The sequence below is a fragment of the Pseudonocardia charpentierae genome, from assembly GCF_031845345.1.
GTDB lineage: Bacteria > Actinomycetota > Actinomycetes > Mycobacteriales > Pseudonocardiaceae > Pseudonocardia > Pseudonocardia charpentierae.
The window spans coordinates 456,683-618,980 of sequence record NZ_JAVREJ010000001.1 but is presented as its reverse complement, the minus strand read 5'-3'; the positions used below and the strand labels follow the sequence as shown (position 1 = coordinate 618,980).

General features: G+C 72.9%; 149 protein-coding genes, 6 tRNA genes, 1 pseudogene and 1 riboswitch (1 of these 157 only partly in view). Of the genes and pseudogenes, 59 read left to right on the top strand and 97 right to left on the bottom strand.

Features of this window, described 5'->3' with window-relative positions; all coding sequences use genetic code 11:
• Positions 1–717 precede the first annotated feature (717 nt).
• The gene (locus RM445_RS02935) at positions 718–1,359 is read left to right on the top strand and encodes a polysaccharide deacetylase family protein (RefSeq protein ID WP_311554370.1); all 642 of its coding nucleotides are present in this window, start codon (positions 718–720) and stop codon (positions 1,357–1,359) included.
• A gap of 280 nt (positions 1,360–1,639) precedes the next feature.
• Here RM445_RS02935 and RM445_RS02930 read toward each other — a convergent pair.
• From RM445_RS02930 to RM445_RS02920, 3 genes are all read right to left on the bottom strand, one after another.
• Positions 1,640–1,712: transfer RNA gene (locus RM445_RS02930), tRNA-Arg, on the bottom strand.
• A 61-nt stretch (positions 1,713–1,773) separates the two neighbouring features.
• Positions 1,774–1,863, bottom strand: a tRNA-Ser gene (locus tag RM445_RS02925).
• Between the two features lie 71 nt (positions 1,864–1,934).
• Positions 1,935–2,636 carry a dienelactone hydrolase family protein gene (locus tag RM445_RS02920; protein ID WP_311554369.1) on the bottom strand — a complete coding sequence of 234 codons (702 nt, stop codon included), beginning with the start codon at positions 2,634–2,636 and terminating at the stop codon, positions 1,935–1,937.
• A gap of 99 nt (positions 2,637–2,735) precedes the next feature.
• Here RM445_RS02920 and hisC point away from each other — a divergent pair, with 99 nt between their 5' ends.
• Positions 2,736–3,788 carry a histidinol-phosphate transaminase gene (gene hisC, locus RM445_RS02915; protein WP_311554368.1) on the top strand — a complete coding sequence of 351 codons (1,053 nt, stop codon included), beginning with the start codon at positions 2,736–2,738 and terminating at the stop codon, positions 3,786–3,788.
• A 13-nt stretch (positions 3,789–3,801) separates the two neighbouring features.
• On the opposite strand, the gene RM445_RS02910 is transcribed toward hisC, so the two are convergent.
• On the bottom strand, positions 3,802–4,464 hold the full coding sequence (locus RM445_RS02910) for a response regulator transcription factor (RefSeq protein ID WP_311554367.1): 663 nt from the start codon (positions 4,462–4,464) through the stop codon (positions 3,802–3,804).
• Positions 4,465–4,774: 310 nt separating this feature from the next.
• Here RM445_RS02910 and RM445_RS02905 point away from each other — a divergent pair, with 310 nt between their 5' ends.
• The 3 genes from RM445_RS02905 (at position 4,775) to RM445_RS02895 (ending at position 6,722) form a co-directional block, all read left to right on the top strand.
• Positions 4,775–5,257 (top strand): hypothetical protein, encoded by a 483-nt coding sequence (locus tag RM445_RS02905; protein ID WP_311554366.1) that lies wholly within the window; start codon positions 4,775–4,777, stop codon positions 5,255–5,257.
• Entirely contained in the window at positions 5,254–5,436 is a 183-nt protein-coding gene (locus RM445_RS02900; protein WP_311554365.1) for a hypothetical protein, read from the top strand. The genes RM445_RS02905 and RM445_RS02900 overlap by 4 nt, the downstream gene beginning before the upstream one ends.
• Before the next feature lie 95 nt (positions 5,437–5,531).
• A complete protein-coding gene (locus RM445_RS02895; protein WP_311554364.1) occupies positions 5,532–6,722 on the top strand; it encodes a benzoate/H(+) symporter BenE family transporter in 1,191 nt (396 codons plus the stop codon).
• 70 nt (positions 6,723–6,792) lie between these two features.
• Here RM445_RS02895 and RM445_RS02890 read toward each other — a convergent pair whose 3' ends face one another.
• From RM445_RS02890 to RM445_RS02875, 4 genes are read right to left on the bottom strand one after another with little or no spacing between them, the layout of a single operon-like run.
• Positions 6,793–8,829 carry a M3 family metallopeptidase gene (locus tag RM445_RS02890; protein WP_311554363.1) on the bottom strand — a complete coding sequence of 679 codons (2,037 nt, stop codon included), beginning with the start codon at positions 8,827–8,829 and terminating at the stop codon, positions 6,793–6,795.
• A complete protein-coding gene (locus tag RM445_RS02885; protein WP_311554362.1) occupies positions 8,826–9,452 on the bottom strand; it encodes a DedA family protein in 627 nt (208 codons plus the stop codon). The genes RM445_RS02890 and RM445_RS02885 overlap by 4 nt, the downstream gene beginning before the upstream one ends.
• The gene (locus RM445_RS02880; RefSeq protein WP_311554361.1) at positions 9,449–11,071 is read right to left on the bottom strand and encodes an AMP-binding protein; all 1,623 of its coding nucleotides are present in this window, start codon (positions 11,069–11,071) and stop codon (positions 9,449–9,451) included. The genes RM445_RS02885 and RM445_RS02880 overlap by 4 nt, the downstream gene beginning before the upstream one ends.
• Positions 11,072–11,076: 5 nt before the next feature.
• On the bottom strand, positions 11,077–12,576 hold the full coding sequence (locus tag RM445_RS02875; RefSeq protein WP_311554360.1) for a GMC family oxidoreductase: 1,500 nt from the start codon (positions 12,574–12,576) through the stop codon (positions 11,077–11,079).
• 52 nt (positions 12,577–12,628) lie between these two features.
• On the opposite strand from RM445_RS02875, the gene RM445_RS02870 reads away from it, so the two are divergent.
• Positions 12,629–13,864 (top strand): M18 family aminopeptidase, encoded by a 1,236-nt coding sequence (locus RM445_RS02870; RefSeq protein ID WP_311554359.1) that lies wholly within the window; start codon positions 12,629–12,631, stop codon positions 13,862–13,864.
• 79 nt (positions 13,865–13,943) lie between these two features.
• Positions 13,944–14,783, top strand: coding sequence for an oxygenase MpaB family protein (locus RM445_RS02865; RefSeq protein ID WP_311554358.1), 840 nt, complete (start codon positions 13,944–13,946; stop codon positions 14,781–14,783).
• Between the two features lie 24 nt (positions 14,784–14,807).
• Here the strand turns inward: RM445_RS02865 and RM445_RS02860 are convergent, their stop codons facing one another.
• A complete protein-coding gene (locus RM445_RS02860; RefSeq protein WP_311554356.1) occupies positions 14,808–15,950 on the bottom strand; it encodes an MFS transporter in 1,143 nt (380 codons plus the stop codon).
• Positions 15,951–16,122: 172 nt separating this feature from the next.
• Here RM445_RS02860 and RM445_RS02855 point away from each other — a divergent pair, with 172 nt between their 5' ends.
• A complete protein-coding gene (locus tag RM445_RS02855; protein WP_311554355.1) occupies positions 16,123–16,890 on the top strand; it encodes a VOC family protein in 768 nt (255 codons plus the stop codon).
• 31 nt (positions 16,891–16,921) lie between these two features.
• Here RM445_RS02855 and RM445_RS02850 read toward each other — a convergent pair whose 3' ends face one another.
• From RM445_RS02850 to RM445_RS02840, 3 genes are all read right to left on the bottom strand, one after another.
• Positions 16,922–17,206, bottom strand: a complete 285-nt coding sequence (locus tag RM445_RS02850) for a hypothetical protein (protein WP_311554354.1) — start codon at positions 17,204–17,206, stop codon at positions 16,922–16,924.
• A 183-nt stretch (positions 17,207–17,389) separates the two neighbouring features.
• Positions 17,390–17,788 carry a VOC family protein gene (locus RM445_RS02845; RefSeq protein WP_311554353.1) on the bottom strand — a complete coding sequence of 133 codons (399 nt, stop codon included), beginning with the start codon at positions 17,786–17,788 and terminating at the stop codon, positions 17,390–17,392.
• Positions 17,785–18,582 carry an arsenate reductase/protein-tyrosine-phosphatase family protein gene (locus RM445_RS02840; protein WP_311554352.1) on the bottom strand — a complete coding sequence of 266 codons (798 nt, stop codon included), beginning with the start codon at positions 18,580–18,582 and terminating at the stop codon, positions 17,785–17,787. The genes RM445_RS02845 and RM445_RS02840 overlap by 4 nt, the downstream gene beginning before the upstream one ends.
• Positions 18,583–18,679: 97 nt before the next feature.
• Here RM445_RS02840 and RM445_RS02835 point away from each other — a divergent pair, with 97 nt between their 5' ends.
• Positions 18,680–19,927, top strand: a complete 1,248-nt coding sequence (locus tag RM445_RS02835; protein ID WP_311554351.1) for an APC family permease — start codon at positions 18,680–18,682, stop codon at positions 19,925–19,927.
• A gap of 4 nt (positions 19,928–19,931) precedes the next feature.
• Here RM445_RS02835 and RM445_RS02830 read toward each other — a convergent pair.
• A tRNA-Ser gene (locus RM445_RS02830) sits at positions 19,932–20,016 on the bottom strand.
• Positions 20,017–20,140: 124 nt separating this feature from the next.
• Between RM445_RS02830 and ypfJ the strand changes: the two genes are divergently transcribed.
• Positions 20,141–21,094, top strand: coding sequence for a KPN_02809 family neutral zinc metallopeptidase (gene ypfJ / locus RM445_RS02825; protein WP_311554350.1), 954 nt, complete (start codon positions 20,141–20,143; stop codon positions 21,092–21,094).
• Here the strand turns inward: ypfJ and RM445_RS02820 are convergent.
• Positions 21,081–21,728 carry a GNAT family N-acetyltransferase gene (locus RM445_RS02820; protein WP_311554349.1) on the bottom strand — a complete coding sequence of 216 codons (648 nt, stop codon included), beginning with the start codon at positions 21,726–21,728 and terminating at the stop codon, positions 21,081–21,083. The two genes, ypfJ and RM445_RS02820, sit on opposite strands and share 14 nt — an antisense overlap.
• 54 nt (positions 21,729–21,782) lie before the next feature.
• Between RM445_RS02820 and RM445_RS02815 the strand changes: the two genes are divergently transcribed.
• From RM445_RS02815 to glfT1, 5 genes are all read left to right on the top strand, one after another.
• On the top strand, positions 21,783–22,772 hold the full coding sequence (locus RM445_RS02815; protein WP_311554348.1) for an NAD(P)H-quinone oxidoreductase: 990 nt from the start codon (positions 21,783–21,785) through the stop codon (positions 22,770–22,772).
• A 29-nt stretch (positions 22,773–22,801) separates the two neighbouring features.
• The gene (locus RM445_RS02810) at positions 22,802–23,377 is read left to right on the top strand and encodes a bacterial proteasome activator family protein (RefSeq protein ID WP_311554347.1); all 576 of its coding nucleotides are present in this window, start codon (positions 22,802–22,804) and stop codon (positions 23,375–23,377) included.
• A 133-nt stretch (positions 23,378–23,510) separates the two neighbouring features.
• Complete coding sequence (wzm, locus tag RM445_RS02805) at positions 23,511–24,323, top strand: galactan export ABC transporter permease subunit Wzm/RfbD (protein WP_311554400.1); 813 nt, start codon at positions 23,511–23,513, stop codon at positions 24,321–24,323.
• 1 nt (position 24,324) lies between these two features.
• Positions 24,325–25,104 (top strand): galactan export ABC transporter ATP-binding subunit Wzt/RfbE, encoded by a 780-nt coding sequence (gene wzt, locus RM445_RS02800; RefSeq protein WP_311554346.1) that lies wholly within the window; start codon positions 24,325–24,327, stop codon positions 25,102–25,104.
• 3 nt (positions 25,105–25,107) lie between these two features.
• On the top strand, positions 25,108–26,025 hold the full coding sequence (gene glfT1 / locus RM445_RS02795) for a galactofuranosyltransferase GlfT1 (RefSeq protein ID WP_311554345.1): 918 nt from the start codon (positions 25,108–25,110) through the stop codon (positions 26,023–26,025).
• Here the strand turns inward: glfT1 and RM445_RS02790 are convergent, their stop codons facing one another.
• The 4 genes from RM445_RS02790 to RM445_RS02775 form a co-directional block, all read right to left on the bottom strand.
• Positions 26,026–26,820: a MerR family transcriptional regulator gene (locus RM445_RS02790; RefSeq protein WP_311554344.1), complete on the bottom strand. Its 795-nt coding sequence runs from the start codon at positions 26,818–26,820 to the stop codon at positions 26,026–26,028.
• 56 nt (positions 26,821–26,876) lie between these two features.
• Positions 26,877–27,287 carry a GtrA family protein gene (locus RM445_RS02785; RefSeq protein WP_311554343.1) on the bottom strand — a complete coding sequence of 137 codons (411 nt, stop codon included), beginning with the start codon at positions 27,285–27,287 and terminating at the stop codon, positions 26,877–26,879.
• A 287-nt stretch (positions 27,288–27,574) separates the two neighbouring features.
• Positions 27,575–28,168, bottom strand: a complete 594-nt coding sequence (locus RM445_RS02780; RefSeq protein WP_311554342.1) for a DUF1707 domain-containing protein — start codon at positions 28,166–28,168, stop codon at positions 27,575–27,577.
• 20 nt (positions 28,169–28,188) lie between these two features.
• Positions 28,189–29,982, bottom strand: a complete 1,794-nt coding sequence (locus RM445_RS02775) for a hypothetical protein (protein WP_311554341.1) — start codon at positions 29,980–29,982, stop codon at positions 28,189–28,191.
• A gap of 158 nt (positions 29,983–30,140) precedes the next feature.
• Here RM445_RS02775 and RM445_RS02770 point away from each other — a divergent pair, with 158 nt between their 5' ends.
• Positions 30,141–31,517, top strand: a complete 1,377-nt coding sequence (locus RM445_RS02770) for an FAD-binding oxidoreductase (RefSeq protein ID WP_311554340.1) — start codon at positions 30,141–30,143, stop codon at positions 31,515–31,517.
• Positions 31,514–32,269, top strand: coding sequence for a decaprenylphospho-beta-D-erythro-pentofuranosid-2-ulose 2-reductase (locus RM445_RS02765; RefSeq protein WP_311554339.1), 756 nt, complete (start codon positions 31,514–31,516; stop codon positions 32,267–32,269). The genes RM445_RS02770 and RM445_RS02765 overlap by 4 nt, the downstream gene beginning before the upstream one ends.
• A 24-nt stretch (positions 32,270–32,293) precedes the next feature.
• Here RM445_RS02765 and RM445_RS02760 read toward each other — a convergent pair whose 3' ends face one another.
• The 6 genes from RM445_RS02760 to RM445_RS02735 form a co-directional block, all read right to left on the bottom strand.
• Positions 32,294–32,557, bottom strand: coding sequence for a VOC family protein (locus RM445_RS02760; protein ID WP_311554338.1), 264 nt, complete (start codon positions 32,555–32,557; stop codon positions 32,294–32,296).
• 95 nt (positions 32,558–32,652) lie between these two features.
• Positions 32,653–34,035, bottom strand: coding sequence for an acyltransferase family protein (locus tag RM445_RS02755; RefSeq protein ID WP_311554337.1), 1,383 nt, complete (start codon positions 34,033–34,035; stop codon positions 32,653–32,655).
• A gap of 161 nt (positions 34,036–34,196) precedes the next feature.
• Positions 34,197–34,841, bottom strand: a complete 645-nt coding sequence (locus tag RM445_RS02750) for a nitroreductase family protein (protein ID WP_311554336.1) — start codon at positions 34,839–34,841, stop codon at positions 34,197–34,199.
• 7 nt (positions 34,842–34,848) lie between these two features.
• On the bottom strand, positions 34,849–35,541 hold the full coding sequence (locus tag RM445_RS02745; RefSeq protein WP_311554335.1) for a class I SAM-dependent methyltransferase: 693 nt from the start codon (positions 35,539–35,541) through the stop codon (positions 34,849–34,851).
• Positions 35,538–36,671 (bottom strand): glycosyltransferase family 4 protein, encoded by a 1,134-nt coding sequence (locus tag RM445_RS02740; RefSeq protein WP_311554334.1) that lies wholly within the window; start codon positions 36,669–36,671, stop codon positions 35,538–35,540. Before RM445_RS02740 ends, RM445_RS02745 begins: the two co-directional genes overlap by 4 nt.
• Positions 36,664–37,890 (bottom strand): lipopolysaccharide biosynthesis protein, encoded by a 1,227-nt coding sequence (locus RM445_RS02735; RefSeq protein ID WP_311554333.1) that lies wholly within the window; start codon positions 37,888–37,890, stop codon positions 36,664–36,666. Before RM445_RS02735 ends, RM445_RS02740 begins: the two co-directional genes overlap by 8 nt.
• A gap of 219 nt (positions 37,891–38,109) precedes the next feature.
• On the opposite strand from RM445_RS02735, the gene RM445_RS02730 reads away from it, so the two are divergent.
• The 3 genes from RM445_RS02730 to RM445_RS02720 all read left to right on the top strand — a co-directional run bounded on the left by RM445_RS02730 (position 38,110) and on the right by RM445_RS02720 (position 46,368).
• Positions 38,110–41,310: an arabinosyltransferase domain-containing protein gene (locus RM445_RS02730; RefSeq protein WP_311554332.1), complete on the top strand. Its 3,201-nt coding sequence runs from the start codon at positions 38,110–38,112 to the stop codon at positions 41,308–41,310.
• Between the two features lie 22 nt (positions 41,311–41,332).
• Positions 41,333–44,332, top strand: coding sequence for an arabinosyltransferase domain-containing protein (locus RM445_RS02725; RefSeq protein ID WP_311554331.1), 3,000 nt, complete (start codon positions 41,333–41,335; stop codon positions 44,330–44,332).
• A 116-nt stretch (positions 44,333–44,448) separates the two neighbouring features.
• A complete protein-coding gene (locus RM445_RS02720; RefSeq protein ID WP_311554330.1) occupies positions 44,449–46,368 on the top strand; it encodes a glycosyltransferase in 1,920 nt (639 codons plus the stop codon).
• An 88-nt stretch (positions 46,369–46,456) separates the two neighbouring features.
• On the opposite strand, the gene RM445_RS02715 is transcribed toward RM445_RS02720, so the two are convergent.
• Genes RM445_RS02715 through RM445_RS02695 form a run of 5 tightly spaced genes read right to left on the bottom strand, consistent with a single transcriptional unit; the run spans position 46,457 to position 52,032 of the window.
• Positions 46,457–48,394: a glycosyltransferase gene (locus RM445_RS02715; protein WP_311554329.1), complete on the bottom strand. Its 1,938-nt coding sequence runs from the start codon at positions 48,392–48,394 to the stop codon at positions 46,457–46,459.
• A 2-nt stretch (positions 48,395–48,396) separates the two neighbouring features.
• Complete coding sequence (glf, locus tag RM445_RS02710) at positions 48,397–49,590, bottom strand: UDP-galactopyranose mutase (RefSeq protein WP_397469206.1); 1,194 nt, start codon at positions 49,588–49,590, stop codon at positions 48,397–48,399.
• A gap of 22 nt (positions 49,591–49,612) precedes the next feature.
• Positions 49,613–50,548, bottom strand: a complete 936-nt coding sequence (locus RM445_RS02705) for a decaprenyl-phosphate phosphoribosyltransferase (RefSeq protein WP_311554327.1) — start codon at positions 50,546–50,548, stop codon at positions 49,613–49,615.
• The gene (locus tag RM445_RS02700) at positions 50,545–51,177 is read right to left on the bottom strand and encodes a phosphatase PAP2 family protein (RefSeq protein ID WP_311554326.1); all 633 of its coding nucleotides are present in this window, start codon (positions 51,175–51,177) and stop codon (positions 50,545–50,547) included. Before RM445_RS02700 ends, RM445_RS02705 begins: the two co-directional genes overlap by 4 nt.
• A gap of 42 nt (positions 51,178–51,219) precedes the next feature.
• Positions 51,220–52,032 carry an HAD family hydrolase gene (locus RM445_RS02695; protein ID WP_311554325.1) on the bottom strand — a complete coding sequence of 271 codons (813 nt, stop codon included), beginning with the start codon at positions 52,030–52,032 and terminating at the stop codon, positions 51,220–51,222.
• Positions 52,033–52,301: 269 nt separating this feature from the next.
• On the opposite strand from RM445_RS02695, the gene RM445_RS02690 reads away from it, so the two are divergent.
• Complete coding sequence (locus tag RM445_RS02690; protein ID WP_311554324.1) at positions 52,302–55,103, top strand: winged helix-turn-helix domain-containing protein; 2,802 nt, start codon at positions 52,302–52,304, stop codon at positions 55,101–55,103.
• A gap of 204 nt (positions 55,104–55,307) precedes the next feature.
• Here RM445_RS02690 and RM445_RS02685 read toward each other — a convergent pair whose 3' ends face one another.
• The 17 genes from RM445_RS02685 to RM445_RS02605 all read right to left on the bottom strand — a co-directional run bounded on the left by RM445_RS02685 (position 55,308) and on the right by RM445_RS02605 (position 75,120).
• Positions 55,308–55,880: a phage tail protein gene (locus tag RM445_RS02685; protein WP_311554322.1), complete on the bottom strand. Its 573-nt coding sequence runs from the start codon at positions 55,878–55,880 to the stop codon at positions 55,308–55,310.
• The gene (locus tag RM445_RS02680) at positions 55,877–57,856 is read right to left on the bottom strand and encodes a putative baseplate assembly protein (RefSeq protein WP_311554321.1); all 1,980 of its coding nucleotides are present in this window, start codon (positions 57,854–57,856) and stop codon (positions 55,877–55,879) included. Before RM445_RS02680 ends, RM445_RS02685 begins: the two co-directional genes overlap by 4 nt.
• Before the next feature lies 1 nt (position 57,857).
• Positions 57,858–58,289 carry a GPW/gp25 family protein gene (locus RM445_RS02675; RefSeq protein WP_311554399.1) on the bottom strand — a complete coding sequence of 144 codons (432 nt, stop codon included), beginning with the start codon at positions 58,287–58,289 and terminating at the stop codon, positions 57,858–57,860.
• 7 nt (positions 58,290–58,296) lie between these two features.
• Positions 58,297–58,578, bottom strand: coding sequence for a PAAR domain-containing protein (locus tag RM445_RS02670; RefSeq protein WP_311554320.1), 282 nt, complete (start codon positions 58,576–58,578; stop codon positions 58,297–58,299).
• 11 nt (positions 58,579–58,589) lie between these two features.
• Complete coding sequence (locus tag RM445_RS02665) at positions 58,590–60,344, bottom strand: VgrG-related protein (RefSeq protein WP_311554319.1); 1,755 nt, start codon at positions 60,342–60,344, stop codon at positions 58,590–58,592.
• A 1-nt stretch (position 60,345) separates the two neighbouring features.
• On the bottom strand, positions 60,346–61,119 hold the full coding sequence (locus RM445_RS02660) for a CIS tube protein (RefSeq protein ID WP_311554318.1): 774 nt from the start codon (positions 61,117–61,119) through the stop codon (positions 60,346–60,348).
• Positions 61,120–61,129: 10 nt separating this feature from the next.
• A complete protein-coding gene (locus RM445_RS02655; protein ID WP_311554317.1) occupies positions 61,130–61,555 on the bottom strand; it encodes a phage tail protein in 426 nt (141 codons plus the stop codon).
• A gap of 9 nt (positions 61,556–61,564) precedes the next feature.
• Positions 61,565–64,234, bottom strand: a complete 2,670-nt coding sequence (locus tag RM445_RS02650; RefSeq protein ID WP_311554316.1) for a hypothetical protein — start codon at positions 64,232–64,234, stop codon at positions 61,565–61,567.
• A gap of 5 nt (positions 64,235–64,239) precedes the next feature.
• Positions 64,240–64,398, bottom strand: a complete 159-nt coding sequence (locus RM445_RS02645; protein WP_311554315.1) for a DUF6760 family protein — start codon at positions 64,396–64,398, stop codon at positions 64,240–64,242.
• Positions 64,395–64,847, bottom strand: a complete 453-nt coding sequence (locus RM445_RS02640) for a hypothetical protein (protein ID WP_311554314.1) — start codon at positions 64,845–64,847, stop codon at positions 64,395–64,397. Before RM445_RS02640 ends, RM445_RS02645 begins: the two co-directional genes overlap by 4 nt.
• Entirely contained in the window at positions 64,847–65,290 is a 444-nt protein-coding gene (locus RM445_RS02635; protein ID WP_311554313.1) for a phage tail protein, read from the bottom strand. The genes RM445_RS02640 and RM445_RS02635 overlap by 1 nt, the downstream gene beginning before the upstream one ends.
• A 43-nt stretch (positions 65,291–65,333) precedes the next feature.
• Positions 65,334–66,884, bottom strand: coding sequence for a phage tail sheath family protein (locus RM445_RS02630; protein ID WP_311554312.1), 1,551 nt, complete (start codon positions 66,882–66,884; stop codon positions 65,334–65,336).
• A gap of 203 nt (positions 66,885–67,087) precedes the next feature.
• Positions 67,088–67,873: an eCIS core domain-containing protein gene (locus RM445_RS02625; protein WP_311554311.1), complete on the bottom strand. Its 786-nt coding sequence runs from the start codon at positions 67,871–67,873 to the stop codon at positions 67,088–67,090.
• A 118-nt stretch (positions 67,874–67,991) separates the two neighbouring features.
• Positions 67,992–69,830: an Hsp70 family protein gene (locus RM445_RS02620; protein WP_311554310.1), complete on the bottom strand. Its 1,839-nt coding sequence runs from the start codon at positions 69,828–69,830 to the stop codon at positions 67,992–67,994.
• 100 nt (positions 69,831–69,930) lie between these two features.
• A complete protein-coding gene (locus RM445_RS02615; protein WP_311554309.1) occupies positions 69,931–72,402 on the bottom strand; it encodes an Hsp70 family protein in 2,472 nt (823 codons plus the stop codon).
• 76 nt (positions 72,403–72,478) lie between these two features.
• The gene (locus RM445_RS02610; RefSeq protein WP_311554308.1) at positions 72,479–74,509 is read right to left on the bottom strand and encodes an ATP-binding protein; all 2,031 of its coding nucleotides are present in this window, start codon (positions 74,507–74,509) and stop codon (positions 72,479–72,481) included.
• Positions 74,506–75,120, bottom strand: coding sequence for a DUF4255 domain-containing protein (locus RM445_RS02605; protein WP_311554306.1), 615 nt, complete (start codon positions 75,118–75,120; stop codon positions 74,506–74,508). Before RM445_RS02605 ends, RM445_RS02610 begins: the two co-directional genes overlap by 4 nt.
• A 263-nt stretch (positions 75,121–75,383) precedes the next feature.
• Between RM445_RS02605 and RM445_RS02600 the strand changes: the two genes are divergently transcribed.
• A complete protein-coding gene (locus tag RM445_RS02600) occupies positions 75,384–77,183 on the top strand; it encodes a hypothetical protein (RefSeq protein WP_311554305.1) in 1,800 nt (599 codons plus the stop codon).
• Between the two features lie 10 nt (positions 77,184–77,193).
• Here RM445_RS02600 and RM445_RS02595 read toward each other — a convergent pair whose 3' ends face one another.
• Complete coding sequence (locus tag RM445_RS02595) at positions 77,194–78,345, bottom strand: hypothetical protein (RefSeq protein ID WP_311554304.1); 1,152 nt, start codon at positions 78,343–78,345, stop codon at positions 77,194–77,196.
• Positions 78,346–78,486: 141 nt separating this feature from the next.
• Between RM445_RS02595 and RM445_RS02590 the strand changes: the two genes are divergently transcribed.
• Entirely contained in the window at positions 78,487–80,736 is a 2,250-nt protein-coding gene (locus RM445_RS02590; protein WP_311554303.1) for a dynamin family protein, read from the top strand.
• On the top strand, positions 80,733–82,220 hold the full coding sequence (locus RM445_RS02585) for a dynamin family protein (RefSeq protein WP_311554302.1): 1,488 nt from the start codon (positions 80,733–80,735) through the stop codon (positions 82,218–82,220). Before RM445_RS02590 ends, RM445_RS02585 begins: the two co-directional genes overlap by 4 nt.
• 11 nt (positions 82,221–82,231) lie before the next feature.
• Here RM445_RS02585 and RM445_RS02580 read toward each other — a convergent pair whose 3' ends face one another.
• From RM445_RS02580 to RM445_RS02560, 5 genes are all read right to left on the bottom strand, one after another.
• Entirely contained in the window at positions 82,232–83,281 is a 1,050-nt protein-coding gene (locus RM445_RS02580) for a hypothetical protein (protein WP_311554301.1), read from the bottom strand.
• Positions 83,282–83,290: 9 nt separating this feature from the next.
• Complete coding sequence (locus RM445_RS02575) at positions 83,291–84,448, bottom strand: M23 family metallopeptidase (RefSeq protein WP_311554300.1); 1,158 nt, start codon at positions 84,446–84,448, stop codon at positions 83,291–83,293.
• Between the two features lie 15 nt (positions 84,449–84,463).
• Positions 84,464–85,153 (bottom strand): helix-turn-helix transcriptional regulator, encoded by a 690-nt coding sequence (locus RM445_RS02570; protein WP_311554299.1) that lies wholly within the window; start codon positions 85,151–85,153, stop codon positions 84,464–84,466.
• Positions 85,154–85,262: 109 nt separating this feature from the next.
• Complete coding sequence (locus RM445_RS02565; RefSeq protein WP_311554298.1) at positions 85,263–87,380, bottom strand: DUF6541 family protein; 2,118 nt, start codon at positions 87,378–87,380, stop codon at positions 85,263–85,265.
• Between the two features lie 2 nt (positions 87,381–87,382).
• A complete protein-coding gene (locus RM445_RS02560) occupies positions 87,383–88,567 on the bottom strand; it encodes a glycosyltransferase family 2 protein (RefSeq protein ID WP_311554296.1) in 1,185 nt (394 codons plus the stop codon).
• A 194-nt stretch (positions 88,568–88,761) separates the two neighbouring features.
• Here RM445_RS02560 and RM445_RS02555 point away from each other — a divergent pair, with 194 nt between their 5' ends.
• A complete protein-coding gene (locus RM445_RS02555; RefSeq protein ID WP_311554295.1) occupies positions 88,762–90,039 on the top strand; it encodes a lipopolysaccharide biosynthesis protein in 1,278 nt (425 codons plus the stop codon).
• A gap of 18 nt (positions 90,040–90,057) precedes the next feature.
• Here the strand turns inward: RM445_RS02555 and RM445_RS02550 are convergent, their stop codons facing one another.
• The 3 genes from RM445_RS02550 to RM445_RS02540 are packed head-to-tail and all read right to left on the bottom strand — an operon-like array spanning position 90,058 to position 92,444.
• Positions 90,058–90,507: a DUF350 domain-containing protein gene (locus tag RM445_RS02550; RefSeq protein ID WP_311554293.1), complete on the bottom strand. Its 450-nt coding sequence runs from the start codon at positions 90,505–90,507 to the stop codon at positions 90,058–90,060.
• A gap of 56 nt (positions 90,508–90,563) precedes the next feature.
• The gene (locus RM445_RS02545; protein ID WP_311554292.1) at positions 90,564–91,730 is read right to left on the bottom strand and encodes a glutathionylspermidine synthase family protein; all 1,167 of its coding nucleotides are present in this window, start codon (positions 91,728–91,730) and stop codon (positions 90,564–90,566) included.
• Positions 91,731–91,751: 21 nt separating this feature from the next.
• Complete coding sequence (locus RM445_RS02540) at positions 91,752–92,444, bottom strand: hypothetical protein (protein ID WP_311554291.1); 693 nt, start codon at positions 92,442–92,444, stop codon at positions 91,752–91,754.
• A 310-nt stretch (positions 92,445–92,754) separates the two neighbouring features.
• Here RM445_RS02540 and RM445_RS02535 point away from each other — a divergent pair, with 310 nt between their 5' ends.
• Both RM445_RS02535 and RM445_RS02530 read left to right on the top strand, forming a co-directional pair.
• Positions 92,755–94,086, top strand: coding sequence for a septum formation family protein (locus tag RM445_RS02535; protein WP_311554289.1), 1,332 nt, complete (start codon positions 92,755–92,757; stop codon positions 94,084–94,086).
• Positions 94,087–94,101: 15 nt separating this feature from the next.
• Positions 94,102–94,461, top strand: coding sequence for a metallopeptidase family protein (locus RM445_RS02530; RefSeq protein ID WP_311554287.1), 360 nt, complete (start codon positions 94,102–94,104; stop codon positions 94,459–94,461).
• A 25-nt stretch (positions 94,462–94,486) separates the two neighbouring features.
• Here RM445_RS02530 and RM445_RS02525 read toward each other — a convergent pair whose 3' ends face one another.
• The 3 genes from RM445_RS02525 to RM445_RS02515 are packed head-to-tail and all read right to left on the bottom strand — an operon-like array spanning position 94,487 to position 97,035.
• The gene (locus tag RM445_RS02525) at positions 94,487–95,179 is read right to left on the bottom strand and encodes a histidine phosphatase family protein (protein ID WP_311554286.1); all 693 of its coding nucleotides are present in this window, start codon (positions 95,177–95,179) and stop codon (positions 94,487–94,489) included.
• The gene (pheA, locus tag RM445_RS02520) at positions 95,176–96,123 is read right to left on the bottom strand and encodes a prephenate dehydratase (protein WP_311554285.1); all 948 of its coding nucleotides are present in this window, start codon (positions 96,121–96,123) and stop codon (positions 95,176–95,178) included. The genes RM445_RS02525 and pheA overlap by 4 nt, the downstream gene beginning before the upstream one ends.
• A 24-nt stretch (positions 96,124–96,147) precedes the next feature.
• Entirely contained in the window at positions 96,148–97,035 is an 888-nt protein-coding gene (locus tag RM445_RS02515; RefSeq protein ID WP_311554283.1) for a hypothetical protein, read from the bottom strand.
• A gap of 117 nt (positions 97,036–97,152) precedes the next feature.
• Between RM445_RS02515 and RM445_RS02510 the strand changes: the two genes are divergently transcribed.
• Positions 97,153–97,944, top strand: coding sequence for a DUF2470 domain-containing protein (locus RM445_RS02510; RefSeq protein WP_311554282.1), 792 nt, complete (start codon positions 97,153–97,155; stop codon positions 97,942–97,944).
• Positions 97,945–97,948: 4 nt separating this feature from the next.
• Here the strand turns inward: RM445_RS02510 and RM445_RS02505 are convergent, their stop codons facing one another.
• Positions 97,949–98,272 (bottom strand): DUF3817 domain-containing protein, encoded by a 324-nt coding sequence (locus RM445_RS02505; protein ID WP_311554281.1) that lies wholly within the window; start codon positions 98,270–98,272, stop codon positions 97,949–97,951.
• Positions 98,273–98,740, bottom strand: a complete 468-nt coding sequence (locus RM445_RS02500) for a hypothetical protein (RefSeq protein WP_311554280.1) — start codon at positions 98,738–98,740, stop codon at positions 98,273–98,275.
• Between the two features lie 49 nt (positions 98,741–98,789).
• On the opposite strand from RM445_RS02500, the gene RM445_RS02495 reads away from it, so the two are divergent.
• On the top strand, positions 98,790–99,587 hold the full coding sequence (locus RM445_RS02495) for a CPBP family intramembrane glutamic endopeptidase (RefSeq protein WP_311554279.1): 798 nt from the start codon (positions 98,790–98,792) through the stop codon (positions 99,585–99,587).
• Here RM445_RS02495 and RM445_RS02490 read toward each other — a convergent pair.
• Both RM445_RS02490 and RM445_RS02485 read right to left on the bottom strand, forming a co-directional pair.
• On the bottom strand, positions 99,584–100,225 hold the full coding sequence (locus RM445_RS02490; protein WP_311554278.1) for a cysteine hydrolase family protein: 642 nt from the start codon (positions 100,223–100,225) through the stop codon (positions 99,584–99,586). The genes RM445_RS02495 and RM445_RS02490 overlap by 4 nt on opposite strands.
• 36 nt (positions 100,226–100,261) lie before the next feature.
• Positions 100,262–101,197 (bottom strand): DUF5926 family protein, encoded by a 936-nt coding sequence (locus RM445_RS02485; RefSeq protein WP_311554277.1) that lies wholly within the window; start codon positions 101,195–101,197, stop codon positions 100,262–100,264.
• 130 nt (positions 101,198–101,327) lie between these two features.
• On the opposite strand from RM445_RS02485, the gene RM445_RS02480 reads away from it, so the two are divergent.
• Positions 101,328–102,554 carry a cytochrome P450 gene (locus tag RM445_RS02480; protein WP_397469211.1) on the top strand — a complete coding sequence of 409 codons (1,227 nt, stop codon included), beginning with the start codon at positions 101,328–101,330 and terminating at the stop codon, positions 102,552–102,554.
• Here the strand turns inward: RM445_RS02480 and RM445_RS02475 are convergent.
• The 15 genes from RM445_RS02475 to RM445_RS02405 all read right to left on the bottom strand — a co-directional run bounded on the left by RM445_RS02475 (position 102,517) and on the right by RM445_RS02405 (position 120,839).
• Positions 102,517–103,506, bottom strand: coding sequence for a DUF4328 domain-containing protein (locus tag RM445_RS02475; RefSeq protein ID WP_311554275.1), 990 nt, complete (start codon positions 103,504–103,506; stop codon positions 102,517–102,519). The genes RM445_RS02480 and RM445_RS02475 overlap by 38 nt on opposite strands.
• A 13-nt stretch (positions 103,507–103,519) precedes the next feature.
• Complete coding sequence (locus RM445_RS02470) at positions 103,520–103,843, bottom strand: rhodanese-like domain-containing protein (protein WP_311554274.1); 324 nt, start codon at positions 103,841–103,843, stop codon at positions 103,520–103,522.
• 136 nt (positions 103,844–103,979) lie between these two features.
• Entirely contained in the window at positions 103,980–105,614 is a 1,635-nt protein-coding gene (locus RM445_RS02465; RefSeq protein WP_311554273.1) for a solute symporter family protein, read from the bottom strand.
• On the bottom strand, positions 105,611–105,943 hold the full coding sequence (locus tag RM445_RS02460) for a DUF485 domain-containing protein (protein ID WP_311554398.1): 333 nt from the start codon (positions 105,941–105,943) through the stop codon (positions 105,611–105,613). Before RM445_RS02460 ends, RM445_RS02465 begins: the two co-directional genes overlap by 4 nt.
• Positions 105,944–106,071: 128 nt before the next feature.
• On the bottom strand, positions 106,072–107,790 hold the full coding sequence (locus RM445_RS02455; protein WP_311554272.1) for a sodium/solute symporter: 1,719 nt from the start codon (positions 107,788–107,790) through the stop codon (positions 106,072–106,074).
• Between the two features lie 6 nt (positions 107,791–107,796).
• Positions 107,797–109,389, bottom strand: coding sequence for a hypothetical protein (locus tag RM445_RS02450; RefSeq protein ID WP_311554271.1), 1,593 nt, complete (start codon positions 109,387–109,389; stop codon positions 107,797–107,799).
• Between the two features lie 54 nt (positions 109,390–109,443).
• Positions 109,444–110,328, bottom strand: a complete 885-nt coding sequence (locus tag RM445_RS02445) for a LytR/AlgR family response regulator transcription factor (protein WP_311554270.1) — start codon at positions 110,326–110,328, stop codon at positions 109,444–109,446.
• 141 nt (positions 110,329–110,469) lie between these two features.
• Positions 110,470–111,360, bottom strand: coding sequence for a S49 family peptidase (locus RM445_RS02440; protein ID WP_311554269.1), 891 nt, complete (start codon positions 111,358–111,360; stop codon positions 110,470–110,472).
• Positions 111,361–111,402: 42 nt separating this feature from the next.
• Positions 111,403–112,608 (bottom strand): sensor histidine kinase, encoded by a 1,206-nt coding sequence (locus RM445_RS02435; protein WP_311554268.1) that lies wholly within the window; start codon positions 112,606–112,608, stop codon positions 111,403–111,405.
• Between the two features lie 5 nt (positions 112,609–112,613).
• Positions 112,614–113,504 carry a DNA-formamidopyrimidine glycosylase family protein gene (locus RM445_RS02430; protein WP_311554267.1) on the bottom strand — a complete coding sequence of 297 codons (891 nt, stop codon included), beginning with the start codon at positions 113,502–113,504 and terminating at the stop codon, positions 112,614–112,616.
• Positions 113,504–113,944 (bottom strand): hypothetical protein, encoded by a 441-nt coding sequence (locus tag RM445_RS02425; RefSeq protein WP_311554266.1) that lies wholly within the window; start codon positions 113,942–113,944, stop codon positions 113,504–113,506. Before RM445_RS02425 ends, RM445_RS02430 begins: the two co-directional genes overlap by 1 nt.
• 121 nt (positions 113,945–114,065) lie before the next feature.
• Positions 114,066–114,587 (bottom strand): cupin domain-containing protein, encoded by a 522-nt coding sequence (locus tag RM445_RS02420; protein ID WP_311554265.1) that lies wholly within the window; start codon positions 114,585–114,587, stop codon positions 114,066–114,068.
• Between the two features lie 71 nt (positions 114,588–114,658).
• Positions 114,659–117,058: a glycoside hydrolase family 65 protein gene (locus RM445_RS02415; RefSeq protein WP_311554264.1), complete on the bottom strand. Its 2,400-nt coding sequence runs from the start codon at positions 117,056–117,058 to the stop codon at positions 114,659–114,661.
• Between the two features lie 64 nt (positions 117,059–117,122).
• Complete coding sequence (locus tag RM445_RS02410; RefSeq protein ID WP_311554263.1) at positions 117,123–118,922, bottom strand: peroxidase family protein; 1,800 nt, start codon at positions 118,920–118,922, stop codon at positions 117,123–117,125.
• A 213-nt stretch (positions 118,923–119,135) separates the two neighbouring features.
• A complete protein-coding gene (locus RM445_RS02405; protein WP_311554397.1) occupies positions 119,136–120,839 on the bottom strand; it encodes a TM0106 family RecB-like putative nuclease in 1,704 nt (567 codons plus the stop codon).
• Between the two features lie 278 nt (positions 120,840–121,117).
• Here RM445_RS02405 and RM445_RS02400 point away from each other — a divergent pair, with 278 nt between their 5' ends.
• The 5 genes from RM445_RS02400 (at position 121,118) to RM445_RS02380 (ending at position 124,909) form a co-directional block, all read left to right on the top strand.
• Positions 121,118–121,759, top strand: a complete 642-nt coding sequence (locus RM445_RS02400; protein ID WP_311554262.1) for a DUF6474 family protein — start codon at positions 121,118–121,120, stop codon at positions 121,757–121,759.
• 146 nt (positions 121,760–121,905) lie between these two features.
• Positions 121,906–122,433, top strand: a complete 528-nt coding sequence (locus RM445_RS02395; protein ID WP_311554261.1) for a hypothetical protein — start codon at positions 121,906–121,908, stop codon at positions 122,431–122,433.
• 69 nt (positions 122,434–122,502) lie between these two features.
• Entirely contained in the window at positions 122,503–123,291 is a 789-nt protein-coding gene (locus RM445_RS02390; protein WP_311554260.1) for a YcnI family copper-binding membrane protein, read from the top strand.
• The gene (locus RM445_RS02385; protein WP_311554259.1) at positions 123,288–123,878 is read left to right on the top strand and encodes a copper resistance CopC family protein; all 591 of its coding nucleotides are present in this window, start codon (positions 123,288–123,290) and stop codon (positions 123,876–123,878) included. The genes RM445_RS02390 and RM445_RS02385 overlap by 4 nt, the downstream gene beginning before the upstream one ends.
• A 62-nt stretch (positions 123,879–123,940) precedes the next feature.
• Positions 123,941–124,909, top strand: coding sequence for a copper resistance D family protein (locus RM445_RS02380; protein WP_311554258.1), 969 nt, complete (start codon positions 123,941–123,943; stop codon positions 124,907–124,909).
• A 3-nt stretch (positions 124,910–124,912) separates the two neighbouring features.
• Here the strand turns inward: RM445_RS02380 and RM445_RS02375 are convergent, their stop codons facing one another.
• The 4 genes and pseudogenes from RM445_RS02375 to RM445_RS02360 form a co-directional block, all read right to left on the bottom strand.
• Complete coding sequence (locus RM445_RS02375) at positions 124,913–126,322, bottom strand: dihydrolipoyl dehydrogenase family protein (RefSeq protein WP_311554257.1); 1,410 nt, start codon at positions 126,320–126,322, stop codon at positions 124,913–124,915.
• Between the two features lie 94 nt (positions 126,323–126,416).
• Positions 126,417–127,064: pseudogene (locus RM445_RS02370) on the bottom strand (SDR family oxidoreductase); the annotation flags it as partial.
• A 170-nt stretch (positions 127,065–127,234) separates the two neighbouring features.
• Positions 127,235–127,972 carry a class I SAM-dependent methyltransferase gene (locus tag RM445_RS02365; protein WP_311554256.1) on the bottom strand — a complete coding sequence of 246 codons (738 nt, stop codon included), beginning with the start codon at positions 127,970–127,972 and terminating at the stop codon, positions 127,235–127,237.
• Between the two features lie 37 nt (positions 127,973–128,009).
• Positions 128,010–129,128, bottom strand: a complete 1,119-nt coding sequence (locus tag RM445_RS02360; RefSeq protein ID WP_311554255.1) for a 5-methyltetrahydropteroyltriglutamate--homocysteine S-methyltransferase — start codon at positions 129,126–129,128, stop codon at positions 128,010–128,012.
• 241 nt (positions 129,129–129,369) lie between these two features.
• On the opposite strand from RM445_RS02360, the gene RM445_RS02355 reads away from it, so the two are divergent.
• Both RM445_RS02355 and RM445_RS02350 read left to right on the top strand, forming a co-directional pair.
• Positions 129,370–129,609 carry a DUF2630 family protein gene (locus RM445_RS02355; protein ID WP_311554254.1) on the top strand — a complete coding sequence of 80 codons (240 nt, stop codon included), beginning with the start codon at positions 129,370–129,372 and terminating at the stop codon, positions 129,607–129,609.
• A 1-nt stretch (position 129,610) separates the two neighbouring features.
• A complete protein-coding gene (locus RM445_RS02350; protein ID WP_311554253.1) occupies positions 129,611–130,267 on the top strand; it encodes a nucleoside/nucleotide kinase family protein in 657 nt (218 codons plus the stop codon).
• On the opposite strand, the gene RM445_RS02345 is transcribed toward RM445_RS02350, so the two are convergent.
• Positions 130,249–130,331 (bottom strand) — tRNA-Leu (locus RM445_RS02345). The two genes, RM445_RS02350 and RM445_RS02345, sit on opposite strands and share 19 nt — an antisense overlap.
• Positions 130,332–130,465: 134 nt before the next feature.
• On the opposite strand from RM445_RS02345, the gene RM445_RS02340 reads away from it, so the two are divergent.
• The 10 genes from RM445_RS02340 (at position 130,466) to RM445_RS02295 (ending at position 141,481) form a co-directional block, all read left to right on the top strand.
• On the top strand, positions 130,466–131,740 hold the full coding sequence (locus RM445_RS02340) for a DUF3662 and FHA domain-containing protein (protein ID WP_311554252.1): 1,275 nt from the start codon (positions 130,466–130,468) through the stop codon (positions 131,738–131,740).
• A 46-nt stretch (positions 131,741–131,786) separates the two neighbouring features.
• Positions 131,787–132,242, top strand: a complete 456-nt coding sequence (locus tag RM445_RS02335) for an FHA domain-containing protein FhaB/FipA (protein ID WP_311554251.1) — start codon at positions 131,787–131,789, stop codon at positions 132,240–132,242.
• The gene (locus RM445_RS02330) at positions 132,239–133,642 is read left to right on the top strand and encodes a PP2C family protein-serine/threonine phosphatase (protein ID WP_311554250.1); all 1,404 of its coding nucleotides are present in this window, start codon (positions 132,239–132,241) and stop codon (positions 133,640–133,642) included. Before RM445_RS02335 ends, RM445_RS02330 begins: the two co-directional genes overlap by 4 nt.
• Before the next feature lies 1 nt (position 133,643).
• The gene (locus RM445_RS02325) at positions 133,644–135,101 is read left to right on the top strand and encodes an FtsW/RodA/SpoVE family cell cycle protein (protein WP_311554249.1); all 1,458 of its coding nucleotides are present in this window, start codon (positions 133,644–133,646) and stop codon (positions 135,099–135,101) included.
• Positions 135,098–136,567, top strand: a complete 1,470-nt coding sequence (locus RM445_RS02320; RefSeq protein ID WP_311554248.1) for a peptidoglycan D,D-transpeptidase FtsI family protein — start codon at positions 135,098–135,100, stop codon at positions 136,565–136,567. Before RM445_RS02325 ends, RM445_RS02320 begins: the two co-directional genes overlap by 4 nt.
• A 2-nt stretch (positions 136,568–136,569) precedes the next feature.
• On the top strand, positions 136,570–137,985 hold the full coding sequence (locus RM445_RS02315; protein ID WP_311554396.1) for a serine/threonine-protein kinase: 1,416 nt from the start codon (positions 136,570–136,572) through the stop codon (positions 137,983–137,985).
• Positions 137,982–139,943: a Stk1 family PASTA domain-containing Ser/Thr kinase gene (gene pknB / locus RM445_RS02310; RefSeq protein WP_311554247.1), complete on the top strand. Its 1,962-nt coding sequence runs from the start codon at positions 137,982–137,984 to the stop codon at positions 139,941–139,943. The genes RM445_RS02315 and pknB overlap by 4 nt, the downstream gene beginning before the upstream one ends.
• A gap of 37 nt (positions 139,944–139,980) precedes the next feature.
• A complete protein-coding gene (locus RM445_RS02305) occupies positions 139,981–140,616 on the top strand; it encodes an aminodeoxychorismate/anthranilate synthase component II (RefSeq protein WP_311554246.1) in 636 nt (211 codons plus the stop codon).
• Positions 140,617–140,698: 82 nt separating this feature from the next.
• Positions 140,699–140,959, top strand: a complete 261-nt coding sequence (crgA, locus tag RM445_RS02300; protein ID WP_311554245.1) for a cell division protein CrgA — start codon at positions 140,699–140,701, stop codon at positions 140,957–140,959.
• 90 nt (positions 140,960–141,049) lie between these two features.
• On the top strand, positions 141,050–141,481 hold the full coding sequence (locus RM445_RS02295; protein ID WP_311554244.1) for a PH domain-containing protein: 432 nt from the start codon (positions 141,050–141,052) through the stop codon (positions 141,479–141,481).
• A 14-nt stretch (positions 141,482–141,495) separates the two neighbouring features.
• Here the strand turns inward: RM445_RS02295 and RM445_RS02290 are convergent, their stop codons facing one another.
• From RM445_RS02290 to RM445_RS02280, 3 genes are all read right to left on the bottom strand, one after another.
• Positions 141,496–142,167, bottom strand: a complete 672-nt coding sequence (locus tag RM445_RS02290) for a rhomboid family intramembrane serine protease (protein WP_311554243.1) — start codon at positions 142,165–142,167, stop codon at positions 141,496–141,498.
• A 250-nt stretch (positions 142,168–142,417) separates the two neighbouring features.
• On the bottom strand, positions 142,418–142,957 hold the full coding sequence (locus tag RM445_RS02285) for a peptidylprolyl isomerase (protein ID WP_397469204.1): 540 nt from the start codon (positions 142,955–142,957) through the stop codon (positions 142,418–142,420).
• Between the two features lie 68 nt (positions 142,958–143,025).
• Complete coding sequence (locus tag RM445_RS02280) at positions 143,026–143,247, bottom strand: hypothetical protein (RefSeq protein ID WP_311554241.1); 222 nt, start codon at positions 143,245–143,247, stop codon at positions 143,026–143,028.
• 182 nt (positions 143,248–143,429) lie between these two features.
• On the opposite strand from RM445_RS02280, the gene RM445_RS02275 reads away from it, so the two are divergent.
• Positions 143,430–143,681, top strand: a complete 252-nt coding sequence (locus RM445_RS02275; protein ID WP_311554240.1) for a hypothetical protein — start codon at positions 143,430–143,432, stop codon at positions 143,679–143,681.
• A 37-nt stretch (positions 143,682–143,718) separates the two neighbouring features.
• On the opposite strand, the gene RM445_RS02270 is transcribed toward RM445_RS02275, so the two are convergent.
• On the bottom strand, positions 143,719–143,844 hold the full coding sequence (locus RM445_RS02270) for a hypothetical protein (RefSeq protein ID WP_311554239.1): 126 nt from the start codon (positions 143,842–143,844) through the stop codon (positions 143,719–143,721).
• A gap of 150 nt (positions 143,845–143,994) precedes the next feature.
• Between RM445_RS02270 and RM445_RS02265 the strand changes: the two genes are divergently transcribed.
• Complete coding sequence (locus RM445_RS02265) at positions 143,995–145,509, top strand: polysaccharide lyase 6 family protein (RefSeq protein ID WP_311554238.1); 1,515 nt, start codon at positions 143,995–143,997, stop codon at positions 145,507–145,509.
• Positions 145,510–145,530: 21 nt separating this feature from the next.
• On the opposite strand, the gene RM445_RS02260 is transcribed toward RM445_RS02265, so the two are convergent.
• Entirely contained in the window at positions 145,531–146,373 is an 843-nt protein-coding gene (locus tag RM445_RS02260) for a YhjD/YihY/BrkB family envelope integrity protein (RefSeq protein ID WP_311554237.1), read from the bottom strand.
• Between the two features lie 18 nt (positions 146,374–146,391).
• Positions 146,392–147,048, bottom strand: coding sequence for a phosphate signaling complex protein PhoU (phoU, locus tag RM445_RS02255; RefSeq protein ID WP_311554236.1), 657 nt, complete (start codon positions 147,046–147,048; stop codon positions 146,392–146,394).
• A gap of 132 nt (positions 147,049–147,180) precedes the next feature.
• Between phoU and RM445_RS02250 the strand changes: the two genes are divergently transcribed.
• Positions 147,181–148,011, top strand: a complete 831-nt coding sequence (locus RM445_RS02250) for an EamA family transporter (RefSeq protein ID WP_311554235.1) — start codon at positions 147,181–147,183, stop codon at positions 148,009–148,011.
• A gap of 13 nt (positions 148,012–148,024) precedes the next feature.
• Here RM445_RS02250 and RM445_RS02245 read toward each other — a convergent pair whose 3' ends face one another.
• A complete protein-coding gene (locus RM445_RS02245) occupies positions 148,025–148,621 on the bottom strand; it encodes a CGNR zinc finger domain-containing protein (protein ID WP_311554234.1) in 597 nt (198 codons plus the stop codon).
• A 93-nt stretch (positions 148,622–148,714) separates the two neighbouring features.
• Here RM445_RS02245 and RM445_RS02240 point away from each other — a divergent pair, with 93 nt between their 5' ends.
• Both RM445_RS02240 and RM445_RS02235 read left to right on the top strand, forming a co-directional pair.
• A complete protein-coding gene (locus RM445_RS02240; protein ID WP_311554233.1) occupies positions 148,715–149,146 on the top strand; it encodes a quinone oxidoreductase family protein in 432 nt (143 codons plus the stop codon).
• Between the two features lie 3 nt (positions 149,147–149,149).
• Complete coding sequence (locus tag RM445_RS02235; RefSeq protein ID WP_311554231.1) at positions 149,150–149,725, top strand: zinc-binding dehydrogenase; 576 nt, start codon at positions 149,150–149,152, stop codon at positions 149,723–149,725.
• Here the strand turns inward: RM445_RS02235 and RM445_RS02230 are convergent.
• Positions 149,694–150,716, bottom strand: coding sequence for an FAD-dependent oxidoreductase (locus RM445_RS02230; RefSeq protein ID WP_311554230.1), 1,023 nt, complete (start codon positions 150,714–150,716; stop codon positions 149,694–149,696). The two genes, RM445_RS02235 and RM445_RS02230, sit on opposite strands and share 32 nt — an antisense overlap.
• A 50-nt stretch (positions 150,717–150,766) precedes the next feature.
• Positions 150,767–150,963: riboswitch (cobalamin riboswitch) on the top strand.
• 30 nt (positions 150,964–150,993) lie between these two features.
• Here RM445_RS02230 and RM445_RS02225 point away from each other — a divergent pair.
• A complete protein-coding gene (locus RM445_RS02225) occupies positions 150,994–152,055 on the top strand; it encodes a homocysteine S-methyltransferase family protein (protein WP_311554229.1) in 1,062 nt (353 codons plus the stop codon).
• Positions 152,056–152,131: 76 nt separating this feature from the next.
• Here RM445_RS02225 and RM445_RS02220 read toward each other — a convergent pair whose 3' ends face one another.
• Positions 152,132–152,605: a MarR family winged helix-turn-helix transcriptional regulator gene (locus RM445_RS02220; protein WP_311554228.1), complete on the bottom strand. Its 474-nt coding sequence runs from the start codon at positions 152,603–152,605 to the stop codon at positions 152,132–152,134.
• 136 nt (positions 152,606–152,741) lie between these two features.
• Here RM445_RS02220 and RM445_RS02215 point away from each other — a divergent pair, with 136 nt between their 5' ends.
• Genes RM445_RS02215 through RM445_RS02205 form a run of 3 tightly spaced genes read left to right on the top strand, consistent with a single transcriptional unit; the run spans position 152,742 to position 154,032 of the window.
• Complete coding sequence (locus RM445_RS02215) at positions 152,742–153,308, top strand: hypothetical protein (protein WP_311554226.1); 567 nt, start codon at positions 152,742–152,744, stop codon at positions 153,306–153,308.
• Between the two features lie 2 nt (positions 153,309–153,310).
• Complete coding sequence (locus tag RM445_RS02210; RefSeq protein ID WP_311554225.1) at positions 153,311–153,613, top strand: DUF3817 domain-containing protein; 303 nt, start codon at positions 153,311–153,313, stop codon at positions 153,611–153,613.
• Positions 153,610–154,032: a hypothetical protein gene (locus tag RM445_RS02205; RefSeq protein WP_311554224.1), complete on the top strand. Its 423-nt coding sequence runs from the start codon at positions 153,610–153,612 to the stop codon at positions 154,030–154,032. Before RM445_RS02210 ends, RM445_RS02205 begins: the two co-directional genes overlap by 4 nt.
• Before the next feature lie 39 nt (positions 154,033–154,071).
• On the opposite strand, the gene RM445_RS02200 is transcribed toward RM445_RS02205, so the two are convergent.
• A complete protein-coding gene (locus RM445_RS02200) occupies positions 154,072–154,929 on the bottom strand; it encodes a helix-turn-helix domain-containing GNAT family N-acetyltransferase (RefSeq protein WP_311554223.1) in 858 nt (285 codons plus the stop codon).
• 95 nt (positions 154,930–155,024) lie between these two features.
• Here RM445_RS02200 and RM445_RS02195 point away from each other — a divergent pair, with 95 nt between their 5' ends.
• From RM445_RS02195 to RM445_RS02185, 3 genes are read left to right on the top strand one after another with little or no spacing between them, the layout of a single operon-like run.
• Complete coding sequence (locus tag RM445_RS02195) at positions 155,025–156,371, top strand: FAD-dependent oxidoreductase (RefSeq protein WP_311554222.1); 1,347 nt, start codon at positions 155,025–155,027, stop codon at positions 156,369–156,371.
• A gap of 15 nt (positions 156,372–156,386) precedes the next feature.
• A complete protein-coding gene (locus RM445_RS02190; protein ID WP_311554221.1) occupies positions 156,387–157,619 on the top strand; it encodes an MFS transporter in 1,233 nt (410 codons plus the stop codon).
• A 32-nt stretch (positions 157,620–157,651) separates the two neighbouring features.
• Positions 157,652–158,068 (top strand): arsenate-mycothiol transferase ArsC, encoded by a 417-nt coding sequence (locus tag RM445_RS02185; protein WP_311554220.1) that lies wholly within the window; start codon positions 157,652–157,654, stop codon positions 158,066–158,068.
• A gap of 29 nt (positions 158,069–158,097) precedes the next feature.
• On the opposite strand, the gene RM445_RS02180 is transcribed toward RM445_RS02185, so the two are convergent.
• From RM445_RS02180 to gyrA, 5 genes are all read right to left on the bottom strand, one after another.
• Positions 158,098–158,173: transfer RNA gene (locus RM445_RS02180), tRNA-Ala, on the bottom strand.
• A gap of 48 nt (positions 158,174–158,221) precedes the next feature.
• Positions 158,222–158,335, bottom strand: coding sequence for a DLW-39 family protein (locus tag RM445_RS02175; protein WP_311554219.1), 114 nt, complete (start codon positions 158,333–158,335; stop codon positions 158,222–158,224).
• 34 nt (positions 158,336–158,369) lie between these two features.
• Positions 158,370–158,443, bottom strand: a tRNA-Ile gene (locus tag RM445_RS02170).
• A gap of 50 nt (positions 158,444–158,493) precedes the next feature.
• A complete protein-coding gene (locus tag RM445_RS32260) occupies positions 158,494–159,480 on the bottom strand; it encodes a DUF3566 domain-containing protein (protein ID WP_397469203.1) in 987 nt (328 codons plus the stop codon).
• 46 nt (positions 159,481–159,526) lie between these two features.
• Positions 159,527–162,298, bottom strand: partial view of an intein-containing DNA gyrase subunit A gene (gene gyrA / locus RM445_RS02160; protein WP_311554394.1) — the 3' portion only. It continues 918 nt past the right edge of the window; 2,772 of the gene's 3,690 nt are visible here — the last part of the coding sequence; its start codon lies beyond the right edge, outside the window; the stop codon is at positions 159,527–159,529.

The window sequence follows — 162,298 nt, the reverse complement described above, 5'->3', positions numbered from 1 at the left end:
CGTCCACCGCGCGCAGCCGCATCGCCTCGAGGGTCTGGTGGTCCAGCTTGCGGCCGTCGTTGTCGCGCACACGGCATTGTTGCAGAAACAGAAGATCAAGTCAGCTTACTTACGTTCTCCTTGGTAAGAGTCAGGACATAAGGATCGCAAAGTATGGCTCCGCATCCGTAGAGACGTCGGAATACGAGCCCCCATTCCATCGCGGGCCTCGGCGCAGTGCCGGTCGCCGGCCCTCACCCGAAGACGAGCAGCGAGCCATCGTAGGCCGCGAGGAGAACTGGCCGCCCCGACGATGGGGAGGTTGAACTTGTTTGAACGGATATTGCTGGTTCCAGTTCTGGCTGTCCTAGAGCTTGCTGTAAGCGGGCGGCCAGAGCCATCGGGAACTGCCCGAGCGCACTGCCGTCATAATTGCAAGCAGCGCGGCGCTCTTCTCCTCGCTACCGTGAACGACAACCCGAACAGCTCGCGGAACCGTGCGGTTTCGCGGCGGCGATGCTTATCCTGAGGGTGTAGCTGGCCGCTTCAGGTTTGTTACTATCGGAACCGATGTGACGTCGTCAGTTCCTCGTCGCGACTGCTGTCGCCGCGGTTGCGGGTTGTTCATCCCGAAGCTCGACACCAGCCGGATCGCCACCTTCCGGCTCGCCCATAGGTGCGACGACAGCGAGCGCGGCGATGCCCGCCGCAACCACGGCCGTCCCCCGGACTCCTCCAGTGAACCGGCCTGGAACTGCGCAGGAGATCCTGCAACGCAGCACCGTCCCCGTGCTGTGCTACCACCAGATCCGCGAGCAGACCGCGGCCGACAACGCCGACGCGCGCTCCCTGATCTGCCCGCCGACCGTGCTGGAAGGCCACCTACGGGCCCTCACCGAGGCCGGGATGCACCCGGTCACCAGTACCCAGCTGGTGGATCACCTCGAGTTGGGGGCCCCGCTGCCCGATAAGCCAGTCATGGTCTCCTTCGACGACGCCTCCGGCGGGCAGTACACCCACGCGCTACCAATCCTGGAGCGCCTCGCTATGCCAGCGACGTTCTTCGTGATGACGGTCGTCCTGGACCGGCCGCACTGGCTCTCCCACGACGACATCCGGGCGCTGGACGCCGCCGGAATGACCATCGCCTCCCACACCTGGGACCACCACCCGGTCATCAAGTACGCGGACAAGGACTGGGCCACCCAGCTGGACAAGCCCCGCGCGCAGCTTGAGCAGATCGTCGGCCACGCCGTCGACCTGTTCGCCTACCCCTACGGCCTGTGGAACGCCGCCTCGCTGCCGGCTCGCCCGCCTCCGATCACCGTGCCGGTACGTCCGCGAAGCGGTCGAGGTGGCCGACGGGTCCCGGGCAGGTAACCGACCCGCAGTGGCCCCTGCTCACCATCCGCCGCGTCCTGATTCCGTCCAGCTGGGACAACCAGACCCTGCTCACCCGACTGACCACGTCGTGAGCCCACGGCCGACGAATCAGATGCTGTACCAGCGCTGTGCTCACCCTCGTGGACTTGAGCCTCGCGGGCTTTCTCCAAGTCGGACCTACCCCAGTGATCACCGGGAGCGTCCGGAACCCAGCACACGAAGCAGGGCGTCTCATACCGGATCTGGTAGCATTTCTCCTGGTCAGGGCCCCTGCTCGTGCGCCCGGAGGGACTCGAACCCCCAGCCTTCTGATCCGTAGTCAGATGCTCTATCCGTTGAGCTACGGGCGCATGCTCTGAAGTTGTATCCCGACCCTACCCGAGACGACCGGGGTCGCCCGCGTGGGGTCAGCGGAGGCTCCGGGATTTGAACCCGGGATGGGGGGTTACCCCAAACCGCATTAGCAGTGCGGCGCCATAGACCAGACTAGGCGAAGCCTCCCAAGGCCTCTCGGCCACCAGCGCGCCCAAGAGTACAGGTTGCACCCCGTGGCCCCTCACCCACCCGCCGTGTCAGCGCAAGTGGGCGTCGAACCAGTTCAACGTGCGCTGCCAGGCATCGGCCGCGGCGTCGGGGTCGGCGTCGAAGCGGTGTCCGCTCTGCCGGTAGACCACGACGTTCGTCACCGACTCGACCTTGATGCTGGCATCGCGCAGCTCGGCGGCATCCGCGTCGCCGTCGCCGTCGTCCTCACGGCCGTAGAGGCCGAGCCACGGGCAGGTCAGGTCGGCCATCGCGTCGGCCATCGACGGCAGCCGGTCGCGGACCGTCGACACGCTGGCCTCGTCCGCCACCGACACCGCGGCACCCATGGTCCGCTCGGTGGCCACCAGCAGCGCGACGGTCGCCCCGATGTCGAAGCCCAGTACGCCCATGCGGTCCGCGGTCACCTCGTGCTCGGCCAGCCATCCGAACGCGGTGTCCGTGTCGGCCATGACCTCGCCGCCGTCGAGCCGACCGACCTGCGCGCGGATCCGGTCGCCGTCGTCCTCGCCGATCTCGTCGGCGTCGTCGCGGTGGTAGAGGTGCGGGGCGACGGTCAGCCAGCCCTCGGCGGCGAGCCCGCTGACCATGTCGCGCACGGCGTCGGTCATCCCACGGGCCTCGTGCAGAACGACGATTCCTCCGCGGACCGGGCCGATCGGTTCCGCGACCGTCAAGCGCAGGGCGCTGCCGTCCACGAGAGGGACGGTCTCGGTCCGGATGTCGGTCATCGCACTCCTTGCGCGTCGTACGAGCGCTTCGCGCTCACCGGCTCAAGAGTGGCACGACGCCGCAGGTCGCGGCGTAGTGGGCGGGATACCGTGTCGGGTATGGCGCCGATTCGTCCCGACCTCGAAAGCCTGCCCGCCTACGTGCCCGGCCGGGCCGTTCCGGGGTCGATCAAATTGGCCAGCAACGAGGTGTCACAGCCCCCGCCGCCGCGGGTCCTGGCCGCGATCGCCGAGGCCGCGGCGGCGAGCAACCGCTACCCCGACCTGTCCGTCAACGGCCTCACCGTCCGGCTCGCGGACGAGTTCGGACTCGATTCCGCCCGTATCGCCGTCGGGTGCGGCTCGGTGAGCCTGTGTCAGCAGTTGGTGGCCATCACCTGTCGGGAGCCCGACGACGAGGTCGTCTACGCGTGGCGGTCGTTCGAGTCGTACCCGATCGTGACGCAGATCCAGGGAGCGACCAAGCGGACCGTGCCGCTGGATGCGCAGTTCCGCCATGATCTCGACGCGATGACCGCCGCCGTCACCCCGCAGACCCGGCTTGTGTTCGTCTGCACCCCGAACAACCCCACCGGGACGGCGGTGCGGCGCGACGAGTTCGAGCGCTTCCTGGCGGCGGTCGGTCCGGACGTGCTCGTCGCGCTCGACGAGGCCTACCGCGAGTTCGTGACCGATCCCGACGCCGTCGACGGCGCCACCCTGCTGGACGCGCACCCCAACCTCGTCGTGCTGCGCACCTTCTCGAAGGCGTACCGGCTCGCGGGCCTCCGTGTGGGGTATTCGCTGAGCACGCCGGAGGTGGCGCAGGCGCTGCGCAAGGTCGGATCACCGTTCGCCGTGAGCTCGGTGGCCCAGGCCGCGGCGATCGCCGCCCTCGACTGCCGCGCCGAACTGCTGGCCGCGTGCGCCGAGGTGGAAGGCGAGCGGGATCGGGTGCGCGCCGCGCTGCTCCACGCGGGTTACACCGTTCCGCCGTCGCAGGCCAACTTCGTCTACATCGCGCTCGGCGAGAAGACGGCTGCGTTCGCGGCCCACTGCCTCGACCAGAAGGTGGTCGTCCGGCCGTGGCACGGCGAGGGCGTGCGGGTCACGGTCTCGACGCCGGAGGAGAACGACGCCCTGCTGGCCGCGGCGCTGTCGTTCCCGAAGTAGGGCGGCAGCGCCGCTACGCCTCGAGCGCGTACCCCCCGCCGCGCACCGTGCGGATCCGCTCCGGTCCGATCTTGCGCCGCAGGTAGGAGATGTACACCTGCACGAGGTTCGCCGACACGGGCTCGGACCACGCCTGCCGGGCCAGCCGGTCCGCAGGCACGACGGAGCCACCTTCGGCGACCAGCGCGAGCAGCACGGAGAACTCCGTCGGCGACAGCGCGACCCGCCGCCCGTCGACGTGCACCTCGCCGAACTCGGTGTCGACGGTCACCTCGCCGTGGCGCAGCATCGTGGTACCGCCGACCGGGCCGAGGCGCAGCCGGAGCCGGATGCGGGCGGCCAGTTCGTCGACGGCGAACGGGCGCAGCAGGTAGTCGTCGCGGTCGCCGCGCAGCTGGCCGAGCAGGCCGGCACGGCGCTCACGAGGAGTCACCGCGATGACCGGCACGTTCGGTGCCTCCGACTGCACGGCAGCGAGAACGGCGGCCTGGTCGGGGCCGGGTAGTTCGACGTCGAGGACGAGCAACGAGGGGTCGCGGGCGCGGATGGCGTCCAGCACAGCGATCCCGTCGCTGACAGGGTTGACCGGCACACCCTCGGACCGCAGCGTCCGCAGAACTGAGGCGGAGGCTGCTGTCGGGGGGAGCGCCAGCAGGACAGGTTCGTTTGGGGGCATGGGTGTTCCCGCCACCGAAAGCACCAGCGGCGAAAGGGGCACACCCCCCGGGGGAGCAGCGGGGAGCATCCGCTCCACTCTGCCGCTACCGGCCCCCGGTCACAATCGGCTAACGGAGGGACATCACTCCATCGAGCCGACCGTTCGTCGCAACCTGAGAACGACGTTCGTCCAAATGGTGCAGTGACCCTCGTCATACAGCACTTTTCGGGTCGATCCGGCGCGCTTCGGCGACCTGTCGGCGCGCCCGAGCAACCCCGCCTCTCAGGTTCGTCGATCACGCCCCGTGACCTTTCTACAGTTCCGCACCATGCAACGAACCTCCGAGGACATGGAGGATCGGCTGGATGTCGGCACGTTGCTCGAGCGGATCTCTGCAGAACAGGGTCATCCGATCGAGAACACCGGGCGCCACCGCCTGCTGCCCGACCTCGACAACCGCCGCTCCCGCCGACGCCGGTTCGCGCCGGTCGTCGCCGGTGTGGCGACCGTCGTCGTGGCGACCACCGTCGCCCTGACCCTGCGCCCCGGCGACGCCCCCGACGGTCCGGAACTCGACGCCGCCCTGGTCGGTGCAGCCTCGGTCGCCCCGACGCCGACGGGCTATCCCGCGCCCGACGCGACCCCAGCCGACCAGGAGACGGCGCCGACGTCCACCTCCCGTGTCACCGCGACGGCGGCCTCGAAGGCCACGATCAAGCCCGCTGCGGTTCGCAGGTCGACCGAGGGCACCGCGACGAAGCAGCGGGCTGAAAGATCATCGACCGCGACGACTTCACGGGCTCCGCGGTGAACGTCACCTCCCGCGGTGCCACCCAGTACCCCGATGGCCAGAAGTGGTTCGAGAGCACCGATCCGGACACGCTCCCCCGTGGACCGGTGCATCCCGTCATCCGGCTCGACCCGTTTCCGCAGGGCGACTCCCCCGAGCCCTCGGTGCTGCAGGTCGGCCGGATGCGGATCTACGAATAGAGCGAGCCACTTCTCCACCCGCCCCGCCCGGAGCTCCCCACCGGGCGGGGCGGTGTCGTGTCGGTGCCCTGATCGGGTCGACCTACCGTGACCGTGTGAGACGAGACGTGCTGCGGCCGGTGCTGGCGGGTGTGGTGACGGCGCTGGTCGGGTTCGGCGGCGCGTTCCCGGTGGTGCTCGCCGGGCTGCGGGCGGTCGGCGCGGACGAGCGACAGGCGGCGTCCGGGCTGCTGGCGGTGTGCCTGGCGTCGGGAATCGTCGCGGTGGTACTCGGGCTGCGCACCCGGATGCCGGTGAGCATCGCCTGGTCGACGCCCGGTGCGGCGCTGCTCATCGCGGCCGGACCGCAGCCCGGCGGCTTCGCGGCGGCGGTCGGGGCGTTCCTGCTGTGTGGCGCGCTGATCGTGCTCTCGGGCCTGGTCCGGCCGCTGGGCCGGCTCATCGGGGCGATCCCGGCGCCGATCGCCGGGGCCATGCTCGCCGGCGTGCTGCTGCCGCTCTGCCTCGAACCGGTGAAGGCCGTCGCCGAGGTACCGCTGCTGGCCGTTCCGGTCGTGGTCGTGTGGGCGGTCGTCGGCCGGTTCGCCCGGCCGTGGGCGGTGCCGGCCGCACTGGCCGTTGCGGCCGTGGGCATCGTCGTGACCGGACCCGGACTGGGTGGAGCGAACCTGGCGCCCGTGCTGGAGTGGACCGCGCCGCGGTTCGACCCGGCGACGCTGGTGGGTGTCGGGCTGCCGCTGTTCCTCGTGACGATGGCGTCGCAGAACGTGCCGGGCATGGCCGTGCTCGCGACCTACGGCTACCGGCCCCGGTTGGCTCCGATCCTGGGTGCGACCGGGCTGGGCACCCTCGCCGCGGCCCCCTTCGGTGGGCACGCCGTGAATCTGGCCGCGATCAGCGCCGCGCTCGCCGCCGGCCCCGACGCGGATCCCGACCCCGGGCGGCGCTGGATCGCCTCGGTGACCGCCGGCGTCGGGCTCGCCGCACTCGGCCTCGGGGCCGGGCTCGCGACGGCGCTGATCCTCCTGTCCCCACCGGTCCTGGTGTCGGCGGTCGCAGGCCTGGCGCTCCTCGGTGCGCTGGCGGCCGCCCTGGCGTCGGCGGTGGCCGACCCGACGGCGCGGGAGGCCGCCGCGGTGACGTTCGTGGTCACGGCGGCGGGCATCGCGTTCCTGGGGATCGGAGCGGCGTTCTGGGGGCTGCTCGCGGGCGGGGCGATGGCGCTGCTGCACCGGCGCCGGGCACCTCGCGAGGAGCCCGCTCCGGCGGCCGCCGAGCCGCGGTGAGTCCGGTCTTCCTGGACGAACGGGCCGCTCGTCGGAACCTATGGGACGAGCGGGCCGCTCGTCCGCGCTTTCACGCGTCGGGGACCGCCGCCGACGCGCTCTCCAGGCCCCGCCGCACCAGCAGCGGGCCGATCTCCGGATCGCGCCCGCGGAAGGCGCGGTACGCCTCCAGCGGGTCGACGGCGCCGCCGCGGGACAGCAGCGCCCGCGCGAAGGCGTCGCCGTTCTGTCGCTGCAGGCCGCCGTGCTCCGCGAACCACTCAGCCGTGTCGGCGTCGAGCACCTCGCTCCAGATGTAGGAGTAGTAGGCGGCGGAGTACGCCCCGGCGAACACGTGATTGAAGTAGGCGCTGCGGTAGCGCGGGGGCAGGGTCGGCGGGATGCCGGCTGCGGCGAGCGCCGCCGCCTCGAACGCCTCGACGTCGTCCACCTCCTCGCCCGGCGCGAGGCGGTGCCACGCCAAGTCGAGCAGCGCTGCCGCGAGGTACTCGGTGGTGGCGAAGCCCTCGCCGAACATCGGTGCCTGGTCGATCAACCGGGCCCGCAGGTCGTCGGGCAGGGGTTCGCCGGTGACGTGGTGGCGGGCGAAGCGGTCGACGATCGCCGGGTCGCGCAGCCAGATCTCGTTGACCTGCGAGGGGAACTCGACGAAGTCGCGCGGCACGCCGGTGCCGGCGAACGTCGGGTACTGCACGTCGGACAGCAGGCCGTGCAGGGCGTGGCCGAACTCGTGGAAGAGCGTGACGACCTCGCCGACGCTCAGCAGGGTCGGCCCGGCGGCGGGCTTGGCCAGGTTGAGGGTGTTGAGCACCACCGGCTGCGTACCGAGCAGCCGCGACTGCACCACGAAGCTGTTCATCCACGCCCCGCCGCGCTTGGTCTCACGGGCGTAGTGGTCGGCGACGAACAGACCGACCGACTCACCGTCATGTTTCACGTGAAACACGCGCACGTCCGGGTGGTAGACGGGCAGGTCGTGGCGCTCCGTGAACTGCAGTCCGTAGAGCTCGCCGGCGGCGGCGAACACACCGTGGTGCAGCACCCGCTCCAGCTCGAGGTACGGGCGTAGCGGCGCGGTGTCGGCGGCCCGCCGGTGGCGGACCACTCCGGAGTAGAACGCGCGGTCCCACGGCTCGATCGGGTGGCCGGCGACGGCGGTCAGCTCAGCGGTCTCGGCTTCGGTGTTGCGGACCGCGGGACCGACGAGCGCGGTGAGCATCTTCTCGACGGCCTCGACCGTCTCCGCGGTGCCCACCTCGATCACCCACGAGGCGTGGTGGGGGTGTCCGAGCAGGCCCGCCCGTTCGGCCCGCAGCGCGGTGATCCGGCGGACGAGGTCGCGCGTGTCGTTTCCGTCGCCTCGCCCCCCTCGCGAGACCGACGCGCGGAACAGCTGCTCCCGCAACACCCGGTCGGTCAGCGACGACAGCGCGGGTTGGTGGGTGGGCAGCACGAGCGGGAGCACGTAGCGGCCGGGGAGGCCACGGACCTCCGCGGCCCGGGCGGCGGCCGCGATCGCGTCCGGGGCCAGCCCGTCGAGCCGTGCGGGGTCGTCGACGACGAGCGTGGAGTCGTTGGTGTCGGCCAGCAACCGGGCGCCGAACGCGGGGGACAGGGCCGACAGCTCGGCGTTCAGCGCCCGCAGCCGCTCCTGCGCCGCGGGGGCGAGACGCGCTCCGGCCCGGACCGCGTCGCGGTGCCGACGTTCCAGCAAGCGCAGCGACTCGGAGTCCAGGTCCAGCTCGTGGCGGACGGCGTGCAGCGCGTCCAGCCGGGCGAACAGGGCCCGGTCCAGGGTGATCGCGTCGGCGTGTGCGGCGAGCAGCGGCGCCACCAGGGCCTCGGTCTCGCGGATACCCGGCGTGGACAGCGACCCGACGAGCACGAAGAACACGGCCGAGACCCGCCGCAGCGTCGAGCCCGACCGTTCCAGGGCGACGACCGTGTCGTCGAAGGTGGGCGGTTCGGGCAGCGCGGTGATGGCGGCGACCTCTGCGCGCTGCTCGGCCATCGCGACCTCGAAGGCCTCCGCGAAGTGCTCCTCGCGGACGGCGTCGAAGTCGGGGAAGCCGAACTCCAGTGGGCTGCTGACGAGGAGAGGATTCACCCCTCGTCCTCCACCAGGCGGGCCGTGCGCCGCTTCACCACGGCGCCGATCGTGAGCCCGGCGATCACGGCGACGACCAGCCCGATCCACGAGAACCGCTGCAGCCAGCGTTCGGCGACGATCCCGAGGAAGTACACCGCGAACGTCGTGCCCGCGGCCCAGCAGATCCCGCCGAGGACGTTCGCGATCAGGAAGCGCGGGTAGTGCATGCGCAGCGCGCCGGCGAGTGGCCCGGCGAAGATCCGCAGCAGGGCGATGAAGCGCCCGAAGAACACCGCGAGCATGCCCCACCGCGCGAAGAGCCGTTCGGCGGCTGCCACGTGTGACGGCCCGAAGTGCCGAGGCATCTTCCGGCCGGCCCAGACGAACAGACCCATGCCGTAGCGGCGGCCGATGGCGTAGCCGATCGAGTCGCCGATCACCGCCCCACCGACCGCGGCCAGGGCGATCCACCCCGGCGAGACCTCGAGCTCGTGCCGTGACGACAAGAGTGCCGCGCTGACCAGCACGATCTCACCGGGCAGCGGCACCCCGAGGCTCTCGATGCCCACCACGAGGCCGACGGTGAGGTAGACGACCAGCGGCGGGATCGTGATGAGGAACGCGTCGACGGCCGGGTTCACCAGTTGGCCCGCCGCTCGCGCAGCGCGGCCCGCCGGACGGTGCCGCCGGGAGTGCGCGGCAACGCGTCGACGACGTGGACGACGTGGACGACGCTCGGCACGGCGTGCGCCGGCAGCTTGGTGCGCACCATCTGTTTCAGGTCCTCCGCCAGCCCAAAGGCCGGATCCGCACCCGGCCGCAGCACCACGTAGGCCTCCGGAACGATGCCGCGGCGGGCGGTCGGCACGCCGACCACGACGGCCTCGGTGACGTCTTCGTGCAGCATCAGCACACTCTCCACCTCGAACGGGGCGATCCGGTGCCCGGCCGTGACGATCACGTCGCCGGCGCGGGCCGAGAAACGATGGCACCCGGCGGCGTCCACCCCGGCGGTGTCGCCGGTCAGGTACCACCGGCCGTCGGCGGTGAACGACGTCGACGTGCGTTCATGATCGCCGACGTAGCCGGTGAACCACATCAGCGGGCTGGCGGCCCGGTCGACGGCGAGCCTGCCGACGACGCCCGGAGCCGCGGGCGCGTCGTGGTCGTCGGCCAGCACGGCGACGCTCCAGCCGGGGAGCGGTCGGCCCGTCGTCCCCGGCCCGCAGCCGGCGTCGTCGACGATCACCGTGCCGAGCTCGGCCTGCCCGTACCGGTCGTGCAGCGGATGGCCGAGCACCTCCTCCGCCCAGGTCACGAGGTCCGGCGGTAGCGGCTCGCCCGTCGACGACGCGTAGCGCAGCGCGAGCCCGGGCGGTGGCGAGCCGACGGCGGCCATGGCCCGGAAGTACGCGGGGCCGGCGTGCAGGTGCGTGACCCGGTAGCGGTCGAGCAGCCGCCAGGCCGGGACGGGCGCGATCGACCCGCGGGTGAACAGGCCGCGCCGCCCGGTGGCGAGCGGGCCCAGCACCGCGGAGTAGAGGCCGGTCGCCCAGCCGGGGTCGCCGGTGTCCCAGTGCACGTCAAGGGGCCGCTCGTCGTCGACGGGGCCGCCGGCCGCGAGGCGGGCGGTGGCGAAGGCGGCGAGTGCGCGGACCGGGACCGGCACCGCCTTCGGCGGCCCAGTGGTGCCAGCGGTGAACACGTGCACGAGAGGTCCGTCGCCGCCGACCGCGACGGGCAGGAGCAGCGAGTCGTCGAGGTAGAGCGCCATCAGAGCCTCGAACGACAGCTCGCGGCGCCCTGGCTCGCCGCGGACCACGACGACCCGCCATCGCGGGTCCGCAGGCACCCCCTCGCCCGCGGCGAGCTTCGTCCGGCGGTCGGCGTCGACGACCACCAGCGCGACGTCCGCCGCCCGCAGCCGGACGGCGATCGCCGGGCGCCCCAGAGCCGTCGAGAGCGGCACGACGACCGCGCCCCGGCGCCAGATCCCCAGCAACGTCACGACCAGTTCGATCGAGCGGCCCATCAGCACGGCGACCCGGTCGCCGGGCCCGACGCCGAGATCGGCCAGCGCCGCGGCGAACCGGGCCGACTCGCGGCCGAGCTCGCCGTAGGTCAGCTCGCGGGCCGACAGGTCCGGCTCCACCACGGTGAACGCGAGGTCGTCCGCGGGGTGGTCGTCGCACAGCAGGCGGGCGACACAGGCGTCGACGGCGCCGAACTTCTGCAGCAGCGCGGCGGGCCCGTCCGTCATGTGGCTCATCCTGCCGCCCCCGGGGGCCGAGCACCCAGGAACTCGGCCGCTGCCTCACCCACCGCGACCGCCGTCGCGGCCGTACCGCGGCGCGGTGCGACCGGGAGCACGGAAAGGTCGACGACGCGCAACTGCTCGAGCCCGTGCACGCGCAGCTCGGGATCGACGACGGCGTGCGGGCCCATGGCGGCGGTGCCGCACAGGTGCTGGGCGGTGGTGAGGTGGGTCGCTATCCAGCCGTCGAGGGCCCGGTCCGAGCCGAGAACCTCCCCTCCGGGCTCGACCCGCGTGCCGACCCCGGCGCGGAGCAGGTCGGCGGCCACCCGGACGGCGTGCCGCAGACGACGGCGGTCGTGCTCCGTGCGCAAATAGCCGTAGGCGATGTGGGGCGGCCCGTCGGGTGCGGGCAGCGTGAGGGTTCCGCGGCTGTCGGGGTGCATCAGCTGGCACATGAGGTGCAGGGGACCGTCGGGGACGAACGGGCGCGCGAAGAGCAGCACCTCGCAGTCGCCCGCCGGGTCCGCACCCGCATCGAGGTCGAGCGCGGCCTGCGCGGCCCGGGCGTGCGGGTGCGGGGACGGATCGGCCGTGGTGAAGGGCAGCAAGACGGCGGGGTGGTCGGTGAAGCCGCGGCCGACTCCGGCCAGGTGGTGCCGGACCTCGACGCCTGCGGCACGCAGGTCGTCGGCCGGTCCGATCCCGGACCGCAGGAGCAGGTGTGGGGTGCCGACGGATCCGGCCGCGAGCACGACCTCACCCGCGTGGACCGTGGTGCCGTCAGTGAGCCGGACGCCGACGGCCCGGGTGCCGTCGAGCACGATGCGCTCCGCCGGGCTGTCGCCGCGGACGGTCAGCGTGTCGTTCCGCAGCACCGGAGCGTCGCCCGATCCGAGCGGCAGCCCGGCCACGTCCCTCAGATAGGCCATCGCCGGGTTGACCCGCACCCCGTCGACGGCGTTGCCCGGCACCAGCCCCGCTCCCGGTGCGCCGCCGGCGTTCTTGTCGGTCTCGGCGGGAAAACCGCAGCTCGCAGCGGCCGCGAGGAACCGATCCGCAGCCGGATGGCGCAGCGCGCCGGCGGGCCGACCAACCGGGACCGGGCCGTCGACGCCGTGCCCGGGCCTCCCGCCGAGGTCGGCGTCCGACTCCGACCGGACGTAGCGCGCGAGCATCTCCACCCAGGTCCAGCCGGGCTGGTCCCAGCCGTCGGCCGGGGTCGCCCGCATCCAGACCGCGCCGTTGACCGCGCCCGAACCGCCGAGCACGCGGCCGCGGGGGACGGCGGCAGTGCTACCGGTGCGGAGCTCCACCGGATGATCCCAGTTGGCGGGGTGGCCGGGCCCGGTGGCCGCGAGGGAGGCGACGTCCAGGATCTCCGGCGCCCACTCGACCGGACCGGCCTCGAGCAGGAGCACCCGGCAGGCGCGGACCGCGGCCAGCCGACCGGCCAGGGCGCAGCCCGCCGATCCGCCCCCGACGACCACGACGTCGTACTCCGCACCCACGTCTTCAGCATGGCAGTGACCACCGACAGCTCGATCCGGGAAGGATGGCACCGTGGCTCCCCTTGCCGATCTGACCACCTTCCTGACCGCAAGCCCGACGCCGTACCACGCGGTGGCCGAGGCCGTGGGCCGACTGCGGGCTGCCGGGTTCACCGAGCAGGTGGAGACCGAGGCCTGGTCCCGCGAGCCGGGCGGCCGCTGGCTCGTGCGCGACGGCACGCTGCTGGCCTGGTGGCAGCGCGCGGACCCCGCGCCCCTGCGGGTCTTCGCCGCGCACACGGACTCCCCCACACTCAAGGTCAAACCGCATCCGGATGCGGGCGCGGCCGGCTGGCGGCAGGTGGCGGTCGAGGTCTACGGCGGAGCGCTGTGGAACTCGTGGCTGGACCGCGACCTCGGGCTCGCGGGGCGGCTCTCCCGCTACGACGGGTCGTCGGCGCTGGTCGACGTGCACCGCCCGCTGCTCCGCGTGCCGCAGTTGGCCATCCACCTGGACCGGGCGGTCAACCAGGGCCTGACCCTCGATCCGCAGCAGCACCTGTTGCCGGTCTGGGGCCTGGGCGAGCCGGGCGGGTTCCTGGAGTTCGTCGCCGCCGAGGCCGGGGTCGCGATCGACGACGTCGCCGGGCACGACCTCGTCGTGTACGACCTCGCTCCGCCCGCGACGCTGGGCGAGGCCGAGGAGCTGTTCGCCGCGGGGCGGTTGGACAACCTGGTCTCGGTGCACGCCGGCCTGTCCGCGCTGCTCGAGGCGCAGGAGAGCGCGACGGTCCCCGTGCTCGTGGCGTTCGACCACGAGGAGGTGGGCAGCGCCTCGGCGACGGGGGCGGCCGGACCGCTGCTGGAGACCGTGCTGACCCGCCTGGCCGGCGGGTTCGACGCACGGGCCGAGGTGTTCGCGGCGTCGCGGGCGCTGTCCTGCGACGTGACCCACGCGGCGCACCCCAACTACCTGGGCCATCACGACCCGGTGCACCGCGCGCTGCCCAACGGAGGTCCCGCGCTGAAGGTCAACGCGAACCAGCGCTACGCCACGGACGCACCGGGAGCGGCCGCGTGGGCGCGGGCGTGCCGGGACGCGGACGTGCCGAACCAGGTGTTCGTCTCCCGCAACACCGTGCCGTGCGGAAGCACGGTGGGGCCGATCATCGCGACGCGGCTGGGCATCCGGACGGTGGACGTCGGGATCCCGGTGCTGTCGATGCACTCGGCGCGGGAGCTGTGCGGGGTCGACGACCCGGCGTACCTCGTCGATGCCGCCACGGCGTTCCTCGTCGATCCCGGCTGATCACGCACCGAACGTGCCGGCCGTCACGGCAGTTCCGGTTCGGCGCGCGGGGGCCGGGTGAAACGCGGATGCTGGACGGGTGAGGTCCGTAACGGCGGTAGCCGACGACATCGACACCGGGCTCTTCGGCCCGCACTCCGTGACGTGGCGGGTCCACCTCGAGCCGGTGCTCTACGTGGGCGGGCTCCGGGCGTTGATCCTCCAGGCCCTGCACCCGTGGGTGATGCTCGGGACCTACCAGAACTCCGCGTTGTTCGACCCGGCCAAGGCCTTCGCCCGCTTCGTGCGCACCGCCGAGTTCGTGGGCATCCGCACCTTCGGCACCACAAGCGAGGTGGAGGCCGCCGCCGGGCGGGTGCGGCGCATCCACGCCAAGCTGCGCGGCCACGACCCGGCCACGGGGCGGGCATTCCGACTCGACGACCCGCAGGGCCTGCTGTGGGTGCACTGCGGGGAGATCGACTCCTACGTCGACGTGGCCGTCCGCGCCGGGATCCTGAACGACGCCGACGCCGACCGCTACATCGCGGAGAGCGCACGTGCGGCCGAGGTGGTGGGGGCGGCGGACGCGCCGCGGTCGCGGGCCGAGATGAAGGCCTACTTCGACGAGATCCGTCCCCGCCTGCGGCTGACCGACGAGGCGATCACGGGCACCACGAACCTCATGACCGCTCGGATGCCGGCACCCGTGGCCGTGAAGCTGACGCAGCCGCCCATCGCGGCGCTGGGGTTCGCGAGCATGCCTCGTTGGGCCCGGCGCATGTACGGATCGCCGGGCCTGCCGACCACCGACCTCAGCACCACACTGGCGCTCAAGGCGCTGCGGGCGACGCTCACCCGGATCCCCGGGCCGCCGGAACCGCCACACATGCAGCGCGCCCGGCGGCTGATGGTGGAGGCGGGCACGCTGCCCTCGTAGCCCCTGCGCGAGTCCGCCGGTTCGTCAGCGCGGGTTCCCCGGTTCGTCAGCGCGAGTCCGCCAGCGCAGCAGCACCGGCAGCAGAGCCGCCGTCAGCGCGACCAGCACCGTCACCGCAGCTGTACCGCCCAGAGCCCACGCCGCGTAGACCGCGAACGACGGCAGCTCCCCCACGACGTTGGCCACCGACGTCACCGTCGCGCGGGCCGGGCCCGTGATCCGCTCCTGCAGCCGGGCGTCCGCGACCACGAGGACGGCCCGGTACAGGCCGTAGTAGAGGGCGACGGCCGCGAGCGCCACCGGATGCGGAACGGCCGCCGCGATCCCGAGCAGCGCGGCTCCGACGGCGAGCACGACGCCGAGCGCTCCGGCGCCGAGCCGATTCGCCGGGCCACCCAGCGCGGCGCCCACGGCCCCGACGAGCGGTATGACCAGCAACGCTGTGGGCACCGCCGCGGTGGACACCTGGAGATCGCGGGCGAGGAGCGGGAAGTACTCCTCGAACGCGTCCAGGCCGTAGAGCAGGCCGAACGCGACCACGGCGCCGAGCAGCGGCGGTCGTGCGACGACCTCCACCACACCGGCGCGCAAGGTCGCCAGGTAGGAGGCGTCCGCATCGTTCCCGGGATCTGCAGGGTCGATGGACGAAGAGGTCACCGTCGGCGCGCCTGACGGCTCCGGCAGGCGGGCGGCCAGCACGGCGGTGCCGACGCACGTCGCGACGCTCACCCAGCCGGCTGCCGGATATCCGCCGACGACGAACAGCACCGTGGCGATGCCGGCCGTCGGCACCTGCACGATCAGCCCGGCCGCGCCCACCCACCCCTGGACCCGCGCGTAGTGCTCCGCGGCGTCGACCGACGCCAGCCCGTCGTGCAGCAACGCCTCCTGTGCACCCGAGGCGAGAGCACTGCCGAGCCCCCATGCCACGAAGCCCACGGCGAAGCCGAGGAACCCGGGGAACACGACCCAGGAGGCGTAGCCGACCGCCTGCACGAGAGCACCGACGGCCAGCGAAGGACGGCGGCCGAAGCGGTCCGCGAGCGCGCCGGAGGGCACCTCGGCCACGATCCCGACCGCGGACCACAGCGCGAAGAGCACCGAGATCTCCGCATCGGACAGGCCCGTGTCCGCGAACAAGAGAGCGTAGAGCGGATAGATCGGCACCAGGTCGGCCAGCAGGGCCCATCCGACGATGCGCCGGGCGAGCGGGCGGGCCGGGAGCGGGAGAGCACGTCAACCGAACGGCATGCACCGAACGTAGCGCGCGGCACCAACGATTTCGGTCGGCGCTCCCGCCGCGCCGGTTCTGTCGGTGCGCGGGTCTACCGTCCGCGGCATGAGCCACATCACACGGAATCAGCCCCTCGGCACCCCCACGTGGATCGACCTCGGGATCCCGGATCTGGACCGCGCCATGGAGTTCTACGGCACGCTCTTCGGCTGGACGTTCGAGGTCGGTCCGGAGGAGTACGGCCGCTACACCCAATGCCTGCTCGACGGCAGGCGCGCCGCCGCGCTGGCCCCGAATCCGGACCCGTCGGCCACCGGGTTCTGGTGGAGCGTCTACCTGGCCACCGACGACCTCGACGCCACCGTCGCGCGGTCGCTCGAGGCGGGCGGAACGGTCGTCGGTGGCCCATTCGACATTCCGGAGCAGGGCCGGGGCGCGCTGCTCCGCGACACCGTCGGCGCGCAGTTCGGCCTCTGGCAGGGCAGCGCGCACGTCGGGTGCGAGGTGGTGAACGAACCGGGTGCGTTGATCCGCAACGACCTGGTCACCCCGACGCCCGAGCCTGCGCGGGAGTTCTACGCCGCGGTGTTCGACTTCACCCTCGAAGACAACAAGGACATGCCCGGGGTCGACTTCACGTTCCTGCGCCGCCCGGACGGCCACGAGGTCGGCGGCATCTTCGGCAACCCGGCCGCGCACGGTTCCACGTGGAACACCGTGTTCGAGGTGGCCGACACGGACGAGGCGGTGCGCCGCGCGCGCGACGCCGGCGGGAAGTCGGACGAGGCGTCCGACATGCTCTACGGCCGCATCGCCTCGATGTCCGACCCGTTCGGCACGGAGTTCTCCGTGATCACCAGAGCGACCGGCTGACGGACCGCACTACCACTGCCGGCAGCCGGCTCTACGACGCCGCTCGCGCGTCGTGACCACCGCTGTGGCCGAAGTGATTCGGCGGAGGTGAGGCGGGAGCCAGGTTGCCCCGGACGCGAGCCGTCGGCCAGGCCACCACGGCACCCGTGGGCGACGCGGCCGCACGCGCGCTCTCCTGGGCGGCCCGGTCGCGCCGGTCCCACCAGCGCGTGATCAGCGCGAGCGTGGCGATGAGCAGCAGGACCGTCGGAGCGAAGATCGTGATCGGCCAGTAGTCCAGCACCAGCGCCAGCGTGGGGTGGCTGTACTTGAGCATCGGATCCTCCGGTGCACCGTCGCGACATGTTCAGGGGCGAAGGCGTCGCCGCGCTCCCCCACGCGTACTCGCCCCGTGGATCACCCTTGTTACCTTCTGTCACACGATCGGTGCGCACCGTTGCAACGCCGCTCCGGCGGGTGTATTCACCGCGGCCGGGGTGGCACAGCCATGCGAGACGCCCTACACGGACGGGGCGGGCCGATGGGCAGGTTGGAACAACTCGATCAGATTGCCGTCCGGGTCGGCGAGCAGAATCTGCCGCCCACCCGGGCCGGTGATCAGGTCGCTGCGCAAGGGCAGGTCGGCAGCGCGGAGCCGGGCGATCTCGGCGTCGAGGTCGTCGACGACGAGGTGGATGCGGTTACGGCCGGCGGTGGCGGCATCGTGGGGGGTGGCGCGGGCACCGGAACTGGCGGGGCCGGACAGCAACAGCCGCAACGGCCCACGGACCACGTCGGCGAAGGCGGGCGCGGCACTGGTGTTCAGCGTGAAGCCGAGGTGAATGGTGTAGAAGTCGATGGCGGCCTGCACGTCGCTGACGAGGTAGCGGACGCTGGCGTACTGGTCGGGCGTGCTCACGGCTGAACCCCCTGATGGTCGCTGGCGGTGAGGACCGGCAGCAGGTGCCGGACACGGATGTCGATGTCTGCCGCCGTGCGCTGGAACGCGGGGTAGCTGAGGTGGTCGTCGTCTTCCACGGTGGCCGGGTCGGGAATGCTCCAGTGGGCCCGCTGCGGGTGGCGGGGGAACTCCGGGCACACCTCGCGGGCCCGGTCGCACAAGGTGATCACGTGGCTGAACCTGCGCCCGGCGAGGGCGTCCACGTGCTGGGGTCGCTGGTCGGAGACGTCGATGCCGAACGTCTCACGAAGTACTCGGACGGCGTTGGGGTGCAGGTCGCGCTTGGGCCGGTTGCCGGCGCTGGTGACCGTCACGTGGGCGGCGGTGTGATGGCGCAGCAGCGCCTCGGCGATCGGTGAACGCGCGCTGTTTCCTGTGCATACGAACAGCACGGCGGTACGTCGCGACCACCGCCCGTCGGCCGGAGAAACCGGTGGTGGAACGTCCCTGCGCAATGCCGGGTGCAGCGTGGCGCCGCCGTCGGTCAGCGCAGCCGCGCAGCGGTCCAGGTCGAGGTGGTAGTAGCTGTCCCGGCCGTCGAAGCTGCTGCGTGTCGAGGTGACGAGCTCGCCACTGCGGAGCAGCCGCAGGTGGTACGAGACCAGGTTCTGTGGTTGATCGACCCGCGCCACCAACTCGCGGACCCGGTAGTCGCTCTCGGCGAGCGCGGCCAGGAGCTGCCAGCGCAGCGGGTGCGCCGCCAGCCGGAGAAACGCCGGCGGTGAGGCGGTGACTCGACCTGCGGGCAGCACGCGTCGACGGTACATCAAGCACCTTTGATGCATCAGGTGTATTTGATTGACTATCACCCAGCCGACGCAGGTGAACGGCGTGATCGAAGGAGCTGATGTGAGTGATCAACCAGGTCTGACGCGTCGGCTCGGGACGGTCGACGCGGTGGTGATCGGCCTGGGCTCGATGATCGGCGCCGGGGTGTTCTCGGTGTTCGCCCCGGCTGCCGCGGCCGCCGGCTCGGGCTTTCTGATCGGGTTGGGCATCGCCGCGGTCGTGGCGTACTGCAACGCCACAGCATCGGCGCAGCTCGCGATGCAGTACCCGACCTCGGGCGGTACGTACGTGTACGGGCGGGAGCGACTCGGCGACTGGTGGGGCTTCCTGGCCGGATGGGGGTTCGTGATCGGCAAGACGGCGAGCTGCGCGGCGATGGCGTTGACCTTCGCGGCCTACACCGTCCCGCCGGCCTGGCAGCGTCCGGTGGCGGTCGGGGCGGTGCTCACGCTGGCCGCCGTGAACTACCGCGGGGTGACCCGCACCGCCCGGCTCTCCCGGGTCATCGTCGCTGTCGTGCTGCTCACGCTGGCTGTCGTGGTGGCCGCCGGGCTGCTCGGAGGGCAGGCCGATCCCGACAACCTGGCGAATGGCGGCGACTCCGCGCTGGACCTCTACGGGGTGTTGCAGTCAGCGGGCCTGCTGTTCTTCGCATTCGCCGGCTACGCCCGCATCGCCACGATGGGAGAGGAGGTCCGCGATCCGCAGCACACGATCCCGCGGGCGATCGTGGTTGCCCTCGCCATCGCGGTCGCCGTGTATGCGGTGGTCGCGGTGGCGACGTTGCTGACCCTCGGGACGGACGGGCTCGCGATGTCGCGGGCACCACTGGCTGACGCAGTCACCGGAGGTGGCTGGGCGTGGGCGATGCCTGTCGTGGTGGTGGGCGGAGCTGCCGCCTCGCTCGGGGCGCTGCTGGCGCTGATCGCCGGGGTCGGGCGGACGACGCTGGCCATGGCCCGGCAGGCCGATCTGCCCCGCTGCCTGGCCGCGGTTCATCCACGTCACCGTGTGCCGCACCGCGCTGAGATCACCGTCGCCGTGATCGTGTCTCTGCTCGTGCTCACCATCGATCTGCGCGGCGCGATCGGGTTCTCGTCGTTCGGGGTACTGTTCTACTACCTGATCGCGAACCTGTCGGCCTTCACCCAGCCTCCCGAGCAGCGCCGGTTCCCGCGCTGGTTGCAGATCCTGGGGGCCGCGGGCTGCGTACTGCTCGCGGCCACCCTGCCCTGGCAGGCGGTCGTCGCCGGGCTCGGCATGTTCGCGGCCGGTGTGGTCTACCGGGCCATCCGCCTACGCCTCTGATCAGCGGAAGCGGAGGGATTCGAACCCCCGGACCCTTGCGGGACTCTCGCTTTCAAGGCGAGTGCATTCGGCCGCTCTGCCACGCTTCCGCGGGGCAGCCTAGCCGGGGCGCGGAAATCTCCGCTGACGCCCGACAACTGGTACCACTGCGCCGCGGGTACCGGTGTGGTGGGATTCGGGCGCGCAGTCACGTGACGGCCGTGGGAGGCACTGGTGCGGTTCAACGAGAACGCCAACCTCGACACGTCGTCGATCGACGACCTGCGGGGCTCCGGCGGTGGGGGCGGCGGTCTGGGCGGCCGGGTCGCCGTCGGCGGCGGTGGCCTCGGCATCGTCGGCCTGATCATCTTCTTCCTGCTCCAGATGCTCGGTGGCGGGGGCGGAGGAGGCGGTGGCGGGATCCCGCTCCCCAGCGGCGGCGGCGGGCTCGGCGGCGTCCAGCAGGGGCAGAGCGCGGACAACACGCAGATCGCTCAGGCCTGCCAGACCGGCGCGGCGGCGAACCAGCAGCTCGACTGCGAGGTCGTCGCCGTCGACAACTCCCTCGACGGCTACTGGTCCGACGCGTTCGCCCGCTCGGGACAGTCGTTCCAGAAGCCGCGGCTCAACTTCTTCAGCGGCGGGGTGAGCACCGGCTGCGGCAGCGCGAGCTCGGACGTCGGGCCTTTCTACTGCCCGCCGGACGCCGAGATCTACATCGACCTCGACTTCTTCAAGGAGCTCGAGACCCGGTTCGGCGCCCAGGGCGGCTCGTTCTCCCGGGCGTACGTGATCGCCCACGAGTACGGCCACCACATCCAGAACCTGCTCGGCACCAACCAGCGGGTGCAGGCCGGCGACAGCGGTCCGACGTCCGGGTCGGTGCGGCTCGAACTGCAGGCCGACTGCTACGCCGGGGTGTGGGCACACAACGCGACGACGATCCCGACGTCCGACGGCCAGCCGCTGATCACCGGTGTCGACCAGCAGGACGTCAGCGCCGCTCTGGACACCGCCTCGCGGATCGGCGACGACTTCATCCAGTCGAACCTGGGCGGCGGCCGCGTCAACGAGTCGCAGTTCACCCACGGCAGCTCCGCGCAGCGCGAGAAGTGGTGGACCACCGGCTACAAGAGCGGCGACCCCGCGCAGTGCGACACGTTCGCCCGCGGCGTCAACCTCGGCTGACACCGAGCATCGGCAGGCACGCCTCGAGGCCCTCGACCTCGAGTGCCCAGTCGGGGCGGCGGAAGAGGTCGCGCTCGAGCAGCAGTCGCACGTCCTCGGCGAGCTTCCCGCGGCGGGCGATGATCTCTGTGCCGTCGGGGCGGTAGCCGAGCTTCTCCGACACGCGCAACGACGCCGGGTTGTCGACGAACGCGGCCGAGCGGGCGTGCGTGGCGCCCAGGTGGTCAAACGCGAACATCAACACGGCCGCACGCATCTCGGTGCCGATCCCGCGGCCCTGGTGGCGCAGACCGAGCCACGAACCGGTGTGGACCCCGCGGGTCACCGCGAAGTCCGTGGCACCGAGCGCCTGCGTGCCGACGACTCGCCCGTCCAGCCGGACGAGGAACTGCAGGCTCCACGACTCCGGACGCAACGCGGCGCGCTTCTGCCAGTGCCAGCGCAGCGTGTTGAGCGCCCGGTTCTCCGGGTCGTCGTCGGTCCAGGCGGTGACGAACGGCATCACCTCAGGTGCGTGGACACCGCGCCGGGCCTCGTCGGCCAGCTCGAACAGGCCCCCGTCGTCGTCCGGCCGCAGTTCCAACCGCGGGGTGCACAGTACGAGCCGGCGCGGGGGCCACGGGTCCCAAGGCATCTCGCCACCGTGCCCGATCGCGCCTTCTGCGACGAGCGAATAGCGTCCGCGGACATGTACGCGATCACGGTGCGGGAGCCGGGCGGCCCGGAGGTCATGGAGTGGTCCGAGGTGCCGGACCCGGTCGCGGGCCCCGGCGAGGTGCTGATCGACGTCGTGGCCAGTGCGGTGAACCGGGCCGACCTGCTGCAGCGCCAGGGTCACTACCCGCCGCCCCCGGGTGCTTCAGAGATCATCGGACTGGAGTGCGCCGGGCGGATCGCGGCGCTCGGAGAGGGCGTCACGGGCTGGTCGATGGGCGACGAGGTGTGCGCGTTGCTCGCCGGCGGCGGGTACGCGGAGAAGGTCGCGGTGCCGGCCGTCCAGGTTCTGCCCGTGCCCGACGGGGTGGACCTGGTGACGGGCGGGGGGCTGCCGGAGGTCGCGTGCACCGTCTGGTCGAACGTCGTGGCCGCGGGCCGGCTCACGGCCGGTGAGACGTTCCTCATCCAGGGCGGCAGCAGCGGGATCGGCACGCACGCGATCCAGATCGCGAAGGCGTTGGGCGCCCGGGTGGTGGCCACCGCGTCGCCGCAGCGGGCCGAGCGGTGCCGTGAGCTGGGCGCCGACATCGTGATCGACTACCACGACGACGTCCCCGCAGAGCTCAAGAAGGCCACCGACGGGCACGGCGCCGACGTCATCCTCGACAACATGGGCGCGAAAGGCCTCGCCGCGAACGTCGCCTCGCTGGCCGCCGACGGTCGCCTGCTGGTCATCGGCATGCAGGGCGGCACGAAGGCGGAGCTGGACCTCAACACCCTGCTGCGCAAGCGCGCCGGCATCACCGCGATGAGCCTGCGGGGACGGCCGGTGGCGGGTCCGCACGGCAAGGGAGCGGTCGTCGCGGGGGTCCGGGCACAGGTGTGGCCGATGATCGCCGACGGGCGGGTGCGGCCGGTGGTGCACGCGACGGTCCCGATGGAGCGGGCCGGTGACGCGCACCGGCAACTGGAGGCCGGTGGTGTGGTCGGCAAGCTCCTCCTGTCGACGCCCACGAGGTGAACCGGCGGGCCGGGGGCCAGAATGGGCGTATGACCCAGCCAGGCAACGGCAACGGCGGCTCCGACGACGGGGACGGCGAGCAGCACGTGATGGTGGTCGGCCCGGACGGGCGTCCACTCGGGATGGCCCGCGTGCCCCAGCAGTCCGAAGACGGCGACGAGCAGGGCCAGCAGGGCGTCGGCGCCATGGTCGAGCAGCCCGCGAAGGTCATGCGGATCGGCACGATGATCAAGCAGCTGCTTGAGGAGGTCCGCTCCGCCCCGCTGGACGACGCCTCGCGCGTGCGGCTCCGCAGCATTCTGTCCAGCTCCGTGCGCGAGCTGGAAGAGGGCCTGGCGCCCGAGCTGCGCGACGAGCTGAACCGGCTGAGCACGCCGTTCGCCGACGACACCACCCCCAGCGACGCGGAGCTCCGCATCGCGCAAGCCCAGCTGGTGGGCTGGCTGGAGGGCCTGTTCCAGGGCATCCAGACGGCGCTGTTCGCCCAGCAGATGGCGGCGCGGGCCCAGCTGGAGCAGATGCGGCGCGGGCTTCCCGCGGGCGCCGGTGCACCCGGGCCGGTCGTGCCGGAGGGTCTCGGCCGCGGGACCGGCCAGTACCTGTAGTGCGGTGCGGCCGCCGCGCTCCTGGGTGCGGCTCCGGACCGTCGGACGCCGTCGGTACCCTCGGCCCGTGGCTCAACCCGTGACCACCGGTGAGCACCGGGCCGACGACGGCGGTCAGCCGACGGCGCCGGTACTGCCGGACGTCCCGGGCTCCCGCAGTTGGCAGCGCGCCTTCGGCGACCTCGGGCAGGGCTGGCGGCAGCGCACCCTGTGGGGCTACCTGGGCTGGCAGGACATCAAGCAGCGCTACCGGCGCTCCGTCCTCGGGCCCCTGTGGATCAGCATCAGCATGGGGGTCATCGCCACGGCGATGGGCATCCTCTACGGCGCGCTGTTCGGCGAGCCGGTCCACACGTTCCTGCCGTACGTGGCCACCGGGCTGCTGATCTGGAACTTCATCAACGGCTGCATCCTCGAGGGCGCCGAGGTCTTCATCGCGAACGAGGGCCTCATCCGGTTCCTGCCGGCCCCGATCAGCCTGCACGTGTACCGGCTGCTCTGGCGCCAGACGCTGTTCTTCCTGCACAACCTGGTGATCTGGCTCCTTCTGGTGATCATCTTCCCGCAGCCGCTGAGCGCGACGGCACTGCTGGCGATTCCTGCGTTCCTTCTACTGATGCTCAACGGCGGGTGGATCGCGATGCTGTCGGGGATCGTCGCCACCCGTTTCCGCGACATCCCGCCGATCATCGCGAGCCTCACGCAGCTGCTGTTCTTCATGACCCCGATCGTCTGGTCCTACGAGCGGCTCAAGTCGAACCCGCTCGCGGCCTACGTCGAGCTGAACCCCGTGATGCACTTCGTCGAGATCGTGCGTCAACCGCTGCTGGGCCAGCCGATCGTGTGGCGGCACTGGGCGGTCGTCGGGGTGATCACCGTGGTCGGTTGCACCGTGGCGCTGCTGTGCCTGCGCAACTACCGCTCCCGCGTGGCGTACTGGGTGTGAGATGACGACCGCCGCTCCCGAACCCCGCATCGACATCGTCGGCGCCGCCGTCGACTTCCCGATCTTCGACGCCAAGACCCGCTCGTTGAAGAAGGCCGTGCTCGGCCGGGCCGGCGGGCGGATCGGCACGGAGTCGAAAGTGCCGATCATCGAGGCGCTGCGCGACATCACGGTGTCGCTGCGTCGCGGCGGGCGCGTGGCGCTCGTGGGCCACAACGGCGCGGGCAAGTCGACGCTGCTCCGGCTCATGTCCGGCATCTACGAGCCCACCCGCGGCCGTGCGTCGGTGATCGGCAAGGTCGCCCCGGTGTTCGACCTCGCCGTGGGCATGGACCCGGAGATCTCCGGGCTCGACAACATCCTCATCCGCGGGCTGTTCCTGGGCATGACGCGCAAGCAGATGGAGGCGCGCGTCGACGACATCGCGGCCTTCACCGAACTGGGCGACTACCTGTCGATGCCGCTGCGCACCTACTCCACCGGCATGCGCGTGCGCCTCGCCCTCGGCGTCGTCACCAGCATCGACCCCGAGATCCTGCTGCTCGACGAGGGCATCGGCGCGGTCGACGCGGAGTTCCTGGCCAAGGCGCGCACGCGGCTGTTCGAGCTGGTCGAGCGGTCGGGCATCCTGGTGTTCGCGTCGCACTCCGACGAGTTCCTCGCCGACCTCTGCGACACCGCGATCTGGCTCGAGCACGGCACGATCCGCGAGCACGGCCCGCTGCGCGAGGTACTGCACCACTACAAGGGGCGCGACGTGCTGGCCGAGATGGGCCGCTGAGGAGTGGACACGGTCGGCCCGCTTCCGCACGGCTCGGTCGTGGCGGTGGTCGTCACCCGGCACCGGTCCGCGCAACTGGTCGAGTCGCTGGCCGCAATGGCGAAGCAGACGCATCCGATCGCCCACCTCATCGTCGTCGACAACGGGCCGGACGAGCCGGCACGCGAGGTCGTGGAGACGTGCGGCATACCGGCCACCTGGGTGCCGTCGTGGCGCAACCTGGGCGGAGCGGGCGGCTTCGCGCTGGGCATGCTGCACGCGCTCGCGCTCGGGGCCGACTGGGTGTGGCTGGGCGACGACGACGGGCGCGCAGCGGACGAGACGGTCCTCGCCACGCTGCTCGACGTCGCCCAGCGCCGGATGCTCGCCGCGGTGTCGCCCGTGGTCGTCGACGCCGACGACCCGGACCGGCTCGCCTTCACCGTCCGCCGCGGGCTCACCTGGCACACCTCGCGCGCCACACTCGCGGCCGAGGCCGACGGCGACCTGCTCAGCGGCATCGCCGCGTTCTTCAACGGGGCGCTGTTCCGCGCCGGGGCGCTGGAGATGATCGGCGTGCCGGACCTGCGGCTGTTCGTCCGCGGCGACGAGGTGGAGATGCACCGGCGCATGGTGCGGTCCAAGCTGCCGTTCGGCACCAGCCTGGCGGCCGCGTACCTGCACCCCCGGGGCATGGACGACCTCAAGCCGATGCTCGGCGGGCGGCTGCACGCCCAGCATCCCGACGACGCGACGAAGCGCTACTACACCTACCGCAACCGCGGCTACCTCGTGAGCAGGCCGGGGATGCGGCGCGTCGGGTTGCTGGAGCTCCCCCGGTTCGCCTGGTTCTTCCTCGTCACCCGGCACGACCCCCGGGGGTTCGCCGAGTGGGTGCGGCTGTTGCGGCAGGGCCGGGCGGAGCGGTTCGACCGGTTCTGATCACCGCTCGTGCCGGTCCGCGTTGGCGTGGATCGCGTCGTGCACGTACTGCGCCAGCCCGGGCTCACGGTCGTCGTAGGTCTTCGTGAACCGCGGGTCGGCGAGGTACATGTCCGCGAGACCACGGTGCATCGGGTACCCGAGCTCGTAGAACCAGCGGTCGATGTGCGACCGGTGCGCCTCGGCGGCGTCCGTCGCCTCCGTCGAGTCCGGGGCCGTGCCCGCGCGCTTGAGCGCGGCGAAGCGCGCCGTGACCTCGTCGCCCTCCGCGGCGATCCGGCGCCAGTCGTCCTTGCCGTAGCGGCCCGTCCGGTCGCGCGACTGCCGCCACGCGTCGGTGTCGCCCCAGCGCTCCTCCGCCTCGCGGGCGAGTTCCTCGCTGAAACCGTCGCCGAACAGCTCCTTCTGCTCCTGCGGGGTCAGTGCCATGCCGGTGATCCTCTTCTCCAGTGCTCGGTCGATGGCCGCGACGAGATCACGCATCTCGTCCAGCCGGGACACGACCGCGGCGCGCTGCCTGCGCAGGTGCGCCTCGACGTCGGCGTGCTCGGCGAGCAACGGCGCGATCTCCTCGAGCGGGAACCCCAGCCGTCGGTAGACGACGACGTGCCGAAGCCGCTCCAGGTCGTCGTCGGTGTAGACGCGGTAGCCCGCCGCCGTCCGGTGCGGGCGGACCAGCCCGATGTCGTCGTAGTGGTGCAGGGTCCGCACCGTCACGCCGAACCGGTCGGCCACCTGCCCGACGGTGAGCGCCCCGTTCGGCTTAGGGAGGATGAACGGGGCCTTCTCGGTCATGGACCCAGGTTGGGGCCTCACGTGGCGTGAGAGTCAAGCCCCCAGCCATCGACGCGTCAGCGGCTGCGGAACACGACCGTCCGCAGCATCACGAAGTTGATCGCCGTCGCGGTGGCCTGCGCGATCACCCAGGCCACGGTGAAACGGGCCGGTATCGCGGGCAACAGGGCCAGTGCCAGTGCGTTCACCCCGACGTTGATCGCGAACGTGGTCGCGTAGAGCGCGACGAAGCCGGCGAAGCGTCCTTTGCCGCCCGCCGCGGCGGTGAAGGTGAAGCGCCGGTTGAGCAGGTAGGCGGTGGTGGTGCCGAGGATGAAGCTGATCGCCTTCGCCGCGTGCACCCACAGGCCGAGGTGGAGCAGGAGCTGGTAGACGCCGAGGTCGACCAGCGCGGAGACCGCCCCGACGGCGACGAAGCGCGCGAGCTGGCCGAACAGGCCGGCGGGCTCGGTGCGGGTCGCGGTCACCGGAGCAGGGTACCGAGCCGTGCCGTCCGCGCCGTGCACGGCCGAGACGGGAGTGCAGCATGGTGGCTTTACTGCGGTCCGAGTGCAGCATGGCCACCATGCTGCAATCACCCGTCGCCGCCCTGCTGGACCGATTGCGGGCCCGCGAGCGGCCGTCCGGCCGAACAACACCGTAAGGCTGGTCGAACCGGTCACAAAGGACCCGTCGACGGCCGACTATGGAATCGACGGCGGGGCCATGCCCCCTCCTGGCCTCGCCGTCTTCTCAATGAAGCGGCCGTCGGCGCTCAGAAACGGTGCCCGACCATCCGGTAGCGGTACCGCACCGTGACCGACCCCATCGCGCTGCGGCCGTGCACGCGGAAGTGCGGGCGACCCGGCACGGGAGTCGAGGCCACTTTGCTGCGCACGGTGCCCATCCCGGACACCAGGCCGTCGACGTCCGCCGTCGCGCCGTCCGGCAGGAGCAGCCGCGCCGAGCCCGCGCCCAGCTCGAGCGACACGTCGACCACCGGCGGGACGGCGGTGTCGCAGAAGTCGAGGATCACCGACCCCATCACGCTCTGCACCCGGATGCGGGAGGGCACCGTCCACGGCCCCGAACGGCGAAGCGTGCCCATCCCCGGCCGCAGCATCAGCGGTCGATCAGTCGGGGCGGGGACGGCCGGGGCGACGTGCTGCACCGGGACGACGGCGTCGCCCGGCAGGTCTTCCAACGGCGGCAGCAGGTCGGCGGCGTAGCGGGCCGCGTAGACCACGGTCAGCCGCTCCTCCAGCTCGTTGAGGGTGATGCGGCCCTCGGCCAGCGCCTGCTGCAGGCGGGCGGCGGCGCGTTCACGGTCGGCGTCGGAGATGCGGAGGCCGCGTGGGGACTGCGTCACCCGTCCCAGGGTAGGGGCGGTCAGCCGGCGACGAGCCGGAAGAGCCACACGTCGTCGACCTGCTCTCCCGGCAGGCCGGTGACCCGGCGGGTCCAGTCGAGCACCCCGGCGACGTCCGCCCCTTCCGGCACGACGGCCACGGCCGTCACGCCCAGCGCGCGCAGTTCGTCGCGCGCCGCGATCGCCGCGTCAAACGTCGGCATCGCGGAGCCGCCCGCCACGTCGAGCGCCCCCTGCTGGTAGGCCGTCACCGGCGACTCGAGCAGCAGGTCGTGATCGACGTCGGAGCCGATGAAGTACCCGCCGGTGGTCCGGTAGGCGAACCCGCTCGCGACCTGCCAGAGCATCGGCCGCGCCCCGCCCACCCAGACGCCGGTGGTGCGCGGGTAGGTCTCCACGATGTCCGCGCCGGAGAGCCCGGGCGCGCCGACGGCGAAGAAGGCTGGAACGACCGCGGGGGTGGCGACCTGCTCGTCCGCCGGCAACCAGGTCAGCATCGCCAGGCCCGTCGCGACCAGGGCGAGCGTCCGACCGGTACCGGGAGGCCGCTCCGCGAGCCCGTCGAGCCACAGTGCGACGACGACCGCGACGCACAGCGCGACCACCACCTGGAACCGCATGGTCTCGATCTCGCCGACCAGCGGGACGCCCTCGATCGGGTGCCAGGGCAGCGCGACGCCCGTGTCGTCGCCCAGCACCACGAGGCTCACGCCGAGCGAGAGCACCCACGCCACCACGCCGACGGCCGCGACGACCCGGGTGAGTGGGCGGCGGGCCGTCAGCACCGCCGCCACGACCACCGCAAGCAACGCGACCCCGACGTATCCGCCCTGCTCCCCCGAGTGCGTGTGCAGCTGCCCGGCGAGCTCGCCCGTCCCCGGCCGGAACGCCGTGAGGTCGGTGGGCACCAGCACGTTGGCGGCGTCGGAGTTCGTGGTCTCCGGCTCACGGATCTCGGAGCGGGGCCGGCCCGGGCCGGCGAGCAGCAGGTACAGCGGGTAGGCGCACAGCACGGCGTAGGTGCCCAGGCACGCCGCCGCGGCCCGCAGCACGTCGGGGGCGCGGCGCAGCGCCTCGCCGGGCCGGCGCAGCACCAGCATCACCGCCAGCACGACGAGCACGACGGCGGTGAGCGCGACGGTCTGCGTGTAGATCCCGGTCTGGACCACGAAGGCGAGCCCGACGAGCGCGCCGGTCCGCCACGGTCTCGAGCGCGGTGCGGCGAGCAGGGTGTGCAGCAGCCACAGCATGGCCGGCGGCAGCACGGCCCAGACCAGGTTGAGGTGCCCCACCGAGCTGTGCGCGACGACGAACGGGGAGAAGCCGTAGAGCAGCCCGGCGGCGGCGCGTGGCCACCAGCGCTCGACCCACGCCCCCAGCGCCAGGACGAGCGCGATCCCGGACACGACCGGTCCGAGGATCATCGCGACGTTGTAGGCGGCGACCGGGCCTGCCGTGAGCGTGACCGGCGCGAACAGGGCGGCCAGCACGGGGACGGGGGTGTTCCACATCCCGTTCACGCCCGGCGGGGCGTGCAGGTACGTGGTGTAGAGCGGGTCCGCGCCGTGCGCGAGCGACCACGGAAGCCAGCGGATCCACCAGACGAACTGGTAGGAGTCGCTGGAGGTCCACCCCGCCGTGGCGGTGGTGAGCTGCGGGAGCAGCCGGTGGTGCAGGGCGAGGGCGCCGGCGAGGTAGGCCGCGACGGTGAGCGCGAGCGGTACCCACGGCACGCGACGGCCGGGCGAGGCACCGGCGCCCGCCGATCTGCCCGTCGCAGCGGCGGCCCACGCCGCGCGCGCCGATGTGGCCACCCGATCCCCAGCCGCCGAACCTCGTTGCCGACGTGCTCCGCCGGTTGAGCGGATCGTATCGACGGGCACCGACAGTCGGCGCTGCGTCGTCGGAACGGGTGCGGTCGAACCACGACCGCGACAAGGGCGGGAGTGGCGGGCGCGTAACCTCACTCGCGATGTCCAGCACCCCGACCTCTTCCGCGAGCCTGCACGGCTGGGGGCGCACCGCCCCGACCCTCGCGCACGTCACGGTCCCCCGTTCGCAGGCGGACGTCGCGGCGGCGGTCAGGGCCGCCGGGCCCCGCGGTGTCATCGCCCGCGGCCTGGGCCGCTCCTACGGCGACCCCGCGCAGAACGCCGGTGGCCTCGTCCTGGACATGACCGGCCTCGCCCGTCCGCCCGCGATCGACGCCGACACGGGCGTGGCCGTCGTCGACGGCGGCGTCAGCCTCGACACGCTCATGCGCGCCGCCCTGCCGCTCGGCTGGTGGGTTCCGGTGCTGCCGGGCACGCGGCAGGTCACGATCGGCGGCGCGATCGGCGCGGACGTGCACGGCAAGAACCACCACACCAAGGGCAGCTTCGGCAACCACGTGCTGTCGATGGACCTGGTCACGGCGGACGGCGGTGTCCGCACGCTGACGCCGGACGGCCCCGAGGCCGAGCTGTTCTGGGCCACCGTCGGCGGCATGGGCCTGACCGGTGTGATCGTCGCGGCCACCGTGCAGCTGCACCGCACGGAGTCGGCCTACTTCGTGGTCGACACCGACCGCACCCGCGACCTCGACGAGCTGCTGGCCCTGCTGACGGACGGCTCCGACGACACGTACGGCTACTCGGCCGCCTGGTTCGACACCACGACGACCGACGCGAAGCTGGGCCGGGCGGTGCTCACCCGCGGATCGCTCGCGACGCGCGACCAGCTGCCGGTCAAGCTCCGGAACGACCCGCTGAAGTTCGAGGCCCCGCAGCTGCTCACCTTTCCCGACGTCTTCCCGAACGGGCTGGCCAACCCCGCCACGCTGCGCGCGTTCAGCCACCTCTGGTACCACAAGGCGCCGCGCCGCCAGCGCGGCGCGATCCAGAACATCACGGCCTTCTACCAGGTGCTCGACCTGTTCGGCGACTGGAACCGGGTGTACGGGTCACGAGGCTTCCTGCAGTACCAGTTCCTCCTGCCGTTCGGGGAGGAGCCCGCGCTGCGCCGGATCGCCGAGCGGATCGCGGCGTCGCGACACTCGTCCGGACTGAACGTGCTCAAGCGCTTCGGCGCGGGCAACCAGGCACCGCTGTCGTTCCCCCAGCCGGGCTGGACGGTGACGGTCGACTTCCCCGTCGCGGCCGGCTTGCACCGCTTCTGCGACGAGCTCGACGAGCTGGTGCTCGGGGCCGGGGGCCGGCTCTACCTGGCGAAGGAGTCGCGGACCACCGGTGCGACCTTCAAGCGGGGCTACCCCCGTTTCGAGGAGTGGCGCAAGGTCCGCGACGAGGCCGACCCCGATGGCGTCTTCGTCTCCGACATGGCACGACGACTGGAGCTGACCGGACGATGATCGATGCCGTGGGCAACCCGCAGAGCATCCTGCTGCTCGGCGGCACCAGCGAGATCGGGCTCGCCATCGTGGAGGCGTTCGCGACGGACCGCCCGATGCGCGTGATCCTCGCCGCTCGGCCGTCGGAGCGCCTCGATGCCGCCAAGGTGCGGGTGGAGAAGCTCGGCTGCGCGGTGGAGACGATCGACTTCGACGCGCGCGCCGTCGACACGCACGCCGACGTGGTCCGCAAGGCGTTCGCGGCAGGCGACGTCGACGTCGCGGTGGTCGCGTTCGGCCTGCTGGGCGACGGGGAGAAGGCTTGGACGGACGTCGACGCGGCGGTAGAGCTGGCGACGGTGAACTACACCGCGGCGGTCTCGGTCGGCGTGGCGCTGGCCGAGCGGCTGCGCGAGCAGAGCCACGGCGCGATCGTCGCGCTGTCGTCGGTCGCCGGCGAGCGTCCGCGGCGCTCGAACTTCGTCTACGGCTCCACGAAGGCGGGCCTCGACGCCTTCTACACGGGCCTGACCGAGGCGCTGCGCCCCCACGACGTGGGCGTCACGGTCGTCCGGCCCGGCTTCGTGCACACGCGGATGACCGAGGGAATGAAGCCTGCCCCGTTGTCGACGACCCCGGAAGCGGTGGCGGCAGCGGCGGTGGACGCCGTGCGCAACCGCCGCGAGCAGGTGTGGGTCCCGGCGCCGCTGCGCGGGGTGATGAGCGTGCTGCGCCACCTGCCGCGCCCGGTGTTCCGCCGCCTGCCGGTCTGACCGGTCCTGTCAAGGCAGAGTTTGTCAGGGCAGCGACTGGCCCATGCCCAGCATGTTGCCCTCGCTGTCGCGGAACCACGCGCCGCGTTCCCGCGTGCCCTTGCTCGGGTAGTTGCCGGCGATGTCGGCGATCCCGTCGACGGTGCGCATCCCGGGCAGGTCGTACTCCTCGAACACCACCCCACGTCGCCGTAGGTCGGCGACCTCGGTCTCGATGTCGTCGACCGAGAACGCGAGTTGCGTGAACGCGCCCTCGGCCGCGCCGGCGGAGGCGAACAGGCAGAACACCCCGGCTGAACTCAGCGGGCTTGATCAGCGTTCGGGGGACATGACGCTCATATACGAGCCTCATGTCCCCCTTCCGCCGATCATGGACCGACGGGTCAGAGCACGCGCTGCACGTACTCCGTGACCGTCACCGTGCGGCTGCCCGCGCCGAGGCGCCGGTGCAGTGCCCCACCGCCGCGGCGGGGCTGCGGGGCGACGGTTGCCGACCCCCACGCGGCTCGCACGGGGCCCACCGGGGCCGGAATGAAGACGATCGGCCGGGCGGCGGGGGCGGGCTCGGGCTTGCGGAGGCGGAGCCGGGTGAGCCGGAGGCGGGCCGGCTCCTCGACGAGGCCGTGCACCAGCGCAGCGGCCGGCAGCGTCAGGAGCAGCACGGCCAGCCCGACGGCGTGACCCGTCGGCGTGGGCCGCCCGAGCAGGTGCGGGAAGTGCTCCTGGGCCAGCCAGAACACCTCGAACATCGGGATGTGCACCAGGTAGAGGCTGTAGGAGACGCGCCCCCCGTAGACCGCCCACGGCCGGGCCAGCCACATCGCCGGGCCGCGGTCGGCCAGGGCCAGCGCCCCGACCAGCACCGGGAAGGCGACGAGCACGGCGCCGCCGCGGCCGGGGCCGAGCAGCTCCCCGGCCACCAGGCCCGCGGCGATCACCAGCGGCAGTGCCGCGGCCGTCGCCGACGCCCAGCGGCGCACGCGGTCCGACGCGCGGCCCTCGGCCTGCAGGCGGCTGACGACCAGGTGAGCCAGCACGCCCGCGCCGAACCCGCAGAGCACCCGCACGGCCCAGCTCCACGGGTGGTAGGGGCTGCCGGTGAGCAGGTAGGCCCAGGCGATCGGGGTCATCAGCGCGAGCGATCCGGCCGCGAGCAGGGCGACGGGCAGGTCGCGCAGCCGATGGAAGACCAGCGCGGCGACCGGGAACAGCAGGTAGGCAAGCCACTCGGCGCTGATCGACCACGTCGAGCCCACCCACGACACCCCGTCGAACAACGGCGCGTCCCACAGCTGGACCAGGATCAACTGCTGCAGGTACTCCGACAGGCTGACGACCGGCTGCACCGCCTGGAACGCGATCCGGTCGTCCGAGCCCCAGACCAGGCGCGCCACCACCCAGATACCGAACAGGTGGAACACCAGCGCGTACGCGGGCCAGATCCGGGACGCGCGAGCCCAGACGAAGCGGGCGGTCGCCCCGATGCGCAGGGCCGGCCCGAGCCGGTCGAGGTAGGTGTGGGCGATGACGAAGCCGCTGAGGACGAAGAACAGGTCGACGCCCAGCGCACCCGCCGTGACCAGCGGCCCGAGCACGCCGACGGCCGCGTTGACGCCGTCGAGCGGACTGAAATGGAAGTGGAACAACACGACCCAGACCGCCGCGACGATCCGCAGCCCGGTCAGTGTCCGGAACTCAGCCGGGCGGGGAGCAACCCCATCGCCCGAGCGGGTGGTGAGCCGGGAGGCCGGCGTCGTGGTGGTCACGATCGGCGCAACGACCGACCGGCACTACGCGCGACGAGTGACGTCCGAACTGTACCCGGACGCCGGAAACGCACACGGAGCGTGGACGCGGCGCTGCGGCGAACGAGTGATGTACGTCGCAGCAACGCCGCCGGCCCGTCAGAATCCGCGATGACGAACAGCTACCAGCGGTCCAGGTGGAGCACGGTCTCCAACGGTTCGCGCGACGCGGGCCGGAACGTCTCGCCCGTGTAGTAGGCCGTCGGGAGGAGCACGCCCTGACGCACGTGCGGCGGGATGCCGAGCAGCTCAGCGACCTCGCGCTCGTAGCGCAGGTGCAGCGTCGTCCACGCCGTGCCGAGGCCGCGGGCACGCGCGGCGAGCTGGTAGCTCCACGCCGCGGGCAGCAGCGAGCCCCAGAGTCCGGCCTGGTTCTCCGCGGGGAGGTCCGCGCCCGCCTCGATGCACGCCAGCACCAGGACGGGGACCTCGCCCATGTGGTCGGCGAGGTACTGCGCGCTGCTGCCGACGCGTTCCTGGGTCGCGCGCCGGTCGGCGTCGTCGTACGCCGCGGCCGCCCGGCGCGCGCCGTCGCGATACGCCTCGAAGGAGCGCCGGTAGTAGTCGCCCACACCGGACCGCAGCTCGGGGTCGGTGACGACCATCCAGTGCCAGCCCTGGCTGTTGCCCCCGGTGGGTGCCTGCAGGGCGACCTCCAGGCTCTCCTTCACCGGCTCGAGCGGCACGGGCCGGGTCAGGTCGAGGCGCTTGCGGACCGAGCGCGTGGTGGTGAGCAGTTCGTCGGGCGGGAGCGAGAGCGTCGTCACCGTTCAGTCATATACCTGTTCGCTCAACCACGAACACCGACGACTCGCCCGACCCCGGCGCGAGGATCAGCCGCCCGACGAGGTACTGCGCCAGCGACGGAGCCGCCCGGACGACGTCTCTCGGGCTGTACCGACGGCCGTAGGGCACGTTCCACAGCCCGTCGCTGGCCTCGTGCAGCACGCGGAACCCCTGGTCGGCCAGCAGGTCCCGCCAGTAGGCGTGCGGCCGGAGATTGACGTGCGTCGGGTCGGCGAACCCGACCCACCGCGCACCCGAGATCGCGTGGCCGCGGCCCGCCGGATCGGGGGTGGCCACCAGCGCGCGGCCGCCGGGCACCAGCACCCGCCGCCAGGTGGCGAGCGTCGCCGACACGGCGTCGTCGTCGAGGTGCTCGAGCACGTGCACGGCCACCAGGGCGCCGAAGCCGGCGTCGGGCAGGGCGTCGGGATCGTCGTAGACGCGCGCCCCGGGTGCGGTGGCGCGGGCGGCCGCCACCGACCATGCCGAGACCTCCAGACCCGCCGCGCTGCCGTGCGCCGCGAGCCGCCGGAGCAGGTGCCCGGTGCCGCAGCCGAAGTCGAGGTACGGCCCGGGCCCGCAGTAGCGGCGCACGAGGCGGGCGTACCAACGCAGCGCGGGCCGGTCGCCCGCCTGGCCGTTCTGCCGGTAGTAGTCGGCCCCGTACCGGTCCGTGCTCACCGTTCGCGCGGCGAGACGGCCTTGTCGAGCAGCACCTCGTACGCATCGAGCACGTTGGCCACCGAGAAGGCGCGCTGCGCCCTGGCGATGCCGCGCGTGCGGTCCGGCGGGTTCGTGTACAGGTCCTGCAGGGCGCGGGTGATGGCCGGCTCGTCGCCCGGCGGCACCAGCGTGCCGAAGCCCGTCTGCACGACCGGCTGGCGCACGCCGGGGATGTCGCTGGACAGCACCGGTACGCCCGCGAGCATCGCGACGGCCTGCACGATCCCGAACGCCTCGAACGCGTTCACCGAGGGCAGCGTGAACACGTCGAGCGACGCGTAGAAGTCGCCGATCCGCTCTTCCGGCACGAAGCCCAGCAGCCGGATGCGTGGGTCGTCGCCCATGGCGGCGCGCACCTGGGAGACGACACTGCCGCCTGCGACGTGCGCGTAGTCGCCGCCAAGGAGCAGGCGGGCGTCCGGATCGGGCACCGCACGGAAGGCGCGGACGAGGTGCTCGAGCCCCTTCTCACGGACGATCCGGCCGAGGAAGCCGATGTGCGGGCCGTCGGTCTCGCGGTAGTTGGGCCGCCCGGGCGGTGGCGCGGGGCACGGCGGGGCGACGACGTGCATCGACGGCTGGATCGACGACCACATGCGGCTGTGCTGCGCGTAGTCCTCGCTGGTCACGGCCACCGCGACGGAGCGGCGCATGGCGAGGCGGTTCGAGGCGTCGACGACGATCCGCTGCACGTCGTTGACCAGGCCGGGCGGCAGCGTCACGTCGCAGTGGTAGGTGCTCACCAGCGGCGTGCGCAGGCCCGCGGCGATCGCGCCCGCCTCGAGCATCGGCAGCTGCAGCGAGGCGACGCGGGCGCGACCCAGCGTCCGGCGGCCCAGCGCGACGAGCTGCGGGCTGACGACGCCGCGGCCCACCCGGGCGAGTACGGGGGCGCGCAGCACCCGCACGCCGTTGATCTCCTCCTCCAGCGGGAGGCCCGAGTCGAAGTGGCTGGTGACGACCGTGACCGTGCGGCCGCGGGCGGCCAGCCCCTCGGCGATGTCGCGGGCCATGTTGGTCAGGCCCGAGACGTACGGGGAGTAGTAGGTCAGGGCGATCGCCAGATCGTCCGTTGCGGCTTCAGGCACGCTGGAGTTCTCGCTCTCGTCGTCCGGTGGTCAGGACCAGCAGTGTCCCGACCAGCCAACCGGTCGCCGATCCGGCGAGGAACGCCAGCTCGGCCCCGAGGAACAGGTCCGGGACGGTGAACAGGATGACGGCTGCCACCGCGACGCCCGACAGCCAGCTCCACGCCACGAGCCGGTGCCGCACCGCGGCCACGAGCACCTGGGTGACGAGGACGAGCCCGATGTGGGCCGCCACGCCGACGGCGAGCAGGGCGATGTCGCGGCCGCCGAGCACGTACGACTGCCCGAAGATCAGGCCGACGAGCGGTGGGCCGGCGAAGTACCCCAGCGGGAGCGCCACCAGGCCGAGGCCGACGATCCCGGCGGCGAGGCGCAGCATGATCCGGCGCAGCGCCACCCGGTCGCCCGAGTGCAGGAGGCCGGTGAGGATCGGCAGCAGTGCGGTCTGCAGGGGCACCACCAGGAACAGCGGCACCCGGGCGAGGGTGAACGCCGCGATGAACTGCCCGGCCCGGGTGATCTCCGCCTCGTTCGTCGCGAGCGCGGGGATCAGCACCGGTGGCCCGTTGAGCAGCAGCTGCGCGCACAGTGAGCCGAGCAGCAGCGGGGTGACGGCCCGGCGCACCTCGGCGACGGTGACCGTGTGCGTGCCCATCGCGGGCACCGTGCCCAGGCGCACACGGCGGGTGGCGAGCAGGAGGAGCTGCGGGGCGTGCGCCAGCCCGACGGCCACGACGAGCGTCCATGCGAAGGTCGAGCTGCCGGGGTCGTCGATCGTCAGGGCGACGGCACCTGCGAACGTCACCCGGAACAGCGTGTCGAGCACCATGACCAGCGCGTAGCGGTCCATCCGGTCCATGCCCACCAGTGCGCCGCGGACGACGAACTGCCCGGCGCTGATCACGCAGAGCACCGCGAACGCGACGACGCTCACCATGTGGCCGCCGAAGGCGCGGGCCAGCCAGGGTGCGGCGGCGGCGACCAGCACGACCTGCACGGCGGCCAGCGAGACGGCCGTCAGCAGGGCGGCCCGCAGCAGGCCGCGCGGCCGGTCCGGCACCTGCATCAACCGGGCGGTCTCCTGCTCGATGGGCAGGAATACGCCGAACCCGGCGACGAGCGCGAGCGACCAGAAGGCGCCGAAGTAGGCGTACTCGGCCGCGGAGATGGTGCGGGCGATGATGGCCAGGTAGCCGTTCACGAGCAGTCCGGACCCCACGATGGCCAGGCCGACCAGGCCGAGCGACCGCGTCCGCGACCTGGTGGTGCTTGCCAGGACTCCGACCTCCTCGGGCGGCCGGACGTCGGCCTCCCCCGACGACCCAGTATGCCGTCGCGGGCTCCGTTCGCCCGACGGAGTGCACCGGACACTGCGGGGTGACGCGCCGAACCAGGACCGGGCCACCGTTGCATCGGTGGTTCCGGGAATGATGCCCGCGTGACCTCAGCTCCGGAGACCGAGCGGCCCGAGTCGTCCGGGCCCGGAGAGTCTTCCGGGGCGTCTTCCGGGCCCCCGGAGGCACCGGTCACCGACACCCCTCCCAGCCGGCCGCGCACCCTGCTCGCGGCGCTGACGGGGCTTGTGGCGGTGCTGTGTGCGCTGGCGCTGCCGTTCGCGCCGCTGTCGGTGAACGAGCCGACGGTGACCTGGCCCAAGGACCCGGCCCGGCCGGAGTCCACCCTGCTCAACCTCACCGCGTACCGGCCGCTGGCGCTCGACGCCACCATCACCTGCGCGGTCGCCCGGCAGGCGCAGGCGGCCGACCCGTCGGGCGTCGTGCTGGCCACCGTCGAACCGGAATGGCCCCTCGCCGGGGACGAGGGCATGGTGATCACGGCCCGGGACAACCGTCTGCAGGTGCGGGCGATGGGCCGGGTGCTCGTCGACGATCCGCTCGCCGGTGCGTGCACGTACACGATCAACGGCACGAGCTCGGGGCGGCCGAAGTACCAGGGCGCCACCCCGGACCCGCTCGACCCCGCGGTGCCGGACCTCACGGCGCTGGCCGGCCCGGACGACGCCGTGCTCACCGTCTCCCGCGACGGCACCGAGCTGACCCGGGCCACCGCACCCCTGCTGCCGAGCGTCGACATGCTCACGACGTCCGCCACGGCCGTCGCCCCGGGCGCGTTGCGGGTGACACTCGCCGTCGACGACGAGTTCACCAGCAGCCCCGCGCCCCTGAAGCGGCTGCTCATCGGGCTGCTGGTGGTGATGCTGCTGGCCACGGCGGCGTTGCTGGTGCGCGCGGACCGCGGGGTCGCCCGGCAATCGCCACCGTCGTGGTTCGGCCGGCCGCGGGTCGTCGACGTCGTCGTGCCCGTCGTGATCGCGTTCTGGACGCTCGTAGCGCCGGCCACGGACGACGACGGCTACTACGCCGCGATGGCCCGCAACTCCCGGATCTCCGGTGCGGTCGGCAACTACTACCAGCTCTACGACCAGAACTTCACGCCGTTCACCTGGTTCTACTACGTCCTGGGCTGGTGGCAGAGCGTCGTGGGCGACGCCCCGGTGCTGCAGCGGCTGCTCGCCGTCGCGTTCGGGCTGCTCACCTGGCTGCTGCTGCGGCGGTTCGCGGCCGACGCGATGGACGAGATCGCGCCGGAGCGGCCCTGGGTGCGGTCGGCCTGCCACGCGATCCTGGCGGCGGCGTTCCTGGCCTGGTGGTTGCCGCAGGACATGGGGGTGCGGCCCGAGGGCGTCGTCTGTGTGTGCGCCGCCGCGGCGATGCACGGGGTGCTGGTGGCCTGGCGCCGTGAGCGGCTGGCCGTCGCGTGGCTCGCGTTCGCCCTGGCCGGGCTCGGCTTCGCCGCCCATCCCACCGGGTTCACCCTGCTCGCCCCGCTGCTCGCCGGGCTCCCGCTGCTCTGGCGCCTGGTCGCGGTGCCCGGCCACCGGGCGGCGACGGCGCTGCGGGTGGTCGCGGTGGCCTCGGGCGGCATGGCCGCGCCGCTGCTGGCGTTCGTCGACGGCGGCCTGCGCGACTTCCTGCGCGGCCAACGGATCTTCCTCGCGATCCAGGCCCAGGAGAGCTGGGCCACGGAGATCCAGCGCTACGACTTCCTGCTGACCCAGATCCCGATGGGCAACTACGCCAAGCGCATGGCCGTGCTGCTGTGCCTGGTGAGCCTGGTGTGGTTCGCGGTGCTCGCCGCGGCGGCCCGGATGCGACGGGTGCCGCTGCCGGTGGCGCTGTGGTTCTCGGCGTCCACGACGGCGCTGGCGTTCGCCGCGCTGTGGTTCACCCCGTCGAAGTGGACGCACCACTTCGGGGCGCTCGCGGGCGTCGGCTCCGCGTTCCTCGCGCTGTTCCTGGCGCTCGCGGTGCCGACGGTGCGCAGCGTGCTGGACATGAAGCGACTGCCGTGGGGGCTGGTCGCCGCCGCGGCCGGGTCGTACGTGCTGGCGATCGCGCTGAGCTGGCACGGCCCCAACCAGTGGCCGTACGCCTGGCTGGACGGCGTGCGTCGGCCCGAGTTCCCGCCGGCCATCAAGCGCGTGCTGCTCGACTCCCCGCTGCTGTGGCTGCTCGTCCTGGCCGTCGTCGTGGTCGCCCTGACGGTTCCGACCCGGATGGTCGGTACCCGCGACCCGCGGCTGAACGTGCTGCGTGCCGTCCCGATCCTCGCGGTGATCGCCCTGGTCGGCACCTCGGTCTACACGGTGTTCACCTTCGGGCTGGCCGCGGTGCAGGGCGTGCCGCGTTCCTCGCTGTGGGCCCAGAGCCTGGCCGACCCCACCGCGAGCCGGTGCGCCGCCGCGGCCGGGACCGAGGTGCTCGATCCGTTCACCGCCGTGCCGCTCACGGAGGCGCCGGGGCTGCCCGCGCCGCCGTCGGCGACCGGCTTCGTGAACAACGGCGGCTTCTACGCCGGCAACCGGCCCCAGGGCGTCGCCGGAGACCGGGTGTGGGGCAGCCTGGTGGCCCGCGACGGCGCGTCGGCCGACAGCACGCAGGGCCGCCTCACCACCTCCTGGTACGGGTTGCCGGACCCCGCCGCGGGCACGGTCACGGTGATCGCCGCGGGCAGCCTGTCCGACGGCGTCGGGCTGACGGCGGAGTACGGCCGTCGCTCGGGCGACGCGGTCGAAGCGGCAGGCACCGAGGTGCTCACCGACGCCGCGCACGACCCGTCGTGGCGGACCCTGACCCTCGAGCCGCCCGCCGGCGCCGATCTGGTGCGGCTGGTGGGGGTCGACGAGTCGAGCACGGTCAACGGGTGGCTGGCGTTGTCCGCCCCCGTCGTGGCCCGTCCCGAGACGCTCGCCGACTTCCTCCCGCGCCCCGCGCCCGTCGCGCTCGGCTGGCCGCTGGCGTTCGCCTGGCCCTGCCAGCGTCAGCCCGGGATCGTCAACGGGATCACCGAGCCCGCGGCGTTCGGTGTGTTGTGGGGCGCGAACGGCGCGCTGTCGGGCTTCTCGGACGGTGCGTGGCAGGCCTCGCGGGGCGGCGCGTTCGCGCAGATCCCGCGCTCGCAGTCGGTGCTGGAACTGGCCATCGTGGAGCCGGCCGACCCGGACGTGCAGGTGGCCGTGTTCGGCAGCGACCTCGGCCGCGACCGCTACACGCTCACCGAGGACAAGCGCACCGTGAGCGGTGCGTCGACGGCGACGGGGCCACGCACCGGCGGCTGAACCGCCGCCCTATGGTCGGTCGGTGCTCTCGCCCCCGCGGTCGGCGCTGCGCCACGCCGATGCCGGTACGCGGAGCGACAGCCGACGCGCGCGACTCGTGCTCGCCGTCGGCCTGCTGACGGCACTGGCCGCGCTCGCGTTCCCGTTCGCCCCGGTGCGCCAGCCCGAGATCACCTACTCCTGGACGCCCGCGGACGGCGCCGCCGTCGCCCTGCCGCTCATGCCGTACCAGCCGGTGCAGCTCACGGCGACCATCAGCTGCACCGCGGCCCGGTCCGCCGGACTTCTCCTGTCGACGGTCCCGCCGCGGCCGGACCCGACGGCGCTGCCGCTCGACGGCCTCGTGCTGGTCGGCACGCCCGCGGGGGTGCAGGTCACGAGTGCGGGCCTGGACCTGGGCACCGTGGCGCTGCCGCCGGGCGACTGCACGCTCTCGCTCGGCTCGAACGCGGCCGCCACGGTCGTCGCCCTCGACGGCACCCCCGTGCTGAACCACCTCGGCGACGTCCGTCCCGACGTCGCGGGGGTCTTCACCGAAGCCCCGACCGCCGACGCCCGACTCGCGCTGTCCCTGACCGCCGACACCCGGTTCAGCACCACCCCGTCGCCGTTGAAGATCGCCCTCGCTGTGCTCTGTCTGCTGGGCCTGGCGACGTTGTTCGCACTGCTCCGGGCGGCGGACCGGACGCTGCCCCCGGTGCGGCTGCTGCCCCGCGGCTGGTGGCGCCCGCGGCCGGTCGACGCCGTGGTGACGACCCTGCTGGCGGTGTGGTGGGTCGTCGGATCGGGGACGGTGGACGACGGCTACATCGCCGGAATCGTCCGCAGCCGCGGCGACAACGGTTTCGTCGGCAACGTCTACCGCTGGCTCAACGCGCCCGAGGCGCCGTTCAGCTGGTTCTCCGAGCCGTACCACTGGTGGTCGCTGATCTCGGCCGCGACGCCGTGGATGCGGTTGCCGTCGGCGCTGCTCGGGCTGCTGTGCTGGTTCCTGGTGTCGCGGCTGCTGCTGCCACGGCTGGGGCGGGCCGGGCGCCTGCGCGGCACGCCGTGGATCGCGGCGCTGGCGTTCGGCACCTGGTTCGTGCCCCTCGACCTGGGCCTGCGGCCCGAGCCGTGGGTCGCGGTCGGGACGGTGCTGGCGCTCCTGGGCGTCGAGCGGGCGGTGGCCACCTGGCGCGTGCTGCCGCTCGCGGTCGCGCTGACCGTGGCCGGAGCCACGACGGCCCTCACGCCGGGCGGGTTGATGGCCGTAGCGCCGGTGCTCGCCGCGGCGGTGCCGCTGCTTCGCGGGTTGCGGGCACGCACGGACCTGCACATGCCGGGCGCGTGGCGTGCCGCGCCTCTCGTCGCCGCCCTGCTCGCCGCCGCGGCGTCCGCGCTGCTGCTGATGGCCGCCGACCAGGGAGCGGCCGCGCTCGCCGAGGCCGTGCGGGTGCGGGGGCGGATCGGCGGCGGTCGGCCCTGGTACGAGGAGTTCGAGCGGTACGCGCTGCTGCTGGCCCCGGACGACGTGCAGGGGGCGATCGGGCGGCGCGCCGCCGTGCTGGTCACGCTGCTGGCCGTCGCCGGTGTGACGTGGGTGCTCGCCGGTCGGCAGCATTCCGGCGTCGCCGCAGGACCGGCCCGTCGACTGCTCGTGACGCTCGGGCTCTCGGCCGTCGCGCTGATGGTCAGCCCGACGAAGTGGACGCAGCACTTCGGCGCCCTGACCGGGTTGGGCACGGCGGTGCTGACGCTGGGCCTGGTCGTCTTCGGCCGCCGCGCCCTCACGGCGCTGCGCGACCCCGTCACCGCGCGGCAGCGGCGGACCGCCGGGCTCGCCGGGGCGGCGGTCGTGTGCGGGTTGGTGCTCGCCGGGCAGAACATGTGGCCGTTCGTGTCGGGCTGGTACACGCCGACGTTCAGCACGGTCCCGCCGCTCGTCGGCACCGTGCCGATCGCGACGATCGTGCTCGCGGTCGGTGGCGTCGTCGTCGCGCTGCTGCTGGCGCGGTCCGTGTGGCGGCAGAGCACGTACCGAGATGCAGAACTCCTGTACCGGGACGCAAGACTCGCGCCGGCCGTGCCCGTCGCCGTCGTGCTCGTCGCGGTGCTGGCGCTGCAGGTGCTGAGCCTCGCCCGGATCGCGGTCCGGCAGCACGGCTACACCCCCGCCGCGGACGCGCTGGCCACTGCGCAGGGCGACCCGTGCGGGCTGCAGTCCGTGCTGCAGGTCGAGATCGACCCCGCTGCCGGGGTCCTCGCGGTCGACGCGCAACCCGCCGCCGCGCAGCCGACCCGGCCGACCACCGTCGACGCGGGCGGCACGACGCTGCCCGGTGTCGCGGTGGCCGGCGCGGGCCAGAGCCCGTGGTTCGCCCTCGACGACCGGCAACGCGCCGGTGCGCTGCCGGTGGTCGTGACCGTCAGCGGCGTGCCGCGGGCGGGCGACCTGCTCGACGCGGAGTTCGCGCGGGGCACCGAGGTGCTCGCCACGCTCCCGTTGACCGGTCCGGGACTCGCCCCCGACGGTGCGCCCACGGACCGGCGCCTGATCGTCCCGGCCGGGGCCGACGCCGTCCGGCTGACCGTGGCCGCGGCCGTCGACGGGACGGCCGCCGCCTCGCTCCCCCGGGCCCCCGTCCTCACCCCGATGATCCAGGTGCTGCCGCGTGGCACCCGCGCGATCCTCGACTGGCCCGTCGCATTCGTCTTCCCGTGCCTGACCCCCGAGCCGCTCCCGCCCGGCACCGCGGGCCTCCCGCAGTGGCGCGTCGCGCCTCCCGCGGACGACCCCTCGGCGGCGATCACCTACACGCCCGGGCTCGGCGGGCCGTTCGCCGGGTCGCGGCTGCTGGTGACGCAGCGCCGCATGCCCACCTACCTGCGCGACGACCCGACCCGCGACGGCGTGCAGCTCTACCGCTGGGAGCCGGTCGAGCCGCTGCGCACGCTCACCCCGACCGTCCGCGTGCGCGACGCCGGGGACCTGCCCGATCCCGGTCACCTCCGCGTGCCCCAGTTGATCGAGAGCAGTTGATCGAGAACAGTTGATCGGGACCGGCCGGGCGGGGTCGTCCGAGCGACCGGTATGTCCCAGAATGGGGTTCCGGGACCCCGACCGGTGGACCCTCGACCGGAGGACGGCCGCACCGTATGGCAGCACGCCCGCACCGCACCGAGACCGTCGAGCCCGCCGGCGTTGCACCGGCCGTCCCCGACGAGCCCTCGGCGCCGACGCGGCTGGTCGTCCAACGAGGGTTGTTCTTCGGCCCGTCGGCGCTGGTCCCCGAAGACCTCTACGCGGTCGTCAGCCGCGGCGGGGCGCGCCGCGAGCGGCACCGTGTGGTCCTCGACCCGCACAGCGCCGTCGGGACGAACACCTACTGGGGACGCTTCCACGCCACGTACTGGCAGCGGTGGACGGCGGTCGGCGAGGTCGAGGTGACCGCACGCGTCAGCGGCACCGGCCGGGTGCGGCTGATGGCGTCGGACGCGAACAAGGTGTGGCGGATCGTCGCCGCCGAGGACGTCGCCGACGCCGACGGGCTGACGGTGCGGCTGGTCACGCTGATCGACCGGTTCGTCGACGGCGGGGGCCTCTGGCTGGAGCTGACCACCGAGTCGGCCCCGATGACCGTCGAGGACGTCCGGTGGAGCGTGGTCGCGCCGCGCCCGCAACGACCGACGTCGGTGGTGATCTGCACCTACAACCGCGTCGACGACTGCCTGAACACCCTCGCCGCGATGGCGGACGACCCCGGTGCGGGCGAGGCCGTCGAGTCGGTCGTCGTGGTGGACCAGGGCAGCGACCCGCTCGAGTCGCGCCCGCGGTTCGCCGCGGTCGGCGAGCGGCTCGGCCCGCGGCTGCGGTACGTGCGCCAGCCCAACCTCGGCGGCGCGGGCGGTTTCACCCGCGGCATGTTCGACGCCACGGCGGGCGATCCGGCCGACGACCACGACGTCCTGCTCATGGACGACGACGTGCTGCTCGAACCCGAGATCCTGATCCGGCTCACGGCGTTCGCGACGTGCACGACACATCCGACGTTCGTCGGCGGCCAGATGCTCAACCTGCTGCACCCGGCGCACCTGCACATCAGCGCCGAGTACGCCGAGCCCGAGAGCCTGCGGGTGGGGCGCGCGGTGCCGGGGGCGCTCAAGGAGGCGTACCTGCTCGGGCACGACGACCGCGATCTACCGACGGTCCAGGACCAGCGCATCGACACCGAGTACAACGGCTGGTGGGCCTGCCTGATCCCCGCCGCGGTGGTCCGCGCGATCGGCTACCCGCTGCCGCTGTTCTTCCAGTGGGACGACATCGAGTACGGCTACCGCGCCCGCGCCCACGGCTTCCCCACGGTGGCGTTGCCCGGAGCCGGCGTGTGGCACGCCGACTTCGGGTGGAAGGACTGGGACGAGTGGCACCGGTACTTCAACATGCGCAACGGGCTGATCACCGCGGCGCTGCACACGCCGTTCTCGGTGCGGCGGATCGGCCGGAGGCTGGGCACGCTGCTCGGGCAGTACCTCGTGGCGATGCAGTACGGGCTGGCCGCGACTCTGATCCAGGCCGTCGACGACTTCCTCGACGGGCCGTCGGTGCTGCGTGATGGATCGGCCGCCGCGGCGGCGGAGATCCGGCGGATCCGGGCCGAGTACCCCGAGACGAGGATGCGCCCGATCACGTCCGTCGAGGGCGACTTCCGCGAGATGCAGGTCGTCCGGGCGCCCAACGAGCCGGGGCACGAGGTGCTGACCTGGCTCAAGCGGGTCGCGTACCACCTGACGGACCGCGCGGTGCACCCCACGGGCATGGTCGTCGCCGGCGACGCGCACTGGTGGCACGTGTCGACGTTCCGGCGCGCGCTGGTGACGGACATGTCGGAGCTCGGCATGCGGGTGCGCACCCGCGACCGGACGCGGGCGGTGGCGCTGGCCAAGCGGGGTGCCCGGTCGCTGGCCCGGCTGGCGACCGACGGCCCGAAGGTCGCGGCGCAGTACCGGGCGGAGATGGGCACGCTGACGAGCCGGGAGAACTGGGCGCGGCTGTACGGGCTGGACGCCGACGGCTGAGTAGGCCGGGGGTTCGGGGAGTGCAGCATGGTGGCTTTGCTGCACTCCGACCGCAGCAAAGCCACCATGCTGAGCCAAGCCGGCGCGCTCAGCTCTCGAAGATCTGCTTCCAGCCCTCGCGACTCGTCAGGTGCGGGGCCGCCTCGCGGTAGCGGCGGCGCAGCGTCGGCCACTCGCGGGCCGCCGTGCCCAGCAGCTGCGCCGCGGTCTTCAGCTGGGCCCGGAACAGCGCGGGGTCGCGGCGGCGGAAGGTGACGCCACGACCGTCCGGGGTGGAGACCGTCGCCGAGTCCACCTGGGACAGCACGAACCACTGGGCCTGCCGCGACGACACGTTCCGCTGCGGCACGTCGTGGTGCGCGGGGTCGGGCGTCTTCAGGTTCCGCACCACACTGCGGGCCAGCGTCCTGAGGATCGCCACCTTGCTGGTGGGCGGCACCGGGAAGGCCTGGGCCGCGAGCGCGTCCAGGCTGCTCGGCGGCACGTCGGTCGCCGAGTCGAGCGGGCGCCCGTCGTCGTACTCCGCCCTCGTCGCCCGGACCTTGCCCAGCACCACCGGCAGGCTCGGGAACAGCGCCTCCGGGCCGGCCAGGAAGTCGCGCAGCGCCATGTGCTGCAGCGCCACGGCCGAGTACTCCATGAGCATCAGGTGCCGGACGGTGCGCTTGAGGATGTCGGTGAGCAGCGCCTTCGGGTCGTCCGGCCCGTGCATCGCCGCCGCGACCAGCCGGTTCCGGTAGTGGAAGTAGGCCTGCCAGTCGCTGGTGTCGTCCTTCTCCAGGAACGACATGTGCCAGATCGCGATGCCCGGCACCGTCGCCGTCCGGTAGCCCCGGCCCCGCGCGCGCAGCCCGTACTCGGCGTCGTCCCACTTGATGAACAGCGGCAGCGGCAGCCCGAGGTCTTCGGCGACGACCCGGGGGATCAGGCACATCCACCAGGCGTTGTAGTCGACGTCCACCCGCCGGTGCAGCCACGGCGTGGTGCGCAGCGTGCGCTCGGCCAGGTCGTGGTGCGGCTCGGTCTGCGGGGCGTTGCGCCAGAGGAACTTGTGCCGGTCGACGACCTCGCCCATGGTCGAGAGCTGCGAGCGGGCCTGCAGCGACAGCATCTGCCCGCCGACGAGCATCGGCTCACGCGCGTACCGCGAGAACGCGACGGCACGGAGCACCGAGTCGGGCTCCAGCAGGATGTCGTCGTCCATGAAAAGGATCTGCTGGGTCTCGGGCGTCGCCAGCGCCTCGTACATCACCCGGGCGTAGCCGCCCGAGCCGCCGAGGTTGGGCTGGTCGATGATCCGCAGCCGGCCGCCGAGCGCGGCCTCGGCCGCGGCGAACCCGGGCTCGTCGCGCACCTTGCGGGTGCCCTGGTCCGGCAGGATCACCTGGTGAACGGCCGCGAGCACCAGCGGGTCCTCGCCGATCGCGGTGAGGGTCGCGACGCAGTCGGCGGGCCGGTTGAACGTCGGCATGCCGATCGTCACGGCGGCCTTGCCGGGGGCCTCGACGGGCGCGTGCCAGCCGCCCTCGTGCAGGACCAGCGCGTCGTCGTCCGTGGTGAGGTCGAACCAGAACCAGCCGCCGTCCTCGAACGGGCGCAGGTCGAGCGCGACGTCGACCTCGTGCACACCGCGGCTGCCGAGCACCACGCCGCGCTCGTGGATCCGCGCGCCGTCGGCCTTCGTGCGGTAGACGTCGACGCGCCCGCTGCCCTCCAGCCGGAGCTTCAGCCGGATCTCGGTGAGCGCCGTCCAGTGCCGCCAGTAGCCGGCGGCGAAGGCGTTGAAGTACGCCCCGAACGACACCTCGCTCTGCTCCGGCAGGCTCGCCGAGGTCCGCGACGTGACCCGCAGCCGCCTCCCGGTGACGGCCGACCCCTCGAGGTGCACCGACGTCGGCATGATGGCGCCCGGCACCGCGGGGACCGACGCCAGCGCGATGCCCGTGCGCTCGTCCATGTAGAGCGCACGGACGCTCATCGGGTCGCCGGAGCGGGGCAGGATCACCCGCTGGAGAAGGCTCGACATCGTCAGTCCTCCACCGTCTCCGAGCCCGACAGGGCCTTGCCCGCGGTGAAGTACGGCGCGATGCGGTTGTCGAACATCGTCAACGCCGAGCCGATCGCCATGTGCATGTCGAGGTACTTGTACGTGCCTAACCGGCCGCCGAACAGCACGTTCGCGTTCGCCGTCTCCTTGCGGGCCAGCTCGCGGTAGCGCTTGAGCGTTGCCCGGTCCTCGGCCGTGTTGATGGGGTAGTACGGCTCGTCGCCGGACTCGGCGAAGCGGGAGTACTCGCGGACGACCACCGTCTTGTCCTTCGGGTAGTAGTCGCGCTCGGGGTGCATGTGGCGGAACTCGTGGATGCGGGTGAAGGGCACGTCCGCGTCGTTGTAGTTCACCACCGAGGTGCCCTGGAAGTCGCCCGTCGGCACGACCTCCATGTCGAAGTCGAGGGTCCGCCACCCCAGCTCGCCCTCGGCGTAGTCGAAGTACCGGTCGAGCGGGCCGGTGAAGACCGTCGGCGTGCCGGCCGGGATCTCCGCGCGGACGTCGAAGTAGTCGACGTCCAGGCGCACCTCGATGTTCGGGTGGTCCGCCATCTTCTCGAGCCACGCGGTGTAGCCGTCGACGGGCAGGCCCTCGTAGGTGTCGCTGAAGTAGCGGTTGTCGAAGGTGTAGCGGACGGGCAGCCGCGTGATGATCGCCGCGTCGAGCTCGCGCGGGTCCGTCTGCCACTGCTTGGCCGTGTAGCCCTTGACGAACGCCTCGTAGAGCGGGCGGCCGATCAGCGAGATCGCCTTCTCCTCGAGGTTGCGTGCCGCCGCTGTGTCGACCTCGGCGGCCTGCTCGGCGATCAGGGCGCGGGCCTCGTCCGGGGTGTGGCTGCGCCCGAAGAACTGGTTGATCAGCGCCAGGTTCATCGGGAACGCGTAGACCTGCTCGCCGACCCGGGCGAACACCCGGTGCTGGTAGCCCGTGAACTCGGTGAACCGGTTCACGTACTCCCACACACGCGTGTTGCTGGTGTGGAACAGGTGGGCGCCGTAGCGGTGGATCTCGATCCCGGTCTCGGGTTCGGGCTCGGAGTAGGCGTTGCCGCCGATGTGCGACCGGCGCTCCAGCACGAGCACGCGCTTGTCGAGCTCGTTCGCCGCGCGCTCGGCGATGGTCAGCCCGAAGAAACCGGAGCCGACGACGACCAGGTCGTATCCCTCGTACACGACCACCGAGGGTAGCGGGTGCTCAGATACCGACGACCCCCGCGTAGACGGCCAGCGTCAGCGTGCCCACCCAGAGCAATGCCAGCACCTGCAGAACGCGGTCGCCCAGCGCGATCTCCTCGGGCTCGCCGCCGTTGCCCGAGTCGACGTCGACGGCGTAGCGCAGCACCGCGATCACGAACGGCACGATCGAGATCACCGACCAGGTGTGGTTGTGCTGCTCCTCGCCGATGTCGAACGCCCACAGGCAGTACGCAGTGATCAACACCGTCGCCGAGAGCGCCCACACGAACCGCAGATAGCTCGCCGTGTAGTTCTCCAGCGCCCTGCGGATCTTCGCGCCCGTCCGCTCAGCCAGCATCATCTCGGCGTACCGCTTGCCCGCGACCATGAACAGCGACCCGAAGCCCGCCACCAGCAGGAACCACTGCGACAGCAGGATCCCGGTGGCCGCGCCACCCGCGATCGCGCGCAGCAGGAACCCCGACGCGACGATGCAGATGTCGAGCACGGCCTGGTGCTTGAGCCAGAAGCAGTACGCCAGCTGCACCACGACGTAGACCGCCAGCACCACCACCAGCGGCACCGATGCGAGCAGGCTCACCGCCACCGACGCGACGAGCAGCACCACGGCCACCCCGATCGCCAGCCGCGGCGCGACCACCCCGGCCGCGATCGGCCGGAACCGCTTGGTCGGGTGCGCGCGGTCCGCGTCGACGTCCTTCGCGTCGTTGACCAGGTAGATCCCCGACGCCGCCAGCGAGAACGCCACGAACGCGACCAGCAGGTCCGGGATGATCCCCGGCGTCAGCAGGTCGCCGCCGACGAACGGAGCGGCGAAGACCAGGACGTTCTTCACCCACTGCCGCGGGCGCATGGTCTTCAGGACGCCACGGGCGACCCCCCACGGCCTGCGGCCGGGCGTGACCGGCGCGGCGGGGACCTCGATGTCGGTCATCGTGCGGACCTTCCGGACAGGCGGCGGGTGGCGGCGGCGACCCCCGCACCGAGCAGGGCGCCCGCGGCCACGTCCGTGGGGTAGTGCACGCCGAGGACCAGCCGGGACAGTGCCATCGGGGGGACGACCGCGAGGGTGAGCCTGCGGCCGAGAAGACCGCCGAAGAGCACCGCGGCGGCGGTGGTCGAGGTGGCGTGCGCGGACGGGAAGCTGAGCCGGCTCGGGGTGCCGACCAGCACCTGCACCCGGGGGTCGTCCGGGCGGGGCCTGCGCACCACGCGCTTCACGGCGATCGACGCCCCGTGGGCCGCGGCGACGCCGGCCGTGGCGGTGAACCAGTCGCGGCGACGAGATCGGTCGACGAGCGCACCGAGCAGGCCGAGCGCGAGCCACCCGCCGGCGTGCTCACCGAAGTGCGACATGCCCCGGGCCGTCGCCACGACGGGCCTCCTACCGAGCCGCCGCTGCACCGCGGACAGCGCTCGCACCTCGGCCGGGGCGACCGGCAGCTCGACGGTCTCGACCGCGTCGACGGGTGCGGGGACGGTGGTGACGGCCACGGGTGGGATCTCCAGGAGCAGGTGGGGCGGGTGGGCGGGCTGCCGGCCGACCATGCTACGCGGCGTCACCGGCCACCCGTCCGGGCGTCAGGCCCGCTGGGGCACACCGCACTAGAACCAGCGCTCGAGCACCACGGCGAAGCCGTCGTCCGCGTTCGACGCCGTCACCTCGTCCGCGGCGTCGAGCAGGGCGGGGTGGGCGTTGCCCATGGCGACTCCGTGGCCTGCCCAGAGCAGCATCGCCAGGTCGTTGGGCATGTCGCCGAAGGCGACGACGTCCGCGGCATCCACCCCGAGCTCACGCGCGACCTCGGCCAGCCCCGTCGCTTTCGTCACACCGGGCGGCGACATCTCCACGAGACCGCGCGGGTGGGAGAACGTGAGGTCGGCGAGGTGCCCGATGACGGGGGTGAGTGCGGCCACCATCGCGTCGCTGGACAGGTCCGGCGCCCGGGCCAGCATCTTGATCGCCGGCTCGGTGAGCAGTGCGGCACGCTCGACGGACGCGTGGTCCGGGTTCGGCCAGGCGTGCACGTAGTCCGGCTCGGCGACGAACAGCTCCACCGAGGAGTCGTCGGCCCGCTCCCCCACCCGCTCGACCGCCAACCCGCTGCCGGGCAGCACCTCCGCCGTGGCCTCGGCGAGCTCGACGAGGGTGTCGGCGGCGAGGGTGCGCGACCACAGCACGCGATCGTCGACGGCGTCGTAGAGCACGGCGCCGTTCGCGCAGACCGCGAGGCGGGCGGCGGGGAGCTGCGCCACGATCGGCGGAATCCAGCGCGGCGGCCGGCCGGTGACCAGCACGAACTCGACGCCGGCCGCGATCAGCCGGTCGATGACCGCGGTGGCCCGAGGGGTGACCCGGTCGTCGGGATCGAGCAACGTGCCGTCGACGTCGGTGGCGACGAGCCGGGGTGCCTGCACACGACCAGCCTAGGCGTCGTGAGCGGCCCGACGAGGCGGACGGGAGCGGCGGCGTAGCCCATGACCGACCACATCGGACCGACGTCGACGCCGTGACCTCGACCGGCGTACGCACATGTGCGTAATACGCGGGTGACCTCGTGGCGTCGCGGCATGCTCTCGCGCTACGCTCCGACGCCGTTCTGTGTCGCTTCGCGCGGCCCGTGCGGAACACTGGAGCAGGCGCGGCGCCAGGCCGTGCCCCCCGACTTCGAGGTGCGGGGTGCAGGGTGGGTGACGGCCGGCTGGACCTCTCGGCGAAGTTCGCGCCACCGGCGCCCGCCGGGCTCGCCCGCAGCCGCCTGCTCGACCTCGCCGCGCACCGCGTCGTGCTGGTGCTCGCTCCCGCCGGCCATGGCAAGACCACGCTGCTCGGCCAGATCGCGTCGCGGTTCGCCGGCACGGTGGTCTGGTACCGGATCGACGCGGCGGACCGCGACCCCCAGCAGCTGGCCGGGCGGATCGGGCGCGCCCTCGGCCGGGTCGGCCTGGCCGGTGCGGAGTGCCGGTCGTTCGAGGACGTGGCGGCCGCGCTCGACGCCGCCGGGCGCGACATGCTGCTCGTGTTCGACGACTTCCACGCCGTCGCGGGCTCGGTGGCGGAGCAGGGGCTGGTGCGGATGATCGCGCTCGCGCCCCCGACGCTGCGCGTGGTGCTCGGCGCGCGCCGGGTCGTCGGGCTGGACGTGCCGGCGTTGCGGGTCTACGGCGCGGTGCACGTCGTCGACGCCGACGACCTGCGGTTCCGCTCGTGGGAGGTCGAGCGGCTGTTCCGCGAGGTCTACCACCAGCCGCTGCCGCCGGAGGACGCCGCGACGCTGTCGCAGCGCACCGCCGGGTGGGCGGCCGGGCTCGCGATGTTCCACCTGCTGACCGAGGGCCGCCCACCGGCGCAGCGGCGGCGCGCGCTGGCCGACCTGTCCCGCGGGTCGCGGCTGGTGCGCTCCTACCTCGTGCGCGAGGTGCTCGGCGACCTGCCCGCCGAGCTGCGCGAGTTCCTGCGCCGCACGAGCGCGCTCGGGGTGCTGACCGGCACGTTGTGCGACGGGCTGCTCGACGCCGTCGGCAGCCAGGCCGTGCTCGAGGAGTTGGAGCAGCGCCGGCTGTTCACGACCACACCGGACGACGGCCACCAGTTCCGCTATCACCAGGTGCTGCTCGACCACCTCGAGCTGGAGCTGACCGAACACCTCGGGCCGTCCGCCACGCGCGACTGGTACGGCCGGGCCGCGGAGCTGCTGCTCGACGCGGGCGAGGTGCCGGCGGCGTTCCGCGCCTACGTGCGCGCCGAGGACTGGGCGGCGGTCGAGCAACTGCTGCAGCGCCGCGGTGCGGAGGTCGTCGCCGGACCGCTGGGGTCGTTGGAGGGCATGCTGCCGCACGGCCTCGTGGCCACCGACCCGTGGCTGCTCCTCGCCCGGGCGCGGCGGCTCGCGGCACAGGGTGCGCTCACCGAGGCCGTGGCGGCGTTCCGGCTCGCCCATGCCGCCGCCGAGGACAGCCAGCTCGCCACCCGTTGCCTGGAGGAGGCACGCACCGCGGCGCTGTGGCTGCCCGACGCGGACCCGGTGGCACGCACCTGGGCGGCGACGATCCGAGCGGCGACCCAGCGCAGCCCGCGCGCGCTCCTGTCGACGGCGCTCGACCTGCCCGGTGCCGAAGGGCGGCTGGCCGCCGGGATCGTGGCGCTGCTCGCCGGCGACCTGGGCGCGGCCGTGGTGCTGCTCCGCGAGGCCGCCGACCATCCCGATGCCGACGTCGGCGTGGTCGCCCCCGCAGCCTGCGTGATCCGGGTCGTGCGCCTGCTGTCCGGAGGCGCCGTCGGCGTCGACGACCCGGGCGCCGACCTCGAGGCGCTCATGCTGGACGCCGAGGTGGGGGGCTGGCCGTGGCTCTCCCGCATCGGGCGCGCGCTGCTGGCGATCGACGCTCCCGGGTCGGGCCCGGCCGTCGAACCGTGCGACCCGTGGGGCACCGCCGTCGTGTCGTTCGTCGGTGGGCTGGGCGGCCGCGCCGCGGGGCCGTTGCGCGACGCCGCGACCCGGTTCACCGAGCTGGGCGCACCGGTGCCTGCGCAGTGGGCGGCGTGCCTGGCTGCGGCGCTGTCGCCCGCGACCCCGGTCGGCTACGGCACCGCCGTCGCGCGGGCCCGGGCGATGGGGCTGCGGGATGTCCCGGGAGTGGTGGAGGCCTGGGCGGCGGGGACGGTGACGCACGCCGTCCCGCGACCCCGGGTCGCCGCCGTGCCGCCGGACCGGGTCGCCCCGGTCACGCTGCACCTGCTCGGCCGCACCGAGATCGCGATCGACGGCGAGGTGGTGGACCTGTCGACGGTGCGGCCGCGCGCCCGGTCGACCCTGCGGCTGCTCGCCCTGCGGGCAGGGAACGCCGTGCACCGCGACGTGCTCGTGGCGAGCCTGTGGCCGGACGTCGACGAGGAGTCGGCGCTGCGCAGCCTGCAGGTGGCGGTCTCCAGCCTGCGCAACGTGCTCGGCGGGCGGACCCGCGGCCGGCCCACCCTGCTGGCGCGCAACGGGGAGAGCTACTGCCTGCAGTTGCCGCCCGGCAGCCGCAGCGACGTCCGCGACTTCGACACGCGCCTGACCGACGCCCGCGCGCGGCGGCACGACGGCGACCACGTCGGTGAGCGGGTGGCGCTGGCGGCGGCGGTCGGGCACTACGGCGGCGACCTGCTGCCCGAGGAGGGCACGGCCGAGTGGGTGGTCGCCGAGCGCGACCGGCTGCGGTTCGCTGCCGCGGGTGCCTGGGGCGCGCTGGGCAAGCGGCTCGGCGACGACGGCGAGTTCCCCGAGGCCGTCGACGCCGTCCGGGCCGGCCTGCGGCTCGACGCCTACTCCGACGACGCCTGGCGCCTCCTGATCGACCTGCACACGCGCGCGGGCAACCCCGCGGCGGCGCAGGCCGCGGCCCTGGAGCACGCGCAGATGCTGGCCGAACTCGGCGTGGAACCCCTGGAACCCGCGGACCGCGAGTACCGCGAGTCCCGCGAGTCCCGCACCGTCCCCAGCTGAGCTGCTCCCCCACCCCGCGAGTCGGCACGTTCGTCAGCGCGAGTCCGCGACTTCGTCAGCCCCAGTCCGCGAGTTCGTCAGCGCGAGTCGGCACGTCGGTCAGGCGAATGGCGGGTTGCGGCGCCGTCGCAACCACACATTCGGGCTGTCGAACGTGCCGACTCGCGCGTACACCGGCGGGCCGGCAGCTCGGGGTGGGTCAGATCAGACGAGCTCGACGCGGGCCGGGAGGTGGGCGGGGACGAAGAGGTCCAGCATGCGCTGGAGCAGGTCGGCGTCGACGGGGCCGTCGGCGTCGTCCGGCTCGTCGCCGGCGTCGCGGCGGTCGAGGACGCCGTTCGTCCGCACCCGCACCACCAGGCCGGGCTGGTCCGAGCCGGGCAGCGGCGTGCCGGGGTTGACCGACCAGCCCGTCCCGCCCGACTCCTGCAGCTCGACGGGCCGGTTGCAGGCGAGTTCTACGAGCTCGCGCACGGCGTCCGGGGTGCCCCGCCACGCGTGCAGGGCCGCCGCCCGCGCGACGAGCCGGCGCCGCCGCGCCACCGGAAGCTTCCGCGCGGCGAGCAGCCCCGTCCAGCTCGCGAGCCAGTCGAGCATGTCCGGCGGCGCGGTGCGTGGGTCCAGATAGGCCGGGAAGCAGTCGAGTACGCCGATCACCGGCGCCAGCACCTCGTCGAGGCTCGCACACAGGTTCTGCGCGAACACGTCGTCGAGGTAGAGCGCGGGCAGGGTCGCGCCGAGCGGGTGCGGGGTGGGCCGGACGGCGGGCACGGTCATCCCTGGACCCGCACCTGATGCTGGTAGGAGTACACGAGCGCGCCGGGTGCGACGTCGACCCGCGCCACCGGGGCGCCGCGGTTGCCCGACGCCGGGTCGGCCGGGAACAGCAGCAGGTCGTCGACCTCGGCCAGGCCCGGGACGCGCGCGAGCACCGCCGAGACGTCGAACGCCCGCACGGCGCGCCCGAACGGCCAGCCCTTGCCGTCCGGCCCGCCGTCCTGCGGGGACAGGTACGCGTACAGCGCCCGCAGCGCCGCGTCCTGGACGGCGTCCGCCCGGACGTCCGGGCCTGCCGTCACCCGCGCCACGACCGTCACGCCCTGGTACACCGGCGGTTCGACGACCAGGCGGGTGCCGACGAGACGTCGCCGGTCCAGGTGGTCGCTGATCCGCCGCAGCAGCTCCCGCGGCGGGGTGCGCAGGTCGTCGAACGCGATCCGGCCCAGGTCGTCGGTCACGACCCGGGGCACGACGAGCAGCCGCACCGCGCCGGGCAGCCCCGCCGTCCCCGCCGGCGCCGCCCCGGTCGTCGTGGCCGGCAGGCAGGCCACCCGGGCGGCGTCCGGGGCCACGTCGCGGGCCAGCACCTCGAAGTCGTCGGCCGTCACCGCCCGGCCACTGGCCCGCAGCTCCAGCGGCCCACGCAGCTTGGCGTTGTCCATCGTCTCGCCGTCCACCCCGCCCGACGCCGGGTGCCGGTTCTCGACCTGGGTGACGTACGGGACGCTCGACTTGAGCACCCGGACCACCCCGCGCGCCACGTTGCCGCGGCGCCCCCCACCGACCCGGTACGCCGTCATCACCAGCCGCGATCCGAGCGGCGGCACGGCGCCGTACTGCCGCAGCTCCCCGTCGGCGTGGCGCACCTCGGGGCCGAACTGGACCTCGCCTGCGACCGGGTCGAGCCGGTAGTGCCGGTCGTCGGGGCCCGAGTGGGCGAAGTCACGCACCGCCACCCACGACGTCGGCGACGGGGCCCCGGGATCGGTGACCTGCAGGACGCTCGTCTCGGTCCACGGCACCACGGGGTGGCGCTGCAGCGTGAACCGCTGGCCGGGCGCGCCGTCCGAGGTGCCCAGCGACTCGTCGCGAACGGTCTCCGCATGGGCGATCCCGGCCGTGCCGCCGATCGTCATCGCCTGGACGCCCGAGATCCGCGGGCTGCGCGTGTACGCGGGGGTCACGCCGTCCGGCGGCAGCACGCGGCACCGCAGCCAGCCCGCGCGCTGCCGGGCGTTCACCGACTGCTCGTGGGTCCCCGGCACGTGCAGGACGACGTCGCCGGCCTTGTTCAGCCCGCCTGTCTCGTCGCGGTCGACCTCGCAGGCGCTCCAGCCGGAGCCGTTCCACGCCTCCCACGCCAGCGGCGGGTTGCGCGGGTCGATGCCGATGCCGCCGACGGGGCAGTTGATCCGCAGCAGCACCGCACACGACGGGACGGCCGCGGACAGCCCGATCAGCATCGTCTCTCCGGGCACCGGCACCGTCGAGAACGCCGGGGCGTCGGCGCCCTCGGCCAGGAGCCGGGTGTGGTCGGTGATCGCCCCGTCGCTGGTGACCGCGGCGAAGTTGCTGAACGAGCACGGCACGATCGGCAGGTCCGCGACCGTGCTGAACACCACGGGCTCGTCGACCTCGGTGCGCGGCGTGGCCACCTCGGTCTCGGCACGGACGAGCACGGTGGCGGGCTGCGCGGCGGCGAGCCAGAACGTCGCGGTGCCGCGCGCGGCGGTCGACGGGTAGAGCTGCAGGCCGATCAGCTCGAGGAACTTGACGTAGTGGCGGTCCGGGACCCGGTTCAGCCGGTAGATCAGCTGGTCCACCATCTGCGCGAACGCCTCGATCAGCGTGACGCCCGGGTCGCTGACGTTGTGGTCGGTCCAGTCGGGCGAGCGCTGCTGCACCAGGCGCTTGGCGTCGTCGACGAGCGACTGGAAGTCGCGGTCGTCGAGGTGAGGGGCGGGCAGGACCACGTCAGCTCCCGTCCGGCAGCGCGTCGACCTGGAACTGCACAGGATCGTGCTGCGGGATGACATAGAAGGGGAAGACCAGGTTGCGCGGGTCGTTGGTGCCGCGGATGCGGTAGGTGATGTCGATGTAGAGCACGCCCGAGTCGGCGGCGTCGAAGGACACCGAGACGTCGTCGACGTCGATCCGCGGCTCCCACCGGTCGAGCGCCACCCGCACGTCGTAGGACAGCTGCCCGGCCGTCGTGGCGTTGGCCGGGGAGAACACGTGCTCGGAGATCCGGCACCCGAACTCCGGGCGCATCGGCCGCTCGCCCGGGCTCGTGCCGAGGATCAGCCGGATCGCCTCCTGGATCTCCCGCTCACGGGCGACGAGCGCCACACCGCCGATCGCGTCGGTCCGCATCGGGAAGGCGATCCCCGCGCCGACGAACTCCATCCCCATGTCAGCCTCCGATCAGCACGGTCGGGGCACCTACGATGATCGGTGCGCTGCACGCGGCCATGTCGCCCACCCGCGCCGCGGGCAGGCCGCCGATCAGCACGGACGTCGAGCCCGGCGGGACGATCGCCGACGGCGGGTGCACCGCGGGCGGCGGGAACGAGCAGATGTGCGGCGTGCCGACGGTGGCCGCCGGCATGCCGCCGATGAGCACGGTCGGGACGCCGGGGGGCCCGATGACGCCCGGGTGCCCGGTCGGGTCACCCACACGCGCTGCCGGTGGCATCGTCTTCTCCCTCAGTTCAGTCGGATCATGGCGCCGCTCACGGCCACCTGGCCGCTCGCGTTCACCTTCACCGAGGGCCCGCCGTCCAGCGTGAGCCCGGTGGTGGCCGTGATCGAGACGTCGCCGCCCGTGAGCTTCAGGCTGCTGGTGCCCGCGTCGACCGTGACGCCGTTCTTCGCCTCGATCGTCACGCTGCCGTCGCTGTGCAGGGTGACGCTGCTGCCCGTGGCGTCGAGGGTGAACGTGTGCTTGCCGTCGGCGGTCGCGAGCGCGATGCCCTCCTTGCGGCCGTCCTGGTCGAGCAGGTCGATCCGGTGGCCCAAGCGCGACACCAGCGATCGCCGGTTGATGGCGCCGGAACCGCCGTCGACGTCGTCGATCGGGCCGGGCTTGGGGGTGTCGACGCCGTTAAACAGCCCGCCCACGACGTAGGGCCTGCGGACGTCGCCCTGCTCGAAGGCCACCAGCACCTCGTCGCCGACCTCGGGCAGCACGAAGAAGCCCCGGTCCTTGCCCGCGCCGGTGTGCACGGTGCGCGCCCAGTCGCTGACGTAGTCGTCGGACAGCCAGGGGAACGTCAGCTTCACCCGGCCCTGGTGTTGGGGGTCGCGTGCGTCGCTGACCTGCGCGATCGACACACCGGTCATCGCCCGCCGGGAGCCCGAGCCGGACGCGAGCCCGAACAGCGACCGCTCCTGGCGGCCCGTGACCGCGAAGTGCGTGGCGTAGCCGGTGGACTGGTCGTAGGTGTGCCGCGACGAGGTCACCACGTACTTGCCGTCGAACGGCGCTCCGAGGTTGTCGATCGCGATCGCGGTCCCGGCGCGGATCTTCGGGTTGCCCCGGGCGGTGCCCTCGAACTCGGCCGACGCGCCCGCGATCTGCTCCGAGAGGGCCTTCGCCGCGGCGTCGACCTCCGACTGGCCGCGGTAGGGCACATCCGTGGCGACGTACACCGGGTCGCCGAAGGTCTTGGCCAGATCCGGCGGGGCGACGCCCGGGCCGGAGAGCTGGGCCGAGCGGGTCTTCGCCGGTGCGGTGCCGATCAGCGCCTGCTTGCGGGCGACGTCCCAGCCCCGGACCTGCACCTCCTTGACCTGCTCCGCGGAGGTGACGACCGAACGGAAGCGCACCAGGTCGCTGCCCTGGCGCAGCAGCAGCGGATCCGACGGCTCGCCGCCGGGCGCGGGTGCGTCCTGCGCGGGCTTGGGTGCGCGGAACTCGAACTTCCCGTCCTTCACCGCCACCTCGTGCCCGATCTCGCGGGCCAGCCCGTCGATGAACTCCCAGTCCGACACGCCGCCCTGGCTGACGTGGTCGAAGACCGTCGACGTCGAGTCGACCGTGCCGAGCGTGAGCCCGGCCCGCTGCGCGACCTTCTTGGCGACGTCGGATGCGGTGACCTGCGTGTAGGTCTCGGTCCGGCGGCCGCGGAAGAGCCGGTGCGCGGGGTCGTACCCGCGGACGACGGTGAAGGTGCCGGTCGCGTCGAACTCCGCCTCCAGCGCCGTGACCTCGGCGGTGATCAATGGCTCCGGCGTCGTCGACGCCTTGCTGGTGGCCGCGACCACGAGCTTCGCGCCGATCTTGATGTTGGCCTTGGCGAGCACGGTGCGCTCGGCATCGCGGAAGCGGAGGATCACCAGGTCCGGCAGGTTCAGGCTGTCGTCGACGTCCGCGGAGACCAGCAGGGGCTCCAGGTCGGCGGGCAGCGGCGTGCCGTCGACGGTGATCGTGAAGGCGTTGCTGATCTGGGCCTGCGCCACGTCACACCCCGGCCGGGAGGTGGTCTGCCAAGAGATCGTCAATAGTGGGCAGCAGCACGGTCGCGCCGGCGCGCAGCCGCAGCGGGTCGTCGATGCCGTTGAACAGGGCGAGCGGGCGCCACATCGTCGGGTCGCCGTACTCCCGGTACGCGATGGAGGCGAGCGAGTCGCCCGCGACGACGGTGCGCACCGAGGTCAGCGCGAGGCCGCCGGAGGTCGGGTTCTGCTTGAGCGGGTCGCCCGGCATCTCCTCCAGCGAGAGGTTGCAGGTGGCCCGGATCGGCGTGCCCTCGGACGTGAAGAGCGTGTACTTCGCCTGCACCGACGTGACGAACGCGGCGAAGCTCTTGACCTTGCCCCACTGCAGCACGACGAGCGGTGGGGAGGCCTTCTTCTTGCCCAGGCTGTCGTCGGTCGGCACGCAGCAGGCGAACAGCTGCTCGACGCGCGCGACGACGCTGGCGTCCATCGTGTCAGTCGCGTCGAAGAAGAGTTCCATGGTCAGCTTGCAGGGATCGGCGCCGGTGAACTCCGGCGGCCCCGCCGACTTCGAGCCGCGCGCATTCTTGCGCTCCCACTTGGCCGACTTCGAGATCGACAGTTCCTTCGGGTTGAACTGGAACGGGATCCGGTCGACCGGCGCGCCCGGCTTGCTGCCGCCTCCGACGGGCGTCGCCTCGTAGAGCTCCAGTGCCGCGCGGGTGAGGTTCGGGGGCGCGGAGCCGCCTCCGCCGGCCGCGGCCGGTCCGTGCAGGGCGATCGCTTTCGGTGCCATCAGCAGACCCCTACGCCGGCAGGAAGCCGTGGTGGGCGATCTCGATGGTCTCGGTGGCGACCTTCGGCGACTCCACGTTGAGGCTGGGCCCGGTCCACCGCACGGGGACGACGCCCGACAGGTTCCAGGTCGCCACCGGCTCGTTCCGGGCGTTCCTCGCGATGATCGTGGCGGTGCGGCGCTTGACCCCCGTGGTCATGCTTGCGAACCACTCGGTGATCTTCTTCGTGTCGGGACCGAGCGGGCGGCTGAGCTTGATGTTCGTGTACTTCAGGCGGGTCGGCAGCTGCCACACCTGGCTGTTGAACCCGCCCTCCTCGCGCTGCTCGAGCACGACCTCGACGCCGAGGCCCTCGCAGCTGATGAAGGTGCCGAGCTCCTTGTCACCGATGGTCACGGAGAAACAGACGCTCACCGCGGGGTCGTCGTCAGCCATGGTTTCTCCCTATCGGCGCAGGTCGGTGACGAAGCCGGCACGCTCGCGGTCGAGCCGCAGCTCGGCCTTGAGACGGGCGGCGAGCGGGTCGAACAGACGGCGGACGAGCTCGTCGGTGGAGGCGGCGGCGAGCGCGCCCGCCGCGCCGGTGGCCTGCCCGACCGCGCCCTTGGCGGCGTCGACGGCCTGGCCGACCGCGCCGGAGGCGGTGTCGGCGGCCTGGCCGAGGGCTCCCGTCGCGGTGTCGGCGGCCTGGCCGACGGCACCGGAGACGGCGTCGGATGCGGAGGAGACGGCGGACCCGGCGCGGTCGCGGATCTCGTCGACGGCGCCGGGCATGCTCGGCAGGTCGGGGATGCCCGGCATCGAGGGCAGTCCCGGAAGCGACGGCAGGCCCGAGGGGATGCCGGGCAACGACGGCAGACCGGACGGCAGGTTCGGCATCGACGGCAGGCCCGACGGCATGCCGGGCACGTTCGGCAGTGCGGGCAGGCCCGACGGCAGGTTCGGCAGACTCGGGAGGCCCGACGGCATGCCCGGCATGTTCGGCATGCCCGACGGCAGGTTCGGCAGGGACGGCATCGACGGCATCGACGGCATCGACGGCATCGACGGCATCGACGGCATCGACGGCATCGACGGCATCGACGGGAGCGACGGGAGCGACGGGAGCGACGGCACGCTTGGCATCTTCGGCATCGACGGCAGCCCGAACCGTTGCAACGATGCGGCCGGGCCGTCGGACGGCGGGTGGAACACCACCGACCCGTCGGCAGCGCGTTGCGCGAGGCCCGCCTGCACCGCCACGCTGCCGGCGTCGCCGCCTGCGCCGGACCCGACGGCGCGCTGCACGACAGCGCCCGCGGTGATCCCCGCCGTGCTTGCCGCGGGAGTCGCGGCCGGAGCGCCGACGGACCGCTGGACCGCCGCAGGGTGGCCCTGCTGCAGTCCCGTGCCGGTCCGGCCGGCGTGCGGCGAGGATCCGGACGGACCCCTGGGGCCCGGACCGGCGTCGCCGGCCTCCGCCGGGTCTCCCCAGCGGACCGGCACCACCTCGTCCGCGGCCGACCGCTGCACGGCCGGAGTCGCCGCAGTGGGCATGGCGGTCGCGATCGGGCGGTCGCCGAGCAGCGGCGTGCCGTGGTCCGGTGCCGCCGGCCACGAGAACGCGGACTCGGGATCTGCAGGAGTTTCGGCGGCGAATCCGCTGCTCGACTCGGGACCGACCTCGGGCGGGTCTGCGGGCAGAGCTGACCGCGCCGGCTCGACGGTCGGCAGGTCCGCCGCCGGCGCGACCTGGACCGCATCGCTGCTCGCCGACTCGGGGCCGGCCGCCGGGATCTCGGCCGGTCGTGCCTCCGGTGCGGGACCGCCGACCGGCAGCATCTGGACGACGGGACCGGCACTCGACACGTCGGGTGGGTCCGGAACCCGCTCCGGTGGCCGGGTGAGCGGGGCGCCCAGACCGAGACGACGGGGTGGAACGGACAAGGGCTGCACGACAGGCCCAGATTCGACGGCGAGCCGGCTGACCGTCGGCGGCACGTCGGCCACCGACGTGACCTCGCCAGGAACCTCCCGCACGGGGTCGTCGGCCAGGAGCGGCGCGCGCTCAGGGGCCTCCGGCGGGCTCGCGGGGTCGAACGTCGAGGACTCGACCGCGCCCGAACTGTCGGCAACCGCGCTCGCGGTCGTCGAGGTGCTCACGGCAGGAACGGCGGGAGCGGCAGGAACGGCCGCCGGAGCCGGCGCGAACGCCCGCTGCACGACCCCGCCCCCCGTGTCGACTTCCGGCCTGGCTGCCACGATCGGCAGGTCGGGCCGCGCCGTAGGAGGCGCAGGGGCGGTGACGAACGAGTGGACCGCCGGCCGGTCCGGCACGACCGGGAGCTGCGGCAACGTCCGTTCGGTGGTTCCGGCCGACCGCTGGAGCACGGCCGGCGAGCCGGCGAGTGTGCTCTGCAGCGGCGTCGAACCCAGGGTCGGGCTCGGCTGATCGGCGACACCGGTCGCCGCGCCGGGATCAACGGCGGAGCGCTGGACCGCGGGCTCGCTCGGCTCGACGGACGCAGCCGGGGAGGAGGTCGCCGGTGCCGCGACCGGCGGCGCTCCCTCGGCCACCGACCCGACGGCGTTCACGGGCATGGTCACCGCAGCAGGAGCCGACGCCGCCGGCACGTCCGATCGCTGCACGACGGTCGGCGGTGCCTCGGAGGGCAGCACACCGGCCGACGACCGGGCGGCCTCCGACACGGCCCGCTGCAGCGCCGCTCCGCGAGGCGGATCGAACCGGACCTCGCGCTGCACCGCTGCGGACGTTCCGGATCCCGGCAGCGCGGTCAGCGGAACCCCGGCCGCGGGAAGCTGCGTGAGGCCCGGTCGTCCCGACACCGCGTCGACGATCCCGACGGCCGATCCCGAGGGCGCCGACGGGCCCCGCCCGTGCTCCAGCTCGGTGAGCATCCGCGGGGTCTGCCAGGTGGAGAGGCTGCCGGCGAAGTCGCCGAGCCGGGCGACGGACTGCACACCGTCGGCGAGCGTCCGCTGGACCGGCGGCAGCGCGCGCCATCCGGGATCCGGGGTGGCCACGGGTCCGCGGTCGGCGGGTGCCGTCGGCGTGGAGACCTGCGGCGCCTCCGGTCGGGGCCAGGGCTCACGCAGCCAGGACCACAAACCCATCCCCGTCACCTCCCCCGCTGTGCCCGGGCGTTCATCCTGTTGATCTGGTCCACGAAGCGGCGCCGGTCCGCGTGCTCGAGGTCGAGCAGCGGGTCCAGCGCCCAGTGGAAGTGGTAGGCGATGTACGCGACCTCGTCGTGCAGCTGGTCGGGCGCGTACGTCACGATTCCCCCAGGCGGCCCCCGGCGACGTCCACGGCGAACGAGTGCTGGCACGACGGGCAGGTGACCCCGGCGCGGGTGTGACCTTCCTGGTTCACCCGCCGGTAGAGGTCCTGCAGGAACGCCACGTCCGTGGCGAACATGTTCTCGATGATCCCGGCGTGGATGTCGTCGATCGTGCCGAGCCGCGTGACCACGCGGGCCAGCAGGACGACCGACAGGTACGCGGGGTTCTCCCGCACCCGGTCGTCGCGCAGCGGCACGAGCTCGTCGCGGCCGGTCGCCAGCCGCATGACCCCCGACCGGTGCACGTTCCCGGACCCGTCGACGTACCCGCGGGGCAGCTCGAACGGGAACTCGGTGCGTAGGGGATCCGGTCGCGGCGCGACCGGTACGGCGTCGGCCTCAGGACGCTCGTCGAGGCCGACCCCGGCGCCGTGGCCACGGCGCATCACTCCACCTCGAGGCGCTCGTAGGTCACCACGAGCTTCTCGGTGAGGACGCTGGTGTCGCCCGCCTTCAGCGAGCCGATCTCCAGGCTCTTCGGCCACGCGTTCGTCAGCTTGTAGCGCTTGAGCGCGTTGCCCTCGTAGTCGAAGACGATGATGGCCCCGCCCTTGCGGGCGTCGGGCATCTTGCCGAACTGCGAGTCCTTCACCCACTTCTCGAAGCTCTGGTCACCGGTGAGGCCGCGGGTGAGCGTGCACTCGCCCGCCTTCGGCCGCCCGGGCAGCTTCTTGATGTCGTACTTGCCGTCGGGGCCGTTCTGCTTGAGCTCGACGACGTCCTGCTCCATCTTCAGCCCGGACACCTCGGTGATGGACTTGATGGTGATGCCGTCGAACTCGAGGCCGAAGGAGTGGCCGACGGCGCTGTTGAGATCGGGAAGAGCCATGACGGATTACCTCCGGGGGTCAGTGGGGGTCACGAAGCAACGATCACTCAGCGACCAGGCTGGTTCCGCCGGAGAACTGGCTCAGGCGGAAGACGACGAACTCGGCAGGCTTCACGGGCGCGACGCCGATCATGCAGACGACCTCGCCGGCGTCGATGCCCTGGCTCGGGTTCGTCTCCCGGTCGCACTTGACGAAGAACGCCTCGTCCGGCGTCAGCCCGAACAGCGCGCCCGCCCGCCACTGGTTGACGAGGAAGTCGTTGACCGTCCGCCGGATCCGTGCCCACAGCGCGTCGTCGTTCGGCTCGAAGACCACCCACTGGGTGCCGTTGAGAATCGACTCCTCGAGGAAGTTGAAGAGCCGCCGCACGTTGAGGTAACGCCACGCCGGGTCGCTGGACAGGGTCCGGGCGCCGTAGACCCGGATCCCGCCGCCGGGGAACGCCCGGATGCAGTTGATGCCGGTGGGGTTGAGCAGGCCGTGCTCGTTCTTCGTGATCTGGGTCTCGAGCTCGACGGCGCCGCGGATCACCTCGTTGGCCGGCGCCTTGTGCACGCCGCGGGTGTCGTCGTTGCGGCCCCAGATGCCGGCGACGTGCCCGCTCGGCGGCACGTACTGCGTCGCGCGGGTAGCGGGGTCGAAGACCTTGATCCACGGCCAGTAGAGCGTGGCGTACTTGGAGTCGTAGCGCGCCTTGTCGACCCGCCACTCCTTGATCTGCTGGGCGTTCAGGCCGGGCGGCGGGTCGAGGATCGCGACGCGGTCGCCCATCAGCTCGCAGTGGGCGATCATCCCGAGCTGGACGGCCTGGACCGTCTCGAGGTCGATCGCACCCTGCTGGTAGGCGCTCATGAGGTCGGGGACGGCCACCATCGTGACCTCGTCGACGGCCTCGAGCCCGCCGAAGCCGGTGCGCTCGGCGACGTTGCCGACGTAGTCATCGGCGGTCAGCGACGGCGACGGCGCCGCGGCCGGCGGGGCGGGCGGCACGAGAGCTACCGTGCCCGTCTCCGGCTTCTCGATCGCGCCGGAGCCGACGTCCTCGATCTTGATGGTCTTCGACTCGGCGTTGACGACCGTCGCGACGTTCTGCTTGCCGCGGTTGGTCGTGACCCGGTCGAACTCCTCGACGACCTGGCCGCCGCGCTTGACGACCAGCTTGAACATGTCGTCGGTCGGGGCGTCGCCGCCGGCGGGGGCGACCTCGACCTCGAGCTCGCCGGGGCGCAGGGCGCCGTCGACGGCCACGGCGCGCAGCCGGTTGCCCAGGGCCGCCTGCGGGGCGGCCTCGATCGCGGCCCGGCCGTTCGACGACGCGCTGCTGTTGCCGTCGTCCCCGATCCGGACGACGTAGCAGTTGCCGCCGCCGTTCATGAAGTAGCCGAACACGGCGTGGGCCAGGTAGGTGCCGGGCGCGAACTCGCCGAACGTGGCGGAGAACTGCGTCCAGTTGCTGATCAGGGTCGGGGTGTTGAAGGGGCCTTGCGGGGCGAGCCCGACGAAGGCGGCGACGGCCGTCCCGACCCCCTCGATGGGCCTCGACCCGCTGTCGACCTCTTCGACGTACACACCCGGCGACAGGTACTGCGGCATCGTGGTCCTCCTCGGCGGCGCATGTCGGACTGCAGCGTCGCGCCGAGTGGGCCCGGATTGAACGACCGCACGGACGCCTTCGGGGGCACGGTCGGCTGCCTGATCGGGCAGCGGGCGTCAGCTCGGCGGGCAGTTGCCCACAGGTTGAAGCCGCCACACCCTGCTCAGCAGGGGTGACGGCTCTACGGGCTGTGTGACGGCGGCTAGACCGCCACCTCCTCGTCGTCCTCTTCGCCCTCACGCTGGACGGCGGCGTCGGTGAAGCTGCCCTGCACCGGCTCCTCGTCCTCTTCGCCCTCGCGCTGAGCGACCGGGGCCGCCCCGTCGACGCTGCGCTGGACGTCGTGCTCGGCACCGTCGTCGGAGCAGCGCTGCACCGCGGTACCGGAGGCCGACGGGCTCAGCGCCGGGGCGGGCGCGGACAACACGCGCTCGGCGTTCGCGGAAGCCTCGCGCTCGAAACGGTCGCCCGGGTCGCTGACCTTGATGCCGCCGCCCGCCGCCGTGCCGTCGACGGGGCCGCTGCGCTGCTGGACGACGTGGGTCAGCTCGTGCGCGAGCGTGAGCTTGCCGTCGGCGGACCCCGGGTCGAAGCGGTCGCGCTGGAAGACGATGTTGGAGCCGACCGTGTAGGCGTTCGCGTTGACCGCGACGGCCGAGTCGTGGGCGCGGCTGTCGTCGTGCACCCGGACGTCGCCGAAGTCGTGCCCGAGGCGCGCCTCCATGTCGCCGCGCACGTCCGTGTCGAGCGGGCGCCCGCCGGACGACACGACGTCGTGGACGGGCGAGCGCTCCTCGTCCGCGAGTGCAGCGGTGACTCCCGCGTTGCCCGCGACGCGCTGCAGGTGCGCCAGACCGTTCACGCCGACCGCGTCCCAGCGGCCTTCGGCGGCCGCCCGTGCGGCCAGTGGGGGCGCCGCCTCGGTCAGCCGTGCGCCTTTCGGCCGCAACGAGACCGCGGCGTCGACGTCGTGCTCGTGGCTGTGCATGGGTCCTCCTGCCACTCCCGTCCGGACAGCCTGGCACCGACGTGTCCGGCCCGCCAGGGCTCGCGGCCGCACGGGAGGGCAGCGATGAGATCCCGATCGGGCAGTACTACCCGCCGCACTACCCGCCGCGGTGCGAGTCGGTTGGCGTGGTCGTCTCGGTCTTCGTCTCGTGGGTGGTGGTCGTCTCGGTCTCGTGGGTGGTCGTCCTGGTCCTGGTCGTGGTCTCCGTCTTCGGCGGCGGCGGCGGCGGAACCACGGGCGCCGGAGCCTTCTGCACAGCACGCGTGGGGCGGCGCGGGGTCGTCGGAACGGTCCGCGCCTTCTTCGGCGCCGGCTTCGCCTCCTCCGTCGGCGGGGGCGGCGCCTCGGTCGTCGTCACCGGAGTGAGCGTCGGCAGCACCACCGGCACCGGGGCCAACTGCGGCGGTGCGGGCAGCGGCGCGGGGATCGACGACTGGACGCCTGTCAGCGACGTCTCCTGGCTGACGTCGCGGTTACCGAGCAGGATCCCGGCGCCGGCGGCCAGGGCGAGCACCACCGCCGCTCCGGTGCCGATGAGCACGCGGCCCCGCGTCCCCCGCACCGCGGCCGGGAGCCGGCTCGTGTGGCCGGCTCCGCCCGACGGCGAGCTCATCGGGCCGACCGTGGCCGGCGGGCGCCAGTCGGGTGCGGGGGGCGGGGTGAACTCGGCCATCGTCGGCATGTCGGCGGCCGCCGTGTACGGGGTCTCACCGGCTGCGCCGACGCCCACGGGTGCGGTCGCCGAGGCTCCGGTCTGGACCGGAGCGGTCTGCCAGTTCCCGGTCGCCGTTGCGGCCGTGGCGCCCATCGGGGTCGCCGCAGCAGCGGCCGCGGCTCTTGTCGGGGCCGACGCCGGCGCCGCGGCCGGAGGCTGGGCGGCGGGTGTGCCGCGGATGGCCGCACCGAGCGCGACGTCGTGCTTGGGGTGGTTGTCCATGGCCAGCGGCCGCCCGAAGGCCGCCGACAGCATCTCGCTCACCAAGGGGATCCGCGACGACCCGCCGACCAGCACGATCGCCGACAGGTCGCCGGGTTCGACTCCGGCGGGGTCGAGCACCCGCCGCGTCGCCGCCACGGTCTCGGCGATCGCCGGCCGCAGCATGTCGTCGAACTCGGCGCGGCTCAACCGCACCGACGTGCTGATCCCCGGCAGGGCCACGGGTACGACCGTGTCGGTGCTGAACGACAGCACCTCCTTGGCCTCGACACAATCGCGCCGCAGCCGGGCGAGCCCGACCGTCGTCGCCGGATCCGTGTCGTCGAGGTTCTGGACCTCCGGCCCGAGCGTGGTCAGGACGTGGCGGAACACCGCCTCGTCGAAGTCGATCCCGCCCAGCTGCTCGACGCCCTCAGGTGGCCCCGCCAGCCGGAACCCGGCGCCGTCGCGCAGGAGGACGGCGGCGTCGAACGTGCCGCCGCCGAGGTCGTAGACCGCGACCTTCTCGCCCTCGGCCACCCGGTTGCGCGACGCGTACGTGATCGCCGCGGCCTCGGGTTCGGTGCACGTCTCGACGTTGCGCAGGCCGGCGAGCTCGACCGCCTGGCCCAGGAGGTCGCGCTTGAACGGGCCCCAGTTCGCTGGGTGCGTCACGCACACGTGCTCGGGCGGGCCGCCCTGCCGCTCGGTGGCGACACCAACCACCCAGGCCAGCAACCGGGCCGTCAACGCCTGCGCGGAGAAGGGCGCCCCGCCGACCACGAGCGGAACCGAGTCGCCGATCCGCCGCTTGAACTCCCGCACCACCCGCGACGGCTCCGCCGCGCCCTGCTGCTCGGCGGCCTCACCGACGACGATCTCGCCGTCGGGGCGCACGAACACCACCGACGGCACCTGCATGGCCCGGATGCCCAATCCGAGCATCTCCACCCGGCCGTCGACGTTGACCGCCGCAGCCGTATAGGTGGTGCCCAGATCGACACCCAGCCGGTAACCCACGCTCCACCCCCCGAGCCGATCTCCGATGGTAAGGCGGTGGTCAGCGGTCCCGATACGTCGAAATCAGTTCGGTGCGGTTTCGGTACGGGCGGGTGTGGCGTTACCGCGGGCTCCATGCGGCGGCGGTGCCGACCTCGCCGGGCGTCGAGATCCGCCGCGGGTCGCTCCCGTCCGCGTTCATGATCCAGACCTCGTCGCGGCGCTTGAAGGTGATCTGTGCACCGTCCGGGGAGAACGACGGGTCCATGTCGCCGTCGCGCGTGGTGAGCTGCGTGACGGGGTTGCCGACCTGGAGCCCGACCGTCCAGATCCCCTGGCCGGGCCGGGTGAACGCGACGGTGTTCTCGGTCGGGGACACGGCGGGGTCGTTGTCGTGGTCGTCGCCGGGGGTGACCGGTCCGGGCGGGCTGGACCCGTCGAACGTCGCCCAGTAGATCTCGCCGCCGTCCTGGCCCACCTCGGGCGCGTGCCAGTACACGACGGACAACCCGTCCGGGGTCATCGCAGGATCGCCCACCGCGCCACTGTCGATCACGCGCAGCACGGTGCCGTCCAGCGAGACGAGGTTCAGGGTGGTCACGCCGCTGGCGGGGTCGAGGCACGGCAGCACGAGCTGCTGCTCGGGGCCGCTGAAGGCGGGACGGGTCAGGTCGGCGCACCCCGGCGGCGGGGTGGTGAACAGCGGGCGGTCGTCGCTGCCGTCGGCACCCATGACGCGCACCTCGCGGGTGGTGTCCGAGGTGCGGTGCAGGTAGGCGATGGTCCGCCGGTCCGGGGAGATGACGGGGAAGTTGTCCTCCTCGGGGCTGTCGGTCAACGTCGGGCCGAGCGTGCCGTCGGTGGCGATCGTGAGGATGTCCCAGTTGCCGTCGACCTGCCGCGGCCAGACGATCAGATCGTCGGAGAGCGGTTCGGCCGACTGCGGCAGCACCACGGCGGGCGCCGTCGACGTCGTGGGCGGCTGCGGGTCCGCGGTCGTGACCGGCGTGGGTGTGGGGGTCGGCGTGGGCTCGCCGCCGCGCGACACGAGTAACACCCCGCCACCGACGGCCAGGACCGCCACCACGCCGACGCCGGCGAGCAGCAAGCCCCTGCGGCGACCACCGCCATCCGACGTACCGCCGCCCGGCCGGCGCGGTGGCGCGCCGGGATCGGTCGGGGCGGGGCCGACGGTCGTGGGCGGGCGCCAGTCGGGCGCCGGTCCGCGCGGCGGGCCGGCGTTCCCGGGACCGAAGAACGCGTTGCCGGGGCCGACCGACGGCGGAACGGGCCCACCCGGGAGGGGCGCGGCCCCTCCGGGGCCGGCGGTTCCCGGGGCGGCGGGACCGAACGGGGCGGTGGCCCAGGCCGGAGCGGTGGCCGCCGGATGGGTCGCGGCGGCTCCCGTCGCCCGACGGGCGGCGGCGACCGGTTGCGTCTGCTGCTCGGGGGGCCGCGGCTCGGTCGGCCTCTCTCGGGTACCGGTGGCCGTCGGCACCGGAGTGGGGGACGCCGCCCGGCCACCCGCGGCCACCGTCCCGCGGATCGCCGCGCCGATCGCGACGTCGTGCTTCGGGTGGTTGTCCAACGCCAGGGGCCGGCGGAAGGCCGCCGACAACATCTCACTGACCAGCGGGATCCGCGACGACCCGCCCACGAGCACCATCGCCGACACGTCCGCCGCGCCGACCCCGGCCGAGCCGAGCACCCGCTGCATGGCCGCCACGGTCTCGTCGATCGCTGGCCGCAGCATGTCCTCGAACTCGCCGCGGGTCAGCCGCACCGACCGGTTGACCCCGGGCAGCGCGACCGCGACCACCGTGTCGACGCTGAACGACAGCACCTCCTTCGCCTCGACGCAGTCGCGCCGCAGGCGCGCCAGCGCGGTCGCCGTCGCCGGATCGGTGTCGTCCAGCCCCGCGACGTCGTCGCCCAGCGCCGTCAGGACGTGGCGGAACACGGCCTCGTCGAAGTCGATCCCGCCGAGGTGCTCGACGCCCTCCGGCGGCCCGAGCAACCGGAATCCCGCACCCTCGCGGACGAGCACCGCCGCGTCGAAGGTGCCTCCGCCCAGGTCGTACACCGCGATGCGGTCGCCCTCGTCCACGCGGTCCCGCGACGCGTAGGCGACGGCCGCGGCCTCCGGTTCGGTGCAGGTGCTCGTCGCCGTGCCCCGCAGTCCGGCCATCTCGATCGCCTGCCCGAGCAGGTCACGCTTGAACGGGCCCCAGTTCGCCGGGTGGGTGACGCACACGTGCTCGGGCGGACCGCCCTGGCGCTCGGTGACGACACCGACCACCCAGGCCAGCAACCGCGCCGACAGCGCCTGCGCCGAGAACGGCGATCCCCCGACGACCAGGGGCACCGAGTCGCCGACGCGCCGCTTGAACTCCCGTACCACCCGCGACGGCTCGGCGGTCCCCTGCTGCTCGGCCGCCTCGCCGACGACGATCTCGCCGTCGTCGTGGACGAAGACCACCGACGGCACCTGCATCGCGCGGATGCCCAGCCCGAGCATCTCCACCCGGCCGTCGACGTTGACCGCCGCAGCGGTGTAGGTCGTACCGAGATCCACGCCCAGCCGGTAACCCACGCCCGCTCCTCGTCAGAGAGTCTTTCGGCCCGGCGATCGTAGGACCGCGGCCGCCGGGGCGATCGGCCCAGATCATTCAGCGCAGCATGGCCAGGTAGCGGCCGAACTCGCGCTCCAGCACCAGCCGCCCGAGTTTGCGGTACTCCTGCTCGACGGCGGCGATCAGCTCCCCCATCCCGACCGGGCGGTCGGCCTCCGCGGCGAGGTAGGCGGCGGTGGTCGCGGCGGACCGGATGTTGCCGCCGGTCAGCTCGAACGCCGCCGCGCAGAACGCCAGGTCCAGGTCGTCCCCGAGCGGCAGCGGCGGGGCGAGGCAGTTCCGCCACAGCTGCAGCCGCAGCTCCTCGGTGGGGGTGGGGAAGTCGACGATGCAGTCGAGCCGGCGGGTGAACGCCTCGTCGATGTTGGCGCGCAGGTTGGTCGAGAGGATCGCCAGGCCGTCGAAGGTCTCCATGCGCTGGAGCAGGTAGGCGCTCTCGATGTTGGCGTACCGGTCGTGGGCGTCGCGCACCTCGCTGCGCTTGCCGAACACGGCGTCTGCCTCGTCGAACAGCAGCACGCCGTTGACGCCCGCGGCCTCGGTGAAGATCTTCTCGAGGTTCTTCTCGGTCTCGCCGACGTACTTGTCGACGACCGTGGCCAGATCGACCCGGTAGAGGTCCAGCCCGAGCTCGCCCGCGATCACCTCGGCGGACATCGTCTTGCCGGTACCGGAGTCGCCGGCGAACAGGGCGGCGACGCCGTGGCCGCGACCGCCGCCCGGACGCATCCGCCACTCGGTGAGGACCTTCTCGCGGTGCCGCGCGCGGGCGGCGAGCTCGCGCAGCTGCGCGGCGACGGCGTCGGCGAGCACGAGGTCGCTCCAGCCGACGCCGGGCTCGACCCGGCGGGAGAGGCGTTCGAGTCCGGCGGCGTTCTGCGCCCGCGCACCCGCCTGCAGGAGGCCGCGGTCGACGGGCCGGCCGTCGAAGGTGGCGGCGAGCTGCGCCCAGCGGACGGCGCGGCCGATCTGCCCGGGACCGAGATGCAGGTGCACGGGGACGGACACGGAGCCGTCGAGCGCGGACGTCCAGAACCGCTCCCGGTCCGCGGGGACGAACCGCGGCGACTCGGCCTGCAGCGGGACCTCCGTGCTCCACGTCGGGTCCCAGCTGACGTCGCCGGCCAGCAGCACCGGCACCGGGAGCGACGCCAGCCGGCGCAGGGCGTCGGCCGCCGACGCGGTCAGGGCCTCGACCGGTTCGGCGACGATCCCGCACCCGCGCAGCAGAGCCTCGCGCCCCGCCACCCGGACCAGCTCCTCCGGCGACGGGCGCGTGGCGAGCCGGTGCAGGTCGAGGGCCAGGACGCCGTAGCCCGCGGCCTGCAGTGCCGCGGCGGCGGCCCCGGTGCCGGTGCGCCGGGCGTGGTCGCGCAGGTAGACCAGCCGGATCCCAGCAAGGATTACCCGGCCCAGGTCGTCGGCGAGTGGGCCCGGCGTCGGGACGACGTCGGCGAGGACGTCGGTCAGGGCGGCGTCCGGGTCGTCCGTGCCGAGCAGGTGCGCGGCCACCCGGTCCGGCACCCGCAGCCCGCGCGAGAGGAAGGGCCGCTCCGGTTCCTCGACCGCGACGAGCAGGTGCGTGAGCAGCGGCGACCCCGCGGTCAGCCGTCCGCGTGCGGTGGCCGCGGTCGGGCGGGCGGCCCCGATCTCCAGGGCCAGCCCGATGGTGGCCCGGCGGCGGGTGACGTCGTCGTTGAGGTAGCCGTAGAGCCGCTCGAACCGCGCGTCGAGGTCCGGCACGAGAGCGGCGAGCAGGATCTCGACGTCGAGGTCGGAGAGCCCGCACGCCCGCTGCAGCGCCCGGAGCCGGGACGGGGACCCGGCGGCCTCGGCCTCGTCGCAGGCCCGCTCCACGTCGCGCAGCGCGTCGTCGTCGCGCGGTGGCCCGGTGACGCGGGCGGCGAGCAGCCGGTCGACGTCGTCGTCGGTGAGGTAGAGCCCGCGGAACGGGTCGTCCGGCGTCGGGTCGTCACGGCGGCGGTGCTCGACCATCGCCCGCACCCGGGCCTCGACCAGGGCGACGCGCGCGAACAGGTGCCCGAGCCCGACGCCGGGACCGCTCACGACCCGTCGCCGGGGTCGGTCCTGCCGACCGGCCGGCCGTCGCGATCGCCGATCGTGACCTTCGGGGGCAGCACGACCGGGGGCCCGGTCTCGCGCCGCTGACCCGTGTCGGTCGGGGCGGTGACCACGACGTCCAGCGACGGCTTGAGCTCGCCGCCGAGAGCGGACCACACGTCGGCGAAGGCGCGGTCCTCCGGCGGCGGCAGGCCGACCGAGAGCGGCACGGGCAGGCCGAGGTCGGACAGCGGCGACGCGAGCAGCTCGGTCGGGATCGAGTCGTGCCGCAGGAAGCAGGCGAGCAGCGCCGACAGCAGCCGGTGCTCGTCCTCGGGGCGCTGGGTCCACGCGGTGACCAGGTACGACAGCTTGAAGTGCCGCGGCGGCAGGTGACGGCCGACGATGCGGCCGTTGCCGTCGTACTCGTTCTCCACGCCCTTCGCGCGCCGGCGCATGTCCTCGCGGATGTCGTAGAGGTAGACGTCGACGGTGGGCGCGTTGCGCCGCCCGGCCCACTCCTTGGTGGGGGCGTCGAAGACGACCTCGACGTCGCGGTCCGCGAACGCCTCGGCCCGGATCAGCGCCCGCAGCGCCTGGTCGATCTCCTGGATCACCTGCCGCGCTCCCAGTCCTCGCCCCTGATCCGGCGCGGGGCGGACGCGTCAGGGCCCGGATCGGTCACAGCATCGCACCGGTCCGGGCGCCCGGTCACGTGGCGGCGGGCGGCCGGAAGGGCAGCGGGGACCGCCCGATCGGGCAGTTCTGCAGGCGCCGGGAGTTGCAGGAGAGCCACTTTCCTGCAACCCCGTTGCATGAACGTGGCTTGCCTGCAACCCGGCGCCTGGGCCCGACGGCGGGTCCGCAATAGGGTGCGGCCATGGAGGAGCCCGTCCTGACCATGGACGTGACACGGCTGCGTGCCGAGCCCGGTGGCCAGGCGCAGCTCTCGGTGAAGGTGAAGAACCCCGGTCACCTCGTCGAGTCGTTCCACATGGACGTCGTCGGGCTCGACCCGTCGTGGTGGCAGGTGCACCCGCCGGAGCTGAACATCTACCCGGGCAAGGAGGAGTCGGCGGTCGTCCTGCTCAAGCCGCCGGCGAACGCCCAGGCACCCGACGAGGCGCTGCCCTTCGGCGTCCGCGCGGTCTCGACGCTGGACGCGCAGCGGACCGTCGTCGAGGAGGGCGACCTCGAGATCGGCCGGGTGCTCGACCTGCAGGCGTCGATCACCCCCGTCACCTCCCGGGGGCGGTGGACCGGCCGGCACACGATCACCTACCAGAACTGGGGCAACTCCCCCACCCACCTGCGGCTCTCCGTCAGCGACAAGGACGAGTCGCTCGGCTTCCGGCTCGAGCCCGAGCAGGTCTCGGTGCCCGTGGGCAGCTCCGCGACGGCCCGGCTGCGTGTCCGCCCGCGCAACCCCTTCCTGCGCGGTGCGGCCGTGCACCGGACGTTCCAGGTCGTCGGCGAGTCGATGGGCGCGGCGCCGCCGCCCGGCACCCCGCGCTCGGCGACCGCCCGCGCGGGCGTGCCCGATCCCGGCCGTCCCGTGCTCGACGGCGGGATCCAGCACCTGCCGATCCTGTCGAAGGGCGTGGTCGTGCTCGCCGGGCTGCTGGTGGCCGCGATCGCGGGGCTCGTGTTCGCGGGGATGAAGACGAGCGCCGTCATCGGTGCCCGGACACCGGACGTGGCTCCCCAGCCGCCGACCCAACTGGTCGCCGAGGGCGTCTCGGCGGAGCTCATCCAGCTGCGCTGGGCGCCCAGCGACCGCGCCGAGCTCTACCGCGTTCAACGGGTCGACGAGGCGACCAACGCCGTTCTGGGCAGCGACGACGTGAAGGACGGCGCGACGGCGTTCGGGGCGAAGGTCGACCAGCCGCTGACGCGCGCGTGCTACCAGGTGATCGCCGTGCGCGGGCCGCTCGCGTCGGGCCCGAGCGAGAAGCAGTGTTCGACGTCGGGCGACGGCCGGTTGCCACCCCCGACGAACGTGCAGGCCACCGAGGCTCCGGGCGGGTTCAACGTCGCGTGGACCGACAGCGACCAGAACGAGCACACGGTGCTCGTCGACGGCGCGCCGGTCGGAGCACCGAGCCCGGCGGGGGTCAAGAACGTGACCGTGCCCGTGCCCGCGGGGCGGCACTGCATCACCGTGGTCGGGAAGCGCGGGGCGACGCTGTCGTCGCCGCCGAGCGACCCTCCGGTCTGCGTGCTGCCGACGGCCCCGCCCACCTCCGCGGCGCCGACGGCCCTGGCTGGAGCCGGAGCGGGTGGTGCGGGCGGCGCCGCGACGGGAGTGCCGGGCGCGGGCGGGGCGGCCGGTGGAGCGGCGGGCGGTGGAGCCGCCGGGGGCGGTGCCGCGGGTGGGGGCGGGGCGACCGGCAGCCCGACGGCGCCGGCGGCGGCCGCCGCGCTGGGCCCGTTCGTGGCCGTGGTCGGGCCGCCCTACCAGGAGCAGGCCCTGGCCGACACCGTGTTGAAGCAGATCCAGACCACGGTCCCGACGGCCCAGCTCGTGCCCGTGGCGCAGCTCCCGCAGCTGCGGTTCGTCAGCGGGCTCGCGATCGTCGTGCCGGGCTTCACCACTCTGCAGCAGGCCCAGCAGTTCTGCGCGACGCCCCGCCCGGGCTTCCCGCCCGGCTGCCAGGCGGTCCCGACCGCGCCGGCGTAGTGCGCGCGGGTCAGCGCTGCCAGAAGGTGATCTCCCCGATGTCGAGGCGGTCGGAGCCCTGGCCGTCGGGCGGGTAGCCGGCCACGACCACCACCGTCACCTGGCTCACCGTGCCCTGCTCGACGGCGAACCGCTGCAGCCCGGGGTCCTTGGCGAGCTGCACGACCTGGCACTTGCCGTTGTTCCAGCGCAGCTCCAGCGTCTGCGGCCGCCACCGCGCGGCGAGCTGCGGGTCGCCGGCGGGCAGCCCCGCCTCGATACCGATCTCGCGGACATTCGTGGGCTGCGGGAGGGTGAGGAGCAGCGAGCTGGCGGTGGCCGACGTCGCGCCGGCGCACGCCGTTCTCGGGTCGCCCGACGAGCCCGACGTCCAGCGGGTGGCGAACCCACGACCGCGCACGTCGTCGACGCCCCACGCGGCGGGGTAGCCGGGGAGCGCGTCGGCGGGCAGCGCCTGGGCCGTCACCCGCTCCACACGACCGCTGCCCGTGACGTGCCCGACGAGGTCGGTGACCCGGCGGATCGGGTGCCATCCCGCGAGCGTCAGCACGCCGGTGACCAGTGCGAGCACGAGCACGACCGAGAGGATGCGGAAGGCGACCGTGCCGCGTGTGAGATCGCCGCTGTAGGCGCCGCTCGTGCCGCCCCACCACCGACGCCGCAGGCGCTTGCCGAGCCGGTCCGGCGGGGCGGGCGCCACCAGCGTCGGCGTGACCAGCCAGGTACCGCAGCGGCGGCAGAACCGGCGGTGGGGGTCGCTCGCGGTGCCGCAGTTTGAGCACGTCCGCTGCAGCGGTGCCGTGCTCATCGGGGGCATCGCGACCGGGGCGAAGGTGGCGCCGGGATGCGGTGGCCCCAGATGCGGTGGCCCCAGATGCGGTGGCCCCAGGTGCGGTGGCGGAGCCGCCGTCGGACCCGGCGGCGGGGCCGCGGGGCGGTAGGGCGGCGTGAACGTGGCCGGGCCCGGGGCGCTCGGCGGCGGAGGTGCCTGCTGCGGTCGCGCCTGCTGCTGCGGGGCGACCGGTGCGACGGGAGCGGGTGCCGCGGCGACCGGGCCGGCTTCCGGGACGCCGCTCCAGTCGAGGAACCCGTCGCAGTTCTCGCAGAACTGTCGCCCCGCAGGATTGCTCGTACCGCAGTTCTCGCACACGACCGCGGCCATCGAGCCCCCTCGGCCTGTTTCGGCGCCGGCGACCTGCCGACCCTGCGCCGCAGGTTACCGGCCTCACCCGTCAGGAAAAGGTCGGCACCGCCGCCACGAGCGCAGATCCGTAAGAATGGCAACCATGAGGGTGGTTCCCGAATGACCGCATGCACGAGCTGCGGCCAGGACAACGCGCCTGGCGCACAGTTCTGCGCGGAGTGCGGGGAGTACCTCGGTTGGTCCAGCGACGCGCCCGCCGCCGCCGCGCCGTCCCCCTCCGCCTGGTTCACCGACGCCGCACCTGCCGAGGCTCCGGCGGCGCCCGCGCCTGCACCCGCCCCGGCGCCCGCACCGCCCCCACCGCCCACACCGCCCACACCGCCCGCCGAACGGAACGAACCGCAGCCGCAGCGCCCGGTCGCGCCGCCCCCGGCCGTCGCGCGCCCCACGCCACCTCCTCCCCGACCCGTCGCACCACCCGTGCAGCGCCCCGCGCGACCGCAGCCGTCGTCGCCGGCCCCTGCACCCACGCCGACCCGCCGCCCGGCACCCGGCCGACCCGAGCCCGCGAAGCCCCCGGCCGACCTCGCCCGCGTCGTCCGCGCCCTCGACGAGGGGAAGCAGCTCGCCGAGCAGCACGACCGCCCGGACCTCGGCAGCCACCTGGACCAGGCACGCAAGCGGCTCGACCAGCAGGTGCTCGGCGTCGCGATCGTCGGGGAGTTCAAGCGCGGCAAGAGCACGCTGGTCAACGCGATGCTGCAGACCGACGTCTGCCCGACGGACGCCGACATCGTCACCGCCGTCCCCACGATCGTCCGCTACGGCGCGGAGCCGTCGGCCGTGGCACAGCTGGAGCCGGCCGCCGGGGCCGACGGCTCCCCGGACAGCCAGATCGTCGAGGAGCCCGTCGACGTCGACCGGCTCGCCGAGCTCGTCTCCGAGGCCGCCGACGCGAGCTGGCGGCGGCGCCTGCGTTCGGTCGAGGTCCGCCTCCCGCACCGCCTGCTGAAGACCGGCCTGAGCCTCGTCGACACCCCCGGCGTCGGCGGGCTGGAGTCCGCGCACGGGATCGTCACGCTCGGCGCGCTGCGCACGACCACCGGCGTGATCTTCGTGACCGACGCCTCGCAGGAGCTCACGAAGCCGGAGGTCGACTTCCTCCGCCAGGCGATGGAGCGCTGCCCGGCCGCGGTGTGCGTGGTGACCAAGACCGACCTGTATCCCTCGTGGCGGCGGATCGTCGAGCTGGACCGCCAGCACCTCAAGACCGCGGGGATCGACCTGCCCGTGATCCCGGTGTCGTCGTTCCTTCGGCTGCGGGCATGGCGCTCACCGAAGCTGAACGAGGAGTCGGGCTTCGCAGCGCTGTTCGACTGGCTGCGCACCTCGGTCCTGGAGAACGCCACGGAACTGGCGGCCGCGGCCGCCCACCGCGACCTCGGGTTCGTCCAGGAGCAGCTGCGCCTGGAGGTGGCGGCCGAGCAGCAGGTGCTGGCGAAGCCGGAGGCGTCCGCCGAGGTCGTCGGGGCGCTGCGGCGCCGGTCCGAGCGCACGCGCAAGCTCGTCGAGCGGGGCAACGGCTGGCAGCAGTTCCTCTTCGACGGCATCGACCAGCTGATCGCCGACGTCAAGCACGACCTCGCCGGGCGGATGCGGACGGTCGTGCGCGACGTCGAGGCCGTCATCGACCAGGGCGACCCCAAGGAGACCTGGCCGGACATCGAGGTGTGGCTGCAGCGCCAGGTCGTGCGCGCGGCGAACGAGAACCACGAACTGCTCAACGAGCGGGCCGCGCAGCTGGCCACCGACGTGGCCGAGGCGTTCGCGCTGGAGTCGGAGGAACCGCTGGAGCTGGGGCTGACCGCGCCCGTCGACGTGCTGCGCGGGCTGTCGTTCGACCCGGCCCAGCTCGCCGCGCCGGACAGCCAGAAGATGGTCCGGATGCTGTTCGCCGGCCGCGCCGCACTCATCCCCGTGACGCTGGCGGGGTCGGCGGCGAGCTTCTTCGCCGGGAGCCTGCTGCTGCTGGCCGCCGCACCCGTGGTCGCGATCGGGGTGGGGTTCATCGGTCGCAAGCTCATCCGCGACGAGCGCCAGCGCCAGCTGACCTACCGGCGCCAGCAGGCGAAGATGTCGTGCAGGCGCTATCTGGACGAGGCCAACTTCGTGATCGAGAAGGACTGCCTGGACTCCCTCCGCCGCACCCGCCGCGAGCTGCGCGACGAGTTCCAGGCCCGGGCGGGCGTCATGCACGCCTCGTCGCAGCGCGCCCTCACCTCGGCCGAGCGGGCCGCCTCCCTCACCCCGCAGGAGCGCGAGCAGCGCGCCGCGGAGCTGGCCGACAAACGGGCCGAGATCGAGCGGCTCGGTCGCTCGACGCGGACGGCCTCCCGGGGGGCCGCATGAGCCCGCACGACGACCCGCTGACCGCCGCCGTACGCGAGCTGGTCGGTGTGGCCCGCGACCGGGCGCTCGACCCGGTGTCGCGCGACCAACTCGCCGAGGCCGTCGACCGGTTGTCCGGCCCGCTCCGGCTGGCGATCGCCGGCCGGGTGAAGGCCGGCAAGTCGACGCTCCTGAACGCGCTGGTCGGCGAGGAGCTGGCTCCGACGGACGCGGGCGAGTGCACGAAGCTCGTCACCTGGTACATCGGCGGCCACGCCGTGCGGGTGATCGCGGTGCACAAGGACGGGCGGCGCGAGCAGCGCCCGTTCAGCCGCGAGGGCGGCGCGCTGGACGTGGATCTGGGCGCGCCGGTCGACACGTTCGACCACCTCGAGGTGAGCTGGCCGTCGTCCCGCCTGCAGGACCTCACGCTGGTCGACACCCCGGGGATCGCGTCGCTGTCCACGGAGGTGTCGGAGCGGACGTCCACGCTGCTCTCCGCCGAGGACGACCGGCCCCCGGTGGTCGACGCCGTGCTGTACCTGTTCCGGCACAGCCACGCGAGCGACGTCCGGTTCCTCGAGGCGTTCCACGACGACGAGCTGGGCCGCGGCACCCCGCTCAACGCGGTCGGGGTGCTGTCGCGGCCCGACGAGATCGGGTCGTGCCGGCTCGACGCACTGACGGTCGCCGCCCGCGTGGCCGACCGCTACGAGCGCGACCCGCGCATCCACCGCCTCTCCCCCCTGGTGCTGCCGGTCGCGGGCCTGCTCGGCCAGGCGGGGACGACGCTGCGCGAGGAGGAGTACCGGGCGCTCGCCATGATCGCCGCGCTGCCCGAGGACGTGTGCAACGAGCTGCTGCTCACCGCGGACCGGCTGCTGGCCGACGACGCGGACGTCATGCTGACCCCCCTCGAGCGGGCGCACCTCGCGGACCGGCTGGGGCTGTTCGGCGTGCGGCTGTCGGTGATGCTGATCCGCAACCGCACGGTGCGGTCGGCGACGGAGCTGGCGCAACGGCTCGCCGCCGACAGCGGGCTGGAGGAGCTGCGCGGGGTGCTCGCGCGACAGTTCCTGGAGCGCAGCCGGCTGCTGCGGGCGCGGTCGGCGCTGGCCACGGTCCGGGCGGTGCTGCGGCGCGGCGGCTGCGCCGACGCCGACCGGATCGACGCGCGCGTCGAGGAGGTGATGTCGACGGCGCACGAGTTCGTGGAGGTCCGGCTGCTCACCGACCTGAGGACGGGCGCGGTCACCGTTGCCGAGCGGCTGGAGGAGGAGATGGACCGGCTGCTGGGCGGATCAGGGCACAGCGTCGCGCGTCGGCTGGGACTGCCCGAGGAGTCGTCGGTCCCCCAGCTGCTCGACGCCTCGTACGCGGCGCTGGACCGGTGGCGACGCGTGGAGTCGTCGCCGATGACGAGCCGCGACGCGCGCATCGCGGCCCGCGGCGTGGTGCGGACCTGCGAGGGGATCGTGGCGACGCTGGTCCCGGCCCGCGTCTGAGTGCGGGTGGGTCAGAGCAGGTGGGGGTCCAGGACGCCCCCGGCTCCCGGTCCCCCGGGACCGGCGGGGCCGCCCAGGTCGTGTTCGGCCGCGAACCCGTCGGCCAGGCCGTCGTTGTCGCTGTCGAGCAGGCGCGGGTTGAGGCCGCGAGCGATCTCGTTGCCGTCGGCGAGGCCGTCGCGGTCGGAGTCGGCGAGCGTCGGGTCCGTGCCGATCTTCTGCTCGTAGCCGTCGCTGAGGCCGTCGCCGTCCGTGTCGAGATCCGCCGTACCGCCGAAACCGGCCGCCCGTGCCGCGGCCGGGACGGGCGCACGCCCGCCGTCCGAACCGGCGGCGACCTCGGCAGCGTCGGTCAGCCCGTCGCGGTCCGTGTCGGCGGACAGCGCGTCCGTGTGACTGATCGACGTCTCGTAGGCGTCGGTCAGCCCGTCGCCATCGGAGTCGCCCTTGGTCGCGTCCGTGCCGAAGAGCTTCTCGAAGTCGTCGGTGAGCCCGTCGCCGTCCTGGTCCGTGATGCCGGAGGGCTGAGGTACGGGGGCCATCGCGAACGGATCGGCGCTGCTCGCACCGACACTGTTGGTGCCGGCGCCGTTCATGCCGGCGGCGAAGGCGGCGGAGCCTGCTCCGTACGGCCCGGCGCCATACGGCCCGGCGCCATACGGCGCGGCCCCGGCGCCGAAGGTCGACGGCAGCGCGGCGCCCGCCTGCAGCGGCTCGTTCAGGAACTTGAGATACGCCCCGTTGGTGTAGGTGCTCCAGGGGCGGAGGTTGCTGCCGCCGTCGGAGATCTTCATCGCCGCCCGCACCTGCTCGGCGGGGTTGTTGAGCAGGCGCTGGATGTCGCGGTCGCTTCCCGTACCGGTCTCCGACTTGAGCGTGCGGATCTGGAACAGCCCCACCGAGGGCCCCCAGGTGCCGTTCTGCAGCGCGACGTCGCCGATCGCGCCCGGGTTCCGCGACGACTCGGCCTGCGCGATGGCGGTCATCAACCGGGCCTTGTCCGGGCTGAACCCGCCCTGCAGCAGCAGCGTGTAGATCTGTGACGAGCTGAGGGTGGCCATCGAGCGCCCCTAGTGGTCGTGGACGTCGAGCGGGTCCAGGCCGGTGCCGGGCGCCCCGGTGCCCAGCGGGTCCGCGCCCAGCGGACCGGCGGCCCCCGCCGCGAAACCGCCCTCGGCACCGAACCCGCCGGGGGCCAGCGCCGCGCCGCCGGGAACACCGGCCTGGGCCGCGGGCTCCAGGGTGCCGGACGCCGACTCGAAACCGTCGGTCAGGCCGTCGTTGTCGCTGTCCATCGACAGCGGGTTGCTGCCCTTGGCCGCCTCGAACCCGTCGCTCAAGCCGTCGCGGTCGGTGTCGGCGGCCAGTGCGTTCGTGCCCGCCTTCTGCTCTTGGAGGTCGCTGACCCCGTCGGAGTCGCTGTCGAGCGTGGCGAGGCCGCCGAACTTGGCGGCGCGGACCGCGTCCGACACCTGAGCCCGGCCGGCGTCCGTCCCGCTCGCCAGCTCGTGCGCGTCGGTCAGGCCGTCGCGGTCGGTGTCGATCGACACGGCATCGGTGTGGCTCACCGACGTCTCGTAGGCGTCGGTCAGCCCGTCGCCGTCGGTGTCCGACTTCGTCGTGTCCGTGCCGAAGAGCCGCTCGAACTGGTCGATCAGCCCGTCCTGGTCGGCATCGGTCACCGACGGCGGGCCGCCGGGGTCGATGGCGAAGGGGTCGGTCGCACCCGCCGTGAATGCCGTGCCGGCGGCGCCACCGACCTCCGGCAAGGGGTTGAGGAAGGTGTACGGGTTGACCCACTGGCCGTTCTCGCGGACCTGGAAGTGCAGGTGGTTCGGGGTGCCCACGGCGTTGCCGCTGTGCCCGACTCCGCCGATCACCTGGCCTGCCGCGACGTGCTGACCCACCTTCAGGTGGTCGATGCTGCCGGGGGTCATGTGGGCGTAGTAGTAGAAGCGGCCGTCGTCGCCCTGAATGCGGACGACCAGGCCGCCGAGCGAGTTCTGGAAGCCCTGCACGATCGTCCCGCCGGCGACGGCGTGGATCGGCGTGCCCTCCGGGGCCATGATGTCGATGCCCTCGTGCCGCCGTCCGCCCGAGCGGGCGGCACCCCAGGTGTCGACCAGCTTCGCTCCGGTGACCGGCCGCACCAGCGCGTTCGACGCGACCCCCGGAAACGCCGTGGCGCTGCCCGCGGGCGCGGTCACGGTGCTTCCGGGGTAGGACATGTGGCAAGAATACGACTAGATGAATCCCTCGCGGACGGCGAAAGCCACCGCGTGCGCCCGGTTGCGCAACTGCAGCCGGGTGGTGACGTCGTGCAGCACGCTTTTGATCGTCCGTTCGCTGAACGCCAGCTCCCGCGCGATCTCGCCGGTGTCGAGGCCGTCGGCCACCAGCCGGAGCACCTCGACCTCGCGGTCGCTCAGACCCGAGAACCGCAGCCCGCGGGGCGCGAGCACCTGCCGCTGCAACCGCCCGACCTGCCCGAGCAGGCCGGCGAGCAGGTCCGCGGGCATCTCCGCGCCGCCGTCGCGGGCCTTGAGGATCACCGACACGAGCCGCTCCGGCGTGACCTCCGACCGGCGGACCAGCGCCGACACGCCCGCCTCCGCGGCGGTGACGACGGCCGCGTCGTCGAGCGAGCCGGCGATCAGCACGGTGCGGGGGACGCTGCCGCGGCGGACGGCGCGCATCACCCGCAGCACCTCCTCGTCGACGCGCTCGGCGACGACGACGGCGACCTCGGCCTGGTCGAGCTCCGCGGCGTCGACGACCTGGACCTCGGGGCGCGGCCGCAGCTGGCTGGCCACACCGGCCTGGGAGATCGGGTCGTCCGCGTAGATGAAGACCTTCGCCCGCTGCGTCCCTGCTCGATCCGCCAGGATCCGTTCCGACCCGATCCGATCCGACACAGCCCGATCGACCGTCATGGCCTACCCGTCTTTCCGCACGCGGAGCCCCTCCGGCCGCCGTCGGCGGCGAGTGTGCCGACAGTGCTTTGCGCCGGCTTCACGCTTCCTCAACGTGCGCTCAACACGCCTACCCGCCGTCGGGCTGCGGTCCGACGGCCGCCAGATCCAGCGCGTACACCGTCACCGATCCCGAGCGGAACGCCTCCCTCAGTCCGGGCAGGCCGTCGAGGTCGCGCAGGCCGGGCGCCAGCCGGAAACCGTCCGGGCCGGCCCAGTCCTCGGGCGAGCCCGCCGAACCGATCGCCGGAGTGTCGGTGTCGACGTACACCCACCGCACGTCGAGGTCGGCGAGTTGGCGGCGGACGGCGGGGTCCGTCGGGTAGGTGTCGAAGGTCTGCAGCAGCCGGTACGTGTACGGGACCCCGGTCAGGCCCAATGTGTAGATGTTGACGATCGGGATGCCGCGCTCGACGTAGAGGTAGGTCGACCCGTCGTTCGGCGAGTTGAAGACGCGCTCGCCCGGCCGGATGTGGGCGGCGAGCCAGGCGATCGCGGCGTCGTCGTCGGGTCCGATCCGCACGAACTCGGGCGTGCGGTAGCGGGTGGCGACCGAGACCTCGGCGATCCGGGCGTACCCGACGGCCGGTGCCGCGGCGTAGCCGACGAACGCCACGCTGACGAGCGCGAGCGCGGCCCACGACGCCCGCAGCGGCAGGCGACGGCGGGCGAGCACGGCGACCCGGTCGGCCACGAGCACCACCCCGAGCCCGGCCAGCACCGGTGCGAGCAGGTAGACGTGCGACCAGGTGCGGAGCATCGCGTGGTAGAAGAACCGCGTGACCAGGGCGTCGACGCCGGTGCCCGGGCTGAGCCACGCGCCGATCACGACCGCGCTCCACACCGCGAACGCCGCCACCGGCCCGATCCCGCGCCGCAGCGCGACGACGGCGCCGATCCCGACGAGCACCAGCAGCAGCACCCAGGTCTGCGAGCGCGTCTGCTCCGGGTCGATCCAGCCGGAGTAGGGGAAGCCGAGCGTCTCGCCGAGTGCGCGGTAGAAGGGCACCGGCCCGGTGTCCGGCGGCCAGTTCGCGGTGCGGGCCGACTGACCGAGACCGGGCCCGACGGCGGGGACGAGCAGCACCGCGGTCACGCCCGCGGCGACGGCAAGCCCCCGCACGGCGCGGCGAAGCTCGGCCCGGCCCCGCGGTGCGACGGCCATCCCGGCCCACCAGGCGACGGTCGTGACGGCGATGGACACGGCCGCGCTGGGGTGGCACCACACGGCCCCGGCGATGCTCGCCCCGACCCCCGCTCCCGCCCGGATCGGCAGGGCGCGCGGGATTGCAGCATGGTGGCTTTGCTGCACTCGGACCGCAGCAAAGCCACCATGCTGCGGTCCGCCGGAGGCCGGGCACCCCAACGCGAGCACCCCCGCCACCGCCGCCGGGACCAGCGACAGCGACACGGCGTTGGCCAGGATCCCGCCGTCGTGCATCAGCACCAGCGCCGGCCGGTACAGCCCCGCCATCACCAGCGACGCGACCCCGGCGACGAGCATCGCGCTGCCCCGGCCCAGCCCCAGCTGCCGGGCGGCGACCGCCCCTAGAGCCGCGGCGCCCGTGCACCCGGCGGCGGCGAGCAGGACGACCGTCTGTGCGTTGAGCGCGGGCACCACCGCGCCGCCCGTCAGCCCGGCGGTCGCCGCGGCGAGCAGGTGCACGCCGGACGGGTAGAACCAGGTCGGGGTGCCGGTCAGCAGGTCCACCGGGGCCAGCTGCCAGGGCGCTCCGCGGCCGGTGCGGGTCACGTATGCGGTCTGCAGGACGTGCATGATCATGTCGTGTTCCTGCGGCCGCGTGGCGAGCGGACCGATGCCCGCGACCCAGGCCCAGGAGGCGAACGCGACCCCGACGGCGACCATGACGGAGCCGACGACGAGCGGCACCTGCAAGCGCAGACGCAGAACTCGCCGTGCACGAACGCGCAACTCGCGGGGCCGGGCGAGCCGCACCGCGACGGCGGCGGCACCGACGGCGGCCGTCACGGCCAGCAGCGCGACTGGCCCGAAGGGCAGGCCGACCGGCGCGACGAGCACCGCCGTCACTCCCGCGACCGCGACGGACGCCGCCGGGGCCAGGGCCACCATGAGCAACCCCGGCGGCACCGACGCCGCGGCGAGCAGTACGAGCCCCGGCACGTACGCGACCACGGCCGCCGCGACGAACACCAGCGCGTCGTCCACCGCTAGCGATCGCCGATCCGCGTCAGGCTCAGTGTGAAGCTGACGGTGATGATCGAGAATCCCGTGATCGCCAGCACCGAGCCGACGATCGGCAGGCGCAGCGACGACGCGACGTCCAGCGGCCCGAACCCGCCTGCGCCCCACGTCGTCAGCGCCGCCACGAAGCAGACCGCACCGGCGAGCAGGAGCACCCCGCCGAGCGCCAGGCCCCGCTCGAGGGAGACGCGCACGAGCACCCGCACGAGCCCCGGCGACTGCCGGAGCAGGCCGAGGTGCGCCGCGTACGACCGGGCGATCACGGCGAGCCCGAGCCCCTGCACACCCAGCACGAACATCGTCGCGAAGGCCAGCATGGTGTGGACGTCGAACACCACCCGCCCCACCGCCCTCGGCCCGAGCAGCAGCCACAGCATCCCGGCCAGCCCGACGGCCTGGAACAACATCGACGGGTAGAGCAGCAGCCAGCGCGGGCTGAACGCCAGCAGGAAGCGCAGGTGCCGCCAGCCGTCGCGCCAGGTCCGCAGGTGCGGGGCGCGGGTCCGGCCGTCGCGCCGGAGCACGGTGGGCACCTCACGGATGCGCAGCTCCGCCAACGACGCCCGCACCACCATCTCGCTGGCGAACTCCATGCCGGACGTCACCAGCCCGAGCTCCAGCACCCGATCGCGACGGAAGGCGCGGATGCCGCAGTGGAAGTCGCCGACGGGGATGTGGAAGAAGACCCGGCCGACCAGCGACAGCACGGGATTGCCGACGTAGCGGTGCAGGAACGGCATGGCACCCGGCTCGATCCGCCCGCGGAACCGGTTGCCCATCACCAGGTCCGCGCCGTCGCGCAGCTCACGGAGGAACCCACCCAGGTCGTCGAGGGCGTAGCTGTCGTCGGCGTCGGCCATCAGCACGTACTCGCCGTGCGAGGCCCGGATGCCGGCGATCAGCGCGGCGCCGTACCCGCGCCGGGGCACGTCGACGACGACCGCACCCTCGGAGCGCGCGATGTCCTGCGACCCGTCCGTCGAGCCGTTGTCCGCGACGACGACCTCACCGGTCACGCCGAGCACGGCGAACGAGCGCTTCGCCTTGCGGATGCAGGTCGCGAGGGTCTCGGCCTCGTCAAGACACGGCAGGACGACCGACAGCTCGACCGACGACACCGCGTCGTCGGCAGGCAGGCGTGAAGTCGGCACGGCGCGAGCCCCCACCCCCGAACTCGTCGCGGCGGAGCTCGTCGCCCTCGGCAACGTCATGGCCGACGGGACCTTCCTCTGTGGACCGACCGGGCCGGGCCCGGCGCGCGCCAGGGTAGCCAACGCGCGATGGCCGGCGAACCGCCTGACGCACGAGCAGGGCGCGGCGCGATCGCTGCCCTACCGTGTGCCGCGTGCACAGGACCTCGGCGCTGCGCAGGCGCGTGGCCGAGGTCGCTCCGGTCGGCGGCGGGCTGTTCGTGCTCGGCGTCTCCGCGTACGTGGTGCTCGGCGCCGCCGGGCACACGCTCGCGCCCGGCGACTACGCCGCGGTGGCGTCGCTCTACCTGCTCGTCGCGATCACCAGCCCCGGCGTCTTCACCGCGCTGGAGCAGGAGACCAACCGGGAGGTGAGCAGCCGCCGGGCGACCGGCCTCGGCACCGGCGCCGTCGGACGGGCCGGGCTGGCCGTGGGTGCCGGCTACGCCGGTGTCGTCGGCGCGGTGCTGCTGGCCGCGGCTCCGCTGCTCGTGCCCCGCGTGCTCGGCGGCTCGTGGAGCCTGCTCGCGGCGGCGATCGTCGCGGCGATCGGAGCGGCGGCGGTCTACCTGCTGCGGGGCCTGTTCGCCGGCGAGCAGAGGTTCGGCTGGTACGCGGTCAGTCTCGGGCTGGAGGGCGCCGTCCGGCTCGTCCCGTGCGTGGTGCTGGCGCTCGTCGGCGCAACCGATCCGCTGGCCTACGGCTGGGCGTTCGCGCTCGGTACGGGGCTCGCCGCCCTGCTCTGCCTGCCCGGCCGGAGACCGTCGACGACGAACCGCGCGCCCGGCCCGCCGGTCGACGTGTGGCGGATGGCCCGCGCGACGGGCCTGCTCGCCCTCGCGTCCTGGCTCACCTACGTCGTCGCCAACGCCGCCCCGCTGGTGCTGACGGCCCGGCTCCTCGGGGCTCCGGAGGTCGCGGCGAGCTACGTGTCGCTGTTCGTGCTGGCCCGCATCCCGGTGTTCCTGTTCGGGCCGGTGCAGGCGTTCCTGCTGCCGACGCTCACCGCGGGCGCCGAGCGCGCGGACCCCGCCCACCTGCGATCCCGGTTGCGGGTCGCGCTGCTCGCGGTCGCCGTCGTCGGCGTCCCGGCGACGGCGCTGACCGCGGCGCTGGGGCCCTGGGCGGTCCGCGCCTTCTTCGGCGCACCGCTCGACCTGCCGCACACCGCGGCCGGCCTGCTCGGCCTCGGAACGGTCGCCATGCTGACGGCGCAGGTGCTGCAGCCCGCCCTCGTCGCGCTGCGGGTGCACCGGACGGCCACGATCGCCTGGGTCGTGGGGACGGCGGTGTTCGCCGCTGTGCTCGTCGTGCCCGCCGACCCGGCGACGGCGGCCGTGACCGCACAGGTGGCGGGGCCGACGGTCGTCTGCCTGATCATGGCCGCGGCGATCGCGGCCCGGCTACGCAGGATCGCCGCTCCGGCGGCCTGAGCCGCACCAGGGCGTCGGTCAGATGATCGCCACCGCGACGACCAGCCCCAGCGCCACGTGCGCTGCGGCCACCACCCACGCCTCGGGCTCCAGCACCTCCGACCGCAGCACCGCACCGATCCGGATGCCCGTCACCCACTCCAGCAGGCGCACTCCACCGACCTGCGCGGCGATGCCGACGAGTCCGAAGATCAGTGCACTCAGCAGGCCCTCGATCAGCGATCCGCTCGAGGTCCAGATGGCGGTCACCACGATGAACGCCATGCTGACCAGGCCCGCGGACGTCACCAGTACCGAGTTGGGCAGGCCCTCGCGGACCATCCGGTTGAGCTTGCCCGGGGTGGTGATGTCGATCGCCCAGAATCCCACCAGCATCAGCAGCACGCCGAGCACGGCGTAGAGCAGGATCGAGCCGATCCCGCGGCCGATCAGGGGGAAGAACCCGGGGCCGATGGCCGCGAGCGTCATGAAGGTCCTCCAGGGGAGCGGTGGTTATTCGGGGTCTGATCTATTCGGCGTAGGACTTACTCGGGGTGAATGCGGTGCGGCACGAACGCGGCGCCGTCGTCGGTCACCAGCCCGACGGTCTCGCGGATGCCCAGGCCCGCGGCCTCGTCGCCGACGATCCACGCCCCGAGAGCGGGGCGGAATCCGTCGAACTCGGGGAGCGGGTCGAACAGTTGGTACACGTAGCCCTCGTCGCCGTAGACGCCACCGGTCGCGACCTCGCTGCCGGGCGAGACGATCGTGATGTTGGCGCCCTCGCGGCCGAGGCGGGGCTTGCGGACGTACTCCGTGAGCAGGCCCGGCTGGTCCAGGTACGCGGGCAGCAGGTTGGGGTGGCCCGGGTAGAGCTCCCACAGCACCGCCAGCAGCGCCTTGTTGCTCAGCAGCGACTTCCACAGCGGCTCGAGCCACAGCGTCTCGGGGAGGCTGCGGACGACGTGCTTGCCGAACTCGTCGCTGAGGATCCACTCCCAGGGGTAGAGCTTGAAGACCCCGGCCATGGGGGCCTCCTCGAGGTCGACGAAGCGGTCGAGGGCCGCGTCCCAGCCGATGTCCTCGATCGCCAGGCCGATGGTGTCGAGCCCGGCCTCCGCGGCGGTCTCCTGCAGGTAGCCCACCGTCACGTGGTCCTCACCCGTCGCGTCGCCGGACGACCAGGTGAAGTGCACGTCGCCCGACGGCAGGCCGTCCGCGATCGAGGTCCAGCGCTCGACGAGCTTCTCGTGCAGGGAGTTCCACTGGTCGTCGTCGGGGTGCGTGTCCTTGAGCCAGTACCACTGCAGGATCGACGCCTCGAGCAGCGTGGTCGGCGTGTCCGCGTTGTACTCCAGCATCTTGCACGGCCCGCGGCCGTCGTAGCGGAGGTCGAAGCGGCCGTAGATGTGCGGGTCGTGCCGCTTCCACGACGCGGCGACGGCCTCGTGAGCCCACTCGGGCAGCGCGAAGTCGCGGAACCGCTCGGTCGTCACGACGTGGTCGACGGCCTCCAGGCACATCGAGTGCAGCAGTTCGACGTCCGCCTCGAGCGCGAGGATCTCGTCCATCGCGAAGACGTAGTGCACCGACTCGTCCCAGTAGGGCCGCTCGGCACCGCCCTGGCCGCGGCCGGGCGCGTCGTAGACCAGGCCCTGCTCGGTGACCGTCTTGTGCCACCCCGCGCGCGGGGCTCCCCTCCGGCGTTCCACGTCCAATCCCTCCTGGCCAGCTCAGCTGCCGCCGCTCTTGCTGCCACCGGAGCTCGACCCGACCGAGCCGCCCGACTTGCTGCCGCCGGAGCTGCTGCCTCCCACGCTGCTGCCGGTCGAGCTCTTGGAGACCCCCAGCCCGCCGCGGGTGACCGTCGAGCTGCCCGACGACGTGCGCACCGGCGTGCCGTCCCTGGGCACGGTGGTCGTCCCGCCGCTCACGGTCTGGCCGATCCCACCGCTACCGCCGTAGTTGTAGTGGTACTGCCGCCCGCCGCCGCCGATGAAGATCGGGAAGAAGCCGAACCCGCCGCCGCCGGCGTAGGTGCTGTTGTTGGTGTTCTCCGCAGGAACGGCGCAGTTGCTGTCGTCGACGACGACGCCGGAGTCGTCGACGCAGTGCGCCTCGATCTCCTCCTCCGGCGCCGCGGCCGAGTAGCCGACGGCGATCAGCGCGACGACTCCCACGGTGACGCCGGCCCCGACGAGGATGCGCTTGCGCTTCTTGCGCCCGGCGGCCTCCGACGTGAGGCGCTCCTCCTCTTCCTGGCGCTTGCGCCGCTCGGCCCGCTCACGGGCACGGCGCTCGGCGAGGGTCGGTTCCCGCGGGGTCGTGTTCTCGTCCTGCTGACGAATACGACCGCGGCGTGGGGTCTCCTCCGTCGTTCCCGACTCCGGGTCCACCGGGCCGCCGCTCTCGTCGCGTTCCGTCATTTCGCCTCCCCCGGCGCCTGTCGGCCGCGACCCTGTCGATCGTGGCGTCTCCGCATTCGCACAGTGCCACCACCGACAGTGCCGCGTGGCGCAGCAGGCCCGCAACCCGGCGCAGATCGACACCGATTCACGTCACGCTGCGTCATCACCACGGTTTGGTGTGGGCCACCCGTCCACCCGTCCCGACACCGCGTGCCGTAACCCTAACTTCCTGGCCTCCACCGGCGGAAACAGGGTCGTTCACAGCACCCCGTCGACCGGTCGACGCGACACACCGGGCCCCCTGCACGGCGTCGCGGTAGGTAACGGCATGATGACGAACGTCATGGACCTCCGCAACGCTCCCCAGCGCCGGTCCGCCGGGTCGCCCGTCACCGCTCCCCGCTTCGACGGCCCACCCCGCGGTACCCGGCCGCGTCCTGCCTCGGCAGAGCTCGCCGCGCCACGTCGGCTGGCTGCCGGCGTGCTGGCGGGCGCGCTGACGATGCTGGTCGTCGCGCTGCTCGACACCGTCACCGGTGCGCAGGTCCCGGTCCTCGGGTCCTTCGCCTCCCTGCCTGCGCCTGCGGCCCAGCAGGAGCTCGCCGCGGTGGCGCTCCCGCCGTCGACCCCGGGCACGTGCCTGAGCTGGACGCGCGCCGACGCCTCGGACACCCAGGCCGTCGACTGCGCGCAGGCCCACCTGTTCGAGCAGGCCGGCACGGTGCTCCTGGCCGACCAGACCGACCTGCCGGACGACGGCCGGTGGCGCCAGCTCGTCCGCGAGCGGTGCGACCCGGTCGTGAAGCAGTACCTGAACGGCCGTTTCGACCCGGACGGCCGCTTCCGGATCGGGGCGCTCAAGCCGTCGCCCGCGAAGTGGGCGCAGGGCGACCGCGAGCTGCGGTGCGGCCTGCAGAGCTCGTCGCGCTCGGGCGCGCTGTACCCGATCGCGGGCAAGGCCGTCGAGCAGGACCAGGCGGCGGTGCACGACCCGGGCACCTGCCTGGGGATCGACGGGCGCACGATCGGCGACCCCGTCGACTGCACGGGCCCGCACGCCGTGGAGGCGGTGGGGGTCGTCGACATGGCGAAGAAGTTCGACGCCGACGAGTTCCCGGCCGTCGACGAGCAGGACGAGTTCCTGCAGACCGAGTGCACGAAGGTGGCCACCAAGTACGCGGGCGGCGACGACGTCATCGGCGACAAGAAGCTCACCGTCTACTGGGACAACCTCACCGAGGACTCCTGGAAGGCGGGCACCCGCCGGGTGAACTGCAACCTGGCGGCCCTGCTGCCCGACCGCAGCGGCTTCGCGCCCGTGACCGGCACGGTCCGCGGTCCGGTGACAGTGTCCGACACTGCCGCACCGCCCGCGACGAACTCCCCGAAGCCCGGCGTCCCCGCGCAGGTGCCACCGGTCGAGCCCGTGCCGACGTCCGCGCCGGAACCCTCCCCGACCGAGCCCGCACCCACCGGCACGCCCACGCCGACGGGTACGGACGCGCCGCCGCTCGACAGCACCCCGACGTCGACGACCCCGGACGACGAGACCCCGGTTCCTGTCCCGGATCCCGCCGAGCTCCCAGCGCAGCCGACACTGCCGAAGCCGCCGCTCTCCCCCGCACCGAACCTGGCGTCGCTCGTCGGCGGCGGGGCGTGACGGCAGACTGGTGGCGTGGAGCCGGACCGGATCACGCTGACGCGTCGGCGTTTCGACGAGCTGGTGGCCGACGCGCTCGACTCGATCCCGCCTGAGCTCACGCGGGCGATGGACAACGTCGTGGTGCTGGTCGACGACCGCCACGCCGACGACCCGTCGCTGCTCGGGCTGTACGAGGGCGTCGCGTTGACCGAGCGGACGAGCAACTACGGGGGCGTGCTCCCCGACCGCATCACGATCTACCGCGAGGCGATCCTCGACGTCTGCGCGGACGAGGACGAGGTGGTGGACGAGGTCGCCGTCACGGTGGTGCACGAGGTGGCCCACCACTTCGGAATCGACGAGGCGACCCTGCACCGGCTGGGCTGGGGCTGACAGCGGCTCCGGGTGGTGCAGGCCGTCAGTCCGGCGCGCCGCCCGCGGTGACGTCCTTGGCCACCGGCTCGGCCGTGTCCCAGTCCTCCAGCTCCCAGCCGCCCGGCGTCGGACGCAGCACCACCAGGCCGGTGTTGGGGACGTACCAGGTCTCGGCGGTGTCGCCCAGCAGCGCGGCGGCCGCCAGCCGGATCGCGGCGCCGTGGCTGACCAGCACGACGTCGACATCGACATCGACATCGACATCGACATCGACATCGACATCGACATCGACGTTGCCGTCGCCGCTGTAGCCGTCGACGGCGGCCACGATCCGCTCGACGGCCGGCAGGTAGCGCGACCGCAGGTTCAGCGCCGACTCCCCGCCCGGGAGCCGGGCGTCCAGGTCGCCGCGCCACCACGCGTCGTACACGTCGCGGAACGCCTCCAGCGCCGCGTCGTCGGACCGGCCCTCCAGGTCGCCGACGAGCACCTCGTGCACGCCGTCGATCACCTCGACCGCCAGCCCGTGCGCCGCCGCCACCGGCTTCGCGGTCTGCTGCGCCCGGGTCGCGCGGGAGGCGTACACCGCGCGGACGGGGTGGTCGGCCAGCCGCCGGCCGAGCCGTTCGGCCTGATCGAGCCCCAGCTCGTCGAGCGGCGCACCCGGTGGCCTGCTGTCGAGAATGTGGGCGACGTTCGCCGTCGTGCGTCCGTGCCGCGCGAGAACGAGCCTCACACCGACCCCCCACTGCGCAGTCCGGCCAGCCAGCGCTCCGAGGCAGCGAAGGCCTCGGAGTCGGTGCCGTGCTCGGGGACCGCCGGCGCACCGACCCCGGAGGCCGCGCCGTTCCTGCCCCCGGCCCGCGGGTAGGAGCCGAGGAAGCGCACCCGGTCGCAGCGCCGGTGCAGTGCGGCCATCGCCTCACCCATCGCCGGCTCCGCGATGTGCCCGGTGCAGTCGAGGTGGAACCAGTACTCGGCGTGCCGGTCCTTGATCGGACGCGACTCGATGCGCGTGAGGTCGATGCCGCGCACGGCCAGCTCGGTCAGCAGCCCGAGCAGCGATCCGGGGCGGTTCTGGGTGGTGGCGGCCAGCGTCGTGCGGTCGTGGCCGGTCGGCGCGGGTGGCGGGCCGGGCGGGGCGACCAGCACGAAGCGCGTCACGGCACCGGCGTTGTCCGCGACGTCGTCGGCGATGATCTCCAGGCCGAACTGGTCGGCCGCCAGCGGCGCGCAGACGGCGGCGTCGATCTCGCCGCGGGCCACCTGCGCGGCCGCCTCACTGGTCGACGTGCTCACCAGGACCTCGGCGTGCGGCAGGTTCCGGGCGATCCAGTTGCGGGTCTGGGCGATGCCGTGGTTGTGCGAGGCGACCGTACGGATCTGCTCGGCGGTGGTGCCCGGCCGCACCATCACGGCGAACCGGACGGCGAGCAGTGCCTCCTTGACGATCATCAGTGGCGGATCGTCGAGCAGTCCGTCGAGCACCGGCGGCACGGCGCCCTCGACGCTGTTCTCGATCGGCACGCAGCCGGCGTCGGCCCGCCCGTCCCGGATCGCCGCCAGCACCGCCGGGTTTCCGGCACAGGGAACGAGCTCCGCACCCTCGGCCTCCGGGAGCGTGAGCAGCGCCTGTTCGGTGAAGGTCGCGTGCGGGCCGAGGAACGCCAGTCGGGGCACGGTGGGCGAGCCTAACTCAGCCGGTCAGCCGAGCAGGCCGAGGCCGGAGAGCTCCGCGGCGGGAACGGGCGCGGGACCCGCGCCGCACCGCGGCAGCAGCGTCCGGACCTCCTGCACCTGGCTCGGCGACAGGGCGCGGGCCTCGTCGGCGAGCGCCGGACCGTCCGTGTTCGCCAGGGCCTCGGCGACGTCACCGTCGGCCAGCGCCCGGGCGGCCGCGACGAGCAGGTTCAGCACGCCGAGCTGCGGGCCGTTCCCCGCGGGGGCGGTGACGACCGGCAACGCTCCCAGCACCACGAACCCTCGCTTGGACTCCGCGACCACCCTGACGAACCGCTCGACCTCGGCCAGCGACGGCACCTCGGACGGCCGGGAGCCGCCGCAGCGCAGCTTGAGCGTGCAGCCGTGCCCGGCGACCCGCCGCACCGCGTCCAGCCAGTCCGCGACGCCGCGCTCCTCCGGCTCCATCGGCCGGCGCGGTTCGACCACCGCGACGACGTCGTCCGGGACGAACTCCGCCACGCGCTCCAGCCAGACCGCGTCGACGTCGACGGGCGCGGCGGTCTCGATGGTGCGGGGGGTGAGCAGGTTGGACCGCGAGAAGACGGTCGAGAGCGCCTTCGGCACCGCCCCCAGGCCGGTGTCGACGACCAGCGACACGTCGACCGGCCGCGCAGGACCGGTTCTCGCCAGTTCCTTCACCAGCGCGGGCAGGCAGGAGACCGGGCAGACCAGCTGTCCGAGGAGGTCGCCGTGGCGGCCGTCGCGGATGGACAGGTACCGGGTGACGACCGCGTCGACCCCGGGCACCTCCGCGCGCGGCGCCAGCAGGCTGGTGTCGTCGACGAGGTGGTCGAACAGCGGAGGCACGGGCAACCGGTCCGCTGGGTCGGCCGAGGGCACCGTCGTCACGGTCGGAACGCTAACCGCTGGCAGAGAACCGACTGCGACGGGGTGACGCCCCACTCGTCGCTGGACATGAGTGCACCCTCTCTATAACTTAGGCTCACCTAATTAAAGGGGGTAACCGTGGGAAGCACGCGGCTCCGGCGTCCGCCCGCACCCACCGACGCCGAACGCGCCCGCAGCCTGGCGATGCGCGGAGGCGACGCCGCGCTCGTCGGCACCGGCTCCGCGCCGGTGACGCCGCTGGTGCACCACGTGCGCGCCGACGGATCGGCGGTGCTGCTGCTCGCCGACGACGACCCGTTGCTCGACCGCGTCCGCGGCGGGCAGACCGCCGTGATGCTGGAGCTCGCCGACCGGGCGGCGGTGGACCTGCGCGAACCCGTCCGCGGGCTGCTGTGGATCACCGGCTGGCTGTGGGTGCCCGAGCAGCGGGCGGCGCGCCGGATGGCGCTGCAGGTCGCGGACGTCCGCCCGCACGAGCGGCTGCTCGACCTCGGTCACGGAGCCACGCTGGTGCGACTCGATCCGGGGTCGGCCGTGCTCGCCGACGGCGACGGCTGCGCCGCGCTCACGCCCGTCGACCTCGCGGCGGCCCGCCCGGACCCGTTCTGCCGACTCGAGGACCACTGGTTGGCCCACCTCGAGGAGTCGCATCCCGAGGTCTTCGTCGCCCTCGCCCGGCACCTGCCCTCCGAGCTGAGCCACTGCCGGGGCGCCCGGATCCGCCCGCTGGGCGTCGACCGCTGCGGGCTGCGCCTGCGGGTGGAGACGCCGCAGCGCGACCACGACGTGCGCCTGGCCTTCCCGGGCGGCGCGTCGACGCCCGAGGAGCTGCGCGAGCAGCTGAATGCTCTCGTCGGGTGCCCGTTCCGGACGCAGGAGGCGGCGCGCGAACAGTCCGCCGACGGTTAGTGCCTCAGCCCGAGCCCAGCACCGCCCGGCCCTCGCGGACCCGGCGCGTGACCTGCCGCTCGGCGACGAACGACGCGATCGGGATCGTCCCCGCGAGCAGGATCACGACCGCGTCCAGCGGCCGCCACCGGCAGCGCTCGGCGAGGATCAGCGTGCAGACGATGTAGGCCATGTACAGGAACCCGTGCATCATGCCGACCAGCGCGACGGGCCGTGGTTCGCCGAAGAAGTACTTCAACGGCATCGCGATGAACACGAGCACGAGCAGGCCGATGCCCGTCACCCAGGCGGCCACCCGGTAGTTGCGCAGGGCCGTCGCGATCGACACCTATCGTCCTTCCTGTTCCTGCTCGCGTCGTTCGTGGCCACGCCGTTCGTGATCACCGTCGTGCGCGGCGAGCGAGGCGAGCATGCGGTTGTACTCGGCCAGTGCCGGGTTCTCGGCCTCGTCGATCGTGCCCACACCGCGAGCGCGGTAGGCGAACGGCGAGGGGCCCGAGACGACCGACAGGGAGGTGGCGGGCTCGGAGTCGACCGGACCCTGCTCCGGCGTGACCTCGGGCGTGACCTCGTCCGACAGCTTCGCGATCTCGATCCGCAGCATCCGCCACCAGATGTAGGCGAAGAACACGGCGAACACCGGCCACTGGAGGCCGTACCCGACGTTGACCGCGCTGCCCATCGCCGACCCAGCCCGCCGCCACTGCCAGGCAGCGAGAAACCCGCACGCCACCATGGCACCGAGCGCGAGCAGGTGCCAGGCGATCCAGCGCGGAGACAGGACGAGCCGGAGCACGGGACCAGACTACGCCGACCAGACGACAGCCCGGGTACCGTCGCCGCCCGTGCGGACCTGGCTCATCCCGACCCCTCCGGTCGGCCCGCCGATCGACGACCCCACGCAGCGCCGACTCGTCACGACCGAGGTGCTGGTGGTTCTCACCGTCAGCCTCGGCCTGTCCGCGCTCCGCAGCGGACTGAGCCTCGTCGACGCCCTCCTCCAGCCCGTCCCGCTGAACGAGCAGCAGGTCGCCCTGAACGCTCCTGCGGCGCAGGCCGACCTCGTCGACCTCGCGCTGCAGCTGACCCGCGTGCTGCAGCTCGTCGGCTGGGGCGCGCTCGCCGCTTACCTGCTGCTCCGCGCAGGCCTGTCGCTGCGCGCCGTCGGGCTCGACGGGCGCCGTCCGGGCCGCGACGCGCTCGGCGCCGCCGGGCTGGCCACACTGATCGGCATCCCGGGACTGGGCGTCTACCTCGTCGCACAGGCGCTGGGCGTGAGCGTCACGATCGCCCCCACGACGCTGGACGACACGTGGTGGCGGCTGCCGGTGCTGATCGCCTCCGCCGCGGCGAACGCCTGGGCGGAGGAGGTGGTGATGGTCGGCTACCTGCTGACCCGGCTGCGGCAGCTGGGGTGGTCGGAGAACCGCTCCCTCGCCGCCCAGGCCGTGCTGCGCGGGGCCTACCACCTCTACCAGGGCCTCGGCGGGTTCCTCGGCAACATCGCGATGGGCCTGGTGTTCGGCCGGGTGTGGCAGCGCACCAACCGGCTGTGGATGCTGGTCGGCGCCCACACGCTGATCGACGTGGCCGCTTTCCTCGGCTACGCCGCGCTGCGCGGCCGCGTGACCTGGCTGCCCTAGGCGGAGCCGAAGGCCGCCACGATCTCGGCGGTGGTCGCGCGGTACGACATCAGCGAGTAGTCCAGCGAGTCGAGCGAGCGCTGCGCGGCGTCCGGCTCGACGATCCCGCACGCGTCGTCCACCACCACCGGGAGGAAGCCCAGATCCGCGGCGTGCCGGGCGGTCGGCTCGATGCCGATCTCGAGGACCGCCCCGACGAGGACCAGCGTGGTGATGCCGCGGTCGCGCAGCGCGGCCTCCAGCGGCGTGCCGACGAGGGCCGACATGCCGAGCTTGTCGAACACCGGCTCGCCGGCCACGGGGGCGAGCTCGTCGACGATCGCGGTGTGCGGGGCGTCCGGCGGGAAGGCGGTGGTGACGTCCTGCGCCCGGTCCTTGCGCTGCCACGCCATCGCCGTACGCAGTGCCCCAACCCCGAGGTGCGTCGGCGGCAGCGAGACGTGCCGGACGTAGAAGACCGGGACGTCCGCCGCACGGGCGGCGTCGACGATCTCGCGGATCCGGTCGACGAGCACCTCGCCGTCCTTGACGTGCGGCAGGATGCCGACCTGCGCGTCGTAGACGAGCACGCCCGCTGCGGCGGGGCGGCACATCTCGGCGACGGAGTCGGGGACGTCGAGACCGAAGGCGCGCTGCACGGATTACACCCTTTCACAGATGAGCGGCCACGCGTACTACCGGAGCGTGACCTGCTTGCCCGCCAGCGCGCCGCGCGCGCGGCGCTCGATGTCCGTCAGCGGCGCCTCGTCGGCCAGTGCCTCGTCCAGCCGCTTCGCGAACGCCGCCGCCGGGGCCGCCCACTCCTTGGCGTGCTGCTCGCGGTCGAGGTCCCAGACGGGCACGACGAGCCCGTGCGCGCGGAACGACCCGACGTACCGGCTGCCCTCGCCCAGGTCCAGCCCCCCGGCGGCCTGCAGCCGGGCGAGTGCGGCGACGAGCCGCTCCTCGGGCTCCGGGCGCACCCAGCGGATGTGGGCCTTCGAACCGGTGTCGACCCAGAACGCCGCCCGCACACCGTCGGCGACCACCGCCTCGGTCGGCATGATCACGGCGTTCGCCCGCTCGAGGGTGGCCGCGACCTCGGCCGTCGGCGACGCCGCGTCCTCCGGCGCCAGCCACCAGGAGAAGTCGGTGTGGATCGTGAGGTCCAGGGGTGCGTCGACCTCGATGACGTCCTGCAGGCGCACCGGGTCGCCCGCGGTCGTCGGGACGACCGGCAGGGCAGATCCCGGCTCCGCGTCACGCGTCCAGCGCAGGGCTCGGGCGATGTCCGCCGACAGGTCGCCCGAGCGGGTCTGGACCTGCATGCCGAGCAGGACCTCGCCGTTCGGCCGGACGAGCGCGGCCGACGCGCCCGGCAGCACGGTCGCCACCGTGGCCTGCTGCCCGTCGCGGGTCGGCAGCGGCGCCGTCGCCGACGGCAGGAACTCGCGCATCGCGACCAGCTCGCACTCGGCGGCGAGACCGGCGAACGGACGGGTGACGATCACGTCGTCTCCCGCGCCGTGGCAGGCCTTGTAGCGCTTGCCCGAGCCGCACGGGCAGGGGCGGCGGGGGTTCTCACCGGCGGTCGCGTCTGCCGCGGCGGCGCGGCGAGTCTTCTTGGCCATCGCGGGAACGGTAGCGCTGTGCGTCACAGGAGCTTCGCACGGGCGGTGCTGGGGGTAACCCGCACAATCGACCGCGAGTTGTGCCAGGAAGGCCACCTTCATGGCGCGTCAGGACAGGAAGGTGGCCTTCCTGTCATCCAGCCGGAGGCTTCCCGTGCCGTTCGACCCCGCCGACGCCGCCTTTCTCGACGACCCTTACCCCACCTTCGCCGCCCTGCGGGCGATCGCCCCCGTTCACGAGCACCCGCTGCTGGGCATGCCCGTCGCGGTGTCGCACGCCGCGTGCTCGGAGGTGCTCCGCGGGCGTTCGCTCGGGCGGATCTGGGCGGACGCGCAGCCCGCCGCCGACTTCCCCGCGTTCAACCTGCTCCACCGCAACTCGCTGCTCGAGCGCGAGGGCGAGCCGCACGACCGCCTGCGCACGCTCGTGGCCGCCGCGTTCAACCGCGGGCACACCGCGCGGCTGGAGCCGGCCGTGCGCGCCCTGGCGGACCGGCTGATCGCCGAGCTCGCGGTCCAGGTGCGCCACACGGGCTCGGCGGACCTCATGGCCGGCGTCGCGCACGTGCTGCCGGTCGAGGTGATCGCTGAGCTGCTCGGGTTGCCCGAGGAGATCCGGCCGCGGTTGCGTGGCTGGTCGACCGCGATCGTCGCGATGTACGAGCCGGACCCCGGCGACGGCCGACGCGCCCGCGCGGAGGAGTCGTCCGCGGAGTTCGCCGGCGCCCTGCGCGAGCTGATCGCCCATCGCCGTGTGCACCCCGGCGACGACCTGGTGAGCGACCTCGTCAGTGCCGATCTCGGCCCCGAGCGGAGCGGGCGCGGAGCGCGGTTGAGCACCGACGAGCTGGTCGGCACCGCCGCGCTGCTGCTGATGGCCGGCCACGAGGCGACCGTCAACGTCATCGGCAACGGCGTGCTCGCCCTGCTCGACCGTCCCGAGCAGTGGCGCCGCCTCGTGGCCGACCCGGGGCTGGACGCGACGGCCGTCGAGGAGCTCATCCGCTACGACCCGCCGCTGCAGCTGTTCGAGCGGACCGCGATGCGCGACACCGTCGTCGCCGGACACCCGGTCCCCGAGGGCACCAAGGTCGCGGCGCTGCTCGGCGCCGCCGCCCACGACCCCCAGGTCTTCGACCGCCCCACCGAACTGGACGTCGGTCGCCGCCCGAACCCGCACCTGGGCTTCGGCGCCGGCGTCCACTACTGCCTGGGCGCCCCGCTCGCCCGGGTCGAGGTGGCTGCGGTGCTCGACGCGTTGCGCCGCCGCCTGCCGGGCATGACGCTCGCGGCGCGGCCTCGACGGCGGCCCGACTTCGTCATGCGGGGCTTGCGGGAGCTGCGGTTGGCGGCGTGACCGAGCGTGCGAGGTCACCATCGGACGCCGTAGCTGCGCCGTCCTGGACGGCGAGCAGCAACCGCCTGCGCGGCGCGCGGACCGGGTTCAGCAGCGCCGTCAGCCTGCCCACGAGCACCGCGGTGACGCCGGCCGTCGCCGCGGCGACCAGATCCAGCACGGCGTGCAGCACGACCCCGTCCGCCCTCGCCTGGACGCCGGTGCGCCACGACCAGGCCAGCACGACGGCCGCGATCACTCCGCCGACCACCCAGAGGAGCCACCAGACGCGGACCAGACGCGACGGTTGCGGACGTCGGTCGGGCGCCCGGTCCAGCGCCCCGTGCTCGATCTCGGCGAACACCGGGCCGGCGACCGCGAGGTTCCAGCCCGGTACGACCCAGCCGAGCACGATCTCGCGCCACGACCGCGACGGCCGCGACCCGGTCCGCGCCGCGGCCGCGACCGCGGCGTGCAGCGACCATGCGACCACGAAACAGCCCGAGGCGAGGCCGAGCAGGACCGTCCCCGTTCCCGCGGCGAGCACCAGCGCGTCCGACGCAGCCACCGCGTCCGCCGACAGCGCGCCCTCCCGGCTGGCCAGCAGCAGGACGTAGCGCCAGATCTCGGCACCGCCCGCCAGCAGCGCGACCGCGGCCAGCGCCCAGAGCAGGGGAACCGCGACGGCGGCCAGCGAGCGGGCGGTCCGCTCGGCCGGGACCGAGGGCGCGGACGTGTCGGGAACCGCCCACGGCGCCGCCGGGAAACCCCACTTCGGGGGCTGGGCGTAGCGCGGCGGACCGACGTAGCGGGTCGGCTGCGGAACCGGGAGCGTGGCGACGGTCGACGCAGGGGGCTCGGCCACCCACTGCAGGGTGGCGAGGTAGCGCCCGCAGTGCGGGCAGAAGGGGCCCCCGGCGGCGTCGGACACGTGCCCGCAACGGGGGCAGGGCATCCCGGCGGGGACGGACACGATCGGTGGCCGGCTAGACGATCTGCGGTGTGCCGGAGTCGGCGACCACCGCCCGGCCCTGGGCGGACCACGCCTGCATGCCGCCGTCGACGTTGACCGCGGGATAGCCCTGGGCGGCGAGGTAGGCCACGACCCGCGCCGAGCGGCCGCCGGAGCGGCAGACGACGTAGAGCGGGTCGTCGTCGGGCAGCTCGTCGATCCGCTCGATCAGCTCGGACATGGGCAGGAGTCGCGCCGTCGGGGCGTGGCCCGCGGCCCACTCGTCGGGCTCGCGGACGTCGAGGAGCGGGGCGTCGGCGGGCACGTCGGCCACCGGGACGGTGGGAACGCCGTTCATGGGCCAATCCTGCCACGCGGGGGCGTTCCGTCCCGGTGAGCCGGGGCGGCGTCGGGGCTCGCAGCATGGTGGCTTTGCAGCGGTCCCACCGCAGTAAAGCCACCATGCTGCACTCCCGGACCCCGCCCGAACGGCGTCAGCGCGCGACCGTCGCCGCTTCCGGCACCGTCGCCCGCTCCGCGCCCGCCCCCGTCAGCGCCCGGACCTCCATCTCGGCGTACCGCCGCGCGGCGTCCGGGCGCCGCCCGCCCAGCACCGTGCCCACCGCACCGAGCAGGAAGGACAGCGGGATCGACACCAGGCCCGGGTTGTCAAGCGGGAACCAGTGGAAGTCGACGCCCTGCAGCATCGACGCGCTGCGGCCGGTCGCCGGGTCCGCAGGCTTGCCCGACACCGCCGGTGAGAGCACGATCAGCACGACGCTGGTGACGAGGCCGCCGTAGATACTGCACAGCGCGCCGGTGGTGTTGAACCGGGCCCAGAACAGCGAGTACAGCAGCGTCGGCAGGTTCGCCGACGCCGCCACGGCGAACGCCAGCGCGACGAGGAACGCGACGTTCTGCCCGTTCGCCACGATCCCGCCGACGATCGCGATGATGCCGACGGCCACCGCGGTCAGCCGCGCCACCCGCACCTCGGATCGCGGCGACGCGGCCCCTCGGCGGATCACGTTGGCGTAGACGTCGTGGGCGAACGAGGCCGACGCAGTGATCATCAGCCCCGCGACGACCGCAAGGATGGTGGCGAAGGCGATCGCCGACACGACGCCGAGCAGGAACTCGCCGCCGAGGTGATAGGCGAGCAGCGGTGCGGCGTTGTTCTGGTTCGCCGCGGTCACCGTCCCCGGAGGCAGCAGCGCCGTCGCGCCGTAGCCGAGAACCAGCGTGAACAGGTAGAACACGCCGACCAGCCAGATCGCCCACACCACCGACCGACGCGCCTCGACGGCGTTCGGGACGGTGTAGAAGCGCATGAGGATGTGCGGCAGCCCCGCGGTGCCCAGCACCAGCGCCAGCGCCAGAGAGATGAAGTCGACCGGGTTCGTGTACTGCAGTCCGGGCTCGAAGATCGCCGTGCCGTGCGGGCTGCGTTCGGCGGCGCGCTCGAGCAGTTCGCCGACGTCGAGCCCGACGACGCCGAGCACCCAGGCGGCCATCACGGCTGTACCGACCAGCAGCAGCACCGCCTTGATGATCTGCACGTACGTGGTGCCCTTCATGCCGCCGACCAGCACGTAGACGATCATCAGGGTGCCGACGACCACGATCACGAGGCCCTGACCGATCCGGTCGCCGGCCGGGATCTGCAGCAGCAGCGCGATCAGCCCGCCCGCCCCGGCCATCTGCGCGAGCAGGTAGAACGCCGAGACGACCAGCGTCGACGTCGCCGCGGCAGCACGCACCGGACGCTGGCGCATCCGGTAGGCCAGCACGTCGCCCATCGTGAAACGGCCGGTGTTCCGCATCAGCTCGGCCACCAGCAGCAGCGCCACGAGCCACGCCACGAGGAACCCGATCGAGTAGAGGAACCCGTCGTAGCCGTTGACGGCGATCGCGCCCGCGATCCCGAGGAACGACGCGGCCGAAAGGTAGTCGCCGGCGATCGCGACGCCGTTCTGCGGCCCGGTGAACCCGCGGCCCGCCGCGTAGTAGTCCGAGGTCGTGTGGGTGGTGCGCCCCGCCCGGTACACGAGCACCAGCGTGACCAGCACGAACGCACCGAAGATGGCCAGGTTCAGCCCGACGCTGCCGACCTGCTCCTCGGCGCTCACCGGTGGTCCTCCATGGAGCAGCGGATCTGCGCGGCCAGCGGGTCGAGCCGGCGGGCGGCGAAGCGGACGTAGGCCGCGGTCAGCGCGAACGTCGACACGAACTGCGCGAGCCCGACCAGCAGGCCCACCGTGATCACGCCCGACACGGGCGTCGCCATCAGCTCACGTGCGTACGAGGCGAGCACGACGTACGCGAAGTACCAGAGCAGGAACGCGGCGGACATCGGGAACACCCAGCCCCGCAGCCTCCGGCGCAGCTCGACGAACTCCGGTCCGGCCTGCACCTGCTCGTGCAACGTCGCCTGCTCGTGCGCGGACGGCGGTTTCACCTCGCCGAAGTCCCAATCGGTGGCCTGCACGCTGCGCCTCCCGTGTCCACCTCTCGGGCGCCACTCGTCCGTGGTACCCGTGCCCTGGACAACGACGGAGGGTCACGGAGGGTGCGGAGCTGCGCCCGTCAGACCCGGTCGTGGTTGAGGCCGAGCCGTTCGGGGGCGTGCAGGCGCAGGAGCACGTCGTCGACGTCCGCCGGGATCTCGCCCTTGGACATCCGGCTGACCACCACCATCGTCAGGAACGCGGCAGGCACCGTCGCGATCGCGGGCCGGTGGATCAGCAGCCCGAGCAGTCCTTCCGGCAGCCGCGCGAACAGGCTCAGCAGCGCGGCGACCGTGGACAGGACCCCGCCCACCAGTACGCCGGCGGCCGCCCCGCGCGCCGTCAGCCCACGCCACCAGATGCCCAGCACGAGCAGCGGGCAGAACGTGGAGGCCGCCACCGCGAAGACCAGCGGCACCGTGAGGCCGAGGTCCAGCCGCACCACCGACAACGCCATCGCGATCGGCAGCACCGCCGAGAGCACCGCGGCCAGCCGGAGGTCCTTCCACCTGCCGCGCAGCACGTCGGTGTACAGCACCCCGGCCAGGCTCACTACCAGTCCGGACGACGTCGACAGGAAGGCCGCCGCCGTCCCGGCCGCGACGAGACCGCCGAGCAGCCACGCCGTCCAGCCGTCGCCGAGCGCGGCCGAGGGCACCAGGAGCACCGCGGCATCGGTCTCGCTCGTCGCGAGCAGGCCCGGCGTGTAGAGCCGGGCGAGCACCCCGACGAGCACGGCCACGATGTAGAACCCGCCGATCATCGCCAGCACGGCCACGGTCGTGCGGCGAGCCGCCCGGCCGTCCGGGTTGGTGTAGAAGCGGACGAGCACGTGCGGCAGGCCCATCGTGCCGAGCGCGCCGGCGATGAGCACGGAGTAGATGGCGAGCATCTGGTAGTCGGCATCGCCGGTTCCCGGCTGGAGCCACTCCCGGTCCGTGGTCGGCGCACCCGCGACCGTCGGCACCGGCGAGCCCGCCGGGAACTTCAGCTGGGTACCGGCAGCCACCTCGTGCCGGCCCGGCGCCCACGTCACCGACCCGTCCACGCGGACCCGGTCGACCGTGCCGTCGACGACCAGGTTCACCGTCTCCGAGGTCTGCAGGACCGCGTCGGTGCGGACGTCGACGGTCGTCGCGTCGCGGAAGTCGGGAGCGGTGTCGCGCTCCAGGCTCCGGCTGTCGGACAGGAACAGGCCGAGCACGAAGACGGCCGGCACCAGCAGCGCCGTCAGCTTCAGCCAGAACTGGAACGCCTGCACGAACGTGATCGACCGCATGCCGCCGCCGACCACGGTGAGCACGACGACCAGCCCCGCGCCGGCGATCCCGCTCCACGCGGGTAGGGCCGTCAGCGTGGTCAGCGCCAGCCCGGCGCCCTGGAGCTGGGGCAGCAGGTAGAGCCACCCGATGACGAGCACGAAGACCGTGCACATCCGGCGCAGGCCGTCGGAGTTCAACCGCGCGACGGCGAAGTCGGGCACCGTGTACGCGCCCGAGCGGCGCAGCGGCGCAGCGACGAAGAGCACGAGCGCCAGGTAGCCGGTGGTGAACGCGATGGGGAACCACAGGGCGTCCGCGCCGTCGCGCAGGATCATGCCGGCGACGCCGAGGAACGACGCCGCCGACAGGTACTCCCCGGAGATCGCGCTGGCGTTGGCGACCGGGCCGACGGTGCGCGACGCGACGAGGAAGTCGGACGTGCTGCGGGCGACGCGGACGCCGAGGGACCCGATGAAGGCCGAGGCCACCGCGACGAGCGCGATCGCGACGAGCGCGACGATCCCGGAGGTGCTCATGTCCACTCAGTCCTGCACGTGGTCCGCGAAGTTCTGCTCGACGCGGTCCGCCACCCGCGTGTAGCGCCACGCGACCCCGACCAGGAACGGGTACATCAGCAGTCCGAGCAGCAGCCACGGCACGCGGACGCCCAGCAGGTGGAACCGCCCGACCTCGGGCAGCAGCGTGAGGACCGCAGGCAGGGTGCCGAGGACGAACACGGTGAGCGCCGCGAACCGCAGCGTCACCATGAGCTGCGAGCGGATGAGGTTGCGGCGCAGCAGCTCGCCGACCGCGGTGCCCTCCTGGACCTCCTTGATCGTCCGCACCGGCCGGGCGACGCCCTTGCGCTCGGAGAGCACGACCCGCACACGGGTACTGCCGGGCTCCGGCGGCGCCGTGCCCACGACGGGGATGTGGCGCGGGGTCACCGGCCGCGGCGGGACGTTCCGGTTGTGGACCGGCGCCCGCTGCACCGGTATCCCGACCATGCGGGCGGGTGGCGGCGTCCCGGTGTGGATCACCGGCAGCACGGTGGTGGCCGCCTCGGCGAGATCGGTCCCGGCCGTGTCGACGGTGTCGGCAGCCGGGTCGACGGCGCCCGTGTCGACGGCGCCCGTGTCGTGGTCGTCGGCGTCGTCCGTGTCGCCGTCGCCGTCGCCGTCGCCATCGTCGTCGTACTCGTCGCCGTCGCCGTCGTACTCGTCGTCGTCGTACGCGTCGTCGTCATCGTCGTAGTCGTCGTAGTCGGTGTAGTCGGCCGGCTGCACGAGCCCGGCGCCGGCAGCGACGCCGACGTCGTCGACGGTGTCCGCGGCGTCGTCGACGATCTCCGCCGGACCGGTGTCCGGCCGCGGCGTGACCTCGGTGGGCGCCGCGGCCGCGGCCGCGAACCCGTACGGCGGGGAGGCCGGGACGCCCCACGACGGCAGGGAGTCGGAGCCGCCCGGGACTCCCGGCGGAGCGCCGAGCCGCTGGACGGGCTGGTCCGGCACGATCGAGGAGCCCGGCCGCGACCAGGGCCCGGCGGCGCTGCCGTCGCCGTGCAGCGGCACGCCGGGACCGGTGCGCCGCTTGCGGACGGGCAGCGGAATCCCCGTCGGCGGCAGCGACGGGCCTCCGACGGGCGCGCTGCGGGTCTCGATGGTGTTCGGGACCTCGGCGGTGGTGCCGTCGTCGGCCACCGGGCGCACGACCGGGATCGGCCCGCTGATCGGCGCGGCAGGCTCCGCGGCGGGGCCGGGGGTCAGGACGGAGTGCCGCGGCACGTAGTTCTCGGGGAGGTCGCCCGCCGCGACCGATCCCGGAGGCGGAACGGGCGGGGGCGGCGGGATGCGGGCCGGCGCGACGGGCTTGCGTCGACGGCCCTGCGAGGCCTCGCGGCCTCCCAGGCCGTCCGGCTGCCCGGCCGCCGCCTCACCACGACGCGCATGCCGACCGCGCGTCGAGCGGTTCTCCGCCATCCGACGCTGGATCTCGGCGCGCACCCACTGGGAGCCGTCGTCGAACTCGGACGGGTGCCGGGCAGAACCCCCGTCGTCGAGAATCCCGTCGTCCGGGTTCCCGTCGTCCGGATCCGGCGCCACCGACGGCACCGCGCCGTCGACGTGAGTGGTCACGGAACGTCTCCGCCGGACCTGGTCACCCGGTCTCGTCCCCCCGGGAACGGGGGGTCACCTCTGGCTCCATGCCTGCTTCGTCGCGCGAACCAGGCGGTCCTTCAACTCGCGGGTGTGCCGGCGGCTCACCGGCAGCTCCGCGCAGTCCGGCCCGCTGCCGACCCGCACGACGTAGCCCGACCCGGACAGCCGCAGCTCGGTGACCAGCGGGAGGGACACCAGGAACGAGCGGTGGATCCGCACGAATCCGGCCTCACGCCACCGGTCTTCGAGCACCGACAGCGGGATCCGCACCAGGTGGCTGCCCTCCTGGGTGTGCAGACGGGCGTAGTCGCCCTGCGCCTCGACGTAGCGGACCGCGGACCGCGGCACGAGCTTGGTGGTGCCGGCCAGCTCGACCGGGATCACCTCGTCCTCGCCGCTGTCGTCGCGAACCGGCTCGGCGGTGCCGACGGCCCGGTTGGTGAGCACCCGGTCGATGGAGGCCGCGAGGCGGTCCGTCCGCACGGGCTTGAGGAGGTAGTCGACCGCACCCACCTCGTAGGCGTCGACGGCCCGGTCGTCGTGGGCGGTCACGAACACCACCGACGGTGGCTGCGCCATCGACTTGAACACTCGCGCCAGCTCGAGGCCGTCGAGGCCGGGCATGCGGATGTCGAGGAACACGACCTCGACGTCCGTGCGCTCGGCCAGCCGGACCCCGGTGGCGGGGTTGACGGGCCCGCCGGGGCCGGGACGGGTACCCGGCGCCGCAGAAGCGGCCTCGCGGACCCCCTGACGGCTGTTCAGGATGCGCAGGGCGTCCGTGGCGTCGGAGGCCTTGAGCACGGTCCCCACCCGGGAGTCCTCGCCCAGCAGGTACGCGAGCTCCTCGAGCGCGGGGTGCTCGTCGTCGACCGCGAGAACGACCAGGCCGCCACCGTTGTCGTTACCGTCCACGATCTCCTCATCCTGCATTCCGGTCGTCCGGGGCCGGTGATCTTCCGTCCGGCTCCGCCGACTATGGTGACTGCGAAACGGCGTAAGTGCCAGAGTCGTGCACCGATCGGATACCGCTCGGAAGCGTTCCGGCACTACGAGCTACAGACCGTACCGTGCCCATGTCGCGCGGATCTCAACCGCCTGGGCGAACTGCATGACAAGATCGGCTGGTTCGTGTTTGGCAGCCGCCGGAGCTGCACCGATGCCCAGCCGGGCGAGCAGCGGCCGCCGCCCTTCGACCGGCACCAGCTCCGCGTCGGGGAAGCGCTCCGTCAGCACCCCCCGCGCGGTGCCGAGCCCGTCGACGAGCCCCAGCTCGGCTGCGCGGGCACCGGTCCACACCTCGCCGTCGAACAGTTCGACGTCCGAGGTGAGACGGTCGCCGCGCCGCGCCACCACCCACTCGCGGAACATCGCGTGCAGCTGGTCCTGCAGCCCCCGCAGCCACACGACGTCTTCGGGCTTTTCCGGGAGGAACGGGTCGAGGCGCGACTTCGACTTGCCGGCCGTGTAGAGCCGCCGCTCCACGCCGATCCGCTGGAGCAGCCCCTCGAGCCCGAAGCTCTGGCTCACCACGCCGATGGACCCGACGATGGACGTGGGGTGGGCGTAGATCTCGTCGGCCGCGCAGGCGAGCCAGTAGCCGCCGGAGGCCGCGACGTCTTCGCAGAAGGCGATCACCGGCACCTCGTGCTCGTCGGCCAGGCCCCGGATGCGGTCGGCGACCAGCGCCGACTGCGTGGGCGAGCCACCCGGCGAGTTCACCAGCAGGGCTACGGCGACGACGTGCTCACGCGTGAACGCGCGCTCGAGCACCTTCTCGGTGCTCACAGAGTTGATCACGGACCGGGGTACGGGGCCCGCCGTGGGAGTGATCACGCCGTGCAGCCTGACCAGCGGGACCACCGGGTGCCCGTCGTCGCCGAGACGACCGGGCAGGCGTCCGGGGAGGCGGGCGGCGAGCCGCTCGGGAAGGCGAAGCGCGTCCATGTGGCTACGTTACGCGTGGCCGTCGACGGCCCCGACGCCGCTTCACACCCGGATGCCCACCCGGAACTTCGGCACCCGCAGCGTGATCTTCATGCCGGCGCCGACGTTCGTGTCGACCACCAGGCCGAAGTCGTCGCCGAAGGCCGAGCGCATCCGGTCGTCGACGTTGCCCAGGCCGACGTGCGCGCCGGACAGGTGCGCGTCGTCGAGGTCTTCGGTCAGCCTCGACGGGTCCATGCCCACGCCGTCGTCCTCGACGATGATCACGCACTCGGCACCCGCGTTCTCGGCGGTGATCGTGATCGTGCCGCCGTTCGGCTTGCCCGAGAGCCCGTGCCGCACGGCGTTCTCCACCAGCGGCTGCAGCGCGAGGAACGGCAGCACCACCGAGAGCACCTCGGGCGCGATCTCCAGCTTGATGTTGAGCCGGTCGCCGAAGCGCGCCTTCTCCAGGCGGATGTACCGCTCGATGTTGTTCAGCTCGTCCTTGAGCGTGGTGTACTCCCCCGCCGTGCGGAACGAGTAGCGCGTGAAGTCGGCGAACTCGATCAGCAGCTCGCGGGCGCGCACGGGGTCCGTGCGGATGAACGAGGCGATCGTGGTGAGCGCGTTGTAGACGAAGTGCGGCGAGATCTGCGCCCGCAGCGCGCGCACCTCGGCGCGGTTGAGCCGGGCCCGCGACTCGTCGAGCTCGGCGAGCTCGAGCTGGCTCGACACGTACCGCGCGACCTCGCCGGTGGCCCGCAGCAGCACCGGACCGGCCGTCTGGTTGGTCAGGGCGGCGAGGGTGCCGACGATCGAGCCCTCGATCTCCAGCGGTTGCACGACGATGCCGCGGATCTCGCAGTCGGCGCGGTCGCACTGGATGCTGTTGTGCGAGAGCACCTGCTGGCGCCCGGTGCGGATCACCTCGTCCGCCAGCGCGACGACGTCCGGCTCGTGGTGGTCGGCGTCGCCGTCCCAGGCCAGCACGGCACCGCGGCTGTCCGTCATGGCCAGGGCGGGGTTGTCGAGCAGCGTGCGCAGGTAGGGCAGGGCGAAGGCGGCCGACGACGGCGACAGGCCCTCGCGCAGCGCGGGCGCGGCGAGGGCGACGGTGTGCAGGGTGCCGAAGGTGGCCTTCTCCAGCGGCGTCGCGAACGTGTTGCGCCTGCCGCGGGCGATCAGGACGACCACGACCGTCGCCAGCACCCCGACGACCACCCCGAGCAGCACCAGCAAGGGGGGCGACCCGAGCAGTACCTCCACGGCTCCTACCTCACCAGGCGGGACAGCCTGCGGTCGGCGAGAGGCCGGCCACCGGTCTGACAGCCGGGACAGTACTGGAACGACCGATCGGCGAAGGACACCTCCCTGACCGTGTCACCGCACACCGGGCAGGGCAGGCCGGTGCGGGCGTGGACGCGCAGGCCGGAGCGCTTCTCGCCCTTCAGCGTCGCCGCGCCCTGGCCGACCGAGCGGGCCACGGCGTCGCCGAGCACCCCCGTCATCGCGGCGTGCAGGTCGTCGATCTGCTCGGGCTTCAACCGGCCCGCGACCGCGTACGGCGACAGCTTCGCGGTGTGCAGGATCTCGTCGCTGTAGGCGTTGCCGATGCCGGCGATCGTCCGCTGGTCCGTGATCAGGTTCTTGATCCGCTCGGTGTGCCCGCTGAGCAGCTCCGCGAACTCGTCGCGGGAGAGCGCGAGCGCGTCGGGACCGAGCCGGGCGATGCCCGGGACCTCCTGCGGGTCGGCCACCAGGTACACCGACAGGCGCTTCTGCGTTCCGGCCTCGGTGAGGTCGAACCCGGGCCCTCCGACGGCGTCGAGGTGCACGCGGAACTGGAGCGGACCGCGACCCGGCTTCGGCGGGGCGGCGGCGGCCGTCTCGTGCCAGCGCAACCAGCCGGCCCGCGACAGGTGGGTGATCAGGTGCAGCGGGCCTGCCTCTCTCCCACCCGACCCGGGGTCGGCGAACTCGACGGCCAGGAACTTCCCGTACCGGGCCGCTCCGGTGACGACGCGCCCGTGGAGTGCTGACACCGGCGGGTCGAAGGTCTTGAGCACGCTCATGCCGGCGACGTCCACCCGCGCGACGGGCCGGTAGAGGGCGCTCTCGCGCAGGTGGTGGGCGAGGGCCTCGACCTCCGGTAGCTCCGGCATCAGTTCACCGGATGCAGGGGGCTGTCGGCGTGGCCGGGGGTGGCGCGGGTGCGCAGGCTGCGGACGAGCACGCGCATCTCCTCCTTCGCCCTGCCGCGGCCGCGGACCATGCCCGTCCAGTGCTCGGCGGGCAGGTCGTAGCCGCCGCTGGTCTCCGCGACGAGCGTCCACGGGCGCCGCATGATCCAGCGGACCGGGAAGAACAGCAGGATCACCACGGCGATCAGCCACAGGTACCACGGGATGTGCACCAGCGGCGGCTTCCAGATGATGAGCACGACCCAGAACAGGAACAGCGCCGAGAGGATCAGCAGGACCGCACCGCGGCCGCCGTCGACGTCGTGCTCGAACTCGTCCCCCGTGGCCGGGGTCTTCCACTCGATGTTGCGGCGCACCGACCAGGTGCGTCCGTCCGCTCCCGCGACCGTTCTCGCTTGCATTCCTCCCGGAGCCTCCGCCGTGGGGGTGTACGGACCCGGCGGGCCCGTATCGGGGTCCACGATTCCACAGAGTGGCCCGGTGGGGCGGACGTGGCGACGAGCGGTGAGCCCTTCGTCCGGTTCAGTCCTCCGGGCAGGGCGAGGACACGTCCTCGCTGTCGGGCACGCCCGGGGCGAGCAGCGTGGTCACCACCAGCTCGGCCGGAGCGGTGCCGTCGTTCGCGAGGCGGTGCGGGACCGCGTCGCCGACGAACAGCGCCTCCCCCTCGCCGAACCGGGCAGGCGTGCAGCCGCCCTCGCGCCCGAGCGTGACGGCGCCCCTCCGCACGATCACCGTCTCCGTGCCGGGATGGCGGTGCCACTCCTGCGTCTCGCCGGGTGCCAGCACGACGGTGCGGACCGCGTAGACGGCCGGGCCGGGGGTCCGGATGGTCACCTTGGAGTCCACCGTCCCCGCCGCCGGTTCGACGGTGGCGGGTACGGGCGCGGGCACGGCGACGGGCGCCGCCGCGGGGGCCGCGGGCGCGGCCGGAACCGGCTGGCCCAGCTGGCCGGGCTGCGCACACGCACCGAGGAGCACGCCACCGCCGAGGAGCAGGGCGGCCACCCGGGCCGTCCGGAACGGGCGGGGGATCAAGGTCACCGGTCCTCCTGCAGGTCGCTTCAGCAGGAGGTTAATGAGAGTGACCCACCCGACAGGGCACCGCCCCCGGCTCAGGCCTGCTCGTGATGACCCGCCGAAGCGGGCGTCCCGGGCCGGCTGTCGTCGCGGAGCGTGCCCCGACCCGGGGCTCGCGTCTCGGGCTGCGACGGCAGCGGTGGGCGCGGGCGGGGCCGGGTCGGCCGCGTCACCGGCACGCCGACGGCCAGCTCCAGGTCGTCGCGCTCGTGGCGCACCGTCAGCGGCTCGCCGCGCAGCAGCTCGTAGGTCGCCTGCCCGGGCTCGACCGTGACCCGCAGCAGCCGTCCGCGGAACAGCAGCCGGAAGCGCAGTCGCGGCAGCTCGTCGGGCAGCACGGGCCGGAACGACAAGCCGTCGTCGACCTGGCGCAGGCCGCCGAACCCGCACACCAGCGCCAGCCACGTCCCCGCCAGCGCGGCGACGTGCAGGCCGTCCGACGAGTCGTGCTCGGGGTCGCGGATGTCGGCGAGTGCCGACTCCACGACGTACTCGTGCGCGAGGTGCGGCAGCCCCACCTCGGCGGCGAGGACCGCCTGGCAGCAGGCAGACAGCGACGAGTCGCGGACGGTGATCTCCTCGTAGTAGGTGAAGTCGCGCAGCTTCTCCTCGTCGGTGAACGCGTCGCCGCGCAGGAACAGCGCCAGCACGAGATCGGCCTGCTTCACCACCTGCTTGCGGTAGAGCTGCAGGTACGGGTAGTGCGAGTGCAGCGGGTAGTTCTCCTCCGGGGTGCCGGCGAAGTCCCAGCGGGGCGCGAGGGTGAAGCCGGCCGACTGCGGGTGCACGCCCAGGTCGTCGTCGTAGGGGATGCAGACGGCGTCGGCCGCCTGCTCCCAGGCGGCGACCTCGTCGAGGGTCACCTCCAGCGGCTCGGCCGCCTGGGGGTACCGGCGGACCCAGCGGGCGGCGCCGCGCAGGTTCCGCTGCAGCATCAGGTTCGTGTAGACGTTGTCGTCGCCGAGCGCGCTGTACTCGTCGGGTCCGGTCACCCCGAAGACGTGGAAGCGCTCGTCGCGGCCCCAGTGGCCCAGTGAGCACCACAGCCGCGCGCTCTCCACCAGCAGCTCGACGCCGGCCTCGCGGGCGAACTCCTCGTCGCCGGTGGCGTCGACGTAGCGCAGCACGGCGTCGGCGACGTCGGCGTTGACGTGGAAGGCCGCCGTTCCGGCGGGCCAGTAGCCGGAGCACTCCGGGCCGGTGATCGTCCGCCAGGGGAAGGCCGCGCCTTTGAGGTCCAGCGTCGTAGCCCGCTCGCGGGCGGCCGGCAACGTGGCGTGCCGCCAGCCCAGGGCGTGCCGGGTGACCTCCGGACGGACCGCGGTCATCACCTGCAGGACGAACGTCTCGGTGTCCCAGAAGGCGTGCCCCTCGTAGCCGGTGCCGGTCAGCGCCTTGCCGGCGACGGCCCGGCCCTCGGCGCGCGCCGTGGCCTGCAGCAGCTGGAACAGCGCGAACCTGACGGCCTGCTGCAGCTCGTCGTCGCCGTCGATCTCGACGTCCGCGCACTCCCAGAAGCCGTCGAGGACGGTGCGCTGGCTCGCGAGGAGCCCGTCGAAGCCCTCGTGCCGGGCGACCGTCAGCGCTCCCGCCAGCTCATCGCGCAGCGCAGGCAGCTCGTGGGTGTCCGACCACGCGTACGCCACGAGCTTGGTCAGCGTGACCGACTCGCCGGGTTCCAACTTCGCGCGGACCGTGAACCGGGCGTGGTCGGGGGTCGCCTCGCCGTGCACGTCGAGCTCGGCGGGGCTCTCGACGTCGTGGTGAGCCGTGGCGCCGACCAGCAGCCCGGTGCGCAGGGTGCGGTGCACGAGAGTGAGCCGGCCGTTCGCGTCGTGTTCCTGCGGCTCGAGGGGATGCTCGAGCAGGTCGACGGCCGAGGGGTGGCTCGGCAGGTGCGGTTGCTGGGTGTTGGCGACGAGCCCGGACTGCAGCACGACCTCGACGGGCCGTTCCAGCGCGCGCACCGCGTAGCGCAGGGCGAGCACGCCGCGCTGGTCGAGCGACACGAGCCGGGTGGAGGTGACCTCGACGCTGCGGCCGTCCGGCGAGCGCCAGCGCAGCTCGCGCGACAGCGTGCCCGCCCGGAAGTCGAGCACGCGTTCGTGGTGCAGGAGCGTGCCGGTGCGGACGTCGAGCGGGTGGCCGTCGACCAGCAGCCGGACTGCCGTGCCGTCGATGGTGTTGACCAGGGTCTCGGTCGACTCGGGATCGCCGCTGCCGGTCTCGGTGTAGACCATCGTGCGCAGCTCGTGCACGCCTGCGAGGTACGTGCCCGGCATCCCCACCGGCTCCCCCTCGTCCAGGGTCCCGCGCACGCCCAGGCTGCCGTTGGCGACCGTGAGGACGGCTTCGGTGCTCGCCAGCTGGTCGAGCTCGAGCCGGGGCTCCCGAAGGCACCAGGGTTCGACGGTGAAGGTGTCTTCGGTAGTCACACCCCGGTCTTTCCCCGGCTACGTGGGAGTCAAGCTGATTCGACCGGAATGTCCCGATCCGACCTCAGACCGGCACGGTGAGGGACCCGGACTCCACCGGTGCGGTCGCCGCGGGGTTGACCAGCTCGTCCGCCGGGAGCTTCGCCGGGCCGGTGTCGGCCCCCGCTGCGGGTGCCTCGGGCGCCTCCGGCTCCTCGACCTCGTTCGGGTCCTCCGGCTCCTCGACCTCGTTCGGGTCCTCGGGTGCCTCCGGCTCCTCCGGGGCGTTCGGGTCCTCGGGCTCCTCCGGCGTCACGATGCGCGCCCGCGGGTCGATCGCGTCGGCCGCCAGAATGAAGTCGCCCATCTTGTAGTTGGGCCCGGGCACGAACGACGGGTTCGCGGTGAAGTACGAGGTCTTGTCGAGCGCCATCAGGCCGAGGATCACCTCGGCGACGATGCGGCCGCCGACCGGGCCGAGCTTCTTCCCGCCGAGCAGCTCCGACTCCTTGAGGATGTAGAACCACAGCGGCGCCTTGCCCTTCCACCCGGGCTCGGTCAGTCCCAGCTGGGCGTTGGTCAGGGGCTTGATCCCCATGACGGTGGCGACGTCCTGACCGGCCGGCAGGCCGAGCCGTTTGCCGCGGAGCAGGTTCCGCTCGGCCAACGCGACGATCGCGCCCGTCGTCGGCGCGACGACCGTCGACGGCAGCTTGAACAGCGGCAGCGAGAGCTGAGAGTCGATCAGCCGCGCCATGTTGCGGTCGTCGGGGGTGTTCATCCCCGGGATCTCGAAGAAGTAGTTCCAGTCGATCCACAGGCTGGGCGGGATCTGGCGGTTGCCGCGCAGGTCCTCGTAGCCGTCCTGGCCGAAGATCGGCACGGTGTGCCCGTCCTGCACCTCGTACTCGGCCCGGATCATGCTGTGGCCGAAGCGGTACGCGGCGCCGGAGTACTCCACCGGCATGTAGGGCTTGTTGACGTTGCGGGGCTGGTAGAGCCGGCCCGTGAACTGGATCGGGCCTGTGCCCCGGCGGCGGATCAGGCTGGTGACGACGTCCTGCCCGACGATCCGCGCGAGGAAGTCGTTGACGATCAGGTACTGGTAGGTCCAGCGCAGCTGCTGCTGGGCCTGCTCGAACGTCCTGCCGGCGTCACGCAGCTTGTTGTGCATGCGCAGGAAGACCACGTGCAGCTGCGCGACGATGAGGTTCTCGTCGTTGCGCGGGTCGCCGAGGTAGGCCGCGCCGACGCCGTCGCGGGGCAGGTCGAACAGCTCGTCGTGCGGATTGACCAGCAGGTAGCCGGGCTTGGCTGGGTCGTAGAGCTCGGGGCTGCCCGTGGGGCCCTTGCCGTAGACGCTGCCGAGGTCGAACTTCGGGGTGTCGTAGTTGACCATCCCCCGGACGTCCTGCTTCTGCTGCGTGAGCGGCGTCTTGTCCAGCGTCATGTCGTGGTCGACGAACTGGCCGAAGTAGATGTACCCGGCCGGCATGGTCTCGTTGTCGAAGGCGACGTCGCTGTCCTTGACGTCGTTGAGCGGCGCCTTGCCGTCGTTCATCTTCAGGGCCAGCGCGGTGAGCAGGGCGTCCGGCGGGTTGAACGCCTGCAGCCGCTTGAACATCGTTCCGAAGCGGGCCTCCCGGTCACGCCCGGACCGCAGAACGATGTCCGAGCCGCGCGGATCGCCGACGCCGTGGGCGCCCTTGGCCGCCCGGCCCTTCTGCAGCTTGGTCAGCGCGGCCGCCGCACCGGGGGTGGGCGTGGGGGCGGGCCGGGGAACGGGCGCCGGGACCACCGGTTGGGCGGCCGCGGGGGCGATCCCGGCGAGCACCGGGACCGCGGCGAGACCGGCCGCGCCGAACAGCACTCTCCGCCGCGACACCGATGTCTCCGCCACCGATTCGGCAGCACCGCTGAACGGACAGCCACCCATGCCGCCACCTCCCCGCCGTCCCGGCCGGGATGACCCGGGAACCTGGGAAAAGCTTGGGATCACGACCTCGAACGGAGCAGCCGCGTCGGAGGGGGGTCCGTACCCCGAATCTGGGGGACCGTCCACAGTGCAACGCAGGATCGCGTGTGACGTGCGAAGTCGCTACAGGTCGACGGCGAGCGGCACCTCCTCCACCACGCGGGTGGTCATCCACTCGCGCAGCGCGTGGGTGGCCGCGACGTCGTCCGCGTTGTACTCCAGCAGCCGCCGCCGCTGGGCGAGGTCCGGCTCGACGCCGTCCATGCCCACTGCGTCGCGGTACCAGCGCATGGAGTTCTCCCCGCTGGCCTCGGGGTCGCGCCAGGCGAAACCGGCCGCCGGGGCGATCCGCTTGAGCCCCTTGCCGTGCGCGCAGAGGAACCACTCGCCGACCACCGCGAAGAGGTCGACCCAGCGGTCGTCCGCGATGAACGCCTCGACCTCGGCGACGTCCGGGATCCCCGGCCGGCCGGCGAACCGCTGGGCCGAGGCCAGCAGCCAGCGGTTCTCCGCCTGCTCGTTGTAGCAGTACGCGGCGAACGTCCGGCCCGTCGCGGCCGCCCGGTCGCGGACGCCGACGAGCCAGGTCCAGAACGCCGCGAACGAGCGGGCCTCGTCCGTGGTCGGCACCGGCTCCCAGGTCGCGAAGGCGCGGTAGCCCTCCGGCTCGTCGCCGGGCAGCGTGCCGCCCGGCCGGGTGAGCAGCACGCCCCACATGTAGGCCCCGGACTCGCCGAAGCTCTCCATGTCGACGTCCACCTCGACGTCGGCGCGCAGGACGCGGACCTCCGGCACCCGCCGGACCACGGCCAGGCCCCGCTGCCAGGCGCGCGCCAGCGCGACCAGGTCCGGGAACGGTGCGCCGGCGAGGGGGGCAGGCGGCTCCGCCGCGGGGTCCAGCGCCGCGAGCCGCGCCACGCTGGTGACCCCCGCTGCTCGCAGCGCGGTGGCGGCATCGCCGCGCACGACCAGGCTGACGTCCTGCTCGCGCTCCAGCTCCACCTCGCAGGTGGGCCACCACGGGCATCGGCGGCACTCCATGATCCGCGACGGCCGGGCGAGCGCCGGCGCGCCCGTGGCGGCGGCCGTGGCGACGGCGATCCGGTCGGCGAACCGGGCGTCGTACTCCGCGAGCGTGCTGCGCTCGCCCGGCCAGTGCCCGGCGCCCAGGTCGTGCCAGACCACCACGTCGGCATCGAGCCCGATCACCGCGCCGTGGTCGCGAAACGGCTCTCCGGGCCCCGGGGCCCAGCCCGCGGCCTCCAACATCCGGTGCAGGTGGGCCAGCCGCAGCAGATCACGCGCCTGGGTGCGGGGCTTGCGCGCCGGATCCGGGACGGCTTGCCGCGGGTCCGTCTCGGGCAGGGGTGCGGTGAGGGCGCCGCTGCCGGGATCGGTGATGCGGTGCCGCACGACGATCAGCGGCACGTACCCGCCGCCCGGCAGGCGCACCAGCAGTTCCGCGCCGCCCCGCCGACCGCCTTCCGGCCCACCGAGCACGACGCCGGACCGCACCGACGGCACGTCGAGGACCGACCGGGGCAGGACCGCGCCCCAGATCAGCGGCGCTTCCGCGGCCACCGCGGCCGCGGTGGCGGCCACGCGGTCCGACACGTCCGGCGGCACCGCATGCCACCCCGCGCCCGCCGCGGAGGCCAGCTGCACGCCGATCTGCACGCGGTGCTCCGCGGCGTCGGCCCGGCGCTGCTCCGACGACGGATCGGGCAGCGCCCGCGGCGCCGCGACCGACGACGGGTCGTGGTCGAGGTGGATCCGGCGGCGGCAGTGCGTGGTGGCCGACGCGTCGAGCACCACCTCCACGGGCACCGCACCGGGCGCCCGCGCCGGCACAGGGTTCGCAGTGGCGGTCACGGTGCCGAGGGTAGTGACCACCCCTGACAGTTCCGGCGCTGACAGTTCCGGCGCTGACAGTTCCGGCGCTGCCAGTTCCGGAGCTGGGCCGTCCACCCACACAGTGGTCGGCGGGCAACGATCCGGGGTGATCAGCTCCTGTGCACGGGCCCGCACCCTAAGCTGGCGCCCCGGACGTGCCGGGTGTGTCCGGGGCTCGGTCCCCGACATCCGGGCTTTGCGAGGAGGAACGGATGAAGCGGCGACGCGGGGCGGGCGGAGGGGTGAGCACCGCGGTGAGCACCGCGGTGGGCACCGCCGTGGACGCGGCGGTGGCGGGCGAGGTCGGTGCCGTCGCGACGAAGGCCGCAGGCGGCGTGACGAAGCGGGCGGGGCGCGCCGCTCGGAAGGCCGGTGCCGCCGCGGAGCAGGCCGGCGAGAACGTCCGCCGCGGTCGCGGACCGATGACCCCCGCCAGGGCGCGCCGCATGATCGGCCTCAGCAAGGTCGTCCTGCCGCTGCTCGTCCCGTACGCGCTGGCCGCCGCGGGCGTCGCCCGTGCCCAGTGGGACGCCTACCGCGCCGCACGGCTCGGGGTCACCCCGTCGCAGCTCAACGCGTACTCGGGGCGCGGCGGCGCGCTGCACGCGCGGATCGACCAGCTGGCGACCGCCCTCGGCGATCTCGACGACGGCACGGAGGCGCACGCCACCACGGCCTCACGCCGGTTCGCCCGCGAGACCCGGCCCCGGCTGGAGGACCTCGCGCTCGCCGTCCGCGCCGCCGAGCAGATGCCGCCGCAGCGCCGCAAGACGGCGCACCGGGCAGTCTCCGCCGAGCTCGACCGGGTCGAGCTGACCCTGCTCGACCACCTGGGCGTCGGCCGCACGGCCTGATCCACGGTCCGGTTCGCGCGGCGAGCGGCACCCTCCCGGCGGCCACCGCGGGGTCGACCGCCCGCCGCTTGAGGGGCGCCACCCGCCCCGCTTTGGGGGTCGCGGGCGATGTGACCTGTCGGTGGGCGGGGCTAGCTTGTGAACCCATGGACGACCGGACCGCGCGCGGGCCCCGCCTGCTGCGCGGGGTGGTGACCGCCGGCCTCAGCACGCTGCTGATCGCCGTCGGGCACGTCCTCGGCGGTGGCGCGGTTCCGGACCTCGCCGTTCTCGTCGTGCTGTTCCCGCTGCTCACCGGGGCCCTCGTGGGAGTCGCCGACCGCTGCCGCAGCGTGCGGGCCACGATCGCGACGCTCGGGGGCGGCCAGTACGCGCTGCACGTCCTGCTGGCGGTCCTGCACCCGCACCCGTCCTTCGACGCCGCGCCGAGCGGCCTGACGATGTTCGCCCTGCACGCCGCGGCGACGCTCGTCGTCACCGTGCTGCTCCGGCACGCCGACCAGGCGCTGGCCGCCGTCGGCTCCGCGCTGCGCCGGGTGCTGCCCCGGCGCCCGTTCGTCCCGCCCGCCGACGGCCCGCTGCGGCCGCTCCGTGTGGCGTCGGCCGCCCGCGTCGCACGCCAGCTCGCGCGGGCCGCGGTGCCGACGCGTCGCGGTCCTCCGGTGGGGTGCTGATCCCGCGCATCCCGTCCACAACCCCGCCGCGCTCCCGCCGCGGCGTGTCGTTCATCACCGGAGAACCCCGTGTCCCGCACCTCCGCTCGTCGGCGCGCCCTGCGCCTGAGCACCGTCCTGTCCGTCGCCGCCACCGCCGCCGTCCTCGGTGCCGCCCCGGCCTTCGCCCACGTCACCGCCCAGCCCGGTGAAGCCGCGCAGGGTGGCTACAGCGTCGTCTCGCTGCGCGTCCCCAACGAGTCCGACACGGCAGGCACCGTCAAGCTCGAGGTCACCCTGCCGGCGGACCACCCGCTCAGCAGCGTCCGGACCACGCCGGTGCCGGGCTGGACCGCCACCATGACGAAGGCTGCGGTGAACCCGCCCGTGCAGGTGGGCGAGCGCACGGTCAGCGAGGCCGTCCGCACCGTCACCTGGACCGCGAACCCCGGCACCCGCATCGGCCCCGGCGAGTTCCTCGAGTTCCCGCTGTCGGTGGGCCCGCTGCCCACCGGGGTCGACGAGCTCGCCCTGCCCGCGGTGCAGACCTACGACGACGGCGAGGTCGTCGCGTGGGACCAGCCCATGAACCCCGACGGCTCCGAGCCCGAGCGGCCCGCGCCGACCCTGGCCCTGACCCCGGCAACGGGTGAGAGCGGTGGCCACGCCGCCATGACGCCCACCGACACCGCCGTGCAGACCCCCGCCACCGACACCACGGACGACACCGCACGCTGGCTCGCCGGCGCCGGCCTGCTCGTCGGCGCGCTCGGGCTGGGCGTCGGCGGCGGGGCCGTGCTGCGCACCCGCCGTGCCTCCGGCGCGGATCGCCCCGCGGCTGCCGCGCCGGAGCGCGAGCACAGCGAGGCCGGGCGATGACCCGCGTCGCGCTGCGGCTGCTCGCGGCCACCGTCGCCGCGTGCGTCGCGCTGCTCCTCGGCGCCGCGCCCGCGTTCGCGCACACGCGCCTGGAGAGCAGCGATCCCGTCGACAAGTCGAGCGTCGACACCGCTCCGGCGTCGGTCTCGCTGACCTTCAACGAAGCCATCTCGGCCGAGTTCGCGACCCTGTCCGTGGTCGGTCCGGACGGCACGAACTACCAGAGCGGCCAGGTGTCGGCGTCGAACGGTCAGGTGAGCACCGCCGTGTCGCCGCTCGGGCCCGCCGGTGTCTACGAGATCGGCTACCGGGTGGTGTCCGACGACGGCCACCCCGTGTCGGGGAAGGTGTCGTTCACGCTGACCACGGCCGGCCCCGGTGCGGCCGCCGCTCCGGCGACGGCGGCGCCCACCGCTGCGGCGGCGCCCGCACCCGCTCCTGCCGCCGCCCCGGCGACGACCGCGGTCGACCCGCAGGCCGACAGCCGATCGAGCGGGGGCGCCCCGATCTGGCCCTGGCTGGTCGGCGCGGTCATCCTGGTGGCAGCCGGTGCGGCCGTCGCGCTGCGGCTGAGCCGCCGCAGCTGAGTCGACGAATGCCGGCCCACAGAGTGCTCGGCCCGAAGTTGTCGGGCGGAAGGGAGCGAGGCATGGACCGGACGGCCATCCGCCCGGCCGCCCGGCTGACGCCGGCGCTGTGGGTGCTCGTCGCGGCCGCCACCTCGGTGGTGGCGGCCGTGCTGGCCGGCGCGCTGCGCAGCACGACGCTCCCGACCCTGTTCGGCACCGGCCTGACGCGTGCGGGCGCGGACATCGCGGGGATCACCTGCGTCGGGCTCGCGCTCGTCGGCGTCCTCATCCCGGTGGGCTCATCCGAGGCGAACCGGGTGCGCCGCCGGGCGGACCGGGCGATCGTCGCCGCCGGAGGCGTGTGGTTGGTGATCGCGCTCCTCGGGATCGCCTTCCGCGCAGCCGACGGCTACGGCCGCCCGGTCAGCTCGTTGACCGGCCCGGACCTACTCGTGTGGGCGACGAACCTGGCCGCGGGCCGGGGCGCCCTCCTCACGGTCGCCTGTGCCGCAGCCGTGCTCGGTTGCGCCGTCGCCCGGCTGCGCGACCCGGACCTGGTCGCGATCCGGGTCGTACTGGTGATCGCGCTGCTGGGGATGCTGACGCCCGGCGTGACCGGGCACGCCAGTTCCTCGGCGAGCCACGAGGTGGCGGTGACGACCGTGGCGCTGCACGTCGCCGCCGCCTCGCTGTGGGTCGGCGGGCTCGGCGCGATCCTCGTGCTGCTCGGCAGGCGGCGCGAGCTGCTGGCGCGGGCACTGCCCCGGTTCTCGACCCTGGCCGGGGCGTGCCTGGCGGTCGTGACGGTCAGCGGGTTGCTCACCGCGCAGGTCCGTCTCGGGTCGTGGGCGGCGCTGTTCCTCACCGGCTACGGCGCGCTCGTCATTGCAAAGGTGGGCGCGCTGGTGCTGCTCGGCCTCCTGGGTCTGGTGACCCGGCGCCGGATGGCCGCGGGGCGCATGCCGGTGCTGCGGTGGGCGGGCGTCGAGGTCACCGTGATGGCCGTGACCCTGGGTCTGGCGGCCGCGCTGTCGCAGGCCGCCCCGTAGAGGTCAGCCGCTCCGGTAGGCCTCCAGCAGCCGCAGCCACACCTCGCTGATCGTCGGGTAGGCGGGCACCGCGTGCCACAGCCGTCGCAGCGGCACCTCCCCGACCACCGCGATCGTGGCCGCGTGGAGCATCTCGGCGGTGTCCTGACCGACGAACGTCAGGCCTACGAGAACACCGCGGTCCTCGTCGACGACCATCCGCACCGCGCCGTCGTAGTCGTCGGCCTGGATGGTGGACCCGGCCACCGCGATCGGCAGGTCGACCACCCGGACGTTCAGCCCGGCCTCCTTCGCCTGCTCCGCGGTCCGCCCGACCGACGCGACCTCCGGGTCGGTGAAGACGACCTGCGGGACGGCCGCGTGGTCGGCCGTCGCGACGTGTTCACCCCAGGGCGCGGTGTCCACGGGATCGCCCGCGGCGCGGGCCCCGATCGCCGCGCCGACGATCCGCGCGTCGTACTTGCCCTGGTGGGTCAGCGGCGCCCGGCCCGTGACGTCGCCCGCCGCGTAGAGCCACTGCCCGTCGATCCCCTGCACCAGCCCGGTGTCGTCGACGGTCAGCGGCCCGTCGGGCGTCACGCCGACCGACTCGAGCCCCAGGTCGTCGACGTTCGGCCGGCGGCCGGTGGCGACCAGGAGCTCGTCGACCACGATCGTCTCCGGCCTGGATCCTGCAGGGCCCACCTGCAGCGCGATCGCGTCGCCGTCCGCGGCCACCGAGTCGAGCCCGGTGTCCAGCCGTACGTCCACGCCGTCGCGACGCAGCCCCGCCGCGACCTTCTCGGATCCGACGGGCTCCACCGACGGCAGCAGCCGCGGCCCGCGGACCAGCAGCACCACCTCCGACCCGAGCCTTCGCCAGGCCTGGGCCAGCTCGCAGCCGACGACCCCGCCGCCCAGCACACCGAGCCGGCGCGGCACCGCATGCGCGGAGGTGGCGTCGCGGCTGGTCCACACGCGGACGGAGTCGATGCCGGGGATCGGCGGGCGGACCGGACGGCTGCCGGTGGCGACCACGACCGCGTGTCGGGCGCGGAACACCTCGTCGCCGACCCGGACCACGCGTTCCCCGTCCAGGCGGGCCCGGCCCCGGACCACCGGGATCCCCGCGCCCTCGGCCCAGTCGACCTGGCTCGAGTCGTCCCAGCCGTGGGCGATCGAGTCGCGGCGCTTCAGCACCGCCTCGACGTCGTACTCGGCCGTGACGCCGGGAAGGCGGCGGGCCGCGACGACCGCGTCCGCCGTACGCAGCAGCGCCTTGCTGGGCATGCACGCCCAGTACGAGCACTCGCCGCCGACCAGCTCGGACTCCACCATCACGGTGGACAGTCCGGACCGGTGGGCGTAGTCCGCGACGTTCTCGCCGACCGCCCCGGCGCCGATGACGACGACGTCGACCTCGCGCTCACTCACGGGGACCGACCTCGCCCGGACCTGCCGCCGCCGTGTCCTCGGGAGAGGCTTTCCCCGGATCGTCGGTGTCGTCGTCGACCGGTGGCGTCAGGGCGATCGCGGCGACGGCGGCGAACACGTCGTCGTCGCCCTCGACCAGCTCCAGGGTCTGCCCGATCGTGCCCGGGTTGTCGAGCACCGCCGCGAGCACGGCGGCGGTGTCGTCCCGGGTGACGGCCCCGCGCGGGACCGACGACGCCAGCAGGACCTTCCCGACGCCGGGGTCGTCGGTGAGCCGTCCGGGTCGCAGGATCGTCCAGTCCAGCTGCGTGGCGCGCACCGCGTCCTCCGCGGCCCGCTTCGCCTGCAGGTAGGCGACCCACGCCTCGCCGAGGGACGCGTCCGGCTCCTCGTCGACACCCATCGCCGACACCTGCACGTAGCGCCGCACCCCGGCGAGCTCGGCGGCGTCGGCCAGCAGCACCGCGGCGGCCCGGTCGACGGAGTCCTTCCGCGGCGCCCCGCTCGTCGGCCCGGCACCCGCCGCGAACACCACGGCGTCCGCGCCCACCAGTTGCTGGGCGAGATCCGACGCGCTCACCGCCTCGAGGTCGCTCACCAGGGCCGTCCCACCTGCGGCCTCGACGTCGCCGCGATGGTCGGGATTGCGCACCACCCCCGTGACGACGTCCCCGCGTCCCGCCAGCAGCGCCGTCAGCCGCAACGCGATCTGTCCGTGTCCTCCCGCGATCACTACTCGCACGGGCGCGACGCTATCCCCGCACCCGCCGCGGCGCCGCACGAGCCACCCGAGCAGGCGCCGCCATCACCCTCCGCGACCAACACCGCCGCACCCCGATGTCAGGAAAGCCACCTTCATGTCACCACGCGTCTGCAAGGTGGCTTTCCAGGCAACACGGGACCACGGCGCAGCTACGGTGCGTGCGCGACCAGGACGCGGAACAGGTTCTGCAACCGGTAGCCGTCGCCGGTCCGGTAGGGCTCCAGCGCCGCACGCACCGCCTTCACCACCGCCTCCGGGCCGCCGAGCCGGACCGCCGCCCGGCCGATCCCCGACTCCAGCAGAGGGCCCAGCACGGCGTCGTCGTCCGGATAGTCGAACGTGCACGTCACCGCGTCGATCCCGGCCACCGCCAACCCGGCCAGCCACGCCACCTTCCGGAGGCGGTCCGGGTCGGTCAGCGCGGGCGGTCTCGGCGGGCGGCGCGGCGACGGCAGCCACGGCGCGAGCGCCTCACCGAAGATCCGCACGTCGCACTCGTGCTCACGGCCCCACACCGTCAGCACCAACGTCCCGCCCGACACCGCCACCCGCGACGCCTCGCGCAGCAGCTTGAGCGGGTTCGCGACGTGCGTGAGCAGCTGGACCGCCGTGACCACCGCGAACGGGCCGCCGAGCGCGTCGACCGGCCCGAGGTCCTGCGCGTCGCCGGTCGCGAAGCGGCCCTCCGGCACCGCGGCGCCCGCCAGCGTCACCGCCGCCGGGTCGACGTCGCGGCCCGTCACCCGCGCCCCGCGGTCCGCGGCGGCACGGGCGAACTCACCGGTCCCGCAGCCGAGGTCGAGCAGCGTCGTCCCGGCGACGACGTCCGCGGCGTCGAGCACCGCAGCGTGCAGCGGGCGCGCCCACCCGGCCGGTCCTTCGGTCACGGCTCCTCGGTCCTGGCGACTCGTGCTGTCCGGAAACTCAGCCCCAGACCTCGTCCGCCACGCGGACGATCAGCTCGAGCTTGGCGACCTGCTCGTCGTAGCTCAGCGTGTTGCCCTCCACGGTGGAGGAGAACCCGCACTGCGGCGACAGGCACAGCTGATCGAGCGGCACGTACTTCGCCGCCTCGTCGATGCGCCGCTTGAGCAGGTCCGCGTCCTCCAGCTCACCGCGCTTCGTGGTGACCAGGCCCAGCACCACCTGCTTGCCGGGCGGCACGAACCGCAGCGGCGCGAAGCCGCCGGACCGCTCGTCGTCGAACTCGCAGAAGAACCCGTCGACGGCCAGCTCGCCGAACAGCGCCTCGGCCACGAAGTCGTAGCCGCCCTCGGCCGCCCACGAGGAGCGGTAGTTGCCGCGGCACATGTGGGTGGTCACCCGCATGTCCGCAGGCTTTCCGGCGAGCGCGGCGTTGATCTGGGCGATGTAGCGCAGGTGCTGGTGGTCGGCGTCCTCCCCGCGCGCGGCCATCGCGGCCCGCTGCGCGGGGTCGTTGAGGTAGGCCAGGCTCGTGTCGTCGAGCTGCAGGTAGCGGCAGCCGAGATCGCCGAGCGCGCGGACCTCGTCGGCGTAGGCGGCCGAGAGGTCGGCCCAGAACCCGTCGAGGTCCGGGTAGACGGACCGGTCCACCGCCGCCGTCCCTCCGCGGTAGTGGACCATGCTCGGCGACGGGATCGTCAGCTTCGGCAGCGCCGTGGTCACCGCGTTCTGCAGGAACACGAAGTCGTCGGCGAAGATCGGCTCGTCGAGCCGCACCCGCGACCGCACCGCGATGCCCGCCGAGGTGAACGCGGTGTCGCCCGACGCACCGTGCATCCGCACCTCGATGCGCTCGTCGGTCCGCTCGATCCCGCCGAGCCGGTGGATGAAGTCCATGTGCCACGACGTGCGCCGGAACTCCCCGTCCGTCGCCGCCTGCAGTCCCACCCGCTCCTGCATCGCGACGACGTCCCGGATCGCCTCGTCCTCAGCCGCACGCAGCGCCGTGATGTCGATCTCCCCCGCCGCGTGCGCCGCACGCGCCGCCAGCAGGGTCGGCGGGCGGAGCAGGCTTCCGACGTGGTCGGCCCGGAACGGCGGTTCGGTGCGGGGCGTCATGCGGGCAGGTTAGTGCGGTGTCCATGAACGTTGTCGGGGTGTTCGCGGGATCCAGGTGGATGCATCGCAAGGCGGAGGAGCCGCCGATACCGGGTTGTATCGGCGGCGACGACAACGCAGCGAGGCGCCACCTGGGCCCGCGAGGACCCGGCGAACGTTTGTGGACACCGCACTACCCAGTCCACGCCGAGATCACCGACCGCCGTGGTGGGCCGGCCGTGCACTGGTGCACGCTGGAGGCATGGACGAGGACCTGCGCCACCGCATCACCGAACTGGTCGACGAGGAGCACCATCTCGAACGCGCCCACATCGGGCGACGGCTCTCCGACGACGAACGCGCCCGCCTCGACGCGCTGGGGGTCGAGCTCGACCGCACCTGGGACCTGCTGCGCCGCCGCGAGGCCCGCCGCCGGGCCGGTCAGGACCCCGACACCGAGCAGGAGCGGACGACGGCCGTCGTCGAGGGGTACCAGCAGTAGGGTGGGGATCACTCCCGTCACCCCGGAACTGCTCGTCGCCGACGTGACGGAGCTGGTCGCGGCCCGACCGGGCCGGGTACGGCTGGCCGTCGACGGGCCACCGCCGACGGCCCCGCGGGCGCTGGCCGACGCCGTCGCGATCGGGCTGCGCGCCCGCGGTCGCGCGACCGTGGTGGTGGACACGGCCGACTACCTGCGTCCCGCGTCTCTGCGGTTCGAGCTCGGCCGCACGGATCCCGACATGTTCCTCGACGGCTGGCTCGACGTCGGCGGCCTCCGTCGCGAGGTACTCGAGCCCGCGGCACCGGACGGGTCGGGCCGCGTGCTGCCCCGCCTCTGGGACGCGCGTACGGACCGCGCCCACCGCGACTCCTACGTCGATCTCCCCGCGGACGGCGTCGTCGTGCTCGCCGGTGCGCTGCTGCTGGGCCGCGGACTGCCCGTCGACCTGGCGGTGCACCTGCGGATGAACGAGAAGGCGTTGGCCCGGCGGCTACCGGAGGACGAACGCTGGACCCTGCCGGCCTACGCCCGCTACGCGACGGAGAACACACCGGAGAAGATCGCGGACCTGCTTGTGCTGGCCGACCATCCGGACCGCCCGGCGGTACAGCGATATGAGCTGAGAGATAAGGATTGTGGGCGAGGAGGGAGTTGAACCCTCACGTCCTTTCGGACACACGGACCTGAACCGTGCGCGTCTGCCATTCCGCCACTCGCCCTGGCGATCGGAAAGCTAGCACGCCTTCCGCGACCCTCATCGAACCGGGGTACCCGGTCGGGGCCCACCTCCGTGGCTAGCACGGATACGATCGGAGACGCCAAACAACACGCCGATGCGAACGGAGGAAGATCGGTGGGCCGCGTCGGGAGGTTCGAGCGCCGTCTCCAAGGGATGGTGGGCGACGCTTCCGCGCGGGTCTTCGGAGGCAGCGTCGTTCCCCAAGAGATCAAAGGCGCGCTGAAGCGGGAAGCCGAAGACCAGGTCCAGGAGCTCGCGGGAGGGCGCCAGCTGGCGCCGAACCGATTCACCGTGATGCTCAGCCCACAAGATCTCGACCGCATCGCGGGCGACGACGTGGCACGGGTCGTCAACGACCTGTCCGGCGCTGTCGCCCGACACCTCACCGACCAGGGGCTGGACACCTTCGGTGAGGTCGTAGTCTTCCTGGAGCGCTCCGAGGCGCTGCACACGGGACAGTTCCGCACCCGCTCGGCCGTCGACCCCGATGCTTCCCGCCGGGACGCCGTCCGAGCACGCAACGCAGGAGAAGCACCCATGAGCCAGCAACCGGGCCACCCGGAGGAGAACGGCCACTACGGCTACGACCGTGGCGCCCCCGGCTACGGTCAGCAGACGTACGCCCCCCAGGGCTACGACCAGCGCCGCGGTGGTTACGACCAGGGCGAGCCCGAGGGCTACGGCCAGCCGGGCTACCCCCCGCAGGGCGGCTACCCCCAGGGCGCCCCGCAGGGATACGACCCCGGTCAGGCCGGCCAGGCCGCTCACCCGGGTTACGACCCCGGCTACCCCCAGCAGGGCGGCTACCCGCAGCAGGGCGGCTACACCCCCGGGCAGCAGGGCTACGGCCAGGGCGCCCCGCAGGGCTACGACCCCGGCTACAACCCGCAGGGCCAGCCCGGCTACGGCGGCCCGCAGGCCTACGCGCCGCAGCCCGGCTACGGCCAGCCCGGCTACGACCAGGGCTACGGCCAGCAGGGTGGCTACCAGCCGCCCTACGACCAGGGCTACGACGGCGGCTACGACCCGCACCAGCAGGGCGGCTACGGTCAGCAGCCCGGCTACGGCCAGCAGCAGGGCGGGTGGAACGGCTACCAGCAGCAGCTGACGGCCACGATCAGCCTGGACGACGGCTCCGGTCGCAGCTACCAGCTCACCGAGGGCACCCACGTCATCGGTCGTGGGCAGGACTCCGCGTTCCGCCTGCCCGACACCGGCGTGTCGCGCCGCCACCTCGAGATCAACTGGGATGGTCACCACGCCACGCTGACGGACCTCGGGTCGACCAACGGCACCACCGTGAACGGGAACCCGATCCAGACGTGGCAGCTCAACGACGGCGACGTGATCCGGGTCGGGCACTCCAGCCTGGTGTTCCGTAGTCAGTGAGTCGGGCCCGTCGGCTCGACGGGTAGAGGGAGGAGTTCGCCGCGACGTGCCGGAGCTGGTGCTGCAGCTGACCAGAGCGGGCTTCTTGGCCCTTCTCTGGATCTTCGTGCTGTTCTCGCTCCGGGTGGTCCGATCGGACCTGTACGGCGCGGCGGGCTTGCGTGCGCTGGTCCCCGGCGGTGGCCGGACCCGCGGACGCGGGCGCGCCCGGACGGCCCGCCAGCTCCTGGTCACCCAGGGCCCGCTGACGGGCACCCGCATCTCGCTGGACTCCCGGCCGATCCTGATCGGCCGGGCCGACGACTCCACACTGGTGCTCGACGACGACTACGCGTCGACGAGGCACGCGCGGATCGCCCAACAGGGCGACGAGTGGTACGTCGAAGACCTCGGGTCGACGAACGGGACGTACCTGGACAGGGCTAAAGTCACCGGGCCCACCCGCGTGCCCCTGGGGGTCCCGGTCCGCATCGGCAAGACGGTGATCGAGCTGCGCTCATGACCCTCGTCCTTCGGTACTCCGCGCGAAGCGACCGCGGCCTCGTCCGGCAGAACAACCAGGACGCGGTGTACGCCGGGCCGCGGCTCCTGGCGTTGGCCGACGGCATGGGCGGTCACGCCGCGGGCGAGGTCGCATCGTCCCTGGTGATCTCGGCACTGGCCCCGCTCGACGACGACGACCCGGGCGACGACCTGCTGCGTGAGCTGCACGCGGCCACCGTCGAGGGCAACTCGGCGATCCACCGGCACGTGCTGGAGGCGCCGGACCTCGAGGGCATGGGCACCACGCTCACCGCGATCCTGTTCAAGGGCTCGCGGCTGGGGCTGGTGCACATCGGCGACTCGCGGGCCTACCAGCTGCGCGAGCAGATGCTGACCCAGATCACGAAGGACGACACGTTCGTCCAGTCGCTGATCGACGAGGGGCGCATCACCGAGGAGGAGGCGCACACGCATCCGCAGCGCTCGCTGCTGCTGCGCGCCATGACCGGGCAGGACATCGATCCGTCGCTGACCGTGCGCGAGGCCCGCCCCGGCGACCGCTACCTGCTGTGCAGCGACGGCCTCTCCGGCGTCGTCAGCGACGAGACGCTGGCGCACACCCTGAGCACCTACGTCGACCCGCGCGAGTGCGCCGACCGCCTCATCGACCTCGCACTGCGCGGCGGCGGCCCGGACAACATCACCTGCATCGTCGCGGACGTCGTGGACGTCGACTTCGGCGACGACGCACCGATCGTCGGCGGAGCCGCGGGCGACGGCCGCGACATCACCCCACCGCCCGACTCCGCGGCCGCCCGTGCGTCGGCCACCACACTGACCCGCACCGCACCGCTGCGCGTGCACCCGGTCGCCCCCGCGCCGGCCGCCCGCTTCCGCGGGCTCCGGCTGGCGCTGGGCATCGTCGCCGTGCTGGCCGTGCTTGCCGGCGGCGGCGTCCTCGCCCGCATGTGGGTGCTCCAGCAGTACTACGTGGGCGCCGAACAGCAGCACGTCGCGATCTTCCAAGGGGTCCGCGGGAGCGTGCTGGGCCTGCCGCTGCAGCACCTGGTGGAGCAGACCGACATCGCGCTGACGGACCTGCCCGAGGCCACGCGCAACACGGTCCAGGACGGGATCCTCGTCACCGAAGGCGGCCTGGCCGGCGCCCAGGCCAAGGTCGGGCTGCTGCGCGGCAACATGCTCGCGCCCTGCCCCGTACCGGGTCTGGTGTCGCCGTCGGCGGCACTGGTCCCCCCGACGCCGCAGGTCCTGCCCACCGATCCCGCCGCACTCCCCACCGATCCCTCCCAGGCCGTCCCCACCACCGATCCGAACCTGGCCGCCGTCCCGAGCGTCGACACCACCCCGCTCCCGACGGTCGCTCCCGAACCGGGCCTCAACTGTCGGCCGGTGAGCTGAGATGACGTCTCCGGACGTACTCGGTTCGGGGGGCCGGACGGTGGACCCCGCGCCGGAGAAGGCTCCTTCGCTGCCCACCGGCCGCAACATCGAGCTGGTCCTGCTCGCGTTCGCCGCGATCATCGTGACCGCCGCGCTGGTACTAGTGGAGGCGAACCAGGAGAACGAGCTCACCCGCTCGCTGATCTACGTCGGTGCGGCCTATCTCGGCCTGTTCACCGTCGCGCACTTCGCGGTGCGCAAGCTCGCGCCGTACGCGGACCCCGTGATGCTGCCGTGCGTGGCGCTGCTCAACGGCCTGGGCCTGGTGATGATCCACCGCCTCGACCTGGCGGCGGCGGACCGCGCCGTGGCGCTCGGTCGCGCGGCGCCCACCGTGCTGATCCAGCGGCAGGTGGCCTGGACGGCGATCGGCCTCGTGCTGTTCGTCGGGGTGCTCTACCTGGTGCGCAACCACCGCACGCTCGCCCGCTACGGCTACACCGCCGGGTTCGCCGGGCTGGTCCTGCTCGCGCTGCCCGGCCTGCTGCCGTCGTCGATCTCGGAGGTCAACGGCGCGCGCATCTGGCTGCGGCTCGGCATCTTCTCGATCCAGCCGGGCGAGTTCGCCAAGATCCTGCTTATCGTGTTCTTCTCCGTGTTCCTGATGCAGAAGCGCGAGCTGTTCAGCGAGGCGGGCCGCAAGTTCCTCGGCATGGAGTTCCCTCGCGCGCGCGACCTCGCACCGCTGCTGATCGCCTGGGGCCTGTCGGTCGGCGTCCTGGTGCTCGAGCGCGACCTCGGCACGTCCCTGCTGTTCTTCGGCATCGTGCTCGTACTGCTCTACACGGCCACGAACAAGGTGTCGTGGATGGTCATCGGCCTGACGTTCTTCCTGGCCGGCGGCTTCGTGGCCTACCAGCTCTTCGGGCACGTGCGCACCCGCGTGCAGATCTGGCTGGACCCGTTCGCCGACTTCAACGGCTCGGGCTACCAGCTCGGGCAGGCGCTGTTCGGCCTGGGCACCGGCGGGGTCGGCGGCACCGGCCTGGGCGCCGGGCGCCCGGACCTCGTGCCCTACGCCGAGAGCGACTTCATGTTCTCCTCGCTCGGCGAGGAGCTGGGTCTGGTCGGGCTGGCCGCGATCCTCGTCGTCTACCTCGTGCTGATCACCCGGGGCCTGCGCACCTCACTGGCCGTGCGCGACAGCTTCGGCAAGCTGCTCGCCACGGGGCTGGCGTTCACGCTGGCCCTGCAGATGTTCGTGGTCATCGGTGGCGTCACCAAGCTGATCCCGCTGACCGGGCTGACGCTGCCGTTCCTGTCGTACGGCGGGTCGTCGCTGGTGGCCAACTACGCGCTGGTCGCGCTCCTGCTGCGGGTGAGCAACGCCGCCCGGGCGCCGCTGCCCACCAGGCCGGTCGCACCGCCGGTACCGATCGCCGAGGCCGGCACCGAGCTGGTGGAGCGGCCTTCGTGAACACCCCGGTCCGGCGCGTCGCCCTGGCCGTGATGGGCATGATCGTCCTGCTGATGGCGAACCTCACCTACGTGCAGGTGGTCAAGGCAGGCGACTACCGCAACGACGCCCGCAACCAGCGCGTCCTGCTCGCCGAGTACAGCCGCCAGCGCGGCCAGATCAGCGCCTCGGGCCAGGTGCTCGCCCAGAGCGTCGAGACCGGCGACCGGCTGCGCTTCCAGCGCGAGTACCCCGACGGGCCGGTGTACTCGACCGTCACCGGCTTCTACTCGGTGCTCTACAGCTCGAGCGGCGTCGAGCGGTCGATGGACGAGGTGCTCAACGGCAACGACGACCGGCTCTTCGCCCGCCGGCTGTCGGACCTCATCACCGGTCGTGACCCCAGCGGTGGCAGCGTGGTCCTCACGGTCGACCCGGCCGTCCAGCAGGCCGCCTACGACGCCCTGACCTCGCGCGACTACGCCGGCGCCGTCGTCGCGCTGCGCCCGCAGACCGGGCAGATCCTGGCGATGGTGTCCACCCCGACGTACGACCCGAACAAGCTGGCCAGCCACAGCTCGGAAGACCAGACCAGCGCCTGGGCGCGGTTCAACGACGCGGAGCCGCCGGTGCTGACGAACCGGGCGATCTCCGAGACCTATCCTCCCGGCTCGACGTTCAAGCTGATCGACACCGCGGCGGCGCTGCAGAACGGCTACACCCCGGACAGCCAGCTCACGGCCGCGTCCGAGATCACGCTGCAGGACACGGCGACGAAGCTGGAGAACTTCGCCGGCACGGCCTGCGGCACGGGTGCGACGGCCTCGCTGCGCGACGCGCTGGCCCGCTCGTGCAACACCGCTTTCGCCGAGCTCGGCGCCCAGTTGGGTGAGGACAAGATCCGTGCACAGGCCCAGGCGTTCGGCATCGGCGCGGCACCGCCCGCGATCCCGATGACGGTGGCGCCGTCCACGCTCGGCGACATCCCGGACACCGCCTCGCTGCAGCAGTCGTCGATCGGGCAGCGCGACGTCCGGTTCACGCCGCTGCAGAACGCGATGATCGTCGCGGCGATCGCCAACGGCGGCCAGGTGATGGCGCCCTACATCGTCCAGCAGGTGCTCAGCCCGACGCTGGACGTGCTCGACGAGACCCAGCCGGACCGCCTGGGCCGGGCGATGCCCGCGGACGTCGCGAAGACGCTCACAGACCTCATGATCGGCGCGGAGAACCGCACCCAGGGCGGTGGGAAGATCACCGGCGTGCAGATCGCGGCGAAGACCGGTACCGCCGAGCACGGCACCGACCCCAAGGCCACGCCACCGCACAACTGGTACGTCGCCTTCGCCCCCGCCGAAGATCCGCAGATCGCCGTCGCCGTGCTCGTGGAGAACGGCGGCGACCGCTCACTGGAGGCCACCGGTGGCTCCCGCGCCGCTCCCATCGGCCGCGCGGTGATCGCCGCCGGACTGCGGAGCGGACGATGACCGTGCTCGCGGCCGGCCACCGGATCGCCGACCGCTACCAGCTCGACCGCCGGATCGCCGTCGGCGGCATGGGCGAGGTGTGGGAGGCCGAGGACATCCGGCTGGGCCGCAGCGTCGCCGTGAAGGTGCTGCGGCCCGAGCTGTCGGGCGACCCGGAGTTCCTGCACCGGTTCCGCCTCGAAGCCCGCACCGTCGCGTCGCTCGACCACTCCGGCATCGCCGCGGTGCACGACTACGGCGAGGACGACGGGCCCCTCGGTGGCGGGCACACGGCCTACCTGGTGATGGAGCTGGTGCGCGGCGAGCCGCTGTCGTCGTTGATCGCCCGGGGCCCGTTGGACCCCGAGCAGACGTTGCGGATCATGGAGCAGTCGGCGCGGGCGCTGCAGGCCGCGCACGAACGCGGCTACGTCCACCGCGACGTGAAACCGGGCAACATCCTGATCCGCGTCGACGGCAAGGTGAAGCTCACCGACTTCGGGATCGCCAAGGCCGCGAACGCCGTGCCGGTCACCCGGTCGGGGATGGTGATGGGCACGGCCCACTACATCGCCCCGGAGCAGGCCAGCGGCGCAGAGGCCGGGCCGGCGGGCGACGTCTACTCGCTGGGCATCGTGGGCTACGAGTGCCTGGCGGGGCACCGGCCGTTCCGCGCCGAGAGCGCCGTGGCCGTCGCGATGATGCAGGTCCGCGAGCCACCGCCACCGTTGCCCGAGACCGTTCCCGAGCACGTTCGGGCACTCATCGACTCGATCCTCGTCAAGGACCCGGCCCGCCGCTACGGCACGGGTGGCGAGCTCGCGGTCGCGGTCGCGGCGGTGCGCAACGGCGGCCCGCTGCCAATCCCCGGGATCCCGGTGCAGGGCGGGTCCGTCGGGCCGCCGATGGCGATCGACGAGACCGGCGAGACGGTGTACCCGCCCAAGCCTCCGCCCGGGAGCCCGTCGGCTCCGATCCCGGTGCCGGCGCCGAGCATGTCGCCGATCTCCTCCCCCGGAATGTCCCCCGCCCGCCCGGCCGACATCGCCTCGGACATCGACGACGCGGCCGCGCCCCTCGCCTCGGGTCCGGTCGCCTCGGTCACACCGTCGGGGCAGCCCCACTCCCACCGCGCCCGCAACACGGGCTCGCACCGGTCCGAGTCCTCGACACCACGCCCCGTCCCGGCCCACACGCCCCTCACCGAGCCGTTACGCATCCCACCCGCCCGTGGACCGGGCCGCAGCCTGCTCCTGGTGCTGTTCGTGCTGCTCACGCTGGCCGCGGTGGCCCTCGGGGTGCTCCTCCTCCGGGGAGGCCTCGGTGACCTGATCGGCGACACGGCGGGAGCCGCAGCGGCGTCGGCGGTGGCGGTCGCCCGGTTCGCCGGTAGTTTGGCGTCGGCACCCCCCGATACCGTCAGGAACCGGCACCGATGACCACCCCGCGTCTGCTCTCCGACCGCTACGAGCTGGGCGACACGCTCGGCTACGGCGGCATGTCCGAGGTGCACCGGGGCATGGATAAGCGCCTCGGCCGCGACGTGGCCGTGAAGGTGCTGCGCGCCGACCTCGCCCGCGACCCGCAGTTCCAGCTGCGCTTCCGCCGCGAGGCCCAGAACGCCGCCGCGCTCAACCATCCCGCCATCGTCGCGGTCTACGACACCGGCGAGGTGCAGAGCGACTTCGGGCCGCTGCCCTACATCGTCATGGAGTACGTCGACGGTCACACCCTGCGCGAGATCGTCAAGACGCAGGGGCCGATGAGCCAGCAGCGGGTCATCGAGGTGATGGCCGACGTCTGTGCCGCGCTCGACTTCAGCCATAAGCACAACATCATCCACCGAGACGTGAAGCCCGCGAACATCATGATCAACCGCGCCGGCGCGGTGAAGGTGATGGACTTCGGCATCGCCCGCGCGCTGGGTGAGGGGCAGAACGTCACCCAGACCGCCGCCGTGATCGGCACGGCTCAGTACCTGTCGCCCGAGCAGGCGCGCGGCGAGGCCGTCGACGCCCGCAGCGACGTCTACGCCGCGGGCTGCGTGTTGTTCGAACTGCTCACGGGCGAGCCGCCGTTCACCGGCGACTCCCCGGTCGCGGTGGCCTACCAGCACGTGCGGGAGGACCCGCGGTCGCCGTCCGAGGTGAACCCCCAGGTCACGCCGGCCCTCGACGCGATCGTGCTCAAGGCGCTGAGCAAGAACCCGATCAACCGCTACCAGTCCGCCGCCGAGATGCGGGCGGACCTGGTCCGCGTGCGCTCCGGGCAGCAGCCGCTGGCGCCGATCGTGATGAGCGAGGACGAGCGCACAGCGCTGGTCAACAATCCCCGCGCCACGGCGCAGACCCGGCGGATCAACGGTGCCGGCGCCACGCGGTACGCACCTGCGCCTCCGCCGCCGACGTCCTACGGCGACTACGACGACGAGCCGGACCGCCGCCGGGGGCGGCGGATCGCGATCGGCATCGCCGCGGCCGTGGTGGTCGGGCTCCTCGCGCTGACCGGATACCTGATCTTCGGCGGGTCGCCGTCGGTGCGGCAGGTCGCGGTGCCGAACGTGTCCGGCCAGCAGCCGGAGGCCGCCCGTGCCGCGTTGCAGGCGGCGAACCTCCTGGCCACGATCACCCCGGTGACGTCGTCGGTCGACGAGAAGGGCCGGGTCGTCGGCACGGACCCGCCTGCGAACACCGAGGTTGCCGAGCGCACCACAGTCACGCTGCAGGTCGGCAACGGTCCGGACCAGGCCGCCGTGCCGCCCCTGACCGGCAAGACCGTGGTGGAGGCCGGACCGCTGCTGATCGAGCGCGGACTCGTCCTCGGGCCGCAGACCGAGCAGAACACCTCCGACAGCAGCCAGGTCGGCAAGATCATCTCGTCGACGCCCGCCGCGGGCGAGAACGTCGCCGCAGGCACCCCCGTGGCCGTCGTCGTCGGCAAGCAGCAGGCCACGGTGGCGGTGCCGGACGTCACCGGCCAGGACGCCGACGACGCGCAGAAGGAGCTGCAGAACGCCGGCTTCTCGGTGCGGACCACGAGCGTCGACGGGGGCAACTCGGGCGAGGTCGCGAGCACGGACCCGCCCGCAGGCACCCAGGCAGCGCCGAAGAGCACGGTCACGATGCGGGTGTCCACCGGCGACAGCAACAGCATCGACATGCCGGACGTCCGGGGCCGCCGGATCGACCAGGCCCAGGCGACGCTGGCCGCGGAGGGCTTCTCCAACATCCGGGTGCAGCTCGAGAGCACGGACCGGGCGAACGAGAACGGCCGGGTGCTCGACCAGTCGCCGTCGGCGGGCAAGAACACGTCGACGGACGACCAGATCACGCTCGTCGTCGGGCAGTTCTCCGGCGGCGGCTCCACGCCCACGGACAGCAGTGGCGGCGGGAACTGACGCGCCTGCCGGACCGCCGCTTGGTTAGGCTGAATCGATGCGCGTCCTCGTCGTCGACAACTACGACAGCTTCGTCTACAACCTCGTCCAGTACCTCGCCCAGCTCGGTGCCGACACCACGGTGCGGCGCAACGACGAGGTCGACCTCGACGAGCTCGACGACGTCGACGGCGTGCTGGTCAGCCCCGGCCCCGGCACTCCCGAGCGCGCCGGTGCGAGCATCGACGTGATCCGGGCGGCTGCGCAGCGGACGCTGCCCCTGCTGGGCGTGTGCCTGGGCCACCAGGCGATCGGCGTGGCCTGGGGTGGGGTCGTCGAGAGAGCACCGGAACTGCTGCACGGCAAGACCTCGCTGGTCCATCACGAGGGCGCGGGGGTGCTCGCCGGCCTGCCCGACCCGTTCATCGCCACCCGCTACCACTCGCTGTCGATCCGTCCCGACACGGTGCCCGACGCGCTGGAGGTCACCGGCCGCACCGAGAGCGGAGTGGTGATGGCGGTGCGCCACCGCGAGCTGCCCGTCGAGGGCGTGCAGTTCCACCCCGAGTCCGTGCTCACCGAGGGCGGGCACCGGATGCTTGCCAACTGGATGGCCGAGGCGGGGCACCCCGTGGCCGAGCCGCTCGTGGCGGCCCTGACGGCGGAGACCGCCGAGGTCAGCGCACGCGCCTGACCACCGCCTGACGCGGCCCCGGTACCGTAGAGCGAGCGCGCCCGGGCGACGCCGGGCCATTTCGTCACCGCGAGGTCGCACCATGCCCAAGTCCAAGGTCCGCCGGAAGACCCCGTACACGCCGCCGCCGAACGTCCGGACGCCGGTGCAGGTCGCAGGCCCCACGCACCCCGTGTACGTCGCGGTGATGCTCGGCCTGATGCTGCTGGGCCTGGCGTGGCTGGTCGTGAACTACCTGGCGGGCGACAAGATCGGCTTCATGATCGCCCTCGGATCGTGGAACTTCGTCATCGGGTTCGCACTGATCGTGGTCGGTCTGCTGATGACCATGCGGTGGCGCTGAGCGGTCCACCCGTCCGGGGTCAGATCATCCCCAGTGTGGACAACATCTGTGGACAGTTGGTCGCGCTCGGTGAATGACAGGTCCCGCAGCGTGTCGGGAGGCACCTGGAGCCCGTCCGCCGGGCTCGTCGGGGTGGCGTGGACGGGTGCGGTGGCCGCCGCCGTGTGGTGCACGCAGCTGATCGGAACGGCGGACGTGCCCGGCCTCCTGCTGGCGGCCGCCGCCACTGTCGGCCTGGTACTGGCCGCGCTGTACGGCACCCGCGCACGGCCGCGGCTACGGGCCGACGGCGACGGGGTGACCGTCCGAGGCCTGACGACGCGGACCGTGCCCTGGGCACAGATCCGCGACGTGCGGGCGCAGGCGGTGCGCCGCTGGGGTCGCGACTCGACGATGCTGGAGCTGGACGTGGTCGAGCCGGACGGCGCCGAGCGGCTGCTCGTGTTCGGCAGGTTGGACCTCGGCGACGACCCGGTGGACGTCGCAGAGGCGGTGCGGGCGGCTCGCCCTCCGACACCCTGACCCGGCGTCGGTCGCTAGACCATCGCAGTCATGCGCAGCGCGATCACCACGAGCAGCACCAGCGAGAGACCGCCGAGCGCGGCGGTCTGCACCGGCAGCCGCCGGGCGGCCGGGGCGTAGACCAGGGCTGCCGTCGCGAGGGCTCCGACCGTGAGACCGCCGAGGTGGCCGGCGACCGAGATGCCGGGCAACAGGAACGTGATCACGAGATTGACCACGATGAGCCCGCCCACCTGACCCAGGGGGATCCGCAGCCGACGCAGGAGCACCGCGAGCGCCCCCATGAGCCCGAACACCGCTCCCGACGCCCCCGCAACGAGGGCGTTGGGCGCCGACAACAGCATCACCGCCGTCGACCCGCCGAGCAGCGACACCAGGTAGACGGCCAGGAACCGCGACCGGCCCAGCGCCGGTTCGATGTCCTTGCCGATCACCCACAGCGCCATCATGTTGAACAGCAGGTGGATGGGGCCGAAGTGCAGGAACCCACCGGTGATCACCCGCCACCACTCGCCGTCGGCGACAGCCGCGGGCACCAGTGCCCACTGCTGGAACAGCGGTGCGCGGTCGTTCCTCGAGACGCTGCCCGAGGTGGCGACCGTCCACGCGAAGACCGCGACGTTCAGCGCGACGAGCGTCGGGGTGACGAGTGGGCGCCCCCCGGGTTGCGCGCCCGCGATCGTCACTCCCCGACGCACTCCGCGGTTACCCTCGCCGACACAGTCGACGCACTGGTAACCGACGGAGGCCTCGCGCAGGCAGTCCGTGCAGGCCGGGCGGCCGCACCGGGTGCAGCTGAGCCCCGTGGAGCGGTCAGGGTGCCGCACGCAGACTGCGGCGGCGCCCTGCGGCGGCCCACCGGGCCACGGCGGTGTCGGCGGTCCGGCGGGATGGGACATGCGGGCTCCGGTCAGGCGGGGCGGGCCGGTGGCGGGGTCAGTCGGAGATCTCGACCCGCTGGATGACGACGTCGTTCAGCGGGCGGTCCGAACGGTCCGTGGATGCGGTCGCGATGGCGTCGACCACGGCGCGCGACTCGGCGTCGGCGACCTCACCGAAGATGGTGTGCCGGCGGTTGAGGTGCGGGGTCGGCACCACGGTTATGAAGAACTGCGAACCGTTCGTGCCGGGGCCGGCGTTCGCCATGGCGAGCAGGTACGGGCGGTCGAAGCGCAGGTCAGGGTGGAACTCGTCGGCGAACTGGTAGCCGGGGCCGCCCCGGCCGGTGCCCGTCGGGTCGCCGCCCTGAAGCATGAAGCCACTGATCACGCGGTGGAAGACCGAGCCGTCGTAGAACGGGCCGGAGTTGCCTCCGCTGGCGTTGGGCTGGGTGTACGACTTCTCGCCCGTCGCGAGGCCGACGAAGTTCGCCACCGTCTTCGGTGCATGGTCCGGGAAGAGGTTGATCTTGATGTCACCCTCGGACGTCCGGAGCGTGGCGGTGGGCTTCGTATTCGGTGCAGTCACGGCACCCATCGTGCCAGCACCGGCGCCGCGGCGCCCTGGCGGACGCAGCGCGACGTCCCGAACGGGCGGGCCGGGTGTCAGCTCGCGATCTCGATCCGCTCCCGGCATTCGACACATCCGGCCCGGCACCCGCCGCACAGCCCGTTGTGGCGAGGCGTCCGCGGTCGCTCCGCGTACCAGCAGAAGCCCGTGATCATCGTCACCATGGCCAGCGGTACCGCCACCATCATGGTGGCCAGGGCCGTCAGCAGCGTCAGCACGCCGAACGCGACGGTCAGGGGAGCGACAAGACGGATCACGGGTCCTCCGGGGAGCTCGATACGGGATCAGTGACGTGATCGACACCGATCCGAGACCGTGACGTTACTCCCGGCGCGTCGGCGGGTGCGTCGGACCTCACTCTGGCGCCACCTCGCCGTGGACGGCATGCTGACGGTGTCCGACTTCCCCTCGGACCGGACGTACGACCGAGGGGAACCGGGTGAACCAGAACGAGCGCACGGCCAGTTTGCGCGCCGACCGGAGCGTGATCGAGCGGGCGGCGGCCCGCCTGCGCAGCGAAGCGATCCGCTCGGGCTATGCCGGCCTGCAACATCAGCACATCGCGTTCGCCCTCGCGCTGATCCTCGACGAGCTCGCCCGGCACCTCACCGACCTCGACCGGGCGGTCCGCTGGCAGACCGTCCAGTCGTGCCGCCTGCTGCTGGGTGAGCAACCGGACGCCGTCGAGTGAGGCGATGTTTCACGTGGAGCATCGCGAGCTACGGGACCTACCGCCCGATGGGCAGCGGCGGCACGAGACCTGCCTGACCGAGGAAGAGCCAGGCGACGGCTACGACGATCACCAGCATGATCAAGCCGAACAGGCCGAGCCGGCGTTTACGGCGGCGTGACATCCCGTCCACCTCCCTGCCCTGATCATTCCCCACGGCGACCGGAAAGTTCGGATCGAGAGCCCGGTGGGCCGGGAACTCGACACCACCTGTCCGGGGAGAGCGGACGTCGTTGAGGCAATATCTGTGCCCACGCGACCAAAGGAGACACCTGTGCCTGAGCGCGACGGACGGGCTCCGGGGTTCGCACGGCGCAACGCCGTCGCGCTGGGTGTGGCCGCGGTCGTGCTCGCAGGATCGGGCCTGGTCGCCGTGCAGATGCTGAGCTCCGACCGGACCGGGGTCGGTCCTGCGGGTGGCGGCCGGGCCACTTCGGCGTTCCCGACGGGTGCGGTCGCCGAGGGGCAGGCCGACCCGCCGCTCCGCCCGCTCGACGACTCGTTCCTCGACGGCGACGACGACCCGCTCCCGGTCACCGCGCGGACGGTCGAGGTCGCCGACTCCGCCTCGCTCGACGTCGCGCTGGCGTCGATCGCCGGTGGTACGACCGTCGTCCTCGCCGACGGTACCTACGACGGCGACTTCGGGGTACGGGTGGCCGCCACGGCTGATTCCCCGGTGGTCGTCCGGGCGGCGAACCCGGGCAAGGCCGTGCTCGCGGCCGGCTCCGCGATGGTGGTCAAGAAGAGCGCTCATGTCGTCGTCGACGGCCTCACGTTCCTCGGCGGCGCGAACACGATGCTCAAGCTCGAGTCGTCGAACAACGTCCGGGTCACCCACAACACGTTCGACCGCGGCAGCAGCGGCGAGGGCTCGAGCAAGTGGCTCTACCTCGGCGGGGCGGACAGCCACCACAACCGGATCGACCACAACACCTTCCGGAACAAGACCGACTCGGGCAACTACCTCACGCTCGACGGGTCGGAGACCCAGGTCTCGCAGTACGACCGGATCGACCACAACAGGTTCCTGAAGATCGGCCCGCGCGCGGAGAACGAAAAGGAGGCCGTGCGCCTGGGATGGAGCGAGATCTCCATGTCGTCGGGCTTCACGGTGTTCGAGTACAACCTGCTGGAGGAGTGCGACGGCGATCCCGAGGTCGTGAGCGTCAAGGCGAGCGACATGACGGTCCGCTACAACACCGTCCGCCGTTCGCAGGGCGTCGTCTCGCTGCGCCACGGTGACCGCAACTCGCTGTACGGCAACGTCATCCTCGGCGAGGGACGGCCGGGCACCGGGGGGATCCGCCTGTACGGCGTCGACAACCGGGTCTTCAACAACTACATCGCCGGCACGACCGGCACGGGCTACGACTCCGCCCTGTCGATCGACGGTGGCGACGCGGAAGCAGGCGGAGGGCTCAACAAGCACCACCGCGTGGTCGACGCGATGGTGCTGTTCAACACCCTGGTCGACAACGCGACCGGCATCGTCGTCGGCGAGAACTACGCCATGGCACCGGTCAACCCGACGGTGGCGAACAACCTGCTGGCCGACTCCGGCGACATCCGCCAGGTCAAGCCGGCTGTCGGCGGCTCACTGCAGGACAACACGGTCGCGAGCAAGTCGGCGGCCGGGCTCGTCGAGGTCGGGTCGACGTGGAAGCTGGCGCCCGCCAGCCCGCAGGTCGACAAGGCCGTCGGCACCTTCGACTTCGTCGACACCGACTTCGAAGGCACCCCGCGTGCAGGACCCAAGGATGTCGGCGCCGACGAACTGGTGCGGTGACCCGGGAACCGTCCCGCCGCGTCACTCTCCGTCGGACGGCTCCGGCGACACCGGGACGGACCGGCGCAGACGTGGAGGGTCGTGCGCCATCTCGGCGCTGACCACCGCCCCGACGACCAGCAGTAGTCCCAGCACGATCAGCCACGACACCAGCACGAACGACACGCCGATCAACCCGTACCGGTCGGCCTGGTCCTGGATCGCCCACTGCAGATACACCCCGGACACCGCCGTCACGACCACCTGTCCGGCCCCGAGGACCACCGATCCCGGGAACAGGTGGCACCAGCTGACGCGTCCTCCGAGCAGGAGCCACTGCACCGGCCACCACAGCAGAACGGCCAGGATCAACCGGACCACGTACACGATCACGACCGCGTTCGCGGTGTCCACGAGCAGGCGGCCCACGAGGACGGTCACGACGACCTCCGTGACCAGTGCGGCCGCGCCGAGGAGCCCCAGCGCGAACCCCCGTAGGCCCTGCGTCGGCAGGTCCCACGCCGCCTGGCACGTCCGTTGCAGCGTCCGCGTGAACCCGAACACGGACAGGACGAGCAGCGCCACTCCCACCAGGGTGATGGGCTCCGTCGCGTCGGGCGGTCGCTGCACGAGGGCCTGGAGGTCGGCGGCCGCGGAGCCGGAGAGGTGCAGCCCGTCGACGACGTAGCCGTTGGCGACCACCCGTCCCCTCTCCGAGAGGGTCGCGGCGATCACGATCAGCATGGGCACGAGCGCCACGAACGCCTGGCAGGCGAGCGCGAGGGCACGGTCGTAGCCACTCACGGCCAGGTAGCGGCGTGCCACCCGGATGGGGAACCACGTGCCGATCCGCTGGATCAGCTCGTCGCCGACGACACCCACCACGGAGTCGACAGTAGAGAGTCAGACGGCGAGCGGCCCCGGCATCCGCCCCGTCACCACATAGACGACGCGGCGCGCCACGCTCACCGCGTGGTCGGCGTAGCGCTCGTAGAAGCGGGCGAGCAGGGTGATGTCGACCGCCGGCCTGACGCCGTGCGCCCAGCTCGGCGCGAGAAGCACGCTGAAGATGTGCCGGTGCAGGTCGTCCATCGTGTCGTCGTCGGCCTCGAGGGTCGAGGCCATGTCGACGTCCCGGGTGCGGATGACCTCGGCCGCCTTGCGTGCGAGCGCCGTCCCGGTCGATCCCATCTCGGCGAAGTAACCGGTCACCTCCGCCGGAAGCACGGGATGGGGGTGGCGGCGGCGGGCGGTCTGCGCGACGTGCAGGGCGAGATCTCCCATCCGCTCGATGTCGCCTGCGCTGTGGATCGCCGACGTCACCACGCGAAGATCGGTCGCGACCGGCGCCTGCAGCAGGAGAAGTCCGAACGCCTTCTCCTCCGCGTCGGCCCGCAGGTCGTCGATCCGCAGGTCCTCGGCGATCACCTGCTCGGCGACTTGGAGGTCGACCTCCAGGAGGGCCCGGGTCGCCTGCTCCATCGCCGTCGCCACCTGAAGACACATGCCGGCGAGAACGTCGCTGAGGCCGGCGAGCTGCTCCTGATAGACGTCGCGCATCTCACGAGGGTAGTTCTGTCGCATGGACCGTTCCGGAGCGATCAGCATCTTCGTGACGCCGGCGGCCCAGGAGCGGCCTGGTTGCCGGCGTTGACGTCCGCTGCTGCTGCCGTCGCGAGCGCCCCTTCCGGAGTGACCGGCGGGGTCCTGGGGATCACCCTGGTCGCCGCGGTGCTGCACGCGGTGTGGAACGCGATGGCCCACGGGGTCTCCGACCGCCTGGTCGGATTCGCCCTCATCGGCGTGGCCTACACCGTCATCGGCGGGGCAACCGCCCTCGTGCTCGGGCTACCGCCATCGGCGGCGTGGCCCTTCATTGTCGCCTCGGCGGTACTCCACGTGATCTACACCCTGCTGCTGTGGGCGAGCTACCAGCTCGGCGACTTCAGCCAGGTCTACCCGGTCGCCCGCGGCACCGCGCCCCTGGTGGTGGCGGCGATCGAGGTCGCGCTGGGCCATGTCCTGCCGGTGTGGCAGCTGGTGGGGGTCGCGGTGATCTCGCTGGGCTTGGTCAGCCTGGCCCTCGACGGCGGCCGCCTGACGCGCGCGGCGTTGCCTGCCCTGGGGGCCGCGGGAGCGACCGGGATCTGCATCGCCGGCTACACCGTCGTCGACGCCGGCGCCGTCCGCACGACCCCGGTGCTGGTCTACGCGGCCTGGATGTTCCTGCTCCAGGGCCCGGTGATGCCGGTGATCGCCCTGCTGCGTCGTGGAGCCGGCTGGAGAATCCCGCCGCGGGTGTTGGGCGCGGGACTCGGCGGAGGTGTGGTGTCGCTCGCGGCCTACGGGCTGATACTCGTCGCCCAGACCAGCGGGGCCACCGCCGCAGTCGCCTCGCTGCGGGAGACCAGCATCGTCTTCGGTGCCGTCATCGGCACGGTGTTCTTCGGGGAACGCTTCGGGGTCGGTCGCGTGATCGCTGCCGCCGTGGTCGCACGGGGCATCGCCCTGGTCAACCTGTAGCGCCTGTCCGGGATCACCGCGTGGTGGCGCTGCGGCGCCGATGGGCGGTCACCTTGACGTGGTTGCCGCAGGCCCGCATCGAACACCAGCGGCGCCTGCCCGACTGGGATTCGTCGACGAACATGCGTGAGCAGTCGGGATGTTCGCATTCCTTGATGCGATTCGCCGGAACCGTGGCGACCAGGTCGATCGCGTCGCGGGCCAACAGGGTCAGCGCGCTGGCGAACGGCTCCCTCGAGGTCCATGTCACGCCGCGCCCGCCCCGCCCCCGCGGAAGGCTCGGCACGAACTCCGGCCCGGCCGACGCGGTGTTGACGGTGACGAGGTCGTCTGCGGGCAGGCTCCGACCCGCTCGCGCCGCGAGGACGATCCGGTGGATCGCCTCACGCAGTTCGATCAGTGAATCCCGCTGGCCCGCGTCGACCGGACAGTCCCGCTGTCCGGGCAGGGCCCCGGCTGCTCGCAACCAGCGCCGGACGGCCGCGACGTCTGGCAGGCGCTCGATCGGGGCCGTCGAGTGTCGCTTGCCGAAGGTCGCCACGAGGTCGAGGCAGACACGCCCGCCGTAGAACGGGAACTCCTCGTCCGCGGACGAGCCCGGCCGGGTCATCGCATCGATCCTCGTGGTCAGGCGTACTACGAGCCGCTATGGTTTGTAACTAGTTGAAAAGGTTACAGGTACCCGGACGACAGGAGAACCTCGATGCGCAGCGTCGTGCTCGACCACTTCGGCGGCCCCGAGGTACTGCACCTGACCGACACCCCGACCCCGGCGCCCGGCCCCGGCGAGGTCCTCGTTGACATCAGCGCCGCCGGCGTCAACCGGGCCGACCTGCTCGCCCGCGCGGGCAACTACCACCGCGCCGGCAAGCCTCCGCTCGTGCTCGGCCTCGAGGCCTGCGGCACCGTCAACCGGATCGGCAGCGGCGTCACCGGTCTCGAACCGGGCACCCGCGTGATCGCCCGCGGCGCCACCAACGAACCGGGCTTCTACCGCGAGCAGGCGGTGGTCCCCGCCACGCACGTCGTGCCCGTTCCCGACGGCGTGGACGACGCCTCGGCCGCCAGCCTGCCCACCGCGTGGCTCTCCGCCTGGTACTGCCTGCATCACCTCGGCCAGGTCCAGGCCGGGTAGACCGTGCTCGTCCATGCCGCAGCCAGCGGCGTCGGCAGCGCCGCGGTCCAGATCGCCGGGGCCGCGGGAGCCACCGTCGTGGCCACCGCCCGCACACCGGCCAAGACCGAGTGGGTGCGCGAGCTCGGTGCCGACACCGTCATCGACACCGCGGAGGGTGACCGGGCAGCCACGCTGGCGGCGATCCACGACGTCACCGGCGGGCGCGGAGCCGACATCGTGCTCGACACGGTCGGCGGGGACACCTTCGCCGACAGCCTCAAGGCCGCCGCCTACGCGGCACGCGTGGTCGCCCTCGCGAACGTGGCACTCGCCCCGAGCACGATCGACACGCGCGACTTCTACCCCAAGAACGTGCAGATCCTCGGCTTCCAGATCACCGCGCTCATGGAACACGGCTACGACCCGCGCACCGATCTGGAGAGCCTGCTGGCAGGCGTCGCCGCCGGTCGGTTCACCGTGCCGATCGCCGCCACCTTCGACCTCGCCGATGCGGCGAAGGCCCACGAGAAACTCGAGAACCGCGCCACCCGCGGCAAGGTCGTCCTCACGACCGGGCCGGCTGCTCCTCTCCGGTGAGTGACAGCGCGAGATCACTGCCCAGGACCGGGGCGAACTTCATGAGGTTGTCGCCGTAGACCACGGTGACCGGGCCGTTGCGGCGGAGATGAATCCCGTCTCCGAGTTGTGGGTCGGTCGTGCAGTAGAGACTGTCCACGACCGAGGGGTCGACGGCGAGGTGCTCCCGTGCGTAGTCGACGAGCGCGACTCGAGAGGCGTCGACTGCCGCATCCTTGCCGACCTCCCACACGGTGAGCCCAGGGTCGACGCGGCCGCCCACCGCCCACTGCCCGGGGCCGGTCTGGTGCTGGTAGGTGCCTGGCCGGTCCGCCGGCTTGTCGATCCACGACTGCCAGGCGTCGCCGTCGACGCGGAACGTGCAGCGCAGGTGATGAGCCAGCGACGGCGACGTGGAGATCCCGACCTGCTCGGCCAGATGAGCCGTGTTCGCCCCGGCCGCGACGAGCAGGGCGTCGTAGTCGCGTCGGCCGTCGACCGCGGTCACCCGCGCAGCGCCACCCGGAGTGACGTCGAGGCGGTACACCGGCTCGGGAACGACAGCGGAACCGGCGCGCCGGGTGAGGAAGTCGCGCACGGCGTCGACGTCGACGACTCCCCCGCCGACGTCGATCAGTGCGACCGCCGGCTCGTCGCGAACGGGCAACCGGAGTCGTCCGGAACCGGCACCGACCACCTCGTGGTCCGCGCCCGCCTCGGCCATCGCGGCAGCCCGGGCGGCCATGTCGGTGCCCGTGACGACGCACTCGCTGTTGACCAACATCGGCCGTCCGGCCTGCTCGCTCCAGCGGTCGAAACCGACCTTCGCCCGCTGGGCGAGGCGCACGAGTTCCGGGTCGACGTGAGCGAAGCGGAAGATCCGGGTCGAGCCGGCAGAACGCTCGCCCATGATCGTGCCGGACTCGTAGCAGTCGACCTGGTGTCCGGAGTCGAGGAGGGCGGCCGTCGTGGAAATGCCGACGACACCGGCTCCGACCACCGCGATCCGCACCCCACGAGGCTAGCCAGTGCAGCTCGGCATCGACGACCTCGCGAGGGTCCGGGGCGAACGAGGGTTCCGGGTCATAGACTCACCGCAGCGATGCAGAACCGGGAAGTCGGTGCAAGTCCGACACGGTCCTCGCCACTGTGACCAGGGAGCCCGTCCCGAACTCGCCACTGGACCGCACGGTTCGGGAAGGCCGGGGTGCAGCGCCTGACCTGGGAGTCAGGAGACCGCCTGCATCGGTCCTGTAGTGCCGATCCACGAGAGATGGAGGGCTGCGCTCATGAGTGACCGCACGCCAGACCGCACATCACTGACCGACCGCCTCGACGCAGGCCCGGTGATCTGCGCCGAGGGATTCCTGTTCGAGCTCGAACGGCGGGGCTACCTCACCGCCGGCGAGTTCGTCCCCGAGGTCGCCCTGGAGTACCCCGAGGCGCTGCGTGCGTTGCACGTGGACTACCAGCGCGCGGGCTCCGACATCGTCGAGGCGTTCACCTACAACGGGCACCGCGAGAAGATGCGGGTCATCGGCAAGGAAGACCTCCTCGAACCGCTGAACCGGGCGGCCCTGCAGATCGCCCGCGAGGTCGCCGACGCGCACCCCGGCAACCTGATGGCCGGCAACATCTCCAACAGCAACATCTGGGACCCCGCCGACCCGCAGCGCCAGCGCGAGGTCCGCGACATGTTCTCCGAGATGGTGGGCTGGGCCGTCGAGGGCGGCGCCGACCTGATCATCGGCGAGACCTTCTACTACGCCGGCGAGGCCCTGGCCGCCCTCGAGATCGCCAAGTCGAGCGGGCTGCCGGTGGTGCTCACCATCGCTCCGATGGCGCAGAACGAGATGACCGACGGCGTGGGGATCGTGGAGACCTGCCAACGTCTCGAGCAGGGCGGCGCGGACGTGGTCGGCATGAACTGCTTCCGCGGTCCGCGGACCATGCTGCCGTGGCTCCGCGAGATCCGGGCGGCCGTGTCCTGCCACGTCGGTGCGCTTCCGATCCCGTACCGGACCACCGACGCCGAGCCGACGTTCTTCAACCTCAGCGACCCGGGCGCCGACGTACCCGCCCCGCACGGCCGCACGTTCCCGACCGCACTGGACCCGCTGTACGCGAACCGCTACGAGGTCGGCGCCTTCGCCCATCAGGCAGCGGAGCTCGGGATCAACTATCTCGGCGTCTGCTGCGGTGCGTCACCAATGCTGATCCGCCAGGTCGCCGAGGCGGTGGGGCGTACCACGGAGGCCAGCCGGTTCTCCGAGAAGATGCAGAACCACTTCATGTACGGCGACAACGAGCGTCTGCCCGAGCACATCGTGGCACTGGGCGACCGGGCCTGACCGGGCGACGACGACGCCGACCAGCTCGACGGGTCGCGGGCGGACCAACGCCCGCCCGCGACCCCGCCCGCAACCGTCACGCCTCGGCGCCCACGTTCGCCGCACGGACGAGGCGCACCAGCAGCTCGCCCAGCGTGGCCGCATCGTGGTCGGGCAGCGTGGCGAGCAGCCGCCGGTCGGCGGCGGCGATCGTGTCCTGGCCCGCGGCGAGGAGCCGGTTGCCTGCGTCGGTGAGGTGCAGCTCGGCAGTGCGGCCACGCCCGGACGGGCTGCGGCGCTCGACGGCTCCGAGCGCTTCGAGCTGACGCAAGGTGGCCTGCATGCTCTGCACGGTGATGCCGGCGCGGCGGGCGAGTTCGCTGTAGGACCGCCCAGGATCCCGTCGGAGGTGGCCGAGCGCGGACAGGTGCCGGAGCGTGAGCCCGTGGACGACCAGGTCCCCTTCGATCTCGGCACTCAGCCGTCGGCCCAGCATGGTGATCAACAGCGCCGGACTGGGCGCGGGCAGGCCGCCGCCGGTGGGCGGGTCAGCCGTGGTCCGCTGCGTCACGGCGCCAGTCTCACATCGATCGCGTCGCCTGCGCAGTGGAGGCCGATCCACCGTCTTTCAGCCCTCCTGAAACCGCAACAGGAGACGTGCTAGCGTCAGTTTCAGCTGAGCTGAAACCACGACGGAGGTGACGACGGTGAGCAAGCTGCTGCTGAGCGCGCACGTGCTGGCCGCGATCGTCTTCATCGGGCCCGTGACGATGGCGGTGAGCCTGTTCCCGCGGTATGCGGGGCAGGCGCTCGTCGAGGCCTCCCGACGACTCGTCGGCGCCGGCCCGGCCGCGGTGTCCGACGGGGAGGCTCCGCCCGACGCCGTCGACGGTCACCTGTCGTCCGCGGAGCCGGTCACCCGCCTGCTGCACCGGATCAGCCGGGTCTACTCGGTGCTCGGGCTCGCGGTGCCCGTGCTCGGTCTCGCCCTCGCGATCCGGATGCGCGTGCTGGGCGACGTCTGGTTGCTGGCGTCGATCGTCCTCACGGTGATCGCCGCAGTTCTGCTCGCGGCGGTCGTGCTGCCCGCGCAGCACCGGGCCATGGCCTTGCTCGACGGCGAGCCGGGTGACGGACCGGCTTCGGCCTCGGCGGTCGAACGATGGGTGTCCGGTGCCAAGCGGCTGAGCATGAGCTCGGGAATCTTCGGGCTGCTGTGGGCGGTGGTCGTCGTGCTGATGGTCGTCCGCCCGGGCTCTACGACGGGCTCCTGACCGTGCCCGCCGCCGAGTCGCCCAACCTGCGGTGGTTGGCTGTCGTCTCCCTGGTGGAGACCGTGTCGCTGGTCCTGCTCCTGGCCAATCTGGCCACTGTGCACGTCCCACAGGTCGCGTCGGTGCTGGGCCCTGTGCACGGATTCGCCTACCTGGCCACGATCGCCACGGCATTCCTGCTCCCGGTCGACACTTGGACACGGCTCCTCACCCTCGTCCCCGCGATCGGCGGGCTGCTGGCCCTGAGCCGTGCTCGCCGGTCTCCGTCGGATGCTCGACGACCAGAGAAGGAATGGCGACGATGACGACAAGCCCGGCCGACGGTGTGCGCACTGCACGCCCGAGCCGACGCGAGGCGCTGACCTCGCGTCGCTTCGTCCTGCACTACCTGCAGATGCTGGCGGCGATGCTCGTCGGCATGGCGCTGCTCATGCCGGTGTCGATGCTGGTGGGGGCCGGCGCCGGTGTTGAACTGCAGACACTGCTCATGGCGACGTCGATGTCGGTGGGCATGGCTGCTCTGATGGTGTGGCACCGGAGCCCCGTGTCGTCGATCGTCGAGATGTGCCTGGCGATGTACCTCTCGTTCGCCGTCCTGCTGCCCGCCCACTGGCTGGGAGTGCTGTCAGGCGAGGCGGTGATCGGCCTGGGCCACGTCGTCATGCTGCCGATGATGGCTGCGGTGATGCTGCGTCGGCGCGAGCAGTACCTCGACGACCACTGAGCCGGCCCGCGTCGTGGGACAGCGGTTTCGTCAGTCTCGTCAGTCGGTGCGGCGCCGTTCGAGGAAGACGGTGTCGCGCCACACGCCGTGATGCCGGCCGATGCGTTCGCGGACGCCGAGGGTGCGGAACCCCGCGGACTGGTGCAGGGCGACGCTGGCACGGTTCTCGGGGAAGATCGCGGTCTGCAGGGTCCACAGGCCGGCGGTGTCGGCGGCGGTGACCTGGCGGTGGATGAGTGCCTTGCCAACGCCTCGGCCGCGGTGGCCGTCGCCGACGTAGAGGGAGGTCTCGGCGACCCCGGCGTAGACCGGCCGAGTCGACACCGCTCGGGCGGCGGCCCAGCCGACGACCTGGCCGTCGATCTCGGCGACCCATCGTTGGTCGGGCAGCCACGCGTGGTCGAGAGTGCGACGGTCGGGGACCTCGGTCTCGAAGGTGGCGTTCCCGGTGGCGATGCCTTCGGCGTAGATCCGGCGCACGTCTGCCCAGTCCCGGTGCTCCAACGCTCGGACGGTGACATCGGCTGGCAGGTCCTCCGGGCAGCACGGCCGGGGCCCGAGCATGCCCATGACGGCGTCGGCCGCGTGCGGCAGACCTGTGCAGCAGGCGGCATTGACCGTCACGAGGGTTGCGGTCTTCTCCTTGCGGAGCACGACGAAGCCGACGTCGGCGAGTTTGCGGATGTGGTGCGAGCACGTGGACTGGCTGATGCCGACCTGCTCGGCCAACTCCCCCACCGGGACAGCGCGTCCGGCGACCGCGACGGCGTGCAGCAGCCGGACCCGGGTCGGGTCGGCCAGGCAGGCGAACCATTCCGCGTAGGTCGCCGCGTCGACCGACGACAGCTGGGCCGGCGCAGTGGTCGGGAGCACGGTCACGGGCAGGTCCACGCTCATGCCGGACAGTATCGACGTGCATCGATGGTTGCGTCAATCGACAAGCGTCGATACAGTCACGGCCATTCGATCGAACTTCGTCGATGGAGGCCGTGATGAGGACCGACGAGCTGCCGGTGCTGGTGATCGGTGCGGGACCCAGCGGGCTTGCCGCGGCGGCACACCTGCTGGGCCGGGGTCTGAATCCGCTGGTGTTGGAGGCGGGCCCGTCGGCGGGGGCATCGGTCCGGGAGTGGCATCACGTGCGGCTGTTCTCCCGCTGGGGCGAGCTGGTCGACCCGGCCGCGGAGAAGCTGCTCGCCCCGACCGGCTGGCAGGCGCCGGACGCGGACCGCTACCCGACCGGCGCGGACTGGGCCGAGCTCTATCTGCAGCCCTTGGCCGACGCGCTGGGCGACCGGGTGCGCTTCGGCGCTCGTGTCGTGGGAGTCACCCGTCGAGGTCGTGACCGCGTGGTGGACGCCGACCGGGACATCGAGCCGCTGATGGTGCACGTGACGACCGCAGGAGGTGAGGAGCGCATCACCGCGCGCGCGGTGGTGGACGCCTCGGGAACCTGGACGCAGCCGAACCCGCTGGGTGGGGACGGGCTACCGGCGCTGGGCGAGCCCGCCGCCGCCGACCGGATTGCCTACCAGGTACCTGACCTCGACGACCCGGCCGTCCGCGCCCGGTACGCGGGCAGGCGCATCGCCGTCGCCGGTGCCGGGCACTCCGCCCTCACGGCACTGATCGCCTTCGCCGATCTCGCCGAGCATGCTCCGGGCACGCGGGTCGACTGGCTGCTCCGCCGGGGATCGATCGGCAACACCTTCGGAGGCGGCGACGCCGACCAGCTGCCCGCGCGCGGCGCTCTCGGACAGCGGGCAGCACAGGCCGTCGCCGCGGGACACATCCGTGCGGTGGCCGGCTTCCGCACCGCCGCGGTGCATCCCCGGCCGGACGGGCGACTCGTCCTGGAGGCGGTCGACGGGCGCCGACTGGACGCGGTCGACGAGGTCGTCGCGGTGACCGGGTTCCGGCCGGACCTGTCGTTCCTGTCCGAGATCCGCCTCGACCTGGACCCGGTGCTGCAGGCGCCCCGTGCCCTGGCCCCGTTGATCGACCCGAACATGCACTCCTGCGGCACCGTCTACCCGCACGGTGCCGTCGAGCTCGCGCAGCCCGAGACCGATGTCTACCTGGTCGGGATGAAGAGCTACGGCCGAGCGCCGACGTTCCTGGCCTTGACCGGGTACGAGCAGGTCCGCTCCGTGGCCGCGGCGATCGCCGGTGACCGGGAGGCGGCCGAGCGTGTCGAGCTGGTGCTGCCCGAGACCGGTGTGTGCACGGGCGGTGGCCTGGTCGACGAACCCGAGGCAGAAGGACAGGCCTCGCCCGGCGGGTGCTGCGGACCGATCGAGCCGATCGCACTGGCGGCGCCGGCGATCGCTCGCCGCTGACGAGCTGTCGGCCTGATGCAGTCTGCGCAGGTGACGGAGGAGCCCGAGACACTGAACGAGTTCGGGCTCCGCCGCGTCCTGGTCGTGCTCTGCGTGACCGAGATCGTCAGCTGGGGCGTCCTCTACTACGCCTTCCCGGTGCTCGCTCCGAGCATTGCTGCCGACACCGGCTGGACCATCGCCGAGGTGACCGCCGCGTTCTCCACCGGCCTCGTGGTGTCCGCACTGCTCGGCATCCCGGCCGGTCGGTGGCTGGACCGGGCCGGTCCACGTCCGGTGATGACACTCGGCTCGGTACTCGCGGTCCCGGCCGTGGTGGGTATCGCGACGGCCTCGACGCTGCCCCGGTTCTTCGCCGCGTGGGTCCTGGCCGGCGTCGCCATGGCCGGCACCCTCTACCCGCCTGCGTTCGCCGCGCTGACGCGCTGGTGGGGACCCCGCAGGATCACTGCGCTGACCGCCGTGACCCTGCTCGCCGGCCTGGCCAGCACGATCTTCGCGCCGCTGACCGCCACCCTTCTCGGGCACCTGCAGTGGCGACACTCCTACCTCGTCCTGGCGGTCGTGCTCGGCGTGGTCACGATTCCTGCGCACCTGCTCGGGCTGCGGGGACGCTGGCCCGATCCCGACCGTGCCGACCAGCCGTCCGCCCATGTCGACGACGCTCCTGGGGCGATCGCGCGTAGTCGACCGTTCCTGTTCCTGGTCGCCGCGATCGCGTTGGGCACGTTCACCGCGTTCGCAGTCGTGGTGAACCAGGTGCCGCTACTGATCGAGCGCGGCCTGTCCACGAGCGTCGCGGCCTGGGCGTTGGGCCTCGGCGGGCTGGGCCAGGTCGCCGGCCGCCTCGGCTACGGACGCCTCACGCGGGCGACAGGTGTCCGCACCCGCAGTGTCCTGATCCTCGCGCTCGCCGCCGTGGCCACAGCACTGCTGGCGGTTCTTCCGGGGCCGACCTCGCTGCTGATCGCCGCGGCCGTGCTCGCCGGTGCCGTCCGAGGCGTGTTCACCCTGCTCCAGGCCACCGCCATCAGCGACCGCTGGGGTGCCGCCCACTACGGCCGACTCAACGGACTGCTCTCCGCCCCGGCCCTCCTCGCCACGGCACTCGCTCCCTGGGCGGGCGCCGCCCTCGCTCAAGGCCTCGGCAGCTACCCTGCGGTCTTCTGGGTTCTCGCCGGGACCGCAGCACTGGCCGCTGTACTCGCCACAGGTTCCACACCGGCAGCGAGACCGAGCGGCCCTTGACCTCCGCTCACCAGCGCCGAAGGAGCCACCCGATGAGCACGCCGTCGGTACTGTTCGTCTGCGTCCGCAACGGCGGCAAGTCCCAGATGGCTGCCGGACTCATGCGCAAGGCCGCCGGTGACCGGGTCGCCGTGCACTCCGCCGGCACGAACCCCGGCACCTCCATCAACGCGCTCTCCGCCGAGGTACTCGCCGAGCTCGGCGCCGAGATGGACAGCGACACCCCCCGCCCCGTCGACCTTGAACTACTGCGCACGGTGGACCTGGTGGTCACCCTGGGCAGGGAGGCTGTCGTCGAGGTTCCGGCCGGTGTCGAGCTGCGGAACTGGGACACCGACGAGCCCTCGACGAGAGGCATCGACGGTATCGAGCGGATGCGCCTGGTCCGCGACGACATCGACACCCGCGTCCATGGCCTACTCGCCGAGCTGACCCATAGAACGCGCTGACTAGCCGGTAGCTGAGCTGCGGCGATCGGTGGTGGAGACGAGGGGAATCGAACCCCTAACCCCCGCCTTGCAAAGGCGGTGCTCTGCCAATTGAGCTACGTCCCCGGGTCCCTGAGGACGGTACCCGCACGACGGGGGCGGTGGGACCTCAGGTCAGCTGTTCGTGGCCTCGTGCCACAGGTCGGCGTCCTGGCGCGAGCTGCGCACCTTGGAGAAGACGAACGCCCCGGCAGCGAGGCCGACGACGACAGCGAGGAGCTTCTTCATGGAGACCGTCCTGTCGGGAAAGCCGTGGTGGGAGTGGGCCCAGCTGGATTTGAACCAGCGACCTCGTCGTTATCAGCGACGCGCTCTAACCAACTGAGCTATGGGCCCCTGCAGCGTGGACGAGGTTACCCGAGCCCACGACCGCCCCGAGCGGGGGGTCAGTCCCGCTCGGACAGCGTCACCTCGATGCCTCCGACCAGGTCGGCGGACACGTTGTAGACGAACGCCCCGACCGTCACCGCCACGGCGAACAGCAGGCTGTTGATCGCCCCGATGACGGCTGCCAGGCCGAAGACGCGCCCGGCGCTGATCAGCGTGCTGCCGGTCTGGGCCTCGCCGGAGACCAGGTCCGCATACGTGCCGTTCAGCCGATCCCAGACACCCATGCCGTCGAGCACGCCGTAGAGCACCCCGACCGCGACCAGCCAGATGAAGAACAGCACCACGGCCAGCACGAGGGCCAGCTTGAGCACCGACCACGGGTCGAGCCGACGCAACTGCAGCGCGGCCTGGCGCGGCGGCCGCGTGCGGGTGGCCCGGGCCCAGCCACCCGTCTCACTGGCAGCCGAGGTCCCGCCGCTCTCGCGGGCAGGAGGCGGGATGAAGCCGGGCGCCTCGAGAAAAGCCGTGGGCCCCTCGTCGAGCAGGTTGTCCGCACTCGAGGCGACCGGGGCCTCCCGGTTGTCGTGGCCCGGCATCCGACGCCACGGCGGCGGCTGGGCGGCAGCCGGGCCGGGTGCGGGCACGGCCGACACCGGATCCAGCGTCGGAGCCGCCGGGGTGGAGTCGACCGCCGGCTCCGGATCCTTGCCGTCTTTCGACGGCGTCGACCCGGACGGCGTCGACCCGGACGGCGTCGACCCGGACGGCGTCGGAACGCGGAGCCTGGTCGTCGCGGTCGCGTCCGTCGTGCGGGCCTCGTCACCTTCCGAGGCAGGTGCCTCCGAGGCGACGATGTCCGCACCGGTGACCGCTGTCCCCTCCTCGGGCGTCGCCGGCTCCGGACCCGCCTCGGCGGGCTCGACGACAGCGTCGCCGGCCCGACCGTTGCCCGCACTGCCCTCGCCGTTGTGCTCGGGGGTGTGCTGTCCGGTCGCGACCGATCCGCGATCCGGCTCGGCCGGGGTCCTCTTGGTGCTGCTCACGAGGTGGAGCTCTCCTGGGTCGCTTTCGGGGGTACCGGGCTCGGGGTCAGCTCGCCGGATCTGCGTCGGGGGTCTCCGCATCGTCCTCGGCGTTGCGCGCGACGGCCAGCAGCGAGGCGGTCTCACCCAGGTTCATCAGGCGGACCCCCTTCGTCTGTCGACCGGCCTTCCGGACCTCGCGGGCCGAGGTCCGGATCACACCTCCGGTGGAGGTGATCGCGTACAACTCGTCGTCGAGTCCGACGATGAGCGCTCCCACCAGCGTGCCACGCCTGCGGTCGTACTGGAGCGTCAGCACGCCCTTGCCGCCCCGACCCTGCACCGGGTAGTCCTCGATCGGAGTGCGCTTGGCATACCCGCCCGCCGTGGCCACCAACACGAACCTGTCGGGCTGGACGACGGCGAGCGAGAGCAGCCGGTCGCCGGCGTTGAACCGCATCCCGAGCACCCCGGATGTCGCGCGGCCCATCGGGCGCAGCGCCTCGTCGCTGGCGTTGAACCGGATGGACTGGCCCTCGGCGGAGATCAGAAGCAGGTCGTCGGACGCCGAACACAGCACGGCGCCGACCAGCTCGTCGTCTTCGCGCAGATTGATGCCGATGAGACCGCCGGTGCGGTTCGAGTCGAAGTCGGTGAGCCGCGACTTCTTCACGAGACCGGTGCGCGTGGCCAGGACCAGGTACGGGGACGCCTGGTAGTCCTTGATCTGCATGACCTGGGCGATGTGCTCGTCCGGCTGCAGTGCCAGCAGGTTCGCCACGTGCTGGCCGCGGGCGCTGCGGTTCGCCTCGGGCAGCTCGTACGCCTTGAGCCGGTACACCCGGCCCTTGGTGGTGAAGAACAGGATCCAGTTGTGCGTCGAGCAGACGAAGAAGTGCGCGACGATGTCGTCCTGCTTGAGCTGCGCACCCTGGACACCCTTGCCGCCGCGCTTCTGCGCCCGGTAGAGGTCGGTCTTGGTCCGCTTCGCGTACCCGGTCTGGGTTATCGTCACGACGACGTCTTCGACCGCGATGAGGTCTTCGTTCGTGACGTCGCCGTCGTCGGCGACGATCTGCGTGCGCCGCTCGTCGCCGTGCTTCTCGACGATCTCGATCAGCTCGTCGCGGACGATCTGCCGCTGCCGCTCCGGCCGGGCGAGGATGTCCTGCAGATCTGCGATCTCGCGCTCGATCTCGGCGAGCTCGTCGATGATCTTCTGGCGCTCCAGCGCCGCGAGGCGGCGCAGCTGCATGTCGAGGATCGCCTGGGCCTGGATCTCGTCGACGTCGAGCAGGTCGATCAGGCCGGCCCGGGCGACGTCCACCGTCGCCGACGCACGGATCAGCGCGATGACCTCGTCCAGCGCGTCGAGCGCCTTGACGTAGCCGCGCAGGATGTGGGCGCGCTCCTCGGCCTTGCGCAGGCGGTAGCGCGTGCGCCGGACGATGACCTCGATCTGGTGGCGGATGTAGTTGCGCACCACCTGGTCGAGCCGCAGCGTGCGCGGCACCCCGTCGACGATGGCGAGCATGTTGACGCCGAAGCCGTACTGCAGCTGCGTGTGCTTGTAGAGATTGTTCAGCACGACCTTGGCCACGGCGTCGCGCTTGAGCGTGACCACGATGCGCATGCCGATGCGGTCGCTGGACTCGTCGTTGATCTCGGCGATGCCCGCGAGCTTGCCGTCGCGCACCAGCGTGGCGATCGACTCGATGAGGTTGTCCGGGTTGACCTGGTACGGCAGTTCGGTGACGACGAGGATCGCGCGCCCCTTGGCGTCGTCCTCCACCTCGACGACCGCGCGCATCCGCACCGAGCCGCGCCCGGTGCGGTACGCCTGCTCGATGCCGTCGCGGCCGACGACGAGCCCTGCGGTCGGGAAGTCGGGGCCCTTGATGCGCTGCATGAGCGCGGTGAGCAGCTCCTCGTCCGGGACGTCCGGGTTCTCCAGAGCCCAGACGACGCCCGCCCCGACCTCGCGCAGGTTGTGCGGCGGGATGTTGGTGGCCATGCCGACGGCGATGCCGGAGCTGCCGTTGATGAGCAGGTTCGGCACCCGCGCCGGCAGGACGTCGGGCTCCTCGGTCTTCCCGTCGTAGTTCGCCGAGAAGTTGACGGTGTCTTCGTCGATGTCCTGCAGCATCGCCATGGCGAGCGGGGACAGCCGGCACTCGGTGTTGTGGCTGACGAAGCCGTCGGTGACGAACGAGTGGTCATCAGTGTCGACCCGCAGGGTGTAAACCGGCTGCACACCGGCGTCGGCCACGTCGGCCACCGCAGCGAAATAGAACCGCCCGCCGGCGAGCTCCTGAGCGATTGCGCGAGCGTCCGGCTCGGTCACGTGCTCGAGAATCTCCTCGGCCCGGCGCTCCCACCGCTCGATGCGGTCCACGTTGTGGCGCAGCAGCCACGTGCGGTCGGCGGCGTTCGTCGCTCCGTGTTCGCGAAGGAATGACGCCAGCCCCGGAACGTGATCACTGCTCATCGCGGTGCTGTCAGGCACTTCGTCACCGAGAATGGCGGTGAGCTTGTCCTGCTTGCACCCGAGGAATCCGACCCGGGTGGCGAACAGGCGTGCGTCGCGCCGGTTGGTCAGAACGACCTTGTGCTCGCCAGAGGCGTGCCGGTAGCGGCGCGATACGACCCCGAACTCCAGCAGCAGTTGCTGGACGTCCTTCGCCAGTTGCTCGCTCTTGGTCGAGTACGAGACCTGGACGGTCGCCCGCGGAAGCGCCGAGCACGACCCGTCGCCGGTGAACAGTGCTTGGAGGAACCAGCGCTTGCGCGCAGCCGAGCCGGTCCACACCGACTCCGGTACCCGCTTCTCTGCAGCTCG

Excerpts from the sequence above, each read along its gene's own strand:
- RM445_RS02360 (WP_311554255.1), bottom strand. The coding sequence starts at position 129,128 with ATGACGCCCCGCACCGAACCGCCGTTCCGGGCCGACCACGTCGGAAGC.
- RM445_RS02855 (WP_311554355.1), top strand. The coding sequence starts at position 16,123 with ATGAGCCACATCACACGGAATCAGCCCCTCGGCACCCCCACGTGGATC.
- RM445_RS02190 (WP_311554221.1), top strand. The coding sequence starts at position 156,387 with ATGCAGTCTGCGCAGGTGACGGAGGAGCCCGAGACACTGAACGAGTTC.
- RM445_RS02470 (WP_311554274.1), bottom strand. The coding sequence starts at position 103,843 with ATGAACGGCGTTCCCACCGTCCCGGTGGCCGACGTGCCCGCCGACGCC.
- RM445_RS02850 (WP_311554354.1), bottom strand. The coding sequence starts at position 17,206 with ATGCTCAAGTACAGCCACCCCACGCTGGCGCTGGTGCTGGACTACTGG.
- RM445_RS02185 (WP_311554220.1), top strand. The coding sequence starts at position 157,652 with ATGAGCACGCCGTCGGTACTGTTCGTCTGCGTCCGCAACGGCGGCAAG.
- crgA (WP_311554245.1), top strand. The coding sequence starts at position 140,699 with ATGCCCAAGTCCAAGGTCCGCCGGAAGACCCCGTACACGCCGCCGCCG.
- RM445_RS02225 (WP_311554229.1), top strand. The coding sequence starts at position 150,994 with ATGAGTGACCGCACGCCAGACCGCACATCACTGACCGACCGCCTCGAC.
- wzt (WP_311554346.1), top strand. The coding sequence starts at position 24,325 with ATGACGACCGCCGCTCCCGAACCCCGCATCGACATCGTCGGCGCCGCC.
- RM445_RS02455 (WP_311554272.1), bottom strand. The coding sequence starts at position 107,790 with ATGAGCACCTCCGGGATCGTCGCGCTCGTCGCGATCGCGCTCGTCGCG.
- RM445_RS02655 (WP_311554317.1), bottom strand. The coding sequence starts at position 61,555 with ATGGCTGACGACGACCCCGCGGTGAGCGTCTGTTTCTCCGTGACCATC.
- RM445_RS02355 (WP_311554254.1), top strand. The coding sequence starts at position 129,370 with ATGGACGAGGACCTGCGCCACCGCATCACCGAACTGGTCGACGAGGAG.
- RM445_RS02720 (WP_311554330.1), top strand. The coding sequence starts at position 44,449 with ATGGCAGCACGCCCGCACCGCACCGAGACCGTCGAGCCCGCCGGCGTT.
- RM445_RS02625 (WP_311554311.1), bottom strand. The coding sequence starts at position 67,873 with ATGCACAGCCACGAGCACGACGTCGACGCCGCGGTCTCGTTGCGGCCG.
- RM445_RS02175 (WP_311554219.1), bottom strand. The coding sequence starts at position 158,335 with ATGAAGAAGCTCCTCGCTGTCGTCGTCGGCCTCGCTGCCGGGGCGTTC.
- RM445_RS02820 (WP_311554349.1), bottom strand. The coding sequence starts at position 21,728 with ATGCCTTGGGACCCGTGGCCCCCGCGCCGGCTCGTACTGTGCACCCCG.
- RM445_RS02675 (WP_311554399.1), bottom strand. The coding sequence starts at position 58,289 with ATGGAGTTCGTCGGCGCGGGGATCGCCTTCCCGATGCGGACCGACGCG.
- RM445_RS02590 (WP_311554303.1), top strand. The coding sequence starts at position 78,487 with ATGACCGCATGCACGAGCTGCGGCCAGGACAACGCGCCTGGCGCACAG.
- RM445_RS02790 (WP_311554344.1), bottom strand. The coding sequence starts at position 26,820 with ATGACCGAGAAGGCCCCGTTCATCCTCCCTAAGCCGAACGGGGCGCTC.
- RM445_RS02670 (WP_311554320.1), bottom strand. The coding sequence starts at position 58,578 with ATGCCACCGGCAGCGCGTGTGGGTGACCCGACCGGGCACCCGGGCGTC.
- RM445_RS02325 (WP_311554249.1), top strand. The coding sequence starts at position 133,644 with ATGACGTCTCCGGACGTACTCGGTTCGGGGGGCCGGACGGTGGACCCC.
- RM445_RS02650 (WP_311554316.1), bottom strand. The coding sequence starts at position 64,234 with ATGGGTTTGTGGTCCTGGCTGCGTGAGCCCTGGCCCCGACCGGAGGCG.
- RM445_RS02585 (WP_311554302.1), top strand. The coding sequence starts at position 80,733 with ATGAGCCCGCACGACGACCCGCTGACCGCCGCCGTACGCGAGCTGGTC.
- RM445_RS02765 (WP_311554339.1), top strand. The coding sequence starts at position 31,514 with ATGATCGATGCCGTGGGCAACCCGCAGAGCATCCTGCTGCTCGGCGGC.
- RM445_RS02685 (WP_311554322.1), bottom strand. The coding sequence starts at position 55,880 with ATGACCGTGCCCGCCGTCCGGCCCACCCCGCACCCGCTCGGCGCGACC.
- RM445_RS02270 (WP_311554239.1), bottom strand. The coding sequence starts at position 143,844 with ATGTCACGCCGCCGTAAACGCCGGCTCGGCCTGTTCGGCTTGATCATG.
- RM445_RS02910 (WP_311554367.1), bottom strand. The coding sequence starts at position 4,464 with ATGCCCCCAAACGAACCTGTCCTGCTGGCGCTCCCCCCGACAGCAGCC.
- RM445_RS02200 (WP_311554223.1), bottom strand. The coding sequence starts at position 154,929 with ATGAGCGTGGACCTGCCCGTGACCGTGCTCCCGACCACTGCGCCGGCC.
- RM445_RS02535 (WP_311554289.1), top strand. The coding sequence starts at position 92,755 with ATGATGACGAACGTCATGGACCTCCGCAACGCTCCCCAGCGCCGGTCC.
- RM445_RS02425 (WP_311554266.1), bottom strand. The coding sequence starts at position 113,944 with ATGCAAGCGAGAACGGTCGCGGGAGCGGACGGACGCACCTGGTCGGTG.
- RM445_RS02205 (WP_311554224.1), top strand. The coding sequence starts at position 153,610 with ATGACGACAAGCCCGGCCGACGGTGTGCGCACTGCACGCCCGAGCCGA.
- phoU (WP_311554236.1), bottom strand. The coding sequence starts at position 147,048 with ATGCGCGACGTCTATCAGGAGCAGCTCGCCGGCCTCAGCGACGTTCTC.
- RM445_RS02595 (WP_311554304.1), bottom strand. The coding sequence starts at position 78,345 with ATGGCCGCGGTCGTGTGCGAGAACTGCGGTACGAGCAATCCTGCGGGG.
- RM445_RS02600 (WP_311554305.1), top strand. The coding sequence starts at position 75,384 with ATGGAGGAGCCCGTCCTGACCATGGACGTGACACGGCTGCGTGCCGAG.
- RM445_RS02305 (WP_311554246.1), top strand. The coding sequence starts at position 139,981 with ATGCGCGTCCTCGTCGTCGACAACTACGACAGCTTCGTCTACAACCTC.
- RM445_RS02635 (WP_311554313.1), bottom strand. The coding sequence starts at position 65,290 with ATGGCTCTTCCCGATCTCAACAGCGCCGTCGGCCACTCCTTCGGCCTC.
- RM445_RS02920 (WP_311554369.1), bottom strand. The coding sequence starts at position 2,636 with ATGACCGACATCCGGACCGAGACCGTCCCTCTCGTGGACGGCAGCGCC.
- RM445_RS02815 (WP_311554348.1), top strand. The coding sequence starts at position 21,783 with ATGTACGCGATCACGGTGCGGGAGCCGGGCGGCCCGGAGGTCATGGAG.
- RM445_RS02330 (WP_311554250.1), top strand. The coding sequence starts at position 132,239 with ATGACCCTCGTCCTTCGGTACTCCGCGCGAAGCGACCGCGGCCTCGTC.
- RM445_RS02575 (WP_311554300.1), bottom strand. The coding sequence starts at position 84,448 with ATGTCCTACCCCGGAAGCACCGTGACCGCGCCCGCGGGCAGCGCCACG.
- RM445_RS02430 (WP_311554267.1), bottom strand. The coding sequence starts at position 113,504 with ATGCCGGAGCTACCGGAGGTCGAGGCCCTCGCCCACCACCTGCGCGAG.
- RM445_RS02630 (WP_311554312.1), bottom strand. The coding sequence starts at position 66,884 with ATGCCGCAGTACCTGTCGCCGGGTGTGTACGTCGAAGAGGTCGACAGC.
- RM445_RS02770 (WP_311554340.1), top strand. The coding sequence starts at position 30,141 with ATGTCCAGCACCCCGACCTCTTCCGCGAGCCTGCACGGCTGGGGGCGC.
- RM445_RS02400 (WP_311554262.1), top strand. The coding sequence starts at position 121,118 with ATGAAGCGGCGACGCGGGGCGGGCGGAGGGGTGAGCACCGCGGTGAGC.
- RM445_RS02380 (WP_311554258.1), top strand. The coding sequence starts at position 123,941 with ATGGACCGGACGGCCATCCGCCCGGCCGCCCGGCTGACGCCGGCGCTG.
- RM445_RS02640 (WP_311554314.1), bottom strand. The coding sequence starts at position 64,847 with ATGCGCCGTGGCCACGGCGCCGGGGTCGGCCTCGACGAGCGTCCTGAG.
- RM445_RS02440 (WP_311554269.1), bottom strand. The coding sequence starts at position 111,360 with ATGGACGCGCTTCGCCTTCCCGAGCGGCTCGCCGCCCGCCTCCCCGGA.
- RM445_RS02195 (WP_311554222.1), top strand. The coding sequence starts at position 155,025 with ATGAGGACCGACGAGCTGCCGGTGCTGGTGATCGGTGCGGGACCCAGC.
- RM445_RS02660 (WP_311554318.1), bottom strand. The coding sequence starts at position 61,119 with ATGGCACCGAAAGCGATCGCCCTGCACGGACCGGCCGCGGCCGGCGGA.
- RM445_RS02810 (WP_311554347.1), top strand. The coding sequence starts at position 22,802 with ATGACCCAGCCAGGCAACGGCAACGGCGGCTCCGACGACGGGGACGGC.
- RM445_RS02395 (WP_311554261.1), top strand. The coding sequence starts at position 121,906 with ATGGACGACCGGACCGCGCGCGGGCCCCGCCTGCTGCGCGGGGTGGTG.
- RM445_RS02240 (WP_311554233.1), top strand. The coding sequence starts at position 148,715 with ATGCGCAGCGTCGTGCTCGACCACTTCGGCGGCCCCGAGGTACTGCAC.
- RM445_RS02540 (WP_311554291.1), bottom strand. The coding sequence starts at position 92,444 with ATGACGGAACGCGACGAGAGCGGCGGCCCGGTGGACCCGGAGTCGGGA.
- RM445_RS02385 (WP_311554259.1), top strand. The coding sequence starts at position 123,288 with ATGACCCGCGTCGCGCTGCGGCTGCTCGCGGCCACCGTCGCCGCGTGC.
- RM445_RS02880 (WP_311554361.1), bottom strand. The coding sequence starts at position 11,071 with ATGACGGACGGGCCCGCCGCGCTGCTGCAGAAGTTCGGCGCCGTCGAC.
- pknB (WP_311554247.1), top strand. The coding sequence starts at position 137,982 with ATGACCACCCCGCGTCTGCTCTCCGACCGCTACGAGCTGGGCGACACG.
- RM445_RS02485 (WP_311554277.1), bottom strand. The coding sequence starts at position 101,197 with ATGGCCAAGAAGACTCGCCGCGCCGCCGCGGCAGACGCGACCGCCGGT.
- RM445_RS02715 (WP_311554329.1), bottom strand. The coding sequence starts at position 48,394 with ATGTCGAGCCTTCTCCAGCGGGTGATCCTGCCCCGCTCCGGCGACCCG.
- RM445_RS02570 (WP_311554299.1), bottom strand. The coding sequence starts at position 85,153 with ATGACGGTCGATCGGGCTGTGTCGGATCGGATCGGGTCGGAACGGATC.
- RM445_RS02580 (WP_311554301.1), bottom strand. The coding sequence starts at position 83,281 with ATGGCCACCCTCAGCTCGTCACAGATCTACACGCTGCTGCTGCAGGGC.
- RM445_RS02245 (WP_311554234.1), bottom strand. The coding sequence starts at position 148,621 with ATGACCCGGCCGGGCTCGTCCGCGGACGAGGAGTTCCCGTTCTACGGC.
- RM445_RS02285 (WP_397469204.1), bottom strand. The coding sequence starts at position 142,957 with ATGGGTGCCGTGACTGCACCGAATACGAAGCCCACCGCCACGCTCCGG.
- RM445_RS02705 (WP_311554327.1), bottom strand. The coding sequence starts at position 50,548 with ATGACCGACATCGAGGTCCCCGCCGCGCCGGTCACGCCCGGCCGCAGG.
- RM445_RS02905 (WP_311554366.1), top strand. The coding sequence starts at position 4,775 with ATGCAACGAACCTCCGAGGACATGGAGGATCGGCTGGATGTCGGCACG.
- RM445_RS02550 (WP_311554293.1), bottom strand. The coding sequence starts at position 90,507 with ATGACGCTCGCGGCCATCGGCCCCGGGTTCTTCCCCCTGATCGGCCGC.
- hisC (WP_311554368.1), top strand. The coding sequence starts at position 2,736 with ATGGCGCCGATTCGTCCCGACCTCGAAAGCCTGCCCGCCTACGTGCCC.